Source organism: Priestia abyssalis, from assembly GCF_002019595.1.
GTDB classification, from domain to species: Bacteria; Bacillota; Bacilli; order Bacillales; family Bacillaceae_H; genus Bacillus_BA; species Bacillus_BA abyssalis.
The window spans coordinates 1,765,259-1,995,944 of record NZ_KV917369.1 but is presented as its reverse complement, the minus strand read 5'-3'; the positions used below and the strand labels follow the sequence as shown (position 1 = coordinate 1,995,944).

At 40.2% G+C, this 230,686-nt stretch carries 187 protein-coding genes, 1 other RNA gene, 2 pseudogenes, 2 riboswitches and 1 other annotated feature (2 of these 193 cut by a window edge); of the genes and pseudogenes, 36 read left to right on the top strand and 154 right to left on the bottom strand.

Annotated features, from left to right (window positions below; genetic code table 11):
* From dptH to BK575_RS09095, 13 genes are all read right to left on the bottom strand, one after another.
* Nucleotides 1-2,378 carry the 5' portion of a DNA phosphorothioation-dependent restriction protein DptH gene (gene dptH / locus BK575_RS09155; RefSeq protein ID WP_078410114.1) on the bottom strand. It extends 2,707 nt beyond the left edge of the window, so 2,378 of the gene's 5,085 nt are visible here — the first part of the coding sequence; its start codon is at nucleotides 2,376-2,378; the stop codon falls past the left edge of the window.
* Complete coding sequence (gene dptG, locus BK575_RS09150) at nucleotides 2,359-3,744, bottom strand: DNA phosphorothioation-dependent restriction protein DptG (protein WP_078410113.1); 1,386 nt, start codon at nucleotides 3,742-3,744, stop codon at nucleotides 2,359-2,361. Before dptG ends, dptH begins: the two co-directional genes overlap by 20 nt.
* A gap of 3 nt (nucleotides 3,745-3,747) precedes the next feature.
* Nucleotides 3,748-6,114: a DNA phosphorothioation-dependent restriction protein DptF gene (gene dptF / locus BK575_RS09145; RefSeq protein WP_139368006.1), complete on the bottom strand. Its 2,367-nt coding sequence runs from the start codon at nucleotides 6,112-6,114 to the stop codon at nucleotides 3,748-3,750.
* Between the two features lie 262 nt (nucleotides 6,115-6,376).
* A complete protein-coding gene (locus BK575_RS09140; RefSeq protein WP_078410112.1) occupies nucleotides 6,377-6,811 on the bottom strand; it encodes a very short patch repair endonuclease in 435 nt (144 codons plus the stop codon).
* Nucleotides 6,812-7,179: 368 nt separating this feature from the next.
* Entirely contained in the window at nucleotides 7,180-7,539 is a 360-nt protein-coding gene (locus BK575_RS29315) for a transposase (RefSeq protein ID WP_139368005.1), read from the bottom strand.
* A gap of 143 nt (nucleotides 7,540-7,682) precedes the next feature.
* The gene (locus BK575_RS09130; RefSeq protein ID WP_078410111.1) at nucleotides 7,683-9,215 is read right to left on the bottom strand and encodes a hypothetical protein; all 1,533 of its coding nucleotides are present in this window, start codon (nucleotides 9,213-9,215) and stop codon (nucleotides 7,683-7,685) included.
* A complete protein-coding gene (locus BK575_RS09125) occupies nucleotides 9,215-10,189 on the bottom strand; it encodes a hypothetical protein (protein ID WP_139368004.1) in 975 nt (324 codons plus the stop codon). Before BK575_RS09125 ends, BK575_RS09130 begins: the two co-directional genes overlap by 1 nt.
* Nucleotides 10,190-10,217: 28 nt before the next feature.
* Nucleotides 10,218-12,131 (bottom strand): DUF1998 domain-containing protein, encoded by a 1,914-nt coding sequence (drmB, locus tag BK575_RS09120; protein ID WP_078410109.1) that lies wholly within the window; start codon nucleotides 12,129-12,131, stop codon nucleotides 10,218-10,220.
* Complete coding sequence (locus BK575_RS09115) at nucleotides 12,132-15,635, bottom strand: helicase-related protein (RefSeq protein ID WP_078410108.1); 3,504 nt, start codon at nucleotides 15,633-15,635, stop codon at nucleotides 12,132-12,134.
* Nucleotides 15,636-16,449: 814 nt separating this feature from the next.
* The gene (locus BK575_RS09110) at nucleotides 16,450-16,782 is read right to left on the bottom strand and encodes a hypothetical protein (protein ID WP_204524859.1); all 333 of its coding nucleotides are present in this window, start codon (nucleotides 16,780-16,782) and stop codon (nucleotides 16,450-16,452) included.
* 63 nt (nucleotides 16,783-16,845) lie between these two features.
* Entirely contained in the window at nucleotides 16,846-18,753 is a 1,908-nt protein-coding gene (locus BK575_RS09105; protein WP_078410106.1) for a 3'-5' exonuclease, read from the bottom strand.
* A 260-nt stretch (nucleotides 18,754-19,013) separates the two neighbouring features.
* Complete coding sequence (locus tag BK575_RS09100; RefSeq protein ID WP_078410105.1) at nucleotides 19,014-19,937, bottom strand: HNH endonuclease; 924 nt, start codon at nucleotides 19,935-19,937, stop codon at nucleotides 19,014-19,016.
* A 502-nt stretch (nucleotides 19,938-20,439) separates the two neighbouring features.
* Entirely contained in the window at nucleotides 20,440-20,649 is a 210-nt protein-coding gene (locus BK575_RS09095) for a hypothetical protein (RefSeq protein ID WP_078410104.1), read from the bottom strand.
* Between the two features lie 476 nt (nucleotides 20,650-21,125).
* Here BK575_RS09095 and BK575_RS09090 point away from each other — a divergent pair, with 476 nt between their 5' ends.
* Complete coding sequence (locus BK575_RS09090) at nucleotides 21,126-21,866, top strand: VCBS repeat-containing protein (protein WP_235867472.1); 741 nt, start codon at nucleotides 21,126-21,128, stop codon at nucleotides 21,864-21,866.
* 322 nt (nucleotides 21,867-22,188) lie between these two features.
* Here BK575_RS09090 and BK575_RS09085 read toward each other — a convergent pair whose 3' ends face one another.
* Nucleotides 22,189-23,178 carry a hypothetical protein gene (locus BK575_RS09085; protein ID WP_078410102.1) on the bottom strand — a complete coding sequence of 330 codons (990 nt, stop codon included), beginning with the start codon at nucleotides 23,176-23,178 and terminating at the stop codon, nucleotides 22,189-22,191.
* A 250-nt stretch (nucleotides 23,179-23,428) separates the two neighbouring features.
* Nucleotides 23,429-23,989 carry a Uma2 family endonuclease gene (locus BK575_RS09080; RefSeq protein WP_078414715.1) on the bottom strand — a complete coding sequence of 187 codons (561 nt, stop codon included), beginning with the start codon at nucleotides 23,987-23,989 and terminating at the stop codon, nucleotides 23,429-23,431.
* Between the two features lie 318 nt (nucleotides 23,990-24,307).
* Between BK575_RS09080 and BK575_RS09075 the strand changes: the two genes are divergently transcribed.
* Together BK575_RS09075 and rluF are read left to right on the top strand one after the other, a co-directional pair.
* Nucleotides 24,308-25,453, top strand: coding sequence for an alpha-hydroxy acid oxidase (locus BK575_RS09075; RefSeq protein ID WP_078410101.1), 1,146 nt, complete (start codon nucleotides 24,308-24,310; stop codon nucleotides 25,451-25,453).
* 284 nt (nucleotides 25,454-25,737) lie between these two features.
* On the top strand, nucleotides 25,738-26,445 hold the full coding sequence (rluF, locus tag BK575_RS09070; RefSeq protein WP_078410100.1) for a 23S rRNA pseudouridine(2604) synthase RluF: 708 nt from the start codon (nucleotides 25,738-25,740) through the stop codon (nucleotides 26,443-26,445).
* An 80-nt stretch (nucleotides 26,446-26,525) separates the two neighbouring features.
* On the opposite strand, the gene BK575_RS09065 is transcribed toward rluF, so the two are convergent.
* The 7 genes from BK575_RS09065 to BK575_RS09035 form a co-directional block, all read right to left on the bottom strand.
* Nucleotides 26,526-27,320: an XdhC family protein gene (locus BK575_RS09065; protein ID WP_078410099.1), complete on the bottom strand. Its 795-nt coding sequence runs from the start codon at nucleotides 27,318-27,320 to the stop codon at nucleotides 26,526-26,528.
* Between the two features lie 25 nt (nucleotides 27,321-27,345).
* Entirely contained in the window at nucleotides 27,346-28,215 is an 870-nt protein-coding gene (locus tag BK575_RS09060) for an FAD binding domain-containing protein (RefSeq protein WP_078410098.1), read from the bottom strand.
* Nucleotides 28,200-28,676 (bottom strand): (2Fe-2S)-binding protein, encoded by a 477-nt coding sequence (locus tag BK575_RS09055; RefSeq protein WP_078410097.1) that lies wholly within the window; start codon nucleotides 28,674-28,676, stop codon nucleotides 28,200-28,202. Before BK575_RS09055 ends, BK575_RS09060 begins: the two co-directional genes overlap by 16 nt.
* Nucleotides 28,673-30,835: a xanthine dehydrogenase family protein molybdopterin-binding subunit gene (locus BK575_RS09050; RefSeq protein ID WP_078410096.1), complete on the bottom strand. Its 2,163-nt coding sequence runs from the start codon at nucleotides 30,833-30,835 to the stop codon at nucleotides 28,673-28,675. The genes BK575_RS09055 and BK575_RS09050 overlap by 4 nt, the downstream gene beginning before the upstream one ends.
* A 168-nt stretch (nucleotides 30,836-31,003) precedes the next feature.
* A complete protein-coding gene (locus BK575_RS09045; protein ID WP_169907674.1) occupies nucleotides 31,004-31,588 on the bottom strand; it encodes a nucleotidyltransferase family protein in 585 nt (194 codons plus the stop codon).
* A gap of 521 nt (nucleotides 31,589-32,109) precedes the next feature.
* Nucleotides 32,110-32,643 carry an NAD(P)H-dependent oxidoreductase gene (locus BK575_RS09040; protein WP_078410094.1) on the bottom strand — a complete coding sequence of 178 codons (534 nt, stop codon included), beginning with the start codon at nucleotides 32,641-32,643 and terminating at the stop codon, nucleotides 32,110-32,112.
* A gap of 402 nt (nucleotides 32,644-33,045) precedes the next feature.
* Nucleotides 33,046-33,423, bottom strand: a complete 378-nt coding sequence (locus BK575_RS09035) for a winged helix-turn-helix transcriptional regulator (protein WP_078410093.1) — start codon at nucleotides 33,421-33,423, stop codon at nucleotides 33,046-33,048.
* Nucleotides 33,424-33,538: 115 nt separating this feature from the next.
* Here BK575_RS09035 and BK575_RS09030 point away from each other — a divergent pair, with 115 nt between their 5' ends.
* Nucleotides 33,539-34,735 (top strand): MFS transporter, encoded by a 1,197-nt coding sequence (locus tag BK575_RS09030; protein ID WP_078410092.1) that lies wholly within the window; start codon nucleotides 33,539-33,541, stop codon nucleotides 34,733-34,735.
* A gap of 71 nt (nucleotides 34,736-34,806) precedes the next feature.
* On the opposite strand, the gene thrC is transcribed toward BK575_RS09030, so the two are convergent.
* Nucleotides 34,807-36,204: a threonine synthase gene (thrC, locus tag BK575_RS09025; protein WP_078410091.1), complete on the bottom strand. Its 1,398-nt coding sequence runs from the start codon at nucleotides 36,202-36,204 to the stop codon at nucleotides 34,807-34,809.
* Between the two features lie 438 nt (nucleotides 36,205-36,642).
* Between thrC and BK575_RS27990 the strand changes: the two genes are divergently transcribed.
* Complete coding sequence (locus tag BK575_RS27990) at nucleotides 36,643-36,789, top strand: BH0509 family protein (RefSeq protein WP_139368003.1); 147 nt, start codon at nucleotides 36,643-36,645, stop codon at nucleotides 36,787-36,789.
* Nucleotides 36,790-36,958: 169 nt separating this feature from the next.
* Here BK575_RS27990 and BK575_RS09020 read toward each other — a convergent pair whose 3' ends face one another.
* The 12 genes from BK575_RS09020 to BK575_RS08965 form a co-directional block, all read right to left on the bottom strand.
* Nucleotides 36,959-38,326 carry an FAD-binding oxidoreductase gene (locus tag BK575_RS09020; RefSeq protein ID WP_078410090.1) on the bottom strand — a complete coding sequence of 456 codons (1,368 nt, stop codon included), beginning with the start codon at nucleotides 38,324-38,326 and terminating at the stop codon, nucleotides 36,959-36,961.
* Nucleotides 38,327-38,692: 366 nt separating this feature from the next.
* On the bottom strand, nucleotides 38,693-40,414 hold the full coding sequence (locus tag BK575_RS09015; protein WP_078410089.1) for an AAA family ATPase: 1,722 nt from the start codon (nucleotides 40,412-40,414) through the stop codon (nucleotides 38,693-38,695).
* Between the two features lie 204 nt (nucleotides 40,415-40,618).
* On the bottom strand, nucleotides 40,619-40,906 hold the full coding sequence (locus BK575_RS09010; protein WP_078410088.1) for a hypothetical protein: 288 nt from the start codon (nucleotides 40,904-40,906) through the stop codon (nucleotides 40,619-40,621).
* A 175-nt stretch (nucleotides 40,907-41,081) separates the two neighbouring features.
* Nucleotides 41,082-41,507, bottom strand: a complete 426-nt coding sequence (locus tag BK575_RS09005; RefSeq protein ID WP_078410087.1) for a cell wall hydrolase — start codon at nucleotides 41,505-41,507, stop codon at nucleotides 41,082-41,084.
* 123 nt (nucleotides 41,508-41,630) lie between these two features.
* Nucleotides 41,631-41,849, bottom strand: coding sequence for a DUF378 domain-containing protein (locus BK575_RS09000; protein WP_078410086.1), 219 nt, complete (start codon nucleotides 41,847-41,849; stop codon nucleotides 41,631-41,633).
* Nucleotides 41,850-42,229: 380 nt separating this feature from the next.
* On the bottom strand, nucleotides 42,230-42,388 hold the full coding sequence (locus BK575_RS08995) for a Fur-regulated basic protein FbpA (RefSeq protein WP_078410085.1): 159 nt from the start codon (nucleotides 42,386-42,388) through the stop codon (nucleotides 42,230-42,232).
* Nucleotides 42,389-42,510: 122 nt separating this feature from the next.
* Nucleotides 42,511-43,320 carry a cobalamin-binding protein gene (locus tag BK575_RS08990; protein WP_078410084.1) on the bottom strand — a complete coding sequence of 270 codons (810 nt, stop codon included), beginning with the start codon at nucleotides 43,318-43,320 and terminating at the stop codon, nucleotides 42,511-42,513.
* Between the two features lie 99 nt (nucleotides 43,321-43,419).
* A complete protein-coding gene (locus BK575_RS08985; RefSeq protein WP_078410083.1) occupies nucleotides 43,420-44,826 on the bottom strand; it encodes a fused MFS/spermidine synthase in 1,407 nt (468 codons plus the stop codon).
* Between the two features lie 15 nt (nucleotides 44,827-44,841).
* Entirely contained in the window at nucleotides 44,842-45,261 is a 420-nt protein-coding gene (locus BK575_RS08980) for a hypothetical protein (protein WP_078410082.1), read from the bottom strand.
* 360 nt (nucleotides 45,262-45,621) lie between these two features.
* A complete protein-coding gene (locus BK575_RS08975) occupies nucleotides 45,622-46,449 on the bottom strand; it encodes a MetQ/NlpA family ABC transporter substrate-binding protein (protein WP_078414714.1) in 828 nt (275 codons plus the stop codon).
* A gap of 20 nt (nucleotides 46,450-46,469) precedes the next feature.
* Nucleotides 46,470-47,141, bottom strand: a complete 672-nt coding sequence (locus BK575_RS08970) for a methionine ABC transporter permease (RefSeq protein WP_078410081.1) — start codon at nucleotides 47,139-47,141, stop codon at nucleotides 46,470-46,472.
* Nucleotides 47,131-48,144 carry a methionine ABC transporter ATP-binding protein gene (locus BK575_RS08965; protein WP_078410080.1) on the bottom strand — a complete coding sequence of 338 codons (1,014 nt, stop codon included), beginning with the start codon at nucleotides 48,142-48,144 and terminating at the stop codon, nucleotides 47,131-47,133. Before BK575_RS08965 ends, BK575_RS08970 begins: the two co-directional genes overlap by 11 nt.
* 217 nt (nucleotides 48,145-48,361) lie before the next feature.
* Nucleotides 48,362-48,467: riboswitch (SAM riboswitch) on the bottom strand.
* Between the two features lie 205 nt (nucleotides 48,468-48,672).
* On the opposite strand from BK575_RS08965, the gene BK575_RS08960 reads away from it, so the two are divergent.
* Nucleotides 48,673-48,879, top strand: coding sequence for a heavy-metal-associated domain-containing protein (locus BK575_RS08960; RefSeq protein WP_078410079.1), 207 nt, complete (start codon nucleotides 48,673-48,675; stop codon nucleotides 48,877-48,879).
* Here BK575_RS08960 and BK575_RS08955 read toward each other — a convergent pair.
* From BK575_RS08955 to BK575_RS08925, 7 genes are all read right to left on the bottom strand, one after another.
* Nucleotides 48,866-49,171: a Uma2 family endonuclease gene (locus BK575_RS08955; RefSeq protein ID WP_169907672.1), complete on the bottom strand. Its 306-nt coding sequence runs from the start codon at nucleotides 49,169-49,171 to the stop codon at nucleotides 48,866-48,868. The two genes, BK575_RS08960 and BK575_RS08955, sit on opposite strands and share 14 nt — an antisense overlap.
* A 104-nt stretch (nucleotides 49,172-49,275) precedes the next feature.
* Nucleotides 49,276-50,133, bottom strand: coding sequence for a hypothetical protein (locus BK575_RS08950; RefSeq protein ID WP_139368002.1), 858 nt, complete (start codon nucleotides 50,131-50,133; stop codon nucleotides 49,276-49,278).
* An 18-nt stretch (nucleotides 50,134-50,151) separates the two neighbouring features.
* Nucleotides 50,152-51,852, bottom strand: a complete 1,701-nt coding sequence (locus tag BK575_RS08945; protein WP_078410076.1) for a protein-tyrosine phosphatase family protein — start codon at nucleotides 51,850-51,852, stop codon at nucleotides 50,152-50,154.
* A gap of 1 nt (nucleotide 51,853) precedes the next feature.
* Nucleotides 51,854-52,942 (bottom strand): hypothetical protein, encoded by a 1,089-nt coding sequence (locus BK575_RS08940; protein ID WP_078410075.1) that lies wholly within the window; start codon nucleotides 52,940-52,942, stop codon nucleotides 51,854-51,856.
* A complete protein-coding gene (locus tag BK575_RS08935; protein WP_078410074.1) occupies nucleotides 52,935-54,368 on the bottom strand; it encodes a glycosyltransferase family 2 protein in 1,434 nt (477 codons plus the stop codon). The genes BK575_RS08940 and BK575_RS08935 overlap by 8 nt, the downstream gene beginning before the upstream one ends.
* Nucleotides 54,365-55,444 (bottom strand): HEAT repeat domain-containing protein, encoded by a 1,080-nt coding sequence (locus BK575_RS08930; RefSeq protein ID WP_078410073.1) that lies wholly within the window; start codon nucleotides 55,442-55,444, stop codon nucleotides 54,365-54,367. The genes BK575_RS08935 and BK575_RS08930 overlap by 4 nt, the downstream gene beginning before the upstream one ends.
* A gap of 21 nt (nucleotides 55,445-55,465) precedes the next feature.
* Nucleotides 55,466-57,418, bottom strand: a complete 1,953-nt coding sequence (locus BK575_RS08925) for a response regulator (protein ID WP_235867470.1) — start codon at nucleotides 57,416-57,418, stop codon at nucleotides 55,466-55,468.
* Between the two features lie 345 nt (nucleotides 57,419-57,763).
* Here BK575_RS08925 and BK575_RS08920 point away from each other — a divergent pair, with 345 nt between their 5' ends.
* Nucleotides 57,764-57,961 (top strand): hypothetical protein, encoded by a 198-nt coding sequence (locus tag BK575_RS08920; RefSeq protein WP_139368001.1) that lies wholly within the window; start codon nucleotides 57,764-57,766, stop codon nucleotides 57,959-57,961.
* Between the two features lie 463 nt (nucleotides 57,962-58,424).
* On the top strand, nucleotides 58,425-58,760 hold the full coding sequence (locus tag BK575_RS08915; RefSeq protein WP_078410070.1) for a hypothetical protein: 336 nt from the start codon (nucleotides 58,425-58,427) through the stop codon (nucleotides 58,758-58,760).
* A 164-nt stretch (nucleotides 58,761-58,924) separates the two neighbouring features.
* Here the strand turns inward: BK575_RS08915 and BK575_RS08910 are convergent, their stop codons facing one another.
* The 5 genes from BK575_RS08910 to BK575_RS08890 all read right to left on the bottom strand — a co-directional run bounded on the left by BK575_RS08910 (nucleotide 58,925) and on the right by BK575_RS08890 (nucleotide 67,020).
* Complete coding sequence (locus BK575_RS08910) at nucleotides 58,925-60,511, bottom strand: glycoside hydrolase family 32 protein (RefSeq protein WP_078410069.1); 1,587 nt, start codon at nucleotides 60,509-60,511, stop codon at nucleotides 58,925-58,927.
* 94 nt (nucleotides 60,512-60,605) lie between these two features.
* A complete protein-coding gene (locus tag BK575_RS08905; RefSeq protein ID WP_078410068.1) occupies nucleotides 60,606-62,069 on the bottom strand; it encodes a glycoside hydrolase family 68 protein in 1,464 nt (487 codons plus the stop codon).
* Between the two features lie 447 nt (nucleotides 62,070-62,516).
* On the bottom strand, nucleotides 62,517-63,809 hold the full coding sequence (locus BK575_RS08900; protein ID WP_078410067.1) for an ABC transporter substrate-binding protein: 1,293 nt from the start codon (nucleotides 63,807-63,809) through the stop codon (nucleotides 62,517-62,519).
* A gap of 199 nt (nucleotides 63,810-64,008) precedes the next feature.
* Entirely contained in the window at nucleotides 64,009-65,187 is a 1,179-nt protein-coding gene (locus tag BK575_RS08895; protein ID WP_078410066.1) for a response regulator transcription factor, read from the bottom strand.
* Between the two features lie 54 nt (nucleotides 65,188-65,241).
* On the bottom strand, nucleotides 65,242-67,020 hold the full coding sequence (locus tag BK575_RS08890) for a sensor histidine kinase (protein ID WP_078410065.1): 1,779 nt from the start codon (nucleotides 67,018-67,020) through the stop codon (nucleotides 65,242-65,244).
* A 390-nt stretch (nucleotides 67,021-67,410) separates the two neighbouring features.
* Here BK575_RS08890 and purF point away from each other — a divergent pair, with 390 nt between their 5' ends.
* Nucleotides 67,411-68,790, top strand: coding sequence for an amidophosphoribosyltransferase (purF, locus tag BK575_RS08885; RefSeq protein ID WP_078410064.1), 1,380 nt, complete (start codon nucleotides 67,411-67,413; stop codon nucleotides 68,788-68,790).
* A gap of 101 nt (nucleotides 68,791-68,891) precedes the next feature.
* Here purF and BK575_RS28455 read toward each other — a convergent pair whose 3' ends face one another.
* The 15 genes from BK575_RS28455 to BK575_RS08815 form a co-directional block, all read right to left on the bottom strand.
* Entirely contained in the window at nucleotides 68,892-69,044 is a 153-nt protein-coding gene (locus BK575_RS28455) for an RNA-binding protein (protein ID WP_169907667.1), read from the bottom strand.
* Nucleotides 69,045-69,114: 70 nt separating this feature from the next.
* Complete coding sequence (locus tag BK575_RS08880; protein WP_078410063.1) at nucleotides 69,115-70,413, bottom strand: Glu/Leu/Phe/Val family dehydrogenase; 1,299 nt, start codon at nucleotides 70,411-70,413, stop codon at nucleotides 69,115-69,117.
* Nucleotides 70,414-70,863: 450 nt separating this feature from the next.
* A complete protein-coding gene (locus BK575_RS08875; protein ID WP_078410062.1) occupies nucleotides 70,864-72,057 on the bottom strand; it encodes a hypothetical protein in 1,194 nt (397 codons plus the stop codon).
* A gap of 65 nt (nucleotides 72,058-72,122) precedes the next feature.
* A complete protein-coding gene (locus BK575_RS08870) occupies nucleotides 72,123-73,307 on the bottom strand; it encodes a M20 family metallopeptidase (protein WP_078414713.1) in 1,185 nt (394 codons plus the stop codon).
* 207 nt (nucleotides 73,308-73,514) lie between these two features.
* Entirely contained in the window at nucleotides 73,515-74,813 is a 1,299-nt protein-coding gene (locus BK575_RS08865) for a helix-turn-helix domain-containing protein (RefSeq protein WP_078410061.1), read from the bottom strand.
* 311 nt (nucleotides 74,814-75,124) lie between these two features.
* A complete protein-coding gene (locus BK575_RS08860) occupies nucleotides 75,125-75,436 on the bottom strand; it encodes an AtuA-related protein (protein WP_078410060.1) in 312 nt (103 codons plus the stop codon).
* On the bottom strand, nucleotides 75,417-76,751 hold the full coding sequence (locus BK575_RS08855) for an acyclic terpene utilization AtuA family protein (protein WP_078410059.1): 1,335 nt from the start codon (nucleotides 76,749-76,751) through the stop codon (nucleotides 75,417-75,419). Before BK575_RS08855 ends, BK575_RS08860 begins: the two co-directional genes overlap by 20 nt.
* A gap of 10 nt (nucleotides 76,752-76,761) precedes the next feature.
* On the bottom strand, nucleotides 76,762-78,060 hold the full coding sequence (locus tag BK575_RS08850) for a CitMHS family transporter (RefSeq protein WP_078410058.1): 1,299 nt from the start codon (nucleotides 78,058-78,060) through the stop codon (nucleotides 76,762-76,764).
* A gap of 391 nt (nucleotides 78,061-78,451) precedes the next feature.
* Nucleotides 78,452-79,879, bottom strand: a complete 1,428-nt coding sequence (locus BK575_RS08845) for a sigma-54 interaction domain-containing protein (RefSeq protein ID WP_235867344.1) — start codon at nucleotides 79,877-79,879, stop codon at nucleotides 78,452-78,454.
* 648 nt (nucleotides 79,880-80,527) lie between these two features.
* The gene (locus tag BK575_RS08840; protein ID WP_078410056.1) at nucleotides 80,528-81,238 is read right to left on the bottom strand and encodes a hypothetical protein; all 711 of its coding nucleotides are present in this window, start codon (nucleotides 81,236-81,238) and stop codon (nucleotides 80,528-80,530) included.
* Nucleotides 81,239-81,659: 421 nt separating this feature from the next.
* Complete coding sequence (gene hprK / locus BK575_RS08835; RefSeq protein WP_139368130.1) at nucleotides 81,660-82,595, bottom strand: HPr(Ser) kinase/phosphatase; 936 nt, start codon at nucleotides 82,593-82,595, stop codon at nucleotides 81,660-81,662.
* Between the two features lie 257 nt (nucleotides 82,596-82,852).
* On the bottom strand, nucleotides 82,853-84,061 hold the full coding sequence (locus BK575_RS08830) for a cytochrome P450 (protein ID WP_078410054.1): 1,209 nt from the start codon (nucleotides 84,059-84,061) through the stop codon (nucleotides 82,853-82,855).
* 68 nt (nucleotides 84,062-84,129) lie between these two features.
* Nucleotides 84,130-85,302 carry an 8-amino-7-oxononanoate synthase gene (bioF, locus tag BK575_RS08825; RefSeq protein WP_078410053.1) on the bottom strand — a complete coding sequence of 391 codons (1,173 nt, stop codon included), beginning with the start codon at nucleotides 85,300-85,302 and terminating at the stop codon, nucleotides 84,130-84,132.
* On the bottom strand, nucleotides 85,299-86,069 hold the full coding sequence (bioW, locus tag BK575_RS08820; RefSeq protein ID WP_078410052.1) for a 6-carboxyhexanoate--CoA ligase: 771 nt from the start codon (nucleotides 86,067-86,069) through the stop codon (nucleotides 85,299-85,301). The genes bioF and bioW overlap by 4 nt, the downstream gene beginning before the upstream one ends.
* Before the next feature lie 473 nt (nucleotides 86,070-86,542).
* Nucleotides 86,543-87,502 (bottom strand): aldolase catalytic domain-containing protein, encoded by a 960-nt coding sequence (locus BK575_RS08815; protein WP_078410051.1) that lies wholly within the window; start codon nucleotides 87,500-87,502, stop codon nucleotides 86,543-86,545.
* Nucleotides 87,503-88,223: 721 nt separating this feature from the next.
* Here BK575_RS08815 and BK575_RS29310 point away from each other — a divergent pair.
* Entirely contained in the window at nucleotides 88,224-88,349 is a 126-nt protein-coding gene (locus BK575_RS29310; protein WP_268877709.1) for a hypothetical protein, read from the top strand.
* A 166-nt stretch (nucleotides 88,350-88,515) separates the two neighbouring features.
* Here the strand turns inward: BK575_RS29310 and BK575_RS08810 are convergent, their stop codons facing one another.
* The 6 genes from BK575_RS08810 to BK575_RS08785 form a co-directional block, all read right to left on the bottom strand.
* Nucleotides 88,516-88,785: a DUF1292 domain-containing protein gene (locus BK575_RS08810; protein WP_078410050.1), complete on the bottom strand. Its 270-nt coding sequence runs from the start codon at nucleotides 88,783-88,785 to the stop codon at nucleotides 88,516-88,518.
* A gap of 174 nt (nucleotides 88,786-88,959) precedes the next feature.
* On the bottom strand, nucleotides 88,960-89,913 hold the full coding sequence (locus BK575_RS08805; protein WP_078410049.1) for a sugar ABC transporter substrate-binding protein: 954 nt from the start codon (nucleotides 89,911-89,913) through the stop codon (nucleotides 88,960-88,962).
* Nucleotides 89,914-90,141: 228 nt separating this feature from the next.
* Nucleotides 90,142-91,509 carry an alanine/glycine:cation symporter family protein gene (locus BK575_RS08800; protein ID WP_078410048.1) on the bottom strand — a complete coding sequence of 456 codons (1,368 nt, stop codon included), beginning with the start codon at nucleotides 91,507-91,509 and terminating at the stop codon, nucleotides 90,142-90,144.
* A 107-nt stretch (nucleotides 91,510-91,616) separates the two neighbouring features.
* Nucleotides 91,617-91,737, bottom strand: a riboswitch (glycine riboswitch).
* A gap of 224 nt (nucleotides 91,738-91,961) precedes the next feature.
* Entirely contained in the window at nucleotides 91,962-93,182 is a 1,221-nt protein-coding gene (locus BK575_RS08795) for an amidohydrolase (protein ID WP_078410047.1), read from the bottom strand.
* Nucleotides 93,183-93,413: 231 nt separating this feature from the next.
* A complete protein-coding gene (locus BK575_RS08790; protein WP_078410046.1) occupies nucleotides 93,414-94,652 on the bottom strand; it encodes an amidohydrolase family protein in 1,239 nt (412 codons plus the stop codon).
* A gap of 66 nt (nucleotides 94,653-94,718) precedes the next feature.
* Nucleotides 94,719-96,260, bottom strand: coding sequence for a glutathione ABC transporter substrate-binding protein (locus BK575_RS08785; protein WP_204524898.1), 1,542 nt, complete (start codon nucleotides 96,258-96,260; stop codon nucleotides 94,719-94,721).
* A 335-nt stretch (nucleotides 96,261-96,595) separates the two neighbouring features.
* Here BK575_RS08785 and BK575_RS08780 point away from each other — a divergent pair, with 335 nt between their 5' ends.
* From BK575_RS08780 to BK575_RS08750, 7 genes are all read left to right on the top strand, one after another.
* Nucleotides 96,596-97,498, top strand: coding sequence for an ABC transporter permease (locus BK575_RS08780; protein WP_078410044.1), 903 nt, complete (start codon nucleotides 96,596-96,598; stop codon nucleotides 97,496-97,498).
* Nucleotides 97,499-97,527: 29 nt separating this feature from the next.
* Nucleotides 97,528-98,448, top strand: coding sequence for a nickel ABC transporter permease (gene nikB, locus BK575_RS08775; protein ID WP_078410043.1), 921 nt, complete (start codon nucleotides 97,528-97,530; stop codon nucleotides 98,446-98,448).
* A gap of 26 nt (nucleotides 98,449-98,474) precedes the next feature.
* Nucleotides 98,475-99,491, top strand: a complete 1,017-nt coding sequence (locus BK575_RS08770; RefSeq protein ID WP_078410042.1) for an ABC transporter ATP-binding protein — start codon at nucleotides 98,475-98,477, stop codon at nucleotides 99,489-99,491.
* 2 nt (nucleotides 99,492-99,493) lie between these two features.
* The gene (locus BK575_RS08765) at nucleotides 99,494-100,489 is read left to right on the top strand and encodes an ABC transporter ATP-binding protein (RefSeq protein WP_078410041.1); all 996 of its coding nucleotides are present in this window, start codon (nucleotides 99,494-99,496) and stop codon (nucleotides 100,487-100,489) included.
* A gap of 132 nt (nucleotides 100,490-100,621) precedes the next feature.
* On the top strand, nucleotides 100,622-101,392 hold the full coding sequence (locus BK575_RS08760) for a sensor histidine kinase (protein ID WP_078410040.1): 771 nt from the start codon (nucleotides 100,622-100,624) through the stop codon (nucleotides 101,390-101,392).
* Nucleotides 101,389-102,081: a response regulator transcription factor gene (locus BK575_RS08755; RefSeq protein WP_078410039.1), complete on the top strand. Its 693-nt coding sequence runs from the start codon at nucleotides 101,389-101,391 to the stop codon at nucleotides 102,079-102,081. The genes BK575_RS08760 and BK575_RS08755 overlap by 4 nt, the downstream gene beginning before the upstream one ends.
* 5 nt (nucleotides 102,082-102,086) lie before the next feature.
* The gene (locus BK575_RS08750; RefSeq protein ID WP_235867469.1) at nucleotides 102,087-103,382 is read left to right on the top strand and encodes an SLC5/6 family protein; all 1,296 of its coding nucleotides are present in this window, start codon (nucleotides 102,087-102,089) and stop codon (nucleotides 103,380-103,382) included.
* A gap of 194 nt (nucleotides 103,383-103,576) precedes the next feature.
* Here the strand turns inward: BK575_RS08750 and BK575_RS08745 are convergent, their stop codons facing one another.
* From BK575_RS08745 to BK575_RS08735, 3 genes are all read right to left on the bottom strand, one after another.
* Nucleotides 103,577-104,818, bottom strand: a complete 1,242-nt coding sequence (locus tag BK575_RS08745) for an amidohydrolase (protein WP_078414712.1) — start codon at nucleotides 104,816-104,818, stop codon at nucleotides 103,577-103,579.
* A gap of 82 nt (nucleotides 104,819-104,900) precedes the next feature.
* Complete coding sequence (locus BK575_RS08740) at nucleotides 104,901-106,466, bottom strand: glutathione ABC transporter substrate-binding protein (RefSeq protein WP_078410037.1); 1,566 nt, start codon at nucleotides 106,464-106,466, stop codon at nucleotides 104,901-104,903.
* 369 nt (nucleotides 106,467-106,835) lie between these two features.
* A complete protein-coding gene (locus tag BK575_RS08735) occupies nucleotides 106,836-107,534 on the bottom strand; it encodes a MerR family transcriptional regulator (RefSeq protein ID WP_078410036.1) in 699 nt (232 codons plus the stop codon).
* A gap of 151 nt (nucleotides 107,535-107,685) precedes the next feature.
* Here BK575_RS08735 and BK575_RS08730 point away from each other — a divergent pair, with 151 nt between their 5' ends.
* A complete protein-coding gene (locus BK575_RS08730; protein WP_078410035.1) occupies nucleotides 107,686-108,180 on the top strand; it encodes a DUF6022 family protein in 495 nt (164 codons plus the stop codon).
* 374 nt (nucleotides 108,181-108,554) lie between these two features.
* Here BK575_RS08730 and BK575_RS08725 read toward each other — a convergent pair whose 3' ends face one another.
* The 3 genes from BK575_RS08725 to truA all read right to left on the bottom strand — a co-directional run bounded on the left by BK575_RS08725 (nucleotide 108,555) and on the right by truA (nucleotide 114,253).
* On the bottom strand, nucleotides 108,555-110,000 hold the full coding sequence (locus BK575_RS08725) for a DEAD/DEAH box helicase (RefSeq protein WP_078410034.1): 1,446 nt from the start codon (nucleotides 109,998-110,000) through the stop codon (nucleotides 108,555-108,557).
* Nucleotides 110,001-110,145: 145 nt separating this feature from the next.
* Nucleotides 110,146-113,358, bottom strand: coding sequence for a DEAD/DEAH box helicase (locus BK575_RS08720; RefSeq protein ID WP_078410033.1), 3,213 nt, complete (start codon nucleotides 113,356-113,358; stop codon nucleotides 110,146-110,148).
* Nucleotides 113,359-113,518: 160 nt separating this feature from the next.
* Complete coding sequence (gene truA, locus BK575_RS08715) at nucleotides 113,519-114,253, bottom strand: tRNA pseudouridine(38-40) synthase TruA (RefSeq protein ID WP_078410032.1); 735 nt, start codon at nucleotides 114,251-114,253, stop codon at nucleotides 113,519-113,521.
* 368 nt (nucleotides 114,254-114,621) lie between these two features.
* Nucleotides 114,622-114,853: a binding site (T-box leader), on the top strand.
* Nucleotides 114,854-114,963: 110 nt separating this feature from the next.
* On the opposite strand from truA, the gene BK575_RS08710 reads away from it, so the two are divergent.
* On the top strand, nucleotides 114,964-116,322 hold the full coding sequence (locus BK575_RS08710; protein ID WP_078410031.1) for an amino acid permease: 1,359 nt from the start codon (nucleotides 114,964-114,966) through the stop codon (nucleotides 116,320-116,322).
* 185 nt (nucleotides 116,323-116,507) lie between these two features.
* Here BK575_RS08710 and BK575_RS08705 read toward each other — a convergent pair whose 3' ends face one another.
* From BK575_RS08705 to BK575_RS08690, 4 genes are all read right to left on the bottom strand, one after another.
* Nucleotides 116,508-116,879 (bottom strand): DUF3870 domain-containing protein, encoded by a 372-nt coding sequence (locus BK575_RS08705; protein ID WP_078410030.1) that lies wholly within the window; start codon nucleotides 116,877-116,879, stop codon nucleotides 116,508-116,510.
* Between the two features lie 81 nt (nucleotides 116,880-116,960).
* Nucleotides 116,961-117,209: a ferredoxin gene (locus BK575_RS08700; RefSeq protein WP_078410029.1), complete on the bottom strand. Its 249-nt coding sequence runs from the start codon at nucleotides 117,207-117,209 to the stop codon at nucleotides 116,961-116,963.
* A 187-nt stretch (nucleotides 117,210-117,396) separates the two neighbouring features.
* A complete protein-coding gene (gene pdxS / locus BK575_RS08695; RefSeq protein ID WP_078410028.1) occupies nucleotides 117,397-118,281 on the bottom strand; it encodes a pyridoxal 5'-phosphate synthase lyase subunit PdxS in 885 nt (294 codons plus the stop codon).
* 542 nt (nucleotides 118,282-118,823) lie between these two features.
* The gene (locus BK575_RS08690) at nucleotides 118,824-119,948 is read right to left on the bottom strand and encodes a lipase/acyltransferase domain-containing protein (RefSeq protein WP_078410027.1); all 1,125 of its coding nucleotides are present in this window, start codon (nucleotides 119,946-119,948) and stop codon (nucleotides 118,824-118,826) included.
* A gap of 283 nt (nucleotides 119,949-120,231) precedes the next feature.
* Here BK575_RS08690 and BK575_RS08685 point away from each other — a divergent pair.
* Nucleotides 120,232-120,910: pseudogene (locus tag BK575_RS08685) on the top strand (N-acetylmuramoyl-L-alanine amidase family protein).
* A 155-nt stretch (nucleotides 120,911-121,065) separates the two neighbouring features.
* On the opposite strand, the gene BK575_RS08680 reads toward BK575_RS08685, so the two are convergent.
* A complete protein-coding gene (locus BK575_RS08680) occupies nucleotides 121,066-121,824 on the bottom strand; it encodes a hypothetical protein (RefSeq protein ID WP_235867343.1) in 759 nt (252 codons plus the stop codon).
* Between the two features lie 116 nt (nucleotides 121,825-121,940).
* Here BK575_RS08680 and BK575_RS08675 point away from each other — a divergent pair, with 116 nt between their 5' ends.
* On the top strand, nucleotides 121,941-122,204 hold the full coding sequence (locus BK575_RS08675; protein WP_078410026.1) for a hypothetical protein: 264 nt from the start codon (nucleotides 121,941-121,943) through the stop codon (nucleotides 122,202-122,204).
* A gap of 22 nt (nucleotides 122,205-122,226) precedes the next feature.
* Here the strand turns inward: BK575_RS08675 and BK575_RS08670 are convergent, their stop codons facing one another.
* The 9 genes from BK575_RS08670 to licT all read right to left on the bottom strand — a co-directional run bounded on the left by BK575_RS08670 (nucleotide 122,227) and on the right by licT (nucleotide 130,600).
* The gene (locus BK575_RS08670; protein ID WP_078410025.1) at nucleotides 122,227-122,424 is read right to left on the bottom strand and encodes a hypothetical protein; all 198 of its coding nucleotides are present in this window, start codon (nucleotides 122,422-122,424) and stop codon (nucleotides 122,227-122,229) included.
* 328 nt (nucleotides 122,425-122,752) lie between these two features.
* Nucleotides 122,753-123,013, bottom strand: coding sequence for a hypothetical protein (locus BK575_RS08665; RefSeq protein ID WP_078410024.1), 261 nt, complete (start codon nucleotides 123,011-123,013; stop codon nucleotides 122,753-122,755).
* 11 nt (nucleotides 123,014-123,024) lie between these two features.
* Nucleotides 123,025-123,267, bottom strand: a complete 243-nt coding sequence (locus tag BK575_RS08660; protein WP_078410023.1) for a hypothetical protein — start codon at nucleotides 123,265-123,267, stop codon at nucleotides 123,025-123,027.
* 148 nt (nucleotides 123,268-123,415) lie between these two features.
* The gene (locus BK575_RS08655) at nucleotides 123,416-123,805 is read right to left on the bottom strand and encodes a GtrA family protein (RefSeq protein WP_078410022.1); all 390 of its coding nucleotides are present in this window, start codon (nucleotides 123,803-123,805) and stop codon (nucleotides 123,416-123,418) included.
* A 17-nt stretch (nucleotides 123,806-123,822) separates the two neighbouring features.
* Nucleotides 123,823-124,101: a hypothetical protein gene (locus BK575_RS08650; protein ID WP_078410021.1), complete on the bottom strand. Its 279-nt coding sequence runs from the start codon at nucleotides 124,099-124,101 to the stop codon at nucleotides 123,823-123,825.
* Between the two features lie 335 nt (nucleotides 124,102-124,436).
* Nucleotides 124,437-125,702 (bottom strand): ATP-binding protein, encoded by a 1,266-nt coding sequence (locus BK575_RS08645; RefSeq protein WP_078410020.1) that lies wholly within the window; start codon nucleotides 125,700-125,702, stop codon nucleotides 124,437-124,439.
* A gap of 214 nt (nucleotides 125,703-125,916) precedes the next feature.
* Nucleotides 125,917-127,359 carry a glycoside hydrolase family 1 protein gene (locus BK575_RS08640; protein WP_078410019.1) on the bottom strand — a complete coding sequence of 481 codons (1,443 nt, stop codon included), beginning with the start codon at nucleotides 127,357-127,359 and terminating at the stop codon, nucleotides 125,917-125,919.
* Nucleotides 127,360-127,445: 86 nt separating this feature from the next.
* Nucleotides 127,446-129,296: a beta-glucoside-specific PTS transporter subunit IIABC gene (locus tag BK575_RS08635; protein ID WP_078410018.1), complete on the bottom strand. Its 1,851-nt coding sequence runs from the start codon at nucleotides 129,294-129,296 to the stop codon at nucleotides 127,446-127,448.
* 470 nt (nucleotides 129,297-129,766) lie between these two features.
* On the bottom strand, nucleotides 129,767-130,600 hold the full coding sequence (gene licT / locus BK575_RS08630; protein ID WP_078410017.1) for a BglG family transcription antiterminator LicT: 834 nt from the start codon (nucleotides 130,598-130,600) through the stop codon (nucleotides 129,767-129,769).
* 536 nt (nucleotides 130,601-131,136) lie between these two features.
* Here licT and BK575_RS08625 point away from each other — a divergent pair.
* The gene (locus tag BK575_RS08625; RefSeq protein ID WP_235867342.1) at nucleotides 131,137-131,979 is read left to right on the top strand and encodes a cell wall hydrolase; all 843 of its coding nucleotides are present in this window, start codon (nucleotides 131,137-131,139) and stop codon (nucleotides 131,977-131,979) included.
* Between the two features lie 151 nt (nucleotides 131,980-132,130).
* On the opposite strand, the gene BK575_RS08620 is transcribed toward BK575_RS08625, so the two are convergent.
* Both BK575_RS08620 and BK575_RS08615 read right to left on the bottom strand, forming a co-directional pair.
* Entirely contained in the window at nucleotides 132,131-133,066 is a 936-nt protein-coding gene (locus tag BK575_RS08620; RefSeq protein ID WP_078414709.1) for a response regulator, read from the bottom strand.
* Nucleotides 133,067-133,070: 4 nt separating this feature from the next.
* Nucleotides 133,071-134,387 (bottom strand): ATP-binding protein, encoded by a 1,317-nt coding sequence (locus BK575_RS08615; protein ID WP_078410016.1) that lies wholly within the window; start codon nucleotides 134,385-134,387, stop codon nucleotides 133,071-133,073.
* A 965-nt stretch (nucleotides 134,388-135,352) separates the two neighbouring features.
* Here BK575_RS08615 and BK575_RS08610 point away from each other — a divergent pair.
* Nucleotides 135,353-136,786 carry an alanine/glycine:cation symporter family protein gene (locus tag BK575_RS08610; RefSeq protein ID WP_078410015.1) on the top strand — a complete coding sequence of 478 codons (1,434 nt, stop codon included), beginning with the start codon at nucleotides 135,353-135,355 and terminating at the stop codon, nucleotides 136,784-136,786.
* A gap of 262 nt (nucleotides 136,787-137,048) precedes the next feature.
* Here BK575_RS08610 and BK575_RS08605 read toward each other — a convergent pair whose 3' ends face one another.
* The 7 genes and pseudogenes from BK575_RS08605 to BK575_RS29565 all read right to left on the bottom strand — a co-directional run.
* Nucleotides 137,049-138,041: a glutaminase gene (locus BK575_RS08605; RefSeq protein ID WP_078410014.1), complete on the bottom strand. Its 993-nt coding sequence runs from the start codon at nucleotides 138,039-138,041 to the stop codon at nucleotides 137,049-137,051.
* A 416-nt stretch (nucleotides 138,042-138,457) separates the two neighbouring features.
* A complete protein-coding gene (locus BK575_RS08600; RefSeq protein ID WP_078410013.1) occupies nucleotides 138,458-138,985 on the bottom strand; it encodes an acyl-CoA thioesterase in 528 nt (175 codons plus the stop codon).
* Between the two features lie 46 nt (nucleotides 138,986-139,031).
* A complete protein-coding gene (locus tag BK575_RS08595) occupies nucleotides 139,032-140,327 on the bottom strand; it encodes a Glu/Leu/Phe/Val family dehydrogenase (protein WP_078410012.1) in 1,296 nt (431 codons plus the stop codon).
* 443 nt (nucleotides 140,328-140,770) lie between these two features.
* Entirely contained in the window at nucleotides 140,771-143,377 is a 2,607-nt protein-coding gene (locus BK575_RS08590; RefSeq protein WP_139367999.1) for a polynucleotide kinase-phosphatase, read from the bottom strand.
* On the bottom strand, nucleotides 143,374-144,747 hold the full coding sequence (locus BK575_RS08585) for a 3' terminal RNA ribose 2'-O-methyltransferase Hen1 (RefSeq protein ID WP_078410010.1): 1,374 nt from the start codon (nucleotides 144,745-144,747) through the stop codon (nucleotides 143,374-143,376). The genes BK575_RS08590 and BK575_RS08585 overlap by 4 nt, the downstream gene beginning before the upstream one ends.
* 457 nt (nucleotides 144,748-145,204) lie before the next feature.
* Complete coding sequence (locus BK575_RS08580; protein WP_169907665.1) at nucleotides 145,205-146,812, bottom strand: phosphodiester glycosidase family protein; 1,608 nt, start codon at nucleotides 146,810-146,812, stop codon at nucleotides 145,205-145,207.
* A gap of 172 nt (nucleotides 146,813-146,984) precedes the next feature.
* A pseudogene (locus BK575_RS29565) lies at nucleotides 146,985-147,200 on the bottom strand (NADH oxidase); the annotation flags it as partial.
* A gap of 229 nt (nucleotides 147,201-147,429) precedes the next feature.
* Here BK575_RS29565 and BK575_RS08575 point away from each other — a divergent pair.
* Complete coding sequence (locus BK575_RS08575; protein ID WP_078410008.1) at nucleotides 147,430-147,918, top strand: Gmad2 immunoglobulin-like domain-containing protein; 489 nt, start codon at nucleotides 147,430-147,432, stop codon at nucleotides 147,916-147,918.
* Nucleotides 147,919-147,966: 48 nt separating this feature from the next.
* On the opposite strand, the gene BK575_RS08570 is transcribed toward BK575_RS08575, so the two are convergent.
* Nucleotides 147,967-148,791, bottom strand: a complete 825-nt coding sequence (locus BK575_RS08570) for a protein-glutamine gamma-glutamyltransferase (RefSeq protein WP_078410007.1) — start codon at nucleotides 148,789-148,791, stop codon at nucleotides 147,967-147,969.
* Nucleotides 148,792-149,109: 318 nt separating this feature from the next.
* On the opposite strand from BK575_RS08570, the gene BK575_RS08565 reads away from it, so the two are divergent.
* On the top strand, nucleotides 149,110-150,159 hold the full coding sequence (locus BK575_RS08565) for a pyruvate kinase (RefSeq protein WP_078410006.1): 1,050 nt from the start codon (nucleotides 149,110-149,112) through the stop codon (nucleotides 150,157-150,159).
* Between the two features lie 240 nt (nucleotides 150,160-150,399).
* Here the strand turns inward: BK575_RS08565 and BK575_RS08560 are convergent, their stop codons facing one another.
* The 5 genes from BK575_RS08560 to BK575_RS08540 form a co-directional block, all read right to left on the bottom strand.
* On the bottom strand, nucleotides 150,400-150,732 hold the full coding sequence (locus BK575_RS08560; RefSeq protein ID WP_078410005.1) for a DUF1904 family protein: 333 nt from the start codon (nucleotides 150,730-150,732) through the stop codon (nucleotides 150,400-150,402).
* A gap of 73 nt (nucleotides 150,733-150,805) precedes the next feature.
* Entirely contained in the window at nucleotides 150,806-151,564 is a 759-nt protein-coding gene (locus BK575_RS08555) for a GH25 family lysozyme (RefSeq protein WP_169907663.1), read from the bottom strand.
* 35 nt (nucleotides 151,565-151,599) lie between these two features.
* The gene (locus tag BK575_RS08550) at nucleotides 151,600-152,580 is read right to left on the bottom strand and encodes an ABC transporter permease (RefSeq protein ID WP_078410003.1); all 981 of its coding nucleotides are present in this window, start codon (nucleotides 152,578-152,580) and stop codon (nucleotides 151,600-151,602) included.
* Entirely contained in the window at nucleotides 152,573-153,484 is a 912-nt protein-coding gene (locus tag BK575_RS08545) for an ABC transporter ATP-binding protein (RefSeq protein WP_078410002.1), read from the bottom strand. The genes BK575_RS08550 and BK575_RS08545 overlap by 8 nt, the downstream gene beginning before the upstream one ends.
* A gap of 11 nt (nucleotides 153,485-153,495) precedes the next feature.
* Nucleotides 153,496-154,275 (bottom strand): SGNH/GDSL hydrolase family protein, encoded by a 780-nt coding sequence (locus BK575_RS08540; protein ID WP_235867341.1) that lies wholly within the window; start codon nucleotides 154,273-154,275, stop codon nucleotides 153,496-153,498.
* 318 nt (nucleotides 154,276-154,593) lie between these two features.
* Here BK575_RS08540 and BK575_RS08535 point away from each other — a divergent pair, with 318 nt between their 5' ends.
* Both BK575_RS08535 and BK575_RS08530 read left to right on the top strand, forming a co-directional pair.
* Complete coding sequence (locus tag BK575_RS08535) at nucleotides 154,594-155,145, top strand: DJ-1/PfpI family protein (RefSeq protein WP_078410001.1); 552 nt, start codon at nucleotides 154,594-154,596, stop codon at nucleotides 155,143-155,145.
* Between the two features lie 282 nt (nucleotides 155,146-155,427).
* Nucleotides 155,428-156,573, top strand: a complete 1,146-nt coding sequence (locus BK575_RS08530; RefSeq protein ID WP_235867340.1) for a metallophosphoesterase — start codon at nucleotides 155,428-155,430, stop codon at nucleotides 156,571-156,573.
* 350 nt (nucleotides 156,574-156,923) lie between these two features.
* On the opposite strand, the gene BK575_RS08525 is transcribed toward BK575_RS08530, so the two are convergent.
* Together BK575_RS08525 and BK575_RS08520 are read right to left on the bottom strand one after the other, a co-directional pair.
* The gene (locus tag BK575_RS08525; RefSeq protein ID WP_078410000.1) at nucleotides 156,924-158,645 is read right to left on the bottom strand and encodes an ABC transporter ATP-binding protein; all 1,722 of its coding nucleotides are present in this window, start codon (nucleotides 158,643-158,645) and stop codon (nucleotides 156,924-156,926) included.
* 156 nt (nucleotides 158,646-158,801) lie between these two features.
* On the bottom strand, nucleotides 158,802-159,674 hold the full coding sequence (locus BK575_RS08520) for a LysR family transcriptional regulator (RefSeq protein ID WP_078409999.1): 873 nt from the start codon (nucleotides 159,672-159,674) through the stop codon (nucleotides 158,802-158,804).
* Nucleotides 159,675-159,801: 127 nt separating this feature from the next.
* Here BK575_RS08520 and BK575_RS08515 point away from each other — a divergent pair, with 127 nt between their 5' ends.
* Complete coding sequence (locus BK575_RS08515) at nucleotides 159,802-160,488, top strand: class I SAM-dependent methyltransferase (RefSeq protein ID WP_078409998.1); 687 nt, start codon at nucleotides 159,802-159,804, stop codon at nucleotides 160,486-160,488.
* Nucleotides 160,489-160,560: 72 nt separating this feature from the next.
* Here the strand turns inward: BK575_RS08515 and BK575_RS08510 are convergent, their stop codons facing one another.
* The 7 genes from BK575_RS08510 to BK575_RS08480 form a co-directional block, all read right to left on the bottom strand.
* Nucleotides 160,561-162,645, bottom strand: coding sequence for a HAMP domain-containing sensor histidine kinase (locus BK575_RS08510; protein WP_078409997.1), 2,085 nt, complete (start codon nucleotides 162,643-162,645; stop codon nucleotides 160,561-160,563).
* Nucleotides 162,620-163,306: a response regulator transcription factor gene (locus tag BK575_RS08505; RefSeq protein WP_078409996.1), complete on the bottom strand. Its 687-nt coding sequence runs from the start codon at nucleotides 163,304-163,306 to the stop codon at nucleotides 162,620-162,622. The genes BK575_RS08510 and BK575_RS08505 overlap by 26 nt, the downstream gene beginning before the upstream one ends.
* A gap of 613 nt (nucleotides 163,307-163,919) precedes the next feature.
* Nucleotides 163,920-164,147 carry a hypothetical protein gene (locus BK575_RS08500; protein ID WP_078409995.1) on the bottom strand — a complete coding sequence of 76 codons (228 nt, stop codon included), beginning with the start codon at nucleotides 164,145-164,147 and terminating at the stop codon, nucleotides 163,920-163,922.
* 276 nt (nucleotides 164,148-164,423) lie between these two features.
* The gene (locus tag BK575_RS08495; protein WP_078409994.1) at nucleotides 164,424-165,878 is read right to left on the bottom strand and encodes an NADP-dependent glyceraldehyde-3-phosphate dehydrogenase; all 1,455 of its coding nucleotides are present in this window, start codon (nucleotides 165,876-165,878) and stop codon (nucleotides 164,424-164,426) included.
* Nucleotides 165,879-166,444: 566 nt separating this feature from the next.
* Nucleotides 166,445-166,999 (bottom strand): NADPH-dependent FMN reductase, encoded by a 555-nt coding sequence (locus BK575_RS08490; RefSeq protein ID WP_078409993.1) that lies wholly within the window; start codon nucleotides 166,997-166,999, stop codon nucleotides 166,445-166,447.
* A 242-nt stretch (nucleotides 167,000-167,241) separates the two neighbouring features.
* Nucleotides 167,242-168,357 (bottom strand): NAD(P)/FAD-dependent oxidoreductase, encoded by a 1,116-nt coding sequence (locus BK575_RS08485; RefSeq protein WP_078409992.1) that lies wholly within the window; start codon nucleotides 168,355-168,357, stop codon nucleotides 167,242-167,244.
* 331 nt (nucleotides 168,358-168,688) lie between these two features.
* Entirely contained in the window at nucleotides 168,689-169,246 is a 558-nt protein-coding gene (locus tag BK575_RS08480) for a GNAT family N-acetyltransferase (protein ID WP_235867339.1), read from the bottom strand.
* A 620-nt stretch (nucleotides 169,247-169,866) separates the two neighbouring features.
* On the opposite strand from BK575_RS08480, the gene htpG reads away from it, so the two are divergent.
* Nucleotides 169,867-171,747, top strand: coding sequence for a molecular chaperone HtpG (gene htpG / locus BK575_RS08475; RefSeq protein ID WP_078409991.1), 1,881 nt, complete (start codon nucleotides 169,867-169,869; stop codon nucleotides 171,745-171,747).
* An 82-nt stretch (nucleotides 171,748-171,829) separates the two neighbouring features.
* Here htpG and ypfJ read toward each other — a convergent pair whose 3' ends face one another.
* The 6 genes from ypfJ to BK575_RS08440 form a co-directional block, all read right to left on the bottom strand.
* Nucleotides 171,830-172,669 (bottom strand): KPN_02809 family neutral zinc metallopeptidase, encoded by an 840-nt coding sequence (gene ypfJ, locus BK575_RS08470; protein WP_078409990.1) that lies wholly within the window; start codon nucleotides 172,667-172,669, stop codon nucleotides 171,830-171,832.
* A 283-nt stretch (nucleotides 172,670-172,952) separates the two neighbouring features.
* Entirely contained in the window at nucleotides 172,953-174,323 is a 1,371-nt protein-coding gene (locus tag BK575_RS08465) for an MFS transporter (RefSeq protein WP_078409989.1), read from the bottom strand.
* A 264-nt stretch (nucleotides 174,324-174,587) separates the two neighbouring features.
* Nucleotides 174,588-174,770, bottom strand: coding sequence for a hypothetical protein (locus tag BK575_RS08455; RefSeq protein WP_078409987.1), 183 nt, complete (start codon nucleotides 174,768-174,770; stop codon nucleotides 174,588-174,590).
* An 86-nt stretch (nucleotides 174,771-174,856) separates the two neighbouring features.
* Nucleotides 174,857-175,582, bottom strand: coding sequence for a hypothetical protein (locus tag BK575_RS08450; RefSeq protein ID WP_078409986.1), 726 nt, complete (start codon nucleotides 175,580-175,582; stop codon nucleotides 174,857-174,859).
* A gap of 217 nt (nucleotides 175,583-175,799) precedes the next feature.
* Nucleotides 175,800-176,090, bottom strand: a complete 291-nt coding sequence (locus BK575_RS08445; protein WP_078409985.1) for a hypothetical protein — start codon at nucleotides 176,088-176,090, stop codon at nucleotides 175,800-175,802.
* Nucleotides 176,091-176,159: 69 nt separating this feature from the next.
* Nucleotides 176,160-177,383 (bottom strand): ATP-binding protein, encoded by a 1,224-nt coding sequence (locus tag BK575_RS08440; protein ID WP_078409984.1) that lies wholly within the window; start codon nucleotides 177,381-177,383, stop codon nucleotides 176,160-176,162.
* 657 nt (nucleotides 177,384-178,040) lie between these two features.
* On the opposite strand from BK575_RS08440, the gene ssrS reads away from it, so the two are divergent.
* Both ssrS and BK575_RS08430 read left to right on the top strand, forming a co-directional pair.
* Nucleotides 178,041-178,233: non-coding RNA, 6S RNA (gene ssrS / locus BK575_RS08435), on the top strand.
* A 177-nt stretch (nucleotides 178,234-178,410) separates the two neighbouring features.
* Complete coding sequence (locus BK575_RS08430; protein ID WP_078409983.1) at nucleotides 178,411-179,925, top strand: ATP-binding protein; 1,515 nt, start codon at nucleotides 178,411-178,413, stop codon at nucleotides 179,923-179,925.
* 65 nt (nucleotides 179,926-179,990) lie between these two features.
* Here the strand turns inward: BK575_RS08430 and BK575_RS08425 are convergent, their stop codons facing one another.
* From BK575_RS08425 to citZ, 4 genes are all read right to left on the bottom strand, one after another.
* A complete protein-coding gene (locus tag BK575_RS08425) occupies nucleotides 179,991-180,659 on the bottom strand; it encodes an adenylate kinase (protein WP_078409982.1) in 669 nt (222 codons plus the stop codon).
* Nucleotides 180,660-180,803: 144 nt separating this feature from the next.
* On the bottom strand, nucleotides 180,804-182,654 hold the full coding sequence (gene acsA / locus BK575_RS08420; protein ID WP_139367998.1) for an acetate--CoA ligase: 1,851 nt from the start codon (nucleotides 182,652-182,654) through the stop codon (nucleotides 180,804-180,806).
* Between the two features lie 20 nt (nucleotides 182,655-182,674).
* A complete protein-coding gene (locus BK575_RS08415; protein ID WP_078409981.1) occupies nucleotides 182,675-185,575 on the bottom strand; it encodes a 2-oxoglutarate dehydrogenase E1 component in 2,901 nt (966 codons plus the stop codon).
* Between the two features lie 48 nt (nucleotides 185,576-185,623).
* Entirely contained in the window at nucleotides 185,624-186,763 is a 1,140-nt protein-coding gene (gene citZ, locus BK575_RS08410) for a citrate synthase (RefSeq protein WP_078409980.1), read from the bottom strand.
* 262 nt (nucleotides 186,764-187,025) lie between these two features.
* Between citZ and BK575_RS08405 the strand changes: the two genes are divergently transcribed.
* Nucleotides 187,026-187,676, top strand: coding sequence for a LytR/AlgR family response regulator transcription factor (locus BK575_RS08405; RefSeq protein WP_078409979.1), 651 nt, complete (start codon nucleotides 187,026-187,028; stop codon nucleotides 187,674-187,676).
* A 292-nt stretch (nucleotides 187,677-187,968) separates the two neighbouring features.
* On the opposite strand, the gene BK575_RS08400 is transcribed toward BK575_RS08405, so the two are convergent.
* The 14 genes from BK575_RS08400 to nirB (BK575_RS08335) form a co-directional block, all read right to left on the bottom strand.
* Nucleotides 187,969-188,223: a DUF3006 family protein gene (locus tag BK575_RS08400; protein WP_169907661.1), complete on the bottom strand. Its 255-nt coding sequence runs from the start codon at nucleotides 188,221-188,223 to the stop codon at nucleotides 187,969-187,971.
* Nucleotides 188,207-189,940, bottom strand: a complete 1,734-nt coding sequence (locus tag BK575_RS08395; protein WP_169907659.1) for an S-layer homology domain-containing protein — start codon at nucleotides 189,938-189,940, stop codon at nucleotides 188,207-188,209. Before BK575_RS08395 ends, BK575_RS08400 begins: the two co-directional genes overlap by 17 nt.
* A 214-nt stretch (nucleotides 189,941-190,154) precedes the next feature.
* Entirely contained in the window at nucleotides 190,155-191,264 is a 1,110-nt protein-coding gene (locus tag BK575_RS08390; RefSeq protein ID WP_078409976.1) for an RNA-guided endonuclease TnpB family protein, read from the bottom strand.
* 11 nt (nucleotides 191,265-191,275) lie between these two features.
* A complete protein-coding gene (gene tnpA / locus BK575_RS08385) occupies nucleotides 191,276-191,674 on the bottom strand; it encodes an IS200/IS605 family transposase (protein ID WP_078409975.1) in 399 nt (132 codons plus the stop codon).
* Between the two features lie 210 nt (nucleotides 191,675-191,884).
* The gene (locus BK575_RS08380) at nucleotides 191,885-193,150 is read right to left on the bottom strand and encodes an ATP-binding protein (protein WP_078409974.1); all 1,266 of its coding nucleotides are present in this window, start codon (nucleotides 193,148-193,150) and stop codon (nucleotides 191,885-191,887) included.
* Between the two features lie 245 nt (nucleotides 193,151-193,395).
* Nucleotides 193,396-194,337: an SDR family NAD(P)-dependent oxidoreductase gene (locus tag BK575_RS08375; RefSeq protein ID WP_078409973.1), complete on the bottom strand. Its 942-nt coding sequence runs from the start codon at nucleotides 194,335-194,337 to the stop codon at nucleotides 193,396-193,398.
* A gap of 51 nt (nucleotides 194,338-194,388) precedes the next feature.
* Nucleotides 194,389-194,958 (bottom strand): TetR/AcrR family transcriptional regulator, encoded by a 570-nt coding sequence (locus BK575_RS08370; protein WP_078409972.1) that lies wholly within the window; start codon nucleotides 194,956-194,958, stop codon nucleotides 194,389-194,391.
* Between the two features lie 119 nt (nucleotides 194,959-195,077).
* On the bottom strand, nucleotides 195,078-197,195 hold the full coding sequence (locus tag BK575_RS08365; protein ID WP_078409971.1) for a catalase: 2,118 nt from the start codon (nucleotides 197,193-197,195) through the stop codon (nucleotides 195,078-195,080).
* 355 nt (nucleotides 197,196-197,550) lie between these two features.
* Complete coding sequence (locus tag BK575_RS08360; RefSeq protein WP_078409970.1) at nucleotides 197,551-199,758, bottom strand: 5'-nucleotidase C-terminal domain-containing protein; 2,208 nt, start codon at nucleotides 199,756-199,758, stop codon at nucleotides 197,551-197,553.
* 396 nt (nucleotides 199,759-200,154) lie between these two features.
* Complete coding sequence (gene cobA, locus BK575_RS08355; RefSeq protein WP_078409969.1) at nucleotides 200,155-200,925, bottom strand: uroporphyrinogen-III C-methyltransferase; 771 nt, start codon at nucleotides 200,923-200,925, stop codon at nucleotides 200,155-200,157.
* Nucleotides 200,926-201,110: 185 nt separating this feature from the next.
* The gene (nirD, locus tag BK575_RS08350; protein WP_078414704.1) at nucleotides 201,111-201,443 is read right to left on the bottom strand and encodes a nitrite reductase small subunit NirD; all 333 of its coding nucleotides are present in this window, start codon (nucleotides 201,441-201,443) and stop codon (nucleotides 201,111-201,113) included.
* Between the two features lie 35 nt (nucleotides 201,444-201,478).
* Nucleotides 201,479-203,893, bottom strand: a complete 2,415-nt coding sequence (gene nirB / locus BK575_RS08345; RefSeq protein ID WP_078409968.1) for a nitrite reductase large subunit NirB — start codon at nucleotides 203,891-203,893, stop codon at nucleotides 201,479-201,481.
* A gap of 247 nt (nucleotides 203,894-204,140) precedes the next feature.
* Nucleotides 204,141-206,291 (bottom strand): assimilatory nitrate reductase catalytic subunit NasC, encoded by a 2,151-nt coding sequence (nasC, locus tag BK575_RS08340; RefSeq protein WP_078409967.1) that lies wholly within the window; start codon nucleotides 206,289-206,291, stop codon nucleotides 204,141-204,143.
* Between the two features lie 131 nt (nucleotides 206,292-206,422).
* Nucleotides 206,423-208,777 (bottom strand): nitrite reductase large subunit NirB, encoded by a 2,355-nt coding sequence (gene nirB, locus BK575_RS08335; protein WP_078409966.1) that lies wholly within the window; start codon nucleotides 208,775-208,777, stop codon nucleotides 206,423-206,425.
* A 358-nt stretch (nucleotides 208,778-209,135) separates the two neighbouring features.
* Here nirB (BK575_RS08335) and BK575_RS08330 point away from each other — a divergent pair, with 358 nt between their 5' ends.
* Entirely contained in the window at nucleotides 209,136-210,347 is a 1,212-nt protein-coding gene (locus BK575_RS08330) for a nitrate/nitrite transporter (protein ID WP_078409965.1), read from the top strand.
* 106 nt (nucleotides 210,348-210,453) lie between these two features.
* Here BK575_RS08330 and BK575_RS08325 read toward each other — a convergent pair whose 3' ends face one another.
* The 16 genes from BK575_RS08325 to BK575_RS08250 all read right to left on the bottom strand — a co-directional run bounded on the left by BK575_RS08325 (nucleotide 210,454) and on the right by BK575_RS08250 (nucleotide 224,367).
* Nucleotides 210,454-210,810: a MerR family transcriptional regulator gene (locus BK575_RS08325; protein ID WP_328589490.1), complete on the bottom strand. Its 357-nt coding sequence runs from the start codon at nucleotides 210,808-210,810 to the stop codon at nucleotides 210,454-210,456.
* Between the two features lie 33 nt (nucleotides 210,811-210,843).
* Nucleotides 210,844-211,572: an exonuclease domain-containing protein gene (locus BK575_RS08320; RefSeq protein WP_078409964.1), complete on the bottom strand. Its 729-nt coding sequence runs from the start codon at nucleotides 211,570-211,572 to the stop codon at nucleotides 210,844-210,846.
* Entirely contained in the window at nucleotides 211,572-212,549 is a 978-nt protein-coding gene (locus BK575_RS08315; RefSeq protein WP_078409963.1) for a DUF294 nucleotidyltransferase-like domain-containing protein, read from the bottom strand. Before BK575_RS08315 ends, BK575_RS08320 begins: the two co-directional genes overlap by 1 nt.
* A gap of 178 nt (nucleotides 212,550-212,727) precedes the next feature.
* Nucleotides 212,728-213,996 carry an ammonium transporter gene (locus tag BK575_RS08310; protein WP_078409962.1) on the bottom strand — a complete coding sequence of 423 codons (1,269 nt, stop codon included), beginning with the start codon at nucleotides 213,994-213,996 and terminating at the stop codon, nucleotides 212,728-212,730.
* A 323-nt stretch (nucleotides 213,997-214,319) separates the two neighbouring features.
* On the bottom strand, nucleotides 214,320-214,937 hold the full coding sequence (locus BK575_RS08305) for a YitT family protein (protein ID WP_078409961.1): 618 nt from the start codon (nucleotides 214,935-214,937) through the stop codon (nucleotides 214,320-214,322).
* Between the two features lie 287 nt (nucleotides 214,938-215,224).
* On the bottom strand, nucleotides 215,225-216,364 hold the full coding sequence (locus tag BK575_RS08300) for an NADH-dependent flavin oxidoreductase (RefSeq protein ID WP_078414702.1): 1,140 nt from the start codon (nucleotides 216,362-216,364) through the stop codon (nucleotides 215,225-215,227).
* A 26-nt stretch (nucleotides 216,365-216,390) separates the two neighbouring features.
* On the bottom strand, nucleotides 216,391-216,690 hold the full coding sequence (locus BK575_RS08295) for an iron-sulfur cluster assembly accessory protein (protein WP_078409960.1): 300 nt from the start codon (nucleotides 216,688-216,690) through the stop codon (nucleotides 216,391-216,393).
* 273 nt (nucleotides 216,691-216,963) lie between these two features.
* On the bottom strand, nucleotides 216,964-217,359 hold the full coding sequence (locus BK575_RS08290) for an IDEAL domain-containing protein (protein ID WP_078409958.1): 396 nt from the start codon (nucleotides 217,357-217,359) through the stop codon (nucleotides 216,964-216,966).
* A 139-nt stretch (nucleotides 217,360-217,498) separates the two neighbouring features.
* The gene (locus BK575_RS08285; protein ID WP_078414701.1) at nucleotides 217,499-217,918 is read right to left on the bottom strand and encodes an RrF2 family transcriptional regulator; all 420 of its coding nucleotides are present in this window, start codon (nucleotides 217,916-217,918) and stop codon (nucleotides 217,499-217,501) included.
* A 199-nt stretch (nucleotides 217,919-218,117) separates the two neighbouring features.
* The gene (locus tag BK575_RS08280) at nucleotides 218,118-218,618 is read right to left on the bottom strand and encodes a GNAT family N-acetyltransferase (RefSeq protein WP_078409957.1); all 501 of its coding nucleotides are present in this window, start codon (nucleotides 218,616-218,618) and stop codon (nucleotides 218,118-218,120) included.
* A 190-nt stretch (nucleotides 218,619-218,808) separates the two neighbouring features.
* On the bottom strand, nucleotides 218,809-219,987 hold the full coding sequence (gene purT / locus BK575_RS08275) for a formate-dependent phosphoribosylglycinamide formyltransferase (RefSeq protein ID WP_078409955.1): 1,179 nt from the start codon (nucleotides 219,985-219,987) through the stop codon (nucleotides 218,809-218,811).
* Between the two features lie 213 nt (nucleotides 219,988-220,200).
* On the bottom strand, nucleotides 220,201-221,118 hold the full coding sequence (cyoE, locus tag BK575_RS08270) for a heme o synthase (protein WP_078409954.1): 918 nt from the start codon (nucleotides 221,116-221,118) through the stop codon (nucleotides 220,201-220,203).
* 303 nt (nucleotides 221,119-221,421) lie between these two features.
* The gene (locus tag BK575_RS08265) at nucleotides 221,422-221,991 is read right to left on the bottom strand and encodes a hypothetical protein (protein WP_078409953.1); all 570 of its coding nucleotides are present in this window, start codon (nucleotides 221,989-221,991) and stop codon (nucleotides 221,422-221,424) included.
* 225 nt (nucleotides 221,992-222,216) lie between these two features.
* Complete coding sequence (locus BK575_RS08260; protein WP_139367997.1) at nucleotides 222,217-222,441, bottom strand: hypothetical protein; 225 nt, start codon at nucleotides 222,439-222,441, stop codon at nucleotides 222,217-222,219.
* 305 nt (nucleotides 222,442-222,746) lie between these two features.
* Nucleotides 222,747-223,229, bottom strand: a complete 483-nt coding sequence (locus tag BK575_RS08255; protein WP_078409951.1) for a hypothetical protein — start codon at nucleotides 223,227-223,229, stop codon at nucleotides 222,747-222,749.
* Between the two features lie 295 nt (nucleotides 223,230-223,524).
* A complete protein-coding gene (locus BK575_RS08250; protein WP_078409950.1) occupies nucleotides 223,525-224,367 on the bottom strand; it encodes an exonuclease in 843 nt (280 codons plus the stop codon).
* 220 nt (nucleotides 224,368-224,587) lie between these two features.
* Here BK575_RS08250 and BK575_RS08245 point away from each other — a divergent pair, with 220 nt between their 5' ends.
* Nucleotides 224,588-225,355, top strand: coding sequence for an NADPH-dependent oxidoreductase (locus tag BK575_RS08245; protein ID WP_078409948.1), 768 nt, complete (start codon nucleotides 224,588-224,590; stop codon nucleotides 225,353-225,355).
* A gap of 184 nt (nucleotides 225,356-225,539) precedes the next feature.
* On the opposite strand, the gene katA is transcribed toward BK575_RS08245, so the two are convergent.
* Nucleotides 225,540-227,000 (bottom strand): catalase KatA, encoded by a 1,461-nt coding sequence (gene katA / locus BK575_RS08240; protein ID WP_078409946.1) that lies wholly within the window; start codon nucleotides 226,998-227,000, stop codon nucleotides 225,540-225,542.
* A gap of 419 nt (nucleotides 227,001-227,419) precedes the next feature.
* Between katA and BK575_RS08235 the strand changes: the two genes are divergently transcribed.
* On the top strand, nucleotides 227,420-228,208 hold the full coding sequence (locus BK575_RS08235; RefSeq protein WP_078409945.1) for an HAD family hydrolase: 789 nt from the start codon (nucleotides 227,420-227,422) through the stop codon (nucleotides 228,206-228,208).
* A gap of 65 nt (nucleotides 228,209-228,273) precedes the next feature.
* On the opposite strand, the gene BK575_RS08230 is transcribed toward BK575_RS08235, so the two are convergent.
* Nucleotides 228,274-229,506: a Zn-dependent hydrolase gene (locus BK575_RS08230; protein WP_078409944.1), complete on the bottom strand. Its 1,233-nt coding sequence runs from the start codon at nucleotides 229,504-229,506 to the stop codon at nucleotides 228,274-228,276.
* 323 nt (nucleotides 229,507-229,829) lie between these two features.
* Here BK575_RS08230 and BK575_RS08225 point away from each other — a divergent pair, with 323 nt between their 5' ends.
* Nucleotides 229,830-230,686: the 5' portion of an alpha-amylase gene (locus tag BK575_RS08225; protein ID WP_078409943.1), read on the top strand. Its footprint extends 607 nt past the window's final position; the window shows 857 of its 1,464 coding nt (coding positions 1-857); its start codon is at nucleotides 229,830-229,832; its stop codon lies off the right edge, out of view.

Here is a 230,686-nt window from a genome sequence, read left to right as displayed (position 1 = left end):
CTTTCAAAGTCGCTGAAAACATCGCTCTCTTGATATAATGTCACCTCTACCGGAATAATCTTGGAAAGGCCTTTTTTCTCGAGTTGTTTCCTGATGAAATTCATCAACCCCCGGACCACTTCTTTGTCGTTGTTTATATTGATGACATTGATCCTTATCGGGGATTTGGAATCCTCAAGAAACAAGTATTGAAAATGTTCTACGAATTGATTAAGCTTTTCCTCTACCACACTTGAAAGAAATGCGTTTGATTCGCCAATGGCCACTTGTTGCAACGGTTCATAAACCATCCACTCCGGTGCATCACTTTGGACGATGGGACGATATAAACGGTCGTCTTCCCCGTAAACATATGGCAGTAAATTGTTGGGGTGCAACCGATTGAGGATATGCATGTCGATTTGTTCACCTTTGAGTTCATCGTTGATTGTCAACTGATATGCGACATTCAGCGGATGGAGCGGCGTCAGAAGCGTCCTCTGCCCTTCATGGATTACTCCAAGCTTGAACAAATTTTTCTCTTCCCGTTTCAACATCGTGTTTTCCTCGATATGAGCGATACTGGCATTGAACTCATCCAAATACCGGATGGACAGTTCGCGCAACTTATCGTCCATGAACGCAAGGCTAGGAACCGTATCATTCACTTTATAATAAGAAATCAGCGCTTCATAAGCCGCCGCCAAGGATTCATTGAGGGGCAATACGATTTTTTTGAGCCCCGACAGACCTCTTTCAGCGTAGGCTATCTCATTCTGAATCCATTCTTTTTCATCCATTAAATACTTTCTAAATTCTTCACGTGCTGAAAATTCTCTTGCTCCTTGCTTTAACTTGTTCGTCTCTTCGTTATATTCAAAGCTTTCCTCATATTCCCTTTTAAGTTTCCACACGCGATTACCGAAGACAGGGACTGTTCTTGCCACCTGTTCTTTAATGAGAATCGGAATGGAAGTCTCGCCCAACCGGAGCGTAAATGACAATGTATCATCGTTCCAAGCAGAAGAAGATCCCGATATTTCCATACTCCCACTTTGGTACTGGACCACCTGTTCTTCCTCTTCTATGAATACTTCTTCCGGCTGGCTCACTCCATCACCGAGGACGATGCTTTCCTCCCTTTTATTGAGGATAAGTTTCTTTTGACTTACATTCACTTCATAGAGCGTCTGAATGCTTTGTAAAAGCGAAGGCTCGCATGATACTACGATTATATTGAATTCGTATTTTGATTTCGATTGCATCTTATGCGTGTAGACAACCTTATGGAACGATGTCTCTTTAGGCTGATGGGATAAGGACACAAATAGTTTTTTTCCCGAAACTTCACAAACGTCTTGGCAGTTCTTGTGGATATAATCTTTTTTCAATCTTTCATTGAATTCGAACCCGATATTGATTTGTTCCAAACCTGAGAGGTTGAATACAATCAAATGACGTTTGCGTTGACCGGCTTTCGTGTCCCCCTGTGCCTTTTCCCAAAAAACGAGTCCCTCTTTGGATTTCTTCTTTGTGGATTCAATGTATTCCAGAGGCTTATCTATTACTATCAGTTTCTCATGAGAGTCTTTGACTAATGTATAGTCCGCTTCCTTCCAATCATCTTTTTTCAGTCGCTGGACCCCTTTATCATCGAATAGCTTTTCGAGTTGATTCTCTAAATATTCGTACTCATGCAGATGCTGGACTTTCTCGTAGAAACCGTAATTCTCTTCCAATCTTTTTTTCATCTGGGCTGATGTATACTGATTCAGATTCTCATCATAGAAAAGTCCCAAATTCGGATAATCGGCTTTAGCAATTTCCTTTTTTACCAAAAAGCCCAAGATTTCCTCATAATCCCATAAGGAGGGTTGCAGGACAACGTCATCTAACTTTTTGCGCAAATAAAACGATAGGACTTCCTTCTCCTCTTTCTTCAGGGAAGAAGCCTCTATGTCTTCCTTTAACGTCTTCAATATGGATTTTACGTTGAATGGCATTCCTTCTTTTTGCAAATCACTGCTTCCGCCCCGGATACTATCCAATGTTTCATGACAAATGCTCAATAATGCGGTATTTTCCCATACTCCCTTTTGCTCTCCCACCTGATTCCGGAGCGTCACCAGAAAATCGGGCGTCACGTTTTCCGATGTTGCCGCCACTACTACCTTGATGTTTTCCGAAATTTTGATGGAAATCGTCGAATAAGGAGATCCATGCTCATGTCGGTAATGAAAAGGTTGTGATGCTTCACTTTCCTCCAAAACACGGTAGAAGCTTTCAACCTGTTCTTCATTGTCAAATTGAAGATAAAAACGTTCCCCTCCCCTAAGAGGCTCGTTTTGCAAGTATCCGATGAGCTTCTCTGAAAGGTAATTATAAAATTGGTTTAACATATTGTGCATCACCACTATCACTTTTTTTGTCTATTAGGTTCAATTTGTCGAATAACTGTACGATTTCCTCTTTTGAGTAGCGGTCAAAGAATAATCCTCTGGACTCCAGGTTGGCAAACACTTGCTTCAATGATTTACGCTCATCTTTCAAACTCAGCGCAGTGAGCAATAACAACATATCCTGGCTGATATTCAGCATATATCCGAGAGAACCTCTCGTTTTTAAGAAATATTTTCTCCCGATTTCTTCTATCGAGAGAGAGTATCGGTGCCTTGGCCCTTGCATCGTATCTTTCTGGTACGCCTCTTCTATGCTATTGAACAGGGCTTGCACGAGGGTATCATATTCCAGTTCCAAATTCTCTTCCACCGTTCCCAAAGAAAGATGAACGCGGTATTCCATAATCCAATCTCGTAACATTTCCAAGAAAATTTGTTTATCCCCATTTTCGGATTCGTCATACACTTCCTTCAACCCTGGATACCCTTGAGCCTTCTCTACACCTATCAAAAAATTCAGGTGCTCCAGACAGTTGATGTGAATCAATAAATACCGGGTTGCATCCTTAATCATTTGGTAACCCTGTGCATAACCTTTTCGATTTTTACTTGTCCCTTCCCAGTCCAAGGTAAAGTAAACTTCATTGTTACGGTCAAAGGCTGCTTTCGAACCTTGTGCCAGCTTCAAAGTCAGTTGGATGATATAAAGGAAGTAGTAATAACTCAAAAACAGATGATAATGAGTCTTAAAATAATCCTCATGCTTCATCAAAAAACGAAAATCTTCCTCGAACAATCGGGAAAGATAAGGAAGCTGATTTACATATCGTCGCTCTCTTTCGGAACGCTCCAGATGATCTAACCCGTTAAGAATTAAACGTGATATCAAGTCGTCGGAATCTTGCTTTTCAAAGATTTCTGCCATTCCTTCTTTTCCATCCAAGAGGACATCCATCAGAAACATCGCAATGTCCTGTTCCCCTTTCTTATCTGCACCGTCGCTGAGAGGTAAATATTGAAACAGATGGGGATGGAACACTTTGATGGACCCTTCCTTTTCCTGTAAAAACATTCGCAAAATCTGTTCGAAATGGGGACGGTTTTCTTTCGACATTTCCACGGACTCGCTCGTCTTTCCTATCAATTCTTCTAGACTAAGTTCCTTCTTCAAACGATTACCGCTTACAAGGCGACTGAATTCTCCCAAAACACCCTCAAAACCGTTTCTGAATTTCGCACGTTCTGTTCCCCTTGTTGTAAAGGGCAACAAGGGAGCTTTTTTATTGATTGTATGCTTTAAACCGACTTTCTCTTTTTTTATTGATAAAGAGTTCCTTAAAATATCTAAATTCTTCTTATCGATCATTGCCTATTCCCTTCTAAATGTGAATTCTTCATAGTCCTCGTCATATGTCAGCCTGAATATCGCATTTCCATCCATTCGGACAAACAGCAGTTCCTCCTCTTTATTTCCCATCTTCATCACCCTGTCGATGAATTCGACGAACTGGATGCAATCTTCCTTATCCTTTTTGTTCGGTCTGTAACCTTTTGAAAGTTTTACCATCATTTCGTATAAAGGATAATCGACTTCCAGGAACACCGTATTCGTCTTATCTTTGCCTCCGAATGCAATGAGCAGATTCAACTTGAAACGATTCAGGACTCGGTCTTCGGATGTCGATAAATGGGCAAAGGAAGGCTTGATGATGAGCGACTGTGCAACTTGGATGCCACGATTGGATTTGTCCATATACACATACTCGTCTTTTGGACTGCCATTCCATAAGAAAATTGATTTTTTCGTCAAATCATACATACTTTTCAAACCAGAACGGTTTCCTGCGTTGAACGCATATAAATATTGCATATACTGTTGATAGTTCGAATCTAAGAAAGTTTCCTCCATGGTTTTTGACAGAAACAGAGCCATGCGAATCAACGTTTTATTGAAAAGTTGCCTCGATGCGCCGCTCAATTCGAAAAACGGGCCCAGTTCCTCCAGCCCTTTTATCCACCCTTCCAGACACTGTAAATCCAGATGACGTTCGAACGTGTCTCTTATATTCAAGGAGTTGTTGAGTTCAATCAGAATCTGGTCGATTATATTGGAACGAAGGTGAATCGGATCCATCTTACCCACTATAGCCAATAGGTGGGAACGGTCTTGTCCGGCAAAAAGTAGGTTCGGCAATAATGCTTCCGTCTTCTCAATCATTCCTGCAGTCAAGAAATCGCCATTCCCATGTGCGGGAACCAAAATATCGTGAATGAAGTTAAGAAGCGCACGAGTGGAGATGATGGTCTTATGCTTCACGATGGCTGCCACCAAAAGACTGACAATCCCTTCACGAATTTCTCCCATTTGAATCAATTCATAATTCGTCATGAAAAATCCGCTTATGCCCCGTTCTTTGTCCTGTTGATAAGCCCGATAGAATGGATTTTCTTCCGATTTGACCACCAAACGGTCAAGAATGGTTGAGAAATAAGCAGATTTTGGCCCATCTTCCGTCAGTTCAAATGGTTGATAGTCGCTAAAACTAATCAAGTGGAAATAATCATCCATTTGATTCCCAGCAAGGACAGATGCTTCAAAGATTTTGGATTCTCTGATAAATTCCGTCAAGGTTTGATAATGTTTTTTTGCATAATCCGATTCGATGAAATTATGCAACACGCCCAAGTTGATGGCTAAAATAAGCTTATGCCCGGATGTCTCGATTTCGTCATCGCGAAATGGCTTCAATACTTCCGCTAATGTATCGAGCGAACTCTTCTGCGGATCAAAACTTTCAGTTGCATCGTTGTGTATCGAAAAACTCTCCATCAACTGGGAATACTTATTGTTCATATAGGCCAGTAAGTGGGATTTTCCGTCTCCTACGCTGCCACATAAAAAAATCAATTGCGCTTCACTTGTCTCGGCCGCATTGTTCAAAGCGGACATCAAGTCATCTTGTATCGTTCTTTTCACATGCAAATATTCTTTAAAAGAACTGAATTGATTGGAATTTTCAATCGCCTCTTGTGAAGACTCTTTCAATTTTGAAAGCTCAGCCAATAAATAACTTTCTCCTTCTTTAAGAATGAAGCGTTCCTCAGATTGTTCTTTCTTATCGGTGGAGTCCATGGACTCTGCGTTTTCATCCTTCTCCGCCTGATTATCTTCCTTTTCTTGTTCTTCTCCCTTGGAGGCTTCTCCTTCATCTGCCGCCTTCAGGTTTGTTCTTGTATGTTCCAAGATTACCTTTAATTTTTCTTCCAGACTGGAATTAAGTTTTTCTTCTAATTGCATGAAAGCATCCATATTCGTTTTAGGTCGCGGATGCCTATACTTTTGTGCGACAAACTCATAACTCCCGTACACTTCCATGAACCAGACCGCAATCTGGAATAAATGTTTATGGACCTTGAAAGCATTTTCCAGATCCCCTTCCATATGTTCATGTGCCGCTTTATTCCCCAAATATCTTACAGTATCGAACGAACCCGCGATTTCCCTTGGCAAGATATCCTCTTTTTCTAAACGCTGAATTCGTTCCACTTGTTTTAAATAGTTCAATTCATGAAGATCTTGTTCGACAGCAATTCTTTTGGACAATTTTTCCGAAAAAATCCGACCTTTAATTAATACCGTTTGTGGATCATGATAGAATACATCTTCGATGCTTCTACCAAGCTCCATCAACTCAGGAAAAATATCTTTTAAAAAATCAAATGTATGATTGCTCAATGAAAAAACACCTCTTAAATTATAGAAAATACAACTTAATCAATCCTATCAATTCCATCTCTCATTATACATTATATGCATAAAATTTGGGAATTTAGGACCTGTAAATGTTTGTAAAATCCACTGGTAACTTTGATGTCAAAAAAAAGCCTGTCCCCGAATTTTTCGCGACCTGTAAAACAAGTCAATTTGTCGAAAGGACAGACGTTAGTGAGTGCATAGAAGGTTACATAGAGAAACCGAGATTTTGAGACACCTTCCCTTAAACCACCGACTTATTGCTGTTTCGTTTTGCATCCATGATGAATTTTTCCATCTTATCAATGGCGGCATCGAAATCCTGTCTGACTTCATGTTCCCAAATCCTTAAAATATTCCAGCCCCTTTCTAGATAATATTCCGTTACTTTCTTGTCTCTCTCTTTATTCTTACTGAACTTGTTTTCCCAAAACTCGGTGTTTGATTTAGGGATATTTCCGTGTATTTCGCAACTGTGCCAAAAACAGGAATCCAGAAAGATCACTACCTTATATTTTGAGATTGACCAATCCGGAGTTCCCATCAGTCTTCTTGAATTTCTCCAGAATCTTAGCCCCCTTGCCCATAACGCACTACTTATTAAGTCTTCCAGCTTCGATACAGCTCGAATCGAGCCCATTATCTTACTTCTCGTTTCTTTTGAGACTTTATCTACCATGATAAGTAACCTCCTGCCGTTGTTTATTTTCTCCTGTTCTTCTTTTACCCTTATAGCAGAAAGTTTAAAAAGGAACTTGATCATAGAATCGCTTTTCTTGTACCCAAACGAAAAACACCTTCACTTGCTCTGCACACTAAATATGCAAATCAAGTAGAGGTGTTTTTTCATGTATATTCATAAACATCGTCTACCCTGTCAGCGTAGAAATCAGGGGTTCGAGCCCCCTGTGCTCCATACCATTTACTTGAGAGAGAAACCTTGATATATCAAGATTCATTTGTAGAGAAAGGGATATTTTTTCTCTATAAGATTTTTTACTTTTTAAGATATTCAGATAGTTTCTCTCGAGAAAGATTGCCACATACCTAGCCAGCTTGGCTGGCTAGGTGTGTGGTGATTTTTTTCATATTCTGGCAGACTGCCGTGAGTAAGACTTGTTCCCTCCCGTTCTGCAATCCCCGTAAACGGCAGTAGCGAAGCCCATGCAGTTCTTTTGAGTCTGCGGAGCTTCGCTCGACGATTTCTTTCCTTAATTTATAAAGTCCTTTTCCTTCTGGAGAGGGACACTGACGCCGTACTCTTTCATCTAATTCCGGTCCATATTGATGAACCCAACGCATAATCGTTGTGTGAGACATCGATAGGCCACGCTCTTCCATCATTTCCACCAACTGACCAAAGCCCAAGTTGTACCGTAGGTACCATCTTACTGTTAATAAGATAATGTCAAGCTGATAATGCTTCGAATTCTACTGGTTTCTTCGTACCGGTACGCACCCTTTTTATATTAATAATATCAGTATGTCCAAGACTAAGAGATTACTTGCAAGTGTTTAAAAGTTTTTATACCAGAACCCCTCACTCACTTTTAAACATGCAAACTACTTTGATTATAAACCTTCATAATTTTTCCTGGATGCACCATAAATGTTTCGGAACTAATACCGACGATTCGCTCGACGCTAAATGTGACCCCTGGAAATTCCGGGATACTGAAAATTTGATATCCTTGTGAAAGCAGATTCTTTAAGTCAGAATTCTTGATGACTTGGTTAGCGTATTGCCTGACCAAACTCCCGGCGCGGCGGTGAGCAGCCAAAATACGGTTGGAAGCTGTTAGGATTTGCTGAACCGCATCATCGTCATATTGAAGCGCTTTTAATAACTGCTCCATATTACGAGGGAAAATCGTTGTGTCTCTTAACCAGTAATTTACATTATGTGGCTTCGAGGAACTCATGTTGTATTTGTTCGAGAGTATATGACAGGCTTTGTTTATACCTTTATTATTAACCCAACTTCGCAGCCGATTCTTCCATGATTTTTGTATACGTCTAAGTTTTTGAGATTTTTCCTTTAAAATCTCAGAGTCCGCAACAGTCGCTAGCATTTCTGTTTCACTTTCATGGAATACGAGCAGACAGTCATCAAGCTCAAGCATGTTCAAAGGTTTTGAAATAACATGTTTGGCTTTTGAATCAATCTCAACAACTTTATATCTCCCATCAACTTGAAGGAAAAGAACATGATCATTTTCTAGTGTGACTAATCTAGCTTCCACTGGTTCAATGGAATCAGCACCATTTTCGTCCAAGTCTTCACTGGCAGCTAATTGCTTTCCTAATAACGATAACGAAGGTGGGTCTTCTTCTAAAAGTAGCTTCGCTGTGGTAATCGGTTTTCGTTCTAGTTTGTTTTTAATGCCTTTATATACAGTCGAAACCGGCTGGAGTGAATGTAAAACCCCCATGTTCTTAAAATAATTAGGAAATACATCATAGGAGATGAAGTACGTTTTTTCCGCCCGTGGACAATTGTTCGCGTACGCTTCAAACAGGTTTTGACTGCCGATAAATAGGACTTCATCAAAGGTATCGGAAGATTTTCTGAACGCGGAATCGTTGAAAAACCTTATATCCATGACATTCGTCGTGAACCTTCCAAGCAGTGCGTGTCTCTCCTCATCCTTTAAGTGTCTTTTTGTGACAATGGCCCTTTTGTTAGGTGTTTGTGTGTTGACCAAATCAAGCACTTTTTCCATTAAAGGATTGTTTTCCTGTTCCAGCAGCTGCTTTATTTGCTGGGCACCTTTCAAAAAATCTTGGTAGATGTTCGGGTACAGCACTTTGAGTTCGCGAAACTTATACCGTAAGTCCTGCAAATCAATCGATTTGATTTGATGAAATGAAATTAAACTAGTTGAAAAAATCATCAAATCCCTCTTAATTGTAAGGTAAATCCCATTCAAAAATTCATCTTCCAATCCGTTTTCGTCCACTTTTTGTTTTAGGATATTACATTGCTCTCCCAAATCTGAAAGTAATGGATCATGAATTGAGAGATAATATTGCTCATTAGAATTTGCAATATTGAAAATCTCATTGTCTTTCCAAAGGTCCATTATTTCTCCCTCCATGCCAACAATTCAATCCCGTTAGGGAATTTTTCCATTCCTCCAAGAGAATCGATTACCGAGCCTGTAATGATTTCCGTTTCTTTTTCTAATGTTCTTCTTTTAATATCTAAAACCACTTCATTATTTCGGTCCCCTGCGTCTGTCCGATTTAAAAAAATAATGGAAGGGTTCTTTGACGATAAATGGGCTTTGTTCAAGTAACTTAAAGCATCCGTAAAGATGACTGGTACATTGGGTTCAAGCTGTTCCTCTTTTGTCCCCTTCCCCACATTAGAGATAATTACTGAATGGTAGTAGGCGCTTTGTTTTCCCTTAAAACATAACAAATCCGCGAATGTCCCTTTCAATGCCCGATAGCTTAACGTCTCGGCACTAGACAATTCCAAAATTTTCGCATTATTACCAATGATATAAAACTCCGTCGTATATTCGCTTGCTGCTCTAAGTAATTTTTCTTTGCCGTATAGTTCTTTAAGAAATGCTGAACCAAATCCGAACCCTTTCATTTGCCTTCTTTTATATTGCTGATCGGCTGACGCGATTTGCAGCTGCGACCAGCTTCTTTCTGGAATCATCGTCGTCATCCCCTTTGAAACTAAACGGGCACATCTTTCATTTTCAAAAATAGGAACAGGATGTAGGATAATATCCTTAAAAGTATAAATCTCTCTTTTATTTTCTCTTGTTAAAAAAATCGTTTGTCCCTCCGTTAAAGAGGTGATACGATTTACAATCGTCTTCTTCAATAATCTCCGGTTGAAAATCGTATCTGACATGCCAGCAGCCGTTACCAAAGGTGCAAAATCTGCACCCGGTAACGACACTGCAATATGGGTTTTGATGTGTTTAGTGCCCGGATTCCTAATTAAATAGGCACCCAATGAAGAGAAAAATTTAAACCAATCTGGAATTTGAAATATGGACCTTGGTCCAATACAATAGAGTTCATCGATGTCCATCTTTTCTTCCCCCATTTTTATTTCTCTATTATTCCTTTCTTAAGTAATCAAAAAAGCCAATCTCGGGTTGTTCAGGAGTTCCGGCAAGCATTGCACGATCAAGGATCATATTAAACTCTTCACAAGATGTTTCTGGAAGATAAGAACAATTATGGCAAGCCGAAAGATTCATGTGATGGTATCCTTGCCCGGATGTTTTTCCAATGTCACTGCAGACTGGATCGGAGGAGCACCACGAAGATTTGCGAATGGCCCTGTCAAGCAAGGAAAAAATCGAATCCTTCTTCCCCATTCTTACCAACCCACCCATTGTTCCTTCGGAATCACCGGATGAAGTGTAAATCATAAATCCATTCATTTTGTAGTTTCCGTCCGTGTTCACATAAATCCTTTCTCTCAGGGAAGCCGCGCTATAGCCGCATTCAAAGACAAGTTCATTGATTAGCATATGTGCCAGCGTATGAACCAGTATATACCTTGGGCTAATGCCCATTTCCTTGATTGCTCCTTGGTTCACCAAATTATTATATCGTGCTTCAAGCTTATGAAACCTGGCATTCATTAAACCATTGGACTTTTCCCATTGTTCTAGAAGGTCATGGTCAAGTTCGATAAAAATCCCTTCACCAAAAACCGTATTGACAGGCAGCCAGGAATTTTCGGGAGAGTCCGGGGTGCCGAATAATAATTCCCGACCTCGACGAATGGATTCCTTTGTCAGCCCTGTTTTACTTGCTTCAAATCGTGAAAACCCGTATAAAACCTTTGTTTCTCTTAGTTTCGTTATAAGGTTTATAGAGTTTATATATTTGGCAAGGATATTTTCACCTTTATCCGATTGCTTCCATTCACTTATGACCTTCAGTTCATTCGTGTCCTTAGGATGGATTAATGCTAAATGTTCTTCTAACCGAATCGATTTTTCAATCCCATCGAAATTAATATCCTCATCGTCGTCCTCCCCGTTCGACAGACGAATCCTCAAAGCTTGCAGGATGCTTCTGTCTTCGAAGTCATCCAGTTCAATGGTAAATAGGGCTTTGGCTGATTGAAGTCGAATCTCTTCGTCCGGGATATTCGAAAGAACCATTAACGTGCGCTTCCCATGGGGAGTATCTAACAATGTCAAAATTTTCTCAACATCGGTTGAACGTTTTCCAGGTAAGTAAATCGCACTTAATGTTTCTGGGAAATATACATTTGAAGAACTTTTCAAGGCTGCAATAATTGGCAATTCGCAAGACTCTTTTTTGTCACTGGGACCAAACCATGGTCGAGAACCATCACAGAGAAATGGTTGACCCGATTTAGTGTCGAGCCGTTTACTTAAGACTGTCATTTCCTCGCTTTCTTTTGCATTTACCCCCATAAGACTGCGATGTTTGCCACATGTAAGACATTTAACATTCATCGTGGAGAGAGTTGTCCCACCAACAGAAACAAGCTTTAGTTCTCCGTTGCAGCGCGGATTGGCTGATTCATGTACCCATTCTCTCCACGGAAAATCATTTAAATGGCCATCTTTACAGATTATGACGAAAGGGACCTGTATCAGGCGCCCTTTCTTATCGCAGTCACATCTCCTCGTGGTTTTATCAATCAACGTAAGCTGTTTCATTTTTTTACAATACTCGCAATAATTCCAAGTTGGGAATCGAACCATTGGCAAATAAAGATCTTGATTAGGTGCAGGTTCTTCAGTCTTATAACCGGCCCGGTAATCGGGTGGAAGCCTTAATGATTGAACGTCTAAGATTTTTTTCAATCTTGGTTCCTCTATTTCAAACTCAGAAAGATGTTTACTTTTTTCTCTAGTACCCGGATTGATATACCATTTATCTAGGCCGCCCATCAGCATCGTAACGCCATCATGGGAAATAGAAAGAGAGCCAGTGCCAAAAGGAGAAATAATTTGTGCACGTCTGATAGGAATATTTGCCATTTAAAAATCATCTCCTTGATCTTCTATGTCCATAAATAGGCTTGAAATCGTTCCAACGCATTGCGCATCAACGGACCGCATGGACATTAATACTGGTGTTCCTAATCTTTTTTGTTCATCACTAACGTACGAGCCTGCCAGGTACATGACTCCGATATTCAAATCATCGTCCTTCTTCTCCCAAATGATAAAACCGCTGTTTAAACGTCTGACAAACCGGTCAAATTCAGTCTGTACCACATCTTTTTGCATCGGATCAATAAGCTCAACCCGTTTCAAAAGTCTTTGCTTGAATGATTCTAATTCGCTTGCATACTCAGAAATTGTTTCCGGTGAGTTCGCTATTTGGGCATCAAGCATCTGCCTGAGGTAAATGATAATTATCGCAGGCAAAACCTTTTTGATTGATGGGTCTGAAAAAGGTGTTACGCTGGTTGGTTCAACTTGTGCATATAGTTGTTCATGATACTCACGGAAATGTTCAAAATGGGATTTATCTCTTGAGCGTCCGTTCGCAAAGAGACTGACAATCAAACCTGGACGCTCCCACCACCTTCTTCCTACACGTCCACTGACTTGAATGTATTGCGCAGTAGTTTTAGGCTGTCCGACAATTGTCATTAAGGAAAGCCTATCAATATCGACACCCACTTCAATAATATTTGAGGCAAGACATATATCAATGACATCCCTTTCCTTTATATCCTTTTTAAGCTGCCCAATCGCGCCAGCCACTTCCCCACTTTTCAAACGCGAGGTCAATTCTGTTGCTTGATTAATCCATCGGTACAGCTCTTTATCACTGATTGCCTTTTTAAAGCGAACTTGGTTGAAATAGTTTGGGATGTCCGTTTGGGTAAGTGTCATTCCGCCGCCAAGTTCCCTGATTGAATTATAAAAAGACAATAAGGTCCAGAAAGGATCTTGTTCTTCCTTAGGCAGCAGTTTTACACTTTGTAATAAAGTTGCGAATGTCTTAACCTGCAAGGTCATTAGTTGTACAGTCGGGCTATAAACCCCAGCATACAATCTTCCAGGTCTGTTTTTCCCGTGTTCATCCTTTGCTGTTTGTGCAAAAAAAGAGTCGTCGAAATCGAGACCTGAGCTTGGGAAAAGCTGTGAACCAGTTCTGCCATAAAGGTTACGAATCTGCTCTTCAAATCTGCGGATAGTTGCTGTCGCACACACAATTTTAGGCTTTTTCGGCTTTTTGGAGCGATAGTCTGTGCAAAGCTCTTCAATCACCGTTTCGTACAGTCCTGATATGGTTCCTAATGGTCCTGAGATTAGGTGCAATTCATCCTGAATAATCAGGTTGGGCGGTGAAACTTCCCGTTCCCCGTTTTCATCCAATCCGAACAATGCCCTCGCTTGCGGCCTCCAGGCTAACATTGCAAATTTATCGATGGTCCCTAGTACGAACGTCGGTTTTACTTCATATATCATTTCATCTACGATATAAATCGGCAAGTCATCATAGAATTCACATGTGTTGTCAGGACAATGGATGACCATTTTTTTGTTTACTTTTTTGTAACCATGGTAAAGAGATTTGATTCCTCTTCTTTTTTTCTGGTTATGTTCGTCATACTTCCCAAGTGAAGCACCACACCATGGGCAAAAGCGCACGATAAAATCTTCCGTCTTTCCGCCAAGGTTCAAGGTGGTTAACTGCTTTAGAGCTTTATCATTTGTATTCGGGGTAGTATCGCCACCGAGCCATATTCCTATTGAATATGGCTCTAAGCCAAGCAGATTTGCACCTTCCTTCCTCCTTATATGCTCCATAGCACAAATAAGGCGGGATGATCGCTGGAATTGATCTGCGGTTAATAGCCTTAATGTGTATCTCATGAGGATATCTGTCCCAATATCATTTGGATCCATAATCCGGCGATAGAACATGGAAAAAGCTGAGAGCCCCAAGTAGGCTTCCGTTTTCCCTCCCCCCGTCGGAAACCAAATTAAGTCAACCACTTCTCGTTCAGGCGAATCACCGCTTACAACTGAATCAAGCGCCATGAGAATAAAGGCAATCTGGAAGGCCCTCCAGTTTCCTTTACCAGCGCTTTTTAGTTCATTTAGGTTATCCAAGGTCAACGTTTCCTTAGGTTTATCGTATACTAAGCTGCCTTCTTTTACATTGCCTGTCCGAATCTCGGTGCCATTTACCTGCTGAAGAATCATCGCTTGGTTCGCAAGTTGAAAAGCTTTCAAGACTTTCGGGTTTTCTAGAAGTTTTAAACCCTTTCTCATCCGATTGAGGGACATCCTGCATTTTTCCATATGACCCTTGGCAATCGGCTGATAATATGTATCGAGTTCGGGTATGGTGCTTTCTTTTTGGCTAATCCAATTCTCATAGGAATAAACAACCTTATTTAAAGACGATTTCGCTTCTACTTTGTTTCCGAATTTCCCCGATAATTCCAACATTGATACAGAAAAATCTTTTCCGTTTTCATCCTTAATATCTGGGGTCATACTCTGCGTTTCATACGTTGGTAAAAATGTTGATTTTAAACTTTTAATCTCATAATCTTCCTCATTCCAATCACAGGAACAATTATGACCGAGTCCATAGATAGCAGCATTTTTGTATAAAAGCTGATTTGATTTTTCCTCATCGTCTTCAAGCCCCGTTTGAACTCTTGGATATTTTAAAAACCTCCCTTTAGATAGTTCTACCTCCATTTCACTTTGGAACAAAGCGAATTTGTCCATTTCATCATACGTCTTAGATGTAATTTCAGTGCGATTCGTTAAGCTGGTAGTAATTAAAAATTGACCATTTTCAAGTTTCCGACTTAGAATCTGTATTTCGAGTTTCATATCATTTATATTTTCGGCTTGAACAAGTTTATTGAATGGTTTTCGATTGTGGCTTACCAACTCATCGAAGTTTACGATTACTTTTGCTTGTACCTCGCTGCGGAACCACCATCTTTGTTTTTGACTATTATCAAGTGTGAATATTGTTTGCGGCAGGTAGCGCCCGCCTCTAACATAAAACGTGATAGAACTTTGTTCTGGCAGCTTAATATAAAAACTCAACCCTAAACTGGATGGAAGAAACTCATTTTTTTGTGGGATTAAATCATCGTCATCATTGTTTTCCGAACCCTTTTCAAGTCGTGCTTTACTCTTACTTAGTTTTTTGACTACTTCTTCAGAAATATTTGTTTCTCCGCTTTCATCCTCTTCTTGCGTAAGGTTTAGTTCATCCCCCACACTGGATTCATTCATTGAATTTGTTGGTTTGGTATAGGGATATAACATTCCTGAAACATAGTGTGCAGAAGGGTTGTTTCTTTGGATAATTTCCTGCTTCGATTCCTTTTGATAGTATCGTTTATATAAATTATCTTTTGTTGGTAGTTTGATATCTCCTATAGTCGAAAGCGGCAACATGTTTTCGTTGATTGAAATAGGGCCAATGACATCTTCCTTCAGTGCTTGAATGAGCTCTAGTCTATTTTCAAGATGCTTTTCCAGCTTAAGCAACGTAATTCCTCCCTTTAATATGTATCGTAAAATCTTCTATTTATCGGAAAGAGTTGAATTTTGAAACATTTCAATTCACTAATATTTTATCCAATATTTAGCACTAACTCTATAGAAATAGATTCAATAGTAAAATTATACCACTACACTAGATTTAGTTGTAGTTATACCATGAATTTTATGTATAGTTGTATGATTTATTTTAATATTATACCTTCTACATATCGATTCTTCTTATCTAAAAAAATCTTTCTCTATACTATTATAATTCAATTTTCATCCATAGTTTTTCATCTTTAATTTCAAAGTGTTGAATTTTACGTCGTATCTTTTCAGATAGTTTGCCTATTCGTTGAAAATTAAATTTAGAATTGGGTATTTTATATCACTAGTGCGAAAGCATACAAAACTATTCTTTATCAAAGGCGTTAATTAAATAATACAGATACAACAAATTAACAATTTATCGAATCCTTCAACCTATATCTAAAGAATTGTTTCTATACTGTGTTTTTCATATCTGTATTAGAGCTTGTCTTTTATTTTGTACAGTACTATTAACTTTTTAATTAAAGGTGCCTGTCACTTTTGCAAAGGGCAAAAGTGACAGGCACTTAAGGATGGATAAGACCCTTTGCTACAGTTAAACCATCTTGTACTGCAAGCACTTGCAGAAATCGAGTCGCATTATAGCCGCACTCTTTTTAGCATTTTGGTAGATCGTAATCATGTCTTTATGAAATTCCTTTTTCAGCCCCGTGTTTATTTCCCCCCTAAGTTAAAACACCACATCAATGCATGAGCATACCCAAAGTCAGGATTTGGCGTATGCCCTCCTAGCCCAAAATAAGGAGTGATCTCCGGCTTGAAATTGAAAATGACCTTTTATGCAATTCTCTTCTTCGGTTCTAATCCAACCACTTCCAAAGACTGGTTCCCCCTCATCATCACCTTCCCAAGTAAACTCAATGATACTCCCTTCTGACCCATCGACTAGCCGTCCATCAACGCTGCCTGAAACAAAACCAAATTGAAAACATCCATTATGCTCTTCATCCAATTCAATAAAGGCTGGAACCTCTATATTAAAATAGTCTTCATTCCACATTTCCATTTCGTAAATATAAAATTTACCTATAAGATTCATAAGCTTATCTCCTTCTAAAAAATAGCTCATTCATGCAATCTAACCATATCAATTCAGCCTTCCTTACCCCGATATCCCCTTACTCTTAACAACCACATCCCGCTTCTCCATAATCCCATCAAAATACTTCGTAAACTCCGACTCCCCCGAATAAGACAAACACAAATATTCCTTCGCACGTGTCATCCCAATATATAATAGGGAAACTTCCCGTTCTTTATCCTCTTCTAAAGCAAACGGCATGTTGTCTACATTGACAATGAAGACGGCTTGAAAGTCCAGACCTTTGCTGCTGTCGATGGTGCTGATTTTGACGGAGTCTTCTTCTTTTTCGAATGAGCGCTTGGATTCGGTATTTTCTGTGAGCCAGTAGTAGTTGATTTGTTCGTCTTCCAAGGCGCGTTTTAAAACGTCTATGTAACTCATTTTGAATGTCTTTTTTACACGGTATAGAATGAGTATTTCTGACAGCGGAACGTTTCTTTGTTCGTTCAGCTTTTTGATTTGTTTGGCGATAATTTTGGCTTCTTTAAAGAAGCTGTCCGTTTTCACAATGGCTGGATCGGGACCTTTTCTTCTTGTACTTTGGGGAGCGATGATTTCTCCTTCGTGTTCACGGGTCACGACTTTGTTTTTTAAGGCAGAATGCGATTGATAAAAATCCCATGCGAACTTGACTATTTGAGCCGTATTCCGGTAGTTGATGCTTAATATTTTCGAGCGGCCTTGAAAGCTTAAACCCGTATCCTGAGCATATGACCGTTTTCGTTTGTAAATGGTTTGGGCGCGGTCTTCTACTAGCAGCAGTGACTTTGTTTCAGGGTTTAATAACTCACTGACCAGCTGGAACCATTCTGATTCAAAGTCTTGCCCTTCATCGATCAAAATCGCATCATACATTGGAAGAATGGCTTCCTTCTTTTTCAGTTTTTCCAGCAGTGATGGAATGTCCCGATCTGAAATTTTTAAGTCATTTTTCAGCCATGAATGAAAATTGCGAACCGTAATATTATGAGATTTAGATGTTATAGCTTGATCATCAAAATCGAATAAGCTGTCGGGCTCATGCATCATGTGATGAATCATGAGTTCAATATTGCGGGCGAGTGAAATATTGTAGCAAAGAATTAAAATTTTCCACTCCGGATGCTCCTTCGCCAGGATTTTCGCCCGACTGCCTAAAATCAATGTTTTTCCACTGCCGGCGACTCCGCGAATCAAGCGATTTTTATCCCCAATTTGCTTCGCGAGATTTTCCTGATGTAGATCCATAGTCTTAATATCATGCAGTGATAAAAGGAGCTGGTCTTGATAAGGAACAGGCTGCTTGAACTCGGCGCTTATTCTTACCTCAGGGAAAAGGTGATAACGAATGGAGTCCATTTCTTCCTTCGTTAATGGTATGCGCAAGCGATAAGGAACCGTAAACATATTACTGATTTTTTCAAATAAGTTTTCTTCGGAAAACGCTTCATGATCTGGATCGATTTCATCCCTTGCCAAACAAAGATGCGGCTCAATGACGGAGTATAACCCTTCTTGTATAAAGTCTTTTTGATATAAGCGGGTAAACACCGTGCCATATCCGTAAGGAAACTTTAATTGGAATTGATACTTCCCTTCCAAATGAATCAAATTTTTGTCCTTTTTTAACGCATCAACAAGATGGAACATATACTCCTTCGCTTGCTTCATCGGACTTTTTGTCTTTGTCTGCTCACCCGAAGAAGTGATGAGCGTCCATTCATCCTGATTGATTTGGAATAAGGTGTTTTTCGTATAATCTTTTACTTCCAGCACTAATAACCCGAGGTCCGGGGCGATAATGACAAAGTCCGGACGCCGCCCATGAATCTCAGGTTCATAATAAACAATATAATCTTCAGGTAAATACGTTTTTAATGTTCGAAAGAGCAACCTTTCACCTGCAGTAGCAGTGGATCGAATTGTCTCAGGAATTGTGTATGCCATAGTACCACTCCACCATACAAGGTTTTTCCTAATTATACCATAATATAGGTATTTTGGATTAATAAGGTAAAATACCTTTATATTAGATTGATGGTTTCTTCCCTTGCTGCTCGACTTTTGCTAATTCCTCTAGAACTCTTAAAAAAAGAGTCAGCCCCCGCTAAGTTAACACTTAAACTTAGCAGAGGACTGACTCATGAAGGATTTTAACTTTTCAGCTATTTCCGATCCAAAACGATGAACTATATATTTTCACTACACTATTTCATTCTAAAAATATTCTTTTTATGCCACTTCAAATACACTTTGTTTTCGGAATGAATCTGTATCTTAGTCATTGGTTTTAATCCATACATCAAATAATCTTCATTACTAATTATTGAAGAAATGTGCAAACGCCCTTGCCCGTCAAATGCAATTAAGCCTTTGTCATAAAGCGCATTATGATTAGCGCAAAGCAGCACGCCGTTGTATGGATCCAAACGTTCTGCATTTGTGCTATCCTTCCAAGGTTTCGAACGACTTGCTCTTAGTAATTCCGGTAAATGTATACCACATAATGCACACTTACCTTCCCATAAGGGCATCAAGTCCCTTCTGAACTTCTGTTGACCCAATCGGATTTTCGTTTTCGCTTGGGATTCTGTTTCAGCAATTACTGGAATGAGTGTATTATTTTCAGTTCTTCTTACCTCATCAACGGATAACTCTAATTGCTCTTCATTTATTTGATAAATATTCAATTCGCTAATTAGTTCAAGTAATTTAATCGCTAGTTCTTCGTTACATGGATACAAATAACCTGAATTCCCATTTGTATCCCGGTGAAATGGTGAATACTTAATAGGTAAAAGCGGCAATATCTCATCGAACCGATCGCGCACATTTACTGGTATATCTAATTCATGATACTTTACATTCACTATATACCCTTCGTCTTTCCATCCATCATGAGCTTGCATGATAGATGGTTTACTAGCTGCTTTACAGTCTTCAGTTGCTATGCTAACAGCAACGATATTTCCTTTTACGTAGTGAAATACTTGATCTCCTTCTTTTACTTCTGTCATTCGTTTCCATGAATGTGGTACATTGCCTCCTTTATCTTGTTGTGGAGACCAAATAATTCCTAAACCTTTTTCTTCTTCGTAGGTATGACCCTGCATAACGATAAAACTATTCAATTTGCTCCTCCTCAGCCAGGTGCCTGTAGAAATATCCCTAATTCATTATAAATGTATTTAACCTATTCGATATGGATCTTCAGAGAAGCTTATTCTACATATTTAAGGCATTATATACTTTAGATTTTCTCTGTCACAACCTATAGACCGAATATCCCATTTAAACTTATGATAAATTATTTTTAACGAGAGTAAAATAGTATTTTATATACCATATTTTAACGTTTGGCATACTACCGGATTTTTAACTTATATATGTACCATCTATCTATTCTAGTAACCGCTCTTGATATAAAAGAAATTAAAGCCAGTTTTCTATCATTAAACGTTTTTGGAGTAAAATATATGGGTCGCTCGAGAGACTTAATCGAAAAATGGTACCAGTTCCTCCTTCTTTAATACTTTAATTCAGCGGGGGACTGGTACCAAATTTTCCTATAAAATAAAAATAGCGCCAACTTCTCCTTAATAGAAATCGGCACTTCGTTTATTCGCTATACGTTTAGCGTGACGCTTTTGGCGGTTGGCACACTTCACATTTACGTTGATTATTATTTTTAAATTTCGTAAATGTTTTTTCAAAGTTGCTGCCACATGCACATTTAAATAGTAATTTTTGAGAAAAACCGTGATATTCGGTCGTTAGCAACTTACTTTCCGAATTGTTCTCAACAAATTCTTTGATTTTACCAATCGTCCATCGTTTATTCATTCTCTTACACCTCCATATTTTATAGATAAGCGGAGGCTTTTCTTGGCATCCGTTCATTATAGGTAAAAGTCGTAATTATCCTAAGTTTCTTATTATAACATGAGCTGACACACAATTAAACAGATGGAAGGTATCTTATTAAACTCCAGAATAGTGGACTGTTTAGTCGGCGGTGCCTGCCACTTTTGTATAAGGGCAAAAGTGACAGGCACTTTGTGTGTCATGTACCCGCAAATCCCTGCATATCATTTTATATTGAGAATAAAGAGGCAGGTGGACTGAATATGGACACGTATTACCTTAGAGAAGCCATCCATTACTATCACACAAAAATACAAGAAACGAATGATCCTTATTATTGGTACTATCTGGCTGATGCACAGGCAAGAGCGGGATTAACGGATCAAGCACTGCAAACGATTGATCATGCTTTATCGTTTCCAAATCCGTATCCTTCAAAACAAGGGCTGCTGGAAATGCAGGCGAAGCTCCAGCCTGTTCTCGCAAGACAAATGAATCCAAACAGACCTTCCGTTGTGGCTGCAAAGCGGGGGGATATTGACGGGGACGGGATTATTGATAATGTCTTTCTTACCGCAAATAAAACTCCTGATAGTCCTTTTTGGCAAAATATAACTCTAGTTATTCAAAATGGGCGAACACACCACTATCAGCAAATTGCCTTGAAAAACAACGCCGGATACAATCCAACACTCTTTCTTGGTGATTTTACAGGCAACAAGGCGGATGATATTTTAGTGGTCATTGATACAGGAGGCAGCGGTGGCGGGATATATGCGTATGTATTTTCTTATATGGACGGTCAAATGAGGCAAATTTTTAATTCTGATACATTCAACGAACACTATAAATACGATGTGTCCTATGAAAATCAATACAAAGCCACCGTGATCAGCTATAACCTAAAAGAAAAATATATTCTTGATCTTACTTATAAAGGTAAAGAATATTTATCTGAGATTTATAACCAGGATGGTATGTTAAAGGAACCGATAAAAGGCTGGGTAAATCCTTTGTCCGGTTTATATCCAATTGATTTTAACAGAGACGGCACCTATGAACTCGAAGCATATCAGAGGATAGCTGGGAGGTACAATGCTGACGGACTCGGATATGTACAGACCGTTTTGAAATGGAACGGACGGACGTTTAGCCCTGACCGGCAGACTGTGGCCATCTTTGGTGGAGAAATATAGATGCTGGAATCATAGATCTTTGTAAGAACGGTATGGAAAAGTAGAGAAACGGGGTCAGTCTCCGCCGGGTTAACCATTTAACTCAGTCGGGGGCTGACCGCAGACTTCCGATTGTTTCGGTCTAACCCATCGGGAGTTCATTTAACGAATACTTATCATTATATTAAAAGGTCACGAAGTACTTGAAAGTATCCGCACCCCAAGCCATCATGAAGGACAAACCTTTTCTATTATTTCGTTCTATAGACAATTAATTTCTACTTTTGTTCATTTAGAACATAGTTTTACTTTTTCACTGATGAATAAATCCACCAATCCTCCTTCATTTTTTGTATTGCGCTAATTCCTCCATAAGCTTTGCTTTCTCTTCCTCAAAATTGGTTTCAGGTTGAGATAACGAGGGTTCTTGTTGTTCAGGTTGGTGCTGTTTATCGAGCCAATCTGGAACCATTTCTTTTCTTCCGGTTCGGCCGCGGTATTTGGACTTCGGGGAAGGATTGAAAAAATCGATGCGGCCTTGTTCGCTTCCGTGCCGGCGCGCCTGTTCACGCTCCCGCTTCAAATAGGCCCGGTGAAAAATGTATTGCTTGATGTACACAAATGAGTGGATTCTGTCACCCGAATATTTAGGCTCATAGAAGTCAAATGCTTCGTTCAGCCACTCCGCAGCCTCTTCAAATGGGATTTCACTTTGCACCACTTCCTGAATGGCCTGGAGGTCTTTCGCACTTGGATGGATCCCGCGGCCTCTTCGCTGCAGAAACAGCTGCTCCAAATTTGATGCATCTTCTTGTTGCTCCGGCTCCGTTTTTGTTTGTATTTCTTTGCTGGCATCAGCCTGTTCGACTGTTGATAGACGCGCGCTTTCATCATCATCTTTTTCTATGCTTGTATTCTCTGTAGTAATCTCTGGTATTGGTTTGTCCAAATTGAATAGTTCATCTGTTCGATCTGAGCTATTCTTCTGCTCATGTTGAACAGGCCGCTCACTAAAACTCTCCAGCTTCGGGTAATGGATTCGATACCATTTTGTTTGATCGCTTTTCATTTGATTAAAACGTGAAGAAATAAGATAACCATCCTTCTCAAGCTTTGCGATGATGCGTCTAATCGTGCTGACCGACCAAAATGGAAACTGCACCTGCCATTGCTCGTATGTGTTGTACACCCATTTGTGGCCAAAGTATTCATGCCTGCTTTCCTGCATCCAGTAATGCAGCTGTTGGAGGAAAATCGCTTCATTCAGCCCCACTTCCCTGGCAAGTGATGGAAGAATTAAGATTGGTCTATCTTCTACTAATAATCGACTCATGATTTACATCCCCTTTTTTAATCCGCTTTTATTATTAAATAGTCAAAAAGAAGCGTTAGGGGGAGTTTCTTTTCAAAAAAATGAACTTTTTCAATCAGATAAATGATTTTTAGTGAAAGAGTCCGTCAGTGAATTCTTTCGTTTTGCTGGAGTTTCATGACAGGTCTGAGAGAACAGAAACAGTCCCCCGCTATACTCAGCAGAGGACTGTCCCTGAATTTCTGATTAGATGTTGAATCCGCCTCTTTCATTAAGAAAGAATAGTACTCATGGTGATTTCAAATTCGGGGAAAATGTAAGAGCGGAATACATCTTCTTCATTATAAATGTGAGGTGTTCCATACATGCCGTTTTCTTCAAGAATGTATTGTTCTACAATCTTCTCATTGGGGTAAATCAATAAATATTCTCGAACTTTATGTCGCTGATACTGGTTCAGCTTTTCGATACGGTCTCTCTGCCAGGTAGAAGGAGACAGTACTTCTACGATGAGATCTGGAGCACCTTTACACCCTTTATCATCTAATTTTCTTTCGTCGCATACTACGCTAATATCAGGCTGTACAACCTGGTATTCTTCTTCATCCTCTGCGGCAGATAATCGAACGTCAAACGGAGCTGTATATACTTCGCATGTTTTCCCTTTAAAGAAGGTATACAACTCACCCGTTAGTTGCGTGACAATGCGCTGGTGCTGCCGTGATGGTGCAGCTTGCATATAGGGAATGCCATCAATAATTTCATATCGCTGTTCATCAGACCATGTTACATATTCAGCGTATGTTACTTTCTTACGATGAGGTTGATTCATACTCAAAAGAAACACCACCTTCATTATCGTTATTTTAACACCCGCTTTGAAAAAATACTATGTGACGGTGTCAGCCCCCCGCTATACTAATACTTTAATTCAGCGGGGGACTGGTAGCAAACTTTAATGACATTCTTCTATCCTCCCTTTTTATCATTATATTCATATGAAAAACGCTCGTAAGGAGTATGTTTAGATACTGGTTCCACAAAGAAAAAAATAGATCTATTAAATATCCGTTTCTCAATCGGCCGTAAGGTGTTAAACTTATTTATTATACTTGAATGCCATTTTTGCTAAAGGAATGAATCGATTAAAATGACTACTAATTTCAAAAGCAATGATAACATCGTACAAGATATGAATTCTATTGATTATTTTCCAATCAGTTTTGAAGAGTTGGAGAACAAAGCGAAACAAACATTGTCTGCACCTGCTTTTAGCTACATTTTTTCCGGGGCTGGCGGCGAGGAAACGATGAGAAAGAACGCCGCTGCCTTTGAAAAATATTCAATTGTCCCAAGATTCTTACATGATGTGTCCAATATTGACCCTGGTATCACATTGTTTGGCCGTACTTATCCCTCTCCGCTTCTCCTTTCTCCAGTAGGAGTGTTGAAATTAGCCAATGAAATGGGAGATATTGCTGCAGCAAGGGCAGCGGCCAAACATCAAATACCATTTATTCAAAGTACAGTTTCGAGCTACTCGATTGAAGATGTAGCTCAGGCAACAAATGGAAGCCCTAAATGGTTTCAGTTATATTGGTCTAATCAAGAGGAAATTTCCTTCAATATGGTGAAGAGAGCGGAAAAAGCTGGGTATGAAGCAATCGTTTTAACGGTGGATACCATTACACTCGGCTGGAGAGAAGCGGACATGCGCCATGGCTTTTCTCCATTAGCGCTTGGTTATGGTCAGGGGAACTACGAATCAGATAAAGTCTTTTTATCGACTTTAGAAAAATACGATTCAGAAGCCATTCTCCAAGGGATCATTGACAACATTAACCACCCTGCCCTCAATTGGAGGCATGTAGCCAAGTTAAAAGAAAGAACTTCCTTACCGATCTTATTAAAGGGGATTTTACACCCGGAGGACGCCTTACTTGCGATGGAACATGGAGTGGACGGTATTATTGTTTCAAACCATGGCGGGAGACAGCTGGACGGAGTGATCTCTAGCATTGACGCTCTTCGAGATATAGTGAAATCAGTGAATGGTAAAATTCCTGTTCTATATGATAGTGGAATTCGAAGAGGCATTGACGCGCTGAAGGTACTTGCGCTGGGAGCGGATGCAGTATTAATCGGCAGGCCTTTTGTTTATAGCTTGGCTGTCGGTGGAGAAGCAGGAGTTCATCAATATTTAACCAACTTTCTTCAAGACCTGCAAACTTCCATGATGCTGGCAGGCGTTTCAACTCTGAAAGAACTGCGCAATCTGAAAATCGTTCGTTCTTAATATGTATTTTTTCCAAAGGAATAGCGCTTATGCTATTCCTTTGTTTACCCTTTACTTTCAGATTTTGATGTACAGAGAGCGGACTGACACCGAATACCCGAAACAATTTATTTCAACTTGATAATCGCTAGTAAATAAACATAACCATTGCCCCTGAAAAAAGGTAGCTTTTTTTGAAACAAACTTTTATTTGTTATATCCAAATAAAGGTTTGTGATTCACTCTTAAAATAAAGTATAGTTAAGTATCTAATAAAACAATGCTCTGATTAAGGATGTGTCAACATGCGTATTAATAAATATATAAGCGAGGCTGGAAAAGCATCTAGGCGAGGTGCGGACAAATTGATTACCGATGGGAGAGTTACTATAAATGGTAAACGTGCAACAATAGGCAGCCAAGTTGAACCCGGGGATGACGTTCGAGTAGATGGAAATCAAATCGGAATAGCAAGAAATAATGTCTATATTGCCTTAAATAAACCTGTAGGCATTACTAGCACAACAGAAAAAGGGGTAAAAGGAAATATTATTGATTTGGTCAACCATCCATTAAAAATATTTAATATCGGACGCCTGGATAAAGATTCAGAAGGCTTAATACTTCTTACGAACGATGGCGACATTGTTAACGAAATTCTGCGTGCTGAAAATAAGCATGAAAAGGAATATATCGTTTCAGTAGACAAGCCAATTACTCCTGAATTTTTGAAGAAGATGTCAGAGGGTGTCAAAATATTAGGGACCAAAACACTTCCTTGTAAAGTAGATCAATTATCAAAATTTGATTTTCAAATCATTTTAACACAGGGGTTAAATCGTCAAATTCGCCGTATGTGCGCCGAATTAGGATACGAGGTTTACAGATTGCAAAGAACCCGGATCATGAATATTCATTTAGGCAGTCTTCCTCCTGGACAATGGAGAGATTTATCCAAGAAAGAGCGAACTCAATTATTTAGAGAATTAAACTATGAGCCAAAAGAATGGTAAAAACTGCTGAACACAAAAAACGGGGTTATCTCCCGCCGTGTTAATCATTTAACTCAGCGGGGGGCTTCCCCGAACATTACCTACCTATTTAATTGTTTCACTTTGACAGGCTTGCTTTCCCCGCTTACTTTAATGATTTCTCCGATAATACTAATGGCAATTTCTTCTGTTGTTTCCGAGCCGATTTCGAGTCCGATTGGAGAATGGACCTGCTCCAACTGTTCTTGTGTGACTCCTTCATTTTTTAATTTTTCAAATATGGTTATGACCTTGCGTTTGCTGGCGACCATCCCAATATATGCAACCGGAAATTGCAGTGCCGTTTTTAATACAATATCATCACGATCTTTTGTCACAATCACCACATATGACTTTTCAGCTGGGTTAGCTTCTCTCAAAGCCTCTCCAATATTCTCATTCACAAATAGATTGGTTGCGTTAGGAAAGCGCTCCTTCGTGCAATAACCAACGCGATCATCGACAATACAATAAGGATATTGGAGGAAATCAGCGAGCTTTGCCAACGCATAGGCTAAGTGACCGGCTCCAGCCAGAACAAGCTCAGGCCGGCTTGTATAGACTTCAATAAACACCCGTATCGTTCCGCCGCAGTTCATTTGAATTCCGTCTTTTGCATGTTTATTTAATTTATATTCCACGATTTTCGATTGGCCATTTTGAATCGCCTTTACACTATCTTCGATGATATAGTATTCAGCCAAGCCTCCTCCGACAGTACCTTCAATCGTCCCATCATGGTAGACAATCATTTTTCCGACATGGCTGGGAGTCGAGCCCTTTGATTCAATAATCATGGCTAAAGCAAAAGTTTCGTTTTGACGTGTCAGCATGGCCACTTTTTCCATCAGCAGCATGAAAAGCTCCCCCCTTTTTTAAACATTAATTCGGTTGATATTGCTTCCTGCTAAGAAAATAACGTAAAAGGTTTAACGCAACGGTTTTTCTGTAAGCCGCCGTGGAGCGCTGATCGTCGATTGGTTTAATGATTTGATCGAAGGCGGCCACAACCTGAGCGATGTCTGCACCGGCTAACGGTATCGTTTTTCCAACGAGCTTCTTCTCAATATCAATGGAACGAACCATCGTAGGTCCAACTGCCCCGAAGGCAAATCGAATGTCGTCGATTCGATCTTTGTTGATCCGGATGAAACCCGCAAATGATACTTTGGCGATGGCATCTGCGTTGCGGTTGCCGACTTTCTCAAAAACGACATGAGCATCTTCTTCTAAGACGGACGGCAGAATAATTTCGGTTAATATTTCATTGTGAAAGCGCCCGACCCGTCGCGGACCTTGAATAAAATCGCTAATCGTAAGCGTCCGCTCACCATTTACCGAGCGCAGCAGAAGCTTTGCATTGTATACATATAATAAAGGAAGCATGTCACCGGCTGGAGAGGCGTTGCAAATGTTGCCGCCTAATGTTCCCCGGTTTCGAATGGCCGGGGCAGCAATGGTTTTAATGGCGTTCTTTAAGGCAGAAGGAATCAACGAATGTTCAAGTAATTCACTATAGGTACAGCAAGCCCCGATGTGAAGATCCTTCTGATGTTGATACACCTGCTTTAATTCGGAAAGATGATCAATAAACACAATCGGTTTAGCGATTTTTGGAGGTACTCCCCTTCGACTTTTATGAAGAACCATCACATCGGTGCCGCCGGCTATGATGGCACAGTCTTCTTGATTTAATTGGCTCAACGTTTCGTCTAAACGCTCGAAGCGATACGCCGTTATTTTCTCTGCCATAAGCCATCACCTTTTTTAGCTGCCAGGTTAATTGCCTCAACAATCATATTGTAGCCGGTACATCGGCACAGATTTCCAGAGATGCCTTCACGAATTTCAGCTTCTGAAGGATGAGGATTTTTTGATAACAAAGCTGCACTTGCCATAATCATCCCCGGAATGCAAAAGCCGCATTGCACTCCCCCGGCAAAACTATAACTCTCATCTAAAATCTTAAATGGTTCCGTTTCCATGATCCCTTCGATCGTTTGAATATCGGCACCGGCAATCGACCCAATTGGAATAAGGCAGCTGTTTTGCAGGAGGTTATTCACAAACACACTGCAGGCTCCGCACTCCCCTTCACCACAGCCTTCCTTTGTTCCGATTAACTCAAACTCCTCTCTTAATAAATCTAGCAATCTTGCTGTAGCAGGGGCGTCAGTTTCTACCGTTCTTCCATTTAGTGTGAATTTAATCAATCCTCTTCGCCTTCTTTCATCCAAAGACTTTCCATAATGACTTCCGGTGTAATCGGAATTTGCTGAAAAGCAGTTTGCAGTGCATCCTCGATTGCAGCTTGGACTGCTGGAGCGCCTCCGATTAAAGTTAATTCACCTGCGCCCTTTGCCCCATATGGACCATCCGCATACGGGTTATCAAAGACCTTGCTTTTGATTGAAACAACGTCCAATGAAGTCGGCGGTCCATAATCCGATATGCTTTTTTGTTGGATCCTGCCTTGCTTTGACGTCATCTTTTCTAAATAACCGTACGCTAACCCTTGTGCCAAACCACCGTCAATTTGGCCTTTCATAATCCGTTCATCGATGACCTTCCCGACTTCATAATTGCCGTATACGTTTTCTAACTTTACATTTCCTGTTAACGTATCCACTTCTAGTTCGACGATATTAGCGCCCCATGAATAAGCCGGGTAGGCATCTCCAGTGAAGGTCGACTCGTTCCAAGGAATCATTTCACGGTGAACATAGTGCTCCACTACTTCCTGTTCCACCCCTGTCTGCCACTGAGCCTTCAGTTTTTTTGCGGCCCGTTCAAGCAATTTTCCAACAATCATCGTCGTCCTGGAGGCTACGGTCGGACCGGAGTCGGGAACCTCTTTTGTATCGGGATCAGGGTACAAAACATCTTCGTACGGGAGGTCAAGTTCTTTGGCGACAATTTTACTCAGCGTCGTATAAATACCTTGTCCCATATCAGAATTTGAGATTTTGAGCATAACCTTGCCGTCCTTTGATTTAACCAACTTCACCGTTGCTTTAATATGATCTCTTTCGCCGCTGCCTGTAAATCCGCAGCCGTGGAGGAACAGCGACGTTCCTATGCCTTTTTTATAGCGCTGATTTTGTTGATTGAAGCGCTGAAAATCTTCTTTTTTCTTTTTGTATTCTGACACGTTGAGCAGGTGCTCAATCATTTCTTCCATTAATATCGGGTCGCGGAATTCTCCTTTTGTGATGGTGGGGTCTCCTTGTTTGACGAGGTATTTTCGTTTATATTCAAGCGGGTCGATGTTTGCCAGTTTGCTAAGATGCCCCATATGACTTTCGATTCCAGCAAAGCTTTGCGGCGCACCGAAGCCTCTGAAGGCGCCGTTTGGAACTGTATTGGTTTTTAGACAAAAGCCTTTTGCATGAAAATGCGGAATGTTATAAACGCCGGCACTGTTTATTAATGCGCGCTGCAGCACGACAGAGCTTAATCCCACATTCGCTCCGCCATCGAGAAAGATGTCCACACACATGCTCAAAATATTTCCTTCCTTATCAAGGGCCGTTCGATATTTAAGTTTGGCCGGATGCCTCTTCGTTGTAACCAGCATATCCTCAGAACGGTCGAACACGAGCATCACCGATTTTTTGACTGTTTTTGCCGCAACGGCTACGTGACAAGCCATCATCGAAGGGAAATCTTCTTTGCCGCCAAAACCTCCTCCGGTAGGGCTTTGAACAACCCTCACTTCATCGTCACCGCAAGCTAATGCGCTTACCAAGGCATTTTTTATATAATAAAGGCATTGCATCGATCCCCGGACGACAATTTCATCATCCTTATAAACGGCAAGCATTCCTTGCGGCTCAAGGTAGACATGCTCCTGATAACCCGTATCATATTCTTCTTCGATGATTTGATGGGCTCCCTGTTCGATAGCCGAAATGTTTTTTAAGCTTTCTCCAAATTCATAGCTTGCCATAGTAATCCCGGGTGCTTCTTTTTGTTTGATTGCTTCCTCTAATGTATAAATAGCCTGATGTTCTTCAAATTCAACTTTCACTTCATTTAACAAACCGTACAGAATATCCAGGTCTTTTCCAACGAGCATAAGAATCGGCTCCCCAATATAATGGACCCACTCATTGGCAAAAATGGGCTGATCTTCTTTGATAATTTTGACATAATTCGGTCCGGGGATGTGCTCTGCTCCAACCGCTTCATATCCTTCCGGCAGGTCAGGCAATTGAATGGATATGATTTTTCCATAAGCAATGGGCGACCGATACAAAACACCATACACCATATTTTCCACTTTCACGTCACTAATATAGGGCAGCTGGCCCGACACCTTACCTTTATGGTCCTTTTTGGGCACTGAGGTGCTTATGTCTTTGAGATTCATTGCAACAACACCCTTCGACTCATTTTTCGTATTATTAATAGAAACCTCTTCTTACGATTTTATAAATAAGATAGATATTTTATGATGAACTTTTAATAAAAACGCAGCTTCATTCGACCTGGAAATCTGAGCGAATGAAGCTGCGTTGATAAAAAAATATGGAGAAATTCAAGCTTTATCATAATCAATGGCTTTTTGATAATCCTCCGGCGTATCAACATCCATTAATACTCCCGGATCATCTACATTCAAGTATGTCTTTTCGTAACCGCCCAGGACCACACGCAAATTACTTTCTGGATTGGTTTCGAGGATTTTCTGTTTCACTTCGCTTGATAATTTGATAGGGTGGCCGCCTTTATAGTGAAAGCTCGGAATCACGACGTTCCCTTTTTGTTTTGCGACGAGCTGAACCGTCTCTTTTTTTACAAGCGGGCAATCTCCGGGTGTGATAAAGAAGGTTGGGGCATTTACTTCATTGCAGCCCTTTTGAATGGAAGTAAACATTCCGTCGTTAAAGCTTTCATTATAAACAAACTTGATTTGAAATGAATAGGCATTTTTACCAATGATGTTTGCCATTTCCTCTTGGATGATTTCCGCTTGAAACCCGGCTACAACGATAACCCTGCTGCATAATCCTTCAAATTTAGAGATCGTTTGCTCTAACACGGTCATTTGCCCCAGTGGCAACGTCATTTTAAATGCATTCGCTCGGCTGGAATATCCAGCAGCCAGGACGATCGCTTCCATCTTTGTCACCTTCTGCATATCGTTTTTCTACAAGAAAAACCCCTAATATATTAAGAGATCACTAATTGTTTATACTTTGAATTTTCATTAAAGAATCTGGTTAGTATTTTTTCTTTATATGCGTAAAAGCCTCATTATATTACTTATAGTACGCTTCTCCGTGATGTCGCTAAGTGAGGTTCTTAACAACTACTAATCCTTCCTCAAACGGTGCATAGTATTTACCTTTTGTTGCAATACAATCACTTTTTTATTGACGTTTTTCTCCATTAAACAGATTACCTCATTCCCCCAACCTTACCCACTCCCATCCTTTTGGAAGTGTATATGATTTAACTTCATCTGTAATTTTGGCTAAAAGTTTTTCTTTTTTCAGATTCTACGTCACCATGGACACCCTTGTGTTACGCTAACCGTTACTTCTACCTTTACGGTTTGGAACTTTAACCCTATAGATTTCCCCCATGCTGGGTTCACATGTAAAACAAAAAGGGACAATTTACTGTCCCTTTTTGTTTTTATTAGCCTACAGTCATAATAGATCTAATATAATTCACGTAATCGAATTTGCTTTGCTCTAATTGCTCGTCAGTTACATTGGAAACATCGCTGAGTGCGAATGGCGACAGGTAAGAGGCACTAATAAAATGGCAAAGTGCTTCGATTGGTCTCACGATCTCCTCGATGGTAAAACGGTTTGCTCCTCCTCTCTGATAAGACTCCGCTGCACCGTACGTTGAAATCGCTACTCCTATTTCTTTACCCTTCATTTTATCCCCACCAGGCCCGTAAGCCCAGCCATGCTGAAGTACTACATCAAACCATTTTTTCAAGAGTGGCGGGGTGCTGTACCAATAGAGGGGATATTGAAAAATAATACGGTCATATGCCTCCAAAAGCTTTTGCTCAGACACAATATCAATCTCTTCATCAGGATATACCTTATATAATTGGTGCACATCAATATTATCGTGCTTCTGTAATTCTTCAATCCATGCTTTATTAATACGAGATGCAGTCAGGTTTGGGTGAGACACAATGACTAACGTTTTCATACTAATCTCTCCTATACAACTTATTTTAAGCAAAGAAAGAAACCTTCTTTAAATAAACGATGTCAATTTTTTCATAAAAGTGTTTTACAATATGTATCATACATAACTGACTTCAGAATGGTAAGTACGCACTTTTTCGGTCAATACTTACTAAAAGGGGAGCATTGCCTATTTAAATACACCTAAAAAATCGCTCTTATTAAATATGAATTTCAAAGATATCTAAAAAAAGAAGTTATTCAACTATATCCATTAGTTGAATAACTTCTTTTTCATTTTTAATAGTTTTCAAATGTTTTCCAGACAGAAAAAATCCATCAATTTGCGTCATTGCCATTTACACTATCACTTTTATTTACGTTACAAATACTTCAAAAGGATTGCTTAAGAGCGCACAACTAATTATTTCGCTTCGTTGGCCATAGACTGAGCTTCTTCATCTGGTAATTGGAATTGTTTACCCCATTGCTGCAAATATTCAATCGCTGGTCTTAACCCCTCTCCAAGAGCGGTCAATTCGTATTCAACCTTTGGTGGAACAACCGGATACACGTGCCTTTTGATGATCCCAGCTTTTTCAAGTTCTCGTAATTGTTCTGCAAGCATTTTATGATTGATGTTTTCAATCAAGTTTTTGAGTTCACCATATCTTTTCTTACCGTCAAGCAATTTACAAAGGATCGTTGTTTTCCATTTTCCAGAAAATAAAGAGACCGACAACTCGATTGGACATTGATAATTTTTACCGTTCAGTTCATACATGGCTTTCCTGGCTGCCATAATGACACTTCCCTTCCGGTAAGTATAGAACGAAAAAGTGCGTTCTTACATGAACCAAATATATTATGTATACTCCTTATTGTAAACAAATAAGCTTAAGGAGACGACGAAAGTAATGCGCAAAACTTTTTTGGTTTACCTGGTCTCTACGGCTGCGTTTTTCGGTCCGTTTACCCAAACAATCTACACGCCGATGCTGCCTGAAATCGCAGAGCAATTTAATGCTTCACAAAACTCCGTCAATTTGACCGTTTCAATTTATCCAATTTTCTTTGCCTTCATGCAGCTAGTGTACGGTCCCCTAATCGACAAATACGGCCGACGACGAATTTTGTTAATTGGATTTATGTTCTATTTGTTGGCGACTGTTGGAGCAGCATTATCGTATACGGTTCCGTCACTCATTATTTTTCGTGCGCTACAGGCAATTGGGATTGCGGTAGGCTCAGTTGCCGCCATTACAGTAATTGGTGATTTGTTCGAAGGAAAAATGCGCGGACGTTCTATGGGTATCTATCAAATGCTTGTGGCGCTCGGACCAGGCCTTGGTCCCATATTCGGGGGTATTGTCGGACAGTATTATGGAATTAACCATTTATTCTGGGTTCTTCTTGTAATCAGCTTAGTACTTTGGCTAATCCTTTACTTCAGTCTGCCTGAAACCAGCACAGGCAAAAGCGGGAGCGACCGATTCCACCTTAGTCAATTGACAGCGGTACTGACTCATCGGATTGGCTTTGGGGTTGTCATACTTGGTTCAGTACAATATTCTGTGTTCTATACATTATTAATATTGCTGCCAAATATCCTTATTGATCTGTATGCACTGACTCCGAGTCAAACCGGTTTAATGTTCCTTCCAATATCTGTCTTCATCGTAATTGGAAGCTTCATAGGGGGACGTATACAGGAGCATTTTGAAATAAAAAAATTGCTGCTGGTGATGACTTCGTTAAATGTGGCATCCGTGTTTTTATTTGCTTTGGTCTCTTCGATATCCTTATCTATTCTAATCGTTAATATATCTTTATTCGGTATGTTTCTAGGCTTATCACTACCTTTGCAAACAACTCTTCTCGCAAATGAAATGCCTCTTTATCGGGCTATATCTACTGGTGTTTATAATTTCTTTCGTTACGTATGGATGACGATTGGCCCGATAGTTGGTACATCTTTTTACTGGTTCGGTTACGAATTGGAGTTCTTTGCTTTCGGGGTCATCTTTTCAATTGCCCTTCTATTTATTTATCGTCAGTTTTTTTCTGAGAGCAATAAAAAAGGAAAAATCGTGCAAAATGTGGAAAGTCGATAATAAATTCATGATAAAAGGACCAGTCCCCCACCGAGTTAAAATGCTAACTCAGCGGAGAACTGACCCTCTTTTTATTTCGAACTAAAATGCTTCTCTAATTTCCGAACAATTTCATCATTGGCCGCCTCGATCACTTCCAGGTATTGTGGTTTGTCAAACAGTTGACTAATTTGTTCAGGGAATGTCTGTTCAATCTCACAACGTTCGATGGATTCATTGAATTTTGCCGGATGTGCTGTTGCGAGTGTGACGCATACTTCACTCGGATCATTACAAATTTCGTAAGCAGCGACTCCGCAAGAAGTGTGCGGATCAAGTAAATAATTCGTTTCAGCATAGTACTTGCTGATCGTTTGCAGACATTCTTCTCCCTCTACTCCATGTGCCGCAAAATCTGCTTTTACCTGTCGAAGCTGCTCCTCATTCACAACCATTTTTCCTTCTGATTTAAATTGATCCATTAAGGCAGTTACGGCGCCTGGATTTTCATCAAGTAAGTAGTACAGATAACGCTCAAAGTTGCTGGCTACTTGAATATCCATGGAAGGGCTGTACGTACTGCGGAACTCACCAGGCTGGTATACTCCATCCTTGATAAAACGTTCTAAAATATTATTCTCATTCGTTGCAACAATGAGCTTACCAACTGGAAGACCCATTCTCTTCGCCAAATAACCGGCAAAGATGTCCCCGAAATTTCCTGTCGGCACACTGAAGTTGAGGCTCTTGATGTCTTTCTCTTTTGCCACTTGGAAATACGCATAGAAATAATAGACGGTTTGCGCTAAAATACGAGCAAAGTTAATGGAATTAATGGCACGCAGATGATATTTGTTTTTGAATTCCAAATCTGCGAATAATTCCTTGATGATTCTTTGACCATCATCAAACGTTCCTTTTATCGCTAAATTCAAAACACTTTCATCATGAACAGTCGTCATTTGCAGTTCTTGTACCTTGCTTACTTTTCCATGGGGGTGCAAAATACAAATACGAATCCCTTCTTTTCCTCTTACACCCTCAATAGCTGATGCACCTGTATCCCCTGAAGTAGCACCAAGAATATTGATGGTTACACCTGTCTTCTTTGCTATATAGGAATACAAATTTCCTAAAAATTGCAGGGCCACATCTTTAAAAGCAAAGGTTGGGCCATGGAACAGTTCCAGCACATACATGTTATCCTTTACCTTTTGAACAGGAGTTACCTCAGGATGGCGGAAAGTTCCATAGCTTTTCTCAATTAATTCCTTGAGTTCATTTTCTGGAATTTCCCCATCAACATAATAGGAAATGATTTCGTATGCCAATTCAGTATAAGTCAACTGGGACATTGCCTGCAGCTTTTCCGCAGGAATTTGTGGGATTTTTTCCGGAACTAAAAGTCCTCCATCCGTTGCCAAGCCCATTAAGACTGTATCAATAAAACCAATTTCACTTACATTCCCGCGTGTACTAATATATTTCATAACATCCTCCAAGAAAAATATAATATATTACTATCGTTACCTAGAATTCGCTGTGAGTCAATATAGAATTGAAATATTTGCTGAAATATCAGACTTTTTTTGTACTGCTCTTTCAACAGTTTGATATTTGTTTGATTAATAGATAAAAGCGACTTGGAAAATGCAAGTTTTTGCTATAAGAAAAGTCCATGCGGCTCAAGGACTTTCCACATGGACTATCTGTTTACGGACAGTTATCCTCCACTTAAGCTTTGAAGTAGGGGTCTTACTGCCCGTTAATGCGGGATAAATAACATTTCTATATTATTCTCTGAAAAATCATCTATATTTGATATTTGTTTAATCTCAGATTGAGATATATAATAAAAACAAGAAAAAAGAAAACGTTTTCAATATTTAAATACTTCGTTACTTCTTATACTATAGGGAGGATTTAAGATGAGCCAAGCAGAAAGAAATTCCAAAGCGCAGAAATTAATTGAGCAACAAAAATTCAATGAGAACGAGATTTCCAAGATGACAGATCCACAGATTGAATATTATCACTGGCTCTATTTTGATGATTCTGTTTATGATTATATGTAACTCAAATATAAAATGATAAAAAGCGGGGAAAACTTTGATAATTTAGGGTTTCCCGCTTTTTATCATTTCAGAAGTAATTTCTTGCAAACCCGTTCTTTTGTAATAAGTGGATTTCAGTTACTTTTTGACCTTGCTGACTTTCAGCTTCCTTTCTTTTCCCGCCACTACATCACCCTTCCGGATCAATATTATGGTTATGACGGAATCGATTATGCGGATCATACAGTTTTTTTACTTCCATTAGGCGATCATAATTTTCTTGAAATGCACTCTTCGTTGTATCTTCGCTTGTGCCAATCGCATTGAGATACGACGCATGTTTATGGGAAGATGGCAGCAATCCTGCATAGAAAGAGTCTACCCATTGTTTACATACATCGTCGTCACCTGCCATGGCCATGATATCAACCAATAGGACAAATTTTGCATCTCGAATCGCAAACGAAGTTTCCTTGACAGGTACCCGGTTCATCTTTCCGCCAAGTGCCCATAGTTGAACGAGTATACTTGGGGCTGGTGCATTATCTATTTTATAAAGAATCTGCTCAATTGCTTCGTCCGTTAAGTCATCAAAGTAAAGGGAAGTCCCGTAAACAGGTACGTGATCCGGCACCATTGGATCCAGTTTCTTTTGAAGCGCTGTAAACGGTACAACACCTGTTTGGTCAACGATTGGTTCTGCTAACTCGCGCAGAGGCTGCATGACCGCTTCTCCTTCTTTTGCATCACCCGCATACATTCCTAAAAGCATGATTACTTTTTTATGGTGTAAAAATTCAGGTAAAAATGGTACAGGCGGCAATACAGCCGCTGTGAAATTAAGGGAAACCGCTTCATCCGGGGCTTGAGCTAAAAATTGCTGCGCCTTTTGTAAAACTTGTTTGGCATCCTTCAAATCGTACATAACATCCAAAGCCCATACTTCCGTCCCTACAGCATGCAGGGCAAATTCGAATCTGGTCACGACTCCAAAATTGCCGCCTCCGCCGCGGATGGCCCAAAATAGATCAGGATGATTCTTCTCATTCACATCAAGTAACACGCCTTCTGCCGTTACGACTCTCGCACCAACGATGTTGTCACATGTTAATCCGTACTTTCCTCTTAAATAACCGATGCCGCCGTTTAAAGCCAGCCCTGCGACACCCGTTTCAGAAACCGTTCCAGTAGGAGTGGCCAGGCCGTATTTTTGCGTTTCAAGATCAATGTCTCCAAGAATGGCCCCACCTTCTACAAGAGCTACTCTCCTCTCTTTATCCACGGTTACTTTTCTCATTTGCGATAAATCGATCATCAATCCATCATCACAAACAGCAAGACCGGCTACATGGTGTCCGCCGGCGCGAACTGAAATGGACAATTGATGTTCCTTCGCAAACTGTACGGCTGCCATCACATCATCTTCTGACTCACAAACGACGATTGCGGCTGGTTTTCTGTCGATGGCAGCGTTCCATACTTTTCTCTTCTCATCATACAACTCATCATTTGGACGTATTAATCGGCTGCCTACATGTTTTTCAAGTGTACTAAACATTTCCTAACCACCCCTGTTTTCGATATTCAAAATAGTTCATTTAGACTATTTCATTTTACCTTGTAAATGGTTAAAATTTCAATTATTTTTCTGTTTTTTCTAAATTTTTCGAAGGGTGGATTCTTTAGAACATAGTGTCTACTACTTTATTTCGCCTCAACAAGCAGCTATTATAGAGATGGCCCCTTTGCCAATTACAGAGCAGCACGGCTCAAGTGGAAGGGCCAGTCCCCCGCCGGATTAACTGCCGTAGTGAATATTCTATTCTAAGTACAAAAAAAGACTAGTTACTAATTCGTAACCAGCCGCTACCCATTACAGAGGACGATAGATAAAATGCCTGCTTCCATCCGAAACCCCTTAATATCAAAACTGTTCTCCTTTATCGACTTCGCTGGAGTTGTCTAAAATCGAGAGGTTGTTGTTGCTCTCTTTATTCCGGGTTGTTACAAGAGGAGGCTCTGGCCGATTTTGGCCATACAACCGTACATAGATTTGATCAATTTGCTCACCAGTCAAATCTCCCTGCTTTAGTAACTCCTCGGCAATCGCATGGACAAAATCGCCGTGTTCTTTGACCAGTTTTTTAACTTGCAGCATTTGGTCATGCAGCAGCTCATTGATTTTCGGTCGAAGTGCCTTGAGTGCCTCAGAGTAAGATCCTATAGAAAGCCAGCTGAACAGTTCGTCGCCCATTCCGACCATACCAAGATAGGCACCGGCCAACAATGTAGCCTGACGGAGATCAGAGGTAACGCCATTTAATTTCTTGCCAAGGAATTCTTCTTCTACCGCTCGCGCTGCCAGACAAACTTGGATGCCCGCCAGGATTTCGCTGTCACTACGATTATACCGCTCCTTCGTCGGCTTAGTGGCAGCGAGACCAAGAGCACCGCCCCTTCGGATAATCGTGACCTTCCAGACACGATCGTGAGGCTGCAGCAAGTATTGGGCAACTGCATGGCCGGCTTCGTGGTAAGCAACGTTCCGCTTCTCGTCCTCGCTCATGGAGCGAAGCGGTTGTTTGAGGCCCCATTCATAAGTCTCCATGGCGTTCCGAAAGTCTTCATAATTAGCAAGCTCCGCACCCCTCTGATGGGCGATCACAACCGACTCATTAACGATATGTTTGATCTGCGCCGGGCTGTAGCCAATCGTGTCAAGTGCTGCCCGCTCTGGTGTTAAAGTAGAATCCCGTTTAACCTTTTCGAGGTAGTACTGAAAAACGTCCAATCGTCCATCATAGTCTGGGGCATCGACCCACAGCTTCCGGTCAAAACGACCTGGGCGGAGCAGCGCAGGGTCCAGTACATCTGGCAGATTCGTAGCTGCAACCGTCAGTACAGCAGGACGTTCAGCCTTTTTACGCCGCAGTCCGAGTGAGCGAAACAACTTGGCTAACTTGGAGTTATCAAGGTTTGGCGGGTCCATCTGCAGAAGCAGTTCGTTGAGCAAACCTGCCCCTCCCATACCGAACAATCCTCCGCCACCCCCTCCAGCCTGACGGGCCATACCGATTGCATCAATCTCATCGATGAATATGATGCAGGCCCCATACACACGTGCAAGTTTACGAGCCTTCCTGTAAAGGCCCATCACCTTGAGATTGCCGACGCCAAAGAACATGTTTTGAAAGCTAGGAGCAGAGGCGTAAGCAAACGGCACCTGTGCTTCATTCGCGATTACTTGGGCCAGATAAGACTTTCCTGTACCCGGCGGTCCGCAAAGCAGCAATCCCCGGATCGCCTCGCCGCCCATCTCCTTAAACTCCTTGACCCCCTTAAGCAGGGTAACAATGCGTTTGGCATTTTCAACGATTTCGGGATTCCCTCTGTAGTCATCCCAGGTAGAACCAGTTTCGCCGGGCAGAATCCAGTACGTACGCCCCCTGGCCAGAAACCAAAAGAGCGCAACAAACTGAATGATCATAAACATCATGGCGAAGAGGAGTCGCAGAACAAATCCGAGAATCGTCAAAGTGATTTGCCAATATGTCGGGCCGCCAGCAAACAACAGGACGCCGATAAAGATAAGAGCCGCTATCCAAAGTATGAGTTTGCGCCACTTGATCCACTGATATTTCTTCATGGCCTCACTTCCCTATTTAACTGAAATTTCAGAATATTTTATGATTAATTTGCCCTTATGGTACCTGGAATAGTTGGCAGTACTTAAAAATATTTTTCTTTTGTACGAATCTGTTATTCTAGTTTTTGAATCATTCCGCCATCTTTTTCACAGTTATTTTTGAATAAAAAAACCTTCATGTATAGAAGGCTAAAAAATGTTTTATTAAAATTTCCCTTTAATATCCATTATATATTTGATAATTACAGCAAGACCGCCAATGAAATAAAATATGACAAGAATCCAACCAGTAGGATCGAGGGGAATCAGGGATATAATAATGTTCAACGGGAAGACGTAATAGAGGATATCCTTTAAATAGTCCAATACGATCGTCGGGCTGAAGGAACCTATCCAAAATGATTTGAAAAAGGCAAAAAGAAAATCAATAATCATTAATCCCAATACAGCACACATTGTGTACATCATCCAGCTTGAAAGTGTAAAGGCCATTCATCATCACCACCTTTATACATACTATGCTTGTAAAGTAGACAGGTGATGACAGCTATATAAATTTTAAAAAAGGATGGTACAATTTGTTACATACGAGAAAAAGGACCAGTCCTCCACTTTATTAATCATTTAACTTAGTGGAGTCTGATCCTATCAAGGCACTTTCCTTATCTTATAATCTATAAACTTCCTCACATTCTGCGGCTTTTGGTTCATAAAAACAGTGAAGTTTGTAACGTCCTACGTGAGGCTGATTATACCATGTTGGAGGACAATCGCCTGGCGGCCTAAAATACCATAAACTAAATTTTGCAGGCCAGATTCTCTCTCCTCCAACAACCCGCCGTGCTAAGCGTCTTTCGCTTTCTCTTGCCCTTTGATAAAAATAGCCCTTAGTCGTAGCTTCAAAGGCATGAGGTTGATAAATCATTTGCGGAATGGTACGAAGTCCTTTAAAATCGGAACAATTTGCTCTTATTCGGTTAATGCCTACATTGCCAACCATCAGCATTCCTTGAAGTCCTTCTCCCTCAGCTTCAGCCCTAAGCAATCTGGCCAAGAGGTCAATATCTGCTTGCGTATGTTTGACAACCGCCATGACTTCACCTCCGTTGTAGTTACCTTCTATAATATTGTTGTTTATTTACAATCATGACGATAAAAAGAGTGTTAGAAAAATATCCTAACACTCTAGATTATTCATAATTAATATATTATTTTATCATTGCGATTTACTTTTTACTGATTGCCCATTACTTGCAAAGAAACAATCATAAATTTGATAAAGTGCAGATAATCCCACTAACCAGTAAATTGTATTCACTAACCATTCCCAGGATCCAAACCATGCCTCTACGACATTGACACCTAATGCTACAGCAAGCCAGTTCAAACCACCAATAATCAAAAGAAGACTTGTTAAACCCGATAGGAATCTCATGTTGTCACCTCCTTGCTGCCTACTTCTAAAAGAAGTATTTCTTATTACAGTTTATGCTTGTATGTGGTGGCTATATGAATAAAATTTATTGTCATTATTGATTATTTAGAATACGATTGATCAATATTGTCGATGATTGGATTTATTTAAGAATACAATATAATGGTGAAAAATTGTTACGGATGAAAACAGATAAAACACAAGAAGAGATTATTGGGGCTTAAAGAAAAATATCATCTATTATCGCTTTTCCGAATTTAAAACCAAGCTCGGAACTCAATTACCTGAGAGTTCTAATGAATTCTTTCTCTCAATATTAATGCCGCATTCTTATGAAGCTAAAAGTCAAATGACTTTTAGCTTTTTTATTTGCTTATTTCTTATCCGATGATATTATTATAAACTACCTCAAGCTCCGTTAATGTCAACTCGTACAGTTGCCTGCCATCCGCCGTCTTCGTATACCCAACTTCAATGAGCTGATTAATAAGATACTCTTTGCGCATTTGAACTGCTTGGTTTAAGAGACCTCTCTGCATATTCGAAACATAGCTCCTTTCTTTTTAAACACCACATTTTCCTTTTTAAATCGTCAATGACCAACACATCAACAAATTTAATTGTATGCAGCAATTCCGAAGAATTGACTTTAAAATCATCATTAAATGTCTTTTTTATTTTCGATCATTGGCGGAAAAATAGAAGGGTGAAGAATACTCGCTATCTTATTTAAACCGAGTAATAATCTGGGCGAAGGACGGCAAAATAACGGTTCCTCTAATATGTACAATTGATTGTTTTTAATCGCCGCCATTTGCTCTGACTCAGGGCGTTTTAGGATCACCTTCGGATTCACTTTTTCCTTCTGTACCCCAACCCATACAATGCATATCACATCGGGATTTCTTTTTTTAACTTCGTCCCAATCTGTTTGGACACTTGCTTCAGTCTTATCTTGAAATACGTTTCTCCCTCCTGCAAGCTCACTCATTTCGGTTAACCAATTATCGGCACCAGGGGTAAAAATAGGTTTAGCCCACCATTCCCAATAAAGTGTTTTCGGCTTTTCTATTTGCTTAGATAAAAAATGGTAGTTTTCAAGGATAAGATTGTATTTCTCAAATAATCGTTTTGCTTTGTCATAAGTATTCGTCGCTTGTCCGACAAACAGCAAGCTTTCTCCAACCTCTGTTAATGTCTTAGGGTTAGGTACGATGATATATGGTATCTTTCTCTTCTTCAGCTCTTCGATATTTCGTTCCATTCCAGGTACTGTGAGAGATGCCAGTACTAAGTCAGGCTGCAGTTCTTCGACCTTGTCCATATCAATGTCTAAATCAGGACCAAGCCTTGGCAATGCGTTCACACTCTCAGGCCAATCTGAGAAATCATCCACACCTATTAAGGAAGAAGTTAAGCCTAAATAGGCCAATAATTCTGTATTACTTGGACAAATGGATATTAATTTCATCTTAGAATCTCCCTTATCCTTAAATATCGTTCTTTCATACATGCATAAATGTCTTGCGGAGAATCTTTTATTTGCTTAATAGATTCTCTCCGTGTTTGATCAATTTAAATGACGGAGTTTCGTATCCCCGTCTAAAATCAACTCGCCTTCATTCACTTTTATGACGTGCTGACCCGTTATCTTTTTACTATCAAGAGGCTCTTTGCTTCCCACAATCGTCAAATTTTGTAACCCCTTCTTCTCTCCTTTTGCAAATATATATACATAAGGATAGACGCTTTTTAATGTGGTGTTCATCGATTCGATGACTGCATCCTTTTTCGGGTTTCCGATGGCATTAATGATGAGAATTCCATCATCATTCAATTTTTCGCTTGTTAACGAAAAGAATTCCCTCGAAATTAAATGGAAAGGTACATGATGTGTGTTGTTATAGGCATCCAATACCATTACATCGAATGTATCCTTTGTTTCTTTTAATAATTTTCTGCCATCTCCAATTTCAACACTGTTCCCTTCATACTGGAAATAATCCCGGCTTACCTCCAAAACGCCCTTGTCTAGTTCCACAACTTTTACTTGCTTACCCTCTTGTTCAAATTTTCTAGTCAGTGTTCCTATTCCATGACCAATCATGAATACCTTTTCACTTTTTGGTGCAAAAACATCAGAAATCTGCCATACACTTTTGGCATAATCGACCACTAATCTGTCAGGGTCGTCCAAGTCGATGACCCCTTGAATCGTTGTCTTATTGCCAAAAGTGAGATATCGATAGTTCCCCTCTTTTCCATTAAAAGAAGTAGATTGATATACGTAGATGTCATGATACAGACTCGTTGTCTTATGGAGTATTTCAGAGGTTTTTACTTTAGCTGAAAAAAAGGGCAAAAAAACAAAAAGAAGCGCAGCCAGCACTAATAGAATTTGTGAGGCGGCTTTCACTTCAACATAGCATAAGTAAGCGAAAAATATCATAAAGGCAAATACACTGATCACTGAATGAATGTGTGTTAATGGAATGAGAAAAAACGTCGTCACCAATGTCCCCAATACACTGCCTATTGCCGATGCGGTATGGAGAGACCCAATGGCCTTCCCGCTCACCTTTTCATCCAGGCCGTCTTTCATTAGTATAGTGCCCATGCTGCTGAATATGATATTGGGAATAAAGTATAAAATAGTAACCCCCATAGTTGTTCCTAGAGTACTTGAGAAGGATTCCAAATAAGGAAACATAAAATCCTTAATCATTGGGATGAGAGCTACTGTCATGATTCCAAAAACATAAAGAAAATGCATCATTTTATGACTGTAACTCTGGTCTCCAATAAACCCGCCAGCCATATATCCAATGGATGAGCCAATGAGAAAAATGGAAATAACGATTCCCCACGTGTATACAGTGTTTCCAAACGAGGGTGCAATAAAGCGAGCGGCCGTCATCTCGAGTCCCATGATGACAAAACTAACAATAAAAAGATTAAGATAGATTCTCTTATTCATCAGCAAACTCCATTATTAGCGCTTTATTAGCATTTGATCTAATTCACGTACTTTATCATATAAATCTAATAGCTGTTCGGGCACTAATGTTCTCCCATATTCCCAGGCATTCATTTCTATTTCAGCTTTAAGACTTTCTTTTTCTTCTTCATCACCATACATTAGAATTCTTAAGTCATGTTTGTTTTTCTTAAAATCTAAATAATAACCAATCTCATGATACAGAATGATTTTAACCACATTTTCATCTGTCTCTTTCATTCTAATGTTACCTATATAACCGTTAACTTGAAGATAATTAAATTTGATTGTATTTGTTGAGACGTTATAGCTCATAGGTGCAGGTAGATGATTGTTAAATTCATAATTAATATTTAAATTGTGCTCCTGTAATGTATTTTTAATGATTTTCTCGATATCCCATGTATAAAGCATCTTATCTAGCACACTCCCCTTCAAGTATATAAAACATCTGTCATTTTACTTTTATGTACATCTACTATCAACAGCGAATTTACAACCGTTGATCACATCTAAATTCTGCGAAAAAATAAGAATGTCTTCATTTATCTTATCATGCAATGTTTACCATTCCATTGGTCTACCTCACTATTTCATTTAAAAATATTTCAGTTTCTGTCTTGAATGTCCTACTACTACTCTACCATCTGGCTCAAATCAAAAAAACATGTACTGTGAAAAAGGACCAGTCCCCCGTCAAGTGAATACTTTTACTCAACGGGGGACTGGCCCTAAATATGAAAATTAAACAGCCTTCTACTTATAGGAAGTGACTTATTTCTCCATCCATTCAGGCTTTCCAAATCCTTCAAATTCTTCATCAATCACTTTCTCAAAGTCTTCTGATTCTACAATTTCTTTTAGGTCTTTTGTTAGTTGAGAATCTTCATTTTCTGCTTTGACAGCTACGACATTGCGGTAAGGATCCATCATATTTTCAAGAGCCAATGCACTAAGCAAGTCCATCTTCGCTGCCAGCGCAAAGTTTCCTGGTACGGCTGCTAAGTCCGCACTTTCTACTGAACGGGGAAGCTGGCCTGCTTCAATTGGCTGGAACACTAAATTTTTCTTATTTTCTACGATATCTTTTTCAGAAACGGTAAGCGGATCTGTCTTCTCATCGAGTTTGATTAACCCCTCATCTTCCAATGTATTGAAAGCACGGGCTGCATTCGTCGGGTCATTTGGAACCGTAACAGTTGCTCCTTCTTTTACTTCATCTAGAGACTGGTACGTGTTCGAGTAGATTCCCATCGGTGCTGTTGGAACCGAAATTAATGCCGTTAAGTCCATATTATTTTCTTTTTCAAAATTCTCAAGGTAAATCGTGTGCTGGAACAAGTTCGCTTGAATATCCCCTTGATCCAATGCCATATTAGGTTGGATGTAATCGCTGAATTCTACAATCTCTACTTTATATCCCTTTTCTTCTAACTCTGGTGCAATGGCTTTCTTCACCATATCACTATAAGGACCGGCAGTCGCACCAAATTTAACTTCTTTCGTATCCGTGTTTGCCTCTTCATTGCCGCCTGTGTTACCACACGCTGATAAAGCTCCCGCAACAAATAATGGAATAAAAGCTTTAAGCCATTTTTTCATCATCTTCTCCCTCTTTCTCTTTATCTTTTATCTACAACTTTGGCGATAAAATCACCTAAAAGCTGAACAACTTGAACTAGAACAATTAAGATGACAACTGTTGCAATCATAATTGTATTGTCATATCGATAATAACCAAAGCGGATGGCCAAGTCTCCGATTCCCCCGCCGCCGACAGTACCGGCCATGGCCGAAAACCCAATTAAACTAATAAGGGTTAAGGTAATACCCGAAATAATTCCGGATTTGGCTTCCAGCAACAATACCTCCTTTATGATCATCCACGGAGTGGCACCGGCAGCCACAGCTGCTTCAATGACTCCGTTATCAATCTCCCTTAAAGCAGTTTCCACAATCCGGGCAAAAAATGGAATGGCCGCAACGGAAAGAGAAACACTTGCTGCGGTTGGCCCAATGGTTGTACCTACCAAAAACTTTGTAAATGGAAGTAACGCCACCAATAAAATAATAAATGGAATCGACCGTACCATATTTACTACAAAATCTAATACCGATTTGGCTAAACGATTTTCAAAAAACAAACCCTTATCAGTGACATATAATAAAATCCCGATTGGCAGCCCGACTACCACTGAAACTGCCAGAGAGATGGTAATCATATAAATCGTTTGAATAAATGCCTGATTTATATCAGGAAGTAGTTCTATCAAATGATTAAAATCAAAGCCCATTACGTAACACCTCCACTATCGCTTCCCGTTTTTCAATATACTGAAGGGCGGTGTTAATTTCTTCTGTTTGTCCTTTTAGTTCCATAATGAAGATACCAAGCGGCATTTCTTGAATATATTCAATGGAACCGTGAAGAAAGTTGCCTTTCACATTAAATTGCTGAAGTGTATCTGAAATAATCCCTTCGCCGGCGACTTTCCCTTTGAACATGATTTTCACAATCGGTCCTTCACAGCGGCTGACAATCGCCTCAGGTACTTCAAAGGAAACGACGCTTTCGATAAACTCTTTTGTTAATTCGTTCTTTGGATCGGCGAAGATGTCATAGACAGAACCTTCTTCAATGACCTTTCCACCTTGCATGATCGCCATTCGGTTGCAAATTTCCTTTACAACATCCATTTCATGAGTAATGAGGACAATGGTAATGTTGAATTCTTTATTGATCTTTTTCAATAAATTCAAAATGGACTTGGTCGTCTTTGGGTCCAAAGCAGATGTAGCTTCATCACATAAAAGCACCGTCGGGTTATTGGCAAGCGCCCTTGCAATGGCAACCCGTTGTTTTTGTCCCCCGCTCAGCTGTGCCGGGTAAACATCTCTTTTATCGGAAAGCCCAACCATTTCAAGCAATTCTTCTACCCGCCCCTTTATTTGATCTGCCGGCATTTTTGCAGCTTTTAATGCAAAAGCAATGTTCTCAAACACGGTTTTTTGGCTAATTAAATAAAAATGCTGGAAAATCATCCCGATTTTTAACCTTGCCACCCGCAAGTTTTCACCCTTTAAAGATGTTAAATCAGTCCCATCCACCGTAATCGTTCCGGATGTAGGTCTCTCCAATAAATTAATACAGCGAAGCAAGGAGCTTTTTCCGGCACCGGAATATCCTACAATCCCATAGATTTCTCCTTCTTGAATGGTGATCGAGACTTCATCCACACCTTTCACTAACCCGTTTTTCGTTTTGTAAATCTTTGAAAGATTTTGAATTTCAATCATATGATGACCCCATTTTCTCTAAAGCTAGTATTTCCGAGCGAGTTGTTCTCGGGATTATGACATACACAGGAGAGCAGTGTCTTTGAAAATATGTTCAAATCTATATATATACATTCTAATTAATAGATTTGTTCAAAGAATCAGCTCCCAACCCATCATTCAAATAAAAAAATGCCCCTTTCAACTGAAAAGAGCATCGAAACATAATCTATATTTCGACTTATCTTTCAGAATGAAAGCCATTCTGCAGGAATTGGCACCTTCCCAATAAGGGGGTTGCCGGACGTCATAGGGCCTAATCCCTCGGTCTCTCTGGATAAGTATTATGAATAATTGGACTCTTTAAATAATACAAGTATATTATGTCTTTGTCAACCAAAATATAGCATTTTGTATTCTGTATACATTTCACTTAATAACTGACCCCAACTTGAATGTGACTGCAAGCTTTATCCTCGAGAGGTTTAATTTATTCCCCTCCGTGTAAACTAAAAGAAAAGAAGACAAAACAGGCAGGAGGAAAGCTAAATGAATGAAACGACCTTTTTTTTGAAAGAAACAGCAACAGATCAGTCCATCATTAATGTTGAACACATTTTGGCTGGCATGAAAGGAATCGAAAAGGTGTCAGTAGATACGACTGATGGCGAGGTAAAAGTCGAGTTTGATCATACGAAGATCTCAAGAGAACGAATTGCCATCACTTTGCAGCAGCATAACTTCAATATCCAATAAATTTTCTTTCAACGCATACTACGCTAATATCAGGCTGTACAACATGATATTCTCCTTCATCCTCTGCAGCAGATAACCTAACGTCAAATGGAGCTGTATATACTTCACGTGTTTTCCCTTTTAGGAATGTATATAGTTCACCTCTTAGTTGAGTGACAATACGTTGGTGCTGCCGTGATGGTGCAGTCTGCATATAGGGAATGCCATCAATGATTTCATAGCGTGACTCATCAGACCATGTCACATATTCAGCGTATGTTACTTTCTTACGATGAAGTTGATTCATACTCATAAGAACAGCACGATATTGGCAAACCTGCTCGATGGGGAGAATATGTATATATAGTGAAAAGAAACGAGCCAAGTGAACTTGCTTTCTCATCTTACTAAAACGATTTATTGATTAGCTGGCTCGTTTCCATTAACCAACGCTTTCCATGTGTCTAAATAATGAATGGAGATGCCTTCGATATACTTTTCCTGTTTCAACGTTTCTTGCAGCTTTTTCATGCTTGAATAAAATTGGTCTTTACCTTTTCCGTAAAAAGATATTTTCTCAACTTCCGATTTTCTCGTCTCTACGGCAACTATGAGAGATGTTTTATATTTTTTTGACCATTCTATTTCGGCTTCTATGTGTTTTAATAAACCATCCTGACCAAATAACTTATTGCGATAGGCCATTATAATAATTCCATTGGTCTCTTTAAAAATAGCCTCTGCCAACGATAGGCCATTCTCGCCTGGTATATTATCAAACCAAAACGGGACAGTCCACTTGATTGGCAACTCAGTTTCCATGCTCTCAATCTTCCGTATGAATGATAGAAATTGAACAGAGATACTTTTAGCATCCCTGTCCCATTCAGGCAATAAGTATGGTTCAACATCAAATACAATGCCTGCAAACGGAAATGCTGACTGTTCATTATACTCCTTCACCGAAGACAGCCATTCAACCACCTCTCCGTTTTCATATATCCATGTTGGATCTCCTTGTAATGCATAAACCTCCATATCCATTTCATTTGCTCTTTTAATCACAGATGAGACTTGTTCAAAATTGATATCCTTCTCAATGTAATAGTACAATTGATTTACATCATTTTTTTTGGCAAACTGTAGATCAACGTCAGCACGACCGTCCCATATCCATGTACTTATTACCTTCTGTTGGTTAACAGCATAATCCTTAACAAAGTAAAGTGAAGCAAATACAATTAATAGAATGAAAATTCCAAACTTTATTCTCACTACCATTCAACCCTGTTCTTAATCAGATATCTGTCCTATAATAAGGTCCTTAAATGCATCAGGTACGATTACATAGGTCGTGTCATCCTGTGATGTTAACTCCTCTAACAGATCTTTCTCATAGCCTTCAAACATATCAATTTTTTCAAACGGTATGCCATATTTGTTAGCCAATGACATTTGCATTTGTAATTCTTCTGAATGAATACTTGCTGCATACACCATCACAACCTTTTGGACACCCCGCGCTACTATATGTTCTTCCCATTCCCCTTCAGCTAGGCTGGGGCCAAATACCTCTTTGCGATTGACGACTTCAATTTGGCCATTTTGAGTGAGAGTGTCATCTAATTTCTTTGGATATCCGAATTCAAATCCATTTAAAATAGTTATCAACTGTTCATTTGAATGTAACCCGCTGTCTTCATAAACATATAAAGGAGCATCCTTTTTGTATATTTCACGCGCCGCTTTATATAAATCACCAATACTTGTGCTGTCAATTTTCACAAAAGTTCCCTGAGGTTGGGCAGGAACTTCTTTCCCATATTGAATTTCGTGGATACCAGCTTGAAGTAGTCGAGACACATCCGGCCTTCTATCCCCGACCGCCATCCAATTTCCTATCACAGTTGTATTGGGAGGAAGAGCCGTGTGGTCGATTGGGGCTAAACCTTTCTTTAAATATAAATGCAGTTTCAGCATTCTTTCGTCAGTTGTAAAGCTGTGAACGTAAATGGTATGCTGGGCCGATTGGAGATACGCCGCCAATTTTTCTGTATCCTCTTTGTCAAAGGGCAAATCCGCAATAGGAGTAAACACGATGTCATTCTCTAATGCCAGTTTTCTCTCTTTTTGATAAGAATTGGATTGGGGGTCGACAAGCGATACGATTTCTTTCACTTCTTTTCTTAACAAATCAAACCATTCACCATCTGTCGGATAGGGGCCGACGATGATTCTTTCGCTCTCATGAGCAAACACGAAGCCCCGTTCGAAATCATCGTCCAATATAACATCTCGTTCCTCAGCCTCCACTCCAGTCACATTCATCACTAACCGCTTAATATAATCAACGCGGTGTTTTCCCAAATAACAGTGAACATAATAGCGCCCGTTTTGATCTTTGTTAATTAACTCCAAAATTCCATTGATGGATTGTTGATTATCGCCAATCCATGGCAGCATGGGAAAAGAATGGATCGACAATCCAACCTCTTTCCCATTCGCCAGTTCATCAGTCAGCAGCTTATTTTCAAACACAATTGTGGGGCTCAATAACGTAATAATGCCGTCATATCCTTCTTCCTTAATCCGTTTCATATCTTCAAGCTGGGGGTATGGCCCGAATGTAAATCTTTCGCTTGATTCTTGAATCTCCCCGCGGCTCAAGGCTACAAGTGCCGTGTCTGTATTCACGAACATATAGAACACAAATGATGCATTGGCAGCTGCTATGCCCGCAATCACATAAGCTAGAATCTTTCTTTTTTTCTTGACAATGAATCTATAAAACAAGTAAGAGACAAGGAAGCCAAATATCACCCATCCGTACACAAAGTATTTCATCATCTCATCAATTTCTTTCTGCGTTTTGCCAAGCTGTACGAGCCACTCCTCAAAGGGAACCATGAAAAACAGAAGAAAATAGCCTCCCCCTGAAAATCCGAAGGAACCAAGAAATAATAATGTAATGATTACCTTTACATACTTGGACATGTCATCCCTCCTCTGCGAGCTGCTCTCGAATAATATGGTTCATTAACGGGACATACACTTCCCAAAAAAATCGATCCATCGGATTAAAAAAAGCGTTTACAGAGTAAAACCAGGCAGGCAGACGCCAATGAGTGTAATAGCTGGTATTAACATCCGCAAAATCTCCGGCAAAATAATACGTTTTCTCGTCCTTATTAAGCAAAATGGCTGGATATTTCAGCGGAATCCCGTTTTTCGCCAAAACCTTTTTGGCCTGTTCACTTATGTTTAGTTCGTAGTTCGCTTCTACGGTTACTTTTTCAGACGGGATGACAATATCAAACCAATAGCCGTAAGCCGAGTCCTTCACATGTTCATATGTTCCTGCCGCCTCTTTCGACCATCTGAAGTCTACTTGGCCTTCAAAATCTTGTTCGCGAATGATGACGACTTTATCTGTTTCGTCTGCAAAGACTAACCCTCTACCGGTCAAATCCCATTGTTCCCCTGTTTGGACTTCCCAATTTTTTTTCAACCAAACCGGGACCTCTTTATCTTCCAAGTCGGGAAAGTACCGCCCGATCCATCCCGACCATTCTATCCCTAAATTTTGCTCGACAACCTTTCTCGTAGGAACTTCCGTCGGAGAAGCGAGAGAATTGAATTCGACGATCAATGTATTGTCACTCGTCTTTTTATCCATGATCCTGTTCCATTCAAATATCGTCAATCCGCCGTAAATTAAGGGGGAACGTTCACCTCGCACATTATCCTGCAAGTCTGCCTCATACACGCCATACGTATCGGCAACATATAAAATATCAACGGCGTCCGGCATTTCAAACTCCGTATCCCCTTTATAGTCCTCCGGATCATATCCATAGTAATCTTTCATCAACTCATATTTGGTATGTTTATCTTTGCGTACCTTATTATGCTCCAACACTGTGAACAAGCCCAAATGCTCTCTATAATCGTTTTTCGGTACAGTTTTATCAATGACGAAAAGTTGCAGCCCTTTTTCCTCCATCAAATGCCACATCAGGAAAGGATACACCATGAGATAAAGAATAAACGCTGCTGTTCCATATATGACTATCTGCTTAACCATGTCTATCTTCCGCCTTTTCTATCGAAAATCCTTTTCGCTCCATATTTCCCCACCGTTGCTGCTTTAACGGATATTTCAGGAAAGCGATCGTCCTCCATAGGGCGTTTACTTGGCGATACCAGAAGTTCTCTACGACGCTGTAAAATAAAAGAAGGAGGAATTCTTTTATGCTTGTGTACTTTCGAAAGCTAAGCTCCTCCAGCAGTACGGCACTCATGGATAAAAACACCCCGAGCACAAAAGTAGCGAAAATGAACAAAATTGCAAACGAAATATTGACTATGTCCAAGTATAGTCCCACAAGCATAAAGACAAATCCGATCAATTCAATGGTCGGACCTAACAATTCCACAATAAAGAAATAAGGAATGGCTATAAGTCCCATGACTTTATATTTTGGATTTAAAAATAAACCTCGATGCTTGATTAAGCTTTGAAGCAGCCCCAAATGCCATCTGACACGCTGGTTGTACAACACTTTTAATGATGAAGGTGCTTCCGTCCAACAAATGGGGTTAGGCAGGAAGACGACCTTTGCCTTGCTTTTAATGTCGTACAAATGTTTTTGAAGGCGGATCACAATCTCCATGTCCTCGCCGACTGTTGCAGTGTCATATCCGCCGATGTCGATTATCTCCCTTTTTCTAAATATCCCGAAGGCCCCCGAAATAATCAGCAATGAATTGATGCCGCTAAACCCTAGACGTCCCATTAAAAAAGAACGCAAGTATTCAATAATTTGATGGATGACGATCGGATTCTTCGGCATTCCGACATTCAATATCCTTCCATTTTCAATCGTGCATCCGTTGCCAATCCGAACAATTCCGCCGCAAGCGACAATGTCTTCTTCTTCTTCTATGAACGGCTGCACGGTCTTTAACAAGGCGTCCCTTTCCAACACAGAATCTGCGTCCACACTGCATATATAAGGATATGTCGATGCATTAATCCCTGCATTCAACGCATCCGCTTTTCCACCATTGTCTTTGTCGATCACGATAAGATGAGGGTATAGAACGGAGCGGTACACTTTTTTCACTTTTTCCGTTTTAATTTGGTTACGAATCGGAAAGTTCAACTCATGAAGTGAAAACTGGTCGATTAATGTTTCCAATGTCCCATCCGTACTGCCATCATTAATCACAATCACTTCATATTCAGGGTATTCAAGCAATAAAAAAGAAAGTAAACTGTTTTGGATGGTCACTTCTTCATTATAAGACGGGACAATAATAGAAATCGGTACCGTTAGTTGGGATGTATTGATTTCTTTATATGTTTTATATACGCTTTTTCTCATATGATATCTGATTTCAACTAAGGATAATACCAATAATGTAATATAAAACATATCCACTAAAATGACATACGAGAAAATAGTTCGATTCACTAGGTTGAAAAAATCCACGAAAAATGTATTCAAGATATTTTACCTCTTAAGTTTTTTTCCTGAAGTACTTTGTTCGCTATATCGCGTGCATATTTATCTTCATGATGTTCACTCGCCCATTTCAACCTGCTTTTTCCCCCGGTCCCCAAATCATAAAGGGCTTGAGCCGCTCTTAACCTAACCCACCAATTTGGATCTTTTAACGAATGATTTTCAAGCATAGGAATGCCGCGCTCCATTTTGCATTTATGAACCACATATACAGCCAGCACTCTCTCTTGCCACTGTTCCGATAATAAGGATGCTAAAATGGGCTCTTCTACAAGGTATATACCGATGTTGCCAATTGCCCTTAATGCTTGAAGGCGAATTTCATTTGAGGGAGAATGTAATGAAAATGTAATAAGCGGAAGGTATCTTGCTGCTTTCTTCTTCCCTATGATTTCGATAAATAGCTCTTGCAGCCTAGGGGAAGCTTGTTTAAACTTGCTGACGATATAATCCAGATCGTCGGTCGCGTTCGTTCCGCGAGTCATAATATCACCTAAATGTACAACCGCTTTCTGTGGTAAACGCTGGTCATTTTCCAGTAAATAGTCGACTATATATTGGGAGCGGCCCATTTGACAAAGAGCCTTTGCTGATAAGTACAGCAGGTCAAATTCTTTCGCATATAAATGTTGTTTGATAGAAGGAGTAAATTGAACCAAATGCAGTTTACCAGCGATGGATATTCCTTCTGCAGCAATCCACCATCTTTGGTCCTCGATCATTTCCTCCACTTCTTGAACCATTCCATTGGCATCAGCAATCGTGATGAGCCTCTCTCGTGCCTCATCACTATCAATCACTTCTGCGATTTCCAGAATCGTCGATTTAATCACTCGTTTTTTCCAGAGCGCATCGACAGCTAGAAGACCAGCGGCTTGTCCACTGTCCGACGTGACATAGGCAGTCATGTTTAGCAGTATACTATGGTAGTAGGTATCAGATCGCTTGGAATGGTAATTCAAATACATTTTGCGAAGAAACAAATAACTAAATAAAATAAAGAGCGCTGCTGAAAACAACGTTGTCAGCAGTAACATAAAATATACTGTTATAACCATTGAAAGTCTCTCCAAACCACGTTAATTGCGTGCTCTTTTCATTTTAGCCTCCAACACATCCAGAGAAAAAGGCTTAGTGATATAGTCATCAGCCCCTACTTCGTAGGCACGAAGGACGTACTGCGGGAGTGTTTGTTCTGTTAGAAAATAAAACTTTACATTAGTAAGTTGAGGGATTTGTCGAATTTGTTGACAAAATAAAAAACCGTCAAGGTCATTCATTTTAGTCTCGCATAAAATAAATCCGGGTTTAAAGGAAATGGCTTTTTCAACTGCATTTTTTATATCTATACAAGTTTCAAATTCCCACTCCTCATCAGAAAAATGATTCATAATAAGGGAAGTGCTAATACGGTCATCATCGACAATTAAAGCTCTGGTTTTGTTGTTATCCGCAAAAAAATGCTCCTGCTTTTCATTTAATAATGGAAATACAGCTAAACCATATGCAGAGGTTCCTGTTTCTACCTTTTCTGTAAGCATATTTAGCATTTTTTGTTCACTTTCTAATGAACGTTCACTTTCCATTACCCCTGCTTTAACATGGTACTGAAGCGTTTCCCTTGCTATTCGATCATCTATTAATTTAATGAGCCTTCTCGCTACAAGCTTGCCGCTTTCAAGCTGCATTTTCGGCAAGAGAATAACCATTTTATTTGGCCCCCACATCCTTATATCATCGCACTTTCTTAATTTGTCCTGAAGGAATATGTATAATAAATTAATACTTTTATGAAACTTTTGAATCCTCTCCTCGTTCATTTCGGATACTGCTGATTCAAAACACATATATACTAGACAAAATTCCGACTGAAACCGAATAAAACGATCCCATTCTTTCTCTAGTAATAAACTCATTTCGTTTTTATGCTCAATAAAAAGGGAAGTCGTTCTCTTATTTTCTTTGCCCTCGTACTTTACCATATTGGCTACATAACTCAGCAACGCTACATCTGTAAAAGGTTTACATAATATATTGTCAACTTTATTAGATAAAACATCTAGATGATGTTGTTCATCGAGCCGATTCGTTAAGGCCAAAATAGGCAAATTTTCTAACTTTTGATGCATCCTTATTGACTTAACAAGTTCAAAACCCTTTTTATCTGGTAAAAGCATATTTATTGCTATCAAATCAGGATTGATATAGGCTATTGCATCGAGATCTGTTTGTTCTGTATATATAAAACGCCTAATTTCATTCCCAAGCAGTTCTTCATACGTTACTTGAGCAAATGGATAATCATCATCAACGATAATAAATGTAAGTTTCTTTTTACTGTTTTGAGGAAAATCATTATAATTAGGAAGGTTAGTTCCGGCCTTCTGTTTATTGAAAAGCTTCAACAAGGTAATAAGACATTTAATCAAGGTTTTTTCTCCACCCTTTTTTATAAAAACCTTTGATTCCTTATTGTTGAATTGTTTTAACATAAACATAGAAATATCACATAATTCTTTTTCATAAAAGGTTGTACTTATTTCTTGTAACTTTATTAGTTTGCAGTAAAAATCCTCGACGTGCTTCACATCTCGAAAGTACGCCCATTTAAGTTCCGCCATTGTTTGGCGTATAGCGAAAAATGTTCCTTTTACCTCATTCAAATAACTCTCTCGATCCTTGTTCCAAGAAAGACTATAGGTATGACCGCTGCTTTCTTCTTCCCATTTATAGAAAAACTTCAATAAGTTAAAGAGACATTTAATCAGTTTTTTTTCTCGACCTTTTTTTATCGAAATCTGCAATTCCTTTTTGTCAAACTGTTTTAACATAAACATAGAGATATCACATAATTCTTTTTCATGAAAAACAGCACTAATATTTCGTAACCTTATCAGTGTGTAGTAAAAATCTTCAATATACTTCTCACTTTGAAAGTAATCCCTTTTAAGCTTTACCATTGTTTGATATATAGTAAAAAATGCCCTTTTTAACTCATTAAAATAGATCCGTTTATCATGGTTAAGGTTCACCTCAGTCAATTTCTCCGCCATCCTCTGTAACTTTTTTCTTTAAGACATATTTACTATTATAGTAGATTAAAAGCAAGAAAATAAGAATTCTCTAATATTTTTTTTGAAATGCATACTTCCATCACAATAGTTTTCCTTTCTTCTTCTCTCCTTCTGTCAATAGGCTTTTCATACTGATAACAGTTTAAAATGGAATAACACCTATTCGCAAAAAACAGTACACAAAAAAATTAGTGCCATAATGAAAAGCTTAAAGAAGGATGTTTTAAATAGGTAAATTCTTTTATCATCAGCAAATCTTATCACATCCAGTGTGACATCCCTCCACACAGATTTAGGGCTATCATGATGGAATTTCGCCGCCATAAAGAAATGGGCAAAAACATCGGAGAATTTATCAGCTTCATGAAACAAGAATTTGGTGAAAGATTCCAACTGTTTGAGTATGACGATATTGTCCAAGTATGGTGCAGACCAAGAGAACAGCACCCTATTGGCAAACCATTCACATTCTTATATATTCAGCTTTCAATAGTGCTTTAAGATAATCATGAAATTTTTCATTCCCTGCATGAAAGAATCTAAATATCTTTCCACCCCAAGTCCATCTCCTCTATTTTCGATCCTGTTACAATGGACCGTGTCTCTCTATTTTCTTCGTTACCAACGCAGTCACCCACTCATCCGAGTGAACAATTTGATCAACATCATAGCCCTTTTCTTCATATTTAATCCAATTTCTAGATCATTTCCACAAGGAAGATATTTTTACCTACTCATTGCGGGTTTCGTCAATATATAGAAAAAGCCTTCACCTCTCGTTTCCAACAGGTAAAGACTTTTATGTAAATCATATTACGCTGTCATTTTCAACTCAAGTAAATCGAATTTTTCACCTAACATATCGGCTCCAATAAAAATACTATAACATAGTGGACTAGTATACAGGCAAAATAGGAGTTCGAAACTATATTATTAGTATATTAAAGTAAAGGAGAGAACAATTTTGGGAAACAACAAAGATGAAAGAAATAAAATGAAGAGTGAATCAAACGGACCTAAAGAAGAAATTTCCTTTAAACATGAAAAAGATGGCCTTCATATTCATATCAATATTTACAATAATAATAACCTTGCAAACGAGGGCGGTAATGCCGGGACAAAACAACACGCGTCTGAAGGTGGACAGAACCTTACAGGGAAAAATGGGGAAATCGCTGGTCAGGGCGGACAGATTGCCGAAGAAGGCGGTCAAAATGCGAATCAATTTGGACAGGTAGCTAACAAAGGCGGAGAGAATAAAATCAAAGATGCCGAAAATGAACCAGGTGCTAGTGAATAAACAGCTGGGGGTGATCCAACTTTTTAATTTGAATTGAATATATGGTTGGATGTTACACTCACATAAAAAAATCCTTCATCCCTCGTTTTTAAGGGATAAAGGATTTTTTGCTGGTCTGACTCTATCCGTAAAAAAGCGATTTCTTCCTCCTACTCCATTCATCATCAATTAAAATGCTTGATTGTTATATTTTTAAATACCGCTGTTCCGCCTTCGGAGAAGAGGGTGATGTCCTGATCCCTTACATCAGGAAAGATTAAATTTGAATGAACAATCTTTCCGTCACCCACAAAGACTTCAATACTGGATGTATCAACAAAAATCTTTAAGTGAACCTTCTGTTTGCTGGCATCGAAGAGAGCTTTGCTTTCCACATACCGCTTGCTTTTATCAGGGTGACCTGTAAACGCTCGATTGACATAGGAGTATTGCTGCTCGGCAAAAATACCGATGTCAACGTGGCTGCCTTTGTCGGCGGACTCTCGAAGCCTTATGCCTGCATTTGTAAGTTCCGACCAGGAAATCTCTGTTTCCAGTTGATACACATCACCTGATACTTTCAGAGTTTCAGAGCCCTTTACGTTCATCTGTTTAATATAATCGGTTGAATATGCCAGATCATCCATCGCTTCAATTGGCTTTGAAGCTAAATAATATTGATTGCCGTTCTCATGCTTAAGTTCAATTTGGCGGACAATCGAGTCCATCCCGTTAAAATCCTCTTCCATTGTCGGGGTATGGTGGGCATAATCCCATTTATTCATCCAGGCAAAGGCATATCGCCTTTTCAATTTATCGCTTGCTTTTCTATCTTCAAACGTTACCCCGCCATACCAGTCAAAGCCATAATCCAACCATTTTGGTTCGTCTTGATCAGGGGAGAATTCCTTTCCGTTAAAATCTCCAGTCCAATAGGCATAAGTGTTTGGCTTATCAATTGCTTCCCCGTTTGCACTGACCCCCAGCACCCATCTTAATGTTCCGTTATTTGCCTTCATCAAATAAAAATCCGGGCACTCCACAGTCCCAATATTTTCTGTAAAAAAACTGCTGGTGTAATGCCAATCTTTCAAATTATGAGACTCATAAAACCCTATTTTAGATCCTTCTGCCATGACCATTACCCATTTATGACGGCTGCTGTCCCAGATGATTTTCGGATCTCTAAAATCCTTTGGGCCGGGATTTGGCATAATCGGATCATCACTGTAAGATGTAAACGTTTTGCCGTTGTCTTTGCTGTACCATAGAAATTGCTCCTGCTTTCCGCCATTGGCTGATGGCTGGGTGACAATCGCCACAATGGCTCCTTTTCCGAATCCAGCTGTATTTTCGGAGTCGACAACGACAGACCCTGACCACGGATCTCCATTTCGGTTCGTATATTTTGGAATGGCAATCCCTTCATCCTTCCAGTGCACTAAATCTTCGGATGTGGCATGCCGCCATTCCGTCCCATTTCCGTTTGGATAGTCCCGATTGTAAAGATAATAATAATGGTACTTTCCCCCATAATAGATGGGCCTTTGAGGATCGTTTTTCCATTTGTCCGGCACCGTAAAATGATATTGTGCCCGGTACGAATGCTCTTTAGGTGCTGTTGTTGATTTCTGCGGCTGATTTATAGGCTGTTCTTTATTTGACTCGTAGCCTTGGTAGAAGATTAACCCAATTACACTCGCTAGGGACAAGCAAATCATCCATAACCACAACAGCTTATAACTTTTCTTTTTGTATCTTCTTATGTTCATCGATACTCACCACGCTTATCAGCATTTCTGTCGTATAGAAAAAAAGAAAATGCCTGCTGAAATAGGGGCATTTTCTTTTTTCATTTGATCTTTATTATTCGTTAATCGTTAATTGTCCTTGTTCAAGGATGCTATCTTCCACAACAGAAGTTTTCGAGCCTTTAATGTTCAGTAAAAAGCTTGGGGCAAAAGTAGAATGGTGATCTTCAAAGTAACCTCTATTGGTCATATAGCTTGTGATAACTACATTATTACCTTTCACCTGCGGGATCGCAAAGTGAGCATACGTCCAAGTAATATCATATGGATTTAAATCCTGATGCAGTACAAGCCCTGTTTTGTTTAATGGCTTGTATGGACCAGTTAAAGAATCAGATACATAACCTAACATGTAAATGTCTTCTTTATCAATTCCATCAACGAACATTTTAGACCCTCTTGAGCTTGTGAACAAATACCATTTGCCATCCTTTTTAAATACATTCGCCCGTTCAATTTCATCTGTTACTGTATTAGAAGCAATTAATGGTTTCATGACTTTTTTCAACGTATAATCATCATTTAATTCAATGATACCTAGTGCACCATTTGCTAATGAAGAACCATATTTGCTTGGGCTTTGAAGCAATTTAGCTCTTTCTGCTTCGAAGAACTTTTGGCTGCCGCCATAAAATGCTTTATTATTAAACTGTTCTTCACCTTGGTAACCCGTTTCCGTTCCTGTATTTGCTTCAAACACAAGGTATTTTTTGCCTTTGTCTTCTATATAATGAGGATCTCTTAATGTATGGTTATCATCAAAGTTTCTGTTACCAAATGCTTGGTCCATAGTTTGATAGTATTTACCGTCCCCATCAAAGATTGATTTGAAATCTTCTACTCCATCCACTTTAAGTGTATTAGCGTCTGGTTGAGATACATTGATTTGAGCTGTTGTTAATGTTTGTTTACCAAAATATCCTTTTGATTCATCCCAGATTGAGCGATTTGTATAGAATAAGCGAACTTTTCCATCAGAAGTTAAAGTTGCAGATCCAGACCATTCTTCAGCTTGATTATGAAGAAGAGGATCATTTGTATTATATTTATCGCTGTCTTTAAATACTCTTCCAGCACATTTCCAAGCGTCAATTGAATTATCGCCTATTTTTTTATAGAACAAGTAAACAAATGTGTCCGATCCTCGTTTAGGGTCTCCTGCTAAACCAAATACAATTTCGTAGCCATTATAGTTTGCCACTGTGCCATCAGCGTTTTGCAGCGGCCAAGTATCCCACACGTCTAATTCAATTTTGTTGCCATTCTCATCATACTTGATGGCTGAAGCAACGTTCTTGATTTTTGATGCATCGAATTGAGGTACTTTAAACTGTTCATTTGTTTGTTGCGCAGGTATTTTCAACGCATCAAAACGTGTAATGTGAGAAAAACCATAATTTTCTTTGTAATCCATGCTGTCTTTTTGCTGCGCCAATATTTGCGGCCCGCCCGCTCCTACTAATATAGCTGTACTGAATGTTACGGCTGCTGCTTGTTTAGCCAATCTTTTGAAATTCATCGTCTTCCTCCTATAATATGTATTAGTAGATAAGAAATGCGTTGTGATAACTAGTAACAGTATCACTGCATTCCCTTTATTAATTAGAATTATAGAGGAGTGCCAAGTTGGTGGGTATGTTATAGATTGATTGGAATCTAGTCTTATATTGATTTCGATCAGTTGGCATGGCTAAAGAACAGCCATGCCAACTGACCGAAACTTGAGGGTCTATTCAAGTTGTCTGGATGACTGATTTTAAAAGGGTCTCGATGGGATTAAGATGTGCTGAGTTATAAAGTGAAAGTTATAAAGGAAACTTCCATCAATAGGGGGTCTTACTGCCCGTTAATGCGGAATAAAACAAAAAGCCCCCAAAAGGAGGCAGAAAAAATGTATGAAATTAGTAGGAACCAAGTTGCAGAGTTATATTAGGATGCTCTTGGAACGGACAGATGTCAAAAGAGGCTATTCCATATTTGACTTAGCCTTGTCCCAAGACTTTTGAAACTCATGCAGTAATTGCTGACGGTTAAGCTGTTTTCCTACGTACAATTGCATGGCGAGTCCGAACTCTTCTCTAACGCCAACCGGGAAGTTGAACCAGTTGGAATCGAGCGTTTTTCCTGCTTTGTAGTAGGTGATCGTTTCAGTAGCGAGCGGTCCTAAATTGGCCGCTTTTATGTTTTTAAACGCAGGGATAAATTTGAACTCCTCTGTCATAAACCTTTTCCCCTGCTCGGAAGAAACCATCCAGTTTAAAAATTTTTTCGCTTCTTTCTTCTTCTCGGGTGTCGTTTGTTTGTTGACAACCCAATAGTTCGGTACGTTTACGACTAATGCATCATTCTTTTTTTCGTCACTAATCGGCAGGGGGAGAAATCCGATATTCATATTCGGCGATAGTTGGTCAATCATCGGCTGAACCCAGTTGCCTTGCTGAATCATCGCTGCCTTTCCCTCAGCAAATAAGTTGACTTCCATATTGTAATCCGTTGTGAGCGGATTATCGTTTCCATATTTTAATGTTACGTCCAGCAGCTTCATGGTGTCTTTGAATGTTTGATTGTGATGAATCTTTTTCGTCCCGTCATTTAGGCTTTTTATAAAAGCGTTCGGATCTTCTTGCTGCGCAAAAGCAATATTCAACAGATGGACACCGAGTTTCCATTCCTCATAATATCCGGTGGCGAAAGGCGTTATACCCGCTTTTTGCAATTGTTCGGCTGCTGCAGTTAATTCAGTCAACGTTTTCGGGAGGGTTTCAATGCCTGCCTTCTTAAATAAATCCTTATTATAGATGAATCCATATCCTTCGAGGTTAAGCGGCATTCCGTAAATTTTATGATTAAATGTCATTGGTTTTAAAGCATCCTGATAGGCATGTTGAACCCATGGCTGGTCCGAAAGATCCTCCAAATAGTTCTTCCACAGTAAGGCATTCTCGTATCCAGTATTGGTAAAAATATCCGGGCTATCGCCGGCAGCAATCTGTGCCTTCAAGTCCGTTAAGTCATCAGCAGCACCGCCTACGGTGTGAATCCTAATATCAACATTTGGATGTTCCTTTTCATAAACGGCGGCCATTTGTTCAAACTGCGTCGAAATTTCCACTTTTGGATTCCGAATATCCAGCGTTATCTTTTGTTTCGGATTTTCTGTTTCTTTTGAGGCAGTCTCTTTCTTTACAGGCTCACAGGCCGAAAGAGATAAACTCAGGATGGCTGCCAAAACCATTCGTAATGGTAAAGTCCCTTTCATTCCCTCACCCCGTTTGTGTGATATATAAATTCTACTTAATAACTCGTCATCTCTTTATTCAATCGAGAGGTATTCACACTCGGTCATCCAGATACCTTCAATAGCCCAGCTTAGGTCTAGAAAATTCGGCATGGCCGTTCTTTGGTCATATTGAATTTTCTAAATCGATCTATATAGATTAGCAGATAGGGCGTATATGTCAGAAGCTTCCCGTTTTTTGCTTTTTTTCACTGTTTCGGTACTCAAAAGGTGTGAGTCCAACGACTTTTTTGAATAGCTTTGAAAAGTATTTTTCATCCTGGTATCCAAGCATGAAGGAAATGGAGAGTATACTTTCATCCGTTTCTCTTAGCCAATATTTTGCCCGATTAACTCTTAGTTTCGTAATGTATTTAGATAGAGTCATGCCCGTTTCTTGTTTAAACTTTCTCGAAATATGTTCACGACTCAGGAAAAAGCGGTTTGAGAGTTTTTCCAACGTCAATTCTTCCATATAATAGGTATCCACGTAGGCGACAATATTCCGCATGCGGCAAGCATTATCCAAGTCGTTCAAACGATGAATCGCTCTGAAGTTTTGGTTTTCCACTGCCTCTTGCAGAGCTTTATATGAAATAGGAAGCTCCTCCAATGACTTCAAGGACTCACCATTCACAAGGCGGACAGGAATATCAAACTGTTGGCTGATCCATTCTTCGACGGATAGCCAGATCCCTTTTACGGTCATCACGAGACAAAGACTATGATCGTTTTGAAGCGCAAATGCATTTCCCCATTCCTGATGATCCAGTTCTTCGGCCAATAGCTGAATATATGGGGCGGAATGGTGCATTTGATAAAAAGAAATGAGTGTAAGCTCATATTCATCAGCCGGCGGAAGACAGGAAGCCATTTCGGCCGGATCAAAAAACTCCCCTATACAGGCTTCTGTTACGATTTGATTGATACGAAGCCTTTTCATGTCCTCGTAAACACCTGTTTCTTTGTATCGGCGATCTTCCTCTTCATTTGCCCAGGACTTCACAGCTTCTGCCAAAGTGTTATTAAAAGGTTCATCCTCAATTGGTTTTAATAAATAGTCAAAGCTGTTGTACTTGATTGCTTTTCGCATAAAAGAATAATCGTCAAATCCTGTAATTAAAATGACTTTACCAGGATAAGAAATGCTGTCAAGCCACTCCATCATTTCGATCCCGCTCATGCCAGGCATTTTGATATCGGTAAAAATGATTTCCGGATTTTCTCTTTGGATCATTCTTTTTGCTTCCTCACCGTTACTCGCCTCGAATAAATCGGTAATACCATATTTCTCCCACTGGCCCAACTGGCGTATAACATAACGTACATTGTATTCATCATCTACAATGAGAGCCTTCATAATTTGATCCTCCTTACTGCTTATATAGATAAAAAAGGTACCTATTTGGGATAGCTAATCACCAGCAAGCTTTGAATCCAGCGGAATAACCAGCCGAACTAAAAAACCTTGTCCCTGTTTCGTATCGATTTCTAAACCGGCCTCCGGACCATAATTTAAGACCAACCGGTCATGAATATTTTTGAGACCGATATGCTCTTTTGAATAGGATCCTTCATATGGTTTCGTATAAATATTTTTTCGTAATGCTTGTAATTCCGCAGATGTCATGCTTGGTCCGTTATTTTCGACTATGAGGTGAAGCGTTTTTCCTCGTATTTCTCCATAGATGCTTAACTGGGCAGCATAGAAGCCTTCTTCATAGCAGTGTTTAAAGAAATTTTCGACGAGCGGCTGAAGGGTCATACTTGGAATCGTCATAGTAAGAATCGTCTCGTTCACATGTATCGTATAGTTCAAGTCGTTCCCAAAACGCTCCGTTTGCAGAGACAGGTATGTTTTTATATAATCGATTTCCTCTCGGACCAAGATCCATTGATCCGCCCGCATGGAGTATCGCATCATTTTAGATAAGGAGGTTACCAATTGGTACACCTTTGGAGAATTGAATCTTAGGGCAACGGCACCTATTGTTTGCAGGGCGTTGAATAAAAAATGTGGATTGACCTGAGACTTTAATGCCCTTAATTGATTGTTTCTGTTTTCAATTTCCAGTTTGTATTCACGTTCAATATGGAGATTGATCCGGTTCATCATTTCCTCCATATGTTTTTCCAGGTGTCCAATTTCATCTTGCCTATTGTCATGAAAAGGGACATCCATATTGCCGGCTGAGATGCTCTGCACTTTTCTGCTGAGAAGCTTAATTGGGCGGGTAATTTTGTAAGAAATAAGACCAATCATTAATAAGCCCAATAGTCCGACCCCTATCCCAACAAGTATGCTCGTATAGGCGGTCTGCCTGACATCGTGAAACAATACGTGTTCGGGTGTGATCTTCACTAGCTTCCATTGACTTAGAGGCCCTGACAATGTTTTGGACAGGATGATATTATCGCCCGTTTTAATGCCTGGTGAATGAATTGACTCCAATAAATCGGCAGGGACCGGCTTGCCGATAAGGGCACGATCACTTGCATACATAACCTGGTCCTCCGCATTAATCAGCCATACGGATTCTTCCGCCTTCTGAACAAGGCTGTTACAGAGGCGGGCATAAGCGTTTAAATCTATATCAAGAGTAATGATGCCAAGAAATTCGTTCGAAAGCACATCGATTACTTTATGGTGAATGGTTGTAACCACCGTGTCCTCTGACTGAGGAACAATCGCAGCGTCATTATAATTCTCAATCGGATGCGGCGGCTCAATCAGATATTTTGAATTAGAATGATAAAGCTTTTTTATCGAATCTTGCTTTAATAACCCCGGCTGAGGTTTACGGGCACTGACCATTGCATTATAAACCGTAAATGATTCTTTATTTTTATCAATATAAAAGCGGATCTGCCGGATTTCCCTGCGCATAAGATAAAACGTTTCGATGCTGTTCTCCACGGCAATGGGATTAAAATAAATAGAATCTTCAAACCCATCTTTAAAGATCCGGATCAAATCAGGATTGCGGTATGAAACAATTGGAAGGCTGACTACATCATGAAAATACTGCTCCAGCTCTGTTGACGCTTTCTCCATTTGATTGCGGCTGACTTCCAGCTCATGCTGTTCCACAAGCTTTTTTGTATGTCCATATATGAAGAAAACAGACAAAAAATACGGCACGATGATAAAAATAAGAAGCATAAGAAATAAGCGGCTTTGGATGCTTTTCATGTGACGATGCTCCTTTTGTTATGACATGCCATTTACTTAGAGCGATTTAGAAAATTCGACATGACCAAAGAACGGCCATGCACTCTTGTATTTAAATCTAATTCTATTTGATTATGTCGTCAACATCGCAGGATTGGATAAAAAAACAGACAGAGAAAGAGTCGCTTTCCTATTATTACACGGTTTGGCAACGATTACAGAAATGAAGGAAAACGCTCACATAAGAAAACAAAATGAAGCTTAGGTACTAGCAAATAAGGGATTGTTACAAAAAATGGGTATATACGATTAATTTTTATAACAATCAGATATTGATTTCTATTTATATCAGGATAGAAATCATTCATCAGCAGAAAATAGAGGAAATGGGATAAACGGGAGGGGACAAGGATGTCTTCAGAAATGAAGGAAAAATGCGGGGTGTTTGGAGTTTTCAATCACCCAAAAGCAGCCGATTTAACATATTATGGACTGCATGCTCTTCAGCATCGTGGTCAGGAGAGTGCAGGAATCGTGGTCAGCGATGGTAAAACATTTAGACATCACCGCGGAATGGGATTAGTTACCCAAGTATTTTCACGTGATATTCTCGATGGACTTAGCGGAAATATGGCAATTGGCCATGTTCGGTATTCCACTTCTGGTGAAAGTTTATTGCAAAACGCACAGCCCCTTGTTTTTCAATACAGCGGGGGAGACTTAGCTGTCGCCCATAACGGCAACCTCGTAAATGCAAGAATTGAACGAAATGTGTTACAGCAGCAGGGAAGCATATTCCAAACAACAACCGATACGGAAGTCATCGCTCACTTTATCGCCCGCTCCAGTAAAAATCGATTTGAAGAGGCAGCGCCTGATATTCTTACGCGCCTCGATGGTTCATTTGCCTTGCTTGTCATGACAGAAAAACAAATGCTGATTGCGCTGGACCGTCATGGTTTGCGTCCCCTCAGTCTTGGGAGAATCGGTGAAGCCGTCGTTGCTGCTTCAGAAACATGCGCCTTGAACGCAGTTGATGCAAAGTTTTGGCGGGATGTAGAACCGGGAGAATGGCTTCTTGTAGACGAAAACGGGATTCAAACGGGACGATTTGCTCCAAAGAGTGATCTGTCCCTTTGTTCTTTTGAATTTGTTTATTTCGCCCGGCCTGATAGTGTCATTCAAGGAAGAAGCGTCTTATCGATTCGAAAAGAATTAGGTCAAATTCTGGCCAAGGAACATCCGACGCAAGCAGATGTGGTGGTCGCCGTTCCTGAATCGAGCGTCCCGGCCGCTATTGGCTTCGCCCAACAATCAGGAATTCCTTATGAGATGGGGCTGATCAAAAATCCATATGCAGGCCGTTCATTCATTGAACCTACCCAGGAATTGCGCGAATTGGCCGTTCGCCTCAAATTGAGCGCCGTTCAAGAAATTCTCGAAGGAAAAAGGGTCGTGCTTGTCGATGATTCGATTGTAAGGGGAACAACCAGCAAGCGAATCGTCCAATTGATCCGGCAGGCAGGCGCCAAAGAAGTCCATGTACGCATTAGTTCACCGATGGTTCGAAATCCTTGTTTTTATGGAATTGATATGCCGACAAAAGAAGAGTTATTTGCCAATAGGCTCGAACATGAACGGGCAATGGGAGAGGCTATCGGAGCGGATACATTGGCCTTTTTAAGTACCGAAGGGCTGTTAGAGGCAGTAGATGTAAATCTTGCAGAAACGAGTAATCGGTGCATAGCCTGTTTCAGCGGGGCTTATCCGACGAAATTGTACCTGAAGTAACTGCCTGACAAAATTCCATAATTACCGGCTGTCTCATAATTATCGGTCCAACAAGGCGTGTTCTTATTGATCGCGCCTTGTTGGACTCTCACTACTAGCAATTATGATTCAACTAAACAATCCTCATGAAAGTAAATCACTTCGGTAAGGATTTTATAACCTTGAATTCTCTTGAAAGCTTCTTTTGCCTCTTTTTCATTGTCAAACTCAAATATTTTGATGTCGTTCTTTAAATGGACAGTGATGATCCACATGAAAAATTCCCTCCAATTAAAAGATTCTTTTTTTACCTCTTTTCCATAGATTGATAGAGAATTTTTCCTTTTACACCCAGCCGCGGAAACGGGAAGCTTCAGCCGGCTTTTTGATTCCAACCATATAAGCCGCTAAACGCATATCCACTTGATGAGCCTGTGATGTTTGATAAATGTTTTCAAAAGAATCGACCATTACTTTTCGCAGTTTTTCTCCCACTTCTTCCTCTGACCAATAATAGCCTTGATTATTTTGAACCCATTCAAAGTAAGAAACAGTGACACCCCCTGCACTTGCCAGTATATCCGGCACAAGGAGGATTCCCCTTTCATCTAAAATTTTGGTTGCTTCAAGGGTTGTGGGCCCATTTGCTGCCTCCACCACAATCGATGCTTTAATCTGATGAGCATTTTGTGCTGTAATTTGGTTTGAAATGGCAGCCGGCACCAAAATGTCACATTCTCTTTCGAGTAATTCTTGATTCGTTATGACATCTGTAAATAAATTCGTGACAGTACCAAAGCTATCGCGTCGATCCAGCAAATAATCGATATCAAGCCCTTCTGGATCATAAAGAGCACCATGGGCATCCGAGACCCCAATCACTTTCGCCCCGGCATCATGCATGAATTTCGCCAAAAAGCTTCCTGCATTCCCAAAGCCTTGAATCACGATGCGTGCACCTTGTAAATCAATACCTCTTTTCTTAGCCGCTTCTTCAATGCAAATCGTGACGCCGCGCGCCGTTGCCGTTTCACGACCTTGTGATCCCCCTAAAACAATCGGTTTGCCCGTAATGAATCCAGGAGAATCAAATTCCCGAAGGCGGCTGTACTCATCCATCATCCACGCCATAATTTGAGAATTCGTGTACACATCCGGTGCTGGAATATCTTTGGTAGGACCAACAATTTGGCTGATGGCACGAACATACCCGCGGCTTAACCTCTCCAGTTCCCTAAACGACATGTCCCTCGGATCGCAAATAATCCCGCCTTTTCCCCCGCCGTAAGGAAGATCGGCAATGCCGCACTTTAAGCTCATCCAAATGGACAATGCCTTTACTTCTTCTTCATTCACTTCTGGATGGAAGCGGACACCCCCTTTTGTGGGACCTACTGCATCGTTATGTTGAGAACGAAAACCGGTAAACACTCGAATGGAACCATCATCCATTCGAACGGGAATACGTACCGTGAGGATTCTAACCGGCTCTTTTAATAACTCGTACATCTCATCGTTATACCCTAACTTCTGAACCGCCTCTTTTATAATAAGCTGAGTGGAATGTAATAAATCTAACACTTCGCTTTGCTTATTGTCTGGCTTTGGATTGTCATCACTTTTAACAGGGACTGCCACTTTCATTCGTTACACCTCTTATATTATAAGTCGTTTAAATGGATTGTTTTGAAACATCATTTCTCACAAAAAAGCGTAATACTCGGAACAATTACGGTAAGTTCTTATGATTAGTAGATCTTAATCACTTCTTGCCAATCCTTTCAACCTCCTTGTTGTACTATGTTCATTCTATGACAAAAATTTTGAGATTTAATTTATAATTTTATGATTTTTTTATAAATAATTTTTGTATTTTTCTTTCATTTTGTTACATTTATAAATAATATCGAAGTTTTAGTATAGACATTCATGTCACCTAAGGAACTCCCAACAATCATGAATCCTGTAGATAAAGAGAAAGCAGGGGAACGCTTTACGCTTCCCTGCTTTCTCATAAAGTCTCGTTTTCAAATATCATTCATTGTTCAGTCTCAATATGTCATCTGTCCTAATTCTGAAGTCTCAAAATAGCGTCTATAATGTTTTGATCAAGATGCTGGCAATAACGACTGACCCTGCTGTTACAGTTGTAAATCCGCCGATTAACATTGGAGTCAATATTTCATTTAATATCATTTCTTCTTCCTCTTTATTCCTGCCGACACTTCTACTGATTTCCTCACAAACAAGGTAGTCACCGGGGAAACCTACTGTAGCTGTCAATGCAACAGGGAGGCCTTTTAAAGGATCCCATTTAAACAATTTTGAACCTATAAACCCACCGATAAAAATACCCAAAATTCCGACAAACATAATTAGAAAAGTTTCAGGGAGATAACTAATAAACATATCGAATGTAATGTCATTCATAGTGGCGATAATTAAAAATACAAGTCCAGCCATCCCGACTGTAAAAGCATTAGCACGCTCCATAACACGGTCTGGATAAAAACCGATTACTCTCCCGCCAATTCCAAGAGCCAAAGCCCACAAACTATATGGTATGCCGGTAAATTGATCTAAAACCACGGCAATTGCGCCACCGATAAATAGCTGAAAAAGAAGAATTAGATTGGTTTGATATTTTTTCGGAATCCAAGCAGCATTTCGTTCCTCTACTTTTTCTGTATCCATAACGTTTTCTACTCCTGCTTCCAACGCGGAAGCTGTATATGTACCAGCGTCTACCGCGTTCCGAAACTTTAATGCATAACGGCGTAACAAATTTGCAGAAAGAGGCATACCAAACAGTGATTGCAATGATAATATTAAAGCTGATATTGCCACTAGACTTGTCAATCCTACTTCTTTTAGTCCTTCCGAGGTCACAAGAAAGGCTATCACCCCTCCGGTTAGCGGTCCAGTTCCTGCAACGGCGGTTTTATAGTCATACATTAGTGGAATCAAAAGAAGAATTAGACCAGCGCCAAAGATAATTCCCATCAAAGAAATAGCGACGGCTTTCCATTGACTGCGAATCGCTTTGAGAGGAATCAACGTACCCATATGAATAATAATTGGAGCGGTTCCTAATACAATACCAATTTCAATAAATTTCGAATCGCCGACCAGACTCTTTGGTATAATTCCCGTCCAAATTAACAAAAGATACCCTATCAAGGCGACTAGGAACATAGATACCCTTGCTCTTGTAACGATAGAAATAATTTCACCCAAAGCGATTAATGCCATGATAATCATGGCTGCTACGACAGGTTCATGTATCATTTTCTTTACACCCCTTCGCTTACCTATTTTTCGTTAGAAGTAGATTACGAATTTTCTAAATCGATCTATATATTTCCCGACTCCCCTAATAGTCTAAAAGCTGATTGAACAAACAACTCCACACCCATTTCTAAAGCATCTTCATCAATGGTAAAACGCGGATGATGGTGCGGGTAAATAATCCCCTTGTTCTGATTCCCTGCACCAACAAAGATGAAGCAGCCTGGCACTTCATTCGAAAAGGCAGAAAAATCTTCACCGCTCATAAGCGCCGGCAGCCTCATCAAAGTATCTTCTCCCCATACATCCATTATCGTTTCCTCAATTGCTTCTCTTACCTTATCGTCATTTACAACCGAACTGTAGCCAAAATGATAATCGACTTCAAATGACGCATGATGTGCTTCTGTAACTCCTTTAACAATTCGTTTAATTAAACTTGGAACTTGTTGACGAAGTTCCGGATCAAGGCTTCGTACAGATCCGCTTAAAATAGCCGTATCAGGAATTACATTGTAAGCGGTTCCACTTTGAAATTTCGTCACGGATACTACTAGCTTTTCGAGAGGATCGAGATTTCTTGAAACGATGTGCTGAAGGTTGTTGATCACTTGTGATCCGATTGCAATGGGATCAATGGTTAAATGAGGCTCTGAAGAATGACCGCCTTTTCCTTGAATTTTTATATCAAATGTATCACTCCCAGAGGTAGCTGCCCCATGACAAAGCCCAATTTTACCAACCTCAACCGTGGACGCTAGATGGATTCCAATTACTTGATCCACTCCTTCGAGTACGCCTGCTTTTACCATTTCTTGTGCACCGCCCGGAAACAACTCTTCAGCATGTTGAAATAAAAAGCGCACCTCCCCTTTAATTTGATCCTTTAACTGTGTAAGAATCTTTGCCGTACCAAGCAGCATCGCCGTATGCCCGTCGTGTCCGCAAGCATGCATCACGCCTGAATTCTGTGATACAAAGTCAAAATCATTTTCTTCTTCAATTGGAAGCGCATCCATATCTGCCCGCAATGCAATAACCTTCCCAGGTTGCTGACCAATCAGGCGAGCCATCACGCTTGTTTTTGTCGGGCGTGAAATTTCCAACTTACCAAAAGTTTGCAGCGTTTCATAAACAAATTGAGCTGTTTTTTCTTCTTGAAAAGACAGCTCCGGATACTTATGTAAATATCTTCTCCATCCAATCACTTCGTCTTTAACATCCTCCATTAAATTGTGCATCATTGTCATTTGAGACACCCACTTCAACTCCCCTTTTAATTTTGCCTGCGTAACAACTTTTATTTTCGGATACTTTAAGGAAAAAATTCCTTAAATGAAGTATAATATTTCGTGAACTTAATTTCAATGACTTTTTTCGAAATTTCTGAAATATTATCCATCTACTAAATCTAATATTTTCTCACAAAATAAATAAGCACCCTAACTCATGGGTGCTTATAACAATCGATAAATTTTACTTGGCCTTCCACGAGTGGCATAGGCCTCTTTGCCAACGCATTGTGCCAAATCAACTTCGCACATATCGGTCACAATACGCCGTACATTGCGCTCTGTCATCTCAAGATGTGTCGCTAACTCCTTTGTTGTAAAATCGCTCCACCCCATTTTTTGGATGAGAGCCGCTATTTTTTTATACGTTTTTACACTAATATTCCCTTTTTTTAACTTCTCAATAAGGATTTCATTTTGGGTACGGCTGGAAAATTGCAGTTCTTGTTTTTTGCCTGGTGACTCGACGATCTTGCCATCATCTTGAACCATGACAATTTCGCGCTTCTTCATCTCCTTTGAATGTTGAATAGCACGAAAAGCATTGATTTCCGCCGAATAGGCCGTCTCGCCAAATCCAATGCCAACGGCAACGGTCGTATCGGCTTCAAAAGCCAATTTTTGAACGGTATCTTCAAGCGTAGGAAGTTCTCGTTCAATTGCGCCGCGCGAACTAAAAATCATGTACCTTCCGTTTCCTTTCTCTGAAACAGAACCATTTATTTTTTCACCCAGTTGAATCAACATTTCTTTTAGCCGCAGCTCCAAGTACTGTAAATGATAAGGTGTTTTCATTTCCTCTGCCACTCTGTTAAAATATTCAACTTCAATGATTTCCACTCCGATTTGTGTATCTTTAAAGTAGGCAGCCTTTACTTTTTCGACAAGAATCCGAAGCGTTTGTCGTATTTCCATTTTACTCATCGACATCCGGTAAGCTGGAATTCCTTTTTCCCTTAAAGCTTCACACACTGACGGAAAACAAGATAAAGCACCTTCTATCTTTCCCTCATTCCACAAATTTAAGTGAAAATGCAACAATTCATTTGGATCAACATCCACCTCAAACGCTTTCGTATAAATCTTTGGGATGTTCATATTTAGCTGTGACAAAGCTTCTTCGCTAATATTGTTTGTTGACATCGTATCAATACTTAGCTGTTCAATCATTTTTCCTTGTTCATAAATCATCTCTAAAAAAGATTTATAAAGACCCGATTCCGTAGCAGGAACATGGACCATTATTTTATCCGTACGTACCGTTTTTTTCGCGATTTCATATGGAAGTGGACCGGTAAACAGCCATGCATGTACGTAAGAAGTGGTTTCTTGTACAAGATTCTCTACCTCTTCAGTTTTTACATAGGGCAAAGAGATGAATTCCAACTCATGTTTATATTCCTCTGCCAAGTCTAAAATCTGTTCGATAGAAGTTTTTAGACCGACTAATCCGATTTTATACATTATGTATTCAACTTCCTTTATCAATAGAATCTCGGTAAGGATGAGCGAGTGGTTAAAAGATTCCTTAAACCTTAATATTTAGTTCTTCTCCCTTTGAACGATTATTACTATCTCATCGATATTTAATTCTATCTTAAACAATTATGAGGAATGATTGAATCCTTTTCTTTGTTATATTCTCTCTATTTACAAACAAATTGCAAAAAAGAGCATAAACTTCTATAAAATAAAAGGTTATGCTCTTTCTTTAGTAATGATTCCGACTGGATTCGAACGAGCGACCTCTACCCTGTCAAAGTAGAAGTCGCTGCTTACACCTCTATCTCCATCTCCAGCAACGCATAGCTCAAGCTCTTCCCGTGAGTGTCCGTGCTCAAGGAGGTGGTGACTCCTCCAAGTAATGCATGGTGGCAGACGAACTGGAGAGCGGCTATATTCGGGACCTCGTAGCGGACGACATGGCCTTCGACTACTTCTTTTAAATGTTCTTTCACTTTTTCAGAGGTGACTTTTTCACACAGCTTCGGGTAATCCTGTTCATTATACGGGATAAGGGACAGGATCAATGTATTCCCTTTGTCGCCGGCCCGGCTGTGAGCCAAATCATATAACTTTTTCTTCATTCTTCTCACTCTCCCTTATCGTAACAGACGTGTTGATATTGTTTCTTTTGATTAGCGTAGATACAATCCCGACGATTTCATTCGTATATTTGCGGGCTCCGCCTCCCCCGGCCGGTCCGTTCGTATAAAGCGCTTCTACCTCTTCGCCGATTTTGGCCGCCATTTCTTCTGTCAGCGCCCTTCCTGCCACACGAAGCCGGATTTCATAGGCATCATGCTGTCCAAATGTTGTTCGATGAACAGAAGAACTGCCGATATAATCGATTCGAAGATCGGAAAAGTCATCCTTTAGCCGCTCGTACATGACTTCACCGGCAAGCTTTGCCCTGCCCAATGCATTCGTTCCGGCATAAGAAATCTCTCCTTCTCCCATGAATCCGGCATGATAGCCGACACTCACCTTCAGCTTGTCTGGTTTCTCCTTCCCGATACAGCCGGAAACTTCAATATGGTTCGGTGCCGTTTCCCGCAGACGAACCGTTGTAAAATCGGCAATGACATCCGGTGTGATGTATTCATTCGGATTCGTTACTTCATATAAAAGCTGTTCTTTTGCCGTTGCCAGCGAAATCAATCCTCCAGTCCCTTCGATCTTGCTGATGACAGCTGTTCCATCTGAAGCCACATCCGCATACGGGAATCCTAAACGGGCAAAGTCCGGTACATCTTTTTTCCCCGGATCGGCAAAATAGCCCCCGCATATTTGACCACCGCATTCCAGCAAGTGACCGACTACCGTTCCTTGTGCCATCCGGTTCACATCTTCCAATGACCAGCCATAATGATGAACCATTGGGGCGACGAATAAGGAAGGGTCAGCCACCCGACCTGTAATGATGACATCAGCACCCGTCTCTAATGCCGGCAAAATGGCTTCCACCCCAAGGTACGCGTTTGCAGAAATCAATCGTTTAAAAGAAGATAAAGGCTCATTCGTCTCTAACGTTGTTTTATCATTTGAAAGATGCTTTAATACATCGTCACCGGTCACGGCGGCCACCTTTACCGATACTCCGAGACGTTGGGCTATTTCTGTCACCTTTTGTGCGGCACCCACAGGATTGGCCGCCCCCATGTTCGTGATGAGACGAACGTTATTCTTCTTGATAACAGGTAAAAGAAGCTCTATTCTCTTTTCCAATAAAGGATCGTACCCCAATGAAGGGTTTTGCATTTTGCGTTTTTGGGCCAATGCAATCGTTCGTTCGGCCAGACACTCCAATACAAGATAGTCTAATTGTCCTTTTTCTGCTAATACGACGGCAGGCTCCAATCTGTCTCCTGAGAACCCTGCTCCTGATCCGATTCTAATCATGATTATCACCTCAAATAGTTATAGCTCCCGTAATTAGTGCAATAATGGTCATTACAATGGTCGTTCCGAACGCCCATTTAAAAATAAAGCGTTGATGCTCCCCTAAATCGACTCCCGATAAACCGACGAGAATAAAAGTGGACGCTGTGAGCGGACTTAATGGAAACCCGGTCGTCATTTGGCCTAGTATGGCGGCACGTCCGATTTCAATCGGATCAATCCCGAAGCTGACAGCCGCTTGACTTAGAACAGGCAGAACACCAAAATAATAAGCATCCGGCGTAAAGACAAGGCTAAGCGGCATGCTTGTAATGGCTACAAGGAGCGGTAAAAATCCCGCAAGCTGTTCCGGAATAACGGAAACCATGGATGATGCCATCGCATCAATCATTTTTGTTCCCGTTAAAATCCCCGTAAAAATACCAGCAGCAAATATCATCGTCGATACCATCACAACGCTGCTTGCATGATTAGACAGCCGTTCTTGTTGTTCGCTTAAGTTCGGATAGTTTACCAGTAACGCGATGACAAATGCGATGATGAATAAGACCGGCATCGGCAGCCACGTTAAGACCAATGCAACGAGAAGTAAAATCGTCAACATCAAGTTAAACCAAAACAGCTGGGGCCTCTTTCCTTCCACAGCGGCGGCATGTTCCGTCATAAAGTCTTCGTAACCGCCTTTCATATCCATAATCCCCAGTCTTGCACGCTCTTTTTTTCCAAGCCAATAAGCTGAAAACAAGACCCACACAATACCGCCGAGCATAGCAGGCAGAACCGGATTGAATAATTGCGCCGAATCTGCATGAAGTGTCGTCATCGCCCTTGCTGTCGGGCCGCCCCACGGTGCAATGTTCATGACACCTGCCCCTAACGCAACAACGCCTGACAGGATCAACGGATTCATTCCGAGTCTTTTGTAAAGCGGAAGGAAGGCTGAAATGGTAATCATGAATGTCGAAGCTCCGTCACCATCCAAAGCGACAAGCATTGTCACAAGGACGGTCCCGATGACAATCTTCAGCGGATCTCCTTTCACGATGCGAATCATCCGGGAAATGATGGGATCAAACAATCCCGCATCCATCATGAGACCAAAATACAGCACTGCAAAGCCTACCATAATTCCTGTCGGCGCGACTTTTTGGATTCCTTCGAGCATCATGGCTCCGAGATCTGTTCCAAATCCGCTCAGAAGACCGAAAACAACAGGTACAAGAACAAGCGAAACGATAACGGACAGCCGCTTCGTCATAATCAAATACAGAAACGTTCCAATCGTTAAAAAGCCTAATAATGCCAACATCTACTCCAATCCCCCCAATATCCCTTTGTTCATTACCCCTCTGTGTAACCCATTATCTTTCCTGATGCGCATGTTCCCTCCTTTTTCTCCCCATCATGACCTCTACACCCTTTATTAGTTGCAAGACCCATGCCAAAAAAGTCATCATTCCTTTTTCCAGGCCTAATTCATTCAAGATTTCCTTCTAAAACCTTGATTTCTCAAGGATTTTCAAAAAATAAAAAAGAAAGCGCTATCAAAAGATGCGCCCTTTTTTCTCGCTATTGCTTCTTCTCTATTTCTAACTTTTTAGAATAGCAGATTCCACCATTTCACTTATGAAGCCTATTGTTGCAGTACATTTCCTGTGTTTCTAAGTTTTTAGAAATGAAATGAATCGATTTCTAAAAATTTAGAAATCGATTCTATAACGTTTAATTTTGTTATATAACGTAGCAAGCGATATTCCTAACGCCTTTGCCGCTTTTTTCTTTCCTTCAATGTCTGTCCCGAATCGTTTTAACGTATTTTGGATAAATGTACGTTCCGCTTCTTCCATCGCTTCTTGCAAAGTTTGATCGGAGGGACTTTCAGCAGCATCCATCAACTGAATTTGTTTATTTCGTAAGAGCTCGGGCAAATGTTCAATGTGAATTTCAGTTCCTTCCGCCATGCAGGATGCATAATCAATGACATTTTTTAATTCCCGGACATTTCCGGGCCATTTGTATGCCTGCAAAAACTTCAAGGTTTGCCTGTCAACCGTATAGACATTTGAAGAGTGATCAAGCAATATATTCATAGCAGCTGAGTGAAGCAGCGAATCGACAAGGTCAGGGATATCTTCCTTTCGCTCCCGAAGCGACGGAATTTGGAGACGTATGACATTCAGCCGGTAAAGCAAGTCTTCGCGAAATCGATTCTTGTTGACGAGCTGCTGTAAATCACGATGTGTGGCAGCAATAATCCGCACATTAATGCTCCTCTCGATTGTTTCACCGACTCTGCGTATCTTTCTTTCTTGCAATACCCTTAACAGCTTCGCCTGAAGATCGTAAGACATGTCCCCGATTTCATCAAGGAAAAGCGTTCCGTTGTTTGCAATCTCAAACAAGCCGACTTTTCCGCCCTTTTTCGCATTCGTGAACGCTCCATCTCCGTGGCCGAATAGTTCACTCTCCAATAGAGAAGAGGGGATAGCCGCACAATTGACAGGGATAAAGGGTTTGTTTTTTCGGCCGCTTTCATTATGGATCGCTTGAGCAAACAGTTCCTTTCCCGTGCCGCTTTCTCCCGTGATGAGAATGGGCAAATCCGATTCGGCTACCCTTTCTGCCACATAGACCGCTTCTTTTAATCCACCATTTCTTCCGATGATTTGCTTAAACGTATATTTCGCTTGATAGAGAGAGTTCATCTTTTTCTGAAGCTGCTCTAATTTCTCCCCTTTTTTCTTTAACTCCTGTGATAGCTTATGTACTTCAGTCATGCTCTTGCAGACCGATACAGCTCCGATGACTTTTTCATTGACAATGATGGGAGCCATGTCTACGATATATTCCCGATTACTCGTTTTTCGGTAAACACCCACTCTAAACTTTCGATCTATTAAGGTCTCCGGCAATTGGGCACCCGGGCGATAATCCTTCAGCCTCTTTCCAATGATATCGGGAGTTACGCCTGTAATCTGTGTATACTCGGGGTTAATGAACCGAACAATTCCCTGATGGTCGATCACCAGAACACCGTCATGGATGGAAGAAACAATCGCCTTCCACCACTCTATCTGTTCTTCTAAAGGAAAATCCGTTGAATATGTCTCTGATAATTCAGCCATCATTTTGTCCACCCTTTCTGCTTTTATGATCAGCACCATGTTTTTACTGTTCTCGTATGTATTTATCCCTTACCCCATAAATATACAGAATATTGGATTACTTTTGAAGGTGATAAAACCGCTTTTAAGCAAAAGAGTTGGTCATAGTCTTTCTAAAACTCATCACATAACTTTTTACGGACGAGTGAATGGTGATAGGGCTTTACTCCCCAGTGAACCCGATACGGTTTAAAGAAACTAAAAGAAAAAGCCTGTCTTTATGACAGGTCCCTGTTTGGACAATAGATTTTATTACATGTTTGGGTTCATACTTTCGACTATGCTGTAACCATTTTTCTTTCTATAAGCCTTCAGTCCTTTTTTGAACTACTCACGACTGAAGTCACGAGTGTGCGGGCGGGGTTCATCAAAAAAACAAAAAAAAATTACAACAAAAGTTGCAATCTTTTCTATCTAAAATCCTCCCCTTCCCCTATATCTCTTTTATGTAGAAGATTGAATAACGACCTTACATTCTCCTGGTACTCGAACTTGCTTTGCACCTCCCTTTTAATTTGAATATCTATATACATTCCACTTCATAACTCGACACATCTTCCTCTCATGGAAGAATACCACAATCTACCTTATTTAATTATCTGCATTCCACTGCTAAAGATTCAATGGTTCTGCTCTTGGAAGCGGAAAGAATTGATCACCTGGACCTAGGAATCGTAATGCGGCAAAACTTTGAAATCCAGATGTTCTCGAACCGCCATATTGTAGTTTGTTTAACGTCTTGATTCCAAATTCCTCTTCAAATCGAAAAGCAAATCCTCCTTTTTCACCTCGTGAGATTCCTTTTTGAGGGACTCTTTTACTATTTCCCTCCTGTTGGAATAGTTTCCGTCCTTTTTCTTTAGCAGGGCGAACATGAAACAAGACAAACTCTTGCTTCACGGTGTCTTGGAGAGATGACCCTTCCTTTCTTCGTTCTCCTAGAGCAGCGATTTCTTTTTCTTTGATCACTAAGACAAATTCGATTCCTTTCTTCGATTTTCTTTGAAGGATGACTACTTCATCTGTGATGGAAAAAGATTGCAGGGGTTGCTTGCCATTTCCTTTTTTGATTCGCTCAGCTTGAAAGACTCGATATAACGCTTTGCTGCCATTTTCGTCAGAAGAAAAATCGAATGGCGAAATGGACTTCTCAGGTACAAAGTAAACGTCGTGCATCTCCTCGTTTTCATCTAGCTGCACACATAAAGCTAGCGGTTGTCCTCCTCCTTTTCGGAATTTGTCTGATACGTTCAGTTTCACTCCAGGAAAGCTAACAAAGATGTAAGTATGATGTTTCTCTGGTGTTACCGTCAGAACTTCCATACTACCCACTACCTTTCTGGAAACTTACAAGTAACATTTACATCTTTTACCTGTTTTGTACAAATTCCACAAAAGAATGTGATCTCCTACTTTTCGGCACAGAGATTTTATCGCCACTATCTTGTACAATTCGACTGATACTTCTTTCATAGCAAGACACCGGACCCCCCTCCTAAGGTAAAGAACAAAAACTAACGACGTGACGAATGAAGGATTAAAAGCTAAAAAATTAAATTGTAGAGTATGCGACACTAAAAAAAAAGAGGCATCGCACCAACATGCGACACCCCTCCTTAGGAAAGTAAATATGTATCTTAAACGAGCTTCGAATAACTGAAGAAAACCCGAATTCATTTTTATATTACATTATTCGACACGAAAAGACAATATTATTTTGGAAAAATTCCTTTTTTCTGACGAGTTATTCCTCTTTAGAATCAGAGAAATCGGCCTCAAGCCTGCTCATGAACTCCTCTGCAGCGCTGTATCCTTGCTGCCTCAAATACCAGTTATTTGCGGCAGCTTCAATTAAGCCTGCCACATCGCGTCCAGGAACGAGTTGGATTTCAATGGAAGGGATTTTAACGCCCATATATTCCGTATACTGAGGTTCATGTTCCAATTCGTTATTCAAGGCATCTTTCTGCCATTTCGTCAAATTGATATCGAGCGCAATTCGTGTTTCCTCTTGAAAAGCCTTTCGTCCGTATAAGCGGACCACATTCAACAACCCGATACTGCGAAGAGCCAAAAATTCCTTAGTTTTCTGATCATGAGTACCGAGAAGTGTTTGCGGACTAAGCTTCTTTAGGACGACGATATCATCTGCTACCAGCCGGTGTCCCCGGCCAATTAACGTGTGCGCCGTCTCGCTTTTTCCTACTCCTGAATTACCGCGAAGCAAAATACCAATGCCAAATACATTCACACAAACTCCATGCACGGCAATTTCCGGTGCCAATTCCTTTACCATATACGCATCCAATTTGGGAATGAATTCTGACGTCGTCTCAGGTTTATTTGTGATCAATAAGGGTATTTTCTCTTCTATACAATGATGGGTTAAATATGTAAGGTCCTCATCACCAGCTGTCACGATAAAACACGGCGGGTGATAATGGACAATATTCCCGATCCGGATTTTCCGTTCCTCTTTGCTCAACTTATGTAAATAGTTAATTTCTTTTTTCCCTAAAATTTGAACTCGTTCTGTCGGGAAAAAATCAAAATGACCGACAAATTCCAAACCTGGACGATGCACCCGTGGTTGTGTAATCGTTTTCTGCAGCTGATCTTCCCCAGCCAATACTTTCAATGAAAACTTTTGAACCAAGTTTTCAACTGTTATTTTTTTCACTTTCATCCTCACCGCCCTAATAGCCTTCTAAATTTGAATTATACTGAAAAATCATAAAATCGTCATCTTTTTTATGTACTTTCGTTAAATTCATCTTTTATCATCCTGCTCATTTTATGCTCCATACATAAAAATGAACAAACACTTCCTCAACAAAAGTTTCTCGGACCCAGAAAATAAAAAGAGCGGATGCATCGTTTACATCCGCTTTCATTAGTTGTACCTATTTACAATTCTAAAAATACAATCTCTATATCCTAATCAAACGTAATTGACAGTTCGTTTAATGTTCTAAACCCCATCAGCTTTCGCCATGGAAGATCAAAAGATGCTGGTTGGGGATTGTCTATCTGTTGCAGAAAAGTTTGAATCGCAATTTGTGCTTCTAAACGTGCCAACGGAGCGCCTAAACAAAAGTGCGTGCCATATCCAAATGCAAGATGAGGATTCGGATTTCTAGTGATATCAAGCAAATGGGCACAAGCAAATTGATTCGGATCTCGATTTGCAGCCCCCAACAGAATATAGACTTGATCGCCCTTTTTGATCGTTGTTTGGTCAATTTCGATATCCTCTGATGCAACGCGAGCAGTCATTTGTGTCGGACTCTCATAACGCAAAAACTCTTCTACGGCATTTTCAATAAGCGATGGGTTTTCTTTTAGCTCCATCATCTGATGAGGATGTTTCAATAAGGTAAAAATCGAATTGCTGATGAGGTTAACCGTTGTCTCATGACCGGCAATAACAAGTAATATACATGTTGCAAGTAATTCCTCGTCTGTTAGTCTATCCCCTTGCTGCTCCTCTTTTATTAGCAGGCTGATAAGATCCTCTTCAGGGCATTGTTTCCGTTTTTCCACCAACTGCTTAAAATAATCACGCAAGGTGACTGTAATGGCATTTCCATTGTCTAAGGCCTTTCTTGAACGAGTAAAATCAATGGTTTGGATTAAACTTACCGTCCATTCTCTAAATTGTTGCCGTTCTTCCCCGGGGACTCCTAATATTTTCGCGATAATGAGACTCGCTAAAGGAAAGGCAAAATCGGAAATGACATCCATTGATTTCTTACTTTGGACTTGTTGCAGTAAATCGTTTACCGTTTCTTGTATGTAAGGGCGAAGACGTTCCACCATTCTAGGTGTGAATACGTTACTAACAAGAAAACGTAACCGCTTATGGTCAGGTTGATTTTTAAAAAGCATCATATCATTTTGGATATTTTTTAGCTGCTCATATTTTTTGGAAGTCTGGGGCAGCGGGATACGATTTTTGAATCGAGTATCTTTAAGAATCATTATCGCTTCTTTATAACCTGTCACGTACCATCCTGGATATTTCAACAGATTTCCCCAATAGATAGGGTGTATGGATCGAAGCTTATCATAAAAAGGATAAGGATTTTGAAAAAACTCCGAAGTAGTAAATGAAAGTGGTATAGTTTGATTTACATTCGTTTTCATGTTAGCCCCCTTGTCATACAATCACACTCTTTTTAGTCTGCAAACTCTATCCATTTACAAAAAAACATTCATCCAATCATGTTTAACTCTTTTCCGATAGAATGAAAGCATTCTAGCAAGTAGTCTATTTCTTTTGAAGCATGGGCAGAGGTGACGGTTAGCCGGATACGGCTCTCTCCATTTGGTACGGTTGGCGGACGGATCGCAGGTGCGTATATTCCATTTTCCCGAAGCTTTTCCGCAAACATCACAGCATCTTGGGAATCTCCGATGATTACGGGAATAATCGGGGTTAGATCTCCCTTCACAATAAAGCCCATTTCTTCTAAACTATTTTTTATTTTTTTTACATTGGCAAATAGCAGCTGTCGTTTTTCATTACTTTCTTCAATGACTTCCAATGCGGCATGTGAAGCAGCACAGATTGACGGCGGCATGGCTGTTTGGAAAATAAAGGTTCTCGCATTGTTGAGCAGAAAGTCAATCAGCACCTTTGAACCCGCAACAAAACCGCCTTCCGTCCCAACCGCTTTACTTAAGGTTCCAATGACAACATCGGGACAGACACCGAAATATTCACTTGTCCCCTTGCCATTTTCTCCTAAAACTCCTGTTGCGTGTGCATCATCCACAATCACGTAAGCACCGTACTGTTTCGCAATTTGAATGATCCGATCAAGAGGAGCAATCGTCCCATCCATACTAAAAACTCCGTCTGTTACAATAAACCGCCGTTTATATGAGACAGTTTCTTTCAATTTGCCTTCAAGATCATTCATATCGATATGGTTATAAACAACCGTATCCGCTTTTGAAAGCCGGCACCCATCGATAATGCTTGCATGGTTTAATTGGTCGCTTAAGATCACATCTCCTTTTTCAGGTAAGGAAGAGATCACACCGACATTTGCTAAAAATCCGCTGGAAAACAAGAGAGATGCCTCCGTTTGCTTAAAACGAGCGATTTTTTCTTCAAGCTTTTGATGCCAATCAGTATGGCCCGTCGTTAACCTCGACCCGCTGCTTCCTACTCCAAATTCGTGCAGGATGGCTTCTGCTGCATAAATTAAGCGCCGATCATTCGCAAGCCCTAAGTAATTATTGGATGAAAAAACGATTTGGCTCTGCCCATCAACCAACATCTCAGGAAGAGGAGCCGTATTCATGGTACGAAACTGCCGGTACAAACCTGCCTCTTTTGTTTTTTCTATTCTCTGGCTTAACCATTCATCAAGCATCAACAATTATCACCCCATTGAACGAATATTGGCTGTTTTTCCAGGTAATCTATGTATGAATGAAGATCGCTTAAACCATCCACAAAGAAGATTCGGCAGCCGAGCTCATCCCCATATTCTTTTAGCTTCGTAATTCGCTGATAGCCCTGCTTTTTACTGGCAACATAACCTGTTACATATTCAGGATCATCCGACCAGCATAACTCTGCGACAGTAGCGGGATGCGCACTCACCTTTGTTGCAAGTACAAGCGCCTCCTTCACTCTTTGGCTTCGGGGCATTTCGTAATGGTCAGCCCATTTTTCAAAATTCGTGGTCAACCAGTCCATCCTCGAAACTCGAATACCTTTTTCATTTTGGCCATCGATTCGTAAACCGGAACGAATATCAAACAAAATCGCCCCTCTCAATTCTGAATATTCCGCTATTTTTTCGTATGCCTTTTCAATGATTTCCATTGGGACTCCTGCTTTCTCTAAAAGATTCCGAGCAACTGCTTGCCCTTCTTCTACAGATTCCACTTCATTTGTCCCAATCGGTAATGGCCTCAATTTTTTTATTGGTTTATCAATCATTTCAAACTGAATTTGCATAAAATCCGGGTTACCTCTTGAATGAGCTAACGCTTTTTCCAGCAGGACATTTACAGCATTTTTCAAATTGTCATATGTTGAAAGTTGTTCCCCGCCAGATATATGCTTTCCACCTTTTTCGTGAGGCCCATTCTGTGCTGCTCTCATTCTGACACTATAAAACTTTTCCTCACACAAGATTTCTATCATCCTTCCATTTTTCCAATATTCTTGTCAGCGGAAAAGCAGTAGTGATATTTATCCCGCATTAACGGACAGTAAGACCCCCACTGATGGAAGTTTCCTTTGTAAATATTTTTCACCTCTGCCATCCTAGTCATCGTTTTCTACTGGGTTGGAATTTTGTACAAAGAAAGTAAGTGAAATGTATATACTCATAAGCATTTAAATGAATCATTTAAACTAAAGATTAAACTGTTTCCTTTTTAAATGTTAACCATAATAAAATATCAGTTAACATTTAAAATATTAAATTTTCTTATTTGCTTTGTCAATATTTTATTTCCTGCAAAACCTTACTGACCTTACATGCAAACTTCACTTTGCTTGCCCGCTGCTATTTAAAAATAGGGAATGTCGGAAAAGCAAAACAATGCCTAGAAAAAACAAAAAAGTACCCCTATCCATAGAGGTACCTTTCGTCATTCGATCTATTTCGTTGCTGGAGCCAAATTAGCTTCAGGTGATGTTACTTTGTCATAAAAATCTACGAATTTATCGCGATCGTCGCTGTCACGGTAAGCCATGGCGACACGCGGATGTTCGTTCAATGTACCTGAAATCATGTAAGGAATGATATAGCCCCACTCCCACTTTTGACGCATTTCCAGCATGTGCTTTTCAATGACACCAAGAACTGGCTTAATCTCATAGCTTGCCTTTTGGATGTAGCTGACGAGAAGCTCTGTGTGACAGTTACCGGCTGCACGACCCATGCCATAAACAGATGAGTCTAGGAACGTAACCCCATTTCGCATCGCTGTTAATGTATTGGCGAAAGCCAGCTGCATATTGTTATGCGTATGGATTCCAAGCTGTTTGTTTGGAATCATCGCTTGGAACCTTTTCACTTGATGCTCAATGTCCACAGGATCCAGGCTTCCAAAGGAGTCAACGATATAGACAACATCTACAGGACTTTTCTTCACCATTTCAAATGCCTCAATAAGCTGGCTTTCAGGTACACTGGACAACGCCATAATATTAAGTGAAGTCTCATATCCTAAATCATGGAACATTTGGACAAGCTCCAAGCCTTTATCCACTTCGCGGATGTAGCACGCCACCCGAATCATATCTAACACACTTTGCTCACGCGGCAAAATGTCATTTGGATCTACACGCCCAATATCTACTAAGGCAGAAAGCTTCGTGAACTTTTTCTCGGGGATAATTTCTTTCAGGAAGTTATCATCAAGAAATCTCCATGGATTGGGTTCAGTCGCTTTTAGAAGCTTAGGAGAATTTTTGTAGCCAATTTCCATATATTCAACACCGGCTTCGCTTAAGCCATTATATAAGTCTTGAACAAATTCCACGCTGAAATCCCAATTGTTGACCAAACCTCCATCACGAATGGTACAGTCTAAAATTTTGCTGTGATGTGCCATGATAGTAACGTCCTCCCGTTTATACTGCTTTTTAGCAATTTTATTTTTCGTCTTTGATGCTTTTTCACTTTTATGCTTTTATGTATTAAAATGTATTATTATGGTTATATCACGATTCATTTGAAGGTGTCAATCTATTTTCAAATATTGGCTTTATCATTTTAGGCGAGAAGACTCCTACTTCCATTTTGTGCAGGGCGCAGCCCAAAAATAAGGGGGAGATGAATCGCCTTTTTGCGTAGCGAAACACTTGTTCTCATGGTATAATCTTCCTGTACAGGTTGTTCTTTGAAAACTGAAGATATAAGGTTGTGACAGGTAAAACGTCTGTCACGTAAAATCTTCAACGTTCAGTCGCCCCGCACGTATCGAAGTAACGAAAACCAAGCAGAGTAGAACGTGCGGTGAGTTCAACGTACAAGATGCTAAAAAGTGTTCACCGTAGGGACTACGGGTAGAGCCTGCTCCATAACTGGTGGATACACTGGTGTTCGCAGGAATCCCCCACTTCAAATTTTCGTTAGAAAATTAAGTGGTGGGTAGCTCAATTAATAGCAACCACTGCAGCAGACCATATCTTCAATTGACACAGCTTTTTTTGTTTTTAGCCTTCTTTATTCATAATTTGCTCAAGGGTTTTGTATTTTATCATGAAGATCGGGTTATAAATCTCTCCTACTTGTACAAAATATTGTGTATCTTACTGAAAGGAGAACTTTCCATGACAAATAAAAATGATAACCGTGAACGCAAAAACAAATATCCAAACAACTTAAAAAATGATGCAGAGTTTTCTAAAGAAACAGGTATTCGAAGTGAAATCACGAAAAAAGATTTAAAAAAGTAGCAACAGCGCACGTTAAAAACCAAATAATTCAGGCCCGCACGATGCGGGATAAAGAAAAAACGGGCCAGTCCCCGTCATGTTAAATACTTTAACTCAGCGTGCGACTGCCCCGTATCTGCACATAAACAACACCTAATAAGGTATGCCTATCGATCACCTACTATAATCACTCTTCCTCATCCATCATTTCATCAAAGGCATTGGATACTTTTTCGAATTCTTCATCACTCTCGATGAATGCCAGGTCACCCTCATGATCGATTTTCAAAAAGAAGACATCGATATCTTCTTCGCCCCCTTGTTGAAGATCTTCTACAAAACCGACAGCGGCATATTCTGTTCCTTCAATATTGACCGTTCCTAACACTTCCACTTCCTGTTCCTGTTCATTCTCATCGGTAATCGTAAAGATTTCGCCTACTTCAAGTTTTTCCATGTCATCTTTCTCCTCTCATATGTCTGAAAACAAAATGTTCAAATGGTCAATCTACTAACATATCTTCCCTAAGAGAAACAGATTCATGCGTCAAAAACAAAATATTTTTGAGCTTTCATGGAGCATTCTAGTTTGTTTGACCAGAATCAAAGGTGACCGGTTACGTTTTTATCTTTACCACAACAACTTTTCTAAAAAAGCAAGCTTTAACTTCGCATTATCTTTAGTGATAATGTCTACTCCCGTATCGATGTTTTTTTCAACTTCCTTTCCCTTCATCACCTTCGATGCAGCTTCAACACTTACATATCCCATATCGTAAGGATTCTGTGCTACAGTATCCTTCAACGTTCCCTGTTCAATGGACTCCACCATTTTGATAATCCCATCTGCTCCTATGACCGGCATTTTATGTCCCTGCCTCTCAATAGCTTCTAGTGCACTTAAAGCCATAATATCAGTAGTGGCAAATACCCCTTTAATATGAGGATGATGCTGCAAAATGGATGTCATCGCTTTTCTAACAGGCGAGGGTTTATTCGGCAATGATGCTTTTTCTGCCGCAATTTTGATTCCTGCGGCTTCCAAACTAAATTTAGCCCCTTTTATCCGTTCACCTGAAATGGGGCTGCTTACATCCCCGGTAATAAGGGCCACTTCATCTCCCGGCTGCAGCTGCGAAGCCAATAGCGCCCCTGCTTTTTTGCCTAAATCAAAATTATCTGTACCAATATAAGACGTTTTACTTTCCAACGGAATATCTGTATCTATCAACAATACGGAAATCTTATTTTTGGCGAACTCTTCTAATATGGACATGACAGCCGGCGATTCAACTGGAGAGACAACCAATACATCAGGGGGTTCCTTAAGAATGTTTTTTAATATATGGACCTGGGCGTCTTCTTCTGATTCGGAAGAGGTGCCAACTACTTCCCCGTCTATCCCAAAGTCTCGGAATCCCTCTTCTGCTCCTGCCTTAACAATTTCCCAATACTGTGTATTTAGTTCTTTTAATACAACGACTACCCTTGGTTGTTTGCCTGCAAATGGTTTAGATATAATGCCAAGTAAGGTGGCAGAAAAAGCAAAAAGTATAAGAACAGCTAGTAAGCTTGTCTTCAACATTCAATCTCTCTCCCGTTTCTATGTAAATATCAAAATAAAAAGGATCACATATAAGCCAACCAGGATATCTTATAGAATCCCCAATCATACTGGCTGCGGATCGTTCCTTTTTTTATATTTTTTCATTATACCAAAAATTGCGCAAACGATTGTTTTTATTTTTAAGAGATAAAATAAAAACAGGCTGCAGAGTCGAATCATAAGCACTCTACAGCCTTTTTTATTTAGCTAACTCGCGATTTTTTCGTTAGAATCCGTTGATTTTTTTGCTTGCAGGAAGCGGTTTGTTTCTGCGACAACCACACCGCTTAATCCAATCAGGCCGATTAAGTTCGGAATGGCCATCAGACCGTTTGCGATGTCGGAAAACGTCCAAACCAATCCAAGTTTTAAATTGGCACCGACCGCAACCATTCCAACAAAAATACAGCGGTAGTATCGCACCGCATTCTGGCCGAATAGGTACTCCACACATTTTTCTCCATAATAGGACCAGCCAAGAATCGTTGAGTAGGCAAAGAAAATAATCGCAATCGCGAGAATGATGCTGCCTGTGCTGCCAAAAACAGATTGAAAAGCGATTGTTGTCGCTTCGACACCCGTTTTGCCAGACTGCCACGCTCCTGTTGTGATTAGCACAAGGCCGGTAATGGTACATACGACAATTGTATCAATGAATGTTCCTGTCATCGATACGAGTGCTTGCTTCGCCGGAGAATCGGTTTTTGCCGCTGCGGCTGCAATCGGCGCACTTCCCAATCCAGCTTCATTGCTGAACACACCTCGCGCTATACCAATTTGAATCGCAGTTGCCACCGTCGAGCCAACAAAGCCTCCGGCTGCCGCCGTACCGCTGAATGCTCCTGAAAAAATAAGCGAAAATGCCGCTGGAACTTGATCAATATGATAAAAGATAATAATGAGTCCAGCTATGATATAAAAGACGGCTTTCACCGGAACAAAAAAGCCGGTGACTTTCCCGATTTTTTTAACTCCTCCTAAAATGACAGCCGCACTAAATACAGCCATCAACACACCGCTGACGATTGGAGATACGGAAAAGTTGATTCGCATGGCCTCAGCGACCGAATTAGACTGTACCATATTTCCAATTCCAAAAGAAGCCGCTATACCAAATACGGCAAACATGACAGCGAGCCACTTTTTCTTTAAACCATTTTCCAAATAATACATCGGTCCGCCGGAGTATTCTCCATTGGCACCAACAACTCGGTATTTTACCGCAAGAATGGCCTCTGAATATTTGGTTGCCATTCCAAAAAACGCGACGATCCACATCCAAAATAATGCGCCGGGTCCCCCGATGGTCACTGCCGTGGCAACCCCAGCTATGTTCCCCATTCCAATCGTGGCCGCCAGGGCGGTCATCAATGACTGAAAGTGGCTGATATCCCCATCTGCGGAACTCTCTTCTGATTTCCCAAATGCCAGCTTAAGGGCATATGATAGTTTAGCAAATTGCAAGCCTCTAAGGCGAGCCGTAAGGAGGATTCCTGTTCCTACAAGAAGGATTAGTGTAGGCAGCCCCCATACATAATGATTGATTACTTCTAATACTTTACTTACTGTCTCCATCTCCATTCTCCCTTACAAAAAAATAAAAAACCATTTCATTCAAATGAAATGGTCTCTGGAGATACAAGGCATAGAAAAATAAACCGATCCGGAATCGGCATTTTCTGTCGCTTGTCTCTGTCCTTTTACCTGAGAGATTATCCGCCGTTACTGACGGATTTGCTCCTTCGGTGCTCTGTTTCCTCCGTGCCGTTTGGCAATGGAGGGAGTCTCTCCAGAGATTCGTCCCCATACAGTTCTACTCGTTACCCAAGACCTGAGAGTTTCAAAGCTGTCCGACCAGCTTTTTGCCCCATCGGTAGATCGATTGATCTTCTCCTGTATGGTTCATCCGAATGCTATGAAATTAACAAGTGCTATTATAACCACTTATAAAGAAATGTGTCAAGATTCATGTTGTAAAAGATGAAACAAAAAATAGGAAGCTCAACGTTCGAGCTTCCAAAATCCTACTATAATTGCCCTGCAATCACTTTTCCTTTAAATATAACAGCTTCACGTTTTGGTGTTCTGGCTACTGCTTCCGCTGAGCAGGATGCATTGACGAGAACTAAGTTTGCATCATCACCTTCAAGCGGCCACGTGACTTCTCCCTCATGGTTTAATGGTGTCGGCCCTCCTGTCGCCCATTTAAGTGATTTGGCTAATGAACGCTCATCACTTTTTCGATAAAGTTCACCATATTTCGTTACCTTTTCTAATAAATCTCCCGTGCCGAAAGGTCCCCATGAATCGTAGAAACCGTCGCAGCCTAAATAAACATTTACTCCTTTACGGTCTAAAAGTTCGATCGGCGGAAGTGATTTTGTGAGCGGAATGGTAGACATAATTGACATTCCGAGTTCGCTTAACTTATCGGCGATATCTTCTGCTTGAGGTTCGGGCACTTCACCTAAGCTGAATGCGTGGCTAACGGCAGCGCGGTTGTGCCACTTCGCCTCTTCCACCATTTCTGCTAACTTATCAACCGTGTAATAACCGACATGCCCGTCATCATGTAAATGGATATCAACATCAGCATTAAATTCTACAGCAAGATTCATCATCTCATAAAGTGATTTCTCAATATTACGGTCAATTCCAGCAGGGTCCAACCCGCCAACAAGATTAGCCCCGGATCTCATCGCTTCTTTCATTAGCGGAATCACATGTTCTCTTAAAAGACCGTGCTGCGGGAAGGCAACAATTTCATAGGTCAGCTTATCGGAATACTCTTCAAGCGCCGCTTTTACGCCTTCTAAGTTTTTCAAGCCGATATATGGATCAATATTGACATGTGTGCGTATATGGGTAGAGCCTTTTGAAAGGATTAACTCAATCATTTTGCTTGCCCGCTGCTTTGTTGTAGGAGCCAATTCTTCAAGCTCCATCGCCTCGTAACGTAAGCGTTCTCCTAAATTTTCCGCTGGTTTACAAGCCTTCCAATCAAGAGAAAGATAGGTTTTATCTAGATGATTATGCATTTCTTTAAACGTTGGAATCGCTAAAAACATTTTGCCGTCAACCGCTTTTTCACCGTGGGGAATCTCAAAGCTGTGACTCTGCTTTTCTACAATTTTTCCGTCTTGAATTTTCAAATGGAATACCTCTGTCTTTGTTGTGTAAACGCCTTTTTCATCTTGCAAGTATCCTGTTTCTAACCGAACATTTTTTAACCAGTATGGTGTTGACATTCTACTTCCTCCTTCGCAATTTATATATATTCCACTTAATAACTCGACACCTCTTCATTCAATCGAGAGGCATCACAATCGGCGATCCAGACAACTTGAATTCGCCCTCAAGGGTTCACCTATACGGATGGCGCCAACCCCGCAAGGGGGGTGTCAGTCGCTTAGGTCTAGAAAATTTGGCATGGCCGTTCTTTGGTCATGTTGAATTTTCTAAATCGATCTATATAGAGTTTATACTCGAACTGTATCCGATTCGATTAATTTACTTTCAACCTTTCTCCCTTTAAAATATAATGTTTCAACAGTTGCCCGTCTCGCAATGGCTTCTGCTGAACAAGTAGCATTGACTAACATCATCGTTGCATCATCGCCGACTTTTGGCCAAACCTGCTCTCCTTTTTCATTTAATGGAGTGATTCCGCCAGTTGCATATTTCAAGGCAGAAGATAAGGAATATTCATCAATCATCCGGAATCTTTCCGCCAGCATTCCAAGCTTTTGAATCGTATTTCCTGTACCGAAAGGAGACCAGTGATCGGTGATGCTGTCATGCCCTACCGACACCGGAATGCCAAATTGATCGAGTTGTGGAACTGGAATGGTCGGACGATTAACCGGGATGGTAGTCGTTACATCAATCTCTTGATCTTTTAAAATCGCGGCTATGTCAGAAAGTGCCTCCCCTTGCAAGTCACCTAACGCCATTCCATGGCTTATCGTTGCTTTCCCTTTAAGACCTGCTTCCTTCGTATAATGTGCCATTCTCTCAAATGTAAAAGCACCTAAAGAGTTCGGATCATGAAGATGGATATCCACGCCTTTCTTATGTTCAACGGCAATGTCAAAAATCGTGTGCAGCGATTTTTCAATGTTACGGTCTACCGTCGCCGGATCCACGCCGCCAACCAATGTTGCACCATTTTTCATCGCCTCACGAATGAGTTTTACTGAGTCGCTTCTAAGCAGCCCATGCTGCGGGAAAGCGACGATTTCATATGTAAGAACATCTTCATATTTTTTTAAAGCATTCACAGTCGCCTCTAAGTTTTTCAGGCCAATTACCGGGTCGACGTTACAATGTGTGCGTATATGGGTATGGCCATTTTTTAAATACAATTCAATCATTTTCTCCGCACGCTCCTGAGCGGTTGGCAAAAGCTTGGGCAGAAGCTCTACTTCCTCTTCCAATCTAGTAAAAATTCCTTTTGTAATGGGCGTACAAGCTTTCCATGGCCCGCCATAGTATGTTTTATCAATATGAATATGCATATCTCTTAATGAAGGGAGCAAAAGATGCTGATTTGCATCAAATTGATTTTCAGCGGCATTTGGAGCAGTATAAGTGATTTCAGTGATGTTTCCATCTTCAATTTTCAAATGGCAAATTTCCGTTTCAGTACCGGCAATACGATCATTTTCGTAGATGAAGCCTTTTTCTAAGCGGACATTCGTGATCCAGAGAGTAGTCATTCAAATTCCTCCTATATTTAAAGTTCTTTGTAACCGTCATGATCAAATATTAACTTTGCTGAATCCCTACTTAATTACTACATCATCGATCATCAAGTAGTTTGCAGCGTTGATCCAAAAATCACTTACATTTTTACTATGAACGGCCATATGTTCATAGTTACGAATTGGAATATAAACAGCATCTTCTAATTCCATTTGCATAACTTGCTCATAAAGTTCTTTACGTTTTGTTTCATCTGTTTCACGGCGTGCTGCTTCAATCATTTCATCTACTTTTAGATTACTATAGTAGAAGTGGTTTCCAGGAGGTCCCTGTGACGCTGTGTGGAATAAGTTATATTGGTTGTAATCGCCATCACCTGTTGCATTCCCCCAGCCGCCGATAAATAAGTCGTGCTCCGATTTATCAATCGTGTCAATGTATGCACCATATTCCATCACTTGAATTTCCACATCAACGCCAATTCCTTTTAATTGGGATTGGACGACTTCAGCCATATTAATCCGCTCTTTTCTGTCACTTGTCAGCAATTTAAGTGAAAGCCCTTTTTCGTATCCGGCTTCTTTCAATAACTTTTTTGCTGCATTTAAATCATAGTCATACGGCTTCACATTATCACTATGTCCGAACACTTTCGGACTCATTGCAGCATTTGCCAGTGTCCCTACATTGTTATAAACGCCTTTAATAATCGCGTCTCTTTCAAGAGCATGGCTAATAGCTTTACGGACTTTCACATCATCTAATGGTTTTTTCTTTGTATTAAAACCTACATATTCAACAGCAAGGCCTTCTGTCCTGTAAAGACCCATCGTATCAGATGCTTCAATTCGCTCAAGTTCCGTTACAGCTACTTGGTCGTTTATATGGGCTTCACCCGTTTCAATCATGGCTAAACGCGTAGCATCTTCAGGAACGACTTTAAAAACAACACGGTCAATATTCGGCTGTTTCCCCCAGTAGTTCTCATTTTTCTTTAAAGAAATTTCCTGTCCTGTCTTCCATGCCTCAAATACAAATGGACCTGTTCCAACTGGATGCTCCGATAATTTTTCAGGATTGCCAGTCAATGCTTTTGGACTAATAATGCTTCCTTCATTACTCGCCAAAATAGAAAGAAGCGGAGCATAAGGGTAATCAAGCAATAACTGTACTGTATAATCATCAATAATTTTGACTTCCTTAATCATCGCGAACTTCTCACGCTGCGGTGATCCTGTATTTGGATCAAGCAATCGGTCAAATGTTGCTTTTACTGCTTCCGCATTAAACGGTGCGCCGTCATGGAATGTTATGCCTTCTTTCAACTTAAATTCCCAAGTCGTATCATCAATAACCTTCCACTCTGTCGCTAAAAGAGGCTGAATTTTCATGTCTTTATCCGGTTCAACCAATGTTTCATATACTTTTTGATAAATGATATTGGCAGATGGTATATCTGTAATAAAATGAGGATCTAATTTCGTTGCGTCCGAAAGACGGACAACCGTTAATGTCCCGCCCTCTTTTGCACCTTCCGATTTACTTTCAGCGTCTTTTGATGTGTTCGAATGAGTCGAACATGCTGAAACAAACAACAACATGAATCCAATTAAAGCAAACATTATCCCCTTTCGAAGGGTTCTTCTTTTTTTCTTCAATGTTTCTCTCCCCTTTGATGTTTTTAAACTTCCTTCCTTGCAGCTTAAAACGTCTCTTCACCCTCCCTTCCTAATTACTTATCTGCATTATAGAAGATGGTGAATTGAAATATTTACAGAATATTTACTTATTTTTTAAATATTTTGACAACTATCTTGAAAAATATTTACTTTACCTTAAATTTTGATAATTTTAATAAAACATCATTCATTTTTATACCATCTCTTTTATTGAAAGGAGGAACAAATCTTTTCATGCAGGTCCATCTTCGTAAAAACTGTTTTAGGGAGGAAATATAATGTCACTTGAATTAAAAACGGAACAGCCAAATGTTGTTACAAAAACGTTAACTAGCCCAAAGGAATCTAAGGTAAAAGATTTTTTTTCTCTATTAATGGTCAATAAAGCGGCAATGGCGGGAGCCGTTATCATTCTTTTCTATATTTTCATCGCTTTATTTGCACCTCTTCTTGCTCCTTATAGTCCTTATGAGATCCATTTAGAAAATAAATTAGTGCCTCCATCCGCAGATCATTGGATGGGAACAGATGATAAAGGAAGAGACATTTTAAGCCGAATTTTATACGGTTCAAGACTTTCAATGGGAGTTGGATTTGCTGCAGTTTTATTCGGAGCATTTTTTGGAATTATTTTCGGGCTAGTCGCTGGCTATTATGGAAAATGGGTCGACTCTATCATTATGAGAATGATGGACGTCATGCTTGCATTCCCGGGGATTCTATTAGCACTTGCGATTATTGCTGCTCTCGGTCCAAGCCTTATCAATGTTACGATCGCTGTTGGGGCTTTCTCCGTTCCTTTATTTGCAAGAATTGTTCGCGGATCTACGTTAGAAGTAAAACGCCTTGAGTATATTGATGCAATTCGTTCACTCGGGGCAAACGACTTCACCATTATTTTTAAACATATTTTTCCGAATATTCTTTCACCTATCATTGTTCAGGGGACGCTGCGACTGGCTACAGCCATTCTCTCGGCAGCTGGATTATCCTTCCTCGGGCTTGGTGCACAGCCACCGTCTCCTGAGTGGGGAACGATGCTGAGCAGCGGCAGAGATTTCTTGTTCTCAGCCCCTTATATTGCCTTATTTCCTGGCCTGTCCATTTCCATTTTAGTGTTAGGATTTAATATTTTCGGAGATGGATTACGAGACGCGTTTGATCCAAGAATGAAAAAATAAATGATCCATTTAGAGGAGGTTAGCAATCGATGCTGATGTTTATGTTACGCCGTATTTTACAAACCATTCCCGTAATGATTGGGGTTACATTTGTTGTTTTCTTCATTATGCAGCTTGTTCCTGGTGACCCGGCCGTTTTGCTTGCAGGTGAAGGCGCTTCAAAAGAAACCATTGAAGCACTTCGTGAACAACTTGGATTAAATCAGCCTTTATATATTCAGTATTTCGAATACTTAATGAACGTTTTTAAAGGAGATTTAGGTGTCTCATTAAAAAATAGCCAGCCTGTGCTGGATGAAATTTTAGTTAGATTGCCGATTACAATAGAGCTCGCTTTTTTCAGTATCATTATCACCATTGTTCTAGGAATGGCTGCGGGGATTATTTCAGCTGTCAAACCATATTCTTTTACAGACGTTAGTGTTATGCTCATTGCTCTGTTTGGAATTTCACTCCCAAGTTTCTGGCTCGGTTTAATGCTCATGTATTTCTTCTCTGTAAAACTGCAAATATTGCCTGTTGCAGGATGGGACAGCCTGCTGCATGTCATCTTACCAGCCGTTACCTTAGGGGCTGGCGGGGCGGCAATTGTAGCCAGAATGACAAGATCGAGCATGCTGGAAGTCGTTCGCCAAGACTATATTCGAACGGCGCGGGCAAAAGGGCTCCGTGAAAGCATCATCATCTATAAACACGCACTAAGAAATGCATTAATTCCCGTAATCACCGTTGTCGGACTGCAGTTTGGAGCTCTGCTTGGCGGAACGGTCCTTGTGGAATCAATATTCGCGATTAATGGACTGGGGAGAATGATTGTCGATGCTATTCGGATGCGGGATTTGCCAATGGTTCAAGGCGGTGTACTATTTGCCTCGCTTATCTTCGTAGTCGTGAATTTATTCGTTGATGTTTTTTATCGATTCTTTAATAAACGCATTGAATTAAATTAAATTAAATTAAATGGTGGTGATTGGTCGTGAACGAAAAAAATAGGCCTATTTTAGAAGTAAAAGGTTTAAAAACACATTTCACAACAACACGCGGTGTGAGTAAAGCCGTTGATGGGATTGACTTTACATTGCATAAAGGAGAGACTCTGGGAATTGTTGGCGAATCCGGCTGCGGCAAAAGCATGACCTCCCTCTCTATTCTTCGTCTCATTCCTTCTCCTCCAGGAAAAATTGCAGGCGGGTCGGTTTTATTTAAAGGAAAAGATTTAGTGACAATGTCAGAGACTGATATGAGGAAAATCCGCGGAAATGAAATATCGATGATTTTCCAGGAACCAATGACCTCTTTAAACCCTGTCATACCAGTCGGAGAACAAATAGCGGAAGCGCTGAGGATGCATCAAAATATGGGAAAAAAGGATGCATGGGGAAAATCCGTTGAAATGCTGAAATTGGTAGGAATTCCTTCTCCTGAAAAAAGGGCCAAACAAGAGCCCTTTCAGTTAAGCGGCGGAATGCGTCAGCGGGTAATGATCGCTATGGCCCTTGCCTGTACACCCGAAGTATTAATTGCTGACGAGCCGACAACCGCACTCGATGTTACGATTCAAGCACAAATACTAGAGCTTATTAAAGAATTGCAGACAAAGATCGGGATGGGTGTCATCATGATTACACACGATTTGGGCGTTGTTGCAGAAACATGTGACAAGGTAGCCGTCATGTATGCCGGAAATATTGTCGAGCATGCTTCTACCGAACAGATTTTTGCTGATCCAAAACATCCATATACCCAAGGTTTGCTGAACTCATTGCCTAACATTTATGAGGATCAAGACGAATTGGCCACCATTGATGGCACTATCCCGAGTCCATACAATTTACCGCCCGGCTGCCACTTTGCCTCCAGATGTCCTTATCGGCAAGAGATTTGCACAACACACCACCCAGATCTCATTGAACAAAACGATGGTGCTAGGGTAAGATGCTGGAAATATACAAACCAATGGATTGGTAATACGGAGAGCGAGGAGGTTATGTAAGAATGGAAACATCTGCACAAAAAAAAGTAATCTTACAAGTAGACCATTTAAAGCAATATTTCCCTGTCAAGACAGACTCCATCTTTAAGCCAAAAACATATGTAAAAGCGGTAGATGACGTTTCATTTCAGCTTTTTGAAGGCGAGACTTTAAGTATTGTTGGCGAATCCGGCTGCGGCAAATCAACAACTGGTCGTGCCATTTTAAGACTCGATGAACCAACAGACGGAAAAGTTCATTATTCCGGGAAAAATATTTTAGACCTCAATAAAAAAGAGTTGAGAAAGCTTAGAGGAGATTTACAAGTCATTTTCCAAGATCCCTTTGCTTCTCTTAACCCCCGTCAAACGGTAAAACAAATATTAAATGAAGCGATGGCGATTCAAGACGTAGTAGCGAAACCCCAAAGAATGGACAGAATGCTCGAACTGCTCCGCTATGTCGGGCTGCCGCCGGAATCATTGGATCGTTATCCACATGAATTCAGCGGTGGACAGCGCCAGCGAATTGGGATTGCGAGAGCGCTTGCTGTTAATCCGAAACTAATTATTTGTGACGAAGCTGTTTCTGCTTTAGATGTATCAATTCAAGCGCAAATTCTTAACCTATTAAAGAAGCTGCAAAAACAGTTTCAGTTGACCTTTCTCTTTATCTCTCATGATTTGAGTGTAGTCAGACATATTTCTGACCGTGTTATGGTCATGTACCTGGGAAAAGTGGTGGAAATCGCGGAAAAAAAAGCTTTATTCGATTCGCCGCTCCATCCATATACGAAGGCATTATTATCCTCCATACCTGTCCCTAATCCAACTTTAAAAAGAGACCGTATCACATTAAAAGGAGATGTGCCCTCACCTATCGATCCGCCCAGTGGATGCCGCTTCCATACACGCTGTCCATTCGCGGTAGAAAAGTGTAAGCAAGAAGAACCCCCGTTAAGGGAACTTCATAAAAATCATTTTGTCAGCTGTCATATCACAGAAAATTTACCGAATTAAAAACCATTAAGATATTTCCAAAAAATAATTAATTGTTTAAAATATTTATATAAATCATTTAGCATGGGCAAAAAGCGCCCATGCTAAATGATTTATGTGGATTCATCTATATTCGAAGGAGAAACTCGTCCCATGTTAGCCATTGAAACCTTCTCCATTTACATTATGTTTTGCGTTTTAGCACCGCTGCTTGGTGCCTTTACCCTACTGTTTTTGTTCATTTTTGAAAAACGAATTAACCTGCTTGAAAAACAAACACGTGAAATTGCTTTAGAGAGAGAATTGCAAAAGGCTCTTTATAATCAATTGAATCAAGAAATACAACCGCACTTCTTTTTTAATACGTTAAATTCAATCTTAGGCCTGGCAAGACTGGATCGCAAAGATGAATTGATACGTTCGATTGAAACGCTATCTAAACTGCTTAAATTTAAATATCAGACAAATAATACTTTTATCACACTTGAAGATGAATTGACTTATATCAATTACTATTTAGAAATACAAAAAACAAGATTTAGAGACAGGCTTCACTATGAAATTTCAACAGATCCAAATGTTACAAAGGCTATTATTATCCCTTTTTTAATTCAAACACTTGTAGAAAACGCTTTCAAGCATTCGTTTGAAAAGCATATTGGTGAGGCCCTTTTAAAAGTGAAAGTTATCAAAAAAGAATATGAAGTACATGTAATCGTATGGAACAACACTTCTGATGCACTTGAAAAAGATCCGCAAAAAGGGGGACTCGGATTAGACAATATTGCGAAAAGACTGGAGCTCCTGTTCCCAAACAATGAAACGTTTGTCCAATTAACGAATTCACATAACAGTACGACAGTTTTAGCTGTTTTTCCTTTTGTTATCAAGTCAGAAAAACTGGAAGGTGAAAAAACGAAATGAATATCTTGCTTGTAGATGATGAACCCATTGAATTAGAACAACTCGAATATTTAATTCAAAAAAAGTTTCCCACTTGGAATATATTCATGGCACAAGATGCCTCGCAAGCTCTTAAAATAGTCAGCCAGCATGATATCTATATTGCTTTCCTGGATATTCAGCTTCCAGGAAAATCAGGGCTTGAGTTAGCGACGGAGCTTTCTCGTATTCATACAATCGATATTATTATGGTGACAGCTTTTCAAAGTTTTGAATATGCTCAAACCTCACTTAGACTCGGAGTGATCGATTACATTACCAAGCCTGTCATTGAGGATGAGCTCATGACCGTATTATCAAGATATGAACGTTTAGGCAGGTACTCAGAACAAATCATTAAAGCTTTGCAAATCATCCAGCAAGAGTATAGTGAAAAATTAACGTTAAATTACTTAGCTTCTAAAATTCATATTAATTCAGCCTATTTAAGCAGAAAATTTCAAGAGGAAGTCGGGATGGGCTTTTCCGAATACTTGAATGACTTTCGGTTAAAAGAGGCACAGCGCATGTTAATAGAGTTTCCTGATTTAAGTATTAGCACGATTGCAGAAAGATGCGGATTTAACAGCCAGCATTATTTTAGCCAAATGTTTCGAAAAATGACTGGACAATCTCCTCGGGATTACCGTTTAAAGGAGACAGCCCGTTGAAAAGAATGGATTATCAATTTTATATTAATGGGACAATTAAACTCGGGGTCGGTTTTGGAATTGTCAGTTTATTGGCAAGATGGGTAACAGGGAATACCATTCTTTCCTCTCCGGAAACGTTAATCAAATACGGACTAACTGGCGGTATCGGCTACTCCTTAATGGGTGCTATTGCGCTTATCTTATTTGGATTTTTAGCAAAAAGGATCCGTGAACGATTTCATGACCACGAAACGATAGGAGATGTTTTACGTCAAAGGTTAACTCCCGCCGGTTATTGGTATATGATCTCTATCCTTCTTTTGACAAGCTTGGATTCTTTATTTGTGCAAGCCATGGGTGCGGGAATTTTATTGCATATGCTTTTTCCGGTTCCGATTTTTGCTGGAATGTCCATCTTTTTATTATTTTGCTTTTTTATCGGCGGTATCGGCGGAATGCAAAGGCTTCATCAGCTTGCAGGCGTTAATGTCACACTCATCTTCGCTGCCGTTATCGTTATTCCTGTTTATTTTTATATTCAAGAAGGGGTTTATCCGGTTTATGAGGGGATTAAGCTCTACCACCCCTATTTATTGTACATAAAAAATACGGATGCGTTCTGGTTTATTTTTACTGCCATATTAATTGGCTTTGGACAAGTGATCATTGACCGCGCAACTTGGCAGCGGGTTTTTATCATCCAAAAAGAAAAAGTACGAATGACCTTTACTTTAGCTGGGTTAATATGGGCAACCATCCCGCTCGCATTATCCTCTTTATTGATGATTATTATTTTTGGAAGAAGCTATAATACGATTTATTCTTTGCTCTTTGAATTAGTCGATAAAATTCAATCGACGATACTTATTATTTTGTTTATTCTCTTTTGCTTCAGTGCAATTTCATCTGCGATTAGTGCAGAATTACATGCTACCACAACATTAATTGTTAAGAATATGCTGGAGTTGGTTCGCACTTTAACGAATAAAGAAAAATGGAACTACACATACATTCTTTCCGGAATGATATGCGTACTTTTACTAGCCATCGTAAGTATTCTCACTCCAAATCCTCTCGAGTTATTGTTTTTCTTTGGGAATATTTACGTTTCGATGATTGTTCCAATGGTTTACGTCATTCTTGGCAAAAAAACGCTGCCTTCCATCATTCCTTTTGCATCTTTAATTGGAGCAACAGCAGGATATGCTTCTTTACCAGTAGTGGAAAATCTTATGGCCATTTGGATTAGTTTTGCTATATCAGGCTTAATCTGTTTCATCTATTTCATTTATAAATCCTTTCTATATAGATCGATTTAGAAAATTCGACATGACCAAAGAACGGCCATGCCAAATATTCTAGAGGGAATTTTCTTTGGAACGAAACGAATTGCTAGTTGATGATGACTCTTCAAAGAAAGTGAATATTCCTGCCACTGATCAAATAACAAAGGAACCGGAGCCAGTCGCTCTGATTCCTTTGTTAGCCCCTCAAAACTACCTTAGTACAAAAACTATGTTGTCTGAGGATATTCGCTTAATTTTCCGTAGGCTAAGTTTCCCTTGTAAAATACGGCTTGACGTTTTGAGCGTCTTGCAATGGCTTCTGCAGAACAGCTGGCATCAACTAAAACCATGTTTGCTGCATCTCCAGCTTTTGGCCAGACCCGGCTTCCCTCTTTGTCTAATGGTGTTTTACCGCCTGTAATATATTTAAGTGTTTGCGAGAGTGAAAATTCATCCGTCCACCTATAACGTTCGACTAGGCGCCCCGCTCTTTCTAGAACATCGCCATTTCCTGTAGGCCACCATGAATCAAAGATATTATCGTTTCCTACCGCCACTTCTACTCCACATTCATCCAAAAGTTTAATGGGAGGAATGGTCCGGCCGACCGGAAGACTGGTCACTATCGAAATACCTGATTCTCTTAACATCTCTGCCGTTTCGAACGCTTCTTCAGTCGAGACATCACCAAGTCCAAAGGCATGACTAATAGCAACTCTCCCTTCCCAACCAGCTTGTTTCGTTAGAAAGGCGAGCCGTTTCATTGTAAAAGTCCCAAGGTGGCCTGGATCATGCAAATGCAAATCGATACCAGCATCCCCCTCAACAGCCAAATCCATTAATTGTACGAGCGACGCCTCAATATTATGATCTACCGTGGCAGGATCTACTGCACCGACGATGCCTGCCCCGCTTCTAATCGCTTCTCTAATCATCTGCGGCGTACCAGAACGCAGCAAGCCATGCTGGGCAAAGGCAACAATTTCTGAACTTAGTTTACTAGAATACGTTTCTAGCGCTTTTTGAACTCCCTCTAAATTTTTCAGTCTTACTTCTGGATAAATGTCCACATGTGTTCTTACATGAGTCGATCCATATGATAATAGCTGTTCCAGCAATGCTTCTGCTCGTTGGCGAGTATTTGTTGAAATGGATGCCAGGATTTTTTTTTCAATTTCACATCGTTCAAGCACACTCGAAGCCGGACTGCAAGCTCTCCAAGTCTCTCCCATATACGTCTTATCCAAATGAACATGCTTTTCAATAAAAGACGGCAGAAGAAGCAGCCCTGACGCATCCTTCACAGGTAAATCGTTAGTGATGGATTCTCCTGCTTTTATGATCTTTGCCATTTTTCCATCCGCTATTAATAAATGAAAAAGCTCTGTTATTGTCCCTGTTACTCTTTCATTCTCTTTTCTGTATCCACATTCTAAACGTACATTCTTTAGCCAGTAACTCTCATTCATATCGATCCACCCTTTGAAAAGATTGTCATATAAGAAGAAAAAGGGATACTCCAAAGGAATAGCCCCCCTTTTTGAAAGCAGCTTAATCAATCGAAACATCATTAATTTCTAAATAGCCAGAAGGGCTTATTGAAAAACCTTTTACCCCTTTTGCAACAGCAGCCATATTTTCGATAACTCTAACCGGAATATATACTGCATCTTCCATTTCCAATTCTTGAGACTTCGCGTATAGATCTATACGTTTTTCTTGATCTTTTTCAGCACGGGCAGCCTCTATTAAACGGTCTACTTCTTTATTGCTGTAAAAGAATGTATTTCCTCCCGCTCCATGAGAATTCGTATGGAAAAGATTATATTGATTATAATCAGCATCTCCTGTTGCATTTCTCCAGCTGAGGATAAACATTTCTGAGTCGCCCCGATTTACTTGTTCTACAAATGTGCCATACTCCAAGACCTGTATATTTACTTTTATGCCAATCCCTTTTAGCTGTGATTGAAGTACTTCTGCCAGATTGATTCTTTCTTTGCTATCCATTGTTTTTAATGTTGTTTCAAAACCATTTGGATAACCTGCTTCAGCGAGCAATTTCTTTGCTTCATTCAGGTTATACTCATAGGCTTTCATATTTGCGTTATATCCGAAAACCTTTGATCCCAATGCTGAATTTGCTTTTTTTCCGATATTATTAAATACGCCTTCAATAATGGAATCCATTTCAACAGCATGAGCGATTGCTTTACGTACCCGAACATCATCAAATGGTGTCTTTTGTACATTAAAGCCAATATATTCTGTACCAAATCCTTCGCTGCGGTAAACCTCCGAATTTCTTGACGCTTCCACCGAATCCATCACTGTGACAGAAAGAGGTTCAGCTATATGGGCTTCGCCTGTCTCGAGCATTGAGATTCTTGTTGTTTCTTCGGGAACAATCTTAAATACGACTTTATCTGTCTTAGGTTCAGAACCCCAATATTTTCCGTTTTTATTAAAGACAATTTCTTTTCCTGGAGTCCATGATTCAAAAATAAACGGGCCTGTCCCATTTGGTTCTTGGATAATATTTTTCCCATATTCCTCAATGGTTTTTGGACTGATAATACCGGCTTCATGACTGGCCAAAATGGACAGTAAAGGTGAAAACGGCTCCGATAAAATGAATTGAACCGTGTATTCATCAACTGCTTTAATTTCGTTTATCATTTTAAAAACACTCGCTCTAGGAGAACCCACATTGGGATCTAACAGTCGATCAAATGTCGCTTTCACCGCGTCAGCAGTGAACGCTGTTCCATCATGGAATAATACACCCTTTCTAAGCTTAAATTCCCATGTCGTATCATCCAACTGCTTCCACTCTTCTGCTAACAAAGGTTTGATTTCGGCATTTTTATCTCGCCCTACAAGCCCCTCATAAATTTTGCCATGGGTAACACTTGCAGCATTGATCGTAGACATAAAATGGTGATCCAAATTTTCGGCGTCTGACAAACGGGCGATAACTAAAGTACCACCATCTTTGGGTGTTTTCCCCTTCCCATTTTCATCTGTACTTACTCCCTTATTTGTAGAGCAGCCAGTAATAAGTATTGTTATCACCATAACTAAAAACAATCTTGCAATTCCTCTTTTTACTTTCATACAAATTCCCCCCTTGACCTTTATTAAAAACTTTTAATATTTATCTAATTATAATGAATTTTCAGATTTTTTAACTTTAAATATCTTTACTATTTTTTTCAGTATTTCTACTTTTTTAAGTTGTATATTTCCCCCTGTTTACAACAATGATTGCCTAATATGTATAAACCATTTAATGCTGCTTGGAATATGATATATGAAAGAGAGAGATGTATAATCTGCCTTATATATACAACTACCTTCACTCTACATGACAGCAACATTTGAACAAGCCTCCAAACCACGGAGGCGTTGTTAAAAGTGCCTGTCACCGTTCTCTGGCTTAATATTTTCATTTATCCAGCAAAGGACTGTCTCTACATTCCACTACTATAAATCAACTACCTTACATAACCGATACAGATAGAAAAGCCCATGCAATCGTTTTTGATTACAGGTGTCCAAATACGATTGAATATCGGAAGCAATCTTTTTTGCTTGTTGAAAATCATGTCCATCTAAGGTTTTAATCGCTTGTTTTAATCTTACCGTTTCATTTGAGTAAATAAGATGTTGCATGCTTTTCATTAACAAGATTTTAATAAACTGATATTGATCAAATAAACGGTACTGATTGTTTTCATGTCTTTTACATACAATGATTCCTTCTTTTTCCCAGTATCGCAGAGTAGTTGTGAGGACTTGGGCTTCAGCCGATACTTCTCCAACCTTCATGTACATTCGTTCTTCACACATTTCAGCCGCCACCTTCTCGATGTATGAGTGAACCTTTTCCACACTCTTTTTGCTTTCATAATTTGATACTTCTGCTTGATTGATGATCCAAAGGGCATCGTTCAGCTCTTTTCGTTGCAGCTTTTTCAAAACGGCTGAGGTAATATCCATACCAAATCCCGAAGACATCGCCACGATACATTCAAAATAGGCGATGTGCTCCTCTGTATAAATCCGGTATCCAGCAGATGAACGTGCAGGAGGCGGAACAATTCCCCTTGCTTCGTATCCTCTTAACGAGCTTGTACTAATATTCAGCTTCTTTGCAATATCAACAGGTCTTATATTTTTCATTCCTTCTCCTTTAAATCCATATATGTTTTCACCTTATAAAGTTTACCAAACAAAATTCCTTTAATTCAGCTTTTATTTTTAAAAAGCTTACAATTTGCTTTAATGTTGTAAGATGAATTTGTACGATAAAAAAACACATGGAGGGATTCAGATGTCAACACTAAACATTACACCTGATATGTCGATTGAGCAATTAGGAGAAGTCGTATCGGATTATCTACAAAATCATTGGAAAAAGGTCCTGGATGAAAATGTTGAAGAGCTGAAGAAACTATTTCCTGAATACGAAGACGCAACGTACGGGATGTATGCAGACAAACTCCTGCCACCGGTGTGGACAGAGATTGAGAAAAATGGATTTCGTTCTGCAGCTGAAACACGAGAAGATGACTTTGTCATTGCCGGTTGCTTGCATTTTCGAAATTCGATAGAAAAAGCGAAGTGGGGAACACCCGACCACGAGATCCGTGTCTTTTGGATTGTCATAGAAAATCATCATAATGAGCAAATCGGTACGTTCCTTTTCGAACTATCTCATTCACATACTCGTTTTCAAATCCCAGCCCCTCCAACTTTGACTGTATTGAAAGAGACAGATCGAAAAGACATTACATCAAAAATTCTTCAGTTAAAAGAAAACGCATAAGTAACTAGGATAAAAAGCAGCTATTGTACAAACTAGATAAATACGATTTCACAACCTTCTAAACGCTTCAAAAAAGGGCTGCCCCACTTTATAGCAATTATTCTGCAATAGTTTAAACCATTTAACGCTGCTCGGAATATGATATATGAAAGAGAGATATGTATATTCTGCCTTATATGTCCAACCACCTTCACTCTACATGACAGCAACATGTGAACAAGCCTCCAAACCACGGAGGCATTGGAAGGGGGCTGCCCCGCAAGTTCGCTAAAAGCGAACTTGCGGGTGTCAGTCTCTTTTTTTATGTTACAAGTGCTGTCACCATCCTAAAAAAGACGATTATGGTTGGCATAATCGTCTTTTTTAGGATTTTATTACTTAATCGCCTTGCTGACTTTCAGCTTCTTTCCTTTAATGGTGGTATTCTCCATCGCTTGCAAGACAAGCGATCCTTTTCCATTAAGAATATCAACATATGTCAGATGATCCTGAATGGTAATAATGCCAATATCATCCGCGGTTACCCCAGGAATTTTTGCAATTGTTCCAACGAAATCGACTGCTCGAAGCTTTTTCTTTTTTCCACCGTTAAAATGGAGTTTCGTGATATCTTTGTTGATGCGGGCGGTTTTATTGTTTCTGACGACCCGGCGCCCGCTCATTTTTTCTTCAAAAGCGTCTCTTCTTATGACAACTTCCTGATGACGCGGAGCTTCCATTGCAGAAATCTCAAAGCCAATGTATCTTTCGATTGCTTTAATAAATTTCTCTTCATAGGATGTCACAAACGTAATCGCCTTTCCTTTATTGCCAGCACGCCCGGTTCTTCCTGTGCGGTGGACATAGCTCTCTTTTTCCATCGGAACGTCATAGTTGATGACAAGTGTCACATTATCAATATCAATTCCTCTCGCAGCTACATCTGTGGCTACAAGATAACGAAAATTCCCCATTTTGAAACCATCCATAACGGCAAACCGCTCTTCTTGTTCTAATCCTCCATGAAGCCTTTCGCACGAATAGCGGGATTCTTCCAATTCAGCAAACACGGTATCGACATGTTCTTTCGTTCTGCAAAAGATGATGCAGCTGTCTGGATTTTCAACAACGGTCACATCTTTAAGAAGTGAAAGCTTTCCTTCCTCTTTCACTTCGATTAAACGATGGTCAATTGTATTGGTCGCGATACCGGCAGAATCAATCTCGATATGAATGGGGCTGTTCATATATTCATGGCAGAGATTTTCAACATCTTTAGGCAATGTAGCTGAAAAGACCATCGTTACTCTGTTTGAAGGGAGTTCTTTTATGATCGCTTCTACTTCGTCGATAAACCCCATATTCAGCATTTCATCCGCTTCATCGATAATGAGGTACTTGATTTGGTCTAAAGCGAGGGTTCCTCTTTCGATATGGTCCTTCACACGGCCAGGTGTACCGACGACTACATGAGTTTTTTGTTTCAATTCTTCTTTTTGTTTCGCAAAAGGTTCTTTTCCGTAAACAGCCATCGCTTTAATCCGCTTGAACCTTCCAATATTTGTGATATCTTCTCGGACTTGAACAGCTAGCTCCCGAGTTGGTGTAAGAATTAATGCCTGCGGCTTTCTTTCCTCCCATTCCATCATTTCACAAACAGGTATACCAAAGGATGCGGTCTTTCCGCTTCCTGTTTGAGATTTTACGACAAGATCTTGATTTTCCATCGCTTTCGGTATAACTTCACTTTGAACTTCTGTGGGAGTTTCGTATTTTAACACAGCAAGCGCTCTTCTTATTTCATCACTTACATTAAAATCCTCAAAACTTCTTTTACTCATGTATGGACCTCACTCTTTTTGTATTATCCGACTTCTATATAGGATTCTCACAATGAAGTATCATATGCAAAATCTGACTATCGTTCATTATACTTGAAATGCCGGGCAAATCGGATTTTATTTTAAATTTAGTACCTGATCCCTTCTAAATCATCAATATCTCCCGAATGTCCTCTTCCGTCAGAGCAGTTGACGCTTTCTTCTCGGAGTCGATGACTTCTTCAATCAGATGCCTCTTTTTCTCTTGCAATTCATTCATTTTTTCTTCGATTGTGCCGCGGGCAACTAGCTTGATGACCTGGACTGCATTTGTTTGGCCCATGCGGTGTGCACGGTCAGCCGCCTGCTCCTCCACAGCAGGATTCCACCACATATCATAAAGGACCACGGTATCGGCACCCGTCAGATTGAGACCAGTACCGCCCGCTTTCAAGGAGATGAGGAATAAATCCCGTTCACCTGCATTGAATCGAGTGCAAATTTCCACTCGTTCTTCTGAAGGAGTTTGTCCATCCAGATAGAAAAATGGCAGTCCCTGAATGGCCAACTCCCTGCCTATAAGCTCAAGCATTTTCGTAAACTGGGAAAAAACCAGCATCCTCCTTCCAGAAAGCTTGGATTCTTCTACAATTTGCAGCAGCTGTTCAAATTTTGCTGAACTGCCTTTATAGCCATCCACAAACAAGGTCGGGTGACAGCAAATCTGTCGCAGGCGAGTCAAACCCGCCAGGATTTTGATGCGATTTTTCCGAAGTGTATCCTTGTCCAGATGCTTCAATGTGTCCTCTCTTAGTTTCGCCAAATAGGCGGCATACAGCTTTTTCTGATCGGGAAGCAGTTCCACCGATTTCATGGACTCGATTTTAGCAGGAAGCTCTGATAATACTTCCTCTTTCAGCCTGCGAAGCAAAAAGGGCTGGATTCTCCGGGCAATCGCTTTTCTTGAAAGGTGACTGTATTCCTTTAACCCTCCGAATAGTTCAGGAAAGACCACGTTAAAAAGGGACCACAGCTCCTCCAACGAATTCTCCACCGGTGTACCGGTAAGGGCGAAGCGATGGTTCGCCTGTATCTTCTTTGCCGCTTTGGCTGTTTGTGTCATAGGATTTTTAAAAGCTTGGGCCTCATCAAAAAACACTGTGTGAAAGGCTTGTTTCTCAAACCACTTTATGTCTTTCAGTAATAACGGATAGGAAGTAATGACAACATCCTGATTCATTGCATCCTTCTGTATTCTTAACCGCTCTGTTTTATTGCCGTCCACGACAACAGCTTGGACATCTGAAGCAAATTTCATCATTTCACTAAGCCAGTTATACGTCAAAGATGACGGACAAACAATAAGAACCGGAAGCTTCTTTTGACGGATATTAGAAAGCTCTGAAAGGATGAACGTGATGCTTTGCAGCGTTTTTCCCAGCCCCATATCATCTGCAAGAATGCCTCCAAATCCATAGCTTGCAAGTGTTTTCATCCATTTGTAGCCGCATTTTTGATAGTCCCTTAATAGCGGTTCCAACCTGTTCGGTACATCGATGTCCAAGCTGCTGGGATTACGGATGATTTCCAGAAACCGACAGAATGATTCTTCTAATGTGAATGCCTGGCTGTCATCCAGTGAATCCAAAAGCTGAAGCCCCTTGACGATAGGAACATCTATACCGTTTTCTAATTCTTCTTTCCGGACCGGAGCTGCATTCAAAAAACGATTGATTTCTTCAAATTCCCTTGTTTCCAAAGAAAGCAGCGATCCGTTCCGCAAGCGATAATACTTCCTTTTTTCTTCTAAAGCCAATAGAACCTCGCGTATATGTTTGTCAGCAATACCATCCATTTCAAATTTGAATTCGAGCCAATTGGTCCGTTCTTTTTTGACCTTCACCCTGATTTTCGGACGAGCATTCTCTCTAAAAATCCGATTTCTCACGGCCGTTGTTGCATAGATTTGGACAAGCTTTTGAAGATTCGGAACCACATGATACAAAAACTCATATTCCAACTTTTCATTATGCAAGAAATAACCGCCGTCCGTCTTGGCAAATGAACTGTCCTCCATCAGTTTTAAAATTTCATCTTCTTTTTCTGTATCCCTAATCACGACCGAGCCTATTTGGGATTCACGGCTTTCCAATGGGTTCATAACGATATTTTCATAATGAAACTCAAGACCTGCGAGCAGGCGATTGTTCACTCGATCCAAATATAACTTGGCAACCAGCGGCGTCTTCATAAATTTCTCCGCAATCTCTCCAGACAGTTGAACATCCCCAATCTTTTTCAGGCCCGGCACCACTTTTTCCATGAAATAGCCTATTTGCGCCGGAGGAATCAAAATTTGATTGGTTCCCGAAGCCTCCAGCATCTGTTTTAGCTCTGACAGGCGTTGACAGTCCTCCCTTTTCAGCGTCACTAGTTTTCCTTGAGACAAAACATAACTGTATGAATCCATTACCCTCACATGTTCCAGTCCGTCAATCGTCAGCTGAAATCCTTTGACTTGTGCAAAAATAAACCGTAAAGGAAGCGATTCATCGGATATGTGAAGACCATTATATCTATTTCCGTCAACCTCCAGCTTTGCCTCAGCTTTTGCCAATAAAGGAATAAGCTTTTCAAAAGAAGATGGGGGAATTAGTAATAGATGGTCATATCCTAGATCACCTGATTTCGCCGGTAATTCGCCTATGTACACCTTTTCATCACCGCTCACTTGAATAAGCTGCTGAATGACGGCATCGGTCTCTTTTTGAAAACAATGGAGGCTTGGATCGTACGTAAATGAAACAGAAAGCTTGCTTGGATTCCCTTCTTTCACCCGCTCCAAAAAATCTCTTATATGTTGCACACGGGCCGGTCCAATTTTAATTTCTATTCCAAACATGTTTCGTTCTTGTCCAATGTTGACTGGTTTACACGTAAACACTGCATCCAGTACTTGTCTGTTTTCAAAGTGAAGCTGATGGCCGCTTGACCTTACAGGCCGATGATCGAAAAGAGTCAGCAAACCTTCTGTAAGCCTTTGATTTGTTGAAGAATCCGACTGGCATTCGTTTTGGGAAACAGGAACTGTTCCTTGACGCTGATGTTCGTAAATAGACAGCAAAACAGCCGCAATATGCTGGCAATCCTTTTGAAAGGAAGCGAGCGTCGGACAACTGCATGCCGTTCGGAAGCCCCCATTCCCATCCTTTTCGATGATGACCTGGAAATCTTCCGTTCCTGTAACCGTCGCATGACAAACATCGGAGCTGTAACGTTCAAATGTTACTTTATTGGCGCGGTAAAAAGCGTCACCTCTTTTGAAGGAGACTGTGCCGCATAGGTCTTTAATGATTTTTTGATTGAGTGTTATATTCAAATGCCCCTCTCCTTCCTGAGGATGTATGCGTTTCTGTTATTATGATTGCATGAAAAAGCCATTAGGCTCACAATGAATCTAACGGCTTTTAATAGCATAATTGTGTTACTGCATTGTGTTTGGTACAGCATCCTGATAAAGTGCGTCCACCCCTATTTGTCTAGAAATCAATCTTTTCCAAGTGCAGCCCGCCTGCTTCTGCGAAACCGGCCTGGTCACGTTCTTTTGATTGGATGATTTTTGGAATGGATTCAGCTTCTAGTTCACCCAACCCTACTTTTATCAACGTTCCGACAATTTTTCTCACCATATTATAAAGAAATCCATTACCTTTTACTCTAATTTGGATGAAGCCCTCATTTTCGTCTATATCGAGAGAATATATTTTACGCACCATGGACTTTTTCTTTGATTTGGCATTTGAAAAAGCGGTAAAATCATATTCACCTATAAAATGTTGACATGCTTTTTTCATTTCTGCGGTATTCAGTGTTTTCTCTACATGCATGCTGTACTTTCGCATAAAAGGATTTGTGTATTCTTTGTTCCAAATTTTATACACATACGTTTTATCCTTGGCATTATATCGGGCATGAAAGCGTTCGTGGACTAACGTAACGTCCACAACGCTGATATCATGGGGTAAATATCGATTCAAATAATTCATCACTTCAGATTCGGTGAAATTCTCACTGATTTTAAAATTGGCTACTTGAGCAAGAGCATGAACACCCGCATCCGTTCTGCTGCTTCCAATAATCTCAATTTTTCTTCCTACCATTTCTGATAATACATTTTCGATTTTTCCTTGAATCGTATTGTCACTATTACCGAGCCGCTGCCAGCCCTTATAACGCCCGCCGTCATACTGGATGACCAATTTATAATTATTCATTTCTTTCTCCTTACTTTATTGTTCTCTAAACGGAAACTTGTTGATCCACGCAACTCCTGTTACTCTTCAACGGCATGGTCAGAAAGTATCCGTTAAAAACTACTCTACCATATAAGTCCAGGCAAAAGCAGCTAGACCCCCGTTTAAGTTAACAACCATACCAAACTTTAACCTGGCTTCCGCTTTTACATTCTACCATGATAAGAAACAAAAAAGAGAGGAATACTTTTAAACGCTGATTATGGAAAATTAACGCTGGAATCATACAAACAGAAGAGAGAATAATCACAAAAAACTCTTGACATAAAAAAATCCAGCATTTATATTAATATTTATTATTTTAGAACTATCCGATATATTTAAATTATATAAAAGCAAAGAATGGGAGTAGTAAAAGCTGATTGATAGAGCAGAGAGCTGCGGGTTGGTGCGACGCAGTCTATGATCACTTTGAACTCGCCCTGGAGCTTCATTGCAGAAGGAATAAATAAGAATTCCCTATGTCTTGACGATTAACCCCCGTTAAAAGGTTTGAAAGCAGGGTTCAACAGAATCAACAAGAGTGGTACCGCGGTTAGCTAAAGGCTTATCGTCTCTTTTCTCATTTCATGATGAGGTAAAAGACGATAAGCCTTTTTTTATTTTTTACCCAACAGGAGGTAAGCATCCTGTGGATGAAAGCTTTTTTATTTATTAGTGGAGGTAGATTTATGGGACAAGACAACCAGAGTTTGCAGCGGACGATGACTTCGCGCCATATCATGATGATGGCTTTAGGGGGAAGCATTGGTGCCGGATTATTTAAAGGAAGCAGTTCAGCCATTGATATGGCAGGGCCTTCCGTTGTGATCGCCTATCTGATTGGCGGGATTATTTTATTATTTATTATGCAGGGATTGGCTGAAATGGCTGTGCGCAATAGTAAGGCGAGGACTTTCCGCGATCTTGTCCAGTCGACATTGGGACATTTTCCAGCTTATTTTCTCGATTGGATTTATTGGAAGATGTGGGTGTTAAATATTGCAGCCGAAGCGGTAGTTGCTGCGATTTTCCTTCAATATTGGTTTCCTGACTATCCGATTTGGATGCTGGCTTTATCGGTTTCAGCTTTAGTTACCATCGTCAATCTGCTGTCGGTTAGAATTTTTGCAGAAACAGAATACTGGCTTGCTTTAATAAAAATTAGTGTCATCATCATTTTTATCTTGGCTGGTTTACTGTTATTATTTATATCGTTTGGCCAACATTCGGCTCCCGGCCTTTCCAACTTAACTGAGCATGGCGGATTCTTTCCTCAAGGGCCGGGCGGATTAATTACAGCAATGCTTGTTGTGATTTACTCTTATGGAGGAACAGAAATTATTGGCGTAACATTGGCAGAGACGAAAGATCCCGAGAAAGTGGTGCCAAAAGCAGTTCGCAGTACATTAACACGAATTATCGCTTTTTACCTTTTTCCTTTCTTTATCATCGTTAGTTTAATTCCATGGAATCAAGTAAATGCGGTTCAAGAAAGTCCGTTCGTTTTAGTGTTTAAAATGATAGGCATTCCAGGAGCCGATCATATTATGAATGCTGTTATTTTACTGGCGATTATCTCATCGATGAACTCTGGCTTATACGGTTCATCACGTGTGCTGTATACCCAGGCTGTGGACGGACGGGTTCCGCAAATTTTTTCCAGATTATCAGAAAAGAAAGTGCCTGTTTATTCAATTTTAATGTGTACATCTTCTTTATATATAGGTGTGTTAATCTCTTTATTTGCAGGAAGCAAAACATTTGATTATCTCATGGGTTCATTAGGCTATACGGTTCTATTCATATGGCTGATTATTGCCTTTGCCCATCTCAAATCGCGGAAATCGCAGCCAGCCGTTTCAGGCTATCATGTTAAATGGTTTCCTTATACAACCTGGTTTGCCATCATCGCTTTGATTTCCATTTTAATTGGTGTCATTTCCACCACATCTATCGTAATCACAAGTATTACACTGGGAATCTACCTTTTTATTACCTTAACGTATATTATAAAAACTCGCTACCTTCATACAATCATTGAATCGTAATGAAGTAGTTTTAATGGATAATGATGAAAGAAATAATCCACCAAAAAAGCATCTGCTTCACTTGAGCAGATGCTTTTTCAACAAAGGGAAATAACCTATCTGTTAAATCATAAAGGTTCTAGTACAAATAAAATTTAAACGAGGACATCCTGTATAGCCTCTTTTATTCAAGTTTATAATGTAATTTAAATAATACCAACCCTTTGTTTTTGAGAATTTGTTTTTACATCTACACCCTTTTGATTCACATTGTCCCAATAACGCTGGACGGCGGCTTGAAGAGCTACAATAATAGCTTGCTGGGAAGGAGCAAAGTAAAAGCTTTGAATGCGTTCAATCAACGGCTCCACCCCATCTTTGAGACAGTAGCCTATCAGCAGTTTTTGAAAATAATTTTTGGTTAACTCTGCTACGAATGTGAATTCGGCGCCGACAATTTTATGTTCTTTCAAATCCACTTCCAGTACAATTCCCGCATGCTTATACATTTCATACATGGAAGTTCCCTGTGGAGCTTTTGCATATCCTGTAACAATTACAGTATTCAACATCTGCATGCCCCTTCATCTCCTTTCAAAAACTAACTGATTACTTTACAGCCCTCACCAATCAGTAAGCGTTTACAAAACTGTTTTATATTATTGAAATTTGTTAGAATCTCCGTCAAACTTTTCATCAGCTACACGTATAGAATCCGTTGGGCATCCTTCGAATGCATCCATCATATCTTCTTCTAATTCTTCCGGCACTTCAACCACGCCTTGATTATCATCTAATAGGACAAATGCCACCCCTTCATCGTCATAATCATATAGATCTGGTGCCGTTGCGCCACATGCACCGCATGCAATGCAAGTTTCTTTATCAACGATTGTGTATTTAGGCATCATAAATCTCCTTCCATTTTTTCATTTCAATATAACTGGAAAAGCAAATAGAACTTGATATGCTAATACGATCAACCTAAAAAATATGTATTAAGCATAAACAACAACGTGTATTCAAGAGAATGAGTATTTAGATTTTCATTCCTTTACGAATCACCCTATTTTGCATTTAGACCGGATGAAGATTTTACCATCCGCGTTCCTGCATACGATGTTCCGGCAAGATTGTTGAAATCTCTATTCCTTTCATCGCTGTTCCTAAACCTTTTGAAAGCTGGGCAATCAACTCATAATCTTCAAAATGAGTCGTTGCTTCTACAATGGCACGGGCAAATTTTTCTGGGTTTTCTGATTTAAAGATGCCAGATCCAACGAAAACACCGTCTGCGCCTAATTGCATCATAAGTGCAGCATCAGCTGGTGTTGCTACGCCGCCTGCTGCAAAGTTGACTACTGGTAAACGGCCTTCTCTTTTAATTTGAAGTAATAATTCATAAGGCGCTCCTAAAAGTTTCGCTTCTGTCATCAGTTCGTCTTCGTTCATCCCCACTACTTTACGCACCTGTGCATTGACTTTGCGCATATGGCGAACAGCTTCCACAATATTTCCTGTGCCCGGTTCACCTTTTGTCCTCAGCATAGAAGCACCTTCACCAATACGGCGAGCAGCTTCTCCTAAATCACGACAGCCACAAACAAACGGAACCGTGAATGTACTTTTATTTAAATGAAACTCCTCATCGGCCGGCGTTAACACTTCACTTTCATCAATATAATCCACACCAAGCGATTCTAAAACACGAGCTTCTACAATATGGCCGATACGCGCTTTCGCCATAACAGGAATGGACACTGCCTTGATGACTTCTTCTACAATTGTAGGATCTGCCATACGAGCAACGCCGCCTGCTGCACGAATGTCAGCAGGAACACGCTCTAGCGCCATAACAGCTACCGCTCCTGCCGCTTCTGCAATCTTTGCTTGTTCTGCATTGACGACGTCCATAATGACTCCGCCTTTTTGCATTTCTGCCATCCCTCGTTTAACACGTTCTGTTCCATTTCTCACCATCGTTGTTTCCCCCCATAATTGATTTTCAATTGATTCTCAATTAACTTATTATGCAACTTTCATGCCATCTACAACAGAAAGGAAGATTCACGTAATTTTACATAAAAACGCCAAAATATTTGGCATCTTGTTTGAGAAATTTGCATAAAGGTGCAAAAAAAATGAGCTAACTGCAATAAATTTTTACATCTTACACAGCCTTGATCCGGACGATGGTGAAATAGAAGACAATCTATTATTTCATCCTACAGACGATCATTTTTTATTAATTTTCATTTAGAATATAGTTTTATTTAAAATATTTTTATTAATTTGCGGATGAAGGTCGTACAAAGCCTTCGTTTTTATTATTAAATAGTTAAAAAGACGAGATAGGGGGAGTTTCATTTTATATTTTTCCATTTTTTCAGAAGGCTCTGTTTACATTTTATTACTAATTTTCAACAACAAAAAAAGACCATAATTGGCCTTTTTGTTTATCCTATTCGATTGGTTTGATTCAGCCTTTTTTTATATAAACAAGCTCTCCTTGCCGAATACCTTTATTTTAATTGTCTTACTGAACCGTCAAGTATGGACCACCAGGGAGAACCAACAGAGTTCCCTAACGTTTTATTTAGAAAAAAACGCGTGATTAGGGTTTGGACTCTTCCGTCGCTCAAGAGAAGAGCATGCATGTCTAGGTTATTCCACTTCCTCTTTACTGCCAGCGTTAAAATGACATCCTTATAGATGGCCGCACTTTCTAGCGGAACTGCCCCATCTCCATCGCCATCTGCATCAAGGGAATCAAAATTAAAGAAATTTCTTGCCCGACCATCCGGGCTTTGAGGCTGGACAATGACTTTCTTTTTCGTTTCTTCACCCTCACCGGCAATAATTAGAAACCTTTTCCTGACCTCTTCCGGAAGATTCCTTAAATTCAACATCACTGGATTTTTCCTATCTCGGAATGTTTTCATCTGGCTGAGCCTATCAAGGAACAATCCCCTGTCATCATCGCCGATGTTGGATTGCCAATGGTCAGGATTGAATAAATCAAAACTTGGCCCTCTTTCGAATACAACTGCATCCTTATAGGTGGGACACATCTCATAAACTGAAGGAAACGTACGGGCAATCTTTCGGAATTCATCATTAGAATTGAACATCGGGAAACGGAAACCTCCCTCTCCTACAGCTAGAGAAATCATAGCCCTGACGGAACCTTCAAAAGGACAAGTTGCCAATACGGCATGGTCGATGACATCATAATTCCCTTGTAAATTCTTCAAATAGCAGCTGAACACCATTGCACCCATGCTGTGCGCAATGAAGTTAAAAGTTTTTACGGAAAGCTTCTCCTTAAGATATTCAATATAGTCAGCTAAGCGCTTGGCTGTTTCTGCTGAGGATTTTCTCCAGTCATAGCCAAAAATATAAATCGGCATTTTTGTCTTGTGTTCCAAAACGTATACTGCTTCCCGATAGGCCAAATCCTCTACATCACTCCGCTCTATGATCGATTTCGGCATCACTTCAAAACGACTATCCTGCTTCAAAGCCAGGTCATAGATCGTTTCATATTTGTTTTGGACAGCTGACCATATTATATCGAAATTTATTGTGTTCGAATTAACAAGTTTCGTGCCTTGTATTCCAGGTATTAAAATGGTAGGGACTGTCAAATCTATACTCCTCCTTACTAAGGTTAATGGCTACTATTAGTAATACCCTAAAATTACATGGTTCACTGTGAAGCAAAAATCACTGCGCAATACGGTGGTTCAGGAGTTTTTATAATCCCACTCCTATTTTGTTACCCATAGAGTAATTGACATATGGCAACACTTCAAAAGGATACTTTAAATCTATAAAATTATCCGTTCATGTTATCCCGTTCTATAGGAAACAACCTATACAAAGTTAATAGTTTATGAATACTTGTATAGTATAAGGAGGTGACATATGATGTTTAAATTGTATTTAGATCCAGGGCATGGAGGATCTGATAGTTGGGCAATAGGAAATAATTTAAAGGAAAAGGATGTTGTTTTAGATATTGCACTTCGTATTCGAAACATTCTCATTAATGAATATGAAAATGTTGATATCAAAATGAGTCGAACAACAGATGTTTATCGAACATTAAATGAACGTACTGATGAAGCCAATAGTTGGGAAGCAGATTATTTTCTTTCGATTCATGTTAATTCATATAATGGGCAAGTCCAAGGATATGAATTAACATGACAGCTTATCTGATTCTTCAATAACAGCAGCATACCAAAATATTATGCATCAAGAAATTATGAAGGTAAATGGACTTTTGGATCGCGGCCAAAAGAAAGCAAATTTTCATGTATTACGTGAAACAAAAATGAGTGCTATTTTAACGGAGAATGGGTTTGTTGACAATAATAACGATGCTGTTAAACTAGCAGATCCAAACTGGCGCGATAAAGTTGCACGAGGGCATGTAAATGGTTTAGCACAAGCATTTAATTTAACAAAAAAAGTTACGGAAGATATACATCGGGTGATTGTTGATGGTATCCAAATAGGAGCATATGCAAATGACGAAAATGTGTTGAATGAAGTTAAGCGCTATCTTAAAACAGCTAAACAAATTATTATAGAAAAAATATAAAGAAAGCTTCCATCAGTAAGGGGTTTCCGGCACACGGGATGTACTAGTGAAGACATTGCGTTCTTAGTCTTCGTTCCTTTATACCGAGTGCCTGTCACCGGTCGTCACCACTTACCGGCAACTACTCAGGATTTATGGGATACCCTCCTTCTGCTTCAGCTTCCTCCCTTGTCTTCCTCTTGTCCTTTTATCAGCATGTCCAACCATTCGGGGGGATGTTCATTCTGTCCCTGGCTAAATACTTCTGTGATATCCCTTTCCTCTAACCATGACAGAATATCATGAATATCATTATGATTGCCTAAAATGTTGCCAAATCCCTGATTGTGCTTTTTGTGGCTTTTAAAATCTGTCGGGAAATTATTGCCGAAGTTTACGCATGAGGCATCTTCAATAGTCCCAATATTAATATCCCCAATAGTAAAGGTCGAAGGTAAGGACTTCTCAGGCTTTCTACTGGCTTGTATATTGATTAACTTGAAAGGGATACTCTTCCCGTTGAACTTCACCACAATATCTGAAGGATTCTCTTCTATATTTTTAGCTTCACGATGTTTTTTACTCTTCCCGCCTAATTCATCAGCCGGCTCTTCCTCTTGTTCCCCTAATGAAGTCGGATTTTTTTTCACTGATGAAGCAGGAGGAATTTTCAATTTATTCTCCAGCTCGTTTTGGTTAACTTCCGGAGAAAAGGTATGACCTATGTTCAGCATTCCGCTAAGTTCCTTTACATCGAGTGTATCCAAATGGTAGGACAGTTCCTCCAACTTCAATGTTTCAATATTCTTTATATTTAAATAGAAAGAATTTTTCACGGTCTTTTCGGATGGATTATTAATATTTTTTTCCAAATTTTCGAGTCTTTTTTCCATATTTATGAGCATTTCCATTAGCGTCTTTTCATCCAATTGCATACTGTTTCATCCTTTATCAGATTTAACACTTATGACTGATTTGCCACATACAATAAATGTACATAGAAACTGAAAAACGTAACTTTTATGGTCATTCGTAACTACAAGGAGGAATTATGAAAATACATCTGCGTTCTCCTCAAATTCTCTTTGAAAATCTGACTGTACATGCGATTGAAAACAATGGAGGGGTTTTTATCGGAAGAAATCATCAGTTTTATTGGGAGACTACTATTACCAGCAGCAATTGTGGTTTTGGAGTGATCAATGGAAAAAACAATCAAACATCCTATAATGCCCACCTTGTCCTACTTGATGATCAAACAGATAGCGCTAAGAAGCCTATCATTAAAGGAGAAAATGCTTCCCATAGTGATTAGATCACACACACTCCTTCTTTACTCACGGACTAACTTTTCCTGACCCCTTTACGATGGAAGTATTATTTAAAATTTTATTTGAATGACCGTTCACTCTTCCAAAACCGTCTGAAATACGGCCTTTATTCTTCCACTTAGATTGAAGATTAACGCCGTAAAATAAGCCTGAGCTGTTCTGGATCATATTTACGTTAATTGAATGGAATTGAATTTTCGCCAACTTCCTTTACCACCTCACGCTCATCGATGAAATTCAAGTTTAGTATTTTTTACTCAATCCATCACGCGTTTTTGAACTTTTGTCTACTATTACTATAACTATTGCAGGAATCGGAAAATATACCCCGTTTTACCGTCCCTTCAACTTGCGAAAAATTCCATAAGCCGAGGATGTCCCTTACACATCAACTGATTTTTTCGCTCGAAATAAAAAACCACCTGTAAAAAAAGGTGGTTTTCTCTGCTCTTACTTGAATGAATATATCCGTACAAAACTGACTGAAAGTGAATGTCTTTCCGCTGCAAAGGCAACTTTAATGTGCCTTATCTTAGCTTTGGATCACAGACTGATTTAAAGAATCCTGCTTCTGGGTAAAATCTGAATCCATGACATCGTTATCATTTACGATATTAATATTTTGTACCGCTATATGATGCGAACCAATCATTTTGCCAAATCCTGTGTTGCTTTTTAAACTTATTTGCCAATTAGATTGTGAATTTTCTCCTGTGAAGATTCCTGAGTTAGAAGTCATGGAAGAAATATTCATATTTGAAAAATGAATGGATAGCGTTTCGTTTTGTTTCATCTGCTTTTTCCTCACACTTGAGAAACTGGTTGAGAGTTAATGCCTTGCGGGTTGCTTACTGGGGTGTCACATAAATCTTGATCATTAATAACATTAGTACAGCCCAGGACAGCCGAATTTAAGTAAAAGCCGTTACCAGCGTTAACTTTCCCTTGTGTACTCCAATCCGGCTGGCTATTCTGCCCTGAAGCAATAATGGAGTTTACAGATATATTGATCACATTGATTTGATTAAACACAACAGAAACAGGCACAATCGATTCCTCCGTCTCCTTGAAATATTACTATACTCTATGCTGCTTTTAGGTGGATGTGAATCAACTTCTTCCTTCATCAATACCGACAACGTATATATACCACTCATATCATTAATATCCATTCAATGATCCTGATTTATGATTTTTAATCCTCTTTAAACGTCCAATAATTATTCAAAATGAAGTTAATAATCGGAATCACGAGGGTCGTGACAATCTCTCCCACTGAATAATGGAAAGAATAGATATGTACAATGACATACATGATTGTACTGTTCAATACAAAACCAAGACTTGAAACAGCTATATATTTCATGAACGTTCTTCTTGATGAATCTCCGTTAAAGGTGAACCTTTTATTCAAAAAATAAGAAATGATGGTCATGAGGATAAACGCTATTGCTGAGCTTAAAACCGGTTCTTGGCGGAAAAACTCGACAAGAATAAAAACAGCCGTAAAATAAAAAAGGACGCTGACACAACCGACCAAGCTGTAGGTCGAAAATTTCACGAGAACTTCCTTACTTTTCATCATATAACCATGATTCCTTTCTAACCTTTCTCACTCACATAGTGGATAAAGCCTTTTCTATGCTCTTCCTTATTGATGATTTTGCGGACATAGTACGGATCGTTCAATAAACCATGTTCTTTATGATAGACAATATTCTTCTCCATGTTCGGATTTTGCAGCAATTCCTGATACCATTCTTCTTTATCCAGCTCCAGCCAAAGCTCCTTGATATCCGGGTCTTTTATCCCGAAGATATATTTTTGGATCAATCCGATGAAAAAGGCTCCTGCACATAAACATAACAATAAAAAAATCATTTATTCTTACTCCCTCCAAGCTCATCGAAAAAAACTCGAACAAGAGGGATTCATTTCCCCCATAAAATCATACCATCTTTTTTCATTTCAAAACATATATTTTCGGGTCGTACGTTGAAGTGAAACATTTTTCAACAGAGTGCTATCCTACTTGCGCGTAGATTCATCCTTTTCAGGTGAAAAAGAGATTTCTACTATTGTTTTCAGTAGGAGACCCGCTCTGTTGAACCTGTATAAAAATAATCCCCTTGGCTGCCGCGCCAAAGGGATCACATTCACTTTACTTCTTTTTCTTCTTTTATGTATTTGAATCCCGTCAAACCTGCGACGTGCAGTTATTTTTCATTCATTGAAACTGGAAATACAATATCAACTGTTGTTCCCTTATCAATCTCACTTTTTATATTTATGCTTCCTCGATGCTCTTCGACAATTTTATAACTGACCATTAAACCCAAACCTGTTCCTTTCTCCTTTGTTGTGTAAAATGGTTCACCTAACTTAGGTATTAAATCACTTGGAATACCACGCCCATTATCAATAAAACGAATCAGCACTTTATCTTCTTTCAATTGTTTAATCTTAACATCAATTTTCCCGTTATTCGGAACAGCTTCTATTGCGTTCTTAAAAATATTTATAAATACTTGCTTTATTTGATTCCCTTCACATTTGATGAGAGGAATATTGGCTTCAAACTCTCTTGTCACTTCTATATTTTTCATAATAGCTATTGTTTCAAGTAATGTTATTACATCTTCTAATAAAGAGGTAATATTCTTGTCTTGATAGTTAATAACCTGCGGCTTGGAAAGTATCATAAATTCGCTGACAATTGAATTTATACGCTCTATTTCTGATAACATAATGTCATAATACTTTTTATCCTTTTCCTCTTTAGTACTATTTTGAAATAATTGGAGAAAACCTTTTAGAGATGTTAGCGGGTTTCGCACCTCATGCGCTATAGCAGAAGCCAATTCACCTACAATAGAAAGTTTTTCAGATTTCCTTATAAGTTCCTCTTTTTCCTTCAATTCTGTGATATCCCTGGCAATCACAAAAATTCCTACCATTTTATCATCCAGCCTAATTGGTACACTCTTTACATCTAATATTATACATTGTCCATCTTTTCGAATACTTCCGACTTCTATTATTGTGGACTTCCCTTTTATTACTTTCAAAAAATGCTTTAAAATTCTATCCAAATCTTCCTTGACTACAATGTCTTTAAACGATGTTCCAGTCAGCTCTTCTTTACTATATCCTGTAATTTTTTCCGTTGCTTCATTAGCAGATACAATATTGCCCATTAAATCTAAACGGACGATTGCATCTGTATTATTTTCAATAAGACTATTTAACTGCCGTTCACTATCTTCTATGCCTTTCATATTTCTTTGAATTAATTTATATAATAAGAACCCTGTCGCAATAACAAAAAGACTTCCTTTTCCGGAATTTATCCAAACAACATCAAGTATATCGAAATTAAATAATATCCAATCGGTTATAAAAATCCAAATAACACTCAATAAAATATAAATGGCCGCTATTTTAAACGAGACTTTCTTGCTGCAACTAACATTTTTCCGCATAATAACTCCTTAGTTAAACAAAGTTTATTATTAACATCTCATAATCTCAAATTCTCTTTCTTTTGCATATCCTATTAAATAGCCTATTCATTATTCAATATTATAAGATTATAAGTCTACAATAAATAGAAATTTAAAGTAAAAAAGCTTAAAAATGACATAAATAAAAGCCCATGCGGCTCAAACACTTGCCACATGGACTATTTTGTTCCAATTATAACATTTCACCATTCGATGCAATGACGTCTTTATACCAGTAGAAGGATTTTTTCTTCTTGCGTTCCAATGTGCCGCTGCCATCGTCATGTTTATCGACATAAATAAAGCCGTAGCGTTTGGAAAACTCTCCCGTTGAGGCGCTCACGAGGTCAATGCAGCCCCAGCTCGTATAGCCCATCAGCTCCACACCATCTTCAATCGCTTCAGCCATTGCCTTGATGTGGTCACGGAGGTAATCAATACGATAGTCATCATTGATCGTGCCGTCTTCCTCAACCTTATCGATCGCCCCTAAGCCGTTTTCAACGACGAAGAGCGGAACTTGGTATCTGTCATACAGCTCGTTTAAAGAAATCCGCAACCCGATCGGGTCAATCTCCCATCCCCAATCACTCGCTTTTAGGAACGGATTTTTTACCCCTGACAGGATATTTCCTTGTGCTGCCTCTTCCGCTGTTTTTACTTTCTTCTCTGTCCGTGACATGTAGTAGCTGAAACCGATATAATCTACCGTGTTTTCTTTCATTAACTCTAAATCACCTTCTTGAATCTCCAGCTCAATGTTATGTTCTTTAAAGTAGCGTTTAATGAATGCCGGATATTCTCCGCGCACTTGAACGTCAGCGCAGAAATAGTTAAAGATGCGATCTTCCTGAAGTGCATACATGACGTTTTCCGGGTTGCAATCATACGAATACACCGGTGCATAAAGAATCATGCAGCCAATCTGAGCATTCGGAATGATTTCACGGCACGCTTTCACCGCTATACTGCTTGCGACGAATTGGTGATGATAGGCTTGAAATGTCGGCTGATATTTGTCTTCTTCTTGATGAATGGCAAAGCCAAGGCCCATGATTGGCATGATTAAGCCGCTGTTGATTTCATTGAAGGTCATCCAGTATTTCACTTTATTTTTATAACGATTGAAAATGGCATTAACATATCTTTCAAAGAAGGTCACCACTTCACGGCTTCTCCAGCCTCCGTATTCTTTTACAAGGTTTACCGGCATTTCATAGTGAGAAATCGTGACAACTGGTTCAATTCCATATTTGTGCAGTTCGTCAAACACACGATCATAAAATGCCAAGCCATCCTCGTTCGGTTCTAATTCATCTCCTTTTGGGAAAATCCGTGTCCAGGCAATCGACATACGGTATACTTTGAATCCCATTTCTGCAAACAGCGCAATATCTTCCTTATAGCGATGGTAGAAGTCGATCGCTTCGTGGTTTGGGTAGCTGTATTTCTCTTTATGGATTTCAAAATCAAAGCCCGGTGATTGTAAGATTTTAAGGCGTTCTTTTCCACCTGGAAGAACATCCGCGATATTTAACCCCTTGCTGCCTTCATGAAATCCGCCTTCCATCTGGTTGGCCGCTGTAGCACCGCCCCATAAAAATCCTTCTGGAAATTTCTTTTCGATTTTAGTCATCATTTATTCCTCCCCTATAATTATTTAGTAAAATGGATAGCAGGCGGGACACAACACCCCTCCCGCATTCTGCCAGATGGCAGCATTTAAATGACCAGTGTCAATAAACTCTCTTTTGCCTCAACAGTCTGTTTATTTATTTCGACCACATCGAGATAACGGTCGGTATTGGTGATAATGACAGGTGTTGTAACTTGATAGCCGGCTTCTTTAATTTTTTCAATATCAAAATTGACTAACAAATCACCTTGTTTCACTGCATCTCCCTGTTTTACCTGAGCAGAGAAGTATTTTCCTTCCAGCTGGACTGTATCAATTCCAATATGAATCAAAATTTCTGCCCCTTCTTCTGAGGTGATTCCAATCGCGTGTCCTGTAGGAAAGACCGTTGAAACCACACCGTCAACAGGTGATACAACTTGTCCGATGGCCGGTTCGATCGCGATGCCTTTCCCCATTGCTTCTGATGAGAAAACCGGATCAGCCACCTGTTTTAACGGTTTTACTTCACCTGTCAGCGGACTGACAATCAATTCTTTTCTTACAAGCGGTTCATTAACGAGCGGCGTGCCTGCTTCAACTTTATTATCAGTTGTTTCTTGTTGTTTATTGCTTTCGTATCCAAATAGGATTGTTAAGAGTGCCGCTCCCCCGAAGGCTACAGCAATACCAACTACGTACAGTGCCATCGGTGAGTATGCTGGTATCGTCAATAAACTGTGAAATGCAAACACGTTTACTTTGACGCCGAGAGAACCATTAATGGCTCCACCAAGAGCTCCGGCAACAGCGACATAAGGGATGGTACGCTTATAGCGCATTAATAAACCGTAAATAATCGGCTCGGTCACACCGGATAATAGCCCCGGTAACAATGTAGGTCCAGCTAATGCTTTCAGTTTTTTATCTTTTGTTTTCAAGAAGACGCCAAATGCTAATCCCATTTGCGCAAAAGTGGCACCGGCAGCCATTGCTAAGAGCGGGTCGCCGCCATTGGCAAGGTTAGCCAGAGCAATCGGTACAAGAGCCCAGTGCAGTCCGAGAACTGTAAGAAACGTCCAAGCAGCCCCCATAACTGCACCTGTCAGTATACCGCTTTTCGAACTAAGGAAGGTGATCGCTGTTCCAATTCCATTTCCAACATATACGCCAAAAGGTCCAAAAGCAATGACCGTTAACGGTACAATGATCATCAATGACAACATCGGTACTAAAAACATTTGCACATCTTTATGAATCACTTTCTTCAAGAATCTTTCCAAGACAGCATAAATGCTAACGGCGATGAACACCGGGAAAACCGTGGATGAATAATTCATGAGTACGACTGGAATACCTAAAAACGAACTTGTATCACCTGCATTTTGCATTAAGCCTGTGAAATTCGGCTCTAAAAGTGCTGCTCCAATCGTCCCGGCGACATATGGATTCACGCCAAGTTTCATTGCCAGTGTGATACCAAGCATGATTGGCAAGAAATAAAAGACAGCGTTTCCAGCCGCGGACAAAATAAAATAGGTTCCGCTCTCTGCCGACAACACCCCAGCCATTGTAAGCACTGTCAATAATGCTTTTAGCATACCCGCTCCGGCAAGCGCCGGGATTAATGGTGAAAAGCTTCGTGAAATGGTTTCAAAAATTCTCGATGAGATCGTTCCTTTTTCTTCATCGGCTGAATCGGAATGTGCTCCGATGTTCCCGACTTTCGTGATTTCTTTATACACATCAGCGACATGGCTCCCGACAACTACCTGGAATTGCCCCCCGCCTTCTACGACACTCAAAACGCCGTTCATCTTTTCAAGCCCTGCTTTATTCGCTTTTTTATGGTCTTTTAGTTTAAACCGTAATCGTGTGGCACAGTGAACAAGACTTGATACATTTTGTTCACCGCCGACTTGCTGCAAAATGTCTTTTGCCAATTGATTGTAGCTCATGATTTTACACTCCCTTTGCTCATTAGAATAATCTAGTAAAATGATTTTATCCCGCATTACCGGGCAGTAAGAGACCCGCTGACGGAAGCTATGAAAACGGTTAAAAGCCTTATTAAAAAAGAAAAACCTGAATTAATGCTGTAGAATTGGAAAATAGAATCCAATCATTAAGCATCAACTCAGGTTTTGCCTGCCGAACAGTAACAATCCTTTACAGTTAGTTTTCTATTCATTTTTCGTGTCAAAATCACGGCATCACATCCTTTTTTGAAATAAAAAAAACCTAAATTACCGCAGCACAAGAATACACATTCCTGCCCTTTCAGTAATTTAGGTTTTGCCTGCTTGACCAGTAACAATCCTAAGACCGATTGCTATTTAATTTATACAGATAACTTATCACGCACTCGACTCATTGTCAACGCTTTCTTTTGCTTTAAATGAATTTTTCGAATATAAAACCGAACATATTATTTTCTATTTGTGACTCTTTCAATATGAATCGTTAAATACAGTTTTTCCTCATCCGTTAGTTCATGGTTATATTGTTTGTTGATGTAGTCGCTTATTTTTCTTGTGCATTCATATGCTTCCGGATGCTTATTCTTCACTGCTTCAAATAAAAAGTCGTCTTTGTTTTCCATGTAAGTCTCGCTAAGCAGTCTCTGGGCAAAAAACTTTAAATGGGTGACAAAGCGATAATAGTTTAAAGATTCCTCGTCAAAGGCTATTTTAAAGTGGTACTTGACGATGTTTAAGATGTCTTGCATTACTTTCGTTATATTGACGATGTTTGGCATTTCTTCATTTAATTCCGCATTTACAATGTGCATCGCGATAAACCCTGCTTCATCCTCCGGCAGAGTTACTCCTAACTTGCTTTCGATTATGCTCAAAGCCTCTTTGCCGACAGAAAACTCATCTTTATAAAGCCTTTTGATTTCCCACAGCAAAGCATTTTTTATATCCAGCCCTTTTTGATTTCTTTCGACGGCAAAGTGAATATGATCGGTCAGGGAAACATAAATGCTTTCATTCAGTTTTTTGCCGAGTTTTGTTTTTGCCCCATTAATGATTTCTTCTGAAACTTCCATATACTCCATCGGGACCTCATATAGAAGCGTTTTAAATTTTTCCGAAACATCCTTATTGTCTAACTTGAAAACTTTCTCTATTTTGTCCTCATCCACCGCATCGCCTGGTCTCTTCTGAAAAGCAATCCCTCTGCCCATTATTACGAGTTCCTCATTGTGCTCGTTAAAAACACTAATAACATTGTTGTTTATTACTTTGGCTATTTTCATATAGATCACCTTTATTATATTAAAGTAAATAAAACATAATGGTTTAGGTTTTGCCTGAATGACCAGTAACAACCCTGCACATTTATCATAATAGTTTAAATGTTATCACCTTAAAAATGAGATAGCAACTATTTTTCGACACCGTTTTCATACTCTCATGTAAAACCATGATTCATTCTCACCCCTCTTTAACGCTGGGAAAAAAATCAGTCTCCTAGCACGCCCCTTCTTTCGTTCAGGATGGTTTCACTTCTATAACCATATTTCAGGACTGTCTCTATACCAAAAAGAATGCTGACTCAAACCAACAAAACAAGATTTTTTTGTCAATCTCCTGAAAAACCCATGGTAATATATGCCTGCATTTCGCAAATGATGGATCGATTATGACAAAGTTACAGGAATAATGTCACATTCGCCTCTTGACTGTAATGTTGTTCATCAAATTATAAGGAATGTCATGGAATCGTTCGGTGAAGAAAGTACTAGCCTATGTTACAGTATTCACATACGCATTTTCAGGAGGTAAAACATCCATGAAAAACACACATATGAAAACATTCATTGCAGCATTTGCCGCTGCATTTGCCTTTATAGGTGTACAAACTGGTCATGCCGAAATTGGTACAGAATATCCATTTATTAAAGAAGATATTGTTTGGAAGCTTGGACAACCATCTGGTGCAACCATTAATCCCCTACAAGAAGAAAATTCGCTTGTCAATGATTGGACTTATATAAAAGCAATGTCGCTCATTCCTGATAAAACGAATATATTAGCTGTACAACTATCAAAACCCGCATTCGAAATCCCCCACCAAACAACAGCAGTAGTCACACAGTCGTTAAAACCCGTACTTGAAATCCCCCATAAAACGGCATCAGTAGTAGCAGCAACACAACGATCCAAACCTGTTATCGAAGCTCCTCAAACGAAGGTGTTGGGAGTACAAGCATCTAAACCTGTCGCAGAAACAACGGAAAAAGAGCCGATAGAACCAGCCATTTCTATTTCAGCCGAAGAGAAAGACCTATTTGCCCGTCTAGTAGAAGCTGAAGCAAAAGGTGAATCATATGAAGGAAAAACAGCCGTTGCAACTGTTGTATTAAATCGAGTAGATTCTTCTGAATTCCCGGATACCATTACAGGTGTTATTAAACAAGTCGTCGGAAAAAGCTATGCTTTTTCACCGGTTCAAAATGGTGAGATCAATAAGCCGGCATCCGATGAAGCAAAACGAGCGGTAGAAGAAGCCTTAACAAGAAAAGACCGTTTAAATAACTGCATTTATTTCTACAATCCGGACATTGCAACAGATGATTGGATTCGCAGCCGTGAAGTGGTGAAAACCATCGGCAATCATGTATTTGCTAAATAATAAAAAAGAGCTGTCACGTGTGCAGCTCTTTTTTCGTGTACTAAAATGTCGGTCTCCCTCTCCTATAGAGCATTGGGACTGACATTAAAATCCATGTTTTGCAGCATAATATCATTCAAAAGTATATAGCACAGGATTTAACAAGATTTCGTCATTGAGATTCTAAATAGATCCGCTTCGCTTCAAAATAGAGAATTTGAATGAATTTTTTCGTATCAATTCGAGAAGTAGATGTTGAACATGTTGAGTCATTGTCTAATTCCGTCATCTTTTTCCTTACCGTTGCAAAATCAAAAAACTTAGAAGCATAATTTTCAAATTTCGGGTTTAAATAATCCGTAAGTCCAAGGGATGCCAAATGATTCAACGACTCGTAAATAGCTCTTCGGACACGCTGTTTCGATGCTTTGATCTCCCTTGTTAATTCCGCCTCTGCAGCGGATTGTCCAAGTCGATTTTGGGCTAAATGTACAAAAACTTCTTTTAAAGAAGGAAATCCTTGTGTAAATGTTTTATCTTGCTCATATTGATATAAATAATCCAACATATCCAGTAAATCCTTACTTCCGCTTTCCGTAGCGATTCCCAATTCGGATAAAAGAAAATGACTGGACGTTCTGATATGTTTTTCACCGGAAGATTTCTCCATCATCACTTGACGATTATCCAATTTAAGCACGGTATTGAGGGATTTCTGAATATCCTGTATTGATTTTTCCAATTGGATTCGTTCAATAACTTTCCGGATAACCGTTAACACTTCAATTCTATTAATCGGTTTGATTATAAAGTATTCAACGCCAAGCAAATAGGCTTCACTAATCAATTCTTTCGATTCCACTTGAGAAATCATGATGATTTTACCTTTGAATAATGGTTTGATTTGACGAATCGTTTTAATGCCATCTCGAATCGGCATTAATAAGTCCATAAATAAAATATCTATATGTTTCAAAGTCAGCATTTGCTGATCCAACAACGAACCGTCCTCAGCTTCTCCCGCCACTTCCCCAAGATCTTCATCTTCAATGATTTGGGCCAGCATGGCACGAACCGTTTTATCGTCATCAACTATATAAAAAAGCATCAAATCACCCTTTCTCCACTAAGTGAACAACCCGCAATCGAATCTTGAAAATCGTTCCTTTTCCTTCCGGCCCGTTCTGAAACGTAACGTCCCCTTGAAGTTGCTCGACCATTTCTTTTACGTAAGATAGACCAATGCCTGTCGACGGGTTACCAGCATCATCATATTTAGAAGTAAAACCAGGTTCAAAAATCAACTCTTGATACCTCGATGTAACACCGGGACCGTTATCTCCTATCCGAAATTCAAGCGAATCTTGCTTCTTATCAATGCCGATTATAATGCTTCCCGTTTCTTTAATAGCTTCTACAGCGTTTGCAACGACATTGTTGATAATCGATAGAATCGTGTAAATATGATAATTCGGATGCATGCCCTTAATTGCACATACAAACTGGATATCCTTCCCCAGTAAATGGGCGTACTTCTCGTTTGCCTTTATGACGATGTTGACTAGTTCATGTATGGGCATATAATCAGTGAAACTTTCATCCGAGATCAATTTTGAGAGTCCGGCGAAAATACGTTGATTATCCTTTTTAATCTCGTGAACTTCACCGGCTATATTCAATACACGTCGTTGTAAATCTTCAATTGGAAAGTTCACCTCTTCATTTGTTAAACCATCTAAACCTTTGTATAGATCGTATGTTTTTTTCGTTATATTTTCAGCATCTTTCAACGTTTTTTTTAAATGAATCGATTCTTCATATAAATTGGAAATGAGCATCAGCATATGTTCATTTTGTTTTCGGGTTTGTCTTTCCCTCGACTGTGCTTCATACAGCTTCATCATATTGAAAAAGCTTAACACGATAAAGCTATGGGAAAATGCGATGACGATGATTTCATTCAGTGCGGCGATCGTAATCGTTGTCTCTAACACGAAATACTGGACGATTAATTCTATACCATCAGCTACTATTTCAATAACGAAACCGCTCGCTCCAATTATCAATGGCCGATGGTGAAAGCGATTAATTTTCGCTATATAAAAGAAACATGCATAACTGAAATAAAAGAAAAAACTAGGATAGTGAGCCTCAAAAGAAGATACCCAGTCAAAGTCTTCCTGTACAATGAAATCTAGTAAAATCCGAAATTTCACAACCACTATCCCTGTCAAAAAGCCTGGTAGAAAAGCCGGCATTTTCCGTAACAATAACAAAAAGAAAAAGAATGTTGGTGCACCAAAACTCATTCGAAACGTTTCATTTAGGGGAAAAGACTTTATTTCGCCTGCTAATGGAACTGTAAACATCATTAAAACAAGAATATAGATGTCTTTTTTGACTAAAGAGCTAAGATTCAAAATAATCACTTCCCCATTTTGACTAAAAAACAGTATACAGTCTTGTTGGCTTTAATACAACGCTTACTTTACTTTTTTATAAATGAAAAATAAAAACTAATTGCCAATCGAACTCCCGATTTAAACGGATTCACATTCGTAATCCAACAAGCGACCATTAACATCATTGTTTAACACAGCGTATCTTTAAAAATTTGTACATGAATTTGTGAAGCAACACTGTTTTTATTTTTTGAAATTTTTAATTTTTTCTGTAGTTCTTTGTAGTTTTCTGTATCATTATGTAGCTCTTATTATAAATTTAAGCTACGTTTTTGTTAGGGGATATATGAAAGCGCTTTACATAATTTGCATTTTTCTAATTTTTAAACTGGTTTGTCAGAAGGCTTTCATTCGAAATGATGATAGGCAGGCTTGACGACATTGGATGAATGACTCACATGGACTTTAAGTTGAGCTTTGATTATAAAAGTGCATTAGCTGCTTTAACAAATACGTATGTACGGATGAAAGGAGTGATATAAGACTGGTACCTAATCGATAATTCCAACAACAAGCGGCACCATCGCCAAGGTTCGATCTACTTCGATTCAAACCATCACTATCAAACCGGTGTCCTAATTCTGAAGCAACTTCTGTAATCCGTTCCGACACGAAAAGATCTTATGTACATCTCCGCTGAGCAGTTCGCACGTATCAATTCAGAAGCGACACTTCAAAAATCCTATTTTACTTTATGACTATGAATGCATTTAACAAGGTCTACTTTGACGTACAAATCTTACAATCAAAAGAGAAGGTGAATCAATGAAAAAAATTGGACTAGCTTGGCAAATTTTATCGGGCTAATAGCAGGGATCGGCACAGGGGCCATTTTTTATGGAAACCCATAAGTAGTAGAGTTTCTTTAGCCAATTAGAGACATTTTTATTTGCTTCAGCATAAACTACTAAACTTTAACAAGAGGTGATAATATGCAGCAATTACTGCAGAGTATGGTTGGTACAACGAATGATTTTCTTTGGTCAAAATTATTAATTATTATGCTTGTCTCCATAGGGTTTTACTTCACATTTAAATCGAATTTTTTACAAATTCGCCTTTTAAAAGAAATGGTCCGTGTTTTAAAAGAAGGAGCAACGGGTTCTAAAGACGGCATTTCACCGTTCCAAGCATTTTGTATTAGCATGGCAGCCCGTGTTGGGACAGGCAATATTACGGGAATTGCCATTGCCATTGCATTAGGCGGACCAGGAGCGATATTTTGGATGTGGATCATTGCGATTATCGGCTCAGCGTCCAGTTTTGTTGAAAGTACGTTAGCACAAATTTATAAAGTGAAAGATAAGGACGGTTTCCGCGGCGGCCCGGCATATTATATGGAAAAAGGCTTAAATAAACGTTGGATGGGTGCCCTGTTTGCCATTTTGATCACCTTGTCTTTCGGTCTTGTATTCAATGCTGTGCAATCAAACACCATTACCATTGCATTTGAAAACTCATTTGGTACAGACCGCTTCACATTAGGAATTATTATGACCATTGTTTTTGCTGCCATTATTTTTGGCGGTGTTAAGCGGATTGCCAAAATGTCTGAGTATATTGTAATTGTTCTGGCCGTGTTATATATTGGGGTAGCGTTATTCATCGTTCTCACAAACATTACAAAAATGCCGGAAGTACTTTCTCTTATCGTGAAAAATGCCTTTGGGTTGGAGCAAGCTGTAGGAGGCTCACTTGGCGCCGCCTTAATGAATGGGATTAAACGCGGATTATTCTCGAATGAAGCAGGTATGGGTAGTGCACCAAACGCTGCCGCAACTGCCATAACGAGTCACCCGGTAAAACAAGGACTCATCCAGGCCTTTGGGGTATTAACAGACACGTTAATTATTTGTACGAGTACAGCCTTTATTATTTTATTATCCGATGCTTATAAACAGCCGGGACTAAGCGGTATTGAACTCACCCAAGCTGCCTTAAGCACACACATCGGTTCTTGGGCATCAGGGTTTCTCGCCATCATGGTTTTATTATTTGCATTTAGCACGTTAATCGGTAACTACTACTATGGAGAAACAAATATCGAATTTTTAAATACCAATAAAGCATGGCTAATGCTTTATAGAATCAGTGTTTTAGCGATGGTTATATTCGGATCAGTCGCAAAGGTACAGCTTGTATGGGATTTGGCTGACTTATTTATGGGCTTCATGGTTATCGTAAATTTGATTGCCATTCTTTTATTATCTAAAGTCGCTTTTGCTGCTTTAACGGATTACATGAAACAGAAAAAAGCCGGTAAAGATCCTGTCTTTTATAAAGATAGTATTGGAAATCTTGAAAACATTGAATGCTGGGAGCACTCCCAAGCTGCTTCGACTTCTAAAAAAGAAAATGCTATATAATATATAAACAAGAGAACATGGGCGTTTTGTCCATGTTCTCTTGTTTATTCATAAGCTTCCCCCTTTCCTCTTGCAGGCCCTTGCCGAAACCTTACCGGCATAAAAAAAGAGGTTTAGACACAAGTACATGGTCTAAACCTCTTTTCGTTAGTTCTAGTTCCAAAACATCTATTCAGCTTCTACCTAATAACTCGACACTTCTTCATTCAATCGGAAGGGATTCATAATAGCGTTCAGACAACTTGAAGCCGCCCTCAAAGGGTTAGAAAATGCTTAAATCCCATTCTTGTGCAATATGCTCCAATAACTTGACGCCTGCCAGGCTGTTGCCATATTCATCAATAGCCGGTCCATATATACCAATACCACATCCACCTTGAAACGGCAGTTCTCCCCCTACTCTCGAAGGAACAAGTGCCATAATCCCTCCTGACACCCCGCTTTTAGCCGGCAATCCGATAAAAGCGGCAAATCTGCCGGACGCATTGTACATTCCACAAGTAAGCATTAACGCTTTCGTTAATCTAGCTACCTTTTTAGGGAGGACTTGTTCTTTACGAATCGGATGATAGCCATCATGTGCCAAAATCAACCCAATCAAAGCAATATCCTCTGTATTGATTTCGATCGAACATTGCTTCAAGTAAACCTCTAAGGCTTCTTCAACATCTGACTCTAAAAAGCCAGTCTCTTTTAAATAGTAGGCTAACGCTCTATTGCGATGAGCTGTTTGCCATTCAGATTGAAACACTTCCTCATTGATGGTCGGACGCTTCCCGATCATTTTTTCGATTAAAGCAAAAAGAAATTCCAGCTTTTTATGCGCCGATTCTCCCGGCAGAAGTGACGCTACCGTAATCGCTCCAGCATTGATCATCGGATTAAATGGTTTTCCCGATTTATGCATCTCTAACCGAATGATCGAGTTGAAAGCATCTCCAGTCGGTTCCACATCGACCCGCTCTAATACATAAGGAATACCTCGGCTTACACATGCGGCTATAAAGCTGATCACTTTCGATATGCTTTGTAGGGTAAAAGGGACTTCCCAATCCCCTGACGTTATCATGGTTCCATCTGCCCCCATTATGCTAATACCCAATTGCGATGAATTTATCTTTCCCAAAGCGGGAATATAACTGGCATTTTTGCCTTCAGCTGCATATGAGCGATAATGCATGACCCATTCATCTACGCAAGCCTTCATGTCATAATCAACCAAAGCGTTATGCCCCTTTGTTGTTCCTGTAACCATACTCCTCCACCCCATTGATATTATGTAATTAAACCCCAACTAAAGCGAAACGGGGATCATTAAAGTACACAATCTCAGAAAGAATCTTACAGCCCTGGATTTTGTTGAAAGCTTCCCTTGCTTCAGTTTCCGTATCAAATTCGAACATTTTTGTATTTTCCTTAGAATAGACAGTGATAACCCACATAAAAAAATGCCTCCAATTAATAGATTAATAACTCATTTCCTAAAGCTATTTATGCTTTACTGAACATACTGGATCTATATATTCCACTTAATAACTCGACACGTTTTATTCCATCGAAAGGTATTCATAATCGGTCATCCAGACCACTTGAATCTGCCCTCAAAGGTCTAGGAAATTTGGCATGGCCGTTCTTTGGTCATGTCGAATTTTCTAAATCGATCTATCTAATTCATAACGAACCATCCCGATCCCATAGATGATTTATCGTTAAAAATGCAGCTAACTCTTTACTTTTTTGTTTTCTTTCTTTACGCATTCTGGCTCGCTCCGGCGCCGTTTCATGTAACTTTTTCTCTTCCGCTGTTTCCGGAATGACTTCAGGAACGCGCGTTGGGCGTTTATGCTCATCAAGTGCGACAAACGTTAAAAGTGCCGTCGCGGCCATTTTACGCTCCCCGCTTTTCAAGTCTTCTGCGATGATTTTTACAAATACCTCCATTGATGATGTACCTGTCCATGTCACATACGATTCAAAGCAAACAGAATCGGTTGTTCGAACCGGATGTAAAAAGTCAACTGAATCAGTGGAAGCCGTGACACATTCCCTTCGGCTGTGGCGTGCTGCAGAAATGGATGCGACTTGGTCCACATCACTCATTAACCGCCCGCCAAATAATGTGTTGTGATTGTTTACGTCGTTTGGAAATATACGACTTGTTCGTATCACTCGGGATTCTTTACAATACTTTGCTTCCATAAGTACATCTCCTTAAATCAATTCAATCTCTTATCGTTATAACCTTTTATACCCAACCACGGAAACGCGAAGCTTCTGATACCCTTTTTATGCCAACCATATAAGCAGCTAAGCGCATATCTACTTGATGTTTTTGGGCTGTAGAGAAAACCCTTTCAAAAGACTCCACTATTTTATCGCGCAATTTCTGAGCCACTTCTTCTTCTGTCCAATAATAGCCCTGGTTATTTTGCACCCACTCAAAATAGGAAACCGTTACACCGCCAGAGCTGGCAAGCACATCCGGAACAAGCAGGACATTGCGTTTTGTTAGTATGTTCGTTGCTTCAAGTGTTGTCGGCCCGTTTGCGGCTTCAACTACAATTTCAGCTTTAATATGATTCGCGTTATCACGTGTAATCTGATTGGAAATCGCAGCCGGAACAAGAATTTCACATTCCTTTTCAAGTAATTCTTGATTCGTGATGACGTTCGTAAATAAGTTGGTTACGGTTCCAAAACTATCGCGATGGTCAAGTAAATAATCAATATCAAGTCCGTCTGGATCATAAAGGGCACCATAAGCATCCGAAATACCAATTACTTTTGCACCTGCATCTTGCATGAATTTGGCTAGATAACTTCCTGCATTCCCAAACCCTTGGATGATTACACGTGCATCCTTTAACGGAATTCCTTTTCGTTTTGCCGCTTCTTCAATACAGATAGTAACCCCTGTCGCTGTAGCGGTCTCACGCCCTTGCGAACCCCCAAGCACTACCGGTTTTCCAGTAATAAATCCAGGTGAATCAAACTCTTGAATTCGGCTGTACTCATCCATCATCCATGCCATAATTTGCGGATTCGTAAATACATCCGGTGCCGGAATATCCTTCGTCGGTCCAACAATTTGACTAATCGCACGCACATATCCTCTACTTAAACGTTCTAATTCTAGAAATGACATATTGCGAGGATCACAGACAATTCCGCCTTTTCCCCCGCCGTAAGGAAGATCAAAAATGCCGCATTTTAAACTCATCCACATGGACAATGCCTTTACTTCTTCCTCATTCACTTCCGGATGAAAACGCACTCCGCCTTTTGTCGGGCCGACTGCATCGTTGTGCTGCGAGCGATAGCCGGTAAAAACGTGAATGGAACCATCATCCATGCGAACCGGAATACGTACCGTAAGCATTCGAAGAGGCTCTTTTAACAACTCATACATATCATCGTTATATCCTAATTTTCGAACCGCCTCTTTGATAATGGATTGGGTTGAATTTAATAAATCAAACGTTTCACTTTGCTTATTGTCTTGATTTTGAGTATGACTTTCAACAGGAACTGCCGCTTTCATTCTTTACACCTCTTTTTTTATAGTTGTTTACACTAAAATTAGTGTGTCATTGTTTAATCATCGAGTTTAATTTATAGTAGGGGCTACATAATTAAACGAGAAACTACAGAAAGCTACAAAAAAATTATTAAAAGTGCCTGTCACCACCCAAAAAAACAACGGAAAAAAGCCTCCTTCGATCATCGTTCCCCTTTATATCCTTTGTTCCGGCAGACAATATATGACTTTTGGATAATGATTTTCATTTTTTTGAATAGTTCTTTTCAAATACAAACGAATAAAAAAGTTATACGTGAACGAAAAACGAATTCTACAGAGAGTAGACACCAAACAACCAGTCGCTGCTAAGTGCGACTGGTTGTTTGATTTAACCTTTCTGTTTCATCTTGATAAGACTCAAATTGGAACAAGCGGAGGTACCTACCGCTCATTGAAGTTTCGCTTTATAATCTTGGATCAACCGGCTCTGCTTCCAAAGCTAAGATAGCTAATACACATTCATGAATTCTTTCAACAGAGTCCTTATGAACAAACCTCTCGATACCTTCTACCCCTAAAGCAAATTCCATTAAAGCACGTCTTTGTTTTTTGCCTACATTTCGCTTTTTCAGTCTTTTAAGGTTTTCTGGAAGCAAATAATCCATTCCATAAATCATGTGTAAATATTTGCGTCCTCTTACCTTTATCGCAGGTTGAAGTAATTTCCCTTTTTCATTTCTAGAAATAAAATATTCAGGCTTAACAACAAATCCCTCATATCCCTCTTCAGTCATAGATTCCCACCAACTGATTGCTTGTTTCATTGATGCTTCGTTTGAAACAACCATAAATTCCGTTTCAATAAACAAATCAGACAGCGAACTAAATTCCTGACTTTTTTCCATATGCCATAGATGAGACTTATGAAAAAACGTTTCTCCACTATGAGCTAAAAGATGGAATGGGGCAATTTTAATTCCTGTGATTCCCTCTGTATTCCAACAATATTTTTGGAACATTTCCCTAAAAACCTTCACATTTTCCAGTTTTGTATTTAATTCAGATAACCATGGTTCTACGTCTCTGCCATGATCAAGTGCTGTTTCTAATTTTTCTTTTAGTTTTGTGCGGTCCATTAAAGCGACTTCCCCTACATGGGCATATTGAGTACCAATAAGTTCTTTCGCCTTTAGATTCCAAGGCATGATTTCTGCATCAACTAAAATGAAATCTGTATGATACTTTTCGAAATAGCCATTATGTGTCAAGTCTCTATTAAGTTTTTTTATAATTTCGTTTTCCATTTCCTTTGCAAAAAACGGTCGTCCCGTCCGAGTATAAATGGTTCCCAATGTTGGTCTTCCCACATATTGAACGGCTGTATTCTCATCCTTGAACAGAAGTAAAACCCCTCTGCTCCCCATATGTTTTTTCTCTACAACCATCGTTTGGACTCCATTAGATTGATAATAGTCAAATGCTTCAACTGGATGCTCCAGATAATCCGCAAGCTTCGAAGGTTCAGGAGTCGGGCTCATGGTCGGCGGTATATAAATCAACTCTTCAATTGGTACAGTAAAATGAGAGACTGCATCGATAGTAGATTTGACGACACCTTCCTGCACTTTAATTTCACCGTATTGTTTAGTTAATACCGAGTACCCGTTAATAAACCTTTCGATATTTGGCGGACTTAATCTCTTTTCCTGCCATTCTTTTAAAGGATGATCTCCCGTTCCCGAATAATCCTGTTTTGCTTTAACGAAAATAAACCTTTTTTCAGGGTATCGAAAAGCCGTTAGATTTCCGCCAAAAACAGCCCCCTGGTCAATATTTATCGTGTTATTGATGATAAGTGGTTGGATTTTAGGATCATGTCCCCAAATAATGAGTTCTTTGCTTTGATGATCTGTATACCAATCTTTGCGAATAGGCTTTCCTCTTTCATCTAATCCCTCTGAATCCCCATAACGGCAAAAATCAGAGATAGCATGTGACTGTTTTCCGATATAACCGTCTTTAATTCCCGCATGAGCAGCGACTGCAACTCGCACGCCATTTTTCATAAAAAGGTAGTGAGAGGGAGCCCTTAGCAAGAAATCTTTCAGTTCGTTTTTTAGTAGAATCGCTTTTCCTTCTCCATAAGTTTCCTCATATTGTTTAAACTCTTCGGCTACTTTTTCATCACCATGGGATAAGGTCACGTTTCGTCCATCAAGCCATCTTGCAATTTTCCATCCATGATTGCTGTCAATCATATACGCTAAACCAGCATCTACATGCTTTTTAAAAAAGACCATACTATCTATGGAACGGGGTCCCCTGCTCATCACATCTCCAACGGAAACAAACTTTCTTCCATCGGGGTGAACATATAGTCCTTCTTCATTTGCTGTATAACCTAATTGATTAAGTAATTCAAGCAGTTCATCATAACAAGCATGGACATCTCCGATGAAGTCGACACCTTGTCCTACTTCAATTTCTAATGGATTCGTTTTGCGAATAAACTGGACTTGATCCATTTCATCATGTTTCAACACATACTGATGACGAAATCCTTCTTTTTTGATAAATCTTTTATTTTTTAAAAAGGTTTGAACTTGTTGTTTGATTCTCCGCTTTCCTCTTGGGAAATCTCGTTCTTCATCTCTTCCGATTAAAACCTCTTCAGGGATGTCTAACACGATCGCCATAGAAGGGACATAGTATTTTTTAGCGATATCTATATACTTTTTTCGATCTTCCGAGTATAGGTGAGTAGCATCAATGACGGTTAATTTTCCAAGCTGAGCTCTTGTTTCAATCATGGAATCCATGGCTTCAAATGCTTTTTGGGAGATTAACTGATAATCACCCAATAATATATCTGCTTCATCCTTCGGTCGATTTCCCCACTCGATAAAATCGCTATCTCCTACGAGTAAACGAAATTGATCAGAGCTAACTACCTCTGATGGTTTTAAGACACCTTGCTCAATCCATTTTTGAAGGAACGTTGTCTTTCCACTATTGGACGGACCCACTAATAAAACAATTCCTGCATGAGGTAAAAATAGTTGATGCTTCAAATTGCTCCCTCCTTTCGTACAAATGTACACATTTGTGTGGGAAAGCCATATTCTTCGTATTCTTGTCCGATACCTTGAAGATGCATCGAGTAGGGAAAACTCGAAACCCATGTTTCACACCAATCTTTGAATTCCCCTCTTGTCCATTCAAAGCGGTGATCCGCATGCCTTATGTTCTCATCCATGTCATAAACAGCATTATATTCACGATTGGGTGTCGTGACAATGAGAGCATTCGGTTGGTACTCGCTGAAAATAGTCTTCATGATATTGGGCAGGCGAAATTCGTCAATATGTTCAATCACTTCACATAAAATAATAATATCCTTGCCTCTTAATCTTTTATCATAGTAAAACAAGGAGCCCCAAATCGGAGTAGGACACACAAACTGATCCTTTCCCGCAGCTTTCTCAAAACGCTCTAAAGCTCTCAATTGAGAGGATTCAGAAGGTTCCACAGCAAGAATTTCTTGGACATTCGGTACCATTCCTAGCCGAACAGATAGTTTTCCTTCACCAGAACCGAAGTCTACAATTTTTTGGTGAAATGGAAGAGATTCAACTTTATCTATAATAGCTTGATAGCGCAGCTCATTTAAGCGAATCTTTGGTGGTGCAGACACATCATCATTCACCTTGTTTTCGGTAGCAATTGATGGTGAAATAGGTACTTTATTTATTAATTCTTTAAACCGGAGTGACTGCTCAATAATATAGCTGCGTAAAGGATGTTCGTCCAACCACCCTTCACCATACCTCTGTATCTTCTCTATTTCTTTTTCGTCTATAAAATAGTGTTTATAATTGTCTAAAACAGGGATTAAAATAAATAAATGCCGCAATGCTTGTTGAACGGTGATTCGACCCTTTAACTTCAAATATCTTGCTGAGCTTTTTTGTTTGAGGTTAAATGAGTAATCGGCCTCTCCGCGCTCGATTTCAACAAGATATCCAAGCGGTTCGAATAGTTCATGTATTTTTTGATCTGATAAACGAGAGGCAACCGGCCCGAAACCAATTTCCATCTCAAAATGATGATCCACCCATTGAATAAATTCTTCCTTTGGTTTCCCATTTAAAGCTGTACCTAAAGCTGTGCGAATATATGAACAAAATAAGCTGCTAACCACAAATTCTCTATCATTTATATATTGGGTAATATCAAAAATACCCGGACTGTTTCTCACCAATTCAACTGGGTCAGGAGTAACAAAAATAACGGCTTCTGCTTCCTTTTCATTGGAGGAAGTAAATACTAGCCTTATACGATTTCCTTTCTCTTCACGGTCGTAAAGATTATTTGGATTTTTGGCCAGCAAACGTGATAAATTTTCTGCTCCCTCTCCTAACACTTTAATACTTAGTTGCATAAACTGAACGCCCCTCCGCTTTTTCATTCTCCCATCAATATGCTATTAATTGAGGATAAATTATTTAATTCTCTACTGATAAAGTGAAATTCCCATTATTACAATGTAACTATATGTATTTTATCATTTTTCTGCCCATTAATCCCCCATTTTCCCATCCCACCATCCCTTCATCGCACTAGAGATTATAAAGAGAATTCCGATCCTCGATGAAAGGTGAGGGAGGAAAGAAAACCAATATGATAATCTGTTTTACTAGACAAAAATCACCATCTCATTTAGCGGCCTTTTCATATAACCACGCCAAAAACTATTTTTTACTGAAAGGACCCGTCACTGAATCCTTGATTTTACTGGATTCTCATGACGGGTCCTTTAAGGAAGGTGACTCAACGGGCAGGCTTTTTATACCTGTTGAGTCACCCTCCACAATCGTATTTATTTGTTAAGAAACCTATTATGGAAGCAGCAGTATGGCATCTGCAATCGGGCGTTCACCTGTTTGATCGGACGGCCTCGTGACTAAATCATTTCCGACAGTCATGGCAGTCGACCCGCCTCCATCAAGGTTGAGAGCATTCACTCCCCCCAACGATTTCATGATTCTCGCGCTCTCTTCAAAGTTTGCCCCAACACTCCAGCCCGGGGCTCGTCCATCTATTGTGACGAAAAGAAGATTGCCATTGGCTTTGATTCCCGCGAGCGTTCTCGGGTTACGGCGTTCTCCAAAGCGATAATAAAACTCCGGGTTTTCCTCCCAATGAAAGCCTTCCGCCACTGCGTTTATCGAAATTTTTCCGTTTTCGAGCAAGCGGGGGCCTCCGTTAATAATGCCGGCTGTTTGTGAGAGTGATAATGGTTTTCCGTCTGCTGTTATTTCACTTTTAACCTGAATGTTCATGCCCACTTGTGCATGGGCGCTAAGCCACTGTGCTGCCTCTCCTGTTCCTGACAACACGGAGCCCTCACTTGGAATTTCCCCGCCGCGTTTGCTGCGAAACTCGACGACATCTCCGGACTCATTTAACACCACTTCAACACCATCACCGGATTCTGTTCGATCACCAAAAACCGGTGAAAATTGGATTAGTTCACTCTCGTCTTTACAAGTAAAGTCGTGCTTCGGCTGTTCTGTCATGGTATCTCCTCCAGTACCGCCGCAGCCGCGAATCAATCCTGACTTACGATTTACCCCATCAACTTCCCGTACTGCTCCGTCAGACGAAACAGCTTTTTGATAAGAAGAGACTGAAGCGATGCCCGCATCCGTTCCTGCAGAAGGGAGAATCAAACTTGAACGGCCATTTACCGCTTCACTTACAAGCTTTCCGTCTATGACCGAAATACCGGCCAAATCACCGGGTGTCCCATCATTGCTGCCCACAACAAAATATCCTCCATTTACTCCAGCCAGGGCGTGATTCCGTTCGGCCATTCCGGTTAATGTTTCTTTTCCTTGAACGATATCATTAGCTAATTCAGGTACCATTTTCCCTTTAAAAGTGTCGGGATCCACTTCAATCACATTCACAACCCATGGACCTGTAGTCCGCTGCCCGTCCTCTCCCGTATAGACAACACGAAGGCCGGTATATCCATTCTCAGCTAATCTTTGCTGAAGCTCTTTTGCATCTGCTTCCTCCTGAAAAACTCCAACACGGACGAGAAATCCGAGTGGTCCCTTTTCTTTATCATCCATCGCCCTTTTCGTTATCCGATCGATACGCGGTTCACCAAATCCGTCTGATTGAAGTTTTTTTGACAACGATTTTGCCTGGTCATACGTTTCAACGAAATCGACATCAACTGTAAAAAAATCTTTTTCTGATTGTTCTCCGCGGCTTATTTTTGTATAAGTGACTCCAGGTGCTAAACTCACCGTTGTTCTCTCTTCTCTTAAACTAGGTAACCCAAGAGGAAGAGCTTGCTTTTCCGATTGCTTTAGTGACTGTTCTTTTGCCTCCGCCTGAACCGGCAATTCCGGAACCGTATTTATAAACAGAGCAGAAGTTAAACTAATGGATGCGATAGTCGGGAAAATAACTTTTTTCAAAGAATTCTTCATTTTGTTCTCTCCTTTGTCCAGGTCTGCTGCAAGCTGCATTAGTGTGGTAAAGTAAATTTACAAAACCAGCTTTTCTATTATTCTTTTAACTATCGAAATTATAAAAAAAGGGTATTAAGCAAATGTTAATGAATCATTGCAACAGTGTTAGAATTTATGATGTTTTTGTAAATTAGTAAATGTTTCCCCTTAACCAGGGGCGCTGTTGATAGGGACCGATCGGAACTTGGACTAGACTGGTGTTTCCTTGTGACTCCATCTTGTAAATCTCATCACACGTTCGCATCAAACCCGAGGAGCGGATATCCCCCATCCCGATGGCTGACGCCGCTAACAGTATTCGCTGCACGAGCATAACCGCTTCCATCTGTTGGATGCGATATCCTCTTTACCCAAGAGCCGGATTCTTCAATTTCTCATGACACAAAAAAACGCTGGCCATAATACCAGCATTTATTGAGAGGATTCATATATATTTTCTCTGTCATTATTTCTTATTGGCAGAGCTGAAATGTACTGACATCTATTTCTGTAGGCATACTATACGTAACTGAGAAGGAATATATTATTACAAAGCTTCGTTACTAAAAACAAAACGAAAAAGCGAGGAAAAACACATGCAAAAAAAATGGTTCATGTCAATGGGTCTACTAGCAGTAATTACTCTAACAAGCGGCTGCCAACAAGGAGATGAAACGGTTGCCAAACCGGCTTCGGAAGACCAACACCAAACTAACTCGGAGACGAAAGATCCTGCAGATCATAACGAGCAAGAGGAAACAAAAACTGTAGAAAATGAAGCGTTTAAAATCAGTGCGCCAATTCCCAATCAAACCATACACGAAGATTTCACATTAAAAGGAACAGCCCGTGTATTTGAAGCAACGTTTCACTATAAACTTGAAGATGATCAGCATAATATTTTAGCGGAAGGTTTTATCACGGCAGACAAAGGGGCACCCGAATGGGGAGATTTTGAAGTGAAGATTTCCTTTAAAGAAACAACGAGTACAAACGCGATGTTAACAATATTTGAAGAAAGCGCGAAGGATGGTTCCCCGCAACATGAATTATTCATTCCATTAATAATAGAAAAAAATAAATAAAGTTTGAGGGGCAGCCCCTTTAATCCTTCCCGGACTGCCCCCGACTTTTCATAAAAAATAAGTTTTTGAACCAACCTCAGAAATAATCACGTTGGAAAAACAGCAAACAGGCTCCGAGTTTTCACGCAATGCCGCTGAGCGAAAACGGCTTAAGTACCAAAAGTTCGGCCGGACGATTTGAGAGGTCAAAAAGGCCGCTCGATCGGAATTTTCCTTTCTTTTTGTATTTAAAAAAGCAATGATTGCCTCTTTAGTGGTCACCCCAATCCCATGTCCATAGTAAAGATTCTCATCTAACATAATCGCGTTTTCCCCTTGCCATTGCGGAGTTTTAGGGTTGTAGTCAGGATTTTCGAAGTACACGCAATCACCCGGCAAAAAATCGTTCCCCTCATGGCTATCAAGTCCAAGATCCTTGTCATACTGCCAATCGTATAGAAAAAGTCCTGAAAAAAGACGATTGAATTTCTTCCTGTCAATTGACTCTAAAACAGCCTTATAAAATACGATGACCATGGCTGTAGCACATTCAAACGCATACTTTTTTCCATTGCGAAAGATGTCTTCAATCCCCGTTTCAGGCAACACATTCGGCTTAAGAATAAAAGCTCCTCTTTCCGTAAGTATCCAATATTTTTCGTTGCATTTCGATGTCTGGAATGTAGCAAAGCCGACCCCGCTGTTATACAACGAAACAGCCGCTTCCATGATTTGAAGCCTGAGCGCCAGTTCAAATTCAAGCTGTGCCATTGTCTCATACTCATAAACCTTACTGTAACTCTCCATCGATTGGAGGATTTCAACTGCTTCTTTCGATAAAATCCCCGGACCGATTTGACTAGCGTCTATCCATTTTTGATTAACTTTTATCACTTATCCACTCACCCCTTTGTAGGGATTAGGCACCAATTGGCTAGAATGAATGACAGCAAATCCATACACCGCCTGCTAAATTATATGATGAACAAAGGGAATACTGACCAATTAATAGTAAATGCGGCATGTTCCATTTCTAATTCCAATAAGTCAAATTCACTTTTGACCGATTTTATTTGTTTTATTTAATTTGGCCCTGGGAAATCATAAAAGAGCTCGAATAAAAGTCACACTGTACTATGCACCTTGAACACAAAAGCTTGGAACAATCTTTTTTCTGTCAAAAATGATCTAGTAGATGAAAGGGTGAAGGATATGACGATTGACCGAATATGTACTATTGGTCCAGCGAGCAACAACAAAGATATGTTAGCGAAACTCATTCAAAATGGCATGACCATCGTGCGCTTGAATTTATCGCACGGTTCCCGCGAAAGCCATCGGGAAGTCATTCAATTAGTGAGATCATTGGATGATTCCATCAAAATCTTAGGCGATTTGCAGGGACCTAAAATTAGATTAGGCGTAATTGAGGGAGATCAAATTACACTTCAAGAAGGAGATTCTTTCACTTTATATACCAGCACTGTCACGGGTAATCAAGACGGGGCCAGTGTGGACTATTCCGGCATCATTCATGACGTGAAAGAAGGCAGCCGGATTCTCATTAATGATGGGCAAGTGGAATTAGTCGTCAAAAAGGTAGAAGTGGCTAAAATTGAAACAACGGTGAAGGCAGGAGGTGAAATCGCATCCCATAAAGGCGTCAATTTACCCGGTACGCCTGTAAATTTGCCGGCTATTACAGAGAAGGATCAACAAGACATACAATTTCTTGTACAAGAAGAGGTTGATTATATCGCTTGTTCATTTGTTCGAAAATCCGCTCACATCCAAGAGGTACGTGATTTTATCAAACAGCTGACAAAGGATTCTCCAATATTAACGGCTAAAATTGAAACAATGGAAGCACTCGAACATTTTCAGCCTATTTGTGAAGCGGCTGATGCCATTATGATTGCGCGGGGAGATTTAGGAGTTGAAGTACCTTATCATTGGATTCCTGTGTTGCAGAAATCGATGATTAACGAGTGTAATCGAATGAATACATATGTTATCACGGCTACTCAAATGCTTCAATCGATGGTCGACCATTCCATTCCTACAAGAGCTGAAGTGACAGATGTCTTTCAGGCTGTACTCGATGGAACGAATGCTGTGATGCTGTCTGCTGAAAGTGCAGCAGGAGATTATCCTGTACAAAGTATCGAAACCTTGCGCCTCGTTTCCCAGTTTGCAGAATCCATAAAAAAAGAGGCTCCCTTCGATATGGCAGATATGTTAAAACTGATAGAGAAAGTGTAATGCTCACCAGCCTTCTCTGCGGCAAGCTATGAAAACAGTAGATTTATATGTCGGGACTACTTTGAAAAAAACATCAATAAAGGAGCGGGCTAAACAAGCCGGCTCCTTATCAAAAAAAAGACCCCCGGCCAAGAAAAACCGGAGGCAAAGGTGAAGCAACTTCAATAAAGGGGAGTGTTGCTTTTTACTTTTTCCCCCAATGGAAGTTTCTCAAACTAGTTTTTTTAGTTTTCCGTTTTTTCACTCCCCTACCCTTTCCCCATTTATATAATATGCCGGCTCGGAAAAAGGAATAAAGACGACCTCTACCTCGTCAACACCTGTTGACATGATCTGTTTAGTTACGGCTTGCGCAAATTTGTCTCGAGCCTCTTGCCCGCGCTCGAACCATTTTACTTCAATAAGCGGGAAAGAAGGAATTTCCTCTCCGTCAAATACAAATGTGGAATGGGGCACCTCGAACGTGAAATTATCCGTCCCGCATTCACAGATTTTCGCAAGTTCACTCACTAACGGCTTGCTGATTTTCTTCATTTCTTCTATTGATATTCCTCGAATCACTAAGTGCGGCAATTGTATTCCCTCCATTATGTATGATTATCATATAATAGCATGAATCCTCATCTTTATAAAATCAAGGCTTGACTCATTCTTCTTCAATATAAACAAGCCATCCATACCTTTGTTTTAATTCGGCTGCCATGCGTTCAGCTGTGGCACGGTCACTGAACGTACCGGTGCGCAAGCGGTACTTTTTGGCGTGAACGGCCGCTGCCGCTTGGCTTAATGGCTTCGCCGCCAACTCAAATAGCCTCGGAATCGCTTCATTGATATCCACATTTCCGCTGATCCCGTTTACTTTCCCGGAATTTGTATACTGGAACATATGCCACTCATTCCATGTATGGTTGGCCATCGGGGCTCTCTCTGTCGTATAATGAGCTACCCACAAAGGGAATTGCCCTACCTTACTTTTTAAATAAGAGCGGGCATAACTGGCACTCGAATAAATCATCACGGGGTGTCCCGTTTTATTTCTCACATCCGTCATCCACTCATAGGCAAAGTTTGTTAATCGGTCTGCACCTAAATCTGCGGCGACCTCTAAATCAAGGCAATACGGCAAATCACTTTCAAGTGACTTCGTGACTTGGATAAAATGGTTCACCTCATCTGCAGGTCTGTTATTATCAGGTCTGGCAAAATGGTAAAAGCCGACCTTTAGTCCCGCTGCCTTCGCACCTTCATAATTGATTAAGCATTTAGGATCCGTAAAGGTTCTTCCCTCGGTCGCCTTTATGTAGACACCATTCACTCCGTCCAAAGCAACCTTTTTCCAATCAATCGCTCCATTATGGTGTGAAACATCAATGACTTTATAATTGCCGGCACATCTCGCTTGCATGAATATCATCTCCTTCTTACCGTAGCGGCTATTACTCAATAAACATCTTGTCTTATAAAAACGATGAAGGAAACCAACAACGCTGCCGCTCCCCAAATCGATAGTACCGCAAGAGAAAAGCCTAAAGACATACCTTCAATAGGGGGAGCCGCCCCTCTCAAATAAGAGGTCAAATCCAAATTAACCATGAAGAGATATTTGGCTGACTCCCAGGAAGAAACCATGCTGCTTAATATCGTTCCGGAAATGAGGCAAGCTAACATCACGCCCATTCCGGCGGCTGTACTTCTGATGAGAACGGACAGCATAAACGAAAAAGTGCCCACCACCAGGGAAACAAACCAGGCTAAACCTAACTCCATTAATAAATATTGCCACTGGGGAATAAGATGGACGGCGGAAGTATCCAATTCTCCTCCTTCAATGGTAAAACCCGTTAAAACAGGGGCCTTCCAACCCGTGAAACCAAACACGATACCGGATATCAAATAGGCTAACAGCCCAAACAGTAAAATAATCAGGGAAACGGAAAAAACGAGCGTCATATATTTACTGAGTAAGATTTTCCACCTTTTCACCGGTCTTGTCAGCAACAGTTTGACCGTCCCCATACTATGTTCCGAGGAAACGAGATCTGCTGCGACCACCATAATCATTAACGGCAGCAAAAGCTGAATCGAATTTTCCACAAAGCCTCTTACAAAGGTTGGGGCACCAGGCTCTGCCGGATTAATATTATGATCCAGATAATATTGCTGTTGGGTCACTCTGATCTGCAATTGTTTTTTCCACTCTTCAGAAATTCGGCTTCCGCTGAGCCTGTTTTGCGTGTCGACGATTTGCTGCTGCAAGGAGGTCCGCCAATCGGTCGTTCCCAGCCTTTCCTTCAGCCTTTCCGTTTCTTTATATTGAGCGTAAGTAAACATGGCAATCAACGCAGCCATGATCATTGTTACGACCACGATCCTTTTTTTCGCTACAAGCTTAATCAATTCATTTTGCAGCAAATTAATCAATGGAATGCCCCCCTGTCATTTCAAGAAATAAATCTTCCAATGTCGGGAGCCTTCTATTCATTTCCTTTACCGTTACCCCGGCTTCAAGGAGCCTGCGATTCCACTCTCCCGCCTCATTTTCCAAATAAGGGGTGATGAGCATTTCGCCTTCCTCTTTCACAAACTCCGCCAATTCTTGCAATACCCTTTTCCCTTCTTGAAGGGGAGACACTTTCCATATAAGGAGCTCCTGGCGGGAAAGGAGCGTTTCAACAGATTCGGTATGAAGAATTTGACCTTTCGCGATAATGGCGACACGATCACACATCAATTGAATCTCGCTGAGCAAGTGGCTCGATACAAGCACACTCAAGCCTTCCTCCTCGGCCAAAAAGCGGATGAACTTGCGCATTTCGCGAATACCAGAAGGATCCAGGCCGTTTGTCGGCTCGTCGAGAATGAGAACATTCGGTTTTCCAAGCATAGCTTGGGCGATCCCAAGCCTTTGTCTCATCCCTAAAGAGTAGGTTTTCACTTTATCATGAATTCTTTCCTGCAGACCCACCAAACGGGCCACTTCCATGACACGATCATCTCCTATGCCTGGAAGCATCCTTGCAAAATATTGAAGATTTTCCCATCCGCTTAAATATGGATATAACTCTGGATTTTCTACAATACAGCCAAGATGCTGCATCGCTCCCGTAAAATCGTCCGCTGCATCCTTACCGCAAATGCGAATGGTACCGGAAGTAGGCCGTATCAATCCGACAAGCATGCGAATCGTCGTCGTTTTTCCAGCTCCATTTGGTCCTAAAAAACCGAAAACCTCTCCCTTTTTTAGTTCAAAATCAATTCCCTTGATGATTTCCTTTTTGCGAATCGTCTTCCGTAATCCCTTGACGGATAATGTCACTTCACTCATTCTCTTCCCCCTTACCACGTAATTAAGGATGCTACCCGCTCTGCTATTAATTGATAGCCTTCCGCATTCGGGTGAAACTTGTCCGTATACAGGTAATCATCGACCTTCAGCTGAAACAAATCAAATGTAGGCACAAACACAGTCTTTGGATATTTTGCACTGACCTCTGCACTTTCGTAATTCCAGTCCCTGACGATTTTCGAAGTAAGCTCTGCGTCATCCAGTTCAATAAAGGGATTATATAAACCAATAAGAAAGATATCGGCTTCAGCATTTACGGAACGAAGATTCGTTAAGATGCTATTTACATTTTGCACATATTTCTCTTCTGATTCTTTTACTTCATCCGTATTTAAGTTGACAAGTGCTTGACCGCCGCGAAAGAGATCGTTTCCTCCAATCGTGATGAGGATCACATCCGCTGTTTTCACTTGTCTTTGCACTTCCTGCTGCTTCACCTGGTCAGCCAGCTGTACAGACGTTTGTCCTTTAATCCCTAGATTCGAAAGGAAGATTCTCTGATCTGATTTTTCCTCCAGATGATCAATTAAAGCGCCAACATATCCTTTCCCTTTAGGATCTCCTGTTCCTCTCGTGAGCGAGTCTCCCAATGCTACTACATCAAATTGGTCGTTTTCTTTCGCTGCCGTCTCTACATGTTTCGTTTCCATACCTGGAGGCTTTCCCGGTTTATTGAAATAATCGTACATCGACCATCCGAGGCCGGCTATCCATAAAAGGCAAGAAAGCCCAGAAATCACGGCAATAAATTGAACCCACTTTCCTCTCAATTGTTAGCCCCCTTTTCTAATTTCTTTCAGGAGAATTATAGCAAATAGCTGTGTACAAGCGTTAATGTTTAACAAAGTAAAATCAGGTCTTGTGATTTACTAGAGACTTATGGGACAGCCTGTTTAAACGAAAATACTCAACAAAACAGACCCTTGCTTACATTCAGCAAGTTACCTGATCCATCTATTTTAGATTGAGAGATTCTTTTTTTAAAAGGATCTGGTAAAAAATTGTAGAATTCATAGATGATAAGACAGCATCAAAGTGAATAGTATAGTTCTGAGTGATTAAATTCATTTAAGATGGAGGTTATGTTCATGAGTAAAAAAATACTGATTATTACTGGAGATGCGGTAGAGGCGCTTGAAATTTTTTATCCGTATTATCGTTGCCTGGAGGAAGGATTCGATGTAACCATCGCTTCACCTTCTGTGAAAAAACTGCAGACGGTAAGTCACGACTTTATAGAGGGAATGGAAACATATGTAGAAAAACCGGCATATGGCATTGATTCTCATGTCGCCTTTGCCGATGTTGCCCCCTCCCAATACGATGGGTTGATTATTCCAGGAGGACGGGCCCCTGAATATATTCGGTTAGATGAATCGGTGCCGAACATTGTCCGCCACTTCTTTGAAGAGAATAAGCCGGTTGGGGCAATCTGCCATGCGGCGCAAGTGTTATCCATCGTTCCGGACTTAATGAAAGGCCGGGAATATACAGCATATATTGCCTGCAAACCTGATGTATTAGCATGTGGAGCTACATATATTAATGAAACGCTGCATACGCATCAAAACCTTGTATCCGGCCATGCTTGGCCTGATTTACCCGGTTTTATGCGTGAATTTATTAACTTGCTTAAATAAGTGATACCATTTAGAAAATGGCCCTCTATCCAGCTGAGGGTCATTTTTTTAGGTTATCCATTATTTTTAGAATTACTCTGTCCTTTCGTAGCTTTCCGAATTGTTACAAATGCCTGTCACCCCGACTATTCGGCAAAGGCCAAACATTGATTGGCCCAAACGTCATGTTTTTCCCAGAACTGTTTTCTTAATCTGATTATTTTTAATGAGTTTAGAGAAAATAAGATAACCATTTAACATTATTTTCTCTTATGTAAAAGTGATCAGAAATTAGGTGCTGTAATGGAGAAAAGAAAGATAGCGGCTATGACAATGGTCTTATTAATATTCTCTTTTATATTGCTTGATGTTTTAAATGGCACAAGGACAAAAGAAACACCACCGGCCACCATCCAATTAAGAATCATGGAAACGAACGATTTACATGGGAATATGTTGGACTATGACTACAAAAAAGACAAAAAGACCGTAGAATTTGGACTTGCAAGGGTTGCCTCATTAATTAAGCTTTCGAGAATGGAAAACGCAAATACTTTATTGTTTGATGTTGGAGATGTACTTGAAGGAAATGCCCTTGGCAAATATGCTTTAAAAAGCTTTAAACTGGATCAAATGCATATTCATCCTGTTTATAAAGTAATGAATTTACTGCATTACGATGCTGGTACAGTGGGGAACCACGAGTTCAAGTACGGCCTCAGATTTATGCGTGAAAGTTTAAATGGAGCGAATTTTCCGTATGTAAACGCAAATATTTATATAGATGATCACAATGATTTTGCGATTGATGATATTAACTTTTTTAATCCATATACCATTATGGAGAAAGAATTCATCGATACAAATGGGAAAAAACAAATTGTTAAAGTGGGAGTAATCGGCTTGATAAGTCCCATCACTGAAAAATGGAATAAAAAATTTTTCCGCGGCAACTTGAAGATCAAAAATATGCGGGAAACCGCAGAGCATTTTGTTCCGATTATGAAAGAACAGGGAGCGGATATCATTATTACCCTTGCCCATGTTGCCCTAAAAGCGGACAAAGGACTGAAACATAAAGAAGGAAATTCTGTTTATTCCCTAAGTAAAGTGCCGGGAATCGATGCCATTCTTTATGGACACAGCCATTTGCTGTTTCCCATTAAAGATTCAAAACCAGTTAAAAAGGGTGTCAACCCAAATGAAGGGACCATCAATGGAAAAGCTGCTGTTCAAGCAGGTTATTGGGGTAACCATCTCGGGATTATTGATTTAACGTTGGAGAAGGAGAATGGTGTGTGGGTAGTTAAACACAGACAATCATCCTTGCAGCCGGTTTGCAAAACGGTTAATGGTAAATTAAAACCAATAGTGCCGGTTGATAAAACGATTGTAAAGATGATGAAACATATTCACCTGGATACTTTAAAATATTTAAGAAACAAATAGTGGAATACTTAAAAACGAAAAACGGGTTCAGTTCCCGCCATGCTAATCATTTAACTCAGCCGGAGACTGAACCCATACTTTCCGAATTCAATTTTGTGTAAATATAAAGCACTAATCAATTTTGAAGATTAGTGCTTTATTGTTAAAAATCCTCCATGTTATGAAGCATCCATGCGGTCCATCCATTAATGCAAGGCTGAACGTTAGCTTTTTGATTCACATCAGCAGGCCGTGAAGACCGCCCAGCAGTGAGAAAATAATGAGATGATCTCCGATGGCAATCAAAAAAGAGAGAATCTAATACTTTACGATTCTCTCTTTCTTTTGCCGGAGACCATTCGGCCCCATTGTTATGTTAAAGTCATTTGATGGGCATGCAGCTTAGCAAAAACCCCTTCTTTTCGTGCAAGAAGCTCTGAATGCGTACCGTCTTCTGCAATCCCCTCCTCGGTGACGACAAGGATACGGTCCGCTTTTCGAATCGTGGCCAGCCGGTGTGCAATGACAAGGGTTGTACGGTTTTTTGATAGATCATTTAGCGTTTCCTGAATAATGGCCTCTGTTTCCGTATCCAATGCTGAAGTGGCTTCATCTAAAATCAGGATAGGCGGATTTTTCAGGAACATACGGGCAATGGCCAGCCGCTGCTTCTGGCCCCCTGATAATTTTAGGCCCCTCTCTCCGATTTCTGTGTCATAGCCGTTAGGTAATGAGTCAATAAGCTCCGTTAAATGTGCTTTTCTTGCTGCTTCTTCAATCTCCTCTTGAGTCGCATGCAGTTTTCCATACGCGATATTTTCTCTTATCGTTCCTGTAAATAAAAAGACATCTTGCTGCACAATGCCAATCTGGGCACGCAATGATTCTTTTGTCATATCGCGGACATCCATTCCATCAATTTTTATAGCCCCTTCTGTCACATCATAGAATCGCGGAATTAATGAGCAGATGGTTGTCTTTCCAGCACCGGAAGGACCAACAAAGGCTACCGTTTTACCTGCTTCTATAGAAAATGAAAGATTCTGCAAAATGGTCCGGCTGTCTTCATATCCAAAACTAACATTCTCAAAATCTATATTGCCTTTTAAGAAAGGCACTTCAATGGCATCCGGCTGATTTTCAATATCTGGATGCTGGTCCATTAACTCCGTAAAACGTTTAAAGCCCGCCATGCCTTTCGGATACAGCTCTAGTAATGCACTTATTTTATCGATGGGCTTAAAGAGGATGTTAACGTATAAAATAAAAGCTACCAATTCTCCATAGGACAGGCTGCCGGCAAAACTCAGCCACGCCCCGTACACTAAAATGACAAGTGTCATCATACGGGTCGTCATATAGATTCCGGATAAATTCCAGCTCATCACTTTATATGCTTTTAACTTGGACTTGCGGAAAAACTGATTGTTTTCATTAAAGCGGTCTATTTCATACTGCTCATTCGTGAAAGATTGGACAACGCGCGCACCTGAAACACTATCTTCCACCCGCGCATTCACATCGGCAATATTGCCGTACATTTGTACCCATGCCTGGTTCATTTTAATGTTTGAATACGAAATTAACCAAACAAGGAACGGAACGATAATGATGGCTACAAGAGCAAGCTTCACGTTAATCGTCAGCATGATCCAAAAAGCCCCGATAAAGGTTATGATGGCAATAAAAAAATCCTCCGGACCATGATGAGCCAGCTCGCCAATGTCCATCAAGTCATTGGTGATACGGCTCATGATATGCCCTGTTTTCGTATCATCGAAGAAACGGAAAGACTGGCGCTGAACGTGGTTAAACAGTTCCCGCCGCATATCCGTTTCAATATTAATCCCCAATTTATGCCCCCAATAGTTCACGACAAACTGCATTCCAGAACTCATTACATACAGTGTTAAAAGCCCGGCACTCACTGCTGTTACTGTACCCCAATTACCTTCCGGGAGCAATTCATCAATAAACCAGGAGACAGCAATAGGGAAGCCCAACTCTAAGAGACCAACCAGCAGCGCACAAAAAAAGTCTATGTAAAATAGCTTTTTATGAGGCCGGTAGTAGCTAAAAAATCGTCTTAACATTGATATGGCACACCCCATTCTCATTGAAAATCATTCTTAATTATTTTTTTTAAAAAGTACCATATAAAAAGATTTTACGCCATAAAAAAAGGAAAATACCTGTCACCCTCCCCTTCTGTCGATGCATTCGACATAATCCGAGTGGTGACAATGCACTTAATTAAAAACTGTCGCTAAGAAGGCTTTAAATTGCTTCACTTCATATGTTTCTGTTTTCGTCACAACATATGTAAAGGAAACAGGCGGAATGATTTTATCCGGCTTAACCTCCATCAAGGTTTTATTTTTCAACTCCTCTTGAACCATGGATACCGGTAAATATGAAACGCCTAGTCCTTGCTCGATAAATCGTTTTGTAATTTCAACTTGGGTAACAGGAATGGTGCGGATTCTTGGGTAGCATCTTTTAATTTCAGAAAGAAGGGTTTCCCAGTAAGATGGGTGGTTATTCGTTAACAGTCTGTATTGCCGAAGGATTTCCTTTTCTTCGATGAGAGATTGTTCTGTTTTCTCGATAAATGGTACGACTAGTATAACAGGGTCTTCGTGGACAGTCTCATAATCTATGTTTGTTTGGAGCGGCTTCATTTTCGTCAAGCCAATATCTGCCTTACCGAGGCTGATTTCTTCTCCTATTTCAAAGGAGCGGACCACATTGATGATGACCTCAATGTCTGGATACTCCTCGATAAAACGGCGTAAAAACGGCGGGAGCATGGAAGCTGCGATTTGCGGAGCAGCCGCAATGGTCAGCTTGCGATGGTACCCCTGCTTCCATCCCTCGAACTCTTCCATTCCCTTTTCATATTTTTGTAAAATATCCGCAGCATATGGAAAAAACTTATATCCGGCTGAAGTAAGAGCTATGCTTTTGCCTGTTCGTTCAAACAAAGCAGCGTTAAGATGCTGCTCCAGCCTTTTTATGTGCTTTGTCACAGCAGGCTGTGTTAAAAAGAGCTCCTCGGATGCCCTGTGAAAATTTTCATGCTTCGCTGCAGCAATAAACGTTTTTAGCCACTTTATGTCCATTTTTATGACAGTCCTTTTCATTAATAACGAATGGTTATTAATCATCTCATTTTTTGTTAATTTCCATTATATACTAACTGCCTTATAATTCATATTACAGTACTCAATATTTAGGGGGCTATATAAAATGACGACAACCAAAAAAGAAGTAAAAGAAACATTTAATAAAAATGCAGCTCAATATGACCAGCAACGAAAAAAGTTAATCCCTTGTTTTGATGATTTTTATTCGATACCGGTTTCCATTATGGAGACAGAAACCGTCGCTCCTTCTGTATTGGATATAGGGGCAGGTACAGGATTATTTTCTTCTTTTGTCAGAGAAAAGTACCCGAACGCCTCCATTACTCTGATTGATCTTTCCGAAAAAATGATGGACATCGCCAAAAAAAGATTTGCAGATGATCCAAAGGTGGATTATATCGTTGCAGATTATACCGAACATGAATTTGACAGAACGTTTGATATTATCATCTCTTCCCTTTCGATCCACCATTTATCCGACGAAGAAAAAAGAAACTTATATCATAAAATTTTCTCTTTGCTCAACCAAGGTGGCATCTTCATTAATGCCGATCAAGTTCTTGGACATACTCCTTTTATTGAATCTGTGTACAAAAATGACTGGAGACAAAAAATCGAAAACAGCGGGTTAACGAGCGAGGAACTCAAGGCAGCTTACGAACGGACCAGCCTTGATCAAATGGCGCCGCTTGTAGACCAAATTCAGTGGTTAAAAGAAAGCGGCTTTCAGGATGTTGACTGCCTTTATAAATACTTTAATTTTGTCGTGTTGTTTGGCAGAAAAATGTAATGAACAAGGGACGTAAAAAAAGGAATAGGATATCCCTTCGATATCCTATTTCAATCCTCTTGCTTTTCTCGATCACTCATTACTTAAATGATGTTTAGGCAGATAAATCACAGCCTTAAATAAATCTCCATCAACGAGTATGTTAAATTTCCCCTTTTGTATCTCAATAAGGTTTTTCGCAATGGATAGTCCTAACCCGCTGCCTTGGGTCGTTCTGGATTCGTCACCTCTTTTAAAACGTTCCATTAATTCGTCTGCTGAGATGTTTAATTCATTAGCTGAGATGTTTTTGAAGGTGATCAGTATTTCGTTTCCTAAATCCTCAATATCTATATATACCCTTGACCCTTCGAGAGCATATTTGAATATATTAGATAACAGGTTCTCTATGGATCTCCATAATAATTTTCCATCCCCTGTAACATAGACCTTATCCTTTGGATAATTCATCTTAAAGTCTAAATCCATCGCTTCGATTTTGTCATTGACTTCCCCCAGCCCCTGAGTGATTAAGGATATGATATCAATTTTCTCAAATTCAACGGGGATATTTCCGCTGGAAGCCTTTGCTGCTTCAAATAAATCATCTGTTAAAACTTTTAATCTTTTCGATTTTTGATCCAGAACTTCAATATATTCTTCTGTCTTTAATGGATCTCTTTCATTTTTCAATAGATCGACATAGGTAATAATGGAAGTTAAAGGGGTTCTTATATCATGCGATACATTGGTGATGAGCTCTGTTTTTAACCGCTCACTTTTGAGTTCACTATCAACTGCTTTTTTCAAACCATCCGTGATGCTGTTTATATTGGAAGCAAGTCTTTCAAACTCTCCCTTTCCATCTACATCAATCCGATGATGAAGGTTTCCATCCTTTATGATCTCTACCCCTTCCTGTAGAGCATGGAAGGACTTGACCTTTTTATAAGCAAACCAGGCTGCTATGCCAATCGTTACCGGAAACATGAAAAAGGTTAATGCAACCACTATCGGATAGCCGATGACAATTAGTATCGTCTTTACACCAACGCTTCCACTCCTATATACATCTCCTGCAAATTTAACGAACCTGTAGATAAGACGATAGATCAATGTATGCTTGAAAAGTGTTTTGTTTTTGAAATGCTTGATAAGTGACAGTACCAGGACTAATCCGGCAATCGTAATGGGAATGGTAATAGGAATGATCAATTGGTCGATATTTTCAAATAGATCACCTACTAGCATAATCCAAAGCGATATAAGGAATAGGCATATCGCTATATTGACATCATTATATAATTTATCTACTCCATGTAAGTGTAGCTCTTGATCCTTAAATGATTTTCTTCCCATTACGATTACAAGATAGATAAAAGAAAGAGTGAACCCTGCCAAAAATCCTGCTAAATTATATACGTTTTTTGCAGCAATGGATTTGTTTTCTTGCCATTCTTTTATTTTTTGGTCTAAAAACTCTTCCGTAAAAGCAACATAAATCACCGTGTTTGCTGGATCCAGCCCATCCAGGTATTGGGTGACCCAATGTAAGTATTCATTTTCTTTTATTTCTTTTGGAAAAATCTCTTGTTTATAATTCTCAAATATCATATAAGAGGGATAGGTTTCAAACTGCTTTTTTTCTGTTATCGTTGTGTTTGTAAACACGTTTTTACCATCACTGGCATAAAAAAGCGGTGCCTCATACTCCTCTAGATTTTGCACTAGCCCATGAAACTCTCTTAAATCATCCTTAATCATCTTATCCTTTTCCTGAGAGATTTCGTCAGCATATTCTTTTTTAAACGTTTCATAATTTTTTGCTTCACCTAACGCAGGATTATAGCTTCTCGATTGGATTTGATAATCTGAAAATAAGGTTTCTTCTGTGTTTCTCCATTCATCCTCACTAATGGTTCCGCCGCTTGAAATATGTTCTTCATTCTTATATTCCCCTACTAGTCTTGTGAGATTGCTTATGAGATTTTCACTTTCCTGTACATAGGCTCTGCTTTGAAGATAATGATCTTCAAATACGCTATGAAAATCCCCTTCATTTACGATTTCAACCTCTACAACTGCGTTAATGACTCCCGTAAAACAGCTGATCGCAATCATAAAAACAACGATTTTCGTTATGATTGAATGACTATATTTTTTCAACTTTATATCCAACTCCCCATACCACCTTCAAATATTTTGGCTCTTTCGGATTTATTTCTATTTTCTCTCTGATTTTTCTTATATGAACGGATACAGTATTTTCAGGATTAAAAGCCGTCTCATTCCATACCTTCTCATAGATCTCCTCTATCGAGAAAACCCTTCCAGCGTTTACAGTCAGAAACTTTAATATTTTATATTGTACCGGTGTAAGATGGACCTCTTCCCCATCGACAGTGATCATTTTACTTTCATCATCAATCATAAGTCCCCCAGTCTGATATACATTGCTCCGAGTTTCAAGACCTCCTAAGGTTGTATATCTTCTCAGCTGTGATTTTACCCTAGCGATCAGCTCCAAGGGATTAAACGGCTTCGTAATATAATCATCCGCTCCTAAATTTAATCCGATTATTTTGTCCGAATCCTCAGCTTTAGCAGAAAGCATGATCAATGGGATGTTATTTTCTTCTCTAATCTTCATGGTTGCCCTGATCCCATCCATTTTAGGCATCATAATATCCATAATAATAAGATGGATATTATGCTCTCTGATTACTTCTATGGCTTCTATTCCATGAAAAGCTTTCAATATTCTATAACCTTCATTTTCTAAATAAATTCCGATAGCATCGACAATAGCCTTATCATCATCACAAATCAATATGTTCATGAAAATTCACTCCTCAATGTGCATTTCAACATTTATATCACCTCTTTGTTATTCTTACTAAGAGAATGATATCAATCAAATCTTAACAAATACTTTATGCAATTCTTAAGATTTTCTTAGTGTTTTAAAAGAATCAGCAATAAGACGGTTAAGAACTATAACAAAATGATTGTCCCATAAGTCATAAGGAGGCCGCAAAAAACTATTTTTCACTTGAAAGGACCCGTCGTAAGAATCCTTGATTTTACTGGATTCTTACGACGGGTCCTTATGCTTTTTATGCCTATTAAGTCAACCTCTTTCAACCCATTTCTATGTATAAATCATTATGAACATCTTACAGTATTTTTTACCTGCAAAGTCAAGAATTTCAGCCTAAAAAACGCCCCATCAAGCGGTTTTTTGCCAACTTTACTTCTCCCTCTCCCTTATAATCAAACTGACGATAAAGAAAAAATCTACTTTTCTATTGAACTTCATTTATGTATATTCCACTCTAATTATTACATAATTTCCCTTTGATTTTAATCCGATTAAAAAATAAATCAGCATTCAAATCCGTAATTAAATCACATTTGTCCTCAGACATAAAAAAACGGGGATATCCCCGTTTTCATGACATGTTTTCTTCACCTGCTAATTCATACACCGCTTCTTCTAAAACGTCGATAAATGGCAGCATCGAACGTTTTTCATCAAAGAGATGGTAAAGACGAGCAATCATGGATGGACTCTTATCAAATTTTTCTTGCATCCGTTCTATCAAATACTCATTGAGCGGCAATCTATTTTCAACAAGAGATTTTAAATCTTCTAAAAATACTCTATCGTTGTTCATCATCTCTTCATTCCCCCTTTGATACTTCTATTCTATCATATTTTTATAATTTTCAGAATAATTTTCGAGGGAATTATATAGATTAAGCTAGAAAATTCGACATGACTCAAGAACGGCCATACCCAATTTTCTCAACTTTTGAAGGGACACTCAAGTTGTCTGGAACCCCTCTTATGACTACCTTTCGATGGAATGAAGATGTGTCGAATTATTCAGTAGAATATATAGACTGAATAAGCATCAGCGGGGGATAAATGCCCCCACCGATGGAAGTTCCCTTTATTGAACAATATTTAACACTGTCACTTTTTCACGTGTCATCGACTCCAGGCTTTTTCGAATCCCTTGCGCTCCCATCCCAGAGCCCTTTACGCCGATAAATGGGAAATGATCTGGACCGCGTTCTGTGCGCCCGTTTATTTGAACAGAACCTGTCTCAAGTTTGTTTGCAATCGTAAATGCTTTATTTATATCTTTTGTAAAGATGCTTGCCTGCAAACCAAATTCAGATTCATTGGCAATCTGGATTGCTTCCTCATCAGATGACACACGGATAATCGGCAATACAGGTCCAAATGGTTCTTCCCATGCTACACGCATGTCCTCTGTCACGTAATCAAGAAGCGTCGGGTAAATTAAGTTGCGCTCGCGCTTGTTCCCAGTTATAACGGCAGCTCCTTTTCCAATTGCATCGGCAATTAAAATTTGAACAAAATCAGCAGATTGCTCATCAATTAACGGAACAACTGTACTGCCGTTTTCCGGAGAGCCCACAGACAACTTCTCGATTTCTTCTTTTAATAGTTCAACAAGCTGATCCGCTGCATTTTCATGGACTAATACACGTTTAATGGCTGTGCAACGCTGACCTGAATAAGAAAATGCGCCGCTGACGATTTGTTTGGCCGCTTCATATAAATCAGCATCTTCTCTCACGATCCCAGGGTCTTTTCCGCCAAGTTCAAGAACAAGCGGAACCATTGACGCTTTTTTTGCCAAATGAAAACCGGTCGTAGTGCCGCCTGTAAAGGAAATCATATTAATTCCTTTATGCTCCACAAGATAATCTCCGATTACAGAACCCCGGCCTGTCACAAGGTTCACAAGACCTTTTGGCAGCTCCGCCCTATGAAGTGCTTCAATCATTTTTGTACCGCTTAAGGCACCTTGCGTAGCAGGTTTGAAAATAACAGAATTTCCAGCCATCAATGCAGGTGCTACTTTCGCTGCAGCTAAGTTTACAGGGTAGTTGAATGGAGGAATCGCTAATACGACACCCAGTGGAACCCGCTGAATAACGGCAATTTTATTTTGTGATCCGCCCGGGAAGCTGTCTCCCCTCATGCTTTCCCCATGCATATGCAATGCCTCTTCAATCGTGTAACGAATGAAATCAGCTGAGCGTACAACTTCATTTTTCGCATCTTTGTAGCTTTTTCCAACTTCTTTCATAATGATTTCTGCAATTTCATCTTGCATATTAACTAATTCATCAGCCCATTTATGTAAATAATTCGCCCGTTCCTGCAGAGAAGTCTCTGCCCAGCTTTTTTGTGCTTGTTGGGCAAAGTAAATAGCCTCATCCACTTCTTCTTTCGTAATCGCTTGAACTTGTCCAATCACTTCATTAAGGTACGGTGATTGAATGTCAATTGTCTCTCCTGATTTGCTCTTTTTCCATTCCCCGTTTACATAGAACTCATACGCCGTTAAAGTTAACACGTTTGTTGTCATAAAATAGCCCCCTTTAATAATGAATAGCTTTCAGTTCAATAGAGTGAATTTTCAGTTTATTAACTAGAGAAAACAGTACCGTTCGCTCTTGTCGGGTCAAATTAAGTCCCGGTTAGACATATTACGTCCCGATTAGTCTAAAAAAAATTCACTCCGATGATTTTTTATTCTAGCAGGTTATACTTTTCACGACAACTACTTTTTAGATATTTCAGAATATTTTTCATTGTTTTTATTTTTAGAAAACGCTTTCATCTATCCTAATAAAGATGAATAAACCGATCGTTAAGTTTAAATCAAAAGGTCACTTTAAGGCCCCTAAATTATTATTTACAGATAATAATACAAGATCTTGTTTGCTCAATTTCGCTTTTCTTGATTTTTAAAAAATTTATCTCCTAAAATGCTTATCTTTTCATTCTGATATAAAAAAATATGGCAAGGAGTTATCTGTATATCCCTTCCCAGAATAATATACAGTAAAAATTTATCTCTTATAACACGTTCAGCCCCCCGCCAAGTTAATCATTACACTTAACGGGGGACTGAACATGAACTTCAAAATATTAAAGCAGACTCTTTCCTTTTTGTTTCAAACCTTCCTGCATCATGACCAATTCTTCTGCCAATGCTCGAATACGGGCTAAAACATCTTCATCCGCAATTTCATTATCCAGGTTGTAATGGCTCGTATGTGCATAAACAGAGCTTGGGGCCACAAATGAGCGGAAATAACCTGCGATTGGCTTCAGCTGATTTTCAATGACAAGATAATGCTGATAGGTGCCGCCATTGGCTGCAAACCCCATCACTTTCCCACGAAAAACATCCGGCGGGACTAAATCAAACACATTTTTTAACGGTGCCGGCATGGAACCATTGAAAATCGGAAAGCCGATAAGATAAACATCCGCTTCCGTTACAGCTTGGATGATTTTTTGCGTATCTTCATTGTATTGGTCCGTTTTTCTGCCATCACAAAATTGCATCTCATAGTCTCTTAAGTCGAGCAGATTTGTTTGTATCTCCGGATCGACGTTTTTCACCTCAGCAAGGATTGCGTTTACAAGGGCTGCTGTCTTTGCCCCTAGAATAGTTCCTGAAATTCCCAATATTTTCATGTTAACCTTTTCCCCTTTCTATTCTCGTCCACATAATCTATTAGACATTTATATAGTACTTTCCTCTTTTTACAGCATTACCTAATTCAGCTGTTAAATAAGCCTATCCCGAAGGACAGACTTATTCAGCAGATTGTGTTCTCTTATCCTGGGGTAAATCATGTTTGCACGTGAATGTCTAAGTGATATGTGAGTAGGCTGAGAGCAAGAAAATTTCAACTAATAGGAATGAATGATTTTGATCAGACAATAGCCCCGGCCACATCATAGAGACTGAGGTCCAATTCCGTTGGCTGGCCAAGCGCAAGCCTTGCCAGTTCAGCACCGAGATAAGGTCCGGCCGTCAATCCCGAAGCACCGAGTCCATTTGCCACCAACAGTCGTTTGAAACCTGGCAGTGGACCTATGACAGGAAGGAAACCTGGAGTGAATGGCCGAAACCCTACTCTTGTTTCAAGCACTGTGCTGTTGGCCAAACCGGGAGCCACTGCCAATGCTTTGTCAAAAATTTCATGAAGCCCCCCTGCTGTTACCCGGTAGTCGAGCCCGGTATCATTTTCATGCGTTGCCCCCGCCACTACTCTGCCGTCTTCAAATGCGAGGATGTACTGGTCATTCGGAGGCATGACCACCGGCCAGCTTCCGGTATCCGTATCTGGCATATGGAGATGAACGATTTGCGCTTTTTGATAGGTCACTAAAAAATTGATACCGAGCGGCTCCAACAGCTCGTTTGCCCATGCACCTGCTGAGACGATCACCTGATCAGCCAGCAGAGTCTTTTCCTCTAGTTTAATGCCAATGACTTCGTTACCTTCATAAACTAATGCCGCATTTCCTTGAAGAACGGCGGCCCCATGTTTTTTGGCCCCATTTACGAGAGCCTGGCGGAGAGCCCTTCCGTTGACGCGAGCCGCACCACTTATATGAACAGAAGCGTATTGCTCAGATAAAGCCGGAAATAACTTTTTCGTTTCAGCCGGCGATAAACGGCTAATGTCGCCCATTTCCGGAGCGTCCTCACGACGTTTGTACGCCCTTTCCTCCATTTTATCCAACTTTGCATCATCTGTATGAAGACTGATGGCCCCAACTCGTTTATAACCTGTGTCCGTTTCACCATCCTCTTCCAACTGCTTAATCAAATCACCGTAGTATTTTGCCCCGCCTTTTGCCATTTGGTACCAGGCTTGATTACGGCGCTGCGAGAGCCATGGGCAGACAATACCCGCTGCCGCATCGGTAGCCTGTCCCACATCTCCGCGATCAACCAATGTAACATTCGCCCCTGCTTTTGCGAGGTGATAAGCTGTAGACGCTCCAAGAATTCCAGCTCCAACTACAATGTATGTACCCATAAAAACATCCTTTACGTTTTAATTCTTTTACTGCATATGTACTTCCCCATTTAACTATAGCGGTGTTGAATAAAAAACTCCACATCAGAAAACCATTCGCCATGACCTTTCATTGGTCATGGCGAATGGTTTAAATGGACTATCATATAGCTCACTTCATAACTAGACACCTCTCGATTCAATGAAGAGGCAACATAAACGGTCATTCAGACAACTTGAATTCCCCTCAAAGGTTTACACCTATGCGGATGGCGCCAACCCCGCAAGGGGGGTGGCATCCGCTTAGGTCTAGAACATTCAGCATGGCCGTTCTTTGGCCATGCTGAATGTTCTAGATCGATCTCATATATCGGTAGGACATATATCTCTCTTGTTCATTACTAAAGCGGCTTATTTGTTCACATATTCTTAGAAAGTTCTTCGCTTCATAAAAGGGAATCGCTTTTTCATTCCCTTTCGCAACAGAAACCCACTGTTTCGTTAATCCTTTTCCAGTTTGAATATCGGTTAAATGATCTAACAGCAATGTCCCAATTCCTTCTCCCCTGCGCTGATAGTCAGCGTACAAGGTGAAAATTTCTCCCCTGTCTTTTCCGATTTGTCCTCCGGCAATTGCTCCTACTACGTTATTATTTTCTAGAGCGACATACCAGACATAGGGGTTGGCATCACCTTTCATTACTTCACTATATATACGCTCGTATGCATAATAGCTTTTCGTGACCCGATCTATATATTCAGGGCTTCTAATGTCTCCATAGGTAGCATGCCACCCTTCTACACAAACATTTATAATTCCAGGAACATGCTCAGCAGCAGCTTGAACAATAGCAAACTTTGAAACCGCCGTTTCCTCATTCCTCATTACTTTTTCACTAACTAAAACCATTTTCAACCCCTCCAGTATTGGAAGCCCCAAAATAGATGTATTTATCCCTCATTAACGGGCGGTGAGATCCCCCACTTCAAAACAGGACGTAATCGCAGAAGTTTAAGTGCGGGATCACTTGCCCGTAAAAGCCCGATTAAAGGAACACAGACTAACATCGCCGCGTCCTGCGGCAACGTCTGTGTGACCCCCGCCTCGTGCGGGCCTAACTAACCATCAGCGGGGGATGAAGAGCTCCCACTGATGAAAGTTTCCTTTATTAATAATCATTCATCACAATTTCATTTATAATGGATATTATAAATGATTTTTAAATAAAAATACACATATTTAAATAAATATTCAAACAAAAAATTCTTATGATTACTAAAATTTTCACTCTGAATCAGCCGCTTAGGTCTAGAAATTTTGACATGGCCGTTCTTTGGTCATGTCAAAATTTCTAAATCGATTTATATAGATATTGACACAAATCACGATAATATGTTAATTAAATAGTGATTAGCACTCTAATCGACAGAGTGCTAATCACTCAAACATCTTACAAAGATCTTGACTATTATTTCTTGCTGCATTAATCCCATGTTCACGCAGCAATTAAATTGAAAGGAGAAAGTTTGATGGCTAAAAAACAGTTTAAAGCAGAATCTAAAAGACTATTAGACATGATGATCAACTCCATTTACTCTCAGCGGGAGATTTTTTTGAGAGAGTTAATTTCGAATGCAAGTGATGCAATCGATAAAATTTATTACAAAGCATTAACGGATGATACGTTAACGTTTGAGAAAGATCATTATTACATAAAAGTGGCTGCGGACAAGGAAAAGCGTACATTAAAAATTTCCGATACCGGTATTGGAATGACGAAGGAAGAGCTTGAAAACAACCTTGGAACCATTGCCAAGAGCGGCTCTTTAGCTTTTAAAAATGAAAACGAATTAAAAGACGGACATGAAATCATCGGCCAGTTTGGAGTCGGCTTTTATTCCGCGTTTATGGTCGCTGACGTCGTAACTGTCATCAGCAAAGCGTTAGGCAGTGACGAAGCCTATAAATGGGAATCTACTGGAGCAGATGGATACACCATTGAATCGTATGAAAAAGATTCGGTGGGTACAGAAATTATTCTAAAAATCAAAGAAAATACAGAAGATGAGAACTATGATGAATACCTCGAAGAATATCGATTAAAAGCAATCATCAAAAAATACTCTGATTTTATCCGCTACCCGATCAAAATGGATGTAACCGGAAAGAGACCTAAAGAAAGCAGCGAAAACGAATTCGAGGATTATCGTGAAGAACAAATCATCAATAGCATGGTTCCAATCTGGAGAAAGAACAAAAATGAGCTCACTGCTGAAGATTACGAGCAATTTTATAAGGAAAAGCATTACGGTTTTGATAAACCAATCAAACATATCCACATCAGTGTCGATGGTGCGGTCAGATATAATGCCATTTTATTTCTCCCGAAAAACATTCCGTTTGACTATTACTCAAAAGAATATGAAAAAGGATTAGAGCTTTACTCCAACGGCGTATTGATCATGAACAGATGCGCGGACTTGCTTCCTGACTACTTTAGCTTTGTTAAAGGAATGGTCGACTCCGAAGATTTGTCCCTGAACATCTCAAGGGAAATGCTGCAGCATGACCGCCAATTGAAGCTGATTGCCAAAAATATTAACAAAAAGATTAAAAGTGAATTGCAAAACTTATTGAAAAATGAACGAGATCAATACGAAGAGTTTTTCCAATCCTTTGGCAGACAATTAAAATACGGGGTTTACAGTGATTTCGGAAGTCATAAAGATATATTGCAAGACTTGTTGATGTTCTATTCTTCCAAAGAGAAGAACATGGTGACATTAGACGAATATGTATCAAGAATGCCTGAAGATCAAAAATATATTTATTATGCTTCCGGAGAATCCCGCGAAAGAATCGAGAAGCTGCCGCAGACGGAGTTATTAGTAGAAAAAGGCTATGAAATTTTATACTTTACAGATGAGATTGACGAGTTCGCCATCAAAATGCTCATGACATACAAAGAAAAAGAATTCAGATCCGTATCAAGCGGTGACTTAGGGATTGAGACAGAGGAAAACGAAGATCAAAATGAGGAAAGCAAGTCAGAAAATAAAGAACTCTTTGACTATATGAAAAACGTATTGGCGGGTAAAGTAAAAGATGTACGAGTATCAAAACGATTAAAAACCCATCCCGTCTGTTTATCTACTGACGGTGAAGTAACGATTGAAATGGAAAAAATACTGAAGTCCATGCCGAATAACGAAAACATCCAGGCCGACAAAGTATTGGAAATCAATATTAATCATGAGGTGTTCAACTCATTGAAAGATGCTTTTGAACACGATAAAGAGAAATTAAATCTCTATACAAATCTTTTGTACAATCAAGCCCTTCTCATTGAAGGATTGCCAATCCATGATCCGGTAGAATTTACAAATGATATATGCAAAATCATGGTATAAAGAAATGGAGATGGATGAAAGACATCCATCTCCATTTCTTTACTCTTTGGAAATTCATAATCGATTACCATGCATGCGATTCTTACTCCATATTTTTAAACGTATCTCCCCCTTCGATCGTTCCATTTTCAAATCCTTTATTAAACCAACTCTTTCTCTGCTCGGATGTTCCATGCGTAAAACTTTCAGGGACAACATATCCTTGAGCCTTTTTTTGGATCGTGTCATCACCGACCGCACTTGCTGCATTCAATGCTTCTTCCAAATCGCCCTCTTCAAGCAAATCCATCCCTCTTGCATGATAGGCCCAAACACCGGCATAATAGTCGGCCTGCAATTCAAAGCGAACCTGATATTTATTAAACTCCGTTTGACTGAGTTTTTGACGAAGAGGCATCACCTTCTCGGTTGTCCCCAAAAGCGTTTGCACGTGATGTCCCACTTCGTGAGCGATTACATAAGCCATCGCAAAGTCCCCGGGAGCCTGAAACTTTCGCTGGAGCTCATCATAGAAACTCAGATCAATGTATAGCTTGTGGTCACCCGGACAATAAAACGGCCCGACTGATGAACCGGCTGTTCCGCAAGCGGATTGGACGCTGTCCGTATACAATACAAGGGTCGGTTCTTCATAAACTAAGCCTTTCTCCTTGAAAACTTCTGTCCATACTTCTTCTGTATCTGCAAGGACGACCGATACAAATTCCGCGAGCTCCTTCTCCTGTTCTGTTTCCTCATAAGGCGCTGCCGTATCTGAACCTGTGTCCGTCATATCGTTTAACAAAGCTCCAGGATCACCGCCAAGCAGTGTCACAATCAGCAAGATGATAATGCCGCCGATTCCTCCTCCAACGAGCGTTTTCCCCCCCATTCCCCTCCTATCCTCAATGTTTTCGCTTCCTTTTCTCCCTTTCCATTTCATCTCATTTCCTCCCTGATAGTATGTAGAATAAATCATGGTAATTTTAATCGTTCTATACCCGCATTTGGCTGGTTTAAAGCTTATATGTATTATTTCAAAATGAAGGAAGATTACTCATTTCATTCCAATCATAGATTTCAGATTACAGGCTGATAAAAGCAGAAAAAAAGAACACCCTCCAATGAGTTTGTTCTCCACCATTAACGATTAAGTTAACATGAATTTCTTTCTTTGATTTGGCCCTGCTTTGAATCATTTTCTCCTTGGCATCATTCATCTATTCTTAATTAGATGAAGCTCTGTTTATACTTTTAAAATAAAGAATAAATACCGATAATGAACCAACAATTAAAATGGTTAACAGCCCAAAAGTATTACGATAAATTACTTCAGGGAGGAACTCTTTTTGCCATACAAGCAATAGCCCGGCAAGTGCCACACCGAACGCACCGCCAAAAAATTGAATTAACTGAGCCATGCCCATTCCTGTTCCAATCTCCTGCTTCGGCAAAATTCTAGATGCTTCATTTGCGATGCTTGAAGTCAAAGCAGAAAAACCTGTACTCATAAACATATAGGTTACGAGAATGACGTACGGTGACAAGCTTGATAAAAAGGAAAAAGACATCGTTGCGATAAACAGAAAGAAATGGCCAAAAAAGATTAACGGAACATTGCCCAGCCGGTCAATTAAGCGGCCGATAAATTGGGCGGCTGCGGCTGACAGCATGGCACCCGGAAAAATAATCATTCCGATTGCGGCCGGTTCTTTATTAAACATGACTGAAAGCATGATCGGCATTAAAAACAGCGTTGAGAAATGAATGATAAAAGCAGTAAATCCAACAAACAACAGCTTCGTATATTGCCGATTTTTCAGAAGGTCAGGCTGAATAAAAGGCATTTTCACATGGTGAATATGTCGCCACAAAATGGCCATTGCCAAGAGACTTCCGAATAAAACAGGATACGAAAATGTCGATAAAAATAATAAAAGGCCTGTCACGCTTAACCCTGTCAGTACTCCTCCCAAGGTATCAAATTTGACTTTTTGTCCCCCCTCTGTCGGAAGGAGCTTTTTAAATAACGGAAATAATAAAAACACTAAACTAGTAATCACAAACAAATAGTGCCATCCAAACAACTGAATAATGGCACCTCCGATAACCGGTCCCAAGCCGAATCCTAATGACGCTGCCGACGCGATAAGCGACATGGCTTTTCCCCTTCTTGATACCGGAATATACCTTCCCGCAAGTACCATGGCGAGTCCGGGAACAGCTCCTGCACCGGCCGCTTGCAGTAATCGTACTAGTAATAACAAATAAAATTGATTCGCAAAAAGGCCTGCAATAGAAGAAATACCTAATACCGTCAGCCCAAATATCAACAGCCTTTTGATCGGAATGAAATCGGATAAACGGCTGTATGTTAACGTTGAAATGGCAAATACAATGGAATACCCCGATACAATCCACGATGCCGTAGATGATGACAGCGTAAAGTCGTGTAACACACTCGGCAGCGCAACATTAAACATAGTCGTGTTCATTACAACAAGCCACACGGTGAAACTCCATAAGAGAATGACTTTATTCTCCTGAAATGCTTCTTGATCTTTATTCATTGTCATCGAAGAAGACAAACTTGACATGCAATCCCCTCTCTTTACTATCATCCTTCATTTTTATGATTCTGCTCTCACAACGGGCAGTAACCCTCCACTCATGGCAGGGTTGTATTAAAGGATTTGACTTGTTGATTGAATCCAAATAATTATCTGTAATTGTAAGGAGTCCCGTTGGAAAAATCAAGGAATTCGTCTTGCGTTTCAATTCTTCCTCATCATTAACATTGCACTTCAATGATTCCATGTACATAAAAACACCCGTGTCCTTAAACACGGGTGGAGGAAGTATTACTCTCCTTCGTTGACGACGATTTTGTAATTTAGCGATTGAAGTGTGTTGTCGTATGCCTCACGTGACACTATGTAGTACGTTGTATCATTATCTGTTACCACGAGCTCCTCAGGGCTTTTATCAACCTGTGCAGCCTGCAGGTTGGAGTAACTTGCTCCTAACATTTCGGAAATATTCATATTCTTCACCTCCTCCCCTCTTATTGTAACGATTATTTTAAGGAAAACCATACGAAATTTTCAAAACTCCCTATCATTTCTGTACTTTAATTTACATGATAATTTAAATACGTTTTTATTTCACCCGGTAAAACAGTTGTATCCCATGGATGCCAAAAAAATACTTTTCCATCAAAGTGCAAAGAGAAATTATACGCAATTGGGGAATCTGTGTAAAATACCATTTGGAATATGACAGGGTCACCTTCAGATGTATTCGGAATAAAGTTGGATTGCTGTTCTCCCCTGTTGAGCAAGGAAAGGAATTCGTCCATTTCCTTTCTTTCCGTTAACTGCTGCAAAAGGTCATATGTTCCCGCCGCATCGCGTTCATAGAGTTCAATCTTCTTTACTTTTTCTTGAGGCATATCCTTGAAGTGCCAGCTTTGCCCTTTTCCATCCTCTCTGACATGGTACAATCGATAACCGTTAATTTCATTTTCATCTTTAACAGCTCTTAAAGATTCTTCGTTCTTAACAGCGTAAATTTTTGTTCCTTTTTCCCAAAAAGCAGCGTCACCATCTTTTATTTTGTAATGGGGATTTGTGACCTGGTCTGCCACCTTAAATTGAACTTCCCCAACCGCCTCTCCAATATCTGTCGGATTGGCAATCACTCCCGTGTATATTCCGTCATACTCTTTTCCATCCAGTTTAATAAAATCGACCCAATCAATTTCTATATGCCTTTCAAATGTATCCAGCTCTTTTTGCATAAAGCCGCATCCTGTCAACAACATAGCCGTCATAAACACAAAGATTAATCTTTCCACAAACTCACCCCTTTACTAATTAGACGGTAGAATCACTCCATCTGTTACCCTGTTTTAGAATTTTTTGGTAATTTTATCCATTTAGATTATAGTGGCTTTCCGGCTGTCATAATAGTTCTTAGTTACAATAAAAAAGCTTGGATTCCACTCCAAGCTTTTTTATTAATTAGAGCAGTCTCTAAGCTATTATTTTGCCTGTGAACTTGTTCATAACAATTCAAATTTTCCCTTCACCTTTAAGCACCTGCCGAAAATAAAATCGGTATGTATTTCGTAAAAACGTTTCGATTGGGAGCTGCACGTCGAGCTGGTATTTACTGATGATAAATGGAAAACGTTCCATTCCTTTTTGGCGCAGGAGAGTTTCGGTTTCTGTATCTTTGTTCTTGGCTAGGTCGAGAATTAATGGTTCCACCACCGGCCAGCATGTCTCCATCAAGTGCTGAAGGGCTTCCCCATCTTCTTCGTTCTGATAGCGTTGCATCCATTTTTCTAAATTTGCATCCATGTTCTATTATCACCTGCTTCTTATTATAAGCCCTTATCTTTGTCATACCGATCGTTAGTTTTTCTAAGCCTATGCTTTTAGAATAAAAACGGAGAATTGTGTTCCTTTCCCTTTTGTGCTCCTCACTTCAATTTTCCCTTTGTATTTTTCGATAATGTTGTAGCAAACCATTAACCCAATTCCCGTTCCCCGGTCCTTCAACGAATAGAAAGGGGTTCCCAATCGTTTCATCTCCTCCGGTGTCATCCCTATGCCTGTATCCGCGATGTCGATAATGACAAATCGATCATTCTGCCTTGAATGAACCGTAATCGTTCCTTCCCCTTCCATTGCGTCCATTGCTTCAATTGCATTTTTCATCAAATTAATTAATACTTGCTTTAATTCAATCGTATTGGCCCGAACATGAAGGGATTCTTCCAAAGTGGTTTGAAATTCAATATTATTCAGCAGGGCATATGATGACAGCAAATCAATGACTTGCTCTATTTGCTGTTTCAAATCAAGCATTTCAATATGATAAATATCCGGCTTAGCTAAAGATAAAAAATCGCTGATAATGGCTTGTGTATGATCCACTTCTAAAATCATTTGGCGGAAGTATTCTTTTTCATTCTTCGTAAAAGAGGACTTCTCTTGAAACAATTGTAAAAACCCTCTTACGACCGTAAGGGGATTCCGAATTTCATGTGCGATGGATGCAGCTAATTGACCAACCGAATGCAGGCGCTCCGTTCGTTGGATTTCCTGATGGTATTGTCTTAATTTTTCCATTCTTCTTAAAGTGATAAAAAAGATAAAAGCAAGAAGGATTTGACTGGTCCAGAAGTTAATCAAGTTTCCGATTACATCTTCAGACAGATATGCGTACTTTTTTTCGAAAGAGCCATATTGGGTCACCCACAATATTAAACTTGTTCCTCCAACGAGATTAAACGCAGCGAGAATCCAAAATATTTTTTTATTAAATATGATAATGGCAGCCGCAGGAAGAATCGAAATTAACGTAATCATAGAAGACGTTTGGGGGAATAAAAAAAAGAGTGCATAAAAATAAACAGTGACAGAAGAAATAAGCACTCCTTTTAATAATTCAGATTCCCTTTTAGGAAATACGATCAAGATACCGAAAACGATTGCCGCAAAAAAAGCATGAATAATGAACGGAAGCTTATTTGTTTCTGCTTCAGAAAAGGTGATGGATAAACCAGCTAACATCAACAGCCCGATACCTGATATAAAAGCTTTATAAAGTTTTAGATTTTTTTCATCCTTAACGCTAAATTCTTTCATGTTTCTTATACCTCTCTGCCTCTATCACTAAAAATCCGTTACTCTTAATCGGACCCTAAAAATGCTTGCTGTCTCTCAAAATGGTTAACAGTTATTACCGTTTTTAGTATAGAGTATGTTTCTCCTTATGGCAACGTAAAGAAAAGGTTCAGTCCCCTGTTCTGAATGTGTTCATTCAAATTATCAGCCAAGTCCCCTTCTTCAAAAAGCTACATGCCGCTTTTCACTTTCTTTTCATACATGATTCCTTTTAGTCTGTTCAAATTTTCTGCAGAGAATAAAACAGTATTTGATAAAACAGTGTTGCTTACTGCACAAGCTGCGCCCATATTCAGCCTCCATCATCTTATTTTTCCGTTCATTCAACGTATGACTCTATTGTAAGCCGGTAAGGCTGGTAAGGCTTTTTTGGTTATCGGGGAATTCTCCTATTTCTTTGCGGGAATGCTCCTAAACGTTTTGAAAAATGAAATGTGAGGATGCTCACATACATTTGGACGAAGTTGCTTTATATTTATAGAGAGATTTTTAAATAATCTAGGTGATGAATAGGCTAATAGGTGTTATTTTGGCAGGAGGAGAAAAGGATAGCCTGCACGGCACCCTAAAGTCTTTTTTGCCTCTTGCAAATATGACCGGTATCCTGTAGTATATGTATACAAGCTGCGTTGTACGTGATCATAATAAGTTTTAACCTTTAAGCTGTTATAGGGAGTTTTATATTGAAACCGGAATGCCATGCCTCCCATTATGGATAGAGGACGGCAGAAACGTTTCTGCAAACACCCACTTTGAGGAGTGGTGGTTTAAAACTTCATTATACTACATCAACGGCAAACGCGGCCCTTTCTATGAATGATACGAACAATCCGGTCCTATTTCGGACCGGATTTTTTTATATTATTTGAAGTGCATATTCGCAAATACTTCCCTTTTATATTCCTGACTATTTAGAAAATTACGATTTTCGTTCATATGAAATAGTGATAAAATAATTTCATACGATGCTTTAAGGGAGAAGGTTCTTTTGAAATATAAACAGATGATCCAGTCACAATCTAAAAGATTACTTATCTATTTGATGATTACGTTGGTACCATCCATAATCATTAGTTTCATTTTGGCCCATCAGAAAACGCAAGAAGTCGAAGCTGATTATAGAAGCCAAGCACGATGGTACGCCGATTTTCATGCTAAAACGATTGAAAATTTCATCGGTGAAACGGTTGGCCGATTAGACATGCTGGCTACCGTTATCAATATTCAGCGCAATAATTTGGATGGTGTTGAAAAAATACTAATAGAAACACAAGAGAAAGATCCGCGCTTTTCCGGCTTTTATTGGGCCAATCCAGAAGGAGATTTGCTGATCAGTTCTAACGAACTCTCTTCTTCTGTGAACGTAAGTGACCGTCCTTATTTTCAACAGGCCCTTAAAACCGGACAAACGAGTATTTCAGAAGCGCATATTGGCCGGGTCACAGGACGTCTTATCATTACAATAGCCACACCCATTATCGACGATGGACAAATTAAGGGTGTCCTGCTGTCCAGCTTACGATTGGATGAAATCGGAGATTCTATTAGAAGCGTCATAAAAGATGAAATGATTGTCGTCAAAGACGATACAGGAAAAGCTTTGATCATGACAGGTTGGATCGCTCCTGAAAAACGCTCGATACAATCCAGTATAGATATAGCAAAACTCCCTTGGACAGCTACAGCTAAAATCGCTCTTGAAGATGCTCATTTATATCGACATACCTTTTTTCAATACATATTCGTTATTTTCACAGTTGCCAATATACTACTTTTACTAACCCAGTATGTACGTTTAAAACATAAAGTAAAAAAAGAAGCGGCACAAAATGAAATTCAAAAGCTTGAGTTGGTGGGCAACCTGGCCGCCAGCACCGCTCATGAAATCAGAAACCCTTTAACCGGCATTAAAGGACTGGTGAAACTATTAAGCGAAGAATATTCGGATAAGAAAGCACAGTTTTACTTTGGAATCATTCAAGAGGAAATCACTCGGATTAATGCCATTGTCGGTGAATTACTTATGCTTGGAAAACCTTCTTCTCATATATTAAAAACATGCGATGCGAATGACATCATCATAGAAATAGAACCGATTATTCAATCAGAAGCCAATTATATGAATGTACAGCTGTCTGTGCATCATTCGAACGATAACCTGCCTATTTCTTGTGTGAAGGATCATATTAAACAAGTCATTCTCAATTTAGCCAAAAACGCTTTACAAGCTATGCCCAATGGTGGCTGTCTAACCATTTCTCTCGAACAAAACGATGATTTTTGTCTTATTACGGTAAAGGATAATGGAGAAGGCATGCCAAAAGAAGTGTTAGACCAAGTATTCAATCCTTTCTTCACGATGAAGAAAAACGGCTCAGGACTAGGATTAAGCGTCTGTAAGCGCATTATCGATACGTGCGGTGGCAATATTTCTATTCAAAGTACGCCCCATAAAGGAACACAGGTGGAAGTTCGTATCCCTCTTTTGCCCGAATCCAATTAAAAAAGGACTGAGCCGAAAATCTTTCGGCTCAGTCCTTTTGCTGTTAATTCTGATCTGTTGAGCAATTAGGAAACGACAGATGAATGGGAAACCTCACTGAGAATGTCTTCAATTTCCTTAAATACTTGATCAATGGGTCTCGAGCCATCAACACTTCGTAAATATCCTTTTTCTTGATAAAAGTCAAGAAGCGGCTGCTGCTGGCTAATGTTCACTTCCAATCGAGTTCCTACCGTTTTTTCATTGTCATCATCACGTTGATAAAGTTCTCCGTTGCACTTATCGCATACCCCTTCCACATCTGTCGGATTAAAGATGGTGTGATAAGTCGCGCCGCAATCACGGCAAAGGCGGCGGCCGGTTAGCCTCGCCATTAATTCTTCACGGGCAACATCTATATTCAGCACAAAATGAATCGTTCGTTCTGTTTCCGCCAGCATTTGTTCAAGCGCCTCGGCTTGAGCCGTCGTTCTCGGAAAACCGTCCAGCAAAAATCCTTTTTTACAATCACCTTTTGCTAAACGATCACGAACGATTCCAATGGTCACTTCATCCGGCACTAAATTGCCAGAATCCATATATTCTTTTGCTTTCTTCCCAAGGAGAGTCCCTTCTTTAATCGCCGCACGAAACATATCTCCCGTTGATATATGCGGAATATCATAGCTTTCAGCCAACCGCTCCGCCTGCGTACCCTTCCCGGCCCCCGGCAAACCCATCAATAACAAATTCATCCATCATCTCTCCCTTTTCTATTTGCAGTTTTTTACTATTTTCAATTTTTCTATTCCTGCATCTTGAATAAGCTTACAAAGGTTCTCGTATAAGCGGCCGGCAAGAACCCGTGAGGGAGATTGCCGGCTGCATATGTTGGATTTTTAGTCTTCCATGGTAGACAAATCGCCAGTCGGCAAATTAAGCTCCCATGCTTTTAGAACGCGCCTCATAATTTTTCCGCTTCTCGTTTTCGGAAGAGTATCACGGAATTCGATTTCTCTCGGTGCGGCATGTGCGGCGAGTCCCTCTTTCACAAAGACCCGGATTTCTTCTTTTAATGCATCTGACGCTTCGTATCCGTCTCTTAATGAAATGAACGCCTTAATAATCTCTCCCCGGATCGGATCTGGTTTGCCGATAACCCCGGCTTCAGCGACTGCCGGGAATTCCACCAGTTTACTTTCCACTTCAAACGGACCGACGCGTTCGCCTGCCGTCATAATGACATCATCGACGCGCCCCTGGAACCAAAAGTAACCATCTTCATCCATGTAAGCAGAATCTCCGGATACATACCAGTCATTTGGCAGGAAGTAAGATTCATATTTTTCTTGATTGTTCCAAATCGTTCTCATCATAGATGGCCAGCCCTTTTTAATTGCCAAGTTCCCCATGCGGTACGGAGGCAGCTCTTCTCCCTGATCATCAACAATCGCTGCCTGAACACCCGGTATCGGTTTCCCCATCGATCCCGGCTTGATTTCCATAGATGGGTAATTGCAAATCACTTGCGCTCCTGTTTCTGTCATCCACCATGTATCATGAATGCGCAAATCAAACACTTTCTTGCCCCAGCGAACGACTTCAGGATTTAACGGTTCCCCTACGCTTAAGATATGTCTTAATGAACGTAAATCGAAGTTCTTTATAAGCCCATCTCCCGCTCCCATCAGCATACGAAAAGCGGTTGGAGCACTATACCAGACGGTTACTCCATACTTTTCGATCGTTTGATACCATTCTTTCTGACTAAAGCGGCCGCCGCGGATGACATTTGTCGCCCCTGTCAGCCACGGGGCAAATACGCCGTAAGATGTTCCTGTTACCCATCCGGGATCAGCTGTGCACCAATATACATCGTCCTCTTTTAAATCCAATACCCACTTAGCTGTTTGATAATGCTGAATCATTGCATTATGAACATGGAAGACCCCTTTTGGTTTCCCGGTCGAACCAGATGTATAGTGAAGAACTAAACCGTCTTCCCGGTCCATCCATTCGATTTCAAGATTTTCACTTGCAGCAGCCATTCTCTTATAAAAGTCGATATACGGTCCTTCTTCTTCTATACCACTGCCCACAATGACCACATGTTTTAAGTGCGGCAGCTCATCTACGGGAACACGCCCCAAAAGCTCTGGCGTCGTGACGAGAACCTTTGCCTCACTATCTTCCAGGCGATCGCGAACAGCGACTTCCATGAATGCTTCGAATAATGGTCCTACAACAGCTCCTATTTTAATGGCACCCAACAAGACGAAATAAAGTTCAGGAGAGCGCGGCATAAAGATGAATACACGGTCGCCCTTTTCCACACCTGCTGCCTCTTTGAGAACATTGCCAGCCTTATTGGAATAATCCTTCATATCTTGGAAAGTATATTGTTCACTCCGTTCTTTATCAGAAAAATACAGGGCAACTTTATTCTTTTTCTCTGAATGGGCATGACGATCAATTGCTTCATATGCCATATTCACTAAACCGGTTTCGTTCCAGGAGAAATGTTTTTCGACTTGCGACCAATCAAATGACTCATATGTTTCCTTATAGTTTTCCAAGTTAAACTGCCCATTTTGCACAGAAAGCGTTTCTAACTTCATCGTTTCCCATCCCCCTTGTTTACTCGATATATAAAGCACTTCATCCCCTTGGATTTTTCCGTTCAATGCCGGAAACTGTTTCAACGCACCGACAACGGCTTTTATAAAAAAGGACATGAATCCAATTTTCACACCAGTCCGAATGCCTTCCCCTAGCTTTTCACTAAATTTCTTTCTTCTATTTGATGCATATCGTCTTCGTGACGATCGCTTAAAGCTTCACGAAGAATACGTTCCTGTTCTTTCTTATGAACATTTGGTTCACCGCCTGCAGGACTTGAGCGGTCAGGGCGTCCAATATAGCGTACTTTTCGGCTGCCAGTGGAAAGATCATACAGAATTGGCGCAAGATAATGCCAAGCTCCCATGTTCTTCGGTTCTTCCTGAACCCAAACGATTTCTTTCAGGTTTTCATAACGACGAAGAATATCATCAATTGGTTCCATCGGGAACGGATACAATTGTTCAACACGTACAACATGAACCCAATCCAAATCTTCGTTCTCTTTTATTCTATTAATTTCTCCAGCCAGATCGATCGCCGCTTTACCTGTCGTCAAAATTAAACGTTCCACTTTTTCCGGATGTTTTCCAAGCTCAGGCTGCTCAATCACCGTCTGGAAGCTTCCCTCGCTCAATGATGTATAAGGTGAAGCGGTCAGTGGATGGCGCAGCAAACTTTTAGGTGTCATAATAACTAACGGCTGGGCATAATCCGTTCCGGTAATGGCTGCTTGACGACGCAAGATATGGAAATATTGAGCAGCACTTGTCAAGTTGGCTACCGTCCAGTTGTTTTCAGCAGCTAACTGCAAGAAGCGCTCCACCCTGGCACTTGAATGCTCTGGCCCCTGACCTTCATACCCGTGCGGCAGCAGCAGTACAAGACTCGATTTTTGTCCCCACTTGGCACGGCCCGCAGAAACAAACTGATCGAATAAAGCTTGAGCCGTATTGGCAAAGTCCCCGTACTGAGCCTCCCAAAGAACGAGCGTTTCAGGTGCAAAAACGTTATAACCATATTCAAAACCGACCACTGCTGCTTCAGAAAGCGGACTGTTATGAATGGAAAAGGATGCTTTTGCTTGAGGCAAACGATGAAGCGGCGAAAACTTTTTGCCTGTTTCCGTGTCATTCAACACAACGTGGCGATGGGCAAACGTGCCGCGCTCAGAATCCTGACCGGTTAAACGAATCGGTGTCCCTTCTTGTATAATGGAAGCGAATGCCAGTGTTTCAGCAAGAGCCCATTCCACTTTCCCCTCACCTTCAAGCGCGTGAATACGACGCTCTAAAATCCGTTTTAACTTTGGATACACATTAAAATTCTCAGGCCATTTCAACAAATCGCTGTTTATCTCACGCAGCGCATCAAGCGGCACCTTTGTATCCATCTTCGCGATTCCTTTGGCAATAAGTTCCGGTATTTCTACTTCTGCAGGAGACTCGCCCCTAGCCTTTCCAGAGACTTTTTCATATTCAGCTTTCAGTCTCCCTTGAACTTCCTCATTGATTTTCTCTATTTCTTCTGTACTCATGATATCCTTACTTTGCAATTGTTTGGCATATAAGGTTTTAACGGTTGGATGGGTATTGATTTTTTTATAAAGCTGCGGCTGAGTAACAGCCGGGTCATCCATCTCGTTATGACCGAAACGTCGATAGCCGACTAAGTCAATCAAGAAATCTTTTTTGAAGCGTGAACGATATTGATAAGCAAGATCGATTGCTGCCAGACAGGCTTGCGGATCATCTGCATTGACGTGAATAACGGGAATTTCATAGCCTTTGGCAAGATCACTCGCATATTTCGTCGAACGCGAATCATGGCTGTCCGTCGTGAATCCTACCATATTATTGGCAATAATATGGATGGTTCCTCCCGTTTGGTAACCTTTTAAGCCTCCTAAGTTCAACGTTTCAGCTACAATTCCCTGTCCCGGAAACGCTGCATCTCCATGGATCAAAATTGCAAACGATTTGGAGACGTCTTGTTCCGGATATCCAGCCTTCCCTCTTTCTTCCTGAGCTGCTCTGGCAAATCCAAGAACAACAGGATCGACAAATTCCAGATGACTCGGATTGTTCGCCAATGTAATGCGTGCATGGATCATTTCCGATTCTTCAATCGAGCGGTCTCCGCCTAAGTGATACTTTACATCCCCTGTCCAGCCGTAGTTAATTCCCCGTGAACCTTCAGAAGGGAAAAGATCTTTATTCGGAGAATGTTGAAATTCCGAAAAGATATTGCTGTACGGCTTTCCTAATACATGAGTCAGTACATTTAAACGTCCTCTGTGTGCCATCCCGATCATGACATTGTGCACCCCGTCATGCACACCTTCTTTAATGAGTTCGTCAAGCATCGGTACAAGCATGTCGACTCCCTCAATAGAGAACCGCTTTTGTCCAACAAACGTGCGATGTAAAAATTGCTCAAAACCTTCCACTTCCGTCAGCCTTTTCAAAAGCCCTGATTGTTCCTCTTTTGATAAAGAACGGTGAATCGCACCAGTCTCTACCATTTGGGTTAGCCACGTGCGCTCTTCAAGATTGTGTACGTGATCAAATTCGTAAGCTAAAGAACCTTTATGAATTTCTTTTAATCGTTTAATCGCTTCATCTGCCGTCTCAACGCCATCCGGAGTATGTTCCCAAGTTATTTTTGCAGGAATTTCTTTTAAATCCGCTTCCGTTAATCCGAATTTTTCAGGATTCAATACATGAGCTTCATCCACATTCTCTTGTAAAGGATTAATCTTGGCAGCTAAATGACCGTATGAACGAATATATTCAGCGAACTTTACGGCTTTTACCACCTTGTCAATATTTAATGAACGATAAGCGGCAACACCTGATTCCTCGCCAGTTTCTTTGGCACGTTCCGTTTCAAAAGATGGGGGAGCCCCCCAGTTTTCAAACAGCTCTTTTAATTCCATATCAACAGAGCCCGCATCATTCATATAACGTTCATATTGCTCCATGACATAGCCAAGATTTGGACCTAAAAACCTTTGCCATGGATTTCCTTCATTTATCTTTTCAATCGCCATCAGGAACACCTCCGACTGCTCTTCTGTGCATTTGAAGCTTCATTATATTTAGACGCTTACAACTTCTGATTGATCACGTTCATTAATCGGGATATAGGTTTGATGTTTAAGCCCTATATATTCTGCACGAGGACGAATCAAGCGATTATTCTCGTACTGTTCCAAAATGTGTGCAATCCAGCCCGACACACGGCTGACCGCAAAAATCGGCGTGAAAAGATCATGTTGAATCTCCAAGCTGTGATAAACAGATGCCGAATAAAAGTCAACATTCGGAAGCAAGCCTTTTTCACTTCGAACAATTTGTTCCACGGCAATCGACATGTTATACCATTTGTCTTCGCCCGCTACCTTCGCTAACTGTGCCGACATTTCCCTCAAGTGCTTCGCTCTTGGATCTCCGTCCTTGTAAACTCGATGACCGAATCCCATAATTTTTTCTTTGTTTTCAAATGCTTTTTGAAGATAAGGCTCCACAGCATCGACTTCATTAATTTCAGCCAGCATTTTCATGACACGTTCATTTGCACCGCCGTGAAGCGGCCCTTTTAAAGCACCAAGAGCAGCCGTTACCCCTGAATACATATCTGATAACGTGGCAACACAAACACGGGCCGTAAATGTCGAGGCGTTCAGTTCATGGTCGGCATGAAGAACAAGCGCTTTATTAAAAGCTTTCTCTGAGACTTCATCTGGAACTTCTCCATTTAACATATATAAGAAGTTAGCTGCAAAACTTAAGTCTGCTTTTGGCGCCAGCGGTTCTTTTCCCTCGCGAATTCGTGCAAAGGCTGCTACGATGGAAGACAATCTGGCCTGCAAACGCATTGCTTTACGATAATTGGCTTCTTCGGTTATTTCATCAGCTTCTTCGTCGTACATGGCAAGTATTGATATACAAGTGGTTAAGACAGACATTGGATGGACTTTCTCGTTGGGGAGGTTTTTGATCATTGCAGCCAATCCTGAAGGTAAGGAAGCGCTTTCAATTAATTCATTTCGAAATTCTGTTAATTGCTGTAAAGTAGGAAGGCTTTTATACCAAAGTAAATATATAACCTCTTCAAAACTCGAATGATCGGCTAAATCGTCAACATTATAGCCTCTATACGTTAACACGTCATCAATAATGGAACTGACAGAAGATGTCGTAGCGACTACTCCTTCTAAGCCTTTTGCTTTTACCATAGTTATCCCTCTTTTCTAACAGTATGATTTTTGGACGAACATTCATTTAATATAACTAGGACTACACTCTCCTAATTCCCTCACCGTCCATCGGTTTTATGACTAAACTTTTAATTGGTTTTATTATAAAAAAATTTTTTTCGCCTGTCTGGAATGTCGGATATAACGTTTTATTTACGGATGAAAGGGAACATGTGGATACGAAGCAAGAATTTAAGATATAATAATGTTGAATATTCGGAAAGAGGTGAAAATTTAAAAAATGAGTGTGCTTAAAATTCCAAAATTCATTGAAGACTGGATTCCCCCAGAAGCCTCCGTGGCATTCGCAGGTAAAGATCAATATTTGGATTACTTTTCAGGTATTCATGATATTCAAATTCGCCCTGGTCAGCCCATTCCTTCCGGAAGTATTACAGAGCGTGTTTACCGGCAGAAATCTCGGGTAGAATCTTTAGTTGATGAATCTGTATTCGGCATTCCATATTACGGGGTAGGATATCCGATAGAGGGACAAGATGGATTTCATGGTGCTTTAACCGTCATTCTGCCCCCCTCGTATTCATTTAAAAGACAAGCACCCGTTTCTTTTATAACCGGAAAACAAGGTGAAATTTGGAGCCCGATTTCCACTGATCAAATTGCTTATATTGAAAGCAGCCAAAAGAAAACATGGTTTTATACAGCAGGTGGCCAGTACAGTGCCATCCACACTCTTAAAACGCTCGAACAACGGCTGCCAAGTACATTTCTCCGGATTCACCGTTCTTACATCGTGAATATTTCGTTTATAGAGCACATTTCTCGTGATTTGTCTTCTAATTTAATTCTCAAACTAAAAACACCCGATCAAGCCCTTTTAACCGTCAGTCAAACTTATGTACTGAGTGTAAGACGAACTCTCGGTTTTTGATTAAAAGTGCCTGCTGCCTGTCCTCTATAGACAAAAACAAGCGACCCCTTTATCGATGTCAAAGGTCGCTTGTTTGGTTAATTTGGTTATTTATATAAATAGAATTTAAGTTTTTAACATAACCCTGGCCGTGATTCCTCTTTAGGATTTTGGGGTCTCTGCATCTTGAATAGGCTCTCAAAGGTTCTCGTATAAGCGGCTGACAAGAGCCCGCAAGGGAGCTTGTCAGCCGCTTATGCGTAAATAATATGACATGGGCGCTCTTTGCCCAGGTTAAATTATTTATGTGGATTTATATATTTCTATTCACTAGCTTTTCTAATAATTGCTTTGCTTTTGCCTTTTCGTTTTCTATTTCATCAACCAATCTTTCATATCTGGAAATATCGCCGCTTTCAGTGAATAGGATATGAACAATGTCGCTTTCTTGAACGTCCGGTAAAAATGCTTTGTTGACCAAAACTTGAATTTTTTCATCGTCTCTTAATAACAAAACCACTTTTGTTTTTTCAATCCGATCAACTGTATACTTACCTGATTTGTTCAACGACTTTCCCCTCCGCATTGATTAATTTTGCCGGGTCTCCCTTATCATTCCACATGTAAGAACCTGTCCACTTTAAATAAGCCGGAGGTTGATTTTTCGCATTTCTGCCTGAAGTCACATACACAATCGCTCCCGCTTTTAATACATAACCGCTCGGGAATTCATACGTTTGATTCCCTTCCACGCTCACAAGTTTCCAGCCCGTCATATCTACATTCACAGTCCCAATATTTTTAATCATTGCAGTTTCCGTCTGCACATTTACACTCACTAAATCAATTTTAGCGGCTGGCTGCGGTGTCGGTACAGGTGCAGGGGTAACCGTATTACCTCCTGTCCACGGCGCTGCTGAGGCACTGTACGTTTTGCCGTCCGTTGTAACAATAATGTCCCCTGAAGCTGACGTTGAATAAATGTTAGAACCGATGGCTTTTAGACGATTGACTACTACGCTGTCCGGGTGTCCGTAGGAATTGTCGGCACCTACTGATAGAACCGAGACTTTTGGTTTCACTGCACTGATAAATACCTGAGAAGAAGACGTTTCTGATCCATGATGACCTACTTTCAATACTTCAGCTTCTACATGGTAGCGAGATATCATATGAGCTTCCGCTTCAAGCCCCGCATCTCCCGTATAGAGAAAATCTACCGTACCATAAGAAATTTTCAGTACGATTGAAGCTTCATTATTATCTTCCGCGGCATCCCCGCTGTTTAACACTTGAATGTTAATAGCGTTATCCACATTTATGTTGTTACCTGTTTTGGCAATTTCAAAAGGAATTGCTTTTTGTTCTATTAGATTAAGGTATTCCATATACGTCTGAGTTGTATGAGTTTTACCGCTGTCCAATACTTTTTTTACATGAACGGATTGTAACACATCAAGTAATCCGCCGATATGGTCTGCGTCCGGATGTGTCGCCACCACTAAGTCGATTGATGCGATCCCGTTCTTCTTTAAATAGGCTACGACTTTTTCGCCCGCAGATTGTTTACCGCCGTCGATTAATATTGTTTTCCTATTAGGAGTCACGATTAATGAACTGTCCCCTTGACCTACGTCAATAAAGTGGGCCTTCATCGCTGGCATCGGCTTAAAATTAGGATTTAAGTGCCTTGCTAGAAATAAAGCAAAGTGCTGTCTTGAAATCTTTGTATTGGGCCTGAATGTATGATCACCATACCCGGTCGTGATGTTATTTGCCGCTAGTGCGCCTACATATTCATACACCCAATTACCACGCTCAACATCTTTAAAGCTGCCTTTATATTCTCCTTGAATATGATAAGCCAAGACTAAAATCTTAGCCATTTGACCTCTTGTCAACGTGCCCCAAGCATCAAAGGATTTTCTGCCTGTTTCAGCATCCGTTTTCCCGCTGATAATCCCGAGCTGAACGGCTTTTGCAATTTCTTGATAACCGTAATCTCCCGGCTGAATATCCATAAAGTTGGGGTTTGGTGCTGTAAAATCGGTAATGCCTTTTTCACGAAGAATCATTTGAACGGCTTGTAATCTTTTAATTGGGGCATCCGGTCTAAAATACCCTCCTTCATACCCCTTGATTACCTCTTTAGTCGTTAAATAGGTAATTTCATCTTCGTACAGTTTTACATCCTTGAACGGTCCAGCTGCCTGCGGATTCGAAAAAGGTACCACCAAAAAGATGAATAAAGCTAACACTGCTGATAAACCAAGTAGTTTCCTCAATTTCAAATCCTCCTGCATATTATTTCACAAACACAATTGTAGCACTTCTCCAATTGCATACGCAGCAGCCAAATATTTGAAATATGGTGAACTACTCCCACCACTTATCACCCTTGCGGGTTGCTTGAAGTGGGGGCTTCTCGACTTATCGTTGCTTTTATTAGCCAACGAAAATTGACCGAGCTAACCCTCTTGTTCCAAGAGTTTTTGTTTCTTATATTGCTAATAAGCGAATACCTTCATTTTTTATATTGATTGCAGAATTATGGTCACGACAACCTGTATAACCACAAGAACATTGGTAAGTGCGTTCTGAAAGCATCATTTCTTTTACTGTTCCACAATTTGAACACATCTTTGTAGAGGGAAACCACTTATCAATTTTCAAAAGCTGTTTCCCTTGTTCTTTTAGTTTGTATTGTAGAAATGTCGTGAACATTCCCCATCCATTATCAGCTACACTTTTACCGAATTTAAGAGAATGTGACATGTTTTGCATGTTTAAGTCCTCAATAATGACAGCATCATAAATGTTTGCTAAATTTTTGGATTGATGATGGAGGAAGTTCTTTCGTTGGTTTGCGACTTTTTCATGCAATTTTGCAACCTTAATACGTTGCTTGTTCCAACGTTTAGAATCCTTTTTTCTGCGTGATAAAATGCGCTGTTCTTTTGCTAATTTTTCTTCTGTTTGTCGATAGTATTTAGGGTAATTGGCTTTTTCACCCTCACTATCTACAAACAATCCATCCATAGCAAAATCTAAACCAACGACATTTTTGATTTCTATTTTAGTTATCTCTTTTTCATATTCAGTAAGAATTGAAACGTAATATTTTCCTGTTTTTGTCTTGCTGATTGTGCAAGATTTAATCTTATGAGCATCAGGAATTTCTCTATGCTGTTTAATCTTCACCTTTTTTAGTTTCGGTAATTTGATATATCCATCCAACAAAGCGATATTTCCGTTTACAACATTTGTCGTATAAGATTGTTTCGCTTTTCTACTTTTGAACTTAGGAAACTTTGCATTGTTAGAAAAGAAATTCTTATAGGCTTTTTGTAAATTCATTTGTGCATTAGCTAATGCAAGTGAATCGACTTCTTTTAGCCATTCAAATTCTTTTTTGTATTTAGCAGGTGTAGGAAATTTTAAATTATTCAATGCTTCCTTATCATCTTTGAATTGTTCATATTGTTCTTTTCGTTCAGCTAACATTTTGTTATACACAAAACGAACACAACCAAATGTTTTAGCAAACAAAATTTCCTGTTCTTTTGTAGGATATAAACGAAACTTGTATGCTTTGTTTTGTTTAGACATATCAAATCACCTCACTTTTCACCTTGATTTTCAATATATTTTTTAACTATATTTATTGGAGAACCTCCAGTAGTTACTAGGCAGAAGCTTCTCGACCAAAACATTTCTTTCCATAACTTATTTTTAACTTTAGGGAAATCACGTTTAATCAGTCGAGAACTTGCACTCTTATACGCATTGATGAACTTTGTCATTTCTGTATTTGGATGCGCCTTGAATAAAATATGAATATGGTCTACGTCATGATTCCATTCAATTAATGTGATGTTATAATTTTCAGACAATCTCACAAACATATCTTTTGCATAATCTGACATCTCATTATCGAACACTTTTCGTCTGTATTTCACGACTAAAACAAGATGGTAATACAACAAGAACACTGAATGATTATTGCTATCTAATTTCATTGATACATCAACCTTTTTGTTTTATAAGACTGATTATATCAAAAATAAAGAGCAAATCCTTTTGGCTATCGCCAAACCGAAATTCATCTCCCACCTAAAATTGGGCTTATCAGCCCTTCAAAAATTTTTGAGGAAGGAGACTTCTTTCGGACAATGCGTTAAAAACACCTGTCATCAACACCCGGGAGTTTTCTTCTTAGATTGCTAGAATCACTTTTGTTCGTTTGCTGTCGATAATGGAAGGTAGATTTCCACTTTCGTCCATTTTCCCTTTATGCTCTTATATTTGATCGTTCCATCCATGTCTCTAATAATTTTGTTGACAACCATCGTACCCAACCCTGTTCCCTTTGTTTTTGTCGTATAATAAGGCAGGCCGATTTGTTTAATTTCATCTTCTGTTAGGCCAATTCCATTGTCTTTAACAGAAATCACGACCTTGTCCCTGCTCGTAACTTTTTTAATGCAGATTATGATTTTACCTTTTTGTTCTATCGCTTCTATACTATTCTTTATAATGTTTATAAGAGCTTGTTTCAAGTACTGTCTGTCACCATGGATGAAATGTTCACCTTCTTCATGATAACCTATAGAAACATTGTGTAAATGTGCAGTAGGGTTTAAAAGTTTTATCGTCTCTCTTACAGCTTCCTCAACGATAAAGCATTCGTGCTTCATGTCTCCCGGTTTAGCGAGAGATAAATATTCCGTTATGATCCTATTCGTTCTTTCCAATTCTTCGAGAATTAAATCGGAAAACTTATATAGCTGGTTATGATTATCCCCTTCTTTTAAAAACTGTATAAAACCTTGGACGGTTGTTAAAGGATTTCTTATTTCGTGGGCAAATGCTGCGGCCATGTGTCCTACTGTTTTTTGATTTTCAAGGTATACGGATTCATCTAACTGTTGATTATTGCTAATCATTTTTTCTATCGCAAAAATCATCCCTACGAATGAGATAAAAAATATTAAATAATAAATGACATAAAAAGAGAAATTTAAAAAAGGAATGAATGTCTCTAACAGCACAACCGAAATCAAAAGATACATTGTAAATACTACTACAGAAAAATGGACTCTATTATTTGATTGTACAAATCCTCTTCTTAGGAGAACACTGCAAATCAACGCTATTAAATTAATCACAACCCCTATCACTACAAAATCACCGCCAATAAAGTAGCGCGTGATTGAAACAGAGACCGTGCAAAAAACACCAGCAAACACTCCGCAATAAAGGGTTAATATTAAAATAATAACCATCCGGAAATCAAAATGCGTATCTTTTAAGACTTCGATAGGATAAACCATGCATAAAAGCGCTGCAAAAGTGCCCATTAACGAGTAAGCTGCCCGTTTTTTGTAGTTATCAAAGGACGATCGGCTAAAAGGGATAAACATATTTGCATTTACTACCAATGATATAAGGATGGTGTAATTTACAATTAAGGGTTTAATAATATTAATAAACAAAAGATGCACCTCCTCAATTGCCCAATTCAAGTCATCAACTTTTGTATGTATCCGGCAGAAAATGAGCCTTCCTCAAGCATAAGTAAGCGGTTGTCAAGATTTGAATCATTTCTTGGCAACCGCTTATGAAAAGATCTTACACATAAAAGACCATAATATTGATTCATATTACATCATATCTGTTTTTCCTCTCAATGGGAAGGTTTCTAAAGAAAATAGACAAGTAATATTGATTATCTTTTAATCTATTCGACCAATTTCCCCCTCATATACTCAATCGTTTGTTTCAACCCCTCTTCATAGGAGGTACAAGGCACTGGGCCCATCAGCTTTTCATATTTTTCGCCGCTCAATACGACCGGTTCCTCATTTAAGTAAAACATTTCCACCACTTCCCTCATATTTGGATTGAATAGACCGAGAAATCTGATCATATTTTTTGTAACAGTCGAAACTCGTTGCTTATAATCGGTGATGGTTCGAATCGTTTGAACGATCTCCCTCCCCGTTACGACTCCATATCCAGGAATATTCCAGTTTTGGCCATATGCATTCTCGTTTAATGCCAAGTTAACGATGGCCTTTGCACCATCCGGGGTAAAGATAAACTCTCTTGCAATCTCCTGGTTTCCGACAAAACTTGCTTTCTTATTTTTTACTACACCTTGAAGTGTATAGTGCAAAATCGTATTTTCAGCATTAGGGCCGTAAAAATCCGGGAAATGGGCAATTAAAGCCGGCACACCTGACTCTTTCACCATCTTCTCCACTTGTAATCGAATGTTTCCTTTCTTCGTATGCGGATTTTTAGGCGTTGTTTCACTTACCTTCTTACCACTACTCCGCCCGTAAGCGTAGATATTTTCTACAATGGCAAGCTTTGCCCCCTGATGTTTCGAAACGTTTACAATATTGGACATGAAGACAGCTAATTTCTCTTCCCATTCTGAATATGGGAGATTTGCGGCCTGAAAAATGACATCCACTCCTGAGGCTGCCTCCCGTAAATCGTCTATCTGAAATATATCACCCGTAAAAATGGTAACATTCGGGTCTCCCTTAAACAATTTTTCCAATTTAGCCTGTGTACGCGCGAAAGCAGTAACGGTTATCCCCCTTCGGGATAACTCTTTTACAATAGAATATCCCATTCCACCTGAAGCCCCTACTACCAATGCTTTTTTCATTTCAACTTCCTCCTTTTTAATTAACCACTGGTCAATAATTTTCAAAAAAAATTAAATGACGGATTTTAATAGAAATTGAACATGGGAAAGAGCTAAATCCTTTACATCATCATAGTCGGTGACATGACGGCTATAATGAGTGACAAACCCATGAAGAGATAAAAAGATAGACCATATTTCTTGGATCGTTATGTTGTTTTTGCATAAAGAGTACACGCTTTGTGCAAACTTTTCATAGCTTTTATCAGGACCTTGATTCATACAGTTTCTGACTTCCTCGTCTTTAATTAAAAACATAATTTCATAATGACTTTGATGTGTCAGCCCAAACTTGATGAAACCTAACAAAACCTGTTTCAGCTTTTCCTCCGGCTCCAAATTCTGCTTCAAAATATCATCCAATATTTGATCCAGCATGTGAAAATGTTCTTCTACCATCGCATAGAATAATTCTGCTTTATTTTTAAAATGATAGTAAATAGCACCATGACTATAGTTTAATTCCTTGGCAACTTGTCTCATTGATACATGCTGATACCCTTTTTTTACGAATAAATCCCTTGCTGCACCCATGATCATTTCACGTGTTAATTCTTGTTCGACAGATTTTCGCGGTGACATGAGATCCTCCTTTATTAACCACTGTTCAATAATATATTATGTAATTAAATTCCAGTTGTCAACTATAAAGAAAAGGATGGATCAAATGGACAAAAAAGCCCTTTTGATCCATCCCCTTTTTACATTTTTCTCATCCAATGACGATGTCCAGCAATAGCATCAATGAATGCTTCATTGAACGCATCCATATTTTCAGCATCTCGGCTGAATACTACTCCTGACGTTGAATACACTTCTTTCCCGGTTACTTGTGCAGCTGTTTCAATACCAGGAATATTCGCAGCAGCAAGCAGTTCTCTTCCTTCACCGACGGCTCCAATCGCTTTGTAATGACTGAATGCTTCACCAATGAAATTCATTGCTTCTTTTTGCCCCTTTAATTGATCAACACTTTGTTGGCCGCCTGCTACATAGACAGCGTCAAATAACACGGAGTCGCTTGTGAGGAATGTATGGGTCACTTCAAGCTGTTCACCGTCCGCACTTGTAATCATACCTAAATGACTGCTGATAATTTCTGCGGTTACGCCGGCTTTTTTCAAAGCATCTATGACTTCATTTACTTCTGAATCATTAAATCCATTTTCGGCTAGAACGGCCACCTTTCTCGTATCCGGAACCTTAATGGTATTCTCTTGACTCAAAGCCGGAGAAGAAAGGGTTACTCCGCTGCCTTTAGCATTTACCGGCGGTTTGGCTCCAATCCCAACAGCAATTTGCTCTGCAAGATATTGGTCTACGTTACTAAACATGTCTACTACTTGCTGTTGAATATCTTTGCTCTTTACCTTTCCTAACTCAAAACGAAAAGCTTTAATAATGTGCTGTTGTTCTACTTCCGACATACTATTCCAAAAGAGAGTGGCCTGAGAATAATGATCCTTGAAGCTTTCACTGCGCCGGCGAACTTTTCGTCCGTCTATTTTTTCTTGATAATGGACATAACCGCCTTCTTCTGCTGATGCAGGACTCGGGTCGTTCCCCTGCAAAGAGTTTTTATGGTAGGCGACAGGGCCTCGGTTGATCGTCATACGATGCATACCGTCCCGCTGATGATTATGAAACGGACAAACCGGGCGGTTGATCGGAATTTCATGGAAGTTAGGGCCGCCTAGTCTTGTGAGCTGTGTATCGGTATAAGAAAAAAGCCGCCCTTGAAGCAATGGGTCATTTGAAAAATCGATCCCAGGCACGACATGCCCTGGATGGAACGCTACCTGCTCCGTTTCAGCAAAGACATTGTCGACGTTCCGATTCAACGTCATTTTACCGATAATTTGAACCGGTACCATTTCTTCCGGCCAAATTTTTGTCGGATCGAGAATATCAAAATTAAAGTTGAACTCATCTTCCTCCTCAATCATCTGGACGCCAAGCTCAAATTCCGGATAATTCCCCATCTCGATCGCTTCCCAAAGATCTCGGCGGTGGAAGTCTGGATCTTTTCCGGCTAATTTTTGCGCTTCGTCCCAGACAAGTGAATGAACGCCAAGTACCGGTTTCCAATGGAATTTGACGAAACGTGCCTTCCCTTCCTCATTGACAAATCTGAACGTATGGACCCCGAACCCTTCCATCATCCGGTAGCTGCGAGGTATGGCCCGATCAGACATCGCCCACATAATCATATGGGCCGATTCTGTATTATTGGCCACAAAGTCCCAAAACGTATCATGTGCCGTAGATGCTTGAGGCATTTCATTATGCGGCTCCGGCTTAAAAGAGTGGACTAAATCCGGGAATTTGATGGCATCTTGAATGAAGAAAACAGGGATGTTATTGCCGACAAGATCATAGTTTCCCTCTTCTGTGTAAAATTTGGTCGCAAATCCTCTCGCATCCCGTACCGTATCACCCGAACCACGGGAACCCGCTACCGTGGAGAAGCGAACAAATACTGGAGTTTTAACAGACGGATCTTGAAGAAACTTTGCCTTCGTATACTCTTTCATAGGTTCGTATACTTGAAAATATCCATGGGCAGCATATCCCCTTGCATGAACAACCCGCTCTGGAATTCGCTCATGATCAAAGTGTGTCATCTTCTCACGGAAGTGGAAGTCCTCCATGATTGTGGGGCCTCGTTCCCCCGCCTTTAGTGAATGCTCATCATCGGAGACACGCAGTCCCTGATTTGTCGTCAGCTTTTGACCGCTGTCGTCAACACGAAAATCATCCAGCTGCTTTTGTTTGCTTTGTTCGTATCCGATAGTCTTTTGTTCTTGTTTTTTGTCCATTTTTTATTCCCTCCTATTAATCCCGTACTGACGGGCAGTAAGATTTCCGGTGCTATGTACTTTTTAGCAGTTTCACACTTTTCCCGAGTATTGGCCATGAATGCGGCTCGGCAACTTTTTTATACATCTCTTGCATGTTATACCACCATGTTTTAATACCTAAACTAGCGATTCAAAACTTTTCTACTATTCTTTCAAAAAAGGGCTGGCCCCCGTTGCATTCTTACATTCATACAACGGGAGACCAGCCCTAAACATAAAGCCTCCGATTCGACGCAGAATCGGAGGCTTTTCATATATCTTTTTTCTCTACTAGTTTTCTAGATTATGTCGAAACGATTGGCCATTTCTGCCATTATTTTTGAGCGATATCCACAATGCGGCCTTCTACAGCCGGAATGGCGGTCGGGTTCGCTGTGAAATAGTCTTTGAACATTTCCCAGTCGACAAATCCAGGTTCGCTTAGTCGCCCTTCTTCATACGCTTTTTTGAATACCGTATAGCTGTCGCCGCCTTTAGCCGTAAACGTGTTTGTTGCTACAAAGTATTTCTTTTCAGGATTTAATGCCACATACGTTCGGCCGTCTTCTTTCACTTCAACAGCTACTACTCTTTCACCAGCCTTTTTTCCGCTGTCATACGTGAATTTCAAACCGGAAACCTGCAAGAAGGCTCCAGATTGCTCCGCCGGTACCGAAGCTACGCTATGCTCAAGCGCTTCAATGATTTCTTGCCCTGTTAACTCCATAATTCCTAAAGAGTTCCCGAACGGCAGGACCGTTAAGATTTCACTCAACGTCATGTCGCCGCTGTCAATGGACGCCCGGATTCCGCCGCCATTCTGCAGGGCAATAACCGTATTCGGATTGATTGTTTTTGCTTTTGCCAGCATTCCATCCGTAATGAGATTCCCTAAATTTGTTTCTTTTGTACGGACATTTGCACGCTCACCGTCTAATGCAACCGCTGTTGTACCGACAATTGTTTGCTTAAATGCATCAACGGCCGGCTTATATTTTTCTGCAAGGATTTTGGCTGCTTCCGCATCATCTTGAAAAACGTACGGTGCATCTTTTTCATCACTTGCTTTTTGATCGATGTCAATCAACTCTCCATTATGTTCCACTACTTGTCCATTTTCATCGAATTCCACATCCAACACGCCAAGGAACTTGCTGTATTCGTTCGCCTGGACGATGACAGTCGGCTCTTCTCCTGTCATATCAACAACAGGAGCTTCTAACTTATCATGGGAGTGGCCGCCGACGATGACATCAATTCCTTCCACTTCCTTCGCTAATGTTGCATCATTGTCTCCGCCGCCATCCTGGTAGCCGATATGCGTGAGAGCAATAATCTTATCAATTCCCTGTGCTTCGAACTGCTGAACGGCCTTTTGTGCCTCTTCAATATAGTTTTCGAATTCAACATCATCTCCAGGGCTTGAGATATCTTTTGTTTCTGCTGTTGTTAGACCGAAGATACCGATTTTTTCACCGTCTACCTCTTTCACGATTCCATTATAAATTTCACCATCGAGCGGATCAGTCGATAACTCATCATTGAAACGGTCTTTTAAATTCCCATCCTTTGAAAAATTGACATTTGCACTGACGAATGGGAACTTGGCATTTTCAACGAATTTCGCCAACGTTTCAGTCCCAAGGTCAAATTCATGGTTTCCGAATGTCATCGCATCATAGCCGATATAATTCATGAACTCCAAGTCTGCTTGTCCCTTATATTCATTGAAGTACAATGTACCGGAGAACACATCACCTGCATCCAGCAATAACGAATTAGCGTGTTCTGCCCGCACTTGCTTGATCGCTGTAACCCGTCTCGCAATGTTGTCTATATGAGCATGAGTATCATTCGTATGCATTAATGCCAAATTGAAATTGTCATCTTCAGAGCTTTCTGCTGCCTTCTCACTGCGGAAAATGAACGAAGCCATTTGACCGCGGGTCACTTTGTTATTCGGCGAGAAGGTCGTCGATGTCGTTCCTGTCGTAATGTTATGGTCAAGAAGCGGTTTCACAAATTCCGTGTACCAATCATCTTTGTTCACATCCGTAAACGGCGAGTTCTCTAATGTCCCTTGCTTAAACTCAAAAGCCAGGGCAATAATTTTTGCCACTTGAGCTCGACTTAACGGCTCATTTGGCTTAAATTGGTCACCGTATCCTTTTACAATGCCTTTATTGGCCAAAGCGGCGATATAACCGTAAGACCAGCCATCTTTCGCGACATCTGAAAATCCAGGGTCTTGTACATTTTTTGTATCTAAATGTAACGCAAGGGCAATAATTTTAGCTGCTTGGGCGCGTGTCACTTCCGTATACGGGCGGAATTCATCGCCATATCCCGTGACGATACCGCGATCCTGCAAGCTTTTGACCGCTTCATAGAAATGATCCTGCGGTTTTACATCTTTAAAACTGCTAGATTCAGAGCCTTCCGCCTGAGCGTTCGGGACGAAAGCCACCGTTGCGCTCGCTGCAACAGCGGCAGACAGCGATACATGCAACATTTTTTTACGATAATTAGAGTTAACCGACATAATGATCCCCCTTTAATTCTGGTAAAAGCGAACAAAATGTTTCTAGTACAAAATTATTATAGCAAAAGAGCCATACCCGAACATTAAGAAATTGTAAAATTTTCAAATTCCCATGTGAATTTGTGTTAATATTCCATAAAACTACTGCTCTTCGACAGATAAGAGTGAGAGGAATTGCCGAATACTTCAATTCAAGGCTTTCACGTTATCCTTGATCAAACCCCAAACATTTTTTACGGAAAGGCGGCTGTCCCATAATTCATAAACAGACTACAAAAATTATGTTTTTACTGAAAGGACCCGTCATTGAATCCTTGATTTTACTGGATTCTCATGCGGGTCCTTTCAAAAGGATGAATTAAAAGGGGGCTTCCCCCCCCCTTTTAATTCATCCTCTTAGATAGATTCATATATTTTTTCCGGAAACCAAGATAATCTTCCTGATAATCTCACGACTTCCCCAATAACAATCATAGCGGGATTGGCAATCTGTTCATTTTTGACCACTTCCACTATAGTTTCAAGCGTAGCGGTCACCGTTCGCTGATAACCGGTCGTTCCTTGTTCAATGACGGCGATAGGAGTTTCAGGATTTTTTCCGCACAATTTCAGTTCATTACATATATAAGGAAGGTTTTTAATTCCCATATAAATCGCCAGAGTGTCCACCCCATGGGCTAAGTGATCCCAGCGGATGCTTTCCGGCTTTCCGCTCATACAGTGGCCTGTGACGATGGCAAAAGACCGGCCCAGTTCCCGGTGAGTGACAGGAATTCCCGCGTAAGCCGGGGCCGCAATTCCGGAGGTAATGCCAGGCACCACTTCAAATTCGATTCCGTTTTGGACGAGTACTTCCGCTTCTTCGCCGCCGCGGCCAAACACAAACGGATCCCCGCCTTTCAAACGAACAACTGTTTTACCCTCCAGCGCTTCTTCCACCATTAATTGGTGAATGACATCCTGGGAAACACAATGTTTTCCGGGAGCTTTGCCGCAATAGATGAAATCGGCTTCTATCCTTCCATGTTGCAGCAGTACCGGATTGACCAGCCGATCATATAAAATCACATCTGCCATTTCCAAACATTTAACCGCTTTAACTGTTATTAGATCCGGATCACCGGGACCGGCTCCTACAATATAGACTTTCCCCTTTTCTCGTCTCATGTTCGTTTCTTACTCCTTCCTGATGCCGATTAACTGGATGCCAGTCAGCCTGTCCAAAAATAATGACTCTACAAAAGAATTTTCTGTTAAATTTCCATCGCTTCAATCCATTAATGCAAACATTCCTTTGAAGGAAGATATGCGGATGATCCGTTGCTGGACCACCCGCATATCCTCTTGGCTCACTAACCCTCGATAAGAAGATAAACTTCATCGCCTTCTATCGATGTTTTATATGTTTTGACACATCCCGTATCCGGTTCTTGTACCTTCCCATCATCCAGGCAAATCTTCCAATCGTGCATCGGGCAAAAAACAAATTCTCCGCTCACCACTCCCTCAGTTAACACTCCGCCTTTATGCGGGCAGCGGTTTTCAACCGCACGGATGCTGCCGCTTGACAATTTAAATACAGCAATTTCTTTATCACCAATACAAACCGTTTTCCCCAAGCGATCTGGAAATTCATTGGTTGAACCCACTAATACTTTCGTCTTCGTTACGCTTTTGTTCACCATGCCGTCATTTCCTCCTTTGAATAATCCTTCCAACATTACGACATTACAACATTTTCAAATAATTCTTTTTTCTTCTTATCGTCTTTAATAATCGTTTTCCATGGATCTTTGAAAATGGATAATGTTTCTTCCATACGAGCGTTCAGCTCTTTCCGTTTTTCCTTATCATCTAAAATCGATTGCACGTGCGCTAAACCAACGCGCTCAATCCACGCGGATGTACGCTCTAAATAGTTGGCCGTTTCACGGTAATATTGCAAATAGGCACCTGTAATTTCCATTACTTCTTCGTTTGTTTTTACTTTGTATAGCAAGTCTCCGCCGCGTACGTGGGTTCCGCCGTTACCGCCGACGTAAATTTCCCAGCCGCCGTCGATGCCAATGAATCCAATATCTTTAAAGCCGGATTCAGCGCAGCTTCTTGGACAAGCGGATACCGCCATTTTCACTTTATGAGGCGTTTGGAGACCCTGGAATTTCTTTTCAATTGCGATTCCAAGAGCCATTGAATCTTGCGTACCAAAACGGCAGAACTGTTCGCCGACACATGTTTTAACCGTACGAAGAGATTTTCCATAAGCATATCCAGACGGCATATCCAGATCTTCCCACACCTTTGGCAAGTCTTCTTTTTTGACCCCAAATAAGTCGATACGCTGGCCGCCTGTCAACTTAACTAATGGAATCTCATATTTGTCCACCACATCTGCGATTTTTCTTAAATCCTTTGAATTGGTTACGCCGCCATACATGGCAGGCACGACCGAGTATGTTCCATCCTTTTGGATGTTCGCATGCATCCGTTCGTTAACCAAACGGGATTCTTTTTCATCGTCGTATTTTGTTGGATTGACCATTCCTAAGTAGTAGTTAAGAGCCGGACGGCATTTAGAACAGCCTTCCTCTGTGCTCCAGCCAAGGACATTCATGACTTCTCTTGTATGAGTCAATCCTTTCGCTCTAATTTCTTCTACCACTTCATCCCTTGATAATGTGGTACAACCGCAGATGGCTTCTTTTTGAGCATTCACATCAAATTCTGACCCAAGCGTATGCTGCAGGACTTCTGCTACAAGCGGTTTACATCCGCCGCAAGAACGGGAAGCACTTGTACATGCTTTAATTTCATCAACCGAGCAGCAGCCTTGCTGTTGGATTGCCTGGACAATCGCACCTTTTGACACCCCGTTACAGCCGCAAATGATTTCATCATCTGTCATGCTGGCAACTAAGCTTCCTCCTGCCTCTTCACCAATCGGCTGCAAAATCGATACCTTCGCTGTCTCCGCAATATCTGCCTGTTTTTGAATCATAGAGAACAAGCGGTTGCCGTCACTGCTGTCACCGAATAACACAGCTCCGACGATTTGATTCCCTCGTAAGACAACTTTTTTATAAATACCGTCCTGTTCATCGAATACCTTGATCGCTTTTTTGTCATCTCCCTCTGTGAAGTCACCGGCAGAGAATACTTCTACACCGGACACTTTCAATTGAGTAGATAGTACCGATCCCTGGTAAGGCTTTGTTTCCACACCGCAGATTGCCTTCGCTAATACTTTTCCTTGCTCGTACAACGGGGCAACTAACCCGTAAGCAATTCCATTATGCTCGGCACATTCTCCGACAGCGTAAATATGCGGGACATCTGTTTGCAAATAGTCATTGACGATAATCCCTCGGTTAACAGAAAGACCGCTTTCTTTGGCTAATCCGATGTTTGGTTTGATCCCAACCGCCATAACCACTAAGTCCGCTTCCAGTTCCGTTCCGTCGTTAAACCTCAATCCTTCTACGCGATCATCCCCAAAGATTTCCTGCGTTTGTTTTTCTAATAAAAATTTCATTCCTTGTTTTTCTAATTCTGTCTGTAATAGTTTACCTGCTGTTGGATCTAACTGGCGTTCCATTAAGTATGGAGCAAGATGGATGACCGAAACATCCATTCCTAGATTTAAAAGGCCCCTTGCCGCTTCCAGTCCGAGCAGCCCGCCTCCGATCACGGCCGCTTTTTTATATCGTTTTGAAGCAGCCAGCATTTCATCCGTATCTTTAATATCGCGGAAGGCTGTCACTCCTTTTTTATCCGCTCCCGGAATTGGAAGGATAAATGGAAGAGAACCCGTTGCCAAAATCAATTCATCGTAAGGTTCCGTTCTTCCTGAATCGGTTATGACCACTTTTTTCTCGGAATCGATCTTTATAACCGTTTCCCCTGTATATAATTGAATATTGTTTTCTTTATACCAATCCCAGTCATTTAACGTGATATCGATGACTTTCGTATCTCCTTGCAGCACCTTTGATAATAGAATTCTATTATAATTCGGATGCGGCTCGCTTCCGAAAATCGTAATCTCAAATTTTTCCTTTGATACATTTAATACTTCCTCGATGGCTCTAACACCAGCCATTCCATTCCCTACAAGAACCAGTTTCTTCTTTTCCACCTGACGTTCCTCCTCTTAAAAAACTGCCTTAGTTATATAAGTTTCCTACACTATACCATGGCTCGCTAAATACGTGACTCATCGTGTGAGATTTCCTCACATAGTTTTCGCAACATTTCAAATCCTCTAATAAATATTTTGTTCCATTTCTCCTATCACGGTAATCTAGTTTCCCAAAAACTCAAAAAGGGCACTGCCTTTACGGCATGCCCTTCTTTTCCCATATAATTTCAGGTGTCAATCTCTTTTAATTGGACACCAAATCCATCGTGGAACTCACTTTCACTGCACTGACTTTAAATCCCGGCATTCGACATGTAGGGTCCAACTCCTTCGACACAAGTCGATTGACATTTTGAGACTCATCCCAGTGAAAAGGAACAAAAATCGTGTCCTGGCGGATCGCTTCCGACCATTTGCTTCTGACCACAATACTTCCCCGTCTGGATTCAATCTTCACCAATGAATGGTCTTGAATATTGTATTTTAATGCTGTCGTTGGATGAATTTCCATGAATGATTCAAAATTTCTCGCTGCTAATGATGGACTTTTTCTTGTTTGTACGCCTGTTAAATAATGTGACATAACTCTGCCCGTCGTTAAATAGAGCGGAAACTCTTCATTCGGTTTTTCTTTCGGAACAGCCGGGTTATTTGAAACAACAACCATAGACGCCTTCCCATCAGGATGCGCAAAAGATGTTTCAAATAATCGTTTTGTCCCTTTATGTTCAACGTCAAGACACGGCCATAAGATGCCGCCTTCCTTTCTCAAGCGGTCATACGTAATACCGTAATAGTCAGCAATTCCGCCGCGGCTTGCCACCCTTAATTCATTAAAAATCTCTTCCGCAGATGAAAAGGAAAAATAGTTCTCTTTTCCAAGAACACGGGCAATGTCACAAATAATCTGCCAGTCATGTTTCGCTTCTCCCGGGCTTGGATAGCTTGCTTCCCGCAGCGTTACTCTCCCTTCCAGATTGGTCATCGTGCCCTCATCTTCCAAATAGGATGTGGTCGGCAAAATAAGATTGGCTAGTTTAGCAGTTTCTGAAACAAATAAATCGACTGCCACAAAAAACTTTAATTTTTTTAATGCCTCTTTGACGAAGTTTGCGTTTGGATTGGAAACAACAGGGTTGGAACACATTAAAAGCATGCCCGTAATCTCGCCGTCATGAATTTTCTCCATCATTTCGTAAGCTGAAACCCCTTTTGTTGGCAGCTCATCTTTGTTAATTCCCCATACGCTCGCAATATAGGCCCGGTGTTCTTCGTTTTCAATCAAACGATATCCCGGAAGCTGATCCGCCTTTTGGCCATGCTCCCGGGCCCCCTGACCATTCGCTTGCCCTGTGATTGCTCCGTAACCGGAGTATGGCTTTCCAATTTTACCTGTAGCAATAAGAATATTCAGGAAATTTCTTACGGCAATCGATCCGTCTGTTTGTTGTTCCACTCCCCTGGCCGTAAAAATCATGCCCGTTTCCTCCCGGCCGAACGCCACAGCCGCTTTGCGAATTTGTTCGATCGGGACACCAGTCATTTGGGCAATTTCTTCTAAATCCAAAGAAGATACATACTCGTTTACTTCCTCAAAGCCATTCGCTCTTTCTTGAATAAAGGTTTCATCGATGTAATTTTCTTCAATGATCACTTTTAATAGTCCATTCGCTAAAGCCGCATCCGTTCCCGGTTTCACTTTTAAGTGTAAATCGGCTATTTTCGTTGTTGCCGTTTCACGGGGATCAATGGCGATAATATACGCCCCGTTTTCTTTTGCTTTTTCAAAATACGGCATGATGGTCGGCTGACATTCCGCAATATTTGTGCCCGCTAATATGATACAGCGTGCAAACGGAATTTCCGACAAGCTATTGGTTAACCCCCGGTCCATCCCAAACGTTTGGCTGGCTGCCGAAGCAGCAGCGGACATACATAAACGCCCGTTATAATCAATGTATTTTGTTTTTAGGGCGACACGTGCAAATTTACCGAGCAAATACGCTTCTTCATTCGTGATGGAGGCACTGCCATAAACAGCTAATGCATTCATTCCGTCTTCTGATTGAATTTTGGCGAAGTTTTCTTTAATATGCTTTAACGCTTCTTCCCAAGAAATACGAACAAATTCACCGTTCACTTTCAATAATGGATACTTGATTCGATCACTATGCAAAGCATGCTGATGTGCATTCATCCCTTTAATGCATAAACGCCCCTCGGATGTTGGATTATCCTTTCCGATTGTCGTGTACTTTTTTCTTGAGACGATAGATTGTTCAATCAATTGCATCTTACATTGCATGCTGCAATATGGGCACTGCGTATCATACGTTTTTTCCGATTGCACTTCCTGCTGCTTGGTCCGAAAGTATTTTAATAATAAATCAGTCAAGTTACTTCATCCTTTACTTATTTATTTCCTTCATCCTCTTTTCTGCTGATAAATCTTCTATAATAAGTTCTGCTTAATAGCTCAATACTTCTTCCTTCCATTCAGGAGGTTGACTCAAAAGGTATGTTTTTTCATACCTTTTGAGTCAACCTCTTTCGCCAAGACTTATCTTCATTTAACCGCTCTAACAGCTGCTGGCGAAGCTCCCTGTCAAATAACACTTCCCTTACATGGATTAAACCAATCCGTTCCAGCCACTGCCATGTACGCTCCAGGTAATTGGCTGTCTCACGATAATATTGAATAAAGCCGCCGATAACCTCCATTGCTTCTTCATTTGTCCCGGCAACACACAGCAATTCTCCGGCTCTTACATTGCGCCCGCTGCTGCCGCCTGTATAAATTTCCCACCCTCTATCAGTACCGATTACTCCGATATCCTTTGTTGTTGAACCCGCTCCATTATGCATGCAAGCAGATACACCAACTTTGACGCGATAAGGAGTTGTTACGAATTCAGATTGCTTTTCCAAGTCGACAGCCAGCTTGAGAGATGGATGTTTATCGCACTGGCAAACATGTTCACCGATACATGTTTTGACATTTTGGACCATATTTCCATAAGTAGAACTTAACGTCATGCTTAAATCAGCCCACACTCCTGACAGGTCTTCTTTTTTCACCCCCATCAAATGAATTCTTTGCTCACTTGTCACAGCCACATTCGATATACCGTATTTTTCGGCAACATCAGCAATTTTTCGTAATTGCTCTGCAGTTGTCATGCCTCCGTACATTTGCGGAATAACAGAGTACGTACCATCATGTTGAACAGTCGCATTCATCTGTTCACTTATGAAAAGGATCTCTTGTTTACTTTCATACTCGGGATAAATCATTCCTAAATAATAGTTTAAGGCAGGACGACATGTTGAACAGCCTTGCTTGTTTTCCCAATTAAGCATATCCATCACTTCTTGCACAGAGGTCAAGCTTCGCATCTGCATCTCATGAACTACTTCATCTTCCGTTAACGATGTACAGGAGCACATCGACTTTTGTTCAATCACCTCATTAAATTCATCACTCTGAATATATGATAGAAGATCTGCTACTAGCGGCTTACAACCTCCGCAAGAGCCTGATGCTTTTGTACACTTTTTGACTTGTTCAACGGTCGTTAACCCTTGCTTTTGAACCGCCTCGATAATGGCCCCTTTCGAAACGCCGTTACAGTTGCAAATGATTTCACTGTGTGCCATGGAAGCAGCCGAGTGTCCGGTTCCATTTGATGATTGAAGCAAAACGACTTTTTCCACATCTGACACATCTTTTTGCTTCACGATCATATCCAGCAGCCTTGTACCATCCTTCGTATCACCAAACAATACAGCGCCAACCATCTTATTGTCTTGAAAAACGACCTTTTTATAAACACCGTCTAATTCATCAAAGATGGTAATCGCCTTTGTTGTTTCATCTCCCGCAAACTGGCCGACCGAAAATACATCAACACCCGATATTTTTAACTGTGTAGATAGAACTGACCCTTCATAACCTCTACAGCTCATACCGCAAATGTGTTTGGCCAGCACTTGCCCCTGTTCATAAAGAGGTTTTACCAATCCGTATACCATTCCCCTATGCTCCGCGCATTCTCCAACCGCGTAAATATTTGGTATATCAGTTTCCAAATAATCATTAACAATAATTGCACGGTTTGTATCAATACCACTTTCCTTAGCTAACTGAACATTCGGCCTAACCCCTACAGCCATCACGACCAAATCGGCTTCCACTTCCGTTCCGTCCTTAAAACGCAGACCCTCTACACGATGTTTTCCAATAATCTCTTGTGTCTCTTTTTGTAAAAGGAAGTTCATCCCTTGATTTTCCAACTCTTTTTGCAGCATTTTGGCTGCCATTGGATCAAGCTGTCTCTCCATTAAATAAGGAGCAATATGAACAACATTCACTTCCATTCCTAGGTTCAACAGCCCTCTTGCTGCTTCTAAACCTAATAATCCGCCGCCAATCACGACCGCTTTTTTATACTCCTTCGAGGTTTCAATCATTTTCTGGCAGTCTTCGATTGTGCGAAATGCGATAACCCCTTCCTTATCTGCGCCTGGAAGCGGAAGAAGAAACGGAACAGAACCGGTTGCTAAAATGAGTTTGTCATAGGAGACTTCCCGATTTTTATCCGTTCTTACAACTTTTTTCTCTTTGTCGATTTTTATGACCGTTTCCCCTGTAAACAGTTGAATGTGATGCTCTTCATACCAATTACGATCATTTATCGTAATATCTTCAAGCGACGTACTTCCTTGCAGTACGGTCGACAATAAAATTCGATTATAGTTGACATGCGGTTCGCTTCCGAAAATAGTAATCTCAAAGGCATCGGAATCATTTTTTAAAATCTCCTCAATACAACGTACACCTGCCATGCCGTTCCCTATTAACACTAGTTTTTGTTTATTCATTTTAAAACCTCCAGCCGATTGTGAAAAATAACAGCCAATACCAATACCGTTTATACAATTCATTATTCCATAAAATTCACTTTAAAAAATTAATCATGTTATGTTTCCTTACATCATTTGTGACAAAACAAAAAACAAAAGACTATCCTTAAACCAAGAAAGAAAACAAAAAACTCGCAACCAGGGAGGGTATGATGATGAAAAAAACGATCAGTCTATTTTCATTTTTAGTATTAGTGGGTAAAGTCGTCTTTTCGAAAAACCAAACTATCGGCTGGTAATAAAAGAAAAAATACGATTGTTTACCAGTGCACTTACTCACAAGCAAAAATTTATTTATTAAAAGGAGATAAATGTTATGAAGTTAGCAGATCTTAAAAAAAGCGGTCATGCACCGTCATTGTTTGCCTCATTTCTATATTTTGATGTTAGTTTCATGATTTGGGTCTTACTAGGAGCACTCGGGGTGTATATTACAAAAGATTTCGGCCTTTCACCCGCCCAAAAAGGGTTCATTGTGGCCATTCCAATTCTGAGCGGTTCATTCTTCCGTCTCATCCTCGGCGTCTTAACCGACCGAATAGGGCCTCGCAAAACAGCCATCGGCGGAATGAGCGTAACAATAATCCCTCTCGTATGGGGTTGGTTATCCGGACAGACATTAACCGAACTTTACTTCATCGGTATTCTTCTCGGGGTAGCAGGGGCAAGCTTTGCCGCTGCCATACCGATGGCAAGCCGCTGGTATCCGCCGCATTTGCAAGGATTAGCGATGGGAATTGCGGGTGCAGGGAACAGCGGAACATTATTCGCGACATTATTCGGACCGCGCCTTGCAGAGAATATTGGCTGGCATAATGTGATGGGACTAGCTCTTATTCCTCTATTAATTGTTTTCGCCCTTTATATCTTTATGGCGAAGGATGCCCCTTCCCAGCCTCCAGCCAAACCAATTAGAGACTATTTCAATATCTTTAAACTAAAAGATACATGGTATTTCTGTCTGCTTTACAGTGTCACTTTCGGTGGTTTTGTCGGTTTAGCCAGCTTTCTAAGTATCTTTTTTGTGGACCAATACGATTTATCAAAAGTAAGAGCAGGTGATTTTGTTACACTATGCGTGGCGGCAGGAAGCTTTTTCCGTCCAGTCGGCGGATTCCTTGCTGATAAATTCGGCGGCGTTCGCCTTCTCACCTTTTTGTTTATCGGGGTAGCCCTCACCATGCTCGGCGTAAGCCAACTTCCATCGCTACCTGTCGTAACCACTTTATTATTTTTAGGAATGCTTTGCCTTGGCATGGGAAATGGAGCGGTCTTTCAACTAGTTCCACAGCGATTCCAACAAGAAATCGGAATGATCACCGGAATTGTCGGTGCAGCCGGTGGAGTCGGCGGATTTTTTGTACCAAATATTCTTGGAACACTTAAACAGACGACAGGAACCTACGCTACCGGCTTTATGGTTTATGCAGGAATTGGAATAGCAGCACTATTAGTACTGATGATTGCACAAATTTCATGGAAGAAAGCTTGGTCATCCAAAGAAGCTGAAGCTTCTATTAAAATGTAGGGAACCTGGATCCATCCGCAAAAACGGACTATCATCTTCTCTAATTAAATAGTGAAGATGATAGTCCGCATTTCAAATTTCAGGGAGCATAAAGCGAACCTTCTCATCAGTAAGGAAGCCGCCCGTTAGAACGGGATAAATCATTACGATGAAAGTGAGCATTCAATTGCCCTTGAATCATTTTTTTCTTTGACTTAGCTTCTTCTACTTGTTTTTCGCGTTTTACGAATTCTCTGCGAATATCATGTGTCTGAACGCCATCTTCTATTTTTTCAGCAATGTCCATCAGTCGTTCAATATCAGAAAAAGAGTACTTACGAATACCTGAAGATGTACGTTCGGGAAAAATGAGCTTTCTCTCTTCATAATATCTAACTTGCCTCTCTGATAAACCTGTCAATTCTTTTACAATTCCCATTGTCATAACTTTCTTATCAAGATAGGAAGACTTATTCTCCAACACAACTTCTCACCTCTGCACAAAATTTTTAACGACCTAAAGCTTCGCCAGCCTTTCGTATATATCACTCAATGTTCTACATCCTAATTCTTGAACTTTGTTTATATAAAGACACCATAGCTTTGCGGTTAAAACAGCATCTCCCAACGCATGATGCCGATTTTTTATAGGGATTGCATTATGTTCACAAAAATCTTCTAATCTCACAAACTTTACATCAGGTTCAGCAATTCGATAGAGAAATGAAGTGTCGACGATTCGAGGCTTAAACGAAGTACGGAAAAGCTTCCAGCTTGCGTGCTGCAAAAATCCTTTTTCATGATTCGCATGGTGGGCAACGAGGGTAAACCCTCTCGTATAATCAAAGAAGCGAACCAGCACTTCAGAAAGCGGCGGGGCATCTTTCAATTCAAGGTTTGAGATTCCTGTTAATTCCTCTATCTCAGGAGAAAGCGTATGTTCAAACCGAACAAGGGAGTAAAAAGTTTCATTCTCTAGAACTTCTCCTCCACAAACCTTAATGGCCCCGATCGAAATGATCTCATCTCCCTGATCAGGAAAAAATCCGGTCGTTTCGATATCAAAAACGACGACATTCAACTTGTGGAGCGGAATTCCCATCACGTCTTCCCCATTTATTTCTTTTTGCATTTGACGCAAAAAAGCCATTTGCTGCATGTTTTGTCCTGTCACTCCACCAAACACACCCGAATTAACCTTCCCTGAAAGTCCTCTCATAAATTGGATAAGCGGTTCAAAGGCCATTAGCTAACACCCTTTTCAATCATTCCTTGAACATATTGATGAAGCTTTTTTCCATCTTTCAAAATTTGCTTAATCTCTCTCTTTTCAACCTTGCTTAAATTTTTGATATTTAAGTAGTGTGTATCATCATATGTTTTTATCTGACTAAACAACGAAACCCGATAGTCTAACAACATCAGGAAGTTTGTTTTATAGTTCATTAACTCCATTTCGTACCCTTTTACCATTAAACGATCCATACGATCAAGGGTCGATGTCTCCACAATACCTTCTTTAATGGCAAGAAGCCGAATAGCATTTACATATGGAAGAAAAGCAGCATGTTTTAAATCGATCGACCCCTCATGCATTCCTTTGTCCTCTACAAGAATTTGACCCAAAGGACCGATCGCCTTTTTCAAGTGCATGACATTTTCCATAAAACGTTTCAACAATGCCGGTTGTCCCTTCTGGAAATCATGAATAAAGGATTTGAGCCGAGACACCATTTGCTCCTCCCCCTTTACGCTCCTGGCATCGTAAAAAATTTGCAAATAACGGATCGATTCCCAACTTTCTTCTTTCATCCATTTCAAAAGCTGATGTTCCCACCCCTCCAGCGACTGACACCAAAGGGGGTTGGAACTCATCACATTTCCTTCGCAATACGGATAGCCGACGATGTTCAACCCATAAGAAAGCTCTTCCCCCATTGCTCGGAAGTATGCTCTCGTCTCATGATCCGCTCCCTCGAAAACAATTCCATGGTCTTGATCACTAATAAGCCCTTGTTCAAATCTTCCCCCGCTTCCCGTGATAAACCAGGAATACTTTCCAGGAGGGTCCCCCTTCTTCAGTCTACTAATAGATAAATCGAAAACTTTCTGCATGACCGTGTCATGAAATTGATTCAACAAATACGTATTTGATTGATACCGAGAAATATGTTCATCCTTCCACCTTTTAATAGATTCGTAAGATGAGCAATCATTACACATATCAACACTTCCTTTACTTAAGAAAAGCGCAAGCGCCTTGATCAGCTCGTGAAGGAAATAGGGATTGATCCATAAGGCGCTTTTTGCCTTATGAGGGCAATCATCTTTTCCACAACGAGCTAGGCGCTGGAGCTGGACATCTCCAAAAAAGCAAAAGCCTCCTTTCAGAGGCCTCCGCTTATGAACTAAGCTTATTATCTTCTTTTGCTACAAATGCTTCTGGATATCCATAACTGCCGTGTTCACTTATATCCAATCCCATGATTTCTTCCTCTTCTGTTACACGAAGTCCGTTCATAACTTTTTTCGCTACAGCTAAGATGATGAATGACACGATGAATGCATACGCACCAGAAACGGCCACTCCCATAAATTGTACTCCCAGCTGTGTGAATCCTCCTCCGTAGAATAACCCCGGCAAACCAACCGTTGCAAGTTCCGGTGTTGCAAAGAAGCCAGTTGATAGCGTTCCCCAAATACCTGCGGCTCCGTGAACGGATAGAGCGAAGATTGGGTCATCAATTTTTCGTTTCTCAAAAAATCTAACACTATAGAATACGAGAATACCAGCAACAAACCCGATGACAATAGCTGCCCATGTATCAACGAATGCGCAAGATGCCGTGATGGCAACAAGACCAGCTAACGCTCCATTTAACATCGTCGGAACATCCGATTTACCTAATACCATCCAAGAAATAATAAGTGCAGCTACCGCACCGGCTCCGGCAGCGAGATTTGTATTCAAAGCGACAAATCCGAAAAACCCATTATCGACAGATACCGTACTGCCGGCATTAAATCCAAACCAGCCAACCCATAAAATTAGAACTCCCAATGCCGTATAGACTTGGTTATGACCGTAAATATTATTTGCCGAACCATCTTTGTTATACTTTCCAATACGAGGTTTAAGCAAGATGGTAGCCGCTAACGCAGCCATCGCACCTGTTAAATGAACAACCGTCGAACCTGCAAAGTCTTGCTTACCATGTTCAGCTAACCAGCCGCCGCCCCAAATCCAGTGAGCAACAACCGGATAAACCAATGCAGAGAATAAAATGGTAAAGACCAGGTAGACCGATAATTTAGCACGTTCTGCAAAACCGCCAAGAGCGATCGTGATTGCGATTCCTGCAAATGCAAGCTGGAAGACAAAAAATACAGATGATGAAAGGCTCATGCCTTCAAGTTCGTATCCTGAATAAAAGAAATGTGAAAGCCCAACCAAGAAGTTTGCATTATCACCGAAGATAAATCCAAACCCGACTGCCCAGAATACCAACGACGCTAAACCGAATGTAAAAATAGTTTTACCGGCAATGTGACCCGCGTTTTTCATTCGAGTTGAACCGGCTTCAAGTAAGATAAATCCACCTAACATAAAGATAACTAAAATTGCCGCTAACATGACCCACAGACTATTCATTAAATAAATCGGATCCATCATCTTTCCCCCTTTAGATTCACCTGTCTCACTTCCTAACATTATAGTGTTAGGAAATATAACACGTTGTTGTTACTCTTTATTTTAGCGTATGTTTTTCAAAATTCAATACATTTTTTAAAATTTCTGATAAATGTGTGTAAGAAGTTCTTACATACTTACAACTGAAAAGGGGAGATAAGGTCTATAAAAACCTTTACTAAAAGGGGCTTTACGACCCATTAGAGCAGCAGAAAAAGACAAACCATCTTCTTCCATTGCTTCCGCCGAAATAAGATGGTTTGTCTGAATAACGCGAAATGAATATCAATCTTTTTTAAAGCTTAAGAATTTTTCATGATTAAATCCATCGTATTATACACAACGAGATAGGTAGACAAAGAATACATCGTTTCATAAACACCAAATACGAAAAACGCACTCCCCAGAATAAAAATGTTAAAGAACATCACATATTGCCCAATCGAAAAGCGGCTGCGTTTATTTAATAAAATGGCAACAATTTCTGTTCCATCTAATGATCCACCGCAGCGAATAATGATGCCAACACCCATTCCTAAAATAATCCCTCCAAGCACCACGACTACAACTGGATTCTTCGTTAAAGCTGGAATAGGTTCTAGTATAAATGTTCCCATTGCCAGTGCCAAAATGGCAAATAGACTTAAAAATACAAAGTTTCTCCCTAAATACCGATATCCTAAAAGCAAAAAAGGTGTATTCAATATTAAAAGTACATATCCTACTTCAAGCCTGGTAATATGAGAAATAACGATGCTCATTCCAACAATACCACCATCGATCACATGATTCTTTATCAAAAACAGTTCGAGGGAAATGGCTACAAGCAGGGCCCCGCACAAAATATAGAATACTCTCTTATAAAAAGGCATTTCTGCTGATCTACTATCATTTATGTATTTAAGACGTTCACTGTACATATAACCTCCTCCCCCTCATCAAACACCAAATAAAATAAGATGAGACTGTCGCATAAATCTCAATTTAACGATAAAGAATGATCGTATTGAAGATTGAAGGGTCCTGTCACTAATTACTGCGTGCTCTTTAATATATTCCTTGAATCAATAAAACTTGTCTTAATTTATCATGCGGGATTTGTCCAACAGAAAGAACATGGCTGATAAATATTTTTTAAGCCGGTTAAGAGCACACCAAAAAATCCCTGCTCTATAAGAGCAAGGACACCGTTAATGCAGGATAATTGTTATTCAACACCCGGAAACCATCCCGGTGTATGAATGATCGCTTGCCAGAGCGGATCCGGAATAACAAGTTGCTGTTGATGATCTTTATTTAACTTTGTTACGATTTCAGACTCTTTGCCTTGTTCCACTTTCTCTACCCAGTCCGGGTCGATAATGAGCTCACGTCCCAATGCAATCAACGGAACTCCGCTTTGCAGAGCTTTTAACGCATCATCCGCTGTATAGATGGACCCTACCCCAATTACAGGAACCCGGTCGCCAGCTTGCTCTTGAATGAGCTCTATGCGCGGTCGTGTATCGTCCACTCCCCGTCTAGGCGTGGACCAGAAGTCCATCAGTGAAGCATGGAGATAATCAAGATTTTTATCTGCCAGCGCCTCGACTAATGCTAATGTATCCGCCATTGTGATTCCTGGTGTTTCAGGCTCCTCCGGTGAAAAGCGATAGCCGACGATAAACGGTGATTTCGCATGATCAGCGACCGCTTTTTTCACTTCATCCACAACCGCCAATGGAAACGCCATACGTTTTTCCAGACTTCCTCCCCACTGATCTTCGCGGCGATTTGAATGAGGTGAAAAGAATTGTTGAATCAGATAGCCATTGGCACCGTGAATCTCCACCCCGTCAAAGCCTGCTTCAATGGCTCGGCGAGTCGTTTCACCAAAATCACGAATAATAGTCTCTATCTCGGAACCGCTTAAGGCTCTTGGTATGACTCCTTTGGCAGATGGTGGTGCTCCTTGTTCAGCAGGAACCGCACTCGCACTGACAAGCTCCCCGTTTGGCACCAATTCCGGCGGGCACATACGTCCGCCGTGGAACATTTGTAAGATGGCTTTTGCTCCCTGCTCTTTAATGGCTGTCGCTAATCGTCGCAAACTTGGAATCATGTCATCGCTGTCTCCGCCGAATTCACCATGAAATCCTTTCCCATTGGCTGTTACATATGTACAAGCCGTAATGACCATACCCACTCCTTTTGAGCGGCGAACATAGTATTTAATTTCCTCATTTGAAACGGTACCGTCCTGATTGGACGAGAAATTCGTCATCGGTGCCATTACGATACGGTTTTTTAATTCGATTCCTTTTGAAAAGGTAAATGACTCAAATAACGGTGCATACTTTGGATTCATCATGTTTACATTCCTCCCCTATGTTTTTAATGATGGTGATTTCCTTTTGATGGATTGTTGATGACAAAACCTTCTTGAGGTACATAAAAATACTGTATCCAGACCCCATCTAAAAAGTCTTCCCGTTTATCCAATAGAACATCAATGTCTTTGTCCGTCTTCACGATTTCATCATGCTCAGTTGGTATATCAAGCCTTAAATCATAGTGAGCATGATCACCATGCTGACCTGTCACGAATACACGAATCATTTTTCCTTCTGCTTCTTCACTGCTCAACATCTTTTTTAACTGTTTTGCAGCATTGCGATTAATTTTACATTTCACTTTTATTGTCTCCCCTTTTACATTACTTACAGCACCTATAATCATTTAACCTAGTTATTCATATTTAAAACAGCAATCTAAAACTCGCCCGTTCAAACCAAAAGCAATACACTTTAGTTTCGCAATGACGGAACAGGACATTCTCGTTTTAAAACAAAGAATGGGCAATCTTGAGAACCACCTCCCCTAAAACCTCTTTGAACTCGAAATCGATCACTCCTACCATTCCTTTTCCATCTTTTGAAGTTTTTTATATCGTTCTTTCACTTACTCTCAGCCTTTAGCATCAGAGTTTTCAATACCTTTTCTATCCATTGGGTGAATAATATTTTTCTTCATCTCTACTCTGGAAGTTTTTCTAAGTGATGTTAGTTTCTCCGATAATTCCATAAACCACTGCTCGTCTTTCGTTGACAGGGCCAAATCAATTAAATTCAAAATTTGTTGCTCACTGTTCATTGTCGCAACAGGTAATTTTTCAACCCTGTTGTTCAATAACCAAATGGTTGTTCCAATCATATCTTCATTGTCACATTCCACAATGTTAACTTTCACTGCTTCTTGCAGTGAATCAATGTTCTCGATGTAGCCGTGTATTAACTCTCCCTCCCTCGACTTTCCCTTAATCCAATCGCCTGCTTTCAAAAGGTATTTTTCCATTGCCGCCATGAATATTTCCTCCTTAGAATTGTTAGAAAAATAGTTACAGTTTAGTGATAAAACACGGGTACATATATACTGAACTGAAGAACATAATCTGTACTAAAAAAAATTACAGTATGGGTAAAGAGAAAAAATTAAATCAATATCAGCGACACTGTTTAATTTTTTCCAAAACAGAATGTATTGTAATCTTTTCTAAATATTTTTCGAAATACTCTTCCGCCTCATTGAAAATCTGATCCATGACCACCTGGGTGTTAGATGAAACCGGACAATTTTCTTCCGGATCTCCCGTGCACCAGTTTGGCTTAAACGTTCCACATGCAACCGCTCGATAAATCTGGGCCAATGTGGTTTCTTGAGGATGACAGTCTAAAATATAGCCTCCCCCAATGCCTTCTTTTGTTTTTACAAACCCTTTTTTGCGCAAGCTGCTCATGATTTTTCGGATTCTTGCCGGGTTTGTAGAAACATTTTTCGCAATGAGTTCACTGCTAGCCATGTGGTCCGGTACATAAGCCAAAAAAACCAGGCTGTGTACGGCTATGGTAAATTCACTATTCACCTGATCCATATCCTCCTCTATACTGTAATTTTAATGAATACAGTTTAAAAAGTCAACGAAAGTACCTTAAAGGAAAACAATCATATTTTCATCTCTGAACTTTCTGCGGTATAGCAAAGCTCAAAATAAAAACTTTTCCCTAATATGATAAAAGCCCCTCTCTATATAAACAAAGGAGGCCCGCTTACTCATATAACCTTTAATTATCAAATGTCAGCTGGTAGAATAACACACTTTGCCATTCACCAAATTTCTGTCCGACTTCCTTCAATTCTCCGCAAAATTGAAAACCGAATTTTTCGTGCATTTTAATGCTTATATCATTTCCTTTTGTAATGCCAGCCATAATCACATGATAATCCAATTCCTTTGCCAGCTCCAAAATCGCTGTCATCAGCTGGTTTCCGATACCATACCCTTGCTGATCCTTATCAATATAAATGGAAATTTCACTTGTACTTTTAAATGCTTCCTTTTCGCGAAACATCGATAAAGAAGCATAGCCCGCTGTTTTCCCTTCTCTTTCGGCCACAAGAAGCGGATACAACTCATTTTGATCGTGCAGGTCAAACCATTGACGGCGCTGTTCGACTGTGACAGGATTCAAATCAAAGGTGGCCGTATTATTTAATACGGATTGATTATAAATTTCAACGAGACCAGGTAAATCTTGTATGACTGCTTTTCGAATCGTTACCATTTCATAAACTCCTTTTAAACTATCACTATTCATTATACTACGTTCAAATGGTATATACGCAAAAATACCGAAACGAGATAAAAATTCAGAAAGCTCATATTTCCATCTCGCCTCGGCTAAACCGTAAGTTTCACTGGCTATTAGACTACAATAAAGTCAGCACTCACCTGTAAACAAGCTAAAAAGCCCCTTACTCATGAATAATAGTTATGTGAGAAGCCGCTTCTTCCGCTCGCTGGCGTGCAGCTTCCGGAGATCCAGCTGAGTTCAGCACAACAGCCATCCGGCGGCCAATCTTTGTTTCGGGTTTCCCGAACACCCTCACTTGTGTGTTCGGAACAGATAAGCTCTTTTCTACTCCAGAGATTTGATATGACTTACTTTCTTCCCACGCTTTAATCGTACGGCTGGCACCTGGAGTGATTAACTGAACAGCCGGGATAGGAAATCCTAAAATCGCCCTTACGTGGAGCGCGAATTCAGAAAGATCTTGCGTGACAAGAGTTACCATACCTGTATCATGCGGCCTTGGCGACACCTCGCTAAAATAAATACGGTCCGGCGCAATAAATAGCTCAACGCCAAAAAGGCCATATCCACCAAGGGCATCCGTGATTTTCCGGGCAATTTGCTGAGCCTCTTCTATTTGCTCTTCTGTCATTTCGTGCGGCTGCCATGATTCAATATAATCTCCATCTTTTTGAACATGTCCAATCGGGGCACAATACGTCGTTCCCGAAACAGAACGTACTGTTAATAATGTAATCTCGGAGTCAAATTGAATGAACTCTTCTACAATGACTCTCGCTTTTTTGCCCCTTCCTCCTTCAACTGCCTCATTCCATGAGTTTTCTGCATCTTCAAAAGAACGGCAAACCGTTTGCCCCTTTCCGGAAGAACTCATAATCGGCTTAATGACACATGGTGTTCCGATTTCTTGAATCGCTTCTTTCAGTTCGTCTAACGTATCCGCAAAGGCGTATTTGGCAGTTGGCAGCCCAAGTTCTTCACTGGCCAATCGGCGAATTCCTTCACGGTCCATCGTTAAATTCGCTGCATTTGCTGTAGGTACGACATGAAACCCTTCTTTTTCGAGCTCTATTAACGTTTCTGTCGCAATCGCTTCAATCTCCGGCACAATCAAGTCAGGTCGTTCCTGCTCGATGATGCCGCGAAGCTCTTTTCCATCCAGCATGTCGATGACATAAGACCGATGTGCAACCTGCATAGCCGGAGCATGCCCATAACGATCCACAGCGATTGTTTCGACGCCTAGACGCTGTGCCTCAATCACCACTTCCTTTCCTAACTCTCCAGAACCAAGCAGCATCATTTTTTTAGCCTGTTTACCATAAGGTGCTCCATACATATGTAACTCCTCCTTGTTATCCGTTATTTCAACATCTTAACGTAGAAATAACACATATTCAAGAATAATTTCGATTGATTATCGAACATTTCGAACACCAATAAAAAATATAATTCGTATTTCAGATTACAAATCGGTATATATCCTTTTGGCCGTTTGATTTTCGGGCAATGAAAAAACTGACGGCCATATAGACCATCAGTTTTTTTGACTTTACTTAATGAATGAAATCACAATCATCAGCACAAACAGAATCGTCAGATGATTGAGGGAAACAACAAACATAACCGTTGCCCATTTTGTATCTTTCATTTTATTAAATCCAACGAGACCGACCAGCAGCCAAATCAGAGTCAATCCGAACATTGTAAAAACAATGATTTTGCTGAACGGCCAGAATAAAAAGGATGACATTAACAATACGACTAGATAGGCAATGGTTTGAACTTTCGTGCGGTGAATCCCTTTAACGACCGGTAACATTGGTACCCCTGCCGCTCTATACTCTTCCAATCGTCTAATGGCAATCGCGTAGAAATGAGGCGGCTGCCACAGGAACATCAGCACGAATAGTCCAATAGCAATCGGATGAAAAATATCCGAAGAAACAGCTGCCCAGCCGATAATTGGCGGTATCGCACCAGAAAGGCTTCCTACCTCCGTATTATAAATCGTTGTACGTTTCGTTAACATCGTGTAGGGGAATACATATAAGAAAAATCCTAAAAAGCCCATAAGTGCCGCCATCTGGGAAACAATCCATAAAAAACCGATCCCGCTGGCGACAAGCAAGATGCCAAGCCATAAAGCAAATTTCGGGTTAATGGAACCATCTACGGTCGGCCTATCCATCGTTCTAGTCATTACCATATCAATGTCACGGTCATAAAAATTGTTAATAGCACCCGAACCGCCGACGACTAATGATGTTCCTACTAAGGCTAAAATAATCATAGGGATTTGCTCAAAAAAGCTTAAATCATTCGCATATAAAGCCAAACAAAGACCAGCAAGCATTCCCATCACGTTCGATTTGATAATGCCGGTTTTTATAATAGCGCTTATCACTTTCCATGAAAGATAGTGTTTCATAGAAAGGGAGTCCTTTGTTATTACTTCAGAGTTTTTCACAACCATTCTCCTCTTTTAATTCATCTCTTTGCAATATATCTATTGAGAGATAAATATGTTCTTCTCTAATCCACTATGCTATTTTAGCAGAAAGTTGAGGGAAATACTTCTCATGGAACCGTTGAATTTTGTCAAAAAGTTGAACGAACGTGCAAATATCATTGAGTTCCTTTGATTACCACAAGAAATCTCCAAATATTTCCCACTATACTCTTTCATTATTTGGATTTTTTGTTAAGTATTTCAACCAAAACCTAATAGGTAAAAAGAGGGAATAGACTGTATTCGCCTATTCCCCGCTTTTTACTTACCTAAATTCAATCCATCTAAAGCCATGCTGGCAAAAACCCCGCTCACTTGGTGCAGCGATTCAGCAGCATAAGCTGGTTCTGCTTCAAAAAACAAGCTTGATGTCTCATTATTTTCTTTGTTCGCGAAAATAAGTAAAAAATGTGTTTTCATGCGATTCGCAATCAGCACCGATCCGTATGTCAATTCCATGTTGCGGATACGCTCGATCGGATCTTGAAATGAAGAAAAGCGCTGAACATAAGGCGGGACCACTTGTTTAAGGTTTTCTTTAATGCGAAACTTCGCTTCATACATTGATGATTCAAGAGAAACAGAAGTTGGAATCGCCTTACCCGCAAGAATTGTTTCAAATATTTGCTGCAGGGCTCGGTTTTCCTCCGATACATAGGCCACGTTTGTCACGAGAAGATTCATATATTCTTCAACTGTTTTGGCATGATTTCGCTGTTCCAAAATTTTGTTCTTCACTTCACCTTGAAGTTCTTCCTGTTTCCATCCTTGCGTTAACTGTTTCATTAATGCCGCTGTGATTTTATGGATCTCTTCTCTTGAAATGGTCATATGGTAGTCAAAAGTCCCTTCTTTTCAAATTGTCACATCACCATGTGATTTCTCAACTCATATTTCTATTATACATCAGCAAGGGAGATAGATGGTATGTTGTTTCCTCTTATAATCGCTTCAAAAGGAAGACTCCACAACAAAAAAAGAGGCCATTAAGACCTCTTCTGTCATATATAGGAAATAAGACTCCCGTCCCCTTTATATAGCGGGTGCATTTCTTACTTATGCCGTTTCCCAGCCCATTTTGTATTCGTAAACGGCAGATTCAATATCATCGATAAATGGTAAAATGTGACGTTTTTCTAAAAAGAGCTTATAAAATTGTTTAATCACAATTGGAGTCTGATTAAATTCTTCCTGCAATCGTTTCAATCGATATTCCGTGAGCGGCACTTCGCATTCAACGATACATTTCAACTCTTCTAGAAATTCTTTAGTCATGTTCATCACACCCTCACTCCCATTTGATAATCATATTTTATCATTAATTCTCTATTTTTGAAAGCGCTTTCTACTAAATATTATTCTAATAAAAATGTTTTCTATCTTATTTTTCATATATGCATTAAAATCATTAAATATGTATATAAGTATAAAAAATTTAATTCTGCTCATCTAGCAACTTGTCATATAACCTAACATTCATTTCGCACTAGCAAAAGACAAAGGCTATTCCAACAAAAATAGCACGATATTTACGTGCTATCTCCTTATTGGCCACTGTATATGCTCTAATATCGACCTTATCTATTTCAATCGAGCCGAATAATTTTTAAATCCGATGTTAAGACCCATATCCCTCTATCGAAGGGATTGTTTTGTAAACCTAACAATCTTTTAATCTGTTCAACGTCTTGGTCCCATGATCGAGATGACATATGCCGGACGACTAAAGCAACCTGCCTGCCATAATCCTTTAAAAGTTTTTTCGTGACGGCCTCGACCAAAGCGGGAAGGCTTTCATCTTCATTTTGCCCTGTTAGACGGACAGAGGCGCGGTTTTTAGGCTTTTCCTTCGTTTGCCCCAACAAAAAAGGGATTTCCCCTTTTCGATCTTCATGCAAAGTGATTTCCAAATAAAGCTCTTCGTTCGTTAAACGGTCTTTGCATATGACATCTGGAATATCGGATAACTCGATAATTTCATAGCTTGTTTTTAATGCTTGATTATACAAATGTAAAAAAGCGACAGCGGTATCATACTCAATGGCTTGTTTCCTATTTTTCGGCTTCAACAAATCCCCCTCTCTAAAACCGACTTGGCCCTCCACATGCAAATAGGTGACTATTTTCTTAAGCCTTATATTGTTATTAATATAGTATGTAGGAGGATGAGATTCGACCATCTAAAAACGCAAAAAAAGAAGGCATTGATCATACCTCCCTATTTCTCTATATATTCCATTTAGTGACCCGGACAACTTGAATTTATTCTCAAGGGCTTCGAAAATTTGGCATGGCCGTTCTTTGGTTATGTCGAATTTTCAAAATCGATCTATATATGTTCTATGTATATCTTCTACCCTATAATTAAATTTTTGCTCTACTCTTGTTAGAAGCTGCAGCTCGAATTTGCTGTTTCCCTTTCTTAAAAGCCGTTTTGAAGTACTGCTGCAATAGAAGCAGCGTGGTATCTTTGAATTCATATTGTTCTGTTAGGTTCTCCCATGTCTCGCTGTTCATGAATGTGTCCCACGAAAGAGAAGAGCGGCGGCTTTTCTTTAGCTCTTTAACGATCCATCTTTTCATCATTGTTTTCCCCTTATCAGTGAGTGCACCGCCTTTGACGAGTACGTCATCAAGTATTCTTTTATACGAATGATGAATATCCTTATCTTTAGCCGCGGCAAAGAAAAGGTTCGCAGTATTTTTGGCGTCCGCGAAAGCGCGGTGCTGTTCCCCTTCCCATTCTAAGCCAAGCTGTTCGACCGCAAACTTCAAACTTGGTTGATTCGGGAACAACTCTTCATAGGCACTAAAGACAAATCGCTGCAAATCAAACCTTCGTTCTTTTGTTAAATCCGGTCCTTCTACATCGTGAAGCATGCAGTCTTCCGTCAAAAAGCCATAATCCTCCTTCCCCCATGTTACGAACACATACTCTTCCCCGACAAATTTTCGAAAGCGGGCGATGACTGCCGGAAATTTATCTGCTCCTTTTACCTCTTGCTTTGTAATTCCCGTTAGTTTCGTTGTATGCCGGGACAAAGATGCAGTCGGTTTTACAAGTGAAGAAAAAATCTCGACAATACTCATTGTACCTGCCTCAATCTTAACGGCTCCAATATCTACAATTTCTGTTGGCGCCTCTGACTGATAAGGCCTGAAATTCCGTTCAATATCAAAAACAATATAATATTTAGGTTCATGCATATATGGCGTCTCCCCTTCTGTTTCCTATCGTAACATGATTTTGCTTATTTGGAGCGGAGAAGGTTACAAAGTTCCTTTTCATAACAAAAATCATAACACCCGTTTCTGTTTCAGTATGCTAAAAAGAGGACTTCCTTCCACAACAGGGCTGAGTCTGTTTCTTTGATAAGAACCATCATGTTTAGTAAACTATAACAAAAAACATAAAGGTGTGCTCAACTTGAATGAAGTTATTAAAACATTAACCAATCACCGTTCGTTTCGCCAGTATTTGAATACTCCGGTAAATAAAAAAGAACTTGATGCCATTATCCATGCTGCCCAATCCGGACCATCCTGGATACATGGTCAGCAGGTTTCCGTTATCATCGTAAAAGATTCTGCTCGAAAAAAGAGGTTGGCCGAACTTTGCGGCCATCAGGACCACATCAATCAGGCGCCCGTCTTCCTTATCTTTTGCGCTGACTTCCACCGTGCTAAACTGGCGAGTGAAATCGAAGGTGTCTCCTTTGAAGTTGCAGATGATGCAGACAGTTTATTAGTAGGAGCTGCAGATGTCGGAATTGCTTTAGCTAATGCCATTGCAGCGGCAGAATCGCTCGGATTGGGAACCGTGCCGATCGGTGGAATTCGCCGATCGCCTTTGGAGGTCATTGAGTTCTTGCAATTACCAAAGTATGTAATTCCCATTTCCGGATTATGTATTGGCTACGGAGGCAATGATCCTGGCCTGAATCCCCGCCTTCCAAAAGAAGCCTTTTACCATGAAGAAACCTATAACGAGAATCAAATGGACATGTTGCAGCATTATAACGAGACAATGGCGGAGCATCGCAATAAAACGACGAACGGGAAAAGCGATGCAAACTGGACAGAGCGAATTGCAGGCTTTTACAGCCGCTCCCACTACAACAATGCTTATCCCGACGTTCCGCGCATGCTCCAACAGCAAGGATTTACTTGTAAGGATATGAAGGACGAGAGCTAGATTATTAACGATACGGCAAGAAAGGACCCGTCATGAAAATCCATTATGATGATGGATTTTCATGACGGGTCCTTTCAATGACAATGTTTTTGGTGTTTATTCAAAACTATAGATCAGTCGCTTTATTAAGAAAATAATACTCTTTCTATCTACTAAACCATTTCGTTTCTATTCCCCATCCAATCTACTTCACTTCTTGCGGTACAGTTAAATCAAGCCCCTGTGCAATGCGTGTTCCGTACTCTGGATCTGCTTTATAGAAATGCTGGATTTGGCGAAGCTTAATTTCTTCTTTCGCCACAGGCTTCATCGAATCCACAATATTTTGAACGAGACGTGTACGTTCTTCTTCACTTAACAGACGGTATAAATCGCCGGCCTGTGTGTAGTGATCATGATGATCATAGGCAACACTCTCTGCTGCCCCTGATACTGGATAGGCAGTCTGTTTGTTTTCAGGTGATTCAGCCGGTCCTCCGAAACTATTTGGTTCATAATAGACGGAGCCTCCGCCATTATTGTCAAACCTCATTTGTCCGTCACGTTGATAATTATTCGCTTCTGTCTTTGGACGGTTAATTGGAAGCAGATTATGATTTGCACCTACACGATAACGATGGGCATCCGAATACGCAAACAAGCGTCCTTGAAGCATTTTATCCGGTGAAACCTCGATGCCTGGTACAAGTGTTCCAGGAGAGAATGTCGCTTGTTCCACTTCGGCAAAGTAGTTTTCAGGATTGCGATTTAATACCATACGGCCTACCTCGATTAGCGGATAGTCTTTTTGAGACCATACTTTCGTTACATCAAATGGATCAAAACGATACGTATTCGCATCTTCCAATGGCATGATTTGAACATATAGTGTCCAAGCCGGGAAGTCACCGTTTTCAATCGCATTAAACAGCTCTTCTGTATGATAATCGGGATTTTCACCAGCAAGTCTGGCCGCTACATCCGTGGTCATATTTTTAATGCCTTGTTCTGTTTTGAAGTGATATTTCACCCATACGCCTTCTCCTTCTTTGTTCACCCATTTGAATGTATGGCTTCCAAAACCGTGCATATGACGGTATGTAGCAGGAATGCCGCGATCAGACATTAAGATAGTTACTTGATGTAAAGATTCCGGTGATAAAGACCAGAAATCCCATACGGCAGTCGGATTCTTTAAATGAGTTTTTGGGTCCCTTTTTTGTGTGTGAATGAAATCAGGGAATTTAATGGCATCGCGAATGAAGAAAACCGGTGTATTGTTCCCAACCAAGTCATAGTTTCCTTCTTCCGTATAAAATTTCACGGCAAATCCGCGCGGGTCACGCACCGTATCTGCGGAACCATTTTCACCGGCTACCGTAGAGAATCGAACGAATAATGGTGTACGCTTCCCTACCTCGGATAAAAATTGAGCTTTTGTATATTTCGTTACATCATTTGTGACTTCAAAATAACCGTGTGCTCCTGCACCTTTCGCATGAACCACACGCTCTGGAACACGTTCCCGATTGAAATGTGCCAATTTTTCAAGAAGGTGGACATCCTGAATTAATGTCGGGCCGCGTGAGCCGGCTGTCATGGAATTTTGATTATCGCCAACCGGTGCTCCCCAGCTAGTCGTAAGATTATTCTTATTTGTACTCATAATGAAATCACCTCATTAAATTAATATGAATTAATGATAACATTTATCAATATAAAATCAATACTTTTTTATAATTATTATAAATAAATAAAGAGTATAATTTATGAAAAGTATTTGAATTACCGCTCAAATCACTATTTGGAAATAGACAATGAACGTTAAAAAGTGAGTAACGGCATGGATTTTCCCCTGTTCGTTCCTAGCTTCCCAATCAATACTCTTCTTTCTTTCGATGATCAGCTGTAAAAGAGCGCAAGGAAATTTTATCCATATTATTTTTTATGATAAAATTGCCTTGTATTATTCATATTCAATCGGATTGTTTTACAAATAATACCAAAACTCTTTTTCTACTTTAAAATGTGAGTACTAAGGGTAATTAATGCGTGTTGAAAATTCTAAAAATACGGAGAAAAGCGATGACAGACTATAAGATTTTATTTCTAGACATTGATGGAACGATTTTAAGGCCGGATGACACTATCGAAGATTCCACGAAAAAAGTGGTGGCTGAAATGCAGCAAAAAGGCATGGAAGTATTTCTCGCTACAGGCAGACCGCTGCATGAAATATCTGACCTTGGAAAAGAATTAAACATCCATTCCTTTATTGGTTACAACGGTGCTTATGCGATTTATAAAGGGAAAGATGTATTAAAAGAACCGATGGATTCCCATACGGTCAAAGATTTTCTAGACATCGCCCAGCAGCATGGACACGAGGCGGTTATGTACACACATGATAAGAATGTGGTCACCAACCTGAATGCTCCGATTATGCAGGAGTTCCTGGAAAAATTCCATTTACAAAAAAACGAATTATTCAGCCCCGAAATTTTACACCATGTATTAGGCATGACTCTTGTCAATTTGAGCGAAAACGAACCCGCCCTTTATGAGCAAGACCACAACGTTCATTTATCACAAGTGAATGTAGAGGGATTCCGTCATAGCTATGATGTCATTAGAGACAGCGTCAACAAAGGATTTGCTGTTGAAATCATTTTAAAACGGCTTGCCATCTCAAAAGAACAAGCGATTGCCTTCGGGGATGGGATGAATGACAAAGAAATGCTTAAGGCTGTCGGTGAAGGGTTTGCGATGGGAAACGCGCACCCCGATCTTTTTGCTTATGCCAAACATAAAACAACAACCGTAACGAACTCCGGCATCTATAACGGCCTAAAAACACTCGGGCTCGTTAACTGAAAAGAATTGGCAGCTTAAATAATCGAACATGGGCATGATTACCCTGTTCGATTATTTTTATAGAGTTATTTAGCTAACATGGTCAAAACGGCATCTAATAACACGTTTACTCCTTTTTCACAATCTTCCCAAGCAGTAAACTCTTCTTCGCAATGGCTTTTTCCGTTTACGCTCGGAACAAACAGCATGGCAGAAGGAATGAAGCTGGCGATGAACTGTGCATCATGCCCGGCTCCGCTGACCATTCTTTTATGAGAATATCCCAATGACTCGGCAGATTGTTCGAATAGGTTGCAAATGTCTTTTTCAAACCAAACTGTGTCCCGTCCCCACAATTTGGTTGCTTTTATTTCACATCCTTCATTTGACCGAGACTGCGGCAATGCTTGAATTATTTCCTCAACCGTGCTGATGATTTCTGGGTCTTTATGCCTCGCTTCCAGTGTGAATACCACTTTATTCGGAATGACCGTATGAATATTTGGAGAAACGTTTACCCTTCCAATCGTGTATACCAATTCATCATCAAGCACACTTAATTTTTGGCGTGCTTCAGTAATTAAATGATTGGCTGCAAAGAGAGCGTCTTTTCTCATATCCATTGGAGTTGTGCCGGCATGGTCAGATTCTCCCGTTATTTCAATCTCATAACATGCCATCCCAACGACACATTCAACGACTCCAATTGAAAGCGACTCTCTTTCAAGAATAGGCCCTTGCTCGATATGGAGCTCCAAAAAGGCAGAAGCCTCTTTTAAGCGATTCTCGACATCGCCTGCATACCCGATGGAATGCAACGCTTCTTCAAATGTAATTCCATTTGAATCCCTTTTCTTCAGCATAGCCGTTTTTTCAAATTTACCGGAAAGAACGCCCGATGCCATCATAGAAGGCTCGAATCGGGCGCCCTCTTCATTTGTAATATTGACGATTGTAATAGGGATTTGAGGTTTAATATTATTCTCTACCAGCGTTCTAACCACTTCTAAACCGGCCACTACCCCGAGTACCCCGTCAAAGCGCCCGCCTTTTTTAACTGTGTCCAAATGCGAACCGATTACAATCGGCGGTTTATTTTCAATGCCCTCAAGAGTGGCATACATGCAACCCATATCATCAACCTTGACCGACATTCCCAACTCTTCACAACAAGAACGAAAATAATCTCTAACCAGGCGGTCTTCCTCTGATAGAGAAAGCCTCGTAACCCCATTGTTTTCTGTACGACCATAGTTTGCAAATAGTTCAAGTTCATTCTTTAATCTCTCACCATTAATCAATACCTTTTGCCGCTGCATTTCAACACTCCTTTTTCAACTATTTAGGGTTTCGTTCGATCTGTCCTTCTTTGTTCGCTATGTAATACTTATTATATAAAAAACGTTTTAATCCTCCTTCTTTGTCAGTTTATCTTCCATAATTTTTCAAATGATTCTCTGCGCTTTCCCCATAAATGTTCATGCCGGTTCTAGATGATCCTTCCGCAAAGGGTTTAAAATCCTTCAAAAAAGGGAATCACACTAAAAAACTGGTGAGCGTGTCTTCTGCAACTGACGAAGGATGAACTACTTAACGGGATTATGCTAAAAAATGGGGTTTTCATTTATAAAGGGGAAAAGATATGAAACGAAATCACACAATGATGCAATTTTTCGAATGGCATGTAGAGGCGGATGGAATTCATTGGAATCGTCTAAAAGAGATGACACCCGAACTGAAAAAAAGAGGAATTGATTCTGTATGGATTCCCCCGGCAACAAAAGCTCTCTCATCAGAAGATACAGGATATGGAGTTTATGATCTGTATGACCTTGGGGAATTTGATCAAAAAGGAACAATCCGTACCAAATACGGAACGAAGCAAGAATTGCTTGACGCTATTTCAGCATGTCACGAACATGGAATAAGCGTCTATGCTGATGTTGTCATGAATCATAAAGCGGGAGCGGATGAAACAGAAGTGTTTCAAGTCATTGAAGTAAACCCAAATAATCGGGAAGAAGAAATTTCAGAACCATTTGATATAGAAGGCTGGACCAAATTTAATTTTCCCAATCGGAATAATCAATATTCCTCCTTCAAATGGGGATTTGAACATTTTAACGGTACCGACTATGATGCTAAACGCGATCGAACAGGCATTTTTCGAATTACTGGTGAACATAAAGCATGGAATGACCATGTAGATGATGAATTCGGAAATTACGATTATTTGATGTTTGCGAATATCGACTACAATCACCCAGCTGTCCGAGAAGAAATGATTCGGTGGGGAAAATGGTTTGCCGATACATTATCATGCGACGGATACCGATTAGATGCCATCAAACATATTAATCATACCTTCATTCGTGATTTTGTCACAGAAATCACGAATCACCGCGGGCAAGACTTTTACGTTGTAGGCGAGTTTTGGAACCCTGATTTAGCGGCATGCCAGGAGTTTTTGAATCACGTAGATTACAGTATCGATCTGTT

Coding starts and splice junctions, on each gene's coding strand:
- dptG (WP_078410113.1), bottom strand. CDS start 3,744: ATGATCGATAAGAAGAATTTAGATATTTTAAGGAACTCTTTATCAATA.
- BK575_RS09140 (WP_078410112.1), bottom strand. CDS start 6,811: ATGGTAGATAAAGTCTCAAAAGAAACGAGAAGTAAGATAATGGGCTCG.
- BK575_RS09130 (WP_078410111.1), bottom strand. CDS start 9,215: ATGGACCTTTGGAAAGACAATGAGATTTTCAATATTGCAAATTCTAAT.
- BK575_RS09125 (WP_139368004.1), bottom strand. CDS start 10,189: ATGGACATCGATGAACTCTATTGTATTGGACCAAGGTCCATATTTCAA.
- drmB (WP_078410109.1), bottom strand. CDS start 12,131: ATGGCAAATATTCCTATCAGACGTGCACAAATTATTTCTCCTTTTGGC.
- BK575_RS09110 (WP_204524859.1), bottom strand. CDS start 16,782: ATGAATCTTATAGGTAAATTTTATATTTACGAAATGGAAATGTGGAAT.
- BK575_RS09105 (WP_078410106.1), bottom strand. CDS start 18,753: ATGGCATACACAATTCCTGAGACAATTCGATCCACTGCTACTGCAGGT.
- BK575_RS09095 (WP_078410104.1), bottom strand. CDS start 20,649: ATGAATAAACGATGGACGATTGGTAAAATCAAAGAATTTGTTGAGAAC.
- BK575_RS09090 (WP_235867472.1), top strand. CDS start 21,126: ATGCAGGCGAAGCTCCAGCCTGTTCTCGCAAGACAAATGAATCCAAAC.
- BK575_RS09085 (WP_078410102.1), bottom strand. CDS start 23,178: ATGAGTCGATTATTAGTAGAAGATAGACCAATCTTAATTCTTCCATCA.
- BK575_RS09080 (WP_078414715.1), bottom strand. CDS start 23,989: ATGAATCAACCTCATCGTAAGAAAGTAACATACGCTGAATATGTAACA.
- BK575_RS09075 (WP_078410101.1), top strand. CDS start 24,308: ATGACTACTAATTTCAAAAGCAATGATAACATCGTACAAGATATGAAT.
- rluF (WP_078410100.1), top strand. CDS start 25,738: ATGCGTATTAATAAATATATAAGCGAGGCTGGAAAAGCATCTAGGCGA.
- BK575_RS09065 (WP_078410099.1), bottom strand. CDS start 27,320: ATGCTGCTGATGGAAAAAGTGGCCATGCTGACACGTCAAAACGAAACT.
- BK575_RS09060 (WP_078410098.1), bottom strand. CDS start 28,215: ATGGCAGAGAAAATAACGGCGTATCGCTTCGAGCGTTTAGACGAAACG.
- BK575_RS09050 (WP_078410096.1), bottom strand. CDS start 30,835: ATGAATCTCAAAGACATAAGCACCTCAGTGCCCAAAAAGGACCATAAA.
- BK575_RS09045 (WP_169907674.1), bottom strand. CDS start 31,588: ATGGAAGCGATCGTCCTGGCTGCTGGATATTCCAGCCGAGCGAATGCA.
- BK575_RS09040 (WP_078410094.1), bottom strand. CDS start 32,643: ATGAAAACGTTAGTCATTGTGTCTCACCCAAACCTGACTGCATCTCGT.
- BK575_RS09035 (WP_078410093.1), bottom strand. CDS start 33,423: ATGGCAGCCAGGAAAGCCATGTATGAACTGAACGGTAAAAATTATCAA.
- BK575_RS09030 (WP_078410092.1), top strand. CDS start 33,539: ATGCGCAAAACTTTTTTGGTTTACCTGGTCTCTACGGCTGCGTTTTTC.
- thrC (WP_078410091.1), bottom strand. CDS start 36,204: ATGAAATATATTAGTACACGCGGGAATGTAAGTGAAATTGGTTTTATT.
- BK575_RS27990 (WP_139368003.1), top strand. CDS start 36,643: ATGAGCCAAGCAGAAAGAAATTCCAAAGCGCAGAAATTAATTGAGCAA.
- BK575_RS09020 (WP_078410090.1), bottom strand. CDS start 38,326: ATGTTTAGTACACTTGAAAAACATGTAGGCAGCCGATTAATACGTCCA.
- BK575_RS09015 (WP_078410089.1), bottom strand. CDS start 40,414: ATGAAGAAATATCAGTGGATCAAGTGGCGCAAACTCATACTTTGGATA.
- BK575_RS09010 (WP_078410088.1), bottom strand. CDS start 40,906: ATGGCCTTTACACTTTCAAGCTGGATGATGTACACAATGTGTGCTGTA.
- BK575_RS09005 (WP_078410087.1), bottom strand. CDS start 41,507: ATGGCGGTTGTCAAACATACGCAAGCAGATATTGACCTCTTGGCCAGA.
- BK575_RS09000 (WP_078410086.1), bottom strand. CDS start 41,849: ATGAGATTCCTATCGGGTTTAACAAGTCTTCTTTTGATTATTGGTGGT.
- BK575_RS08995 (WP_078410085.1), bottom strand. CDS start 42,388: ATGCAGAGAGGTCTCTTAAACCAAGCAGTTCAAATGCGCAAAGAGTAT.
- BK575_RS08990 (WP_078410084.1), bottom strand. CDS start 43,320: ATGAAATTAATATCCATTTGTCCAAGTAATACAGAATTATTGGCCTAT.
- BK575_RS08985 (WP_078410083.1), bottom strand. CDS start 44,826: ATGAATAAGAGAATCTATCTTAATCTTTTTATTGTTAGTTTTGTCATC.
- BK575_RS08980 (WP_078410082.1), bottom strand. CDS start 45,261: ATGCTTTATACATGGGATATCGAGAAAATCATTAAAAATACATTACAG.
- BK575_RS08975 (WP_078414714.1), bottom strand. CDS start 46,449: ATGAAAAAATGGCTTAAAGCTTTTATTCCATTATTTGTTGCGGGAGCT.
- BK575_RS08970 (WP_078410081.1), bottom strand. CDS start 47,141: ATGGGCTTTGATTTTAATCATTTGATAGAACTACTTCCTGATATAAAT.
- BK575_RS08965 (WP_078410080.1), bottom strand. CDS start 48,144: ATGATTGAAATTCAAAATCTTTCAAAGATTTACAAAACGAAAAACGGG.
- BK575_RS08960 (WP_078410079.1), top strand. CDS start 48,673: ATGAATGAAACGACCTTTTTTTTGAAAGAAACAGCAACAGATCAGTCC.
- BK575_RS08955 (WP_169907672.1), bottom strand. CDS start 49,171: ATGAGTATGAATCAACTTCATCGTAAGAAAGTAACATACGCTGAATAT.
- BK575_RS08945 (WP_078410076.1), bottom strand. CDS start 51,852: ATGTCCAAGTATGTAAAGGTAATCATTACATTATTATTTCTTGGTTCC.
- BK575_RS08940 (WP_078410075.1), bottom strand. CDS start 52,942: ATGGTTAAGCAGATAGTCATATATGGAACAGCAGCGTTTATTCTTTAT.
- BK575_RS08930 (WP_078410073.1), bottom strand. CDS start 55,444: ATGGTTATAACAGTATATTTTATGTTACTGCTGACAACGTTGTTTTCA.
- BK575_RS08920 (WP_139368001.1), top strand. CDS start 57,764: ATGATGGAATTTCGCCGCCATAAAGAAATGGGCAAAAACATCGGAGAA.
- BK575_RS08910 (WP_078410069.1), bottom strand. CDS start 60,511: ATGAACATAAGAAGATACAAAAAGAAAAGTTATAAGCTGTTGTGGTTA.
- BK575_RS08905 (WP_078410068.1), bottom strand. CDS start 62,069: ATGAATTTCAAAAGATTGGCTAAACAAGCAGCAGCCGTAACATTCAGT.
- BK575_RS08900 (WP_078410067.1), bottom strand. CDS start 63,809: ATGAAAGGGACTTTACCATTACGAATGGTTTTGGCAGCCATCCTGAGT.
- BK575_RS08895 (WP_078410066.1), bottom strand. CDS start 65,187: ATGAAGGCTCTCATTGTAGATGATGAATACAATGTACGTTATGTTATA.
- BK575_RS08890 (WP_078410065.1), bottom strand. CDS start 67,020: ATGAAAAGCATCCAAAGCCGCTTATTTCTTATGCTTCTTATTTTTATC.
- purF (WP_078410064.1), top strand. CDS start 67,411: ATGTCTTCAGAAATGAAGGAAAAATGCGGGGTGTTTGGAGTTTTCAAT.
- BK575_RS28455 (WP_169907667.1), bottom strand. CDS start 69,044: ATGTGGATCATCACTGTCCATTTAAAGAACGACATCAAAATATTTGAG.
- BK575_RS08880 (WP_078410063.1), bottom strand. CDS start 70,413: ATGAAAGTGGCAGTCCCTGTTAAAAGTGATGACAATCCAAAGCCAGAC.
- BK575_RS08875 (WP_078410062.1), bottom strand. CDS start 72,057: ATGATACATGAACCTGTCGTAGCAGCCATGATTATCATGGCATTAATC.
- BK575_RS08870 (WP_078414713.1), bottom strand. CDS start 73,307: ATGACAATGATGCACAATTTAATGGAGGATGTTAAAGACGAAGTGATT.
- BK575_RS08865 (WP_078410061.1), bottom strand. CDS start 74,813: ATGTATAAAATCGGATTAGTCGGTCTAAAAACTTCTATCGAACAGATT.
- BK575_RS08860 (WP_078410060.1), bottom strand. CDS start 75,436: ATGAAGAAAAAGTTATATGATTTGGCTCACAGCCGGGCCGGCGACAAA.
- BK575_RS08855 (WP_078410059.1), bottom strand. CDS start 76,751: ATGATTAGAATCGGATCAGGAGCAGGGTTCTCAGGAGACAGATTGGAG.
- BK575_RS08850 (WP_078410058.1), bottom strand. CDS start 78,060: ATGTTGGCATTATTAGGCTTTTTAACGATTGGAACGTTTCTGTATTTG.
- BK575_RS08845 (WP_235867344.1), bottom strand. CDS start 79,879: ATGATGGCTGAATTATCAGAGACATATTCAACGGATTTTCCTTTAGAA.
- BK575_RS08840 (WP_078410056.1), bottom strand. CDS start 81,238: ATGGAAGTTCTGACGGTAACACCAGAGAAACATCATACTTACATCTTT.
- BK575_RS08830 (WP_078410054.1), bottom strand. CDS start 84,061: ATGAAAACGAATGTAAATCAAACTATACCACTTTCATTTACTACTTCG.
- BK575_RS08815 (WP_078410051.1), bottom strand. CDS start 87,502: ATGGCACATCACAGCAAAATTTTAGACTGTACCATTCGTGATGGAGGT.
- BK575_RS29310 (WP_268877709.1), top strand. CDS start 88,224: ATGACAAATAAAAATGATAACCGTGAACGCAAAAACAAATATCCAAAC.
- BK575_RS08810 (WP_078410050.1), bottom strand. CDS start 88,785: ATGGAAAAACTTGAAGTAGGCGAAATCTTTACGATTACCGATGAGAAT.
- BK575_RS08805 (WP_078410049.1), bottom strand. CDS start 89,913: ATGTTGAAGACAAGCTTACTAGCTGTTCTTATACTTTTTGCTTTTTCT.
- BK575_RS08800 (WP_078410048.1), bottom strand. CDS start 91,509: ATGGAGACAGTAAGTAAAGTATTAGAAGTAATCAATCATTATGTATGG.
- BK575_RS08795 (WP_078410047.1), bottom strand. CDS start 93,182: ATGTCAACACCATACTGGTTAAAAAATGTTCGGTTAGAAACAGGATAC.
- BK575_RS08790 (WP_078410046.1), bottom strand. CDS start 94,652: ATGACTACTCTCTGGATCACGAATGTCCGCTTAGAAAAAGGCTTCATC.
- BK575_RS08785 (WP_204524898.1), bottom strand. CDS start 96,260: ATGTTTGCTTTAATTGGATTCATGTTGTTGTTTGTTTCAGCATGTTCG.
- BK575_RS08780 (WP_078410044.1), top strand. CDS start 96,596: ATGTCACTTGAATTAAAAACGGAACAGCCAAATGTTGTTACAAAAACG.
- nikB (WP_078410043.1), top strand. CDS start 97,528: ATGCTGATGTTTATGTTACGCCGTATTTTACAAACCATTCCCGTAATG.
- BK575_RS08765 (WP_078410041.1), top strand. CDS start 99,494: ATGGAAACATCTGCACAAAAAAAAGTAATCTTACAAGTAGACCATTTA.
- BK575_RS08760 (WP_078410040.1), top strand. CDS start 100,622: ATGTTAGCCATTGAAACCTTCTCCATTTACATTATGTTTTGCGTTTTA.
- BK575_RS08755 (WP_078410039.1), top strand. CDS start 101,389: ATGAATATCTTGCTTGTAGATGATGAACCCATTGAATTAGAACAACTC.
- BK575_RS08750 (WP_235867469.1), top strand. CDS start 102,087: ATGGATTATCAATTTTATATTAATGGGACAATTAAACTCGGGGTCGGT.
- BK575_RS08745 (WP_078414712.1), bottom strand. CDS start 104,818: ATGAATGAGAGTTACTGGCTAAAGAATGTACGTTTAGAATGTGGATAC.
- BK575_RS08740 (WP_078410037.1), bottom strand. CDS start 106,466: ATGAAAGTAAAAAGAGGAATTGCAAGATTGTTTTTAGTTATGGTGATA.
- BK575_RS08735 (WP_078410036.1), bottom strand. CDS start 107,534: ATGAAAAATATAAGACCTGTTGATATTGCAAAGAAGCTGAATATTAGT.
- BK575_RS08730 (WP_078410035.1), top strand. CDS start 107,686: ATGTCAACACTAAACATTACACCTGATATGTCGATTGAGCAATTAGGA.
- BK575_RS08725 (WP_078410034.1), bottom strand. CDS start 110,000: ATGAGTAAAAGAAGTTTTGAGGATTTTAATGTAAGTGATGAAATAAGA.
- truA (WP_078410032.1), bottom strand. CDS start 114,253: ATGAATAATTATAAATTGGTCATCCAGTATGACGGCGGGCGTTATAAG.
- BK575_RS08710 (WP_078410031.1), top strand. CDS start 114,964: ATGGGACAAGACAACCAGAGTTTGCAGCGGACGATGACTTCGCGCCAT.
- BK575_RS08705 (WP_078410030.1), bottom strand. CDS start 116,879: ATGCAGATGTTGAATACTGTAATTGTTACAGGATATGCAAAAGCTCCA.
- BK575_RS08700 (WP_078410029.1), bottom strand. CDS start 117,209: ATGCCTAAATACACAATCGTTGATAAAGAAACTTGCATTGCATGCGGT.
- pdxS (WP_078410028.1), bottom strand. CDS start 118,281: ATGGTGAGAAATGGAACAGAACGTGTTAAACGAGGGATGGCAGAAATG.
- BK575_RS08680 (WP_235867343.1), bottom strand. CDS start 121,824: ATGCAATTGGATGAAAAGACGCTAATGGAAATGCTCATAAATATGGAA.
- BK575_RS08675 (WP_078410026.1), top strand. CDS start 121,941: ATGAAAATACATCTGCGTTCTCCTCAAATTCTCTTTGAAAATCTGACT.
- BK575_RS08665 (WP_078410024.1), bottom strand. CDS start 123,013: ATGAAACAAAACGAAACGCTATCCATTCATTTTTCAAATATGAATATT.
- BK575_RS08655 (WP_078410022.1), bottom strand. CDS start 123,805: ATGATGAAAAGTAAGGAAGTTCTCGTGAAATTTTCGACCTACAGCTTG.
- BK575_RS08650 (WP_078410021.1), bottom strand. CDS start 124,101: ATGATTTTTTTATTGTTATGTTTATGTGCAGGAGCCTTTTTCATCGGA.
- BK575_RS08645 (WP_078410020.1), bottom strand. CDS start 125,702: ATGCGGAAAAATGTTAGTTGCAGCAAGAAAGTCTCGTTTAAAATAGCG.
- BK575_RS08640 (WP_078410019.1), bottom strand. CDS start 127,359: ATGACTAAAATCGAAAAGAAATTTCCAGAAGGATTTTTATGGGGCGGT.
- BK575_RS08635 (WP_078410018.1), bottom strand. CDS start 129,296: ATGAGCTACAATCAATTGGCAAAAGACATTTTGCAGCAAGTCGGCGGT.
- licT (WP_078410017.1), bottom strand. CDS start 130,600: ATGAAAATAGCCAAAGTAATAAACAACAATGTTATTAGTGTTTTTAAC.
- BK575_RS08625 (WP_235867342.1), top strand. CDS start 131,137: ATGAAAAACACACATATGAAAACATTCATTGCAGCATTTGCCGCTGCA.
- BK575_RS08620 (WP_078414709.1), bottom strand. CDS start 133,066: ATGCTTTTTTATATAGTTGATGACGATAAAACGGTTCGTGCCATGCTG.
- BK575_RS08610 (WP_078410015.1), top strand. CDS start 135,353: ATGCAGCAATTACTGCAGAGTATGGTTGGTACAACGAATGATTTTCTT.
- BK575_RS08605 (WP_078410014.1), bottom strand. CDS start 138,041: ATGGTTACAGGAACAACAAAGGGGCATAACGCTTTGGTTGATTATGAC.
- BK575_RS08600 (WP_078410013.1), bottom strand. CDS start 138,985: ATGGAAGCAAAGTATTGTAAAGAATCCCGAGTGATACGAACAAGTCGT.
- BK575_RS08595 (WP_078410012.1), bottom strand. CDS start 140,327: ATGAAAGCGGCAGTTCCTGTTGAAAGTCATACTCAAAATCAAGACAAT.
- BK575_RS08585 (WP_078410010.1), bottom strand. CDS start 144,747: ATGCAACTAAGTATTAAAGTGTTAGGAGAGGGAGCAGAAAATTTATCA.
- BK575_RS08580 (WP_169907665.1), bottom strand. CDS start 146,812: ATGAAGAATTCTTTGAAAAAAGTTATTTTCCCGACTATCGCATCCATT.
- BK575_RS08575 (WP_078410008.1), top strand. CDS start 147,430: ATGCAAAAAAAATGGTTCATGTCAATGGGTCTACTAGCAGTAATTACT.
- BK575_RS08565 (WP_078410006.1), top strand. CDS start 149,110: ATGACGATTGACCGAATATGTACTATTGGTCCAGCGAGCAACAACAAA.
- BK575_RS08555 (WP_169907663.1), bottom strand. CDS start 151,564: ATGCAAGCGAGATGTGCCGGCAATTATAAAGTCATTGATGTTTCACAC.
- BK575_RS08545 (WP_078410002.1), bottom strand. CDS start 153,484: ATGAGTGAAGTGACATTATCCGTCAAGGGATTACGGAAGACGATTCGC.
- BK575_RS08535 (WP_078410001.1), top strand. CDS start 154,594: ATGAGTAAAAAAATACTGATTATTACTGGAGATGCGGTAGAGGCGCTT.
- BK575_RS08530 (WP_235867340.1), top strand. CDS start 155,428: ATGGAGAAAAGAAAGATAGCGGCTATGACAATGGTCTTATTAATATTC.
- BK575_RS08525 (WP_078410000.1), bottom strand. CDS start 158,645: ATGTTAAGACGATTTTTTAGCTACTACCGGCCTCATAAAAAGCTATTT.
- BK575_RS08520 (WP_078409999.1), bottom strand. CDS start 159,674: ATGGACATAAAGTGGCTAAAAACGTTTATTGCTGCAGCGAAGCATGAA.
- BK575_RS08515 (WP_078409998.1), top strand. CDS start 159,802: ATGACGACAACCAAAAAAGAAGTAAAAGAAACATTTAATAAAAATGCA.
- BK575_RS08505 (WP_078409996.1), bottom strand. CDS start 163,306: ATGAACATATTGATTTGTGATGATGATAAGGCTATTGTCGATGCTATC.
- BK575_RS08500 (WP_078409995.1), bottom strand. CDS start 164,147: ATGATGAACAACGATAGAGTATTTTTAGAAGATTTAAAATCTCTTGTT.
- BK575_RS08495 (WP_078409994.1), bottom strand. CDS start 165,878: ATGACAACAAACGTGTTAACTTTAACGGCGTATGAGTTCTATGTAAAC.
- BK575_RS08490 (WP_078409993.1), bottom strand. CDS start 166,999: ATGAAAATATTGGGAATTTCAGGAACTATTCTAGGGGCAAAGACAGCA.
- BK575_RS08485 (WP_078409992.1), bottom strand. CDS start 168,357: ATGGGTACATACATTGTAGTTGGAGCTGGAATTCTTGGAGCGTCTACA.
- BK575_RS08480 (WP_235867339.1), bottom strand. CDS start 169,246: ATGGTTTTAGTTAGTGAAAAAGTAATGAGGAATGAGGAAACGGCGGTT.
- htpG (WP_078409991.1), top strand. CDS start 169,867: ATGGCTAAAAAACAGTTTAAAGCAGAATCTAAAAGACTATTAGACATG.
- ypfJ (WP_078409990.1), bottom strand. CDS start 172,669: ATGAAATGGAAAGGGAGAAAAGGAAGCGAAAACATTGAGGATAGGAGG.
- BK575_RS08465 (WP_078409989.1), bottom strand. CDS start 174,323: ATGTCAAGTTTGTCTTCTTCGATGACAATGAATAAAGATCAAGAAGCA.
- BK575_RS08455 (WP_078409987.1), bottom strand. CDS start 174,770: ATGAATATTTCCGAAATGTTAGGAGCAAGTTACTCCAACCTGCAGGCT.
- BK575_RS08445 (WP_078409985.1), bottom strand. CDS start 176,090: ATGGATGCAAATTTAGAAAAATGGATGCAACGCTATCAGAACGAAGAA.
- BK575_RS08440 (WP_078409984.1), bottom strand. CDS start 177,383: ATGAAAGAATTTAGCGTTAAGGATGAAAAAAATCTAAAACTTTATAAA.
- BK575_RS08425 (WP_078409982.1), bottom strand. CDS start 180,659: ATGAATTTGTTATTGATGGGTTTGCCGGGGGCCGGGAAGGGTACGCAG.
- BK575_RS08415 (WP_078409981.1), bottom strand. CDS start 185,575: ATGGCGATTGAAAAGATAAATGAAGGAAATCCATGGCAAAGGTTTTTA.
- citZ (WP_078409980.1), bottom strand. CDS start 186,763: ATGGTAAAAGCAAAAGGCTTAGAAGGAGTAGTCGCTACGACATCTTCT.
- BK575_RS08405 (WP_078409979.1), top strand. CDS start 187,026: ATGAGTGTGCTTAAAATTCCAAAATTCATTGAAGACTGGATTCCCCCA.
- BK575_RS08390 (WP_078409976.1), bottom strand. CDS start 191,264: ATGTCTAAACAAAACAAAGCATACAAGTTTCGTTTATATCCTACAAAA.
- tnpA (WP_078409975.1), bottom strand. CDS start 191,674: ATGAAATTAGATAGCAATAATCATTCAGTGTTCTTGTTGTATTACCAT.
- BK575_RS08375 (WP_078409973.1), bottom strand. CDS start 194,337: ATGAAAAAAGCATTGGTAGTAGGGGCTTCAGGTGGAATGGGATATTCT.
- BK575_RS08370 (WP_078409972.1), bottom strand. CDS start 194,958: ATGTCACCGCGAAAATCTGTCGAACAAGAATTAACACGTGAAATGATC.
- BK575_RS08365 (WP_078409971.1), bottom strand. CDS start 197,195: ATGGACAAAAAACAAGAACAAAAGACTATCGGATACGAACAAAGCAAA.
- BK575_RS08360 (WP_078409970.1), bottom strand. CDS start 199,758: ATGTCGGTTAACTCTAATTATCGTAAAAAAATGTTGCATGTATCGCTG.
- cobA (WP_078409969.1), bottom strand. CDS start 200,925: ATGAGACGAGAAAAGGGGAAAGTCTATATTGTAGGAGCCGGTCCCGGT.
- nirD (WP_078414704.1), bottom strand. CDS start 201,443: ATGGTGAACAAAAGCGTAACGAAGACGAAAGTATTAGTGGGTTCAACC.
- nirB (WP_078409966.1), bottom strand. CDS start 208,777: ATGAATAAACAAAAACTAGTGTTAATAGGGAACGGCATGGCAGGTGTA.
- BK575_RS08330 (WP_078409965.1), top strand. CDS start 209,136: ATGAAGTTAGCAGATCTTAAAAAAAGCGGTCATGCACCGTCATTGTTT.
- BK575_RS08320 (WP_078409964.1), bottom strand. CDS start 211,572: ATGGCCTTTGAACCGCTTATCCAATTTATGAGAGGACTTTCAGGGAAG.
- BK575_RS08315 (WP_078409963.1), bottom strand. CDS start 212,549: ATGTGTAATGATTGCTCATCTTACGAATCTATTAAAAGGTGGAAGGAT.
- BK575_RS08310 (WP_078409962.1), bottom strand. CDS start 213,996: ATGGATCCGATTTATTTAATGAATAGTCTGTGGGTCATGTTAGCGGCA.
- BK575_RS08305 (WP_078409961.1), bottom strand. CDS start 214,937: ATGTACAGTGAACGTCTTAAATACATAAATGATAGTAGATCAGCAGAA.
- BK575_RS08300 (WP_078414702.1), bottom strand. CDS start 216,364: ATGAATCCAAAGTATGCACCGTTATTTGAGTCATTTACCTTTTCAAAA.
- BK575_RS08290 (WP_078409958.1), bottom strand. CDS start 217,359: ATGGCGGCAATGGAAAAATACCTTTTGAAAGCAGGCGATTGGATTAAG.
- BK575_RS08280 (WP_078409957.1), bottom strand. CDS start 218,618: ATGGTAACGATTCGAAAAGCAGTCATACAAGATTTACCTGGTCTCGTT.
- purT (WP_078409955.1), bottom strand. CDS start 219,987: ATGTATGGAGCACCTTATGGTAAACAGGCTAAAAAAATGATGCTGCTT.
- BK575_RS08265 (WP_078409953.1), bottom strand. CDS start 221,991: ATGACCATTTCAAGAGAAGAGATCCATAAAATCACAGCGGCATTAATG.
- BK575_RS08260 (WP_139367997.1), bottom strand. CDS start 222,441: ATGAACATGACTAAAGAATTTCTAGAAGAGTTGAAATGTATCGTTGAA.
- BK575_RS08250 (WP_078409950.1), bottom strand. CDS start 224,367: ATGCATGAACCTAAATATTATATTGTTTTTGATATTGAACGGAATTTC.
- katA (WP_078409946.1), bottom strand. CDS start 227,000: ATGAGTACAAATAAGAATAATCTTACGACTAGCTGGGGAGCACCGGTT.
- BK575_RS08235 (WP_078409945.1), top strand. CDS start 227,420: ATGACAGACTATAAGATTTTATTTCTAGACATTGATGGAACGATTTTA.
- BK575_RS08230 (WP_078409944.1), bottom strand. CDS start 229,506: ATGCAGCGGCAAAAGGTATTGATTAATGGTGAGAGATTAAAGAATGAA.